Genomic DNA, 226,352 nt, shown 5'->3' with positions numbered 1-226,352 from the left:
CGCCGCCACACCGGCCGTCACGGCGGCAAACGCCGCGAGCCCGCCGCCGGTCAGCCCGCACGCCCACCCCGCGCCGACGACGGCCGGCGCCAGCGCGCACAGCGCCGAATGAACGCGCGCGCGCACCGACATCGTCTGCGGCAGCGACGCGATGCGCAGCAGCCCGGTTCGGATGACCAATCCCTTGTGGAAACGGCGCTGGCCGGCCTTGCCTTCGCGGAACGCGCGGTACAGCGCGTCGGCCGCCGCGATCTCGTCGCGCGGCGCGCTGGTGCGCACCGACATGTAGCCGGTCGGCTGCCCGTCGCGCATCACCGGCACCGCGTTCGCGCGCACCCAGTAGTGATCGCCGTTCTTGCGGCGGTTCTTCACGAGCGCGGTCCACGGTTCGCCGTTCTTCAGCGTCGCCCACATGTCGGCGAACGCCGCTTTCGGCATGTCCGGGTGCCGCACGACGTTGTGCGGCTCACCGACGAGTTCGTCGGTCGAGTAGCCGCTCACGTGCGCGAACGTCGTATTCGCGTATGTGATGATGCTGTCCGCATCGGTGGTCGACATCAGCGTGACGTCGTCGGGAAATTCGAATTCTTGTTGGGTGACAGGCTGGTTGTTGCGCATGCAGGGCTCCGAAAGGCGGATCCGGCTGCAGGATCCGCGCGGCGCGAAAATCACGCTCAGTAGCCGAAAAACGGTTTATCGCTTTACGACGGTCTCGTCCCTACTGTCGGCAAGCTCCGGAAAAACCTTAATCCGGAAGCACATGAAAGATCGAATTCGGCCATCGGCATGATTTCGATCAAGTTATCCGGCGATAATCACGTCCGACGCTTTGCGGAAGTGAACCGATGCTTGATGGAATAACCTCGCGCAACGAGCCAATCTACGCAGTCGTTGCACGCAGCGAAACGATTTTGCCTGATCGGCTCCATTCGACCGGCATTTGAACTCGGTGAAAAAATCCCGGCTTCAATTGAATCGGCCGCCCGGGAATACGGCACGGGCTGCGCATGACGGCGATAGACACGATCTGGCCGCCCTTTTCCTCGATCGCGACACGATGCGCGTTCCGCAAACACACGACATGCGCGGCGACGCAGCAGGCACGCGGCCGCACACACCCAACCACACGCAACGCGCTGCACACCGGACCACCGCATGACACGCCGCACCGCCACCGAACGCGACGCACTCTCGGCACGCCTGCTCACCCGCGACGAACTGCCGCTCGTCTGGACCATCGACCGGCGCGAGATCATCCATCATCTGTACGCGCTGCGCGACGGCGAACTGCAGCTCGTCCCCGACTTCTACGACGTGCGCGGCTGGCCCGACGGCGAAGCCGAGCACTACACGCCGATCCTGCTCGACTGCCACGATCGCGGCGGCTGGTGTCTCGGCATGTTCGACGGCACACGGCTGGTCGCGGCGGTCATCGTGGACGCCGATCCGCTCGGCCCGCGACGCGACATGCTGCAGCTGAAGTTCCTGCACGTGAGCCGGGACTGGCGCGGTTGCGGGCTCGGCGCGCATCTCTATCGCGCGGCCCGCGCGCAGGCACGGACGATGGGCGCCGAACGGCTCTACGTGTCCGCGACGCCGTCGCAGCGCACGATCGACTTCTACCTGCGCCTCGGCTTCACCGTCAGCGCATCGCCCGACCCGGCGTTGTACGCGCTCGAGCCCGAAGACATCCATCTGGAAGCGCCGACTGCGTGACGCGCGCGAACGCCACCGGCGCGTAGACTTTCCGCTTGCACGACGCCGCCCACCAGGAGAACGACATTGCAGAACGCACCGTCACCGCCCGCCACGCCGAAGATTCTCGTCAGCATGTGTGTGCTCGGTCACCCGGTCCGCTACAACGGCTCGGCGAAAACCGCCGCGCATGAAGCGCTCGCACGGTGGCAGCGCGAAGGGCGTCTGGTGACCGTGTGTCCGGAGCTGGCGGGAGGATTGAGCGTGCCGCGTCCGCCCGCCGAGATCGCGGAAGGCGAATCGGGGCAACGCGTTCTGGCGGGTGCGGCGCGCATCGTCGACGTGCACGGCACCGACGTGACCGCTCAGTTCGTCGACGGCGCGCACACCGCGCTCGCGCTGGCACGCGCACACGATTGCCGCTTCGCGATCCTGGCGGACGGCAGTCCGTCGTGCGGAAGCAGCTTCATTTACGACGGGGGTTTTGCGGGCCGGCGGCATGCCGGCGCCGGGGTGACGGCGGCGTTGCTGCGCCAGCATGGCATCGAGGTGTTCGCGGACACCGAGATCGACGCGCTCGCGGCACGCGTCGCGCGACTATCACAAGGCTGAATGACGATGTGGCCGACACGACGATCTTCTCGTGCCGGCCACATCGTCCGGAAAGGTACGGCTAAGCGGCGCGCATTCCGCGCGCTTCGCCGCATCACGCGATCAGACGCGTTCGATCGCGATCGCGATACCCTGGCCGACGCCGATGCACATCGTGCACAGTGCGAAGCGGCCGTTGGTGCGATGCAGCTGGTACATCGCGGTCGTCACGAGACGCGCGCCCGACGCGCCGAGCGGATGGCCGAGCGCGATCGCGCCGCCGTTCGGGTTCACGCGCGGATCGTCGTCGGCGACGCCGAGCATGCGCAGCACCGCGAGACCCTGCGAGGCGAACGCCTCGTTCAGCTCGATCACGTCGAACTGGTCGATCGTCATCCCGAGCCGCGCGAGCAGCTTCTGCGTAGCCGGCGCCGGGCCGATGCCCATCACGCGCGGCGCGACGCCGGCCGTCGCGATGCCGAGCACGCGCGCACGCGGCGTCAGGCCGAAGCGCTTCGCGGCTTCCGCGTTGGCGAGCAGCAGCGCGGCGGCGCCGTCGTTGACGCCCGACGCGTTGCCGGCCGTCACCGAGCCGTCCGGGCGCACGACGCCCTTCAGCTTCGCGAGTGTCTCGAGCGATGTTTCGCGCGGATGCTCGTCACGCGAAAAGACGACCGGATCGCCCTTCTTCTGCGGAATCGTGACCGACACGATTTCCTCGGCAAACCTGCCGTCCTGCTGCGCACGCGCGGCCTTCTGCTGGCTGCGCAGCGCGAACAGGTCTTGATCGGCGCGGCTGATGTTGTAGTCGACCGCGACGTTTTCGGCCGTCTCCGGCATCGAATCGACGCCATGCAACTGTTTCATCAGCGGATTGACGAAGCGCCAGCCGATCGTCGTGTCGTAGATGTCGGCCTGGCGCGCGAACGCGCTGGCGGCCTTGCCCATCACGAACGGCGCGCGCGTCATGCTTTCGACGCCGCCAGCCACCATCAGTGCGGCCTCGCCCGACTTGATCGCGCGCGCAGCCACGCCGACCGCGTCCATCCCGGAACCGCACAGGCGGTTGATCGTCGAACCCGGTACGCCTTCCGGCAAACCCGCGAGCAGCGCGGACATGCGCGCGACGTTGCGGTTGTCCTCGCCGGCCTGGTTCGCGCAGCCGTAGATCACGTCGTCGATCGCCGTCCAGTCGACGTCGCGGTTGCGCTCGACGAGCGCCTTGAGCGGCACCGCGCCGAGGTCGTCGGCGCGCACGCCGGACAGCGCGCCGCCGTAGCGGCCGATCGGGGTACGAATCGCATCACACAGAAAAGCTTCGGTCATCAGTGTCTCCGGTCTCATGCAAGCTGGGAAGTGAGTGAAACGCGCCCCTTGCTTTGCCCGCCGGGATGCGCTTAAATGTTCTATATACGAACATAAGATCGTGTATCGAACGTTCAACGCATCATAGGGAGTGCGGGGACGACCTGTCAAGCGCCCGGTCCGCAGTGCGGTTGGCGTGTCAGGCCCCATGCGCTATCTTCTCGGCTGCACGACAATCCGACCGTTCATGACAACCGAAGACATCCAGACGAAACCGGGCGACTCCTATGTGCAGTCGTTCGCGCGCGGCCTCGCGGTGATCCGCGCATTCGACGCCCAGCGCCCGGAGCAGACGCTCACCGAGGTCGCCTCGGCCACCGGGCTCACGCGCGCCGGCGCACGCCGGATCCTGCTGACGCTGCAGACGCTCGGCTACGTCGAGGCCGACGGCCGGCTGTTCCGGCTCACGCCGAAGATCCTCGAGCTCGGCTTCGCGTATCTCACGTCGATGCCGTTCTGGAATCTCGCCGATCCGGTGATGGAGCAGTTGTCCGCGCAGATCCACGAAAGCTGCTCGGCCGCCGTGCTCGACCGCACCGAGATCGTCTACGTGCTGCGCGTGCCGACCCACAAGATCATGACGATCAACCTGTCGATCGGCAGCCGCCTGCCCGCGTACTGCACGTCGATGGGCCGCGTGCTGCTGTCCGCGCTCGACGACGCGGCGCTCGACGAAACGCTCGCGCAGAGCGGCATCCGCGCGCATACGCCGCGCACGATCACCGACATCGGCGAACTGAAGGCGACGATCGCACAGGTGCGCCAGCAAGGCTGGGCCGTGGTCGACCAGGAACTCGAAGTGGGCTTGATGTCGATCTCCGCACCGATCCGCAACCGGCGCGGGCAGGTGATCGCCGCGATGAACATCAGCGGCAACGCGCAGCGGCACACCGCGAAGCAGATGGTGAAGGAGTTTCTCGGGCCGCTGCAGCAGGCCGCGCAGACGGTGTCGGAACTGGTCGCGCGGCGCGGGTGAGCGGTGACTTCGCCCGCCGGATCGGCAACACGGTCATTCGTGGATAGCGCGGATATAAAGACGGGCGGCATAAGCCGCCCGCTCAACCCTCAGACTCTGCTTGCAACGTCCTTCTCACGGAACGCGGAGCCCCCTCCGCATCGCCCAATTTAGGGATGCGGCACAGCCCCGTCAATTTGACGAGAACGAAATTGCACCGCGTCGCTTCGGACAGCGCATCCCGCATCAGTCCATCGACTCGCGCGCCGTCTCGCGCAGCATCGCGACCGCGATCAGCGACAGCACCACGCACGCGGCCACGTAGCCGGCCGGCGCGAGCTTGCTGCCCGTCGTCTTCACCAGCCAGGTCGCGACCAGCTGCGCGGTGCCGCCGAAGATCGTCACCGCGAGCGCATACGCGATCGAGATGCCCGTCGCGCGTACATGGCGCGGCAGCGATTCGCACATCAGCGCCATTTCGGATGCCGACCCGAGCGAATAGAACAGCAGCATCAGCGCGGTCAGCGGCAGGATCACCGACAGCGTCGGATGATGGTTCATCAGCCAGAACGCCGGGAACAGCAGCAGCACCAGCACGCCGCGCCCGACGAAGATCGGCAGGCGCCGGCTGGCGAGGCGGTCCGACAGCCAGCCGAACAGCGGACACGTCACCAGCATCACGCAGCCCGACGCGACGCCGACGAACATCGACAGCTTCATCGGCAGCCCGAGCGTATGGATCGCATAGGTCGGCATGTAGAAGGTCAGGATGTAGGTCGACACCGTGCCGCCCATCACCGTCAGCATCAGCAGCAGCACCGTGCGCGTGTGCTGCGAGAACAGTTCGCGCAGCACGCCGCGTTCGATCCCGTGATGGTTGTCGCCGGGCGCATCGTCCGCGAGCCGGCGGCGCAAGTACATGCCCACCGGCGCGATCAGCACGCCCACGAGGAACGGCAGGCGCCAGCCCCAGCCCTCGAGCGCGTCCTTCGTCAGCGTGTTCGACAGCAGCGCCGCGAAGCCCGAACCCATCAGCGCCGCACCGCCCTGCGTCGCGAGCTGCCAGCTCGCGCGGAACGCGCGGTGCGACGTGCCGCCCTGCTCGATCAGCGTGGACGTCGCCGCGCCGAACTCGCCGCCCTGCGAGAAGCCCTGCATCAGCCGCGCGCCGACGACCAGCAGCGGCGCGGCCACGCCGACCTGCGCGTAGGTCGGCGCGATCGCGATCAGGCCGGTGCCGAGCGCCATCAGCATGATCGTCAGGTTCAGCGCGGCCTTGCGGCCCTTGCGGTCCGCATAGACGCCGAGCACGACGCTGCCGAGCGGCCGCGTGAAGAAACCGGCGGCGAACGTCGCGACCGACAGCAGCAGCGACGTGGTCGGATCGCTCGACGGGAAGAACAGCTTGCCGATCAGCACCGCGAAAAAGCCGTACACGGTGAAATCGAAGAACTCCAGCCAGTTGCCGATCACGGCCGCCGCGATCGCGCCGCGCTTCGTGACGGCCCGCGCGCCGCGCGCATCGGTTTCGGCGGCGCCCGTCGACGCGGGGTGCAGCGCGAGATGGTCTTTCTGCATCGTTCGTCTCTCCTCTCAATGCGGCCGGAAGCGCCGGCCGCTCGTCGCGTGCCGCCGCCGGGGTTACTGCCCGAGGTAACGCTCCACGAGACGCGTCCAGAACGCCGCGCCGATCGGCAGGTTGCGATCGTTGAAGTCGTATTTCGGGTTGTGCACCATGCAGCCGTCCTCGCCTTCGCCGTTGCCGAGCCGCACGAACGAGCCGGGCCGCTGCTGCAGCATGAACGCGAAATCCTCGCTGCCCATCAGCAGGTCGGCCTGCTCGACCACATGCGCGTCGCCGACCAGTTCGCGCGCGACCTGCGCGGCGAAATCCGTTTCGGCATCCGTATTGACGACGACCGGATAGCCTTCGATGTACTCGACGTGCGCGGTCGCGCCGTAGCTCGCGGCCTGCGACTCGGCGAGCTCGACGATGCGGCGCTTGAGCAGCGCGCGCACGTCGGGGCTGAACGAACGCACGCTGAGTTCGAGGCGCGCGCCGTTCGGGATCACGTTGTTCGCGGTGCCCGCGTGCATCGAGCCGACCGTGACGACCGCCGGCTGCGACGGGTCGACGTTGCGCGCGACGATCGTCTGCAGCGCCATCACGATGCTGGCCGCGACAACCACCGGATCGACCGTCAGGTGCGGCCGCGCCGCGTGCCCGCCGACGCCCTCGATCGAGATGATCGCCTTGTCGCCCGCCGACATGAACGGGCCGCGCCGCGTGAGGAATACGCCGGGCGCCGCGCCCGGATGGTTGTGCATGCCGAACACCGCATCGCACGGAAAGCGCTCGAACAGGCCGTCGTCGATCATCTTCTTCGCGCCGCTGTCGACGCCGTGCTCTTCCGCCGGCTGGAAATACAGGTGCACGGTGCCGGAGAAATTGCGCGTCTTCGCGAGGTGTTGCGCGGCACCGAGCAGCATCGTCGTGTGGCCGTCGTGGCCGCACGCGTGCATCTTGCCGTGCGTGCCGCTCGCATACGGCAGGCCGGTCGCCTCGAGGATCGGCAGCGCGTCCATGTCCGCGCGGATGCCGATGCTGCGCGTGCCGTCGCCGACGCGCAGCGTGCCGACCACGCCCGTCTTGCCCACCCCGCGCGTCACCTGCCAGCCCCACTTCGCGAGCTTGTCCGCGACGAGCGCCGCCGTTTCGTGCTCCTCGTACGCGAGTTCCGGGTGGCGGTGAATGTGATGGCGGATCTCGCGCAGCCCGCTGGCGGCGGGCATCAGATCCTCGATTTCGGTGAATCGGGCGTCGGTGGTCATCAAGCGGCTCCTGCTGATCGTCAGCGTGTCAGCCGCACGCAAACGGTGCGTGCGGGAAAGCGAGCCACTATAGCGAGCCGATATCGGTTCAATAAGATGCGGAATTTTTCACCGCGATAAGCTTTATTAATCAGGGTTAACGCGGGCAAAGGTCGCCGGCATGCGTTCGCCCGGCGCGATCGACATGCCCGCCGTTGATTTTTGAGACGAACGGTCTATTATTCGCCCATGGACGTTCGAACCGATCCGCCGCGCCGCCGCGGCAGGCCACCGAAGCAGCACGAAGACCTCGTCGCGACACGTGACATGCTGTTGCGCACCGGGCTGGAGGTGCTCACCGAAAAGGGCTTTTCCGCCACCGGCCTCGACGAGATCCTCGGGCGCGCCGGCGTGCCGAAGGGCTCCTTCTATCACTACTTCGACAGCAAGGAAGCGTTCGGCCTCGAGCTGATCGATCGCTACGCCGAGTTCTTCGCGCGCAAGCTGGACCGCCATTTCAACCAGACTGGGCTCGCGCCGCTGGCGCGCGTGCGCGCGTTCGTCGACGATGCGCGCGACGGCATGGCCCGCTACGAATACAGCCGAGGCTGCCTGATCGGCAACCTCGGCCAGGAAATGGGCGCGCTGCCCGAGCGTTTCCGCGCGCGCCTGCGTGAGACGTTCGAGGACTGGCAGCGCCGTCTGGCCGACTGCCTGGTCGCGGCACAGCAAGCCGGCGAACTGGCGGCCTCGGCCGATCCCGCCGAGCTGGCCGCGTTCTTCTGGATCGGCTGGGAAGGCGCCGTGCTGCGCGCGAAACTCGAACGCAGCGACGTGCCGCTCGCGCTGTTCGCCCAGTTTTTCTTCAATGGATTGCCTCGCCGCTGAGTTTTTTTCCCCATTAACTAGACGATCGGTCTAGAAAGGAGGACGGATGTTCCAGGGCATCGTGATCGACAAGGACGAGACCGGCCAGCACGCGCGGCTGCAGACGCTGGACGACGCGCAGCTGCCTGCGGGCAACGTGACGATCCGGGTCGGCTATTCGACGTTGAACTACAAGGACGGGCTCGCGATCACCGGCAAGAGCCCGGTGGTCCGCAAATTTCCGATGGTGCCGGGCATCGACCTCGTCGGCGAGGTCGAACACAGCACGCATCCGGACTACCGGGCAGGCGACCGCGTCGTGCTGAACGGCTGGGGCGTCGGCGAAACGCATTGGGGCGGCCTGGCGCAGAAGGCACGCGTCGACGGCGACTGGCTGGTGCCGCTGCCGTCCGCGTTTTCGCCGCAACAGGCGATGGCCATCGGCACGGCCGGCTACACCGCGATGCTGTGCGTGATGGCGCTGGAACGGCATGGCGTGAGCCCGAACGATGGCGAGATCGTGGTGACCGGCGCGGCCGGCGGCGTCGGCAGCGTCGCCACCGCGATCCTCGCGCGGCTCGGGTATCGCGTCGTCGCCGTGACCGGCCGCCCGGCCGATGCCGACTATCTGCGCCAGCTCGGCGCGGCGGAGATTCTCGACCGGTCGCAATTCAGCGCGCCCGGCAAGCCGCTCGGCAAGGAACGCTGGGCGGGCGCGGTCGACGTCGCGGGCAGCCACGTGCTCGCCAACGTGTGCGCAACCACGCGCTATCGCGGCGTCGTGACGGCCTGCGGCCTCGCCGCCGGCATGGACTTCCCCGCGACCGTCGCGCCGTTCATCCTGCGCGGCGTGACGCTCGTCGGCATCGACAGCGTGATGTGCCCGCGCGCCGAGCGTCTGGAGGCATGGCGCAGGCTCGCGTCCGATCTCGATGTCGAGAAACTGGGCACCATCAGCCATCAGGTCGGCCTCGCAAATGTCATCCCGCTCGCCGAGGACCTGATCGGCGGCAAGGTGCGCGGCCGCATCGTCGTGGACGTCAACGCATGACGCCGGCGACGGCGACGGCGACGGCGACGGCGACGGCGACGCATCGTTTCATACCCGGCCGGTGGCGCGCGAATCGCGCTCGCCCGTGCCGCTTTATCCAGGAGACCTCATGACCGCTGCAGACCACGCGCCCGTCAGCCGCTTTCCGGTGCCCGCGCTCGAAGACCTGCCCGACGACATTCGCGAACGGATCGCGGCCGTCCAGGAAAAGTCGGGCTTCATCCCGAACGTGTTCCTCACGCTCGCGCATCGCCCGGACGAGTTTCGCGCGTTCATGGCGTATCACGACGCGCTGATGGACAAGCCGGGCAACCTCACCAAGGCCGAACGCGAAATGATCGTCGTGGCCACCAGCAGCGTGAACCAGTGCCAGTACTGCGTGATCGCGCACGGCGCGATCCTGCGCATCCGCGCGAAGGATCCGCTGATCGCCGACCAGGTCGCGACCAACTACCGCAAGGCCGACATCACCGCTCGGCAGAAGGCGATGCTCGACTTCGCGATGAAGGTTTCGCAGATCGCGCACCAGGTGGGCGAAGCGGACTTCGACACGCTGAAGTCGCATGGCTTCACCGAAGAGGACGCGTGGGACATCGCAGCGATTTCGGCGTTCTTCGGGATGTCGAACCGCATCGCGAACGTGACGAACATGCGGCCGAACGCGGAGTTCTACGCGCTGGGGCGCTGAGGGCCGCCGGCAACGGCGATCGCCGTCGAAGACCGGGGCGTGCATGCGCCCGGTCTTCCTCCGGTCGCCGCGCGACGCTCGCGCGAACCCGCGCTGCCCCGGCTCCCGGGCTTACCCGACCTGCTTCAACGCCTGCAGCCCATCCGGCAGCTTCGCGTCCGGGAACATCGTCGACAGCGTCGTATCGCGCCACCGCGCCGCCTCCTCTGCGCGCTGCGCTTCCGCCTGCTCGCACACGAACAGCGCGTCGCCGCCGAGCAGCAAGCGCATCGGCACGTCGTCGCGACGCGACAGCTCGACGATCAGCGCCGCGATCCGCGCGGGATCGCCGACCTCGTGACCGCCATACGCGCCGAGCAGTTCGAGCATCTTCCCGACCGACGGCTGATAGTCGGGCAGCAGGCCGTCGACCTCGCGCTTCGCCTCCGAGGCCCATTCGGTGCGCATCCCGCCCGGCTCCAGCGTGCAGACGCGCACACCGAACGGCGCGACTTCCTTCGACAGCACGTCGCTGAACCCGCCGACCGCCCACTTCGCGGCCTGATACGCGGACAGGCCAACCGTCGACGTGCGCCCGCCGACCGACGACACCTGGAAGATGTGGCCCGCGCGCTGCGCGCGCATCGTCGGCAGCACCGCGCGCGTCAGGTTGACCACGCCGAACAGGTTCGTTTCGATCTGGTCGCGGAAGTCGTCGGCGCCCATCTGCTCGAACGGTGCCGTATGACCGTAGCCCGCGTTGTTCACCAGCACGTCGATGCGGCCGAACGCGTCGCGGGCCGCCGCCACCGCATGCGCCGCCGCCGCCGCGTCGGTCACGTCGAGTTCCATCGGCAGCAGCCGGTCGCCGTACCGTGCTTCCAGATCCGCGAGCCGCGCGGGATCGCGCGCGCCGGCCACCAGACGATCGCCCGCCGCCAGCACCGCTTCCGCGATCGAGCGCCCCAGGCCGCGTGCGGCCCCTGTTACCAGCCAGACTTTCGACATTTTCCCACTCCTCGACAAAGTTGAAATCACAAAATGAATGATTACTCACTCATTAATATGGGCGATGAGACGATCGTTTTCACCGCGCCTCGCCCTGCCTGAAAACCGCCTTCCGTCGGTGCGGCAATGCCCGAACCCGAGGCGCCGCCGATCACCCGTCTTCAGCTTTCCGTCACGCCGATCGCCGTTCACACCGCGTGCAACACGGCCCACAGCGCGCGAAACCCGGCCTCGCGGTACGCATCGGCCAACGCCGGGTCGCGCGCGATCGACTCCATCGCCGTTTCCGCGATCGACGTGAACAACGCCGCGCAGAACGCATGCGCGTCGTCGGTCTGCAGCCCGCCCGCCGCGGCAACTTGCGCACGCAGCAACGCGCTGATCGCGCCGAAGCCTTCGGCACCGGCCGCGCGATGCGCGTCGTCGATGCGGCCGCTCACGCCGAGCTGCTGCAGCGCGCGCCGCCCGTCCGGGTTCGCGACGCCCCACGACACATAGCCGTTCCACGCATGCAGCATCGCCTGTTCGGCCGGCGCGTGCTCCGGAAACCCGGTCATCATCGCGTCGCGCATGTCCGCCTTCAGGCTCAGGTACAGCGCGTTCAGCAGCGCATCCTTGGTCTCGAAATAGGTGAACACCGTGCCTTCCGCCACGCCGGCGAGCCGCGCGATGCGCGCGGTGGTCGCGCTCGCACCGTCCTCCGCGAGCGCGCGGGCGGCAGCGGCGAGGATGGCATCGTGCTTGTCGGGACTGCGCGGTCGGGCCACGTTCGATTCCTTTAATGAGTGAGCGCTCAATCATAATCGCGCCAACGCAGGTCATGCAAGCCCTGTTACATACGCGGGAACCCATCCGCAATCGATCAAAAGCGTGCACTATTAGCGTTTTCACGTACTGGCGCGCCAACCCACCGGCGCCCGGCGCTCGCCGTTCGTTCCACGCTCACACCGCTTCAGACCGCGAACCACTCATGACGAATAAGCCCAACCAGACCGAAGCCGACCAACCCGTCGACATGATCATCTTCGGCGGCGGCGGCGACCTGGCCGCCCGCAAGCTGTTGCCCGCGCTGTACATGGCGCACCTGCACTGCAACCTGCCGCCGGAGACGCGCATCATCGCGGTCGGCCGCCGCGACTGGGGCATCGACGGCTACCGCAAGTTCATGGACGAGCAATCGCGCCCGTTCATCGACGACAAGGCCTTCGACGCCGACGCGTGGAGCCGATTCCTCGACCTGTTCAAGTACGTGCTGATCGACGTGAGCGCGCCGGAAGACTACGCGCGCCTCGCCGAAGCCGCGCGCAGCGACGCGATCCACGTGTTCTACCTGTCGACGTCGCCCGAGCTGTTCACGACGATCTGCGACAACCTGTCGGCCGCGCACCTCGTCGATGCGCGCTCGCGCGTCGTCCTCGAAAAGCCGCTCGGCCACGATCTCGCGTCGGCGCAGGCGATCAACGATGCGGTCGGCAAGCATTTCGCGGAATCGCAGATCTACCGGATCGACCATTACCTCGGCAAGGAAACCGTGCAGAACCTGATGGTGCTGCGCTTCGGCAACCCGATCTTCGGGCCGCTGTGGCAGGCGCCGAGCATCCGCAGCGTGCAGATCACGGTGGCGGAGACGGTCGGCGTCGGCAGCCGCGCGGGCTTCTACGACCATACCGGCGCGCTGCGCGACATGGTGCAGAACCACCTGCTGCAGCTGCTGTGCATCGTCGCGATGGAGCCGCCGGTGTCGCTCGACCCGGACGCGGTGCGCGACGAGAAGCTGAAGGTACTGCGCTCGCTGCGGCCGATGGCGCTGTCGGACGTCGCGCGCGATACCGTGCGCGGCCAGTACACGGCCGGCGCGGTCGACGGCCAGCCGGTGAAGGGCTATCTCGACGAGGAGAACGTGCCGGCGGACAGCCACGCGGAGACCTTCGTCGCGCTGCGTGCGCACATCAACAACTGGCGCTGGGCGAACGTGCCGTTCTTCCTGCGCACCGGCAAGCGGCTGCAGCGCCGCCAGTCGGAAATCGTGATCGAGTTCGCCGACATGCCGTTCTCGATCATCCCGACCGGCCCGCGCCACTACAGCAACCGCCTCGTGATCCAGCTGCAGCCGGAAGAGTCGATCCAGCTGCAGATGCTCGCGAAGGAGCCGGGCAGCGGGATGAAGATGGTTCCCGTGAGCCTGAACCTCGACCTGCAGCAGGCGATTCCGGAACGGCGCGCGGAAGCGTACGAACGGCTGCTGATCGACGTGATCCGCGGGCGCCTCACGCACTTCATGCGCCGCGACGAACTCGAGGCCGCCTGGTCGTGGGTCGAGCCGATCCTCAACGGCTGGAAGCAGCTCGGCGACCGGCCGCGCCTGTACACCGCAGGCACGTTCGGGCCGGCGGCATCGTCGGCGCTGCTGGCGCGCGACAACATGTCGTGGTCCGAGGAAGCGTAAGAAGCTTAAGAAGCGCAGCACACGATGGCATGCCGGCGACGCGAGCGCCGTTGGCATGCCGGGTCACATCAGGGCGCCCGCCGCACACCGCCCGCCTCCCGGCCGTAACCTTCGGCCAGAGGAAATCCCCTGAGCCGTCCCGCGCCGGAACGGCACCCGGCCTCCACGCTGCAGCGTCCCCGGCTACACCGTCCCCATCCACGCCGCCTTGCGCCGCGCCGGCGCATCGCTGCCGCCGCTCCCGCCACCCAGCACCTCGATCATGTAATCGACGAACGACGCGATCCGCGACGAAATCGCGGTATTCCGGTAATACACCGCGTTGATCGGCTGCTCGACGTCGAGCGTCTGCCGCGCGAGCACCTGCACGAGCCGCCCGGCCTCGCGATCCTGCGCGGTCATGAAATCCGACAGGCACACGACGCCCGCGCCCTCCAGCGCGAGCTGCCGCAGCGTCTCGCCGCTCGACGACCAGATACCGGGCTCGATGCGGCTCGGCTCGCCGTCCGCGCCGAGGATCGGCCACACGTTCAGCGATTCGGGCTGCGTGAAGCCGAGCAGCGTGTGCTTCTCGAGCTCCTCGACCTTGCGCGGCTGGCCGTGCGCTTCGATATAGGCGGGGCTCGCGAGGATGCGCAGCCGGCTGTTGCCGATCCGCCGGCTATGCAGGGTCGAATCCTTGAGCCGGCCGATCCGGATCGCGACGTCGGTGCGCCGCTCGAGCAGGTCGATGATCCCTTCGTTGCTGTTCAGCTCCAGGTCGACCTTCGGGAAACGTTCGCGGTAGCCGCGCACGAGCGGCACGATCACGTGCAGCATGAACGGCGTCGCGGCATCGACGCGCAGCCGCCCCGACGGCATCTCGCGCCGCGCGAGCATCTGCTCCTCGGCGTTCTCGACCGATTCGATGATCGCGCGCGCCTCCTGCAGGAACGCGCGCCCCTCTTCGGTCAGTTCGAGCCGGCGCGTAGTTCGGCGCAGCAGCGTGGTCTTCAGCTTCTCCTCGAGCCGCGCGAGCGTGCGGCTCGTGGCCGACACGGTGAGGTCGAGCTGCTGGGCGGCGGCGGTGATCGAACCGGTGTCGACCACGGCGGCAAAGGCCTGGAGTTCGTCGAGGGTGATCTTCATTGTTGATCTGAAATCAAAACAATTTGGTTTATAGACCAGTTTTTCCGCAAAAGTAAAGGCGGCACACTGCGATCCATCCTCACTGGAACCAGGATCCCGCCATGCCACTCGCCCTGCTTGCGCTGACCATCAGCGCCTTTGCCATCGGCACGACCGAATTCGTGATCGTCGGGCTGATCCCGACGATCGGCGCCGATCTCGGCGTCAGCCTGCCGTCGGCCGGCCTGCTCGTCAGCCTCTACGCGCTGAGCGTCGCGATCGGCGCGCCGCTCCTCACCGCGCTCACCGGCCGCGTGCCGCGCAAGACGCTGCTCGCCGCGCTGATGGCGCTCTTCACCGTCGGCAACCTCGTCGCCTGGCAGGCGCCGACCTACGAATCGCTGATCGTCGCGCGCGTGCTCACCGGCCTCGCGCACGGCGTGTTCTTCTCGGTCGGCTCGATCATCGCGACCACGCTCGTGCCGAAGGACAAGGCCGCCAGCGCGATTGCGACGATGTTCAGCGGGATGACCGTCGCGTTCGTCGCCGGCATTCCGCTCGGCACCTTCATCGGCCAGCACTTCGGCTGGCGCGCGACGTTCCTGATCGTCGCGCTGTTCGGCCTCGTCGCGTTCCTCGGCGCGGTGGCGTTCGTGCCGCGCGGTCTTCCGCAAACGCCGCCGGCGCCGCTCGCCCGCCAGTTCCGCGTGCTCGCCCAGCCGCGCCTGCTGCTCGTCTATGCGATGACGGCGGTCGGCTACGGCGGCTCGCTGATCGCGTTCACCTACATGGCGCCGCTGCTCGAACAGATCGCCGGCTTCACGCCGTCGCAGGTCAGCCTGGTGCTCGTCGGCTACGGCGTGTCGGTCGCGGTCGGCAACGTGTGGGGCGGCAAGCTCGCCGACAGCGTCGGCCCGGTCAAGGCGCTCAAGCGGATCTTCCTGCTGCTCGCGATCGTGCTGCTCGCGCTGACCTTCACGGTGCACGTGAAGTGGCTCGCGGTGCTGACGATGCTCGCGTGGGGCGCGGTCGCGTTCGGCAACGTGCCGGGGCTGCAGGTGTACGTCGTCAAGCAGGCGCGCCACTTCGCGCCGGACGCCACCGACGTCGCCTCGGGCTTCAACATCGCCGCGTTCAACCTCGGCGTCGCGGGCGGCTCGTCGCTCGGCGGCCTGATCGTCGCGAACGTCGGCCTCGGCCATACGCCGTGGATCGCCGCCGCCGTCACGCTCGGCGCATTCGCGCTGACCGCGCTGAGCGGCCGCCTCGACCGCGGCCAGGGGCTGCCCGAACGCACGGCCGAACCCGTCGAACTCGCCCATTGAACGTCAACTTTTTGCAGGAGCTACTCAGCATGAACGCATCGACCCAACGCCCGCCGTTCGCCGGCAAGACGTTCGAAGTCCGCTACGACGGGCTCACCGCCCTCAACGCCTATGACGAGGACGGCCTCCACATGCGCTACGAGATCACCGAAGGCGCATACGCCGGCGCGAAGGGCGAAGTCGCCTACACGTGGCAGCACGTCGCCGGCGAGACCTATGCGATCTCGTGGCAGGAAGCCGATCGTGCAACCGTGGTGCACATCGACGATTTCTCCGCCGGCACGTCGCGCTCGTTCTTCACCGCGTCGTCGCTCGATTTCTACCGGCTCGAAGGCAGCCTGCGCGCGGTCTGAACGGAGACGCCCGACCATGTCCACCTCACTCGACAAGCTCACCGCCGGCGGCTTCAGCATCGGCATCGAACTGCCGCTCGACAACGACTGGTCGCCGGCCGGCGACGCGAAGCGCCAGCATGACGGCCGCCGCCAAGGCGTGCCCGACCTGGAAATTCACGCGGAACTCGCACAACTGGCCGACACGCTCGGCTTCCGCGCGCTCTGGGTGCGCGACGTGCCGGTGTACGACCCGTCGTTCGGCGACGCCGCGCAGGTGTTCGAGACCTTCTCGTATCTCGGCTACCTCGCCGGCATCACGCGCGACATCCTGCTCGGCACGGCGGCCGTCGTGCTGCCGCTGCGCGAACCGCTGCTGACGCTGAAATCGGCCGCGACGATCCAGGAACTGAGCCGCTCACGCCTGCTGCTCGGCGTCGCGAGCGGCGACCGGCCGGTCGAATATCCGCTGTTCGGCCGCGACTTCGCATCGCGCGGCGCGAATTTCCGCGACCAGATCGCGCTGCTGCGCGACGGCGCGCGCGCTCACCTGCCGCCGGGCCTCGACGTGCTGCCGGCCGCGCGCTCGCCGGTGCCGCTGCTCGTCGCGGGTCTCGCGCAGCAGACGCCCGCCTGGATCGGCGAACACATGGACGGCTGCCTCGCGTATCCGGGCACGCCGGACGATCACCTGAAACGGGTCGCGAACTGGCGCGCGGTGGCCGGCGACAAGCCGTACGTGAGCTTCATCCACCTCGACCTCGCGGAAGATCCGCACGAGCCGCTGCAGCGGCACCGCTTCGGCGCGCGCGCCGGGCGCATCGCGCTGACAGAGGAACTCGCGGCGATGCGCGACGCGGGCGTGCAGCACATCGGCCTGCATTTCCGCCGCAACCGCCGTCCGCTCGACGAGACGATGGCCGAGATCGCGTCGGACGTGCTGCCGGCATTCCATGCGAATGCGAACGACGCTGCCGACACGAACGCGCGCACGGCTACGGCCTGACGAAGGCACGCCGGCAGCCGGCTCGACCCACGACCAATATTTGACTTTAAATCAAATATTTTTGACCTCTAGAGGCGTTTATCTCATCAGTATCAAACGCCAGAATGACTTCCATACCGCAACCGTTCCCCTTTCAGGAGCACAAGATGAGCAACATTCCCGCGTTCGGCCTCGGTACGTTCCGCCTGCAAGGCCAGGTTGTGATCGACTCGGTCCGTAACGGCCTCGAAGTCGGCTACCGCGCGATCGACACCGCGCAGATCTACGGCAACGAAGCCGAAGTGGGCGAAGCGATCGCCGCGTCGGGCGTGCGCCGCGAAGACCTGTTCCTCACGACGAAGATCTGGGTCGACAACTACGCACCGGAAAAGCTGGTGGCGAGCCTCGAGGAGAGCCTGCGCAAGCTGCGCACCGACTATGTCGACCTGACGCTGATCCACTGGCCGGCCCCGGACAACGGCGTGTCGCTCGAGGCATTCATGACTGCGCTCGCCGAAGCCAAGGCGAAGGGCCTCACGCGCCAGATCGGCATCTCGAACTTCAACATCGAACTGACGAAGCAAGCGATCGCGGTGGTCGGCAAGGATGCGATCGCGACGAACCAGATCGAACTGAGCCCGTACCTGCAGAACCGCAAGCTGGTCGAGTTCCTGAACGCCGAAGGCATCCACGTGACGTCGTACATGACGCTCGCGTACGGCAAGGTGCTCGGCGACCCGGTGATCGGCGCGATCGCGCAGCGTCACGACGCGACGCCGGCGCAAGTCGCGCTGGCCTGGGCACTGCAGCTCGGCTACTCGGTGATCCCGTCGTCGACCAAGCGCGAGAACCTCGCAAGCAACCTGCTCGCGCAGACGCTGCGCCTCACCGACGAAGACATGGCGCAGATCGCCGCGCTCGAGCGCAACGGCCGCGAAGTCGATCCGGCCGGCCTCGCGCCGACGTGGGACTAAGCGCGCCGCACCCTCAATCGACCCGTTCGCGGCCAGCCGGCCGCGGCACCGACAGGAATCCATCATGACCCAGGACCCGCTGTTCCAACCGCTGCAATTCGGCGCGCTGACGCTGCCGAACCGCATCGTGATGCCGCCGATGACGCGCTCGCGCGCGAGCCAGCCCGGCGACGAAGCCAACGAACTGATGGCCGCGTATTACGCGCAGCGCGCGAGTGCGGGCCTGATCGTCAGCGAAGGCACCTACATCGCGCCGCTCGGCAAGGGCTACGCATGGACGCCCGGCATCCATACGCCGTCGCAGGTCGCCGGCTGGCGCAAGGTGACGGACGCCGTCCACGCCGCGCACGGTCGCATCTTCGCGCAGCTCTGGCACGTCGGCCGGCTGAGCCACACGAGCCTGCTCGGCGGCCGGCAACCCGTGTCGTCGTCGCCGCTCCAGGCGAAGGGCGTGAACGTGTTCATCGCCGGTGAAGACGGCAGCACGCCGGGCTTCGTGCAGGCCTCCGAGCCGCGGGCGCTGTCCGTCGACGACATCCGCGAGATCGTCGATCAGTACCGCGCCGCCGCGCGCAACGCGATCGAAGCCGGCTTCGACGGCGTCGAGCTGCACGGCGCGAACGGCTACCTCGTGAACCAGTTCATCGACTCGAACGCGAACACGCGCACCGACGCGTACGGCGGCTCGCTGGAAAACCGCCTGCGCTTCCTGCGCGAAGTCACGCAGGCGCTGATCGAAGGCACCGGCGACGCGTCGCGCGTCGGCATCCGCCTCGCGCCGCTGACCACGCTGAACGGCTGCGTCGACGACGATCCCGAAACGACCTACCTCGCCGCCGCGAAGCTGCTCGGCGAACTCGGCGTCGGCTACCTGCACATCGCGGAAGCCGACTGGGACGACGCGCCGCTGATGCCGGTCGAATTCAAGCAGCAGCTGCGTGCCGCGTACCCGGGCGTGCTGATCTACGCCGGCGCATACACCGCCGAGCGCGCCCGCGAAGCGATCGCCGCCGGCTGGGCCGACCTCGTCGCCTTCGGCCGCCCGTTCGTCGCGAACCCCGACCTGCCCGAGCGCCTGCGCACCGGCGCCGCGCTCACGCCGCACGACCGCAATACGCTGTTCGGCGGCGGCGCACAGGGCCTGACCGACTATCCGACGCTCGCGCAAGCCGCGGCGTAAATGATCCGAAGGAATCTGGCATGAAAGCAACGCTCGCCCGGCTCGCGCTCGCCGCGATCCTGCCGTTCACGGCGGCCCAGGCAGCGCACGCCGCGCCGGCCGCACCCGCGGCCGACTGGTATCCGTCCGTGTACGGCGCGAACGACGAAATCGGCGCGGCCAACCTGCTGACGCCCGACGTCGTCAAGCAGGCGGTCGGCCTCGTGAAGGCCGGCAAGACCTATCCGCTGGCCGTGCCGGTGGACAAGGACCTGCCGGCATTCCGCCACCGCAGCTTCCGGCTGTACAACGTGCAGGTCGGCCAGCAGGCCGGCAAGAGCCTCGGCCCGAACAAGTTCACGTTCAACGACGAACTGGTCAACGCATGGACCGGCGTCGGCACGCAGCTGAACGGCATCGGCCACATCGGCATCGACAACGTGTACTACAACGGCAACAAGGCGGCCGATTTCGTGACCGTCGACGGCGTGAAGAAGCTCGGCGTCGAGAAAGTGCCGCCGATCGTCACGCGCGGCGTCGTGCTCGACATGACCGCTTACTACGGCAAGCCGATCGTGCCGGGCGGCACCGAATTCACGGTCGCCGACATCCAGGCCGTACTGAAGAAGGAAGGGCTGACGCTGCGCAAGGGCGACGTCGTGCTGTTCAATACCGGCTGGCTCGAGCTGATCGGCAAGGACAACAAACAGTTCCTCGATGTCGAGCCGGGCATCGGCATGGCAGCCGCGAAGTGGCTCGCCGACCAGGGCATCGTCGCGTTCGGCGGCGACACGTGGGCGTCCGAGGTCTATCCGAATCCGCACACGAAGGACGAGTTCCCGATCAATCAGTACATGCTCGCGAAGCGCGGCATCTACAACCTGGAGCTGATCGACAGCCGCGCGCTGGTGCGCGACAACGCGTGGGAATTCCTGTTCGTGCTCGGCCAGCCGCTGTACGTCGGCTCCACGCAGGTCAACATCAACCCGGTCGCGATCCGCTGATCGCGCGGGCCGTTCGTCGACCGGTTGCCGGCGGCCCGCAACGACGGTTTCCCTTTCCGGCGCCGCCCGCTTCGGCCGGCGGCGCCGTTCCTTTTGCAGGTTTTGCAGGAACTGAACATGAGCACGCAAGCATCGAAACTCGCCCTCGTCACCGGCGGCTCGCGCGGTATCGGCCGTGCCACGTCGTACGAACTCGCGCGACAGGGCTTCATCGTCGCGGTCCACTATCGCGCCGATCGCGCGGCGGCGGAACAGACGCTCGCCGGCATCCGCGAACTCGGCGGCCGCGGCGTCGCGATCCAGGCCGACCTCGATGCGCCGGACGGCGTCGCCACGCTGTTCGATGCCCTCGATCGCGCGGTCGCCGAACAGAACCTGCCGGCCACGCTCGACGTGCTCGTCAACAACGCCGGCGTCGCCGACGGCGGCACGCTGGACGACACGTCGGTCGCGCTGTTCGACCGCCAGTTCTCGCTGAACGTGAAAGCCGTGTTCTTCACGACGCAGCAGGCCGTGAAGCGCATGCCGCGCGGCGGCCGGATCGTGAACCTGTCGAGCGTGCTGTCGAGCCGCGTGTTCGAAGCCGGCGGCAACTTCAGCGCGATTTCCGCGTACGCCGCGTCGAAGGCCGCCGTCGACACGCTGACGCGCCACTGGGCGGTCGAACTCGGCCCGCGCGGCATCGTCGTCAACGCGGTCGCGCCCGGCCCGGTCGATACCGACATGAACGCGAGCTGGCTGCGCACCGACGACGGCCGCGCGACGATGACGTCGGCCAGCCCGCTCGGCCGCGTCGGCACGCCCGAAGACATCGCGGGCGTGATCGGCTTTCTCGCGAGCCCGGCGTCGCAATGGACGACCGGCCAGGTCATCGACGCGAGCGGCGGCTACCGCCTGTAAGTCACGCAGGTGCCGCCGGGTCGACCGGCGGCACCGATCGGCCCGCCCGCGGCGCGCACGCTTGCAACGCCTCGCCGCTCAGCCGATCCGCATCGACAGCTCGACATCGCCGCCGAACGGCACCGACAGGTAGCCGTTCTCCGGCGCACGCACGTAGGCGAGGTAGTCGGGGCTGTATTCCGCGTTGTCGGCGACGACGAACGCGCCGGGCCGCAGCCGCGGCTCGACCCGCGCGAGGATCTCCGGATACAGCGCCTTCGCACCGTCGAGCAACACGAGATCGACGGTCTCCGGCAGATCGGCCGACAGCGTGCGCAACGCATCGCCCACGCGGATTTCCACCAGATCGGCCAGCCCGGCCGCCGCCAGGTTCGCGCGCGCCCGTTCGACCTTCGACGCTTCGAACTCGCTCGTGATCACCCGGCCGCCGCCGTTGTCGCGCAGCGCGGCCGCGAGGTGCAGCGTCGAGATGCCGAACGACGTGCCGAATTCGACGATCGAGCGCGCACCGCAGCCGCGCGCGAGCATGTACAGCAGCGTGCCCGTCTCGCGCGACACCGCGAGCGGATAGTCCTTCAGGCGTGCATAGAAATCGGCGTAACCGGTCTTGCTGCGCATCAGCCGCGCGTGCTCGTCGTGCGACAGGTCGGCGAAGTCCGGGCTCGACGCGGGCGACGATGCCTCGGCTTCGTCGAACAGGCGCGCGAGCAGCGACGCCAGCGGGTCGTGAATCAGGGTGGTCATGCGGATCTCCGGTGTCAGGTTGAGTGCGTCAGGGCGCCCGACTAGAATATGACGAACTATTCAGGTTTTACTATTCGCATTGGCAGACCCGTCATGACCGACCGCCGCAACACCCCGATCGCCTCGCGCAGACTGCCTCGGCAGGCCCGCTCGACCCAGCTCGTCGACGCCGTGCTGCAGGCCGCTATTCAGGTTCTGGCGACCGAAGGCGCGCAGCGCTTCACGATGGCGCGCGTCGCCGAGCGCGCCGGCGTGAGCGTCGGCTCGCTGTACCAGTACTTCCCGAACAAGGCGGCCGTGCTGTTCCGGCTCCAGCACGACGAGTGGCGGCAGACTTCCGAGATGCTGTGCGCGATGCTGCAGGACCCGCGGCAGACGCCGCCCGAGCGCCTGCGCACCGTCGTCCACGCGTTCATCCGTTCGGAATGCGACGAGGCGCCCATGCGCATCGCGCTCGACGATGCCGCGCCGCTCTATCGCGACGCCCCCGAGGCGCAGGAAGTGAAGGCCGCGTGCAACCGGATCTTCAGCGCGTTCATGCGCGAAGCGCTGCCCGACGTGCCCGACGCCACGCATGCGCTCGCGTGCGAATTGATCATGACGACGCTCACGACGGGCGGCAAGGCGTTCTCCGAAACCGCGCGCACGCCTGCGGAAATCGATGCATATGCGACCGCGATGGCCGACATGTTCTGCACGTACCTCGCGCATCTCGCGCGTGTCTGATGCAGTGGCAGGCCAGGACGAGCGCGAGCGCGGCCCGCGCGCGGCACCGGCATCTTCCGGATGCGGGTTGCGCACGGCCGCGTTTTCACATCCGGCGCGGCTGTTTCCGCGCTCCCGCGCAGCCTCTCCGAAAGTTCTTCGTAAGACTCGATGCATCACCCGCTTTCGCCCCGCCCGCCGACCCTGCATTCAAATAGTCGCCTTAACGGATTCGAACTAGGCGTATACACGCGTTCCGCGACGACGAAGCCCCGTTGCACGCCGATATAAGCGCTGCGACATGCGCTGCATGCTCTTCCCCCAATGGGACGTGATGGGCCGTTCGCCTAACCTTCGCTACGGCAAAGCACACGTGACGGGATCGACCGCACCACGCGTCGCACGACGCGGCACACGCGCCCCCTTCGACGCGCGTACGACGACACGACTCACGCGTGATGCGTCCCCACGACGCCGCCAACCATTCCAACCAGATTCGAGACACCCTGACGACGGTCCGCCACGGGCCGTTTCAGCATGCTGATAAAGGAGCAAGCTCATGAGTGATACCCCGGTGCAGCCGACGGTCGGCGTCGGCGCGGAAGAAACGGACTTCGGCACCAAGGGAGCCATCGACCGGTACTTCGGCATTTCGTCGCGCGGCAGCACGCAGCGTCGCGAAATCGTCGCGGGCGTGACCACTTTCCTCGCGATGGTCTACTCCGTGTTCGTCGTGCCCGGCATGTTCGGCAAGGCCGGCTTCGACACGAGCGCGGTATTCGTCGCGGTCTGCCTCACCACCGCGTTCGGTTCGCTGCTGATGGGCCTGTGGGCGAAGCTGCCGATCGCGATCGGCTGCGCGATTTCGCTGACGGCGTTCACCGCGTTCGGGCTCGTGCTCGGCAAGGGCCTGCCGCCGACCGTCGCGCTCGGCGCCGTGTTCCTGATGGGCCTCGTGTTCACGGGCATCTCGGTCACCGGCGTGCGTTCGTGGATCCTGCGCAACCTGCCCGCGGGCGTCGCGCACGGCACCGGGATCGGCATCGGCCTGTTCCTGCTGCTGATCGCGTCGAACGACGTCGGTCTCGTGATCAAGAATCCGGGCGCCGGCCTGCCGGTCTCGCTCGGCCAGATCACCGCGTTCCCGGTCATCATGTCGGTCGTCGGCCTCGCCGCGATCTTCGGGCTCGAGAAGCGTCGCGTGCCGGGCGGCATCCTGCTCGTCGTGGTCGCGATCTCGCTGATCGGCCTCGCGTTCGATCCGGCCGTGAAGTACCGCGGCATCTTCGCGCTGCCGTCGCTGAGCGCACCGGGCCACGCCTCGCTGATCGGCGCGATGGACATCAAGGGCGCATTGTCGATGGCCGTGCTGCCGAGCGTGCTGGCGCTCGTGATGACCGCCGTGTTCGACGCGACCGGCACGATCCGCGCGGTCGCGGGCCAGGCCGGCCAGCTCGACGAGAACGGCCGCATCATCAACGGCGGCCGCGCGCTGACCGCCGATTCGGTCAGCTCGATCTTCTCCGGCTTCCTCGGCGGCGCGCCGGCGGCAGCCTACATCGAGTCGAGCGTCGGCGTGGCCGCCGGTGCGAAGACGGGCCTCGCGGCCGCGGTGGTCGGCGTGCTGTTCCTGGTCGTGATGTTCTTCTCGCCGCTCGCGGGCCTCGTGCCGTCGTACGCAACGGCCCCCGCGCTGATGTACGTCGGCCTGCTGATGCTCGGCAGCGTGAGCAAGCTGCACATGGACGACATGGTCGATGCGATGTCGGGCCTCGTGTGCGCGGTGTTCATCGTGCTGACCGCGAACATCGTGACCGGCATCATGCTCGGCTTCTCGACGCTCGTGATCGGCCGCGTCGCCAGCGGCGAATTCCGCAAGCTCAACGTCGGCACCGTGCTCATCGCGGCCGTGCTCGTCACGTTCTATCTCGGCGGCTGGGCGATCTGACCGCGGATCATGCGCGACGTCGCCTGCCGAAGGGCGGCGCGCATCGGGACGGCATCGTCTCCTCCACCATCGTCGTCGATGGTCTCCAGGCTCGGGAACGCATGTTTCCGGGCTTTTTTTCGTCGGTACGGCAGGGGTTCCGCCGGGCCGTTCGACCGACACGGGAAACCGCGGCAGCGTGCCGCGCATCGCGAATCCGCACGCGGTGCTACGATCGCGTTTTATCCTCCGGAACGCTCATGAATCCGTTCGGCATCGTCTCCGAATCAGACACGCGGACCGCGGCGCGCAAGCCGCCGTTCATCCCGTCGTTCGGTTTCGTCGAAGTTCATGAATCGCGGCCGATCGACGCGCCGCCGTCGCGCATCATCGATGCGGTCGCCGCGCTCGACATGCGCGCCGATCCGGTCATCGACGCGCTGCTTGCCGTGCGCGAAGCGCCGGCCGCCATCGCCCGCGCGCTGGGCCAGCGTCCGGCCGGCGCCGCCCGCGAGCGCTTCGGCTTCGATTCGTTCACGCTGCTGCATCGCGACGACACGTCGCTGTCGCTCGGGCTCGTCGGACGCTTCTGGCGCCCGACGCCCGACGTGCGGACGATCGACGACGCCGCGGCGTTCGTGCGGCACGACGATCCGGATGACGCGAAGCTGGTGCTGCGGTTCGAGGTCGTCGGACTGCCCGCCGGTACGCGGTTGCTGCGCACCGAAACCTTCGTGCACTGTCCGAGCGCGCGCACGCGCCTGCTGTTCCTGCCGTACTGGCTCGCGATCCGGCTCGGGAGCGGCTGGATCCGCCGCCGCACGCTCGCGGCCGTCGAACTGGCGCTCGCCTGACACGCCGGGGCGCCGTCGAACGGAAACGCGATTACGTCGTATCGCGGCGTACATCGACGGCATCCCGAACACGCACGCGCCATCATCTGCAATCCTGATCGGTTTACCGCCTGACACGGCGAAACGGTGCCGCGCACCGCCTCGCGATTTTTGTTCCGCCCCGCGCCCGCCGTCGCCTCGCGCTACCCTATCGAGCTTCGCGCCGACACCCCGGCCGGCCGCCAGATCCGAACCGATCGATGACCCGCATCCGCAACCACCTGAACATCGCGCAGCTCCAGGCCTTCGTCTCCGCCGCGCATCACAAGAGCCTGCGCGCCGCCGCGCGCGAGCTCGGCGTCACCCAGCCCGCGATCACGCATACGATCCGCGAACTCGAAACGGCGCTGAACGCGGAACTGCTCGTGCGCAGCGTGCGCGGCGTCGAGCTCACCGCATGCGGCCACGCGCTGCTGCCGCGCGCCGAGCAGCTGCTCGGCGACATGCGCCGCACCGTCGAGGCCGTCGAGCAGGTGAAAGGGGAAATGTCGGGGCGCGTCGCGGTCGGCACGATGCCGTCGATCGCGCTGACCGCGCTGCCGCACGCGGTCACCGCCTTCCGCCGGTCGATGCCGAACGTGAACCTGCATCTGGAGGAAGTGACGGTGCCCGACGCGCTCGCGCAACTGCGCAACGGCACGCTCGACATCGCTGCGATGCACCATGTGCCCGCGCTCGACCGCGATTTCACCCAGGTGCCGCTGCTGTCGACCGAGTTCACCGTCGTGATGCGCGAAGGCCACCCGCTCGCGCACGCGCGCCGGTTAGAGGAATTGCTCGACGCGGAATGGATCGTCACGGTCGGCGCCGAGCAGTTTCCGCACAGCGTGATGGTCGGGATGTTCGAGGCGCGCGGGCTGCCGCTGCCGAAGCGCCTGCTGCGCTCGCCGATGTCGTTCGCGGTGACGCTCGGGCTCGTCGCGCGCTCCGACGTGATCGGCTGCTTCACGCGCCCGCTGGCCGCGATGGTGGCGCCGCTCGGGATCCGCACGGCCGAACTCGACGAAAGCATGCCGCGCTTCGACCTGTCGATCATCGCCCGCCGCGACCTGCTGCCGACGCCGGCGGTATCGCAATTCGTCACCTGCCTGCAGCGCGCGGTCAACGAAACGCTTGGTTGAATCGTTCCTTCCTCTGAAACGGTCGCGCGCCGCACGCGCGGCCGTCGGGTCCGGTATCGGGGCTTGTCCTAGGCGCCCTGCCGGTATTTTGTCTTGATAATCTTGCGCACGTCGCGCGCCCGCATCGGGCAGCGAAACGGACAGTCCGACGCGAAGCCGCGCCGGGCCGAATGCTTACGGCGCGGCACAACCGCGCACCCATCGAACAAAACGAGGAGTCACCGAGTGAAAAAGATTCTTGCGGCTGTGACCGTGGCCCTGCTCGCCGTATCGGCCGGCACTGCATACGCGAAGGACTGGTCGACCGTGCGCTTCGGCGTCGACGCAAGCTACCCGCCTTTCGAATCGAAAGATGCGAGCGGCAAGGTGGTCGGCTTCGACGTCGATCTCGGCAACGAGATCTGCCACCGCATCAACGCGAAGTGCGTGTGGATCGAAAACGACTTCGACGGGATGATCCCCGCACTGAAGGCACGCAAGTTCGACGGTGTCCTGTCGTCGATGTCGATGACGCCGGCGCGCCAGGAACAGATCGCGTTCTCGGCGAAGCTGTTCAACACGCCGACGCGCCTCGTCACGAAGAAGGGCACCGGCCTGATGCCGACGGCCGAATCGCTGAAGGGCAAGTCGGTCGGCGTCGAGCAGGGCACGATCCAGGAAACCTACGCGAAGACGTACTGGGCCTCGAAGGGCGTGAACGTCGTGCCTTACCAGAACCAGGACCAGGTCTACGCCGACCTGATCTCGGGCCGTCTGGACGGCGCGCTGCAGGACGCGGTGCAGGCTGAAATCGGCTTCCTGAAGACGCCGCGCGGCGCGAGCTTCGATTTCGCCGGCAAGGACATCGACGATCCGAAGACGCTCGGCAACGGCGCCGGCATCGGCCTGCGCAAGGAAGACACCGACCTGAAGGCGAAGATCGACGGCGCGATCGCCAGCATGCGCAAGGACGGCACGTACGACAAGATCGCGAAGAAGTACTTCGATTTCGACGTGTACGGCAAGTAACACCGCGCAACGCGCGCTTCGCGACCGCGCAGACGGGCTCCGCAAGGAGCCCGTTTTTTTGCTCGCGCGCGGCGAAAGGCCGCGAAACGCGCGTGGACGAAGGGCTGCGGCGCCGTTATTTTTTACGCGCCAACCCGATGATTCGTAAAGGAAATCGACATGGCCGGCGCGCGGTTTGATAGGTTCGCGGAAGGCAACGTACAATCGATCTTCCACGCATACCGGATCACTCGCGGCTGCGCCGCGCTCCCCTCATCATGCAAACGCAGACCCATCCGCTGATTTCCCCCGCCGTCGGCACCGAACGCCAGATCACGAGCTTCCACTACGGCCCGCGCGGCGGCAAGAAGGTCTACATCCAGTCGTCGCTGCACGCGGACGAACTGCCCGGCATGCTGGTCGCCGCGCTGCTGCGCCGCAAGATCGCCGCGCTCGAGACGGCCGGCAAGCTGCGCGGCGAAGTGATCATCGTCCCCGTGCCGAACCCGATCGGCCTGTCGCAGCACGTGTTCGGCGATCACCTCGGCCGCTTCGAGCTCGGCTCGATGCAGAACTTCAACCGCAATTTCTACGATCTCGCGACGCTCGTGCTGCCGCGCATCGAAGGCCGCCTGACGAACGACGCGCAGCGCAACCTCGCCGCGGTACGCGCCGCGATGCGCGAGGCGCTCGACGAACAGAAGCCGCGCACCGAGCTCGAATCGCAGCGCCTCGCGCTGCAGAAGCTGTCGTTCGACGCCGACATCGTGCTCGACCTGCATTGCGACAGCGACGCGGTGATGCACCTGTATACGAACCCCGACCTGTGGGAAGACGTCGAGCCGCTGTCGCGCTACCTGGACGCGCAGGCGTCGCTGCTCGCGCTGAATTCGGTCGGCAACCCGTTCGACGAGATCCACAGTTTCTGCTGGTCGGATCTGCGCAACCGGTTCGGCGATCGCTTCCCGATCCCGAACGGCGCGATTTCCGTCACGGTCGAACTGCGCAGCGAGCGCGACGTGTCGTACGAACTCGCGGAGAAGGACGCGCAAGCGATCGTCGAATACCTGACCGAGCGCGGCGTCATCGACGGCACGCCCGCGCCGCTGCCGCCGCTCGCGCATCCGGCCACGCCGCTCGCGGGCACCGATCCGCTCGTCGCGCCGGTGTCCGGCGTGATCGTGTTCCGCACGCCGGTCGGCGCGTGGATCGAGGCCGGCCAGGAAGTCGCCGACATCGTCGATCCGCTGACCGATCGCGTGATCACGCTGAAGAGCAGCGTGTCGGGCGTGCTGTACGCGCGCCAGATCGTGCGCTTCGCGACCGCCGGGATGGAAGTCGCGCGCATCGCCGGCGCGAACCCGATCCGCACCGGGTCGCTGCTGTCGGCCTGAGCCGCCTGGCCTGGGCCGCCGCCTGAACGGCCGGCCCGCGTGCCGCATCGCGGCGCGCACCAACGAAATCGCCCGCTTGCGCGGGCGATTGGCTTTTCGGCCTGGCGGCATGCCCGGCGACGCGGCCGGGGAGCAGCCGGGAGCAGCGTTCAGAACGCCGGCACGATCGCGCCGCCGAACTTCTGGTCGATGAACTTGCGCACGTCGTCCGATTCATAGGCCGCGACGAGCTTCTTCACCCACGGCTTGTCCTTGTCCTGCGCGCGCACCGCGATCAGGTTCGCGTACGGCCCGCGCAGGTCCTCGATCGCGATCGCATCCTTCACCGGCGTGAGGCCGGCCTTCACCGCGTAGTCGGTGTTGATCGACGCGGCGTCGAGGTCGGGCAGCGCGCGCGGCAGTTGCGCGGAGTCGAGCTCGACGATCTTGATCTTCTTCGGGTTCTCGGCGATGTCGAGCGGCGTCGCGTTCACGCCGTTGCTGCCGACACCCGGCTTCAGCTTGATCACGCCGTACTTCTGCAGCAGCAGCAGCGCGCGGTTGCCGTTGGACGGATCGTTCTGGATCCCGACCTTCGCGCCGGCCGGCAAGTCCTTCAGCGACTTGAGCTTCTTCGAATAGAAGCCCATCGGCGCCGTGTAGGTCAGCCCGACGTTGACGATCTTGTAGCCGCGCTGCTTGATCTGGCTGTCGAGAAACGGCTGGTGCTGGAAGCCGTTCGCATCGAGGTCGCCCGAATCGAGCGCCGCGTTCGGCTGCACGTAATCGTTGAATTCGATGACCTTGATCGCGAGCCCTTCGCGCGCGGCAACTTTCGTCACCTCGGTCCAGATCTGCGCGTCGGGGCCGCTCATCGTGCCGATCTTCAGCGTCTGGGAATCGGCGTGCGCGCCGGGCGCGGCAAAGGCCAGCGCCGCGGCAAGCGCGCCGAGGCCGGTCAGGATCGAACGTCGCATGGTGTCCTCTTGTCCCGTGTCGTTGTTGAAGCGCGCATCGTGGCACGGGGCCGGAACGGCACCAACCAAGCTTATTTCATGTGCATATTCCCGACTCCGATCGAATCTCAGGCGGAATCGGTATAACTCCCGGCTGTACAACCGGGCAGAATCCAGTGTCGCATCGGCACCACAGATTCGTAATATGACAAGGCTGTCACATTCATTACGTGGCCCGCCGATAAAGTTGCGACCGGTCCGTGAAAGCGCCCATAGAGAGCGCCGGAACCGCAACTGGACACGCCATTTACTCGCTCGGAGAATCCTTTGAACAAGAAACTGTTGACCATCGCCATCCTCGCAGCAACGGCTGGCACGGCGCACGCACAAAGCAGCGTGACCCTGTACGGTGTCATCGATGCCGGTATCAGCTACGTGAACCACAGCAAGACCGCGAACGGCGGCAGCGGCAAGCTGTTCAAGTATGACGACGGCGTGGCCCAGGGCAGCCGTTGGGGCCTGCGCGGCACCGAAGACCTCGGTGGCGGCCTGAAGGCGATCTTCGTGCTCGAAAACGGCTTCAACAGCGGCAACGGCACGATCGGCCAGGGCGGCGCGATCTTCGGCCGTCAAGCGTACGTTGGCCTGAGCCAGGCGCAATACGGCACGGTCACGTTCGGCCGCCAGTACTCGTTCTCGACCGACATCCTCGGCTCGAACTACTCGACGGGCGGCAACACGGTCGCGGGTAACTACGCGTACCACGTGAACGACGTCGACCAGCTCACGTCGAGCCGCATCAACAACTCGGTGAAGTTCCAGAGCGCGAACTACGCCGGCTTCACGTTCGGCGCGTTGTACGGCTTCTCGAACTCGACCGACTTCGCCGGCGCACCGTCGACCACGACGGGCACCACGACGACGGCCGGTTCGTCGCGCGCATACAGCTTCGGCCTGAACTACGCGAACGGCCCGTTCGCACTCGGCGCCGCTTACACGGACATCCGCTTCCCGAGCCAGTCGACGCCGGCATTCTCGACGTCGATCGCGAACATCGCGCTGACGAACATCCGCGACCTGCGCACGTACGGCGTCGGCGGCCGCTACATCTTCGGCCCGGCAACGGCATGGCTGCTCTGGACGCGCACGCAGTTCACCCCGATCGCGGCTGGCGCATCGGGCACGTTCTACAACGCGTATGAAGCGGGCGTGAAGTACGCGATCACGCCGGCCCTGTCGGCGGCAGCGGGCTACACGTACACGAACGCAACGCAAAGCGGCAACTCGGCGCACTGGAACCAGGGCGACCTGGGCCTCGACTACGCACTCAGCAAGCGTACGGACGTGTACGGCCTGGTGGTCTACCAGAAGGCGTCGGGCAACGGCGTGCAAGCGCAGATCGGTTCGAGCACGAGCTACTTCAGCACGTCGGGCAACGGTTCGTCGAACCAGCTGGCCGCTCGCGTCGGTATCCGTCACAAGTTCTAAAGCATCCGCTTAACTTATCCGCTCATCTCGCGGATGACGACGGCAAGAAGCGCCCCGCTCCACGCGGGGCGCTTTTTTATGGGCTTTTAAGTTTCGCTTAATTCTGGGCTGAGAGGATGCTCTCACCCCCCCTGTTGGCCGCCTGAGCATCGGCGGCTTCTTTTTTTGAGACCCACTACGGCACCGCCATCAACTGCCCGCAAGACAGGATCGGAGGCCAAGATGATCGAAGATACCGTTTTCAGCCAACTGCACGCGATTCTGACCCGCCGGCATTCGCTGCCGGTCCAGAGCTGCCGCGTGTCGGTGGCAATGCAGCGCCCGTGGGGCCGCCCGTACCGGCTCGTCGAATGGACGATGCATCTCGACGCGCCCGCGCGGCGCCAGATCGTGCCGGCCGAATCGACCGACGAAGAGATCGCCGAGGTCGTCGCGTCGCACGTGCCGGGCCGCCTGTACGGCGACGGCCGGCTGCAGTTCTGACTCCCCCTCGTTACCCGTCACTGCCCGCAGTGCGGCCGGCCTGCACGCATCGTGCGGCACTCGGTCTCGTTTGACGCGGCAACGAAGTCTGCTACGCTGCGCGTTTTCGTCCACGCAACACATGATGGAAAACGCATTCAACGAACGCGGCGTGATGGTCACGCGCAACGGCCTGTCGGCCGCCGGGCAGGTCTTCCCGCTGCGTGACATCCGCAACGTCGACGTCGTCAAGATCCCGAAGAATCGCCTCGTGCCGTGGCTGATCTCGCTGATCGGCGTGGCCGCCGCCATTGCCGGCGGCATCGGCGCATCGAGCGCCGCGCTGGTCGTCGGCGTGATGCTCGCCGTCGTCGGCTATCTCGCCTGGACCACGCAGGACATCACGTACCGGCTGATGGTCGAGATGCCCGACGGCAAGCGCGAAGCGCTGTCGAGCGTCGACGCCGAATTCGTCGAACGCGTCGCGCAGGTCGTGCGCGATGCACGGACGGCGACGGCCGCCGGCTGATTTCCGCTGCGCGCGCCGACCACCTACTATGAAATGAGCGGCACGCCGCCGCGTCGTTCGAGGAGGTCGGCATGAACCCCCAATCGCTGTCCGGCATGCTGCGCGCGCAGGAACTGCTGCTCGTCACGATGATCCGCGCGCTTCCGCCCGACGCACGCAGCGCGCTCGTCGACCTCTACGCCGAACAGCTCGCGTTCGCCGAACAGGCCGGCTTCGAAGGCCACGGCGATCGCGCGACGCACGACGCGTACATCGCGCATGCGCGCAACCTGTTGATTCGCCTCGAATCGCTCGCATAGGGCCTCTGCTCACACGCCTATAACGGGCCCGCGCCAGCCCGCTTCTCCCGAATTTGTCCCCGCGCGGCGCGTCCGGTCCGCGCCAACGGCGCACGTCCGCAGACGCCGCTTTCCGTTCTTGTTTTGATAATGATTCTCATTTACACTGAAGAAATCATCAATTCCCTTTCAATTCTCCGTTCGCCGCCTGTCGCGCGCGAACGGGCCAGCCAGGTGAACGCGTCACCCAGCCAGCCTTCGGGCTAGTCATCGTCAATGGGAGACCACCTGTGCATTGCTATCCGCTGGCGCGGCGGCCGATCTGTGCCGCGCTGTTCGGCGCGTTCGGCCTGTCCGCCGCCCCGGCTTACGCCGATTCGTCGCCGCAAGGCGCCAACCCTTCATCTGCCGTGCTGACCACCGCCGCCGCGTCCACGCGCGGCGATGCGGCGCTGCTCGACCCCGTCACCGTCACGGCCACCCGCACCGCCACCGCCGCGAGCCGCACGGCCGCGTCCGTATCGGTCATCACCGACGACGATCTCGAGGAACAGCAGGCCACCAACATCAAGGACGCGTTGCGCTACGAGCCGGGCGTCACGGTGCGCCGCACCGCGTACCGCCCCGGCAGCGCCGCGCTCGGCGGCGGCCGCGACGGCGATTCGAGCATCAACATCCGCGGCCTCGAAGGCAATCGCGTGCTGCTGATGGAAGACGGCATCCGCCTGCCGAACGCGTTCTCGTTCGGGCCGCTCGAAGCCGGCCGCGGCGACTACGCGGATCTCGACACGCTCAAGCGCATCGAGATCCTGCGCGGGCCGGCGTCGGCGCTGTACGGCAGCGACGGGCTGACCGGCGCGGTGAACTTCATCACGAAGGATCCGCGCGACCTGCTGTCGATCTACGGCAAGCCCACCTATTTTTCGCTCCGGCCGGGCTACGACTCGGCCGACCGCAGCGTCGGCGCGACGGTGTCCGCCGCGGGCGGCGACGACCGCGTGCAGGGGATGATCATCGCCGACGGCCGGCGCGGCCATGAGGTCGACACGCGCGGCGGCAACAATTCGGCGAGCACGCTGCGCACGACGTCGAACCCGCAGGACGTCTATTCGGAATCGCTGCTCGGCAAGCTCGTACTGACGCCCACCGCGCGCGACACGATCAAATTCACCGCGGAAACCGTGCAGCGCCGCGTGAGCACCGACGTGCTGTCGGCGATCAACCCGCCCGGCACGCTCGGGCTCACAACCCACGACCGGCTCGAGCGCAACCGCTTCAGCGTCGACTACGACTTCCGCGACGATGCGTTCCGCTGGTTCCAGAACGCGCACATTCAGTTCTACTACCAGGACGCGAAGCAGGATCAATACGCGTTCGAGACGCGCGGCGCGCCGCTGAAATCGCGCTCGCGCGACAACCAGTACAAGGAGCGCACATTCGGCGGCGCCGCGTTCGCCGAAAGCGGCTTCTCGACGGGCCCGCTCGCGCACAAGCTGCTGTATGGCGTCGACGGCAGCGTGTCGCGCGTGACGAACCTGCGCGACGGCACGGTGCCGGGCGTCGGCGAAGCATTCCCGAACAAGGCGTTTCCCGATACCGACTACACGCTGTTCGGCGCATTCGTGCAGGACCAGATCGGCTATGGCCGCCTGCTCGTCACGCCGGGGCTGCGCTTCGATACCTACCGGCTGAGCCCGACGCGGAACGATCCGCTGTTCACCGGCACCGCGGTGTCGACGAGCGCGAACGAAGTGTCGCCGCGCGTCGCGGTGCTCTACGAGATCACGCCCGCGCTGATTCCGTATGCGCAGTACGCGCACGGCTTCCGCGCGCCGACGCCCGACCAGGTGAACAGCAGCTTCTCGAACCCGGTGTACGGCTACACGTCGATCGGCAATCCGAACCTGAAGCCCGAAACCAGCGACACGTTCGAAGCGGGCCTGCGCGGCAAGGCCGGCACCGGCTACGGCGTCGTGCGCTACAGCGCGGCCGCGTTCACGGGCCGCTACCGCAACTTCATCGCGCGCACGACGATCGCGGGCAGCGGCCGGCCAACCGACCCGTTCGTGTTCCAGTACGTGAACTTCGCCGACGCGCGCATCCACGGCCTCGAAGGTCGCGCCGAATGGGCGATGCCGAACGGCATCACGCTGAAGACGGCGATGGCGTTCACCCGCGGTTCGACGCAGAACAACGGCGCGGCGAGCCAGCCGCTGAACACGGTCAATCCGTTCTCGGCGGTGTTCGGCGTGCGCTACGAACCCGGCGAACGCTGGTTCGTGCAGACCGACCTGCTGTTCCAGGCCGCGAAACGCGACCACGACATCGACAAGTCCGACTGCTCGAACAAGGCGTGCTTCGCGCCGCCGTCGTCGTTCGTCGTCGACCTGCGCGGCGGCTACCGCTTCAACAAGCATGTGAGCGCGACGATCGGCATCCGCAACCTGTTCGACCGCAAATACTGGAACTGGTCGGACGTGCGCGGCATCGCGGCCGATTCGCAGGTGCTCGACGCGTATACGTCGTCCGGGCGCACCGTCGCCGTCAGCATGAAAGTGGATTTCTGATGCGCGCGATCGCGCGTTCCTGCCCAACCGTTACTTGAAGGAGTCCGACATGATGCATTCCGCCCTTCCCGGCCAGCCGGCCACGCCGGCCCGCGCGTCCGCCGCGTTGCGCGACGCATTCGTCAAGCTCAAGGCCGAGCGCCAGCTGCGCAACCGCGACGTCGCGCAGGCGCTCGGCGTCAGCGAAGGCGAGGCGCTCGCCGCGTTCGTCGGCGAGCACGTGGTGCGGCTCGACGCGCGCTTTCCGGCGATGTTCGAGGAAATGCCGCGCCTCGGCCGCGTGATGGCGCTCACGCGCAACGATACGGCCGTCCACGAGAAGGACGGCGAATATGCGCAGATGAGCCACGACGGCCCGGTCGGCCTCGCGCTCGGCGACATCGACCTGCGCATCTTCTACCGTCACTGGGCGTCGGCGTTCGCGGTGCGCGACGAGACCGCGCACGGTCCGCTGAAGAGTTTGCAGTTCTTCGACGCGCAGGGTCATGCGATCCACAAGGTCTACCTGCGCGCGCACAGCGATCACGCGGCGTACGACGCGTTCGTCGAACGCTGGCGCGCGGCGTCGCAGGAGCCGGGGCTCGACGTCGTGCCCGCCGCACCGAAAACGCCCGAACGTGCCGATACCGGGATCGACGTCGCGGGCTTTCGCGCCGCGTGGGACGCGATGACCGACACGCACCAGTTCTTCGGCATCACGCAGCACTTCGGCGTGAGCCGCATGCAGGCGCTGCGCCTCGCCGATCCGCAATACGCGTATCCGGTCGAGGCGACGCGCGCGCTGCGTCACGTGCTCGAACGAGCCGCGCAGAGCGGCCAGCCGATCATGGTGTTCGTCGGCAATGCAGGGATGATCCAGATCCACACGGGCCCCGTCGCGAACGTGCGCGAGGTCGGCGCGTGGATCAACGTGCTCGACCCAGGCTTCAACCTGCACGTGCGCGAGGACCTGATCGCCGCCGCGTGGGTCGTGAAGAAGCCGACGAGCGACGGCATCGTCACGTCGCTGGAGCTGTTCGACCGGCAGGGCGACCATGTCGCGCTGCTGTTCGGCGAACGCAAGCCCGGCAAGGTCGAACGCGACGACTGGCGCGCGCTCGTCGCGACACTTCCGTCGGCGGCGCGTGGAGACGCGCGGTGAGCGCGCGATCGTTCCTGCCGCGACGCCGTGTCGTGCTCGCGAGCGCGGTGGCCGGTGCGCTCGCGGGTGCGCTGCCGGGCCGCGCGCGCCCGCAAGCCGCGCAGAAGCGCATCGTCGTGATCGGCGGCGCGCTCGCGGAAACCGCGTTCGCGCTCGGCGGCGCCGACGCGCGCGGCTACCGACTCGTCGGCACCGACACGACCTGCACGTACCCGGACGCCGCGAAGCGCCTGCCGAAGGTCGGCTACCAGCGCGCGCTGTCGGCTGAGGGGCTACTGTCGCTGCGGCCCGATCTCGTGCTCGCGTCGGCGGAGGCCGGCCCGCCCGCCGCGATCGCGCAGGTGAGAAGCGCGGGCGTCGCGGTCACGACGTTCGACGAGCGGCACGACGTCGATTCGGTGCGCGCGAAGATCACCGGCGTCGCGCAGGCACTCGACGTGCGCGACGCGGGCACCGCGCTGCTGCAACGCTTCGATCGCGACTGGCAGGCCGCGCGCGATGCGGTCGCCGTGCACGTGCCCGGCGGCGCGCAGCCGCCGCGCGTGCTGTTCGTGTTGAACCATACCGGCAACCAGGCGCTCGTCGCCGGCCAGCGCACGGCCGCCGACGCGATGCTCCGCTACGCGGGCGCGCGCAATGCGATGCAGGGTTTCGATCACTACAAGCCGCTGACGACCGAGGCGCTGGCCGCCGCCGCCCCCGACATCGTGCTGATCTCTGATGAAGGGCTCGCGACGGTCGGCGGCCGCGCCGCGCTACTCGCCGCGCCCGGCTTCGGCGCAACGCCGGCCGGCCGCGCGCGGCGAGTCGTGTCGCTCGATGCGCTGTTCCTGCTCGGCTTCGGTCCGCGCCTGCCGCTCGCCGTCACGACCCTGCACCGGCGCCTGTCGGATGCGCTCGCCTGATTCCGGAGCGTCCCGATGCCTGTTCATGCTTCGCCTTTCCCCGCGCGGTCGCACGTATCGCGTGCCGGCGCCGCGCGCGTCGGCGCGTCGCGCCGCCTCGTACCGTTCGCGCTGGCCGCGCTGGCCTCACTCGTGTGTGTCATGTCCGTCATCGCGCTGTGCGTGGGCGCGTACCGCATTCCGTTCGCGCAGGCCTGGGCCGCGCTGAGCGGCGACCCGGCCGCCCGGCAAGCGCGCGCGGTGCTGTTCGACATCCGCGCGCCGCGCGTCGTGCTCGCGCTGCTGGTCGGCGGCGGCTTCGGCGCGGCCGGCGCCGCGATGCAGGCGCTGTTCCGCAATCCGCTCGCCGACCCGGGGCTCGTCGGCGTGTCGAGCGGCGCGGCGCTCGGCGCGACGACGACGATCGTGCTCGGCCCCGCGCTGTTCGCCGCGCACGCGAGCGCGGCCGTGCTGCCCGCCGCCGCATTCGCCGGCGCGCTCGCGGTCGCGGCGCTCGTCTACCGGCTCGCCGCGTCGCGCGGCCGGCTTGCGCTGCCGCTGCTGCTGCTCGCCGGCATCGCGATCAACGCGCTGGTCGGCGCGGCGATCGGCCTGCTCACGTTCGTCGCCGACGACGCGCAGTTGCGTTCGCTGACGTTCTGGAGCCTCGGCAGCCTCGGCGGCGCGCAATGGTCCGCGCTGGCGGCCGTCGCGCCGTGCGTCGCGATCGGCTGCGTGCTGCTCGCGCGCGACCGTGACGCGCTCAACGCATTGCAGCTCGGCGAAACCGAGGCGCTGCACCTCGGCGTGCCCGTGCAGCGGCTCAAGCGGCGCGTGCTCGTCGCGGTCGCGCTCGCGGTCGGCGCGCTCGTGTCGTGCGCGGGCATCATCGGTTTCATCGGCCTCGTCGCGCCGCACTGCGTGCGCCTCGCGTGCGGCCCCGACCAGCGCGTCGTGCTGCCCGGCGCCGCATTGCTCGGCGCGCTGCTGACGCTCGCCGCCGATCTCGCCGCGCGCACCGCCGCCGCGCCCGCCGAGATTCCGCTCGGCGTGCTCACCGCACTGCTCGGCGCGCCGTTCTTTCTCGCGCTGCTGTGGAAAAGCCGCGGCGCGCTCGGCGGCTGATCCTTCATGCACCCATCATGCTGACTGCCCATCATCTCGACGTCGCCCGCCGGCACCGCGCCGTTCTGCACGACCTGTCGCTGTCAATCGAACCCGGCCGAGTGACCGCGCTGCTCGGCCGCAACGGCGCGGGCAAGAGCACGCTGCTGAAGACCCTGGCGGGCGAACTGACCGGCAGCGTCACGCCGAACGGCGTGCGCGTGACCGGCGACATCACGCTGAACGGCGAACCGCTCGCGCACATCGACGCGGCGCGGCTCGCGTGCCTGCGCGCCGTGCTGCCGCAGGCCGCGCAACCTGCGTTTCCGTTCAGCGTCGACGAAATCGTGCTGCTCGGCCGCTATCCGCATGCGCGGCGCGGCGGCGCGCGGCACGTGATCGCGCATCGAGATCGCGACATCGCATGGCAGGCGCTCGAACGCGCGGGCGCCGACACGCTCGTCGGCCGCGACGTGACGACGCTGTCGGGCGGCGAGCTCGCACGCGTGCAGTTCGCGCGTGTGCTCGCGCAGTTGTGGCCGGACGACGACGCGGAACCGGGCCCACGCTACCTGCTGCTCGACGAGCCGACCGCCGCGCTCGATCTCGCGCACCAGCACCGGCTGCTCGATACCGTGCGCACGGTCGCGCGCGAGTGGCGGCTCGGCGTGCTCGCGATCGTCCACGATCCGAACCTCGCCGCGCGGCACGCGGATACGATCGCGATGCTCGCGGACGGCACGATCGTCGCGCATGGTGCGCCGCGCGACGTGATGACGCCGGTGCATATCGCGCAGTGCTACGGATTCGCCGTGAGGATGGTGGAAACGGGCGACGGGGCGCCGCCGCTCATGGTGCCGGCGTAGAACACGTCGTCCGGCCATATCGCGCAGTGCTACGGGTTCGCCGTGAGGATGGTGGAAACGGGCGACGGAGCGCCTCCGGTCATGGTGCCCGCGTAGAACCGGCGCATCGTCGCATCCGCACGTCACGCCGCCGCTCAATGCTCGACGTCCGCGACACCGAACGTGCGCATCTTCCACCCGAGCCGTACGGCCAGCATCCGCATCGTGAAGCCGGCCGCCAGCGCAACCGCCGTCGCAAACCCCGCGTCGATGCCGAGATGCTGGATCCCGACGTACAGCGTGCCCGTGAAGAACGCGACGCTCGCATACAGTTCCTCGCGCAGGATCAGCGGCATCTCGTTGCACAGCAGGTCGCGCAGCATCCCGCCGCACACGCCGGTGATCGCACCAGCCAGCACGACGATGATCGGCGCGGTGCCCGTCGACGCGCCGATGTCGCAGCCGATGATCGTGAACGCCGCGAGGCCGATCGCGTCGACGGTGACGAACAGCGTCTTCATGCGCGCGACGTGCCGCGCGGCCCACGACGCGACGGTCGCCGCGGCGAGCGTGATCACGAGGTACTCGGGATGCGCGATCCAGCCGAGCGGATAGTGGCCGAGCAGCACGTCGCGCACGGTGCCGCCGCCAAGCGCCGTGACCGCGCCGACGAGCGCGAGCCCGAAGCGGTCCATCCCGCGCCGCATGCCCATCAGCGCGCCCGACATCGCCTCCGCGACGATCGCGATCAGATACAGCGTATGCATCGCGCGCCTCAGTCTTCGGTACGGAACAGGTCGAGCACGCGTTCGCGCTCGGCCGCGTCGACGGCGGCCGGCATCGGCTCGTCGGGCTTGCCGCGCTCGTACGGCGCATCGGGCGCCGGCGCAGCGCCACAGGCAAAACGGCTGCGGACGAACGGCGGCATGTCGGCGGTGCAGGTGCCGCGCGTGTATTCGGCGTACACGAAATCGCCGTCGACGAGCGCGACGTCCTGCGGCGGCGTCGCATCGACCGGCGTGCGTCCGTCGACGGCCGTCTTCATGTAGTCGAGCCATACCGGCAGCGCGAGCGTCGCGCCGGTCGCGCGTCCCATCGTGCGCGGCGTGTCGTAGCCGAGCCACGCGACCGCGACGATGCCCGATGAATAGCCGGCGAACCACGCGTCCTTCGAGCCGTTCGATGTGCCGGTCTTGCCGGCCGCGTCGTCGCGACGCAGCGCGAGCGCGCCGCGCGCGGTGCCGGCCTTCACGACGTCGCGCAGCATGCTGTCCATCACGAACGCATTGCGCGCCGACACGACGCGCGTGCCGTCCGGCGCCGACGCGTCGTACAGCGCGCCGCCATGACGCTGCTTCACCGACAGGATCAGCCGCGGCACCATCCGCATCCCGCCGTTCGCGAACACGCCGTACGCGCTCGCGAGTTCGAGCGGCGTCACGGCGCCCGCGCCGAGCGCGAGCGGCAGCGCCGCCGGATTGCGCTGCGCGTCGAAACCGAAGCCCACCGCGTGCTGCTGCACGTAGCGCGCGTCGGCCGCCTGCATCAGGTTGACCGCGACGAGGTTCTTCGAGCGCACGAGCCCGCGCCGCACCGGGATGAAGCCCTCGTAGCGGTTGCCGAAATTGCGCGGACGCCACGGCCGCGCGCCGGTTTCCGCATGCGTGAGCGTGCGCTGCGTATCGTCGACCAGCACGCCCGGGAAGTAGCCCTTCTCCAGCGCCGCCGAATAGACGAACGGCTTGAAGCTCGACCCCGGCTGGCGATACGCCTGCAATGCATGGTCGAACACGTTGCGGTCGAAATCCGCGCCGCCGACGAGCGCGAGCATGTCGCCCGTCGCCGCATCCAGCGACACGAGCGCGCCTTCGAGCCCGTTGCGCGCATCGCGCTTGCCGGGCTGGCGGCGCAGCATGCGCCCGAGCGCGGCCTCGGCCGCGCGCTGGTCGCGCATCGAGATCGTCGTCGTCACGTCGAGGCCGAGCGTATAGGCGTCGTCGTGAAAGCGCTCGACCATCATCCGGCGCGCGCGCTCCGCGACGTACGGCGCCGCGACGATGCCGGGCGGCGGCGTGGTCGCCAGCGCGATCGGCATGTCGACCGCCGCGCGATAGGTCGCATCGTCGAGTTCGCCGAGCGCATGCATGCGGCCGAGCACGTAGTTGCGCCGCGCGGTCGCGCGCGCCGGATTGACGACCGGGTTGAACGCGGACGGCGCCTTCGGCAATCCGGCGAGCACGGCCGCCTCGCCCGCGCTCAGCGCGTCGAGCGGCTTGCCGAAATACACGTTCGCGGCCGCCGCGAAACCGTAAGCACGCTCGCCGAGATAGATCTGGTTCATGTACAGCTCGAGCAGCTTGTCCTTGCCGTATTCGCGCTCCAGCTTGATGGCCATCAGGATCTCGGCGAGCTTGCGGCTCAGCACCTTGTCGCGCGTCAGGTAGAAGTTGCGCGCGACCTGCATCGTGATCGTGCTGCCGCCCTGCCCCGGCTGCCCGGTCACGACGTTCGCGAAGGTCGCGCGCGCGAGGCCGCCGACGTCGATCGCGCCGTGCTGGTAGAACTTCGCGTCCTCGGCCGCGAGCAGCGCGTGGCGCATCAGCAGCGGAATGCGTTCGAGCGGCACGAACTCGCGGCGCTCGACGCCGTACTCGGCCAACAGGTCGCCGTCGCGCGAAAAAATCCGCAGCGGCAGCGCGGGACGGTAGGCGGCCAGATGTTCGACGGACGGCAGTTGCGTCCAGATGCGGTGAATCGTCCATGCGCCGATGCCCGCGCACGCGAGCGTCACGCCGAGCAACGCGCCCGCGAGCATGCGCCATGCTCGGCGGCGGCGTGGCGGCGCGGACGGCGGCGCGGACGGCGGCGATGGGTTGGCGGTGGGGTCCGTCATGTCGGGCTCCTTCTTCAGTGCCGCGACGGCCGGCGCGCGAGCGGCGCCGATCGTCGCGAAAGGCGCGCATTGTCGAAGGGATGGCGCGAAACCGGAATATTCTTTAGCCAAAGTTTGGCTGGCTAAATTTTATTTAGGAAAGCGCGCCGGGGCCGTTCACGCGGTGCATGCGGGCCTATGGCATGTCGTCACGGCCGAGCGCACCGGGCGCGCGAGCCGGTTCGCTTGTACCATCGTCGGATGTTCGATCGATACCTCGACCTGTGGGGCCTCGCTCCCGACGGCGGCCCGATCCTGATCGCGAGCGGCGGCCTGTTGCCGGTCGTCTGGCGCACGCGGCCGGCAATGCTGAAAGTCGCGACGTGCGACGAAGAGCGTCGCGGCAATGCGCTGATGACCTGGTGGAACGGGGATGGCGCCGCGCGTGTGTGGCTGCACGATAGCGACGCGGTGCTGCTCGAACGCGCGCAGCCGGCGCCGACGCTCGCCGGCCTGTCCGCCGCGGGCCACGACGACGACGCGATCCGGATCGCATGCCGCGTGGTCGCGCGGCTGCATGCGCATCGCGCACCGGCAACGCCCGCGGTCGTGCCGCTCCCTGAATCGTTCCATGCGCTGCTGTCGCACGACACGGACGACGACGTGCTGCGACGTTCGGCCGAGACGGCGCACCGGCTGCTGGCCGTGCCGCCCGTCGACGACGTCGTGCTGCACGGCGACATCCATCACGGCAACCTGCTGTATTTCGGCGATCGCGGCTGGCTCGCGATCGACCCGAAGGGGTTGCGCGGCGACCGCGCGTTCGACTACGCGAACCTGTTCTGCAATCCCGCGCACGACCTCGCGATCGATCCCGCGCGCTTCGAGCGTCGCGTCGTGCTCGTCGCCGAGACAGCGCAACTCGAGCGGCGCCGGCTGCTGCAGTGGATCCTCGCGTGGGCGGGCTTGTCGGCGGTCTGGTTGATGGAAGATGAGTTGCCGCCCGATACGCGGCTGGAGGTCGCGAGGCTGGCCGCGAATGCGGTGGGTCTGTAGTGCGCGAGCGCACTGCCGCGCCGGCCACATCGCATCGCTTGGCCCGAAAAAATGTCCGCGTCAGATGGACGAGTTGATTCGTGCGAATGTCATCGGTCAACCGGGGCGCGTCGATCGCCGCATCAACCGATTCGCGCCCCATACGATCAGACCGGCGATACCGAGACACGCCCCGAGGACGAGAAGGAGCCAGATTCCTTCAACCTCATCGGCATGTGCGATCGTGTCGACACCGAAAAGCGCCATCACCGATTCGATAGTTGACGGAATCGACGTCTCGATTGGAAGTCGGACGAACCAACGCGCGAGCAGCACGCCGAGAGCGCCCGTTGCAAGAACATTGATGCTGTAGCGGACCGCTTTCATTTCCTGACCTCGACGATTCCATATGCCTTGATGGTGGTGCCCGGAATCGGAACCGTTGCGCCGTGCGCGCGAAATCATAGAGCCATCCCAAGCGACCGCCAGTCTGTCTGTCGACAATGTAGTAGAGGCCGCGCGGTAGCGGGCCCGATTTCGGTTTAGCGACTGATTCTGCTTCCGCTCGATTCCTTGCTCCATCCGGCACTTCTTCGGGTCCGCAAAAAGTGTCAATCTGTTTCCGGACGGGTCAAGGACGGGTCATCACAATGAAAAAAAGCCCGTCGGCACAGGCCAGCGGGCTTTCCGATCCAACGCGCGCGACGCTTAACGCGCCGGATTCAGCGTCAGGTTCATGTGACGGTTCACATCCTTGTACAGCAGGTAACGGAAGCGGCCGGGGCCACCCGAATAGCATGCCTGCGGACAGAATGCGCGCAGCCACATGAAGTCGCCCGCTTCCACCTCGACCCAATCCTGGTTCAGGCGATAGACGGCCTTGCCTTCGAGCACGTACAGGCCGTGCTCCATCACGTGCGTCTCGGCGAACGGAATCACGCCGCCCGGCTCGAAGGTCACGATGTTCACGTGCATGTCGTGACGCATGTCGCTCATGTCGACGAAGCGCGTCGTCACCCATGCGCCGTTGGTGCCCGGCATCGGGATCGGCTCGACGTCCTGCTCGTTGGTCACGAACGCTTCCGGCAGCGGAATGCCGTCGACGACCTGGTAGTGCTTGCGGATCCAGTGGAAACGCACGGCGGCATCGCTGACGTTGTGCAGCGTCCAGTCGGCGCCCGGCGGAATGAACGCGTAGCCGCCCGGCTTCAGCGTGTGCTGCTTGCCCTGCAGCGTCAGCTCGGCCTCGCCCTCGACGACGAACAGCACGGCTTCGGCGTTCTTGTCCTGCTCGGGCTTGTCGCTGCCGCCGCCCGGGTTCACTTCGACGATGTACTGCGAGAAGGTTTCGGCGAAACCCGACAGCGGACGCGCGATCACCCACAGGCGCGTGCTGGTCCAGAACGGCAGCCAGCTCGTGACGATGTCGCGCATCACCCCCTTCGGAATGACCGCGTACGCCTCGGTGAACATCGCGCGATCGGTCAGCAGATCGGTCTGCGGCGGGTGGCCGCCATGCGGCGCGTAATACGTTGTCTTAGACATAAAGCATCCAGGCAATGGGTTGGTCCGGCCCCGGGTCGCAACGGCAGGCGCGGCACGCGCGTGGGGCACGCGTGCGGCGGCGGGACATCGTTGCCGGGGTGGCTTGAAAGCGCGGGCGCCTTCGTTCGGTCGGCCAGCTTCGCGACGGGCCCATCCGGTTCAACTGGCGGGGCGACCCATGCTTGCGCGTCCGGCGGCCGGGCCGCGGACCCTCGGGGTCATGCGGCGGGGCACGGGGGACGGCACGGTTCGATTCCGTACGCGGGCAGCGTTGACGATAGCGAAGTCGATCCGGATCGACCAATTAAATGTTGCGATGCCATCCATTCGATTTCCCACTACCCGCCGGGGTGCGCGACGGCCGGCGAACGCGTGCCGCGGATGCGTCGGCGCATCAGGGAAATCCTGATGACCGGACGGCAACGCGTCGATCAGCGATATCGAATTAGGGTTGGCCGAAGCTGCCCGGCTGCATGTCGATGCAACGGGAGATGCCGTCTACAAGCGGGAAAAGTCAGGCGGGAGAGAGGGCGCCAACCCGTCGAACGAGGCTGGGCATGAACTGCCGAAGTGGGGATGCCGCCGGTCTTGCCGGCGACGGCCGCCCGGCTGAAGCTGCCGGGCCGGCTGTCGGATCGGGTACCGACGCGTCGGGCGCGCCGGTGCGCGAACCGCGCACCGTGCCGCGCCCGCGGCGATCAGTCCCAGTCGCGGTGGTGGCGATGCTTGCGGTGACGATGGCCGCGATCGCCATAATCGCCGCCGCGATCGTACGAGTTGCGCGACATGTTGCCGCCGAGCGCCGCGCCGGCGCCGCCGCCGACGGCCGCGCCCAGCAGGCCGCCCGTGCGGCCGCCCATCGCGTTGCCGGCCGCGGTACCCGCGCCGCCGCCGAGTGCGCCGCCGATGATCGCGCCGGTGCGTTCGCGACGGTTCGACGTCACGGCACCACCCGCGCCGCCGCCGATCGCGCCGCCGATCACGGAGCCCGTGCTGCCGCCGACTGCGCCGCCGACCGCTGCGCCGGCAACTCCGCCGAGCGCGCCGCCAAGCGCATTGTTCATGTCACCGGCCATTGCCGGCAGTGCGGTCGCGCCGGTCAGCACGGCGACGACGAGAGCGGGGGCGATTTTCTTCCACATTCCCGTATTCTTCCTTGTTCGCAATCTGGTTATTGAAGGTCCGCTCGTTACGACGATCTGAATCGATCGACGTCGATGCCGGCATTGTGCCGAAACCCGGACCAATTCATTTCAATGAGCTTGCGGCGAAGAATAGCACCGGTCGCGCCCCCTTGCCGTCGACATTCTGGTAACAAGTTGTTTACCGGAACAGGACCGGAAAAGGTTGCCGAATACCGCCGGCGAAGCCCGCCGGCAGGGGCTCCGGCCGTGGGCCGGCCGCACCCGAAGGCGGTGCCGGAAGCGCCCGTCGCGCGGGTTCGGACACACGTGGCAACACATCGCGGGTGCGCCACGGGCCGGCCGGGATCGACCGGGCCATCCAGGACGAACGAGGGTCAGTACACGCCCGGCAGCAGCCGCCACGTGTGCGCGCAGTACGCGTCGTATTCGGCGCCGAATTGCGCGCGCAGCAACGCTTCCTCGGAACGGATGCGGGCGACCAGCGGGATCATCGTCAGCGCGACGAGCAGCAGCCCGACGCCCGAGCGGAACGCGCACGCCCAGCCGGCCGCATTGACGAGCAGGCCGAGATAGCTCGGGTTGCGAATTCTCCGATAGATACCGTCCGTCACCAGCGTGTGGCCCGGCTGGATCGCGACGAGCCCGCTGAAGCGCTTGCCGAGCACGAACACGGGCCAGATGCGCAGCACGCCGCCCGCGACGTACAGCACGACGCCGGTCCAGCGCACGGTGTCGCCGCCGAAGGTCCATACGTCGAGCCGGTCGGTCAGCGCGGGCAGGTAAGCGAGCAGGAACCCGCTGGCCGCGAAGGCCGCGAGCACCCAGCGGTTGTCGCGGTTCTCGCGTTCGCCGGCGCTCAGGTTGCCTTCGGTGAACAACGCGGCGACGGCCAGCGCGAGCGTCGCGACGGCAATGACGGTCAGTTGCGGATGCGAGAAGAAGGCGGCGAACCCGCCGATGCCGAGCACGGCGAGCCCGAGATAGACGAGCGTGGAGACGCTCGCCACGATTGCGACCTTGCGCGTAACGGCCATGGCTGCCTCGCCGGAGTGGGCTTTCCTGTGAAGTATAGGAACCCGGGTGGGCAATGCGCACGCGCGCCGTCATGCGGCGCGCGAGTCGTCCCTGCGGGAAGCGGCGGCCAAGCGTCGAACGACGGGGCCGCTCGACGTGCGGGCGGCGCCCGCGCCTGCCGCCCGGTCAGCGAATGCGGAAGTTGCCGCCGATCCCGACGCTGACGGGCGGTGCGTAATAGGCCGGCGCATAGCCGTAGTAGGCCGGCGCGGGCGCGTAGTAGCCGTAAGGCGGCGCGACGTAGCAGCCGGACAGGCCACCGATCAGCGCAAACGTGATGAGGATTTTGTACATGGCTCGATTCCCGGCGAAGAGGGCACGTTGCATCTCGCGAAAGCCACGCCGTCGCAGCCTGCGACGGCCGGCACGGAAGAGACAACCGGCCCTTCCCGTCGCTCGATGCAGCAATGCGCGGAGTCTAGCGCCGGGGCCACCGGGACACGTTTCGCGAGCGGTTACACGTGTTACGTGGTGTGACCGCTGAAACAGGTGCGCACGGCGTCGCGGCACGCGCCCGCTGGCGCCGCCCGAACCACGCGCCGTCTACGCGTTACACGAAACGCGCGCGGATCCGCTCGGCGACCGATTCGAGCGTCGCCGAATCGGCGATGTCGCGCGCATGCATCCGCAGCTCGACGCCTTCCCAGCGCGGAATCACGTGGAAATGCACGTGCGGGACCGTCTGGCCCGCCGCCGCGCCGTTGAACTGGCCGATGAACACGCCGTCCGGTCCGAGCGCCGCGCGCACGGCCGCCGCGACGCGCTGCGTCATGCGGATGCCGGCCGCGGCCGCGTCGCCGGACAGCTCGAAGATCTGCGCGGCCGGCTCCTTCGGGATCACGAGCACGTGACCGTCGGCCTGCGGCATGAGATCCATGATCGCGAGGGTCGCGTCGTCTTCGGCGACCTTCACGCACGGCAGTTCGCCGCGCAGGATCCGGGCGAACGGGTTGTTGTTGTCGTAGGACATGGGCGTTTTCCGATGTTTGCGATTGCGGTTTGACTGGGAACGATGCCGGACGATTATCGGCCGACGGCGGTTCGGATTTCAACTTGTCAGGCCGTGTCGCCGTGGCGGCGAACAATGCGCGCCGGCTCGCGCGCAATGCCCGTCGCCGGATGGAATATCCGGCCGTCGCGATCCGTTTATTCGGAGTGCGGATTCGCACGGCAAGACTGCGGATCCGCGCCGGACATCCGTGCGCTGCGCAGGCCGGCAGCCGGGATGACTGCTCGCGATCATCAACCGGAGTCATGCCATGGACCCTCTCCCCTCCTGTCGTTCGCCCGCCCCGCCCGTGTTTGCCGCCGCGTTTGCCGTTCACCCGCCGATCCTCGCCCACGCCTGCCGCACGATGGCGCGCACGCTATGCCGCGCGGCTTGCGGCGCGGGGCTGATCGCGTTGTCGTCGGCTTTCGCGTGGGCCGGCGGCGGCAATTCCATCCTGCCGGTCTCGTCGGTCACGGCGTCGACCGTGCCCGCCAACGGCGACGTCAATCCGTACGGCATCGCGTTCGTGCCGCGCGGCGTGCCGAGCTGGAGCACGCTGAAACCGGGCGACGTCGTCGTATCCAACTTCAACGCGGCATCGAACACGCAAGGCACCGGCACGACGGTCGTCAAGCTGTCGCCCGGCAAGACGCCGGCAACGTTCTTCCAGGGCAGCAATCTCGGCCTGACGACCGCCCTCGCGGTGCTGCGCAGCGGCTTCGTGCTGGTCGGCAACGTGCCGGCACCGGACGGCAAGACCGTGGTCCCCCCGGGCTCGCTGCTCGTCATCGGTCCGCAAGGCAATCTCGTCACGCAACTGTCGAGCAGCACACTGCTCGACGGACCGTGGGACATGACCGTGATCGACCGCGGCCAGCGCGTGACCGCGTTCGTGTCGAACGTGCTGAACGGGACGGTCGCACGGATCGAGCTGATGATCGGCAGCGACGGCGTCAGGATGCTGCCGAGCTCGCGGATCATCGCGTCGGGCTACGTAAACCGGACCGATCCCGCTGCGCTCGTCGTCGGCCCGACCGGCCTCGCGTACGATCCCAACATCGACGTCCTGTATGTCGCCTCGACCGGCGACAACGCGGTGTTCGCGATCCAGAATGCCGCGACGACGAATCGCAACGGCGGCGTCGGACGGATGATCTACTTCGATGCGGCGCACCTGCACGGCCCGCTCGCGCTGGCGCTCGCGCCGAACGGCCATCTCGTGACCGCGAACGGCGACGCGGTCAACCCCGACCCGCTGCAACCGAGCGAGATCGTCGAATTCACGGTGGACGGGCGCTTCGTCGCGCAGATGCAGGTCGATACCGTGCCGGGCGCGGCATTCGGGCTCGCGTTCGGGCGCGGCAGCAAAGGCCAGCCGGAATTCGCGGCCGTCGACGACAACACGAATACCGCGACGGTCTGGACTCTGCGTTCGGACAACGACAACGCACAATGACGCATCACGCGAACGGGCCGCATGCGGCCCGTTCGAACCTGCGCGATCGACACATGCGATTCGCAGACGCCGGGCACCATGCCGCCTGACCGACGCCGCCCGGCGTCACCCGCCCCCGCGATTGCCACCGCTCGCCCGAACCTGCGACACTGCCGGATCGTTGCCATCGTTGCCGGCCGGCACGCCACCGAGGACGCTCGCGCATGACGATCCCCTTCAAATCGCTGATCCTGCGCGGTGCCGCCGTCGCGCTCGTCGCCGCGGTCGGCTATACCGGCTACATGCTGTCGCGGCTCGCGCCGATCGCGACGGGCTATGCCGCGAAGGCGCTGTGTTCCGGCGTGTTCGTGTCGGGCCGTCCGGCCGCGTCGGTGATCGACGTCGACATCATGGCCGGCGTGCATCCGCTGCTGAAGCTGGTGCGTCCGTCGATCGATCCCGAGCATCATCGCGCCGTCGCGACCTTCGCCGGATTCGCGCAACGCGAGGCGGACTTCCGGCCCGGGCTCGGCTGCACGCTCGCGCTCGGACCGTCGCCCGGCGTACTGCCGGCCGCGCTGCCGCCCGTCTCCGATCCGCCGCCCGCGCACGAAGCGGCGCCGGCCGCCCCGCCCGCCGGCATCGACGCACGCAAGCTGCAGGCCGCGCTCGACCGCGCGTTCGACGAACCCGACCCGGCGCGGCCGCGGCGCACCCGCGCGGTCGTCGTGATGTGGCGCGGCCAGGTGATCGGCGAACGCTATGCGCCCGGCTTCGCGGCCGACACGCCGCTGCCCGGCTGGTCGATGACGAAGACCGTGACGGCCGCGCTGGCCGGCATGCTCGTCGCGCAGCGCAAGCTGTCGCCGGACGCGTCGGCGCTGCTGCCCGAATGGCGCGACAGCGGCGATCCGCGCGCGGCGATCACGCTCGACGAGCTGCTGCGGATGACGAGCGGCCTGCAATTCAACGAGGACTACGACGACCCGCTGTCCGACGTCGCCGTGATGCTGTTCACGCAGCCGGACACCGCGCGTTTCGCGTCGGCCATGCCGCTCGCCGCGCAGCCCGGCACGCAGTGGTACTACTCGAGCGGCACGAGCGCGATCGTCGCGCGCGTGATACGCGAGGCGATGGGCGGCACCGAGGGCGACTACCTCGCGTTTCCGCGCCGCGCGCTGTTCGCGCCGCTCGGCATGCGCAGCGCGGTGTTCGAGCCCGATGCGGCCGGCACGCTCGGCAGCGCGTCGTTCATGTATGCGAGCGCGCGCGATTGGGCGCGCTTCGGGGAGCTTCTGCGGCAGGACGGGGTGTGGGACGGGCAGCGGCTGCTGCCGCAAGGCTGGGTGCGCTACCTGACGCGCGCGACGCCGCTGTCGACGCACCAGGAATTCGGCGCGCATCTGTGGGTGAAGGTGCCGGAGCCGTTCAACGATCGCGATGCGCACGCGAGCCCGCTGCCCGTCGACGCGTTTCATGCGGTCGGCCATGAAGGCCAGTTCGTGAGCGTGGTGCCGAGCCGCGAGCTGGTGGTCGTGCGGCTCGGGCTGTCGCGGCCGGAATCCGCATGGAATCACGAGGCGTTTCTCGCGCGCGTGCTCGAGGCCGTGCCGGCATCGGGCTCGTGACGGCCGCGGCGCGGCGGCGATGCGGCGGCAATCACGCCGCCGCGCCGCGCGCGACATGCGATGCGTTACGGGTTCGCGCTGCCCGCGTACTGCTTGAAGCCTTCGCGCGTCGCCAGGCGCTCGATGTAGCGCTTCACTGCCGGGAAATCCGGATGCTCGAACGGCGTGCCGAACCAGCGGTTCACCGACAGGCCGATCGGAATGTCCGCGAGCGTGAAGCGGTCGCCGGCCACGAACGCGCCGGTCGCTTCGAGCTGCGCGTTCAGTATCTGCATGTGCTTCGTCCAGCCCGCGATCGACTGCGCGATCGCCGCCGGGTCCTGGTGATCGGGCGACTTGCGCACGAGGCCGAGGAACGCGCCGACCCACGAACGGTTCAGGTCCGTGCCCTGCCAGTCGATCCACTGATCGACCCGCGCGCGCGCCTGCGGCTCGGCCGGATAGAGCGCGTCGCCGCCATAGCGGTTCGCGAGATAGCGGATGATCGTGTTCGACTCCCACAACACGAAGTCGTCGTCCTTGATGACCGGCACGAGGCCGTTCGGATTCAGCGCGAGGTAGGTCGGGTCGTTGGTCGTGCGAAAGCCCGCGCCCCAGTCTTCCTGTTCGAACGGCAGGTTCAGTTCGGTGCACAGCCACAGCACCTTGCGGACGTTGATGGACGGGATCTTGCCGAGGATGTGCAGCATGCAGGCTCCTTGTGAGGTCGAATGCGAAGCGTTCGGGATGCGCGACACGGCCCGGACGCGCTCCCGTCGAAGTTATACACGAGCCCGCGAGAATCGACAGCGCGTCAGGCGAAATCGCTGTTGCAGGCCCCGCTGCCTCGCTCACATCGGCTTGAGCACCATCAGGAAATAAACGCTCAGCATCGCGAAGAACGCCGGATAGCCGAGCAGCTCCCAGCGCTTCGCATAGCGCCAGTACCGTTCCGGCAGCGCGGCAGCGCCGTTCGCATGCGCGAGCTTCGCCATCGCGGCCAGTTCGATCTGCAGCCATACGACCGGCAGCCAGCACGCGCCTGCGACCGCATACAGCACGATCGACGCAACCAGCCATGGCGTCGTCCACGGCCAGCCGGCCGTATGCGCGAGCCACAGCCCGGATGCGGGCTGGAACAGCACGGCCGGCGTCGTGAACCACCAGTCCGCGCGCACGACGAGGCGCGACACGGCGGCAATCGCCGGCACCGAGCGCGTGCGGTTCGCGAAGAACAGATAGAACGCGGTGCCGAAACCCGTGCCGACCATCAGCACCGAGGACAGGATATGCAGCGTCTTGATCACGAGATAGGTGTTCATGCGTGTTCTTCTTCTGAAAAGAGGATCAACAGGATCGCCAGAATCGGCACGTTCTTGAGCACGGGGCCGAACGGCTCGGCGAGCAGGCCGGGCATCGTGACCGCGATGACGGCCGAATACGCGACGATCAGCGCGCCTTGCGCGGCCCACAGCCGGCGGGACGGCGCGACGACGGTCGCCACGCCGAACGCGAAGTCCAGCGCGCTGGCCGCGTAGAGCGCGATCAGCGCGGGCAGACCGGTCAGGTGCGCGCGGGCGAGCATCGCGAGGCTGTCGTGCCGCGGATGGATGAACGCGCTGACGATGGCCGTCCAGATCCAGACGATCGCGAGCGCGCCCAGCAGCAGCGGCCGCCGCCACATCGCGAGCGCGTCGCGGCGCAGCGCGGCCGCGTCCGCGCCGATGAAATGCCGCAGCCCGCGCGGCGGCCGGCCGAGCACGGCCGCGAGCGCCGCGGGGTCGCCGGTGTTGCCGCCGCGCAGCATCGTCCACGTGTCGCGGGTCAGCATCGCGCCCGGCAGCGCGCCGAGCAGCGCGGCCGCCGCACCGACCAGCGGGCCCGGCAGCGCGATGCGCGCCGCCGGCGGGAAGCCCAGCGCGGCGCGATAGACGCTCAGCATCTCGCGATACTCGACTTCGTCGCCGCCGACCGCGTCGATGACCTGGTTGCCGGCCGCCGGCGCAACGACGAGCCGCGCGACGAGTTCGGCGAGATCGTCGACGTGCACGGGGCGCAGCCGTTGCTGGCCGCCCGCCGGCAATGCGTGCACGGGCAGGCTCGCGAGCATCCGGAAGAACCGTGCCGACGTGCCGGAAGCGCCGTAGACGAGCGCCGGGCGCACGATCCGGTAATCGAGCGGCAGCGTCCGCAGGAAGGTGTCGGCTGCGTACTTGCTGGCGAAATACGGCGTGTCGCCGCGCTCGACGCCCAGCGCCGAGATCTGGATCACGCGTCGCACGCGGGCACGGCAGCACGCGATGAAGAGCGCGCCGGGCGCCGCGCGATGCACGGTGTCGAACGTCGCATCGCGCCGGTCGGCGAGGATCCCGACCGCGTTGATCACCACGTCGACGCCGTCGAGCCGGGCGAGCCACGCGTCGGGATCGACGTCCTTCGCGAAGTCGATCGCGACGTCGTGCGGGCCGACCGCATGCCGCACGCCGCGCAGCACGCGATGGCCGCCGGCTTCGAGCCGCGCGCCCAGCGCCCGCCCGATGAAGCCGTTCGCGCCGCAGACGAGGATGTTCATGTCGCACTCCGCGGTGCGGCATGCCGGCGGGTCGATCGCGATGCCCTGTTCATTTTCGTCCTCTACCTACAGTTATTTCTGTAAAGACAGAAATTTCACTTTCAAAAAAAGCGGGCTGCGTGCCCGCACGTCCGGTACCGCTTACTTCGACGACTTGCGCCTGACCGTCTGGCTGATCTTCGCGCCGATGCCGAGCGCCTTCATCAGCGTGTCGGGCTTGAGCCGCAGCATCTCGTCCGACCAGGTCGTGAGCGTCTCGACGAACTGCAGCGTGTCGCGGATGCGCTGTTCGGTTTCGCGACTCTCGTCGGCGATCTCCGGGCTCGTCAGGCAATCGCGCAGCACCGTGAGCGTTGGTTCGATCTCGCGCTGCCGCCGCCCTTCGACGATCAGCTTGAACAGTTCCCAGATGTCGGTCGACGTCTCGAAGTGGTCGCGCCGATCGCCCAGCACGTGCACGACCTTCGCGAGCCGCCACGCCTGCAGTTCCTTCAGGCTCGTGCTGACGTTGGAGCGCGCGACGTTGAGCGTCTCGGCGATCTCGTCGGCCGCAACCGGCCGGCCGGCCAGGTACAGCAGCGCGTGAATCTGCGAGACGGTGCGGTTGACGCCCCAGCGCGAGCCCATTTCGCCCCAGTGGAGGATGAATCGTTCGGCAATCGGTGTGAGTTCCATGGCGGGAAATTTAGTTTTTTCAGTTATTTCTGTCAAGAGAGAAATAACGGGCGGCGACGCGAATGGCTGCCTCGACGGTCCGCCCGCGGGCGACTGCGAACGCCGCCGCGGCTCGCCTCTCCCGCCCTGCCGCCCGCTTCCATTACAATGCGCGGGATTTTTCCGATTTCAGGCCGTCCGCGCCTTTCTGACTAGAGGTTCTCCCATGATCATCAAACCGCGCGTGCGTGGCTTCATCTGCGTGACCACTCATCCGGTCGGCTGCGAAGCCAACGTCAAGGAACAGATCGACTACGTGACTTCGCACGGCCCGATCGCCAACGGTCCGAAGAAGGTGCTCGTGATCGGCGCGTCGACCGGCTACGGCCTCGCCGCCCGGATCTCGGCCGCCTTCGGCTCGGGCGCGGACACGCTGGGCGTGTTCTTCGAGCGCGCCGGCAGCGAGACGAAGCCGGGCACCGCCGGCTGGTACAACAGCGCCGCGTTCGAGAAATTCGCCGCCGAAAAGGGGCTCTATGCACGCAGCATCAACGGCGATGCATTCTCCGACAAGGTCAAGCAGATCACGATCGACACCATCAAGCAGGATCTCGGCAAGGTCGACCTGGTCGTCTACAGCCTCGCGGCACCGCGCCGCACACACCCGAAGACGGGCGAAACGATCAGCTCGACGCTGAAGCCGGTCGGCAAGTCGGTCACGTTCCGCGGCCTCGACACCGACAAGGAAGTGATCCGCGAAGTGTCGCTCGAGCCGGCGACGCAGGAAGAGATCGACGGCACCGTCGCCGTGATGGGCGGCGAGGACTGGCAGATGTGGATCGACGCGCTCGATGAAGCCGGCGTGCTGGCCGACGGCGCGAAGACGACCGCGTTCACGTATCTCGGCGAGCAGATCACGCACGACATCTACTGGAACGGCTCGATCGGCGAAGCGAAGAAGGATCTCGACAAGAAGGTGCTGTCGATCCGCGACAAGCTGGCCGCGCATGGCGGCGACGCGCGCGTGTCGGTGCTGAAGGCCGTCGTCACGCAGGCGAGCTCGGCGATCCCGATGATGCCGCTCTACCTGTCGCTGCTGTTCAAGGTGATGAAGGAAAAGGGCACGCACGAAGGCTGCATCGAGCAGGTGTACGGGCTCCTGAAGGACAGCCTGTACGGCGCGACGCCGCACGTCGACGAGGAAGGCCGTCTGCGCGCGGACTACAAGGAACTCGATCCGCAAGTGCAGGACAAGGTCGTCGCGATGTGGGACAAGGTCACCAACGAGAACCTGTACGAGATGACCGACTTCGCGGGCTACAAGACGGAATTCCTGCGCCTGTTCGGCTTCGAGATCGCCGGCGTCGACTACGACGCGGACGTGAACCCGGACGTGAAGATCCCGGGCATCATCGACACGACGGTCTGACGAAACGCCCCGCCGCCGCGCTCATCGAGCGGGCGGCGGGGTCGCGTTGCCGGCCGAGTCAACGCGGCGCCGGCTCTTCCAGATAGACGCCCGACGACAGCGTGGCCTTCACCTGCCGCGTGAACTCGTCGGTCGACACTTCCTCCTCCCCTGCTTCGATTGCCTCGTAGGCCTGGCGCACGACGTCGGCCGGCGTGGCCTTCGGCACGTCGAGGCCGGCCGTCAGGTCGGTATCGATGAACCCCGCATGCAGCCCGACGACCTGCGTATGCTGCTCGCGCAGCGAATGCCGCAGCCCGTTGGTCAGCGCCCACGCGGCCGACTTCGACACGCCGTAGCCCGACAGGATCGGCCGGTTCACCCAGCTCGCGACCGACAGCACGTTCAGGATCGCGCCGCCACCCTGGCCGGCCAGCGTTCCCGCGAAGGCGCGCGACATCGCCAGCATCCCGAACACGTTGGTTTCGAAGTGATCGCGCAACGCGTCGACCGCGCCGTCGTCGGTCAGGCTGCCGAGTCGCGCGATGCCCGCGTTGTTGATCAGCAGCGTGACGTCGCGCGCGATATCGGCGGCCGCGGCGACCGCCGCCGGATCGGTCACGTCGAGCCTCACGGGCATCACGCCCGGCAGCGTCACGCTGGCCGGATCGCGCGCGCCCGCATAGACCTTGCGCGCCCCGCGTTCGAGCGCCTGCTTCGCGAACTCGCGGCCGAGCCCGCGGTTCGCGCCCGTGACGAACACCACTGCACCTTCGATCTTCATGCTCGTTCCTTTCGGAGAAAGGATCCCGCTCGCGCCGGTTCGCCGCGCGCCCGGGATCCGGTGATAAACCACGCTGCCATCGCGTACCGAACCGTTGCTCCGCCGGTGCCGTGCCGGAAGCCGGGCAGTCCGCCGCCCACGCCACGCCGCACCCGGGACCGACATCCATCCGTGCCGCGCCGGTCGCTTCGCTTCATTCACGAAGTCGGCTACACTCGATGTCAATGTCGATCACCATTGTCTTTGCGGTGCATTGTGTCAGCGCGATTTCGACGCGTCAATGGCGATCACCATTGTGTTTTTCAATCGACGCAATTGCCGGAATGAGGGAGGGATCGATGGGCGTCTCGAGACAACAGGCCGCCGAAAACCGCAACGCGATCGTCGCGGCCGCCGAGCGGCTGTTCCGGGTGCGCGGTGTCGACGCGGTGGGGTTGACGGAGCTGATGAAGGAAGCCGGCTTCACGCAGGGCGGCTTCTACAACCACTTCAAATCGAAGGATGCGCTGGTCGCCGCGGTGATGGAGAAGGCCATCCAGGACCGCGCGGATTCACCGAACGCCGGCAGCGTCGCGAAGCAGGCGACGGCGTACCTGTCGATCACGCATCGCGACAACGTCGAAGCCGGCTGCCCGCTATCGGGTTTCGCCGGCGACGCACCCCGGCTGACCGACGCGGCGCGCGCGTGCTACGCGCACGGCGTCGCCGCGTATCTCGACCGGCTGGAACGGATGGTGGCCGCCGAAGGCTCGGCCGCGGCGGACACGCGCCGCGACGCGATCACCGTCTTCAGCCAGATGGTCGGTGCGCTCGTGCTGTCACGCGCGATCGCCGGCACCGATCCGGCGCTGGCCGACGAGATCCTCGACGCGGGTCGGCGCACGCTCGGCGCGCAGCCCGACGATCCGGCCGTGCCGGCGTAGCGGCACGACGGGCGCCGGTCGCGCGCGGTCGCTATTGCACGGCCCTGGCGGCGTCCCACAACGGCCGCTGGCCGAGCGCCGCATGCCACGCTGCAAATTGCGTGCGCCACGACTCGAACGGCTCCGTCAGCGGATGACGCGGATCGTCGCTGAGCGCATACGCCATCCCCTCGATCAGCCAGCGCGGCTTGGTCGCGACCGCGAGATTGCCGAGCACTTCGGCCTGCCGGTGGTGGATCAGCTCGTGGGCGAGAAAGTAGGTCTGCCAGCCGCGCGGCGCGACGACCACGCCGAAATCCCCGAGCGTCAGTGCCGCGCGTTCGCCGAGACCGAACTGGTCGGCACACGCGCGCGTCGAGCAGAACACGACGCGCGGCGCGTCGCGAAACGGGCCGACGGCCGCGGCCGCGCGCGCGTAGCCGTCGCGATAGAGCTGCTGCGCGATGCCGAGCTTCGCGGCATCGTCGGTGCAGATGTCCGCGCTCGGGCATGACACGCCGGGCAGCAGCGCGGGCGCGACGACGCGCAGCGGCTTGACGAGCGCGTAGGCGGCGATCGGCACCGCGACGAGCAGGCCCGTGAGGGCGAAAGCGACATGGGAGCGTTTCATCGAGACGGCGATTCCGTTGGCGGTGCGATGGCGTGTTCCAGCACGAATATATCGGAGCCGCGGCGGCGCCGGCCGGCTTTTCTTGTTCACCCGGCTTCCGACGCCGGTACTGCTGCGCCGCCGTGCACGCGCGCCGGTCGCGCCCCGGATCGCGACCGCATCCGGCCCCGTTACGCGAGCTGCTTGTGAAAATACGTCGTCGCGCACAACGCGCCGTCGGGCATCAGCGCATAGTTCGGCACGACGCCCACGCGCTGCCAGCCGGCCCGCTCGTACAGGCGCTCGGCATCGCCGCCCGTCACGGTGTCGAGCACGAGCACGGTCTTGCCGGCGGCGCGCGCGGCGTCGTCGGCGGCCGCCATCAGCCGCGCGGCGACGCCCTGCCGGCGCGCATGACGCGACACGAGCATCTTCGCGATGTCCGCTCGATGCGGCTGGTTCTCCGGCTGCGCGGTCACGAGTTGCACGGTGCCGACGATCCGGCCGGCCGCGTCCTCGGCGATCAGCAGGATGCGCTCGCCGCTCGCGACGCCGTCGGCAACCCGCGTCCAGAACGCGACGGCCGTCGAGCGTTCGATCGGCAACATGAAGCTGACGGACGCGCCGCCTTCGACGCAATCGATCAGCACGTCGGCCAGCGCGCCGATGCAGGCGCGGGCTTCGCTCGCGTCGACGCGGCGGACGGTCACAGGTTCTGTCATACCCTCTCCGGTATATCAGGCGGGGCACGCGTTCGGCCGACGTGCGCCCGGATCGAATGGAATGCCGGCGTTGCCGATACATGCGCAACGTCGGCGGATGCCCGGCAACACGACGCCGGCCCGGTCGGCGCGTGTTACCACCCCATCATCCTAAGCGACGAAAATTCCCGTTGCATTGCCTACACTTAGCCGCATGGCCAACTTTCAACCCGGCATTACCGACGTATTCCAGGCGCTCGCCGATCCGACGCGCTGCGCGATCGTCAGCGCGCTCGGCAACGGCGTGCGGACCGTTTCGGAACTGGCCGCGCCGTTCGACATGGCGCTGCCGTCGCTGATGAAGCATGTCGCGGTGCTCGCGCGCAGCGGCCTCGTCACGACCCGGAAAACCGGCCGCACGCGCACCTGCGAGCTGGTCGGCGGCCGGCTGGCCGAAGCCGAGCAGTGGCTCGCCGCGCAGCGCGCGCTGTGGGAAGCGCGCGCCAATCGTCTCGTGGAATTCGTCGAACGCCGTCACCAGGAGGAACACGCGCATGTCAACCCGCCACGTCGACCCCGCCGAAGCTCATGACCTCGTCATCACACGCACGCTGCGCGCGCCGCGCCAGGCGCTCTGGCGCGCGTGGACCGATCCCGAACTGCTGAAGGAATGGTGGTGCCCGAAACCGTGGACCACCGAAGTCCGTGCGTTCGACCTGCGCCCGGGCGGCGCCTTCCACACGTTCATGCGCGGCCCCGACGGCGGCACGAGCGACAACCCCGGATGCTTCCTCGACATCGTGCCGGAAGCGCGCATCGTGTTCACGTCGATGCTCGCGGGCGGCTGGCGGCCGCAGGTGCCGTGGCTGGGCTTCACGGCGATCGTCACGATGGCGGATGACGCCGCCGGGTGCCGCTACGAGGCGCGCGTGATGCATCCCGACGCCGCGACGCGCGAGCGCCACGAGGCACTCGGCTTCTTCGAGGGCTGGAACACCTGCATCACGCAGCTCGACGAATTCGCGTCCGCATTGCGCTGAATACGCACGGGCGCGGGCCATTGCATGGCGCCGCGCGCGCGCCTAGGATTCCTGAAGGAAGCGTGACGACACGCCGGCATCCGGCGTGCACCGTCGCGCGCGCTCCGCAGGAGGCCACATGCTGCAGATGCACACGCATTCGACCCGGGTCAGCCGGCACCTGAACGCACCGCGCGGGCGCGTCTACCGTGCGCTGCTCGATCCGCACGCCGTCGAACAATGGAAGGTGCCGGACGGCATGACGTGCCGCGTGCTCGCCTACGACGCGCGCGAAGGCGGCGCGCTGCGCGTGTCGCTGAGCTACGACGAACCGTCGGACGGCACCGGCAAGACCACCGCGCACACCGACACCTATCACGGCCGCTTCGTGACGCTCGTGCCCGACGAACGGATCGTCGAAATCGACGTGTTCGAAACCGACGATCCGATGCTGCGCGGCGCGATGACGATCACGATCACGCTGTCCGACGAAGCTGGCGGCACACGCGTCGATGCGGTGCACGACGGTGTGCCGCCCGGCGTACCGGCGGCCGACAACGAGACCGGCTGGCGCATGGCGCTCGCCCGGCTGGCGGCGCTGGTCGAGACGGGCTAGCTAGCTAGCGCGACGCGACGTGCGCGGTACGCGTCAACCGAGCCGGTACGCGTGCGAGACGGTCCCGCGGAACAGCGCATCGCGCTCGTCCGGGCTCGCGTGTGCGGTCAGTCGCTTGAACGCGTTCCAGCCGTTCGCGTACGAATACGAGCCCTTGTCGACCGGAAAATTGCTCTCGAACATGCAGCGCTCGGCGCCGAACGCCTCGATGCACGTGAGCATCCACGGCTTCCACGCGGCGGCGAGCTGTTCGGACGACGGCGGCCGCGCACCCTTCTCGAAATCGAACCCGTTGATCCGCATGCCGAGACCACCGACCTTCACGAATACGTTCGGCAGCTGCGCGAGTGCGCGCATCGACGCCGACCAGCGCTGGAAGACTTCCGGCCGCTGGTCCGCATAGCTCGCGATCCGCACGACGCCGCCGCAATGATTGACGACGATCCGCGTGTCGGGGTTCGCCTTCGCCAGATCGAACAGCTCGGGCAATTGAGGAAAGAACAGCCACGCGTCGTACGACAGTCCGAGCGGCGCGAGCTGCGCGACGCCGGCCCGGTACGCGGGATCGAGCAACAGCCCGCGCGGCACCGCCGACAGCGGGTTGGCGAGCGACGGATCGGCATCCCAGGTACTCAGGTGTCGAACGCCGCGAAAGCGTCCGCGCCCCGCGTCGACATGCGCTTCGAGCACGTCGCGCACGCGCTCGCCGAGCCGCAGGTCCGCGTGCCCGACGATGCCTTTCGCGACGGCCGGGCCGCTGTGTTGCAGCGGCTCCGTCACGCCGGCGACGTAGGCCGTCTCGCCGACCGGCTTCAGTTCGGCCGGGCCCGCGTCGCGATAGCGCGTCAGCGCCTGCATGTAGACGGATGCCTGGACGTTGTGGCCGGATCGCGCGTCCTGCAGATAGTCGTCGAGCATGTAGATCCAGCCCGGCCGCTCGTAGAAGTGATGATGCGCATCGACGATCGGCAGATCCGGATCGAGTGCGGGTTCGAGCGCAGATGCGAGCCAGTCGCTTCGCACTGCGAGATAGTTGCCTTGGGTCGTCATGCGGGAAGGTCCGTTTTCAGCCGGCGCGCGCGTATCGGCCCATGCAGGCAGGGCGAGCGATGCTGCGGCCGCACCGAGCAACCGGCGTCGTTTGATCGAAATGGTCGCATCCATGTCATTCGCTCCGATCGAATGCGTACAGCGACAGCGTGAGCAGCGTCGTGATCGCCAGGACGATCGCGAGGCCGAGCATCCCGGCCGTGAAGGTGCCGAAGCCGTCCTTCAGGTAGCCGACGAGATAAGGACCCGCGAATCCGCCGAGCGCGCCGATCGAATTGATCAGCGCCAGCCCGCCGGCCGCCGCCTGGCCGGACAGGAAGCGCGAAGGCAGCGTATAGAAGATCGTGCGGCCGGCAATCGTGCCGATCAGCGCGAGCGTGATGCCGACGAGTGCGGGCCCGAGCGTCAGGAAGTGGGTCGACACGCCGAGCGCCACCGCGCCGATGGCCAGCCCGATCGCCAGGTTCGCGATCGGGCCGCCGCGCCGGTCCACCCGCTTCGCCCACCACAGCAGCGCGACGGTCGCGAAGAAGTACGGCACCGCGGAAAGCCAGCCCGTCTGCATCGTCGACATGCCGTGTGCCTTGAGCATCTGCGGCAACCAGATGCCGATCCCGTAAGAACCCATCGTGAAGCCGAACGAGATCAGCGCGAGCACGTACACGCGCCCGTCGCGCAGCGCGACGCCGAAGTGCTTCTTGCGGCCGGCGCCCGCGCCTTCGCGCTCGAACGCGCGCTGCAGCGCGGCACGCTCGGCGCTCGACAGCCACGCGGCATCCGCGGGCGAATTGGAAAGCAGCTTCAGCACGAGAAAACCGAGCGCGCACGCCGGCAGCCCTTCGACGATGAACATCCACTTCCAGCCTGCCAGGCCGAGCGCGCCGTCGAGCTGCAGCAGCCACGTCGACAACGGGCCGCCGATCAGCGACGACAGCGGTGTCGACACCGTGAACCACGCGAGCACGCGAGTGCGGTAACTCGCCGGAAACCACACCGCGAGGAAAAAGATCACGCCCGGAAAGAAGCCCGCTTCGCCGATGCCGAGCAGCAGCCGGATCGCATAAAAACTCGTCGGCCCCGTCGCGAGCGCGGTCGCCGCCGCCATCAGTCCCCACGTGATCATGATGCGCGCGAGCCAGCGCCGCGCACCGAAGCGATAGAGCGCGAGATTGCTCGGCACTTCGAACACGCAATAGCCGGCGAACATGATCCCCGCGCCCCAGCCGAACTGCGTCGCGGTCAAGCCGAGATCGCGGTTCATCGTCAGCGCCGCGAACCCGACGCTCGTGCGGTCGAGGTAGTTGAAGAAGTACGCGAGCGCGAGCAGTGGAATGAAACGCCACGCGGCCTTGCGCACGGCCCGTTGCTCGATCGACGCGTCGGTCTCGCGATCGGCGGCCAGCGCCGGGGAAGCGGATGTCATGGTTGTCTCCGTGGATGCGGCGCTCCGCGCCCGCGCGATCGCACGGGCAGGACGCCTTTTGTTCGTTCGATGGATCGCGGCGGCGCTACGCGCTCGCCACTTCGTTCGCCGAAGGCGCATCGGCCGCCACGCCCGGCGGTTGGCCGTCCGCACCGTGTCCGTGCGACCCGGCGACGACGCCGGCAGCGATCAGCGCCCGGGCCTCGTCCGGCGTATAGCCGAGCTCGCCGAGCAACGCGCACGTGTCCTGACCGAGCGCGGGCGGCGCCGCGCGCAGCCGCAGACGCTCGCCCGCGAGCGTGAGCGGCAGCAGCGCGGTGCGCGTGTCGACCGGCCGGCCGGCGCTGCTCGCGTCGGCCGGCAGCGTCACGGCTTCGAGCCCGCCCGTCGCGAGCAGGTGCGGATCGTCGAACAGGTCCTGCGGCTTCGTGATCGGCGCATACGGCAGGCCGATCGACTCGAAGATCGCGCCGATCTCCGCCGCCGAATGCGCGGCGAGACGCGCACGCAGTTCGGGCAGCAGCCACTCGCGGGCCTGCACGCGCAAGTTGTTGGTTGCAAGACGCGCATCGTCCTTCAGCGCGGCGAGGCCGAATGCGTCGCAGAACAGCGCCCACTGCGTGTCCGATACGACCGCGAGAAAGATCTGCTCGCCGTCCTTCACCGAAAACACGTCATAGACTGCCCACGCGGAAATGCGGCTCGGCATCGGCGACGCGGCCTGCCCCGTCACCGCGAACTGCATCATGTGCTGCGCAACGAGGAACACGTTGTTCTCGAACAGCGAACTCTGCACCTGCTGGCCGCGGCCGGTGCGTTCGCGCTGCGCGAGCGCGGCCATCGCGCCGATCGCGCCGAACATCCCGCCCATGATGTCGTTCACGCTCGAGCCCGCACGCAATGGCCGGCCTTCGGGGCCCGTCATGTATGCGAGACCGCCCATCATCTGCACCACTTCGTCGAGCGCGGTGCGATGTTCGTACGGCCCCGGCAGGAAACCCTTGTGCGACACGTACACCAGGCGCGGATTCAGCGAGGACAACGCGGCATGGCCGAGACCGAGCCGATCCATCGTGCCGCTCTTGAAGTTCTCGCTGAACACGTCCGCCGTCGCGACGAGCCGCCGCACGATCGCGAGCCCGCGCGGATCCTTCACGTCGACCGCGAGGCTCTTCTTGTTGCGGTTGAACATCCCGAAGAAGCCCGCGCCGGAACCGCGCAGCGCACGCGTGCTGTCGCCCGCGATCGGTTCGATCTTGATGACTTCCGCGCCGAGATCCGCGAGCAGCATGCCGCAGGTCGGGCCCATCACCATGTGCGTCATCTCGATCACGCGCACGCCTTCGTACGGCAGCGCCGCGGCCGGTTGGCGATCGTTCATTGCGCGACTCCCGTCTGGCAACCTTCCGGCTGGGCCGCCGACGGCGCACGGCCGTCCGCGTAACGGAACCCCTTCGGCAGCCCCGCGTCCGGCACGTGGCCGTACAGCGGCTCGGCAGGCAGCGCCGCGTGCAGGATCGCGCGCGCGGCGAGCAGCGCATCGGCGTCGATGCCCGTATCGACGCCCATCGACTCCAGCAGGAACACCAGATCCTCGGTGACGATGTTGCCGGTCGCGCCCGGTGCATACGGGCAGCCGCCAAGGCCGCCCTGGCTCGCGTCGATCGTCGTCACGCCGGCGTCGAGCGCGGCGACGACGTTCGCGAGCCCCTGCCCGCGGGTGTTGTGGAAGTGCGCGCCGCCGGCCTTGTCGCCGACTTCGCGTTGCAGGCGCGTGAACAGCCGGCGCACCTGCGCCGGGTTCGCATAGCCGCTCGTATCGGACAGACCGATCTCGTCGACCCCGCATTCGGCCATCGCGGCCGCCATCGCGATCGTCTCGTCGTCGGAGACCGCGCCGGCGATCGTGCAGCCGAACGCGACCGACACGCCGGCCTCGATCCGCACCGACGGAAACCGCGCATCGCGCAGCGCGACGATCGCGCGCACCTCGTCGATCATCTGCGCGGGCGTCTTGCGGATGTTCGCCAGCGAGTGCGCCTCGGTCACCGAAACCGGCAGCGTCAGCTTGTGGATGCCCGCCTCGAACGCGCTTTCGGCGCCACGCAGGTTCGGCGCGAGCGCGGCGACGTGCAGCCCGGGAATCGCCAGCGCATGCGCGACGACTTCCCGCACGTCGGCCATCTGCGGCAACAGCCGCGCGGGCACGAACGACCCGACCTCGATCTCGCGCAGGCCGGCCGCGGCGAGCGCGGTGATCCAGCGCCGCTTGTCGGCCGTCTGCATCACGGCCTTGATGCTCTGCAGGCCGTCTCGCGGCCCGACCTCGCTGACCAGCACCTCTGGATACCCGGAAACGCTCATTCGACACCTCATAGTTCTATCTAAAAGAACAACGTTCTGTTTGACGGAACTTTAGAGGCGCATCGAATCGGCTGTAAGCGGGGTATACCCGTGAAATTGCGATTTTATGGAACTTGCGTTCTATCAGGCAGAACGATATAGTGGATCGACCGTTACCCAAGGACCCGCAAGCCGTGCCTCCGACCTCGCTCCCCGCAGAACACACCGGCGCAGCCCCCGACTCGTCGGCCGACGCCTCCAGCGGCGTCGCCGTCCTCGATCGCGCGTTCGCGATCCTCCATGCCTTCGGGCAAACCGACGACCGGCTGTCGCTCGCGGAACTGTCGCGCCGCACCGGGCTGTACAAGAGCACGATCCTGCGCCTGCTCGCCGCGCTCGAGCACGGCGGCTTCATGCGCAAGCTCGACGACGGCCAGTACGCGGTCGGACACGAGCCGTTGCGGCTCGCCGCGCTGTATCAGCGCTCGTTCCGGGTCGGCCCGGTGGTCGAACCGTTGCTCGAGACGCTGAGCCGCGAACTCGGCGAAACGGCATCGTTCTACGTGCGCCACGGCGAGATGCGCTCGGTGCTCTACCGCGTCGAACCCACGCGCACGGTGCGTGTGTCGATCCGGGTCGGCGAGGAGTTTCCGGTTCACCAGGGGGCGTCCGGGAAGGTGCTGCTCGCGTTCACCGACCCGCACGATGCGCGCTGGAACGACGTACGCGAACAGTTGTGGGCCGCGTCGTACGGCGAGCGCGACCCGGAGACGGCGTCGGCGTCCGTGCCGGTGTTCGGCGCGGCCGGCGATTGCGTCGGCGCGCTCACGGTGTCCGGCCCGAAATCGCGGCTGGCCGCCGCGCCGGCGATGGCCGCGGCGCTCGCGATGTTGTTGCCGCTCGCGCAGAAGGCGACCGTCGCGCTCGGTGGCGCCGGCGCGCGCTACGACGCGCAGGCCGTGCGCGACAGTCTCGCGCGCTTCACTGCGGCGGCGGACGATACCGCGCAGTCCTAGCCGGCACGCGCGTCCGGCGACGCGGCAGCGCAAACGCCGGCCGCATGCGACACTGGCCGCTGCCGCATGCAGCGCGCCGCCCGCCGGCGCGGCACATGCCACTGCCATCCGGACACGCACAAGGGAACCCCACGATGCACGCCCCGCGCACCGCCACCTGGTATTTCGATTTCGTCTCGCCGTTCGCCTACCTGCAGCAGGAACGGTTCGACCAATTGCCGCCTGCCGCCGCCTACGAGCCGAAACCGATCGTGCTCGGCGCGCTGCTCACGCACTGGGGCCAGAAAGCGCCGGCCGAGATCGCGGCGAAGCGCATCTTCACCTATCGCCACGCGCAGTACCGCGCGGACAAGCTCGGCATTCCATTCCGGATGCCGCCCGCGCATCCGTTCAACCCGATCCGGCCGCTGCGTCTCTCGATCGCGATGGGCAACACGCCCGATGCGATCCGGCGGATCTTCCGGCACATCTGGTGCGACGGCCAGGACGTATCGACGCCAGAGGGTTTCGCCGCGCTGTGCGAGGCAGTCGGCTTTCCGGAAGGCGTGACGGCCGTCGACGCGCAAGCGGTGAAGGACGCGCTGCGCGCGAACACCGATCAGGCGATCGCGCATAGCGTGTTCGGCGTGCCGACCTTCGAACTCGACGGCGACCTGTTCTGGGGCGACGATGCGACCGACATGTTCGTCGACTGCGCGACGTCCCGCGCGTGGCTCGACTCGCCCGAAGTGCGCCGCATCAGCGCGCTGCCCGAAGGCATCCGGCGCGGCTGACGGCGCGCCCCGGCGCTTGCGGCTCACGTGTCGCGTCCTTCGACGCGCAGCCGCACCGCGTCGCACGGCCGCCTCGATGCGGTGCTGTTCGTCGGCATGCGCATCGGGATGGCGGGCGGCTCCGCGCTCGGCAGTTCGTTGCTCGCTCAACCTGCCCGGAATACGGTGATCGTGCCGGCGCCGACAACGTCGCCAGCGGCACTGGCCGTGCGCACGTGGCGCCGCCGATTTTCGGCATCGCGATTGGAAGGCGGACGGGTCCGCAGGGCTTGCCCGCCTTTTCTTTTATTTTCGATCGGTGCTGTGCGGCCCCGCGCTGCACGGCCGATTCGTGCGAGAGACAGGCGGCATTCGTTCATCCGATGCAAGATTCGGAACGCGTCGCCGGATTGCGCAGTTCAACCGATTATTTTTTCGCCCGCGCCCGGCCCCCGCGCGCAATCATCGGATCATTTCTCACGGCCGCACCGCACGGCCCTCCCCAATCCGGCCCCATCGGCAAAGTACGTTTTCTCAGGGGATTCCCGGTATTTTTTCCCATTTTCTTCGAAATTACCGGTGACATACTTGCCCCCCATTGCGCTCCGATGCGAGCGCGCTTCCTGATCCTGCCGGTCGCATGTCATGTGCTGCGTGTCCGCCGGGGTCGCAGAACATGAACAATTTCGACACCACGATCCAGATCTTCCTCACCCACATTACGTTCGGACCGCTGATGAACCATGCGATCCGCGTGATCGCCGGCCTCTATACGTTCAAGGGCTTCGTCCTCATCCCCGTGCTGTGCTGGCTGTGGTTCCAGCCGGGACCGCAGCGCGAACGGCAACGCGAGCTGGTCATCGCGACGGTCGCGAGCGGGCTCGTCGCGCTCGCGTTCGGCCGGTTGCTCGCGAAAGTCCTGCCGTTCCGCGTGCGGCCGATCTACAACCCCGATCTGCACCTGCACTTCCCGTCCGAGGAATTGCGTGCGGCCACGCTGCAGGCCTGGAGTTCGTTTCCGAGCGATCACGCGATGCTGTGGATGGCGATCGCGACGGGCATCTTCATCATCGCGCGACGCGCCGGCGTGTTCTCGCTGCTGTACGCGGTCGTGTTCATCTGCGTGCCGCGCGCGTATCTCGGCTATCACTACCCGACCGACCTGATCGCCGGTGCCGCGATCGGCATCGCGCTCGCGTGGCTGCTGACGCGCGATGCGATTCGATCGCGCTTCGCGCCGCAGGTGCTGGAGGCGATCCGGCGCTTCCCCGCGCCGGCGTATACGCTCGCGTTCCTGCTGTGCTTCGAGCTGATCACGCAGTTCGACGAACTGCTGACGCTCGCGCAGTCGGTCAAGCATACGGCGATGTAACGGGACGGCGCCGCCATGCATCCGCTGCTGTCGACACGACGCCCGGGCACACGCTGCCGGCCCTGCACGGCGGCATCGCGCCCGGCGCGCGCCGCCGTCCTGATCGTCGCCGCTGCGGCAATGGCGGCCGCGCACGTCAGTCGCGGTCGGGCGCCCCGAGCGGGAAGAACGAGCGATACGGCCGCGCTTCGTCGACCGCACGCGCGAACGACGGCCGCGCAAGCAGCCGCCGGCGATATGCGATCACGTTCGCGAACGATGGATCGATCCGGTGCGTCCAGTCCGCGTAGAACAGGAACGGCGCCGCGCCGCAGTCGGCGAGGCTGAAGCGGTCGCCGGCCGCCCATTCACGATCGGCCATCGTGCGATCCAGCCATGCGTACGACGTTTCGAGCATCGCGCGCGCATCGGCGACGCCCCTCGCATCGCGCTCGTGTTCCGGCCGCAACGCATCGAACACGACCTTCTGCTGCGGCGTCGCGACATAGTTGTCGAAGAAACGATCCATCATCCGCACTTCCAGCGCCGCGCGCCGGTCGTCGGGCACCAGCCGCGCGGGGCCCGGATGGTAGAGATCGAGATACTCGACGATGATCGTCGCCTCGATCACGGTACGGCCCGCATCGACGAGCACCGGGAAGCGCTTCAGCGGCCACAGCGCGGCCAGTTCCTGCATCGGCTTCGGATCGTCGTGCGCGAGCACGCGATAGTCGAACGGCGTGCCGTTCTCGTACAGCGCGGTCAGCACCTTCTGGCAATAGGACGAAAAGGGATGGGCGTAAAGCGTCGGCGTCATCGCGGGGTCTCTCCGGGTTTCGGCGCCGCGTCATGCGGCGCCACGTGATCGGATATCTTGACGACGAACGGCCCCGGGCCGATTCGACACCGGTCCGAACATTTTTTTCCGTTGCGCGGCATCGCGCCGCTACGACCGGCCGTCCATCACGACGCGGCCTTCGCCGCGCCAGCGCAGCATCCCGCCGCCGAGGTTCGCGACGGCATCGAAACCGGCCTTCAGCAGGATCACGGTCGCCTGCGCGGAGCGGCCGCCCGCGCGGCATACGGTCACGATCGGCCGGTCGCGCGCGAGTTCGCCGGTGCGCGCGGCCAGTTCGCCGAGCGGAATCGGCGTCGCGCCCGGCAGGTGGCCGAGCGGGCCGGTGAATTCGTCCGGCTCGCGCACGTCGACGACCTGCACTGCCGGCAGGTGATCCTCGAGCCACTGCGGATCGATTTCCCAGAACCCGGCGAACGTATAGACGAGCGGCGCCCAGTCAGGCGCCGCCTGCACGTCGGGCGCGTTCGCGGCGAGCCCGCACTGCAGGTTCGCCGGCACCGCGACGTCGATCTGGCGCGGATGCGCGAGCCCGAGGTTGCGCATGTAGCCCGCGAAATCGTCCTCGCTGAGATCGCCGCCGAGGCGCGGATTGAAGCGCCGCTCCTCGCCGACGCTCGTGACCGTGAGCCCGCGATAGTCGTGCGCGGGATACAGCAGGCATGCGGCCGGCAGCGTGAAGAGCCGGCCGTGCACCGCGCGATACAGCGCGCGCGGATCACCCTGCTGGAAGTCGGTGCGGCCGGTGCCGCGAATCAGCAGGCAGTCGCCGGTAAACGCCATCGATTCATCGTCGAGCACGAGGCTGATGCAGCCGCTCGTGTGGCCCGGCGTCGAGCGCACGGTCAGGTAGCGCGGGCCGAATGCGCAGCGATCGCCGTCGTTCAGGTAGCGGTCGGCGCCCTGCGCGCCGCTCGCGGCCGAAATCGCGATCGCGCTGCCGGTGCGCTGCTTCAGCAGCCACGCCCCCGTCACGTGATCGGCGTGCACGTGCGTATCGACGGTCGCGACGAGCCGCAGCCCGAGCTCGTCGAGCAGCGCCGCATCGCGGCGCACCTGCTCGAACACGGGGTCGATCAGCAGCGCGTCGCGCGATGCGCGGTCGGCGAGCAGATATGTGTAGGTCGACGATTGCGGGTCGAAGAGTTGCCGGAAGATCATGGCGAAGTCGCTCCGTCGGCTGGGCGTGGCGGTTGGGTGGAGGGTGCGGGTCGTGCAACCCGCACCGCGTGTAGCGCCGGCTCGCGGGCACACGTTCATACAGCGTAGTTCAAAACACGCGCGCCACCGGCGTCGATGCACGCGGCGAGACGTCACGCCGCACCCGGACCGTCGCGCGTGCTGCCTTACACTACCGCCTGTTCTCGTCTTACGTTCACAAGAATTGCGTCGCCATGTCTCTGACGATCGATCCGAAGCAAGCCGCCGCGCTGCTGGCCGTCGCCGACACCGGCAGCTTCGAGCAGGCCGCCGTGCGCCTGCACGTGACCGCGTCCGCCGTCACGCAGCGGGTCCGCGCGCTGGAGGCGAGCCTCGGCGCGCCGCTCGTGCTGCGCACGCGGCCGTGCCGGCCGACGGCGGCCGGGCAGCGCGTGCTGCGGCACCTGCGCCGCGTCGCGCTGCTGCAGGCCGACCTGCAAAGCACGCTCGCGACCGAGCGCGAATCGCCGATCTCGGTCACGATCGCGCTGAACTCCGACAGCCTCGGCACCTGGTTCCTGCCCGCGTTGACGTCGGTGCTCGCGGGCGAGCGCATCCTGTTCGAGCTGATCGTCGAGGACCAGGACCACACGTTCGCGCTGCTCGAAAGCGGGATGGCCGTCGGCTGCGTGACGACCGAGCCGAAGCCGATGCGCGGCTGCGTCGCGACGCCGCTCGGCACGATGCGCTACCGGCTGCTCGCGGCCGCCGCGTTCGCGCTGCGCTGGTTTCCGCGCGGCCTGAACCGCACGAGCGCGCGCCATGCGCCGGTCGTCGCGTATTCGCGGCGCGACACGCTGCAGTCCTCGTTCCTGAAGGAGAAGTTCGGGTTGCCCGAAGGCGCGTATCCGTGCCATTACGTGCCGGGCACGCACGCGCACTGCGCGGCGGTGCGGCACGGGCTCGGCTACGCGATGGTGCCGGAGCCGCTGCTCGGCGGCGCACCGCTCGACGCGCAGGGGCTCGTCGATCTCGCGCCGCTGCATCCGACCGACATCACGCTGTACTGGCACGCATGGACCGTGCAGTCGCCGACGATGGCGTCGCTGTCCGCACGGGTGGTCGAAGCGGCGCGCCGGTTGCTCGCGCCGCTGCCGTGACGAGCGGGTGATCGACACCGCCGGCGCGGCACGTCGCGCGGCATGCGCGGCCAAGAGAAACGCCGCCGCGCCGCCTATACTTTTTTCATCGGCCCCGCGAACGCGCCGCGCGGCCGATCACGCATATCCGGCCGTTCCCTTTCCCGTGAGGAGAACATCATGCCCCGCCGTTATATCGATTGCCGCGAGTTTCCCAGCGCGATGAATTGCTCGGTCGCAATTTCCGCCGACTCCGACAACGAACTGCTGGAGGCCGCCGTGCAACATGCGGTCTCGGTGCACCAGCACACCGACAGCGCCGAACTGCGCACGCAACTGAAATCACTGTTCCGCGACGGCACGCCGCCCGCCGACATGCCCCGGCAAGCGTAACCCGCCGGCACGCCAGATATCGACAGACGGGCCGCATCGCCGCCCCCGCCGCCTCCCTGCTCCTGCTTCGCGCCACGACGCGCCGGCGCCCCCCGCCGGCCGGCGCATTCCGCTTTACGTACGCCGCTGCGCGAAATACGCGCCGACCGCATCGATGAAGGTATCGATATCCGCGCGCGACACGTCGCAGTGCGTGACGAAGCGCGACGCGTACAGCATCTGCGTGAGGATCCCGCGCGCCTTGAGCCATGCCTCGAGCGGCGCGCAATCGGCTTCGGGGAATTGCGCGAACACCATGTTCGTCGCATGCGACAGCACCTTCACCGGCTCGATGCGCGCGAGGCCTGCCGCGAGATGCGCGGCGTTCGCGTGATCGTCGGCCAGCCGCTCGACATTGTGGTCGAGCGCATACAGGCAGGCCGCCGCGAGAATGCCCGACTGCCGCATCCCGCCGCCCAGCACCTTGCGCCAGCGCTGCGCGCGCTCGACCAGCGCGCGATTGCCGACCAGCACCGAACCGACCGGCGCGCCGAGCCCTTTCGAGAAGCAGATCGACACGGTATCGAACGGTGCGCACAGTTCCGCGATCGGACGGCCCGACGCGACGGCCGCATTGCACGCGCGCGCGCCGTCGAGGTGCGTGGCCAGTCCGCGGGTGCGCGCGAGCGCGACGGCTTCCTGCACATAGCCGTCCGGCAACACCTGGCCGCCGATCGTGTTTTCGAGCGCGAGCAGGCGCGTGCGGGCGAAGTGATTGTCGAGCGGCTTGATCGCCGCGGCGATCTTCGCGAGCGGCAGCGTGCCGTCGAGCGCGTTCTCGATCGGCTGCGGCTGGATGCTGCCGAGCACGGCCGCGCCGCCGCCTTCGTACTTGTAGGTGTGCGCGAGCTGGCCGACGATGTATTCGTCGCCGCGTTCGCAATGGGCCATCAGCGCGGCGAGGTTGCTCTGCGTGCCGCTCGGGAAGAACAGGCCGGCTTCCTTGCCGGCCCGCTCGGCCGTGACCGCCTGCAGGCGCAGCACGGTGGGGTCGTCGCCCCATACGTCGTCGCCGACTTCGGCGGCAGTCATCGCGGCCAGCATCGCCTGGCTCGGACGTGTCACGGTATCGCTGCGTAAATCGATCATCTTCGTGCCCTGAGTGAACGCGGACCGGTACCGATGCGCCCGGCCCTGCCGAAACGAGACTCAGAGTGTACGCAATTCGCGCAGCGCTTGCCGATGCATCGCGCCGCGCCTTCGCGCACGCCGCATCGTTCCCGTGATGCGACGCGCCATATTGCCGCACGTGCGGCAGACCGCCACGCCACGCTCGCCTGCGGTGCGCGCCGCGATCTTGATACGAATCAACGATTTATCCCGAAACCGCGCGCGCCGGGCTGGACATCTGCGACGAGTTGGCGCATTTCGCGGCGCAACATCGCGGCACATACTCCAGCCAACCCCGATGCCCCCTCCGGCCGGGGTCCGCCGGCACCCCGCCGGCGGGTATCGTCAAGCCTCGGTCAACTGGTATGGACACCGCATTTTCGGCCCTCGATCTGGCCCGCCTGCAATTCGCGTTCACCGTCTCCTTTCACATCGTCTTCCCGGCGCTGAGCATCGGCCTCGCCAGCTTCATCGCCGTGCTCGAATATCGCTGGCTGAAGACCGGCAAGCAGTACTACAAGACACTCTGCCTGTTCTGGTCGAAGATCTTCGCGGTCGCGTTCGGAATGGGTGTGGTTTCCGGCGTCGTGATGAGCTATCAGTTCGGCACCAACTGGTCGGGCTTCTCGAGCTTCGCCGGTTCGGTCACCGGCCCGCTGCTGATGTACGAGGTGATGACCGCGTTCTTCCTCGAAGCCGGCTTCCTCGGCATCATGCTGTTCGGCTGGAACCGCGTCAGCCCGCGCGCGCACTTCGGCGCGACGCTGATGGTCGCGATCGGCACGCTGATCTCGACGTTCTGGATCCTCGCGTCGAACAGCTGGATGCAGACGCCGCAGGGTTTCGAGATCGTCGACGGCCGCATCGTGCCGACCGACTGGTTCGCGATCGTCTTCAACCCGTCGTTCCCGTACCGCCTGTTCCACATGGCGATCGCCGCGTTCATCGTCGCCGCGCTGGTGGTGGCCGCGACCGGCGCGTGGCACCTGCTGAAGGGCCGCCGCGACAAGAGCGTGAAGAAGATGTTCTCGATGGCGCTGTGGCTGCTGCTGGTGCTCGCGCCGCTGCAGGCCGTGATCGGCGACCAGCACGGCATCAACACGCTGAAGCACCAACCCGCGAAGATCGCCGCGATCGAAGGGCTGTGGGAAACCGAAAAGGGCGGCACGGCGCTCAACCTGTTCGGCATTCCGGACATGAAGGCCGAAACGACCCGCTACGCGGTGCAGGTGCCGCACCTCGGCAGCCTGATCCTCACGCACAGCTGGGACGGCGAGATCCGCGGGCTGAAGGAATTCCGCCCCGAGGATCGCCCGAACTCGACGGTCGTGTTCTGGAGCTTCCGGATCATGGTCGGCCTCGGCTTCGCGATGATCGGCCTCGCCGCGCTCGCGTGGCTGCTGCGCCGCCGCGGCAGCCTGTATGAAGCGAAGTGGTTCCAGCGCCTCGCGCTCGTGATGGGCCCGACCGGCTTCGTATCGCTGCTCGCGGGCTGGGTGACGACCGAAGCGGGCCGCCAGCCCTGGGTCGTGTATGGCGTGATGCGCACCGCGCAGGCCGTGTCGCCGCTGTCGGTGCAGCAGGTCAGCCTGTCGATGATGACGTTCGTGATCGTCTACTTCCTCGTGTTCGGCACCGGCGTGTACTACATGCTGAAGCTGATGAAGGCCGGCCCCGCGCTGCCCGACGTCAAGCACGACGCGCGGCACGGCGAGCCCGACACGCGCCCCGATCACACCGCGCGCCGCCCGATGTCGGCCGTCGACGAGCTGATCGAGACCGTCTGAGCCCCCCACTTTCGCAAACGAGAAAACCTATGGACGTCACCGTAATCTGGGCCGCGATCATCGCATTGGGGCTCTTCATGTACGTCGTGCTCGACGGCTTCGACCTCGGCATCGGCATCGTCTTCCCGTTCTTCCCGGACGAGAAGGAACGCGACCTGATGATGAACACCGTCGCGCCCGTGTGGGACGGCAACGAAACGTGGCTCGTGCTCGGCGGCGCCGGGCTGTTCGCGGTGTTCCCGATCGTCTATTCGACGGTGCTGTCGGCGCTGTACCTGCCACTGATCTTCATGCTGGTGTGCCTGATCTTTCGCGGCGTGTCGTTCGAGATCCGCGCGAAGGCGCGGCGCACGAAGCAGCTGTGGGATCTCGCGTTCATCGGCGGCTCGACCGGCGCGACGCTGTTCCAGGGGATCGCGCTCGGCGCGTTCCTGCAGGGCATCGACGTGAAGGACGGCGTGTACGCCGGCGGCGCATTCGACTGGCTCACGCCGTTCAGCCTGCTGACGGGCCTCGGGTTGATCGTCACGTATGCACTGCTCGGCTGCTGCTGGCTCGTCGCGAAGACGGAAGGCGACCTGCAGCGCCGCCTGCATCGCGTCGTGTGGCCGCTGACCGTCGTGCTGCTCGGCTTCATCGCGGTCGTCAGCCTGTGGACGCCGCTGCAGGATCCGGCGGTCGCGCAGCGCTGGTTCGATGCGGGGCTGTTCTGGCGCCTGCTGCCGGTGCCGTTTCTGGTCGCCGGGTGCGCGGTGTGGATGCGTCGCGCGGTACGCAACCGGCACGACATGACGCCGTTCGTGCTCGCGCTGGCACTCGTGCTGCTCGGCTACGTCGGCCTGCTCGTCACGATGTTCCCGTATGCGATTCCTCAGACGATGACGATCTGGGAAGCGGCGGCGCCGCGGTCGAGCCAGACCTTCACGCTGGTCGGCGCAGCGGTTATCCTCCCGATCATCATCGCCTACACGACGATGGGTTACTGGGTATTCCGAGGCAAGGTGCGCCATGAAGACCAGCATTACTACCACCACTGATCCCGCCGCGCGCCGGCCCGACGCGCCGCGGCCGCGGATGCGCGGCTGGATGTGGTTCGTCGTCCTGTGGGCGGGCGGTGTGCTCGGCGCCGTCACGCTCGGCTACGCGTTCAAGATCTTCATGAACCTGACGCTGTTCGCGGTGAAGTAAGCCGCGCGGCCGCTTCGATCGAACGACGATCGGAGCGGCCGTTTTCATATCGCCGGCCGATTTCCCCTATTTCCCCGGTTCGCCGACCGCGCCGGCGCCGCGCGCCGCGCGCATCTCTCCTACCGCCGCTCGCGCAGCGCCGCCTCGATCTTGCGATCGGTCTTGTACTGGCTCAGCGCATACACCGACCAGATCGCGGCCGGCAGCCAGCCGATGATCGTGAGCTGCAGGATCAGGCAGATCACGCCGGCGACCGGGCGGCCGATCGTGAAAAACTGGAACCACGGCAGCAAGAGGGCAAGCAGCAGACGCATCGGATTTCCTTTTCGCATCGTTGAAGAACAGCGTACGCGGCCAATATGGCGCGTGACGCCCCCCATTTCAAGCCGGCGCGCGCCCGGCACACAGCCGACGCCCCGCGCCGGAACGTCCGCACGGCCCCCGCCTTCTTCACCCGCCGGCCGCAAAAAAACGGCCCTCGCATCGCGCGAGAGCCGTATCGAAATCGCTGGAGAAGATACTGCGCCGCGCCCGGAACGTGTGCCGCATGCCGATCCGCGCGAGCGTCTGCATGTTCCCGTCAGCCGGGATGCCGACCTACGCCGAACCGGACAGCCATCGCGCAACCTGCGCGACGAGCGGATCCGCTTCGTCGAAACGCTCGACGCCCGCCACCTGCGGCGCGTCGCAGATCGCGAACACCGGCTTGCCCCATTGCAGCCCCAGCGCGATTTCGGACAGCGTGCCGAGACCGCCGCCGACCGCGATCAGGCACAGCGACGCACGTGCGATCAGCGCATTGCGCGTGATGCCGAGCCCGGTCGGCAGCGCGACCGACAGGTACGGATTCGCGTCCCGCGCATCGTCCTCGGGCAGCAGCCCGATCGCGCATCCGCCCGCGGCCCGCGCGCCGCGCGCCGCGGCCTCCATCACGCCCTGCTTGCCGCCGCCGACGATCGCGATGCCCGTCGCCGCGATCCCGTGCGCGATCCGCTCGGCGACGGCGAGCTGCGCGTCAGTCGCATCGCGCGGCCCGATCACGCCGACCGGCATCCGGTGCCGGTGTGCGCCGCGCTGTCGCTGCGCGAGCTGCGCCAGCGCGGCGCGCGTGTCGTCCGACCATTCAATGACGTCGTTGCCGTGCAAGTCCTTCCCCCAGTGCAAGAACGCAGGTGCAAAGCGCCGTCAGCACGATCGACAGTACGGCGGCCTGCGAGAAATCGGTCTGTCCGTCGGACAGCTTCAGGTACATCAGCAGCGGCAGGATGTTGACCTGCGTGCCGGCCAGCGCGAGCGCCGTGCCGTACGTGCCGAGCGCGATCGCACCGACGAGACACCACGCCGACGCGATCGACGGCCACAGCTCGCGCCACGCGACGTCGATCCACGCGCGCCACGGCCGGGCGCCGAGCGTCAGCGCCGCCTCGAGCGGCCGCCGGTCGAGATTCGCGAGCGCCGGGTAGAGCATCAGCGCGACGCGCGGGATCAGGTAGTACGCGTAGGCAAACGCGAGCCCCGGCATCGTGTAGATCGCGCCGCCGACCACGGTCGGGTCCGCGCCGAGCGACGCCAGCAGCATTGTCACGAAGCCGGCGCGGCCGAACACGAGGATGAAGCCGTACGCGATCACGAGGCCGGAGAAGGCAAGCGGCACGCCGAGCAGCGCGAGCGACCAGCGGCGCCGCGCCGGCGACTGCCCGGCCAGCACGAACGCGACCGGCACGCCGACAGCGACCGACAGCGTGCCGGCGCCGATCGCGAGCGCCAGCGAACGCACGATCGCGTCGGCGACGAGCGGATCGCCGAACACCGCGGCGAACGCACGACCGCCGCCGTCGAACGCGGCGCCGACGAGCGCGGCAAGCGGCAGCACGAAGCACACCGCGAACAGCCCGGCCGCCGGCACCGCGCCGTAGCGGCGCAGGACGCCGCGCTGCATGGACGAAACCCGCATCGCGCGCCCCTTACTTGCCGAGCGTGGCCTGCGACCAGAGCTGGTCGACTTCGGCCTTGTGCGTCGCGGCCTTCGCGACGTCGAGCGGACGCACCTGCGGCGCGTTCGGCAGCTTCGCGGCGACGTCCTGCGCGACCGGCGTGCCGGGCACGGCCGGACGCACGAAGCCCTGCGCGAACAGCCCCTGCCCGACGTCGCTCATCACGAGGTTGAGCCACAGCTGCGCGGCGGCCGGATTCGGGCCATTCTTCACGAGACTCATCGCGTACGGCGCCGACACGCTGCCGTCCTGCGGGATCACGACTTCGGCCGCATCGCCCATGCCGTCCGCGTACTTGGCCTTGAGCCCGTCGTTCTCGTAGCCGATCAGGACCGGAATCTCGCCCTTGACGAATTTCGCGTACGGCGTCGTCCCCTCGACGCGCAGCACGTTGCCCGCCTGCTTCAGCTTGCCGAAGAAATCCGCGCCCGGCTTCGGGTTGTCGACGCTGCCGCCGTTCGCATAGGCGGCGGCGAATACGGCGACCTGCCCCTGCCCGGTCGAGCGCGGATCGAGATAGACGACCGCATTGCGATATTCGGGCTTCAGCAGGTCCGACCAGCGCTGCGGCACGTTCTTCACGAGCTTCTTGTTGACGAGCAGCGCGATGTTCAGCGAATGCACCGCGAACCAGCGGCCGTCGGCCGCGCGGAACACCGTGGGCAGCTTGTCGAAATTGACCGGCTTGAACGGCGCGACGACGTCCTTGGCCGTCGCATCGAGCGCCGACGCCGCGAAGTAGTACGCCGTGTCGGCCTGCGGGCGGCGTCGCGACTTGTCGAGCGCGACGACCGTGGCCGCCGAGCCGATGTCGTTGTACGTGATCTCGACCTTCGGGTAGCGCTTGCGGAATTCGGCGAACAGCGACTTCCAGTTCGCCCATTCCGGGCCCGTGTCGAACGACACGACGAGCCCTTCGTCGGCGGCCTTCTCGTACAGCGCGTCCTCGCCGGGATACAGCGGCGCGGCATGGGCCAGCGCCGGCGCGAGGGTCGCGAACGCGCAGAGCGCCAGCAGGCGGCGGCGCGTCGCATGAAGAAAGTGGCGGCGTGCAGACATCGTGATTCTCCGTTGAATGAATAGGTCGCCCGCGCTCACGCGGCGGGCAGCACGAGCAGATGGCGCGGCTCGATCGACACGCAGCGCGCGGGCAGTTCGCGCCCTTCGCCGAGCAGTGCGTCGGTCGCGCCGGCCGGTACGAAGTCGAAGCGCTGGGTCGCGCCGAAGTAGCGCACCTCGCCGACCCGGCCGTCGATGCGGTTCGCGACGGACTCGGGTGGATCGGGCTGCAGGTGTTCCGGCCGGATCAGCACCTCGACCGGGTCGCCCGGCCGGTGCGCACCCGTATCCGCGCGCAGCGTCGTGAACCGCACGTCGACCGCGCCATGCGCGAGCACGCGGCCGCGCAGCAGCGTCGAATGGCCGACGAAACGCGCGACCTGCGCGGTCGCCGGACGCTCGTACAGGTCGCGCGGGGTACCGGCCTGCAGCATGCGTCCGCCGTCGACGATCGCCACGCGATCGGCCATGCTGAGCGCTTCGTCCTGATCGTGCGTGACGAGCAGCGTCGTCGCGCCGCAGGCGCGCTGCAGCGCGCGGATTTCGTCGCGCAGTTGGTGGCGAATGCCGGCGTCGAGCGCCGCGAGCGGCTCGTCGAGCAGCAGCAGCTTCGGTTCGATCACGAGCGCGCGAGCCAGCGCGACGCGCTGCTGCTGCCCGCCGGACAGCAGCGCCGTGCTGCGTCCGGCCTGCGCGGCGAGGCCGACGCGTTCGAGCATCTCGAGCGCGCGGCGGCGGCGCGGCGCCGCGGCCATGCCGCGCATCTTCAGGCCGTAGGCGACGTTGTCGACGACCGACAGGTTCGGAAACAGCGCGTAGTGCTGGAACACCATTCCGACCTCGCGCTGCCACACCGGCACGCCGGCCATGTCGCGGCCGCCGATCGCGATACGGCCGCCGTACCCGTCGAGCAGGCCGGCGGCGAGGCGCAGCAGCGTCGATTTGCCGGAGCCGCTGCGGCCCATCACGGCGAGCAGTTCGCCCTGGGCCGCGGACAGCGTGACCGCGTCGACGCCGTGACGGGCGCCCGGATACTGGAAGCTGACGTTTTCGAAATCGAGACTCATGACGGTTTCACTTCAGGCGTTGCACGGTGAGGACGGAGGCGAGCGTCGCGAGCACGGCAAGGACGAGCAGCACGACGGTCGCCGCGCAGGCCATCCCGGACGCGCCGTAGAACGCCTGCAGCAGCACGATCGGATAGTTGCGGTAACGGAAGCCCGCGATCAGGTTCGAGATCTGGAATTCGCCGATCGACAGCGCGGCGACCATCACGAGGCCGGAAAACAGGCTGTGCCGCAGGTTCGGCAGCACGACCGTGAAGAACTGGCGCAGCGGCGTCGCGCCGAGCGTCGCCGCACACGCCTCGAGATGCGCGAGCCCCAGGTGGCGCAGGTCGCTCAGCAGCGTCTGCAGCAGGTACGGCAGCGTCAGCACCGCGTGCGCGGCAATCATCAGCGGCAGCGTGCCGAGCCACGGCAGCGCATCGCCACTGAAGATCGCGATGTAGCCGAACCCGAGTGTCAGCGCCGGCACCGCGATCGGCATCAGCATCACGATGCGCGCCGCGAAGCCGCGGCCGGCCAGTGCGCGGTGATGCAGCGCATAGGCGAGCGGCAGCGCCAGCACGGCATTGATCGCGCAGCAGGCGAGCGCGACGACGAGGCTCGTGCCGAATGCGCGGGTAAAGCTGCGGTTCGCGGCCAGATCCGCGAACCAGTGCGACGTGATGCCGGTCGGCAGCAGCGTGTTCGTCCACGACTGGCCGACCGAGCCGATCAGCAGCAACACGATCGGCAACGCGAGGTACAGCCCGAAGACCGCGACGAGCGCCTGCAGCAGCAGGCGTCCCGCCATCGCGCGCGGCCGTTTGTTACGACGAATCGGAATAGCTTCAGCAAGGGCCGGAGCGGCTGGCGGATGCATGGCGAATCTCGCTGACGGACACGGAACGGGTCACGCAACGCCCGCCGGGCAGGGCCGGCACGCGTTGTGATGACGGCCGCAGTGTGCGGATCCGACATGGCATCGTCATGAAAAAAACGTACAACGCCCGCATCGATCTGTGCGCGCAAGGAATAGTTCGCCGTGAAGCACCTGTTTCCCAACGTTGCGGAGCTGCACGCGTTCGCGACTTCCGTGAAGTACCTGAACTTCTCGTATGCGGCGCGCGAGCTCGGCCTGACGCCGAGCGCAGTCAGCCGGCAGATCGCGAATCTCGAGACGCTGTTCGGGGTGAAGCTGTTCGTACGCGAGGGGCGCAATCTCGCGCTCACGCGGGCCGGGCAGGTTTATCACGCACGCGTGATCGGCCCGCTGCGCGAGATCGGCAACGCGTCGATCGAATTGCTGAGCGCGCGCGAGGACAGCGACCTGCTGACGATCGCAAGCGTGCCGACCTTCACGACGAAGTGGCTGGTGCCGCGCCTCGCGCGCTTTCTGGCCGGCGCGCCGGACGTCACGCTGAGTTTTCGCCGCCATCTCGCGCACGGCGACGTGTTTCCGTTCGGACTCGACGCGGCGATACGCTATGGCGACGGCGCATGGGAAGGCGTCCGTTGCGATTACCTGGACGGCCGCACGTTCGTGCCGGTCTGTTCCCGCGAATTCGCGGCGCGACATGCGCTGCACACGCCCGCCGACACGGCCGCCGCGCCCCGGCTCGTGCACGAGCAGGCGGAGCTCGCATGGTCCCTCTGGGCGGAGCGCCATCGCGTCGCCCGGATGAACGCGCTGGCCGGGCCGCGCTTCGAACAGTATTCGGTGCTGATCCAGGCCGCGCAAGCCGGGCTCGGGCTCGCGCTCGTGCCGCGCTTCCTGATCGCCGACACGCTCGCGAGCGGCGCGCTCGTCGAACCGTTCGACGCGCCCGTCGACGTCGACGCGCAGGGGCACTACCTGTGCTATGCGCCGGAGCGCCTGGAGACGAGCGCCGCGTTGCGGCGCTTCAGGGAATGGATCCTCGGCGCATGCGCGGAGCGCTGAGCGTGCCCGACATGGCCGGGCACGCCCGGGCGGCACGGCAGCGCCCGCAGCGCGGCGCCGTGCCGTCCGTGCCGTTGCGTCAGTGGTCGATGCCGAGCCCCGGCAGCACGTGCGTGTTCTCGGCCACGACCGCGTGCAGCAGCTTCGGTTCGGCGCCGAGCAGCCCGAGGATCGTCGGCGCGACCTGCTTCGTGCCGACCACATCGCTCACGGTACGCGCACGATGGAGGCCCGGGTACGACACGAGCAGGCCGAGGTGGCTGTCGTCCGGCGCGTTGCCGCCGTGTTCCTCGTCCTTCTTCGTGCTCGACGTGTAGATCACGCCCGGATTCGGCTGGACGATGATGTCCGGCGTGCGGCCGTTGGCCGGATCGCCGAACCGGTCGGCCAGCGCCGCGCCGTACAGGATGGATGCCTGCGCACCGTCGGCACAGATCCCCGGCGCGTTGCAGCCGAGGTTCGCCTTCAGCGTCTGCACCACGGCCGTGCGCTGGCTGCGGTCGCGCAGCCAGATCAGGCCGACGTCGTCGGTCTGCACGAAGCCCGTGCCGACGAGGCCCGAGCCGTCGTTCAGGTTGCCCGTCGTCGTGTTGTTCTGGCCGAAGTTGCCGTTCGGGTCGAGATAGTCGTTCGCTTCGAGCAGCTTCGTCAGCGTGTCGCCGTTCTTCACGAGCTTCGTGTGATCGGTCGGCGACTGGCCGTGCTTCGCCGTGACGATCACGGCCGTCGACGTGTACAGGTTGCGCTGCTTCAGTTCGGCGACGATGCGGCCGATCGAGTTGTCGACGTACGTGATCGCGTTCGCGACCTGGCCGTTCGGCGTGAAGTTCGCGTCGAGGTAGCCGCCGCCCTTCGCGACCGGCGCCTTCTGCGCGACGCTCAGCGTCTGGAAGTTGGCGCCGAACAGCGTCGGCACCGGCGCGTTCTTCGTGCCCGTCGAATCGCGGCCGTCGATCTGGTTGACCAGCGCCTGCACGTGCAGGTTGTCGAAGCGCGCCGTGTGCGAATAGACGTCGGTGTAGGCCGTGTTCGTCGCCGGGTCGATCGAGTTGATCTCGGTGCGCATCAGATCGTCGACGCCGGTGCCCGACGGGCCGTTCAGCCAGTCGTAGCCCCACGCGTGCTTGTCCGCCCACGCGGTGTAGGCGTTCGGCACGCCGGCCTTGACGGCCTCGAACACCGTGTTGGTCTTCACGTAGTTGTGCGGATAGACCGGCACGCACTGGCCGCCGACTTTCGCATGCGGAATCGCCTGCGGGTTGAATGCGCCGCCGCCGTCGAGGTGCACGAGCGCACCGCCGTTGAGCGCATCGATGCCGGTCGTCTCGTCGAACACGACGTTCCAGCCCTGCTTGCCCGAGCAGGTCGTGTCGCTCGGCGCGTACAGGTTGCGGTCGTACGACACGTCGTAGAACAGGCCGGCCGTCTTCGGCGAGCCGCCCGTCACGAGCGCGGCGAGCCCCGGGAACGAGTCCGACAGGCCGGGCGTATAGGCGTTCGTGTACGTGACGCCGCTTTGTGCGAGCACGGCGAGGTTCGGACACGTGTTGGCGCCGATGCAGCGCGCGAGATCCTGCTCGTGCAGGCCGTCGACGCTGATCAGCAGCACGTGCTTCACGACGCGCCGGCCGTGGCCGGCGTCGCTGCCCTGGCTGTTGCCGTCCTGCTGCGCCGCGTAGGCGCCGGCGCTTGCGAGCGCCAGCGCGCCCGCCACCATCACCGCCATTTTTCGTTGCTTAGCGAACCTGGAAATCATCACCCCACCTCATCGATTGACGTTGAACTGCGTGACCTGCCATCAGGCGCGCAAAATATCGCCGCGCCGTGGGGCGCTCGCGTGAAGCGGGGCTTTCTGTTTTCTGTCAAACGTAACCAATCGCAAGTGACACGACGCGGTCGCAAAAGAAAGCGACCCGGCGCGCGCTGCGACGTGTGCGTCCGCGGTTCGCACCGGGTCGGTGCACGGGGCGCGCCGTCGCCCGCCGCGCGAATTTTTTTCGCGCTTGGCGTATGACTATTGGCGTGTGATAAAGGGTTTTCCCTGACCCGGAGCACGAGTATGTCGACCCTGGAAGCTCTCCGGTTCGTGCTGGACGATGCACGCACCCCCGAAATCATTCGCCACCACGTCGTCGACGCGCTGCAGTACGCGTTGCGCAACTACGGCCAGGTGTTCACCGCGAAGGAAGTCGAATGGCTCACGCATTGGGACGATGCGCGCCTGCCGCTGGCCGCGCGGAAGGAACTGGACAAGCGCGAACCGGCGATCGAGGGGCGCTGACGGGAAGCGCGCCGCCGCGCCCGATTGCCGATCGGACGCGGCGGCGGCGGATGAGGGTGTAACGCTTACTGCAGGCCGAAATCGACGCGCGTCGTCGCGCCCTTGTCCTCGATGCCCTTCGCATCGAGCTTCGGCGCCACGACGAACATGCGGCTCGCATCGATCTTGCCGTCGAGGTACTGGCGCACGGCCTGCGCGCGCTGCTGCGCGAGCGTGCGCAGCGCGTTGTCGTCGGCCGGCGCGTGATCGGCGAGCGCCTGCTTCATGTCCGCATCGGGCAGCGTCTTCTGCAGGCCGATCAGGTTGCGCGGCTTCTTGAAGTCGGCGTCCTTGTACGCGCGCGTCAGGTACTTGGTGTACTCGGCCGGTTCGACCTTCACCGACATCGGATCGATGCTCTCGCCCTGACCGACCACGTCCTTCAGCTTCTGCTGGCGGACCAGCCGTTCGACGTACGCGTCGCGCAGCCCCGGCGTGTCCTTCGCGGGATCGACGCGGCCGATCAGGTCCAGCCGGATCGACGGCTTCTCGGTCAGCATCTTCACGACGGTATCGAGCTTCTTCTGCTGCGCGTCGGTCAGCTCGTACGCGCCCGGCGCGAACTCGACGTAGCCGAGATCCTCGCCGCCGCTGCCGCCGAACGCATTCGCGAGCAGCGTGAACGGCGACGTGACCGCCTTGGCGATCAGGTTCAGCACCGCGCGCCAGATCAGCCCGCCGACGCTGAACTCCGGATTCGACAGCGAGCCCGACACCGGCAGGTTCACGTCGATCTGGCCGCGCGTGTTCTTCAGGAGCGAGATCGCGAGCTTCACCGGCAGCTTGGTCGCCGTGTCGTTTTCGACGTGATCGCCGAACGTGAGCTGGTCGATGAAGATGTGGTTGTTCGCCTGCAACTGGTCGTTCGCGAGCTGGTAGTGCAGGTCGACGTTGAGCTTGCCCTTCGTGATCGGGTAGCCGGCGTACTTCGCCGAATACGGCGTCAGGTTGGTCAGCTCGATGTCGTGCGCGGTCGCCGTGAGATCCAGCGCGGGCTTGTCGATCAGCGGGTTCACCGAGCCCTTGATCGAGATCGGGCCGTTGCCCGCGAGGTTCGCGGCGACGTCGACCGGCGCGGACGTCGTCGAGTCGGTGCCGAACGCGCCGACCGTCCCCTTGATCGCGACCAGGTTCGCCGTGTAGTTCGGCTTGATGAAGTTGTCGGTGTAGGTCACGCGGCCGTCCTGCAGCAGGAGCTCGCCGAAATGCATGCGCACCGGATTCTGCGGCGGCGGCGCGGCCTTCACGACGACCGTCGCCGATGCGGCGGCCGGCGCCAACGCCTGCTGCGCGGCCGCGGCCGCCCCGGCCTGCGCGGCGGCCGGCGGCGTCATGCCCGGCGACAGCGGCACCGGTTCGGGCTTGCTCGCGTCGCGCGTCAGCGACTGCGCGGGGCCCGTCTCCTTCGCGACGACGTCCTTCAGGTTCAGCCGCCCCTGCGCATCGAGCAGCACGCGGCCGTAGAAGTTCGAGAACGTCACGCGCGCGGCGTCGACGTCGGTGCCCTTCTCGTCGTGGTTCACCTTCAGGTTCGACAGCGCGAGCGAGCGCCAGCCGGCGAACGGGTCGGACGTCGCCTTGTCGAGCATCCGCACGTCGACCAGCGCGACATCGCCTCGATAGGTCGCGCGCGGCGTGTCCTTCACCTGCGCGAACGTCAGGTTGCCCTGCGCGTTGAGCAGCGCGCTCGCGATGGTAGCGTTCAGCGCGCTGCCGAAGTACGGCTCGAACGCGGCCGCGTCGACGCGGTTGCCGTTGATCTTCAGGCCGAGCTTCAGCGGCTGCGCGGTCACGTCGCCCGACACGTTCACCGAGCCCTTGCGGTTCAGCGTCGCCTTCAGCTGCACCGGCAGCGGCTTCGTCAGGTCGTCGCTGATCTTCTGCACCGACAGGTCGAGCGGCTTGATCGCGAGCTTCACCGGGCGCGGCGTCGACAGGTCCGTGAAGTTCGCGGACGATTCCTTCACGTTCAGCGCGTCGATCCGGTAATGCCACGACGGCGCGGCCGCCTCGGCCTTGCGCGCGACCGTGCGCCTGGGCACCGCCGCCTGCGCGGGTTCGGCCAGCGCCGCCAGGTCGATCTTGCCGTCCTTCAGGCGCTTCACGTCGAGCGCGAGCCCGGTCGCGTCGACGCTCGCGATTTCCGCGGTGCGCGCGGCCACGTCGACCTTCGCGATCTTCGCGCTCGCGTCGGGCAGCACGATCGCGGGCGCCTTCGCGTCCGGCGTCGCGAGCTTCAGCGACTTCAGGCTCACCGTGCTGTCGGCGACCTGCGCGTCGAGCGGCGTCTTGCCCCAGTCGGCCTTCGCGTTGACGCTCGCGCCGAGCGTGCCGTCGAGCACGCGCGCGCGGGTCGCCTCGCCGAGATACGGCTGCAGCGCCGGCAGCGCGAGCGCATCGACCGTCAGCTTCGTGTCGGCCTGCTTCGCCGCCAGGCTGAACGCGCCGTCGGCCTTCAGGTCGCCGCCACGCGACAGCGACGTCGACAGCGTGTATTTCGCGGGCGTCTTGCCCTGCAGCGTGAAGCCGTCGAGCGTCGCGGCCAGCTTCGTCAGCGACAGCGCGGTCGGCGTCGCCGGCACGCGGTCGTCGACGTTGATCGTGCCGCCGCCGATCGCGAAATGACGGATCGTCAGATCGAGCGGCGGCGCTTCCTTCGCGACGGATTCGGCCTTCGCGCCGCTCGCGGCGGCGACGGCGGCGGCTTCGCTCGATGCAGTGGCACCCGATGCAGCAGCGGCCGCCTTCGGCGCGGCAGACGGCTGGCCGGCGAGCTTCTCGACGTTCAGCACGCCCTGCTTGTCGCGCGCCAGGTCGACGACCGGCTGGTCGAGCCGGATCTCGTCGAAATGCAGCACGTTGCGCAGCGGCTCGAGGCCGGCGGCCGCGACGTGCACGCCGCGCGCGGCGAACAGCGGCGCGGACGCGCGGTCGGTCACCTTCGCGTCGTTGAGATCGACGGTGCCCGACACGCGCAGCGCGGGCGTGTCGCCGCTCATCACGAAGTTCAGCTTCAGGTCGCTGCTCAGGAGGCCGCTCGTGACGATCACCGGCAGCTTCGCCGGCGCGTACGAAATCAGCTTCGGCACGTCGAGCCGGTCGAACGTCAGCGCGACTTCCGACTCGCGCGACTGCGCGAACGGCTTCGTCCTACCGTCGATCGCGATCGGGCTGCCGTCGAACCGCGCGCGCAGCTTCGGCTGCACGAAGATGTCGGTCTTCGACGGCAGCGTCGCGATGAACGGAATGCCGAGCGTCCAGTTGTCGACCACGTGCTTTTCGTTCAGCAGGCGGTCGTCGAAGTCGATCCGGCCGTCGTTGACCTGGATGTTCGACACCGAGAAAAGTGTCGGCTTGCTTTCAGGTTTGGACGGCGTCGAGAACTTCTCGATCAGGTCGGTGAAGTTGAAGCGCTGCGCGTCGTAACGGATGATATGGAAGCGCGGCGAGTCGACGCGCACTTCGTTGACGATCGGTGCGCCGCGGAACAGCGACGACCACGACGGCCTGACGACGAGCTTGCCGATGTCGATGAAGTCGCCCTGGCCGCCGCGCTCGCCGACGTGCACGCCGTCGGCTTCGAGGTTCAGCGTGTACGGGTTCAGCGCGACGCGCTGGACCGTGGACGGCCGGCCGAGCTGCTGGCTCAGTTGCTGTTCGGCGATGTGGCGGATCAGCGGCGGCGCCGCGAAGAACCCGAGCAGTCCGAATAAAACGAGGAAGATCAGCACGCCGAGGCCGATACGCCGGGTCCGGCGCGAGCGTGCAACGCCGCCGAGGGCATGGAGGGTAGAGGGTACGGTTTCTTTGTCTGCGCTTGCCATGCTGGGATGCCTCGGGAATGGATGCGGGGCCGCGCCGGAAAACCGGCACAGCCGTGCACGCTATCCCGAAAGTATAGGCTCAGGTGGTGACGGAACGACGTTCGGGCGCGGCCGCCGCGCCCGCGGATCGGACAGCGGCGGCGCCCGTCGGTTCATTTTCGGACGACGACGGGCGGCATCCACGAGCCGTCGCTCGCTTGCGGCTTCGGGGCGTACAGCCGCAGCGCGAGCGCGAAATCGGTGCGCGGCGCCGGCAGCCAGTTGGCCGCATGCGTGCCGCCCGGCGAAGCCGACACGACCACGTCGATCGAGCCGTCGTGGTTGCGGCGCAACCGGTCGCGGTCGCCGAGCGAGCGGCGCGCCGAGCCGACGTCGGGCAGCGCACCGTTCGTCGCGTACGGCGTGAGCGTCCAGAACCCGTGCACCGGCGGCAGCGCGCCCGGCGCGAAGTGCAGCACGTAGCGGTTCGCGCCGTTCAGCGCATGGCCGTCGCTGTCGATGCGCACGAACGCGAGCGTCTCGTCGTCGCGCGTCGCGGTGCCGAACTGCGTGTAGGCCGCGTACGCGCGCAGCGCGTAGTCCTGGCCGTACTTGCCGGCCGTGTCGCCGATCCAGCTCCAGCCGTTCGCGTTCAGCAGGTTCGACGGCGGCGTCGCGAGCCGCGCGCGCGCCTCGGCGACGCCGGCCGTCGCGGCGTTCAGGCGATCGCCCGTCCACAGCACCGGGTAGCCGGCCGTCACGCCGATGTCGTTCAGCTGTTCCTGCGCGTGCGCATCGTCGGCCGGTGCCGGGTTGTCCTGCAGCGCCTGCGCGAAGCGCGTGAAGAACGCCTTCGGGTCGAGCGCGGCCACCTGCTCGGCCGGCGTGCCGCCGCTCGCCGCTTCCGACGGCGCGCTGCCCGCATGGACCGCAACCGACGCGCCGCGCGCGCTGCCCGTATAGACGGACAGCGGCACCACGCGGATCGCCCGCTGCAGTTTCTTCACGTTCGTGAGGTCGCGCCCGCCGCTCGTCTGCAGCCGCACTTCGAGCCACGCGTTGGCCGACGGCACGTCGATCCGCAATGCGCCCTTCGGCAGCGTGCCCTGCCAGTCCTTCGCGGCGAAGGCAATCGTTTGCGATCGCACGGCGCCGCGAGCGCCACGCGCCGCCACGCTCGACGCCGACCACAGCACGTTCGTCCACATGTCGAGCGCGCGGGCATCCCAGTAACGGCCGCGGGCGTCCGGCAGCGTCACGATCACTGGCTCGGCGCCGACGTCGAGCCAGCCGGTCGAGTCGAGCGTGTCGACGCCCGGCAGCGGCGGGTTGAGCGCGCCGACGGGCGGCAGCGCCTGCGCGTGACGCAGCGTGTTGAGCGGCGCCTGGCCCGGCTGCGCGCCGTCGCCGCCCGTCGCGGCTTCCTTCGCGACGTCCATCAGCACGAGCGGATACGCGTATACATAAGAGTCGGCCACTTCGGCGCGCATCCAGCCGGTTTTCCGCTGGATCGCATCCGGTTGCGACGCGCATCCCGCCAGCAGCGCCGCCAGGGCCAGCGACGCGCCTGCCGCGCGCCGCAGAGAAATTGATTCTCGTAGGTTTTCAATCATTGAGTACTGGCCGAATATCGTTCTTGTCAGTCAACGCCTTGTTCGACTCACGATCGGCGAAGGCAAGGCACCCCAGCCTGCCCGGTCGCCGCTTCGCCAGGCGGACGCTGATGTCAGGCCGGTATCATAGCGCCTAAGGGCATCCCCCTATATGCCGAATAACGGGCGCAGCGGTAGTTGCGGCATCGACGGTCCCGGCCGCCGCCGGGATCGGCCGGAATCGACGCAGCATCGACGAGCCGGCCGGTCTCCATCACGCTTTCGTCCAGCTTGACTTATGGTGTCATTATTGACACCATTTCGTCATGGCAAACGAATGGAAGATCCTCGACCAAATGAGGTGTGAGCCGGCGAATGTGCGATTCAACGATCTGCGGAAGGTCTGCGAGGCACACTTCGGTCAGGCCCGCCAATCCGGTTCGAGCCATGCCATTTTCAAGACACCGTGGCAAGGCGATCCGCGGGTCAATATCCAGAACGATCGCGGGAAGGCAAAGGCCTATCAGGTCCGGCAGGTGCTCGATGCGATCGACCGACTGAAGGAACAGAAATCATGACCCAAGACCACTTTACGTATCGCGTAACGTGGTCCCCGGAGGACGGGGAGCACGTCGGCCTCTGTGCGGAATTCCCTTCCCTGTCGTGGCTCGACCAGACGCCGGAAGGCGCGCTGGCCGGCGTTCGCCGGCTGGTCGCCGACGTCGTGCGCGACATGACGGCGAATGGAGAAAAAGTCCCCGAACCGATCGCCGATCGGACCTACAGCGGCGAATTCAAGGTCCGCATCCCGCCGCAGGCGCACCGGGCACTGGTCATCCAGGCTGCGGAGCAGGGCGTCAGCCTGAACCGTCTTGCGAGTGCCAAGCTCTGCGCATGATCACGCGGTCGATGGCGCATGCGTGAATGGCGGGCATTCCGTCCGGACCCCGGGCATTGCTTTTTTCGCGCCCCGACACCTCATGACGTATCGGTAACACCGAGCCGCTTTTCACGTCCCTGCGCCGAATCGTCACCCCCCTTGACCTTCCCACCATGGGAATGTTGATACTGACATCATTCGCGGCTCGATCCGCGCTCTTGGGGAATCCGACATGACTGAACCACTCGCCTCCGCAGCCCTGCAAACGGTCGAACTGACCGTCGACGGCATGCATTGCGGCGGCTGCACCGGCCGTGTGCAACGTGCGCTGGCTGCGGTGCCGGGCGTCGTCGAGGCCGCGGTCGATCTGGACGCGCATGCGGCCACTGTCACCGCGCATGATGCGGTCGAGCCGGCGCAACTCGTCGATGCGGTCGGCGCCGCCGGCTATCGCGCTACCGTGCGCGAAGCGACGGGCGAAGCCGTGGCGGCCGCGCACGCGGGGCACGCGACGCGCGTCGAGGCGCCGCCGGTAACGGCAACGGCATCGCCCGCCACCGCAACCGCCGCCACGATCGAACTCGATATCGACGGCATGACCTGCGCGTCGTGCGTGTCGCGTGTGGAGAAAGCGCTCGCGAAAGTGCCGGGCGTCACGCGCGCAACGGTCAACCTCGCGACCGAACGCGCGACGGTCGACGCCGCAGCGGACGTTTCCGCGTCGCAACTGGCGGATGCCGTCAGGCAGGCCGGCTACGGTGCGACGCCGCTCGCACCGGATACCGCCGCCCTCCCTGCCCCGTCCGCGCCTGCGGCATCCGCCAGCCTCGAACTCGCCATCGACGGGATGACCTGCGCGTCGTGCGTGTCGCGCGTCGAAAAGGCGCTGGAGAAGGTGCCGGGCGTCACGCATGCGTCGGTCAATCTCGCGACCGAACGCGCATCGGTGCATGGCACCGGCGTGCTCGACGCCGCCACGCTGATCGCGGCGGTCACGACGGCCGGCTACCAGGCGTCGCTCGCCGCCGCGCCGGACGCGGGCGCTTCGACCGACGCCACCGCCCGCGACGGCACCGGCGCCGCCGCGCAAGCCCCCGACGCTCGCAAGCAACGCGAAGCGATCCGCGAGCGCAATCTCGTGATCGGCTCGGCCGTGCTGAGCGCGCCGCTCGTCGTGCCGATGCTCGTCGCGCCGTTCGGTTTCGACGCGATGCTGCCCGGCTGGCTGCAGCTCGTGCTCGCGTCGATCGTCCAGTTCGGCTTCGGCGCGCGCTTCTACCGCGCCGCCTGGCATGCGGTGAAGGCACGCACGGGCAACATGGACCTGCTCGTCGCACTCGGCACGTCGGCCGCGTTCGGCCTGAGCCTGTGGATGCTGCTGCGCGACCCCGCGCACCCCGGCCACCTGTATTTCGAGGCATCGGCCGTCATCGTCACGCTGGTGCGCTTCGGCAAATGGCTCGAAGCGCGCGCGAAACGCCAGACGACCGAGGCAATCCGCGCGCTGAACGCGCTGCGTCCGGACCGTGCGCGCGTCGTCGAGCACGGCGTCGAACGCGACGTGCCGCTGGCGCAGGTGCGCGTCGGCACGACCGTCAGCATCCGTCCCGGCGAGCGTGTGCCCGTCGACGGCCGGATCGTGTCGGGCCGCTCGCACGTCGACGAATCGCTGATCACCGGTGAAAGCCTGCCGGTGCCGAAGGACGACGGCGATCCGGTCACGGCTGGGTCGATCAACGGCGAAGGCGCGCTCGTCGTCGAAACCACCGCGATCGGCGCGGAAACGACGCTCGCGCGCATCATCCGCCTCGTCGAATCCGCCCAGGCGGAGAAAGCGCCGATCCAGCGGCTCGTCGATCGCGTCAGCGAAGTGTTCGTGCCGGCGATCCTCGGCATCGCCGTGCTGACGCTGATCGGCTGGCTGATCGCCGGCGCCGGCACCGAAACGGCGATCCTCAACGCGGTCGCGGTGCTCGTCATCGCGTGCCCGTGCGCGCTCGGCCTCGCGACGCCCGCGGCAATCATGGCCGGCACCGGCGTCGCGGCCCGCCACGGCGTGCTGATCAAGGACGCCCAGGCGCTCGAACTCGCGCAGCGCACCACCGTGATCGCGTTCGACAAGACCGGCACGCTGACCGAAGGCAAACCGTCCGTGACGGCGTTCGACGCTGTCGGCATCCCGCGTGAGCAGGCGCTCGCACTCGCGGCCGCGGTCCAGCGGCAAAGCGATCACCCGCTCGCGCGCGCGGTGGTCGCCGCACACGATGCGGACCGCATGGCCCGCGGCGGCGGCGCGGGGTCGGCCGCGGTCGTCGCGGCCGATGCGCGCGCGGTGGCCGGACGCGGCGTCGAAGCGCGCGTCGACGGGCAGCTTCTCGCGCTCGGCAGCACCCGCTGGCGCGATGAACTCGGCATCGTCGTGCCGCCCGAACTCGACGCGCGCGCCGCGGAACTCGAACGCGCGGGCAACACGATTTCGTGGCTGATGCGCGCCGATGCGCCGCGTGCGTTGCTCGCGCTGATCGCGTTCGGCGACACCGTGAAGCCCGGCGCGCGCGACGCGGTCGCGGCCCTGTCGGCACGGGGCGTCGCGAGCGTGCTCGTGACGGGCGACAACCGCGGCAGCGCGGCGGCCGTCGCGGCGTCGCTCGGGATCGGCGAAGTGCATGCGCAGGTGCTGCCCGACGACAAGGCACGCGTGGTGGCCGAACTGAAGCGTACGCACGGCGGAATCGTCGCGATGGTCGGCGACGGGATCAACGACGCGCCCGCGCTCGCCGCGGCCGATGTCGGCATCGCGATGGCCACCGGCACCGACGTCGCGATGCACACGGCCGGCATCACGCTGATGCGCGGCGACCCGGCGCTCGTCGCCGATGCGATCGACATCTCGAAGCGGACGTACCGGAAGATCCAGCAGAACCTGTTCTGGGCGTTCGTCTACAACCTGATCGGCGTGCCGCTCGCGGCGCTCGGCTGGTTGAATCCGGTGATCGCGGGGGCGGCGATGGCGTTTTCCAGCGTCAGCGTCGTGACGAACGCGTTGCTGCTGAGGAGATGGAAAGGGCGGGCGCGATGAGGCGGCGCGGCGCGAAAACGGGCGGGACCGCAACCCGCACGCTTGCCGCCGCACGCAGGATTCAACGGCTTCGACGAATCCAGAAACAATACGCGCCGATCGCGACCAACATTGCGCCATCGACAATACCCAGCAACGGAAGCGGATTCGTCCACTTGTCCATATTGGTCGTCCGCGCGTAGTAGGGTGGTCCGTCGCCGTACGCCTCATTGAGATTGATCGCGTTGAACGCAAAGACGAGCAGGATCGAAATCAGCAGCGTCACACCAATCAAGATATGCAATGGGCGTTTTCGCATGTCAGTATTGAATCGTCAGTGGGACGTAGCACTCGGGCGCGTCCTTCGTCGCCGCCTCGATGTCTCGAACGAAATTTTCCATTCCGGAATGAAGATTGATGCATCCGGCGGATCCCGCGTTCGTGCCACCATGGATGAAGAATCCACCGCGACCGAACGCTCGGGTTCCGGGCATGACATGAATGGTCAGTCGGTGATCGCCCCATGCTGCGCGTGAAGCAAGGTTGTACCAGCGATTCGTCCACATCTGGGAAGGCTGAATCCAGTATCGGCCGGATGGTATTGGCCCGACATTTTCGATCTGCTGGCGAGCGCTCGAATAATCGAAATTGCCGCGATTATCCGGACGGCCGGAAACCGCAGGATATATCCCCGTTGCACTCCCCGTCATGACCAAAAAACGGCCATCGAATCGGAGTGAAATCGAAGCGCGGGCGCACGCGGGTATGGTCGGAATACCATGTTCGGCAGCGTACCTGTTCTCCATCGCGTGTGATCCTCGTTTGTTCACGATATGAGTACGCCAAATTGTTGGCCCGCTCATCATAGGATCCACACTGGATTTCGGTTGCCATGCCGGTTGGAGCGCCCCGCGTTCAAAAGGCCAAATCGGACTCGCGGGCCCATCCAGAGCGCGCCACGGCCCACGCGTGCGCTTACGTGAAATCGTGTCGAAACGCAAACGTTGCGCCTGCAGTGTCGAATCTTCGTCGTTAGCCCGAGACGACCGGCTTGATCAGCGTCGTCGTGATCGGCGCGAAGCCGCACGCCCGATACAGCGCACGGGCAGCCGTGTTGTGATTGAACACCGACAGCCCGATCTCGGTGACGCCATGGCGGCGCGCCTCGGCCTCCAGCGCATCGAGCGCGCGTGTGGCCCAGCCCTGGCGGCGCCGGGACGGGACGATGTCGAGGTCGTAGATGAACAGCGTGCGGTTCGGCCCTTCGGGCACGATCGCGTACCAGAGATCGCCGACCGTCTCGCCGCTGGTGGCGTCGATCAGCTGGACGAGTGTCTGGCCGGAAGTGAGCAGGCCGTCAGACAGCAGCGTATCGAAACAGGCGCGGGCGCGGCTCGCCGCGTCGTCGGCCGCATTCTGCCCGGATGACACGAGATCGCGCGCGTAGCCGTCGATGGCGCGCGTGCGGTATGCGTGGAATTCACCGGCCGTCATCGGCCGCATCTGCAGCATGGCCCGGGTGTCGCGAGGGAAGTCGGACTTCCAGTGTAGCGGGACGGTCACACCGGCGCGCGATGCGACGGCGGAAAGCGGGCAGGCAGTTGCGGCCAGCGCCGCGCCGAATCAGCGAATCAGCGAATCAGCGAATCAGCGAATCAGCGAATCAGCGAATCAGCGAATCAGCGAATCAGCGACGGTACAGGACGATCGGCACGAGGTTCGCACGACGCACGCGCTCGGCTTCGGCGCGACGCGCAGCGTACGAATATTCCGCGTCGAGCGGCAGGTGCGGGGAGACGAGCAGGTCGTCGATCTTTTGCAGCAGGGCAAGAATGAAGCTCACGTGAGACTCCTGACAGATGACTCTAGGGTTTTCCCTTAGATGGACTCCATTCTAAGGGTTTTCCCTGAACTCTGCCAGCGCACCGCATCAGTTTGCCGCACCCGTGCCACCGTCGACGGACGGTCTCCCGCGACGCGCCTTGCCAGGCCGGGGTTTGCAGGTAGGGTCGGACGATTTAGTGCGTTCGACGCGCGCGCTTCGCGGCCGCCGCCTCATGGTTCGCATTGCGCTGCAGCCGGTCGACCTGTGACAGCATCGCTTCGTGGTGTTCCGCGAGGGTCATCAGCGTTGCCTGCTGCGTCGACAGATCGGCAGCCAGCCGATCGATCCGCTGTTGCCGGGCGTCCAGTTCCTGCTTCAGGTGCGCAATCTGCCGTGTTTGCAGCGCCAGTGCGGTGAGCCCCGCGAACACGACGATCGCCAGCGCCAGCAGCAGCCGGTTGACGCGACGCATCTCGCGATCGGCCGCCTGCTTCATGCTGGCCGTCTCGGCCTGCAGGATGGCGAGCCGATCCGACAGCGGGCGCAGATGCGTGTCGGGATCGAAGGCTGGCCCGCTCGACGCGGCCGGTTGCGCGCGATCCGCCGACGGCTTCGTCACGAACGACGCCGCGGACGCTACCGGCTGCACGACCGGCGCGGCCGGCGCTGCGGCTGCTCGCGCAGCATCACGGGCGCTCGCGGCAATTGCAGCAGCGACGGGTTCGGCCGGTTCGGCGGTCGCTTGCGGTTCGGCGGGCGCCTGGGGTTCTGCGGTCGCCTGCGGTTCTGCGGTCGCCTGGGGTTCTGCGGCCGGCGCAGTGTGCTGCACCTCCGCCCCGGCGCCGACAGCCGCTGCTCCCGGCGCACTACGCACCGCTGGCGCTGCCGCTTCGCGCGTGCCGGCAGTCGCACGTCGCTTGCCGCCGGAGGATCCACGACGCCCCTTCGTGGTCTCGCCGGGCGCCCGCGCCGCGTCATCGTGTGTGACCGACACGGCGGCACCTTCGGCCTCGCCGCCTGCTGTCACGAGACGATCGGCGATGACCGTATCGACCGCACCACCCACCGCGTCGGCATTCGCGGTCGAACGATCGGCCTTCGTCCCGGCCGCGCCGCCGGCTTCCGACACGCTGCCGGCCTTCACCTGGCCGCCGTCGGTTGCCGGCTCACCGGCTGCGCGCGCGGCGCCACCATCGGACAGCCGCGCCCCGCCGGGCTTCGTCGTGTCGGCATCGGGCACAGGCACGACATCGGCATCGACCGCGTCGCCGTTTCCACGCGTCGAAGCAGACTCCGTCGCCGTCGCGACGTCGGAAGCCGGCTCGACCGCACCGGCAGCGGCGCCCGCCGTGGCGAATCCGTCCAGCGTCGCCTGCCGAGCGGCGTCCGCGCCGTCCGCAACGTCGGCCACCGTCTCGGCGTCCGCCATCGCGTCATCACGCGAGATGGCCGGCGCACGCGCAGCCGGCTCGCGCACCGGATCGCCGAACAGGTCGAGTGTGTGTTCGTCCCGCGGCGCATCGCCGCCCGCGTTGCCGGACCGCGCAGTTGCCTTGGCGGCGGTGTCTGCCGCGGCCGCGACGGAACGCGGGCGCGAACGGGCCGATGAACGGTCGGAGCGGGAACGGGAGCGAGGCACGGAAACGGATTCGGTCATGGAGTCGGATTGCAGGCCCGCGAGCGCGGAACCGAAGGTCGAACGGAATCAGTGACCGGCCATTGTCGCATGACCGATCGCCGATCCGGCTGATCGGATGCCGTCTATTCGTCGCCCGGCAACCCGCCGCCTTGCTCGAATCGCGTCACGCACGACAGCCCGCGCAGCTTGGCGCAGATCGCGCGGTATTCGAGATCCGACACGCGCCCGAGCGCGATGCGCACCTCGTCGTGCTCGCCCGTGTCGTCGGCGCGCTGCACGATGAATTGCTTCACGCGCGCGCTGTCGGGGCCGAGCGCCGCGTGCAGCGAATCGAACGTCAGCGCGCCGCTCACCACCGTCAGCGCGAGCTGGCGCCGCTGCCGCACCGTGAAGTAGCGCCGCTCGAGCGGCTTGATGCCGGCCAGGATGATCAGGATGATGATCGTCGCGGCAATCGCCGCGACGTACAGGCCGCCGCCCACCGCGAGGCCGATCGCGGCGACCGACCACAGGCTCGCGGCCGTCGTCAGCCCGCGCACGATCTCGCCGCGCAGCAGGATCGAGCCCGCGCCGAGGAAACCGATCCCCGATACCACCTGCGCGGCGATCCGCGACGGATCGAGCACGACGTGGTCGCTGCTGCCCAGCACATCGGCGAAACCGAATGCCGACACGATCATGATGAGCGTCGAGCCGACACAGACCAGCATGTGCGTGCGCAGGCCGGCCGCCCAGGAAAGGCGCTCGCGCTCGATGCCGATGACGCTGCCGAGCGCAGCCGCGAGAACCAGCCGCATCACGAGTTCCAGGTTGCCGAGCATCCGATTTCTCTCCTTTTTTGGCGTCGGCCGCGCGGAATGTTTTATCCTTGGCCCCGGCCGCGCCGATCCTCCGGGCCGCGCCGACACGTTTCGATCCAAGCGCATAACCCCGTCATGTCCGTTTCCGACTCCGCTTCCGCCCAGGCCGCCCAGTTGCGCCGTCATTTCGCGCACGTCGTCTTGCCGATCTGGCAGGGTTCAGGGTTCGACCACACGCTGCGGCTACCGTTCGAGGCCGTCGATCCGGCCACCCATGCACCGCTGCCCGTCACCCGTTATCGCGCCATGGCCTGCGCGCGGCAGCTGTTCGTGTTCGCGCAGGCCGGCAACATCGCGCACGCGACCACGCTGTTCGACTCGCTATGTAGCCGCTTCCGCGACCCGCGCCACGGCGGCTGGTTCTACAGCGTCGATGCGCAAGGCGCGCCGCTCGACACGACCAAGGACCTCTATACGCATGCGTTCGTCGTGTTCGCGTGTGCCGCATGGCATGCGGCGTCGGGCGACGCCGCGGCGCGCACGGCCGCCGAGGACACCGCCGCGCTGATCCAGGACCGCTTCGCGCCGCAGCCGGGCGATGCGCTGCTCGACGCCGCGCGTCACGCCGATTTCTCGTCGTCGGGCAGCGGCGCGCTGCAGAACCCGCTGATGCACCTGACCGAAGCGTGGCTCGCGGCCGCCGATGCGTTCGGCGACGCGGCGTTCGACGATGCGCTCGCGCGCACCGCGCAGGCCGTCGAACGCACGTTCGTCGATACCGCGACCGGCTGCGTCGCCGAGCTGCCGCTCGGGGCGGCCGACAACCGCTTCGAGCCCGGTCATCAGTTCGAGTGGTTTTATCTGGTCGACGCGGCCGGCGCGCGTCTCGCGCAAACCGGGCTGCCCGACGCACTCGCGCGCGCGTTCGCGTTCGCCGAGCAGCACGGTGTCGATCCGCAGACGGGCGCCGTGTGCGCGGCGCTCGACGCACGAGGCGCATGCCTCGACGGCACGCAGCGGATCTGGGCGCAGACCGAATACCTGCGCGCGCTCGCGACGCACGGCGGCACGCCGGCGTCCGCGCCGCTCGCGCAGCAGATCGAGCGCTTCGCCGCGCGCTTCCTGCATCCGCGCGGCTGGTTCGAGTGCAAGACGGCCGACGGGCAGGTGTCGCGCGCCGACATGCCGTCGACGACGCCCTACCACCTCGCGACCGCTTACGCGGCGCTGCCCGCCGCTTCGTAACCGGCGTCGGCAGGCGACGGCGACCTGCGCTCGTCGCGAACCCCGCGAGCCGCGCGCGCGTCGCCCAGTTCGAACACCGACACCGCCTGCATCAGGTGCGCGGTCTGGTCGTTCAGCGACGCGGCCGCCGCCGCGACTTCCTCCACCAGTGCCGCGTTCTGCTGCGTCAGCTGGTCCATCTGCGTGACGGCCTGGTTGACCTGCTCGATACCGACGCTCTGCTCGACCGACGCGGCCGTGATCTCCGACATCGTCTGCACGACCCGCGTGATCGACGCCGAGACCGTCCGCATCGCGTCGCCGGCCCGCTCGACGAGTTCCGAGCCGCCGTCGATCTGCGCGACCGACTCCTCGATCAGCGCCTTGATCTCCTTCGCCGATTGCGCGCTGCGCTGCGCGAGCGAGCGCACTTCGCCCGCGACCACCGCGAAGCCGCGGCCCTGCTCGCCGGCCCGCGCGGCTTCGACCGCCGCGTTCAGCGCGAGGATGTTGGTCTGGAAGGCGATGCCGTCGATCACCGAAATGATCTCCGCGATCCGCCCGGAGCTCTGCGCGATGCCGCGCATCCGGTCGATCACGCTGTCGACCACGCCGCCGCCGTGGCGCGTCGCGTCGAGCGCCGCGTCGGCCAGCGCGCTGGCCGCACGTGCGCTGTCGGTGTTCTGGCGCACGGTCGCGGTCAGTTCCTCCATGCTCGCGGCGGTTTCCTCGAGCGACGCGGCCTGCGTGCCCGTGCGCGCGGACAGGTCCGCGTTGCCGCCGGCGATCTCGCCCGCGCCGAGGTGGATCGCGTCGGACGCGTGACGCACGGTGCGCACGGTGTCCGCGATGCTCGCCTGCATCGCGGCGAGGCCGCGCAGCATCCGGTCGATCTCGAACACGCCGCCCGCCCGCACGGCCTCGTCGAGCCGGCCCTGCGCGATCCGCTCGAAATGGCGGCCGGCTTCGTCCAGCGGCGCGACGACCGCGCGCCGCGCGGCCGCGTAGATGGCCGCGCTTGCCGCGAACATCGCCACCAGCAGCACGATGCCGACCCACTTGAACCACTGCATCCCGCTGTCGATCGTGGCGAGCGCGTCGCGGCTCGACGCGCCGCCGTAGTCGGCGAAGCGGTGCAGTTCGGCGAGGTACGCGTCCTGGAAGCCTTGGGTCGGCTGGTCGAGGAACGCCTGGATGTTGTCGGCGTCGAGGAACTGCACGAGTTCGCCCAGCGCGCCGCGCAGCGCGCGATAGCGCTCGGCGAGCGCCGCAACGCGTGCGCGGTTCGTTGCGTCGACGGCCGGTGCGGCCGTCAGCGCGGCGAACGCCTTGTCCGCTTCGCCGAGCGAAGCGCTGGCATGGCGGATGATCTCGTCGGGCTTCGGGCCGCCGCGGACCATCCGCGTGCCGGCGCGCGACAGGTTCACGCGGGCGTCGAGCAGGCGCTCGGTCGCCTGGCTGGCCGCGTCGACCTGCGCGATCGCGACGTTCGACAGATCGTCGACGCCGCTGCGCGTCGACGCGAGCGCCCAGAAGCCGAGCGCCTCGATCGCGAACAGAAAGAGGCAAAACACGGTCAACACGCCGAGCAGACCCGACGCGAGCTTGATTTTTCCGAACATGGGGGAGATTCCTGGAGAGCCGACGATGGAGCAATGCCCCGGCATTAGCGGCATTTCTTCGCCGGACTTTAGGAACATGCGGCGAGCGGCGCCCGGCCGGTCACCGCCATTCCCGTCGAATCGCCGGCAAACGAGGACAACGCGCGCGTTCGACGCAATCATCACGTCGCATCGCGCCGGCATCTGCGCGAAATGCGGACGAATTTCCTTGCTTATCCGCGGCCCCCTTCCTAGAGTTCAGCGCAAGCGGACACGCATTGGGGAAGTCGATGACGGACATCACGGACCACGCGCGCGGCGCATTGCGCGCGCAACCGTTCAGCATGCTGCTGGGCACGGAGCTGATGCATATCGGCGACAACGAAGTGTCGCTGTGCCTGCCCGTGCGGGAAGAACTGCGGCAGCAGCACGGCTTCGTGCACGGCGGCGTGATCGGCTATCTCGCCGACAACGCGCTGACGTTCGCCGGCGCGCTGGTGCTCGGCCCGCGCGTCATCACCGCCGAATACAAGATCAACTACCTGCGGCCGGCCGTGAACGGCACGCTCGTTGCGCGGGCGAAGGTCGTCTACGCGGGCCGGCACCAGGCGACCTGCCAGTGTCATGTGTTCGTCATCGACGGCGATCACGAACGGCTCGTCGCGATCGCGCAAGGCACGATCAACCGCGTCGGCGACGGCAAGATGCCGGATGCGCCGGAGGAAACGGCGTAAGCGGCGCCGCCGACCGGCTCGATGAGATAAGCCGCGAAACGCCGAAACCGCAGCGCGTGTCGCGCTAGCGTTTCATCGCAGCAAGATAGACGGCATCGCGCTCGCGACGCCCCACAGCGACCACCAGCACCACGACCTCCGCCTCGCGCACTTCGTACACGAGGCGATAGCCGACACTGCGCAGCTTGATCTTGTAGCGGTCCGGATGACCGTGCGGTTTCGCCGAAGGAATCCGAGGATTTTCGAGCCGTTCGGCAATTCTCGCCTTGAACTGATCGCGAACGGTGCGATCGAGCTTCTTCCACTCCTTCAATGCAGGTTCGAGAAAGGCGAGTTCAAAGGTCATTCAGGTTGACCTTGACGACTTTCCCCTTGGCGCGTGAATCGGCGAGCGCGTTGTCTTCAATATCTTCGAGACGTTCGACCATCGCCTCCCATGTCTTCGCCGGGATGCAGTAGAACGCGGGTTCGTTGTGATTCAGGATCGCGACCGGGAAGCCCTCGCCCGCCGCCACGGTTCCCATCGGGTTCCGCTTCAGCTCCGAAACGCTCGCCGTCACGCTGGCCAGAATGGTGTGGGGCATGCTCGCTCCTGGTTTGACTGAATTTTTACTGTACCTTATTTAGCACCAAATTTAGCTCTATCCTGAATGCCCTACTGACCACACCAGATTTGCTCCCGAACCGTCAGGTTCGACGCGCTACTCGGCCCCGTCGCCCGCCAGCGGCAAAAAACGCGGCGCCACGCGCGCCCGCACGTTCCCGTTCTCGTCAGTTCGATAGATCCCGCGCGCCGCATTGTGCGGATGCACCGCCGCTTCGGCCACGCTCAGCACCGGCGCGAAGCACGCGTCCGTCCCTTCGAGCAGCGCGCGCCAGTGCGCGGACGGCTGTTGCGCGAACACCTCGGCAAAGCGCGCCTTCAGCGCCGGCCAGCGCGCGCGATCGTACTGCGACGCCGGATCGACGTCGGTGAGCCCGAGCCGCTCGACCAGCAACGCATAGAACGGCGGCTCGAGCGCGCCGATCGTCACGCATTCGCCGTCCGCGCAGCGATACACGTCGTAGAAAGGCGCATCGTGGAAGAGGCTCGGCTGCGCGCCGTCGAGCTGCCCGTTCGCGCGTGCCCACAACGCGAGCGAGCCGAGCATCGACACGATGTCGACGATCGCGCCGTCGACCACGCGCCCCGGGCCACCGCCGCGCACGTCGAACATCGCGCAGACGATCCCGAACGCGAGCCCGAGCGCGCCGCCCGCATCGCCGACGACGGTCGGCGGCACACCGGGCCGGCCGTCGCGCGGCGCGGACAGCGACAGCAGCCCCGTCAGCGCGACGTAGTTCAGGTCGTGCCCGGCGGCCGTCGCGAGCGGTCCGTCCTGGCCCCAGCCGGTCATCCGTCCATACACGAGCTTCGGGTTGTGGCGCGCGCAATCGTCGGGCCCGAGGCCGAGGCGTTCCATCACGCCGGGACGCAGGCCCTCGATCAGTGCGTCGGCCTGCGCGATCAGCGCGAGCGCCACGTCGCGACCGGCCGGGTTCTTCAGATCGAGTTCGACGATCGTCTTGCCTTCGCGCAGCAGGTCGCCGTCGCGGCCCTGCAGCGCGTCCGGTGCGCTGGTGCGGCCCGCCGGACGCGCGATCAGCGTGATGCGCGCCCCCATCCCGGCGAGCATCCAGCCCGCGAGCGGGCCGGGGCCGAGGCCTTCGAATTCGACGATATGGACGCCGGAAAGCGGCGCGTTCAATGACATGGCGACCTCGCGGGAATGCAACCGGACAGGGGCGAAACGAAACGACGCTCCGATTCTATGCGAACGTGCGCGCCGCTCGCGGCGCCGACGGCAAGACGGCCGATACGCGAGGTTCGCGTCGACACCGGATGACCACCCGCCGCCGCACGCCCGATGCCGGCGGAGGCCGCCGCATGCGGACGCATCGCCACACGAGCAGCCGCACGACTAGCCGACCGCTTCGTCCATGCGCTCGGCCAGCGCGTCGCGCATCGCGAGCACGATCGCGTCGCGATGTTCTTCGATCCGCTCGACCGGCCCGGCGACGCCGATCGCGAGCGGCATGCCGTTCCAGCCGTCGGCGATCACCATCGAGATCATCGCCGCGCCTTGCGTCACCGTATGCGCCGAATACGAATAGCCGAGCCGGCGCGTCTCTTCGACCTTGTCCAGCACGACGTCCTCGTCGATCGTCCTGCCCGACCTTCCGATGCGCCGGATGCTGCGCGCCACGAGCCGGCGAATCGTGCTGTCCGGCTGCAGGCTCAGCAGCGCCCAGCCGAGCCCCGACATGCAGATCTCGCGACGCGTGCCGATCGGCGCATAGAACTGGACCGGAATCCGGTGCGCGCCCGCGACGGCGTCGATGTACTGCACGTACAGGTCGCTCTGCACCGCGATCACGACGGCCTCCCGCGTGCCGGCCGCCAGCCGTTTCGCCACGGCGTGCCAGTACCGGCGGCTGCCCGCCGCCGAATCGACGAGCGCTTCGCCGAGATTGACGAGCCGCGCCGTCGGCGCATACGCGTGCGTCCGTTCGTCATACGACAGGTAGCCGAGCACCTTCATGCTGGTCAGCAACGCCGCCGCGCTCGACCCGGGATAGCGGCAGCGCGTGGCGATCTCGCGCACGCTCAGCGGCCGCTGCAGTTCGCTGAACAACTCCAGTACCTCGAACACGCGCGCCGCGCTCTTGACCACGTTTCCGCTCATCCCGCCCCTCCGCGCCCGTCACGGCGGCCCCTTCCACATATGTGGAACGGAATTTCCCGCCGCCAACCGTCGTGACGATACTAGGCTTCGGCCCGCGGCGTGAAGCCCCGCGGTACAGAACATACGGAGACACCATGTCAGCCTTTCTGATCCGTGAACGGCAGGGACCGATCCTGACCGTCACGATGAACCGTCCCGAAACGCGCAACGCCATTTCGGACACCGATGCGATCGATGCACTGGTCGCGTGCTGCGACGATGCGAACCGCGACGAGTCGATTCGCGTGCTGGTCCTGACCGGCGCCGGCGCCGTGTTTTCGTCGGGCGGCAACGTGAAGGCGATGCGTGCGCTCGCCGAGTCGGACCTGCATGACCTCGCGGCGATCCGCACCGGCTATCGCCGCGGCATCCAGCGCCTCGCGCACGCGTTCCAGCAACTCGAAGTGCCGGCCATCGCGGCGATCAACGGCCCGGCCATCGGCGCCGGTACCGACCTTGCTTGCATGTGCGACATCCGCATCGCCGCCGACAGCGCGCGCTTCGCGGAAAGCTTCATCGCGCTCGGCCTCGTGCCGGGCGACGGCGGCGCGTGGTTCCTGCCGCAGATCGTCGGCGCGGCCGTCGCCGCCGAGATGTCGTTCACGGGCGACGCGGTGGACGCGCAAACGGCGCTGCGCCACGGGCTGGTGTCGCGCGTCGTCTCCGACGGCGAACTGCTGGCCCACGCGCACGCGCTCGCCGCGCGCATCGCGCGCCATCCGGGCACCGCACTGCGCCTGACCAAGCGGCTGCTGCGCGAAGGCCGGCACGCGAGCCTCGACACGCTGCTCGACCTGTCCGCGTCGTACCAGGCATTCGCCCATGCAACGCCCGAACACCGCGCGGCCGTCGAAGCGCTGTTCGCCGCGCGCGACTGAACCCGCGGCGCTTCGCCCGGCACGCAGCCGGCGAACGCCAGCATCGCCGACCATCGAAGGAAACATCGTCATGATCATCAGCAACGAAGGCGCGCTCGCGGGCGTGCGCGTGGTGGACCTGAGCCGCGTCTATGCGGGTCCGTTCTGCACGCAAACGCTCGCCGACCACGGCGCGGACGTCATCAAGATCGAACCGCCGCAAGGCGACGAAACCCGCGACTGGGGGCCCGCGATGCCGAGCGGCCTCTCCAGCTACTACTGGGGGCTCAACCGCAACAAGCGCAACCTCGCGCTCGACCTGTCGCATCCCGACGGCCGCGATGTGCTGTTCCGCCTGCTCGAGACGGCCGACGTGCTGGTCGACAACTTCAAGCAGGGCACGCTCGAACGCTGGGGCATCGGTTACGACGATTGCCTGCGCGAACGCTTTCCGCGCCTCGTCCATTGCTCGATCTCCGGCTACGGAACCGACGGCCCGCTCGCGCGGTTTCCGGGCTACGACGCCGTCGCGCAAGGGCTCGCCGGCTTCATGTCGATCAACGGCGAGCCGGGCGGCTTGCCGCTGAAGGTGCCGTTTCCGGTCGTCGACTACGCGGCCGGGCTGAGCGCCGTGTCGAGCATCCTGCTCGCGCTGGTGGAACGCACGCGCTCCGGGCTCGGGCAGCACGTCGACATCGACCTGTTCAGCACCGCGCTGTCGATGCTGCATCCGCTCAGCACGACCTGGATGGCGACCGGCGACGTGCCCGTCGCGACGGGGAACGTCTACGCCGCGATCGCGCCGTACGGCGTCTATCCGTGCAAGGACAAGCCGGTGGCGACGGGCGCGGGCAACAACCGCACGTTCGCGAAGCTGGTCGAAGCGCTCGGCGTGCCCGAGCTCGCGCGCGATCCGCGCTTCGCAACCAACGCGCAGCGCGTCGCGCATCGCGACGCGCTCGACGCGCTGATCGGACAGCTGACCGCCGAGCTGCCCGCCGACGAGGTCGTCGACCGGCTGATGCGCGCGGGCGTCGCGACGGGGCCGGTCAACACCATCGCCGACGGGTTCGGCCATCCGCAGGCGGCCCGCAACGCGATGTTCGTCAAGAACGACACCTACACCGGCGCGGGCATCCCGGCCAGGCTGTCGCGCACGCCCGGCTCGATCCGCCGGCCGCCGCGGCCGTTCGCGGCCGACACCGACGCGGTGCTCGACGCGCTCGGCATCGACGCGGGCCGCCGCGACGCGCTGCGCAAGGCCGGCGTCGTTCACGACGAGCGCGCCGCCACCACAGGGAGCGCGTCATGACCACGCCGCGCACGTTCTCCTCCCTGACCGGCGACGACGCCCCGTCGATCCTGCGCAGCGACGACGACGGCATCGCGTGGCTGACGATTCATCGCCCGCATGTCGCCAATGCGCTGTCCGCCGACGCGATCCGGCGCCTGTGCGACGAACTCGTCACGCTCGACGACAACCCCGCGGTGCGCGCGATCGTGATCCGCGGCGCGGGCGAGCGGGCCTTCAGCGCGGGCATCGATCTCGGCGATCCCGAGATGCGCGGCATGCGGCCGATGCGCGGGCTTGCACGCAACGTGCACGAACTGATCCTCGAACTGCGCAAGCCGACCATCGCGGCCATCAACGGCTACGCGGTCGGCGGCGGCTTCGAAATCGCGCTCGCGTGCGACCTGCGGATCGCCGCCGATCACGCGTATTTCGCGCTGCCCGAAGCACGAGTCGGCATGGGCGCGAACTTCGCGAGCGTGCTGTTGCCGCGCATCCTGCCGCGCGCGGTCGCGATGGAGCTGCTGTTCACGGGCCGCCGCTTCGACGCCGACGAAGCGCTGCGCGTCGGGTTGCTGAGCCGCGTCGTCCCCGGCGCCGCGCTCGACGACACCGTGCGCGAACTGGCGCAGGCGATCGCCGCGAACGCGCCGCTCACGATCCGGCGCATCAAGGAAACGGCGACGCGCAGCTGGGGCCTGCCGGTTGCCGCGGCGCTGCGGCTCGACGTCGGCCCCGACGTCTACGCGAGCGAGGACCGGGTCGAAGGCGCCCGCGCGTTTCTCGAGAAGCGCAAGCCGGTGTTCAAGGGACGCTGAGCCCGGCGGCGCGCGGCCCCGTCCGCCGCGCGCCGTTGATCGCCGCCCCGCACGCGGGCGCGGCGCATAACAAACATGGAACGGAGACACATTCATGCAACGGAAAGCACTCCTGATCGGCGCCTGCGTGCTGTGCACGCCGCATGCGCACGCGTCGTCGGTGACGCTGTACGGAATCGTCGACAGCTACGTCGAATTCGATCGCATCGGCAGCCTGTCGAGCTTCCGGCAGAGCGGCGGCGGCGGGTCGACGAGCCGCGTCGGGCTGACGGGCGTCGAGGATCTCGGCGGCGGCACCTCGACGAAATTCGTGCTGGAAAGCGGCTTCTCGCCGGCCGACGGTTCGCTCCAGGGCGGCACGCTGTTCTACCGGCAGGCGTACGTGGCGCTTCAGGACACGCGCTACGGCGACCTGCGGCTCGGCCGGCAATACACGCCGTCGTTCTACATCGTGTACGAGGGCGACCCGTTCGGCCTGAACGAACGCATGTCGCCGCTCGCGCTGCTCGCGACGTCGACGGACTCGATCACGACCGCCACGACGCCGCCGATTCCGCGCTTCAACCAGGCGGCGTCGTATCTCGGCCCGGACTGGAACGGCCTGCGCGTGATGGCCACCTACGGCTTTCCGACGCCGAACGCGCTGTCCACGCAGGCCGGCCGCAACTACGGCGCGGGGCTCCAGTACCGGATCGGCGGCCTCTACGTCGGCGCGGGCTTCCAGGACGACGTGTCGGCCGGCAACCTCGCGCCCGTCGTGCAGCCGACGACCACCCGCCACTACGTATTCGCCGCCCACTACGCGTTCGCGCGGGTCAAGCTGTACGGCGCGTTCCTCCACGGCGCCAGCACGGTGCCCGGCTCGCCCGCATTCTCGACGGCGAGCGTCGGCGCGACGGTCGACGTCGGCGCGCTCGACCGCGTGCTGGTGTCGGCCGTGCGCCGCGACGTGAAGGGCTCGGCGAACGACGCGACCGCGTTCGGCCTCGGCTACGACCATCCGCTGTCGAAGCGGACCTCGCTCTATGCCCGCTACCTGTACATGAAGAACGGCGGCCGCGCGCGCAATACCGTCGTCGCCGGCATGCAACCGCAACCGGGCGGCACCGAGCAGGTGCTCGCGCTCGGCATCACTCACCGCTTCTGACGGAGTGCCCATGACCCCGACCCTGTCCACCCCGGCCGGCGTGCGCGACGACGCGATGCCGGCGCTCTACCGCCGGATCTCGCGGCGCCTGCTGCCGTTCCTGATCCTCTGCTACACGCTGTCGTTCATCGACCGCATCAACATCGGTTTCGCGCACGCGCAGATGGCCGCCGAGCTGCGCTTCTCCGACGCCGTCTACGGGCTCGGCGCGGGCATCTTCTTCATCGGCTACATGGCGTTCGAGATTCCGAGCAACGCGCTGCTCGCGCGGATCGGCGCGCGCCGGACCATCGCGCGGATCATGGTGCTGTGGGGGCTCGGCTCGGCCGCGACGATGTTCGTCGCGACGCCCGCGCAGTTCTACGTGTGCCGGTTCCTGCTCGGCGTGTTCGAGGCCGGCTTCTTCCCCGGCATCCTGTTCCATCTCGGCGCGTGGTATCCGCCGAAGCAGCGCGCGAAGGCGTTCGCGCTCTTCATGAGCGCGCTGTATCTGGCGGGGCTGATCGCCGGCCCCGTGTCGGGCGTGATTCTCACGGTCTTCGACGGCGTCGCCGGCCTGAGCGGCTGGCAATGGCTGTTCGTCGTCGAAGGGCTGCCGAGCAGCGCGCTCGGCTTCGTCGCGCTGCGCTTCCTCGACGACCGGCCGGACGACGCGCGCTGGCTGTCGGACGCCGACAAGGCCGCGCTGCGCGATGCGCACGCGCAGGCCGATGCCGACGTCGGCAACGGCGTGGCGCCGACACGGCCGTTGCTCGCGCATCGCGACTTCTGGCTGCTGTGCGCGGCCAATTTCTCGATCGCGGCGGCCGGCTACGCGCTCGTGTTCTGGATGCCCGTGATCCTGCGCCGCGGCGGCCTGCACGGCGCGATGCAGATCGGCGTGCTGTCCGCGCTGCCCTATCTGTGCGGCGTCATCGGCTTGCTCGGCATGGGCTGGCACACCGAACGCCGGCAGGCGTGGCGCGAACACGGCGCGGCCGCGATGCTCGCGTGCGCGGCGGCGCTCGTCGTGCTGGCGCGCGTCGACGGCACCGCGAACCTGACGATCGCGCTCTGCGTCGCGGTCGCCGCGCATGCCGCGGCGCTGCCCGCGTTCTGGGTGCTGCCCGGGCTCGCGCTGCCGAAGCGCTCGATGGCCATCGCGATCGCGGCGATCACGATGTCCGGCGCGATCGGCGGATTCGCGAGCCCGTTCCTGATGGGCGTGCTGAACACCGCCACCGGCTCGATGCGCGGCGGCCTCTATTTCAACGCCGCGTTGCTCGCGGCCGGCTGCGTGGCGCTCTTCGGCACGCTGCGCGCCCGGGCGGCGTCCCCTGCGCGCGCGATCTGAGCGCGCACCCTTCCCTTCACTCCTTCATCGACACACCCATGAATTTCGAACTCGATCTCGACCACCGGATGATCAAGGATCTCGTCACACGCTTCGTGAAAGACGAGCTGATGCCGCTCGAAGCGGCCGTGATGGCGCGCGAGGCCGACGGCCAGCGCTTCGCGCTGCTCGCCGACGAACGCGCGCGGCTCGACGAGCGCTCGCGGCAACTCGGTCTGTGGGGCCTCGACGCGCCCGCCGATGCCGGCGGCTCGGACCTGCCGGCCGTCGCGATGGTCGGCGTGAACGAAGCGATCGGCACGACCGTGACGCCATACATCCTGCCGCCCGACTCACCGAACCTGCGGATGCTGTGCGACGCGGCCGACGACACGCAGCGCGCGCGCTACCTGGAACCGTACGCGCGCGGCATCACGCGTTCCGCGATGGCGATTTCCGAGCCGGGCGCCGGCTCGGACCCGGGCGCGCTGTCGACGACGGCGGAGCGCGACGGCGACACGTGGGTGCTGAACGGCCGGAAGATCTGGATCAGCCACGCGCGCGAAGCCGACTGGACGATCGTGATGGCGCTGACCGACCGAAGCAAGGGCAAGCGCGGCGGCATGTCGGCATTCATCGTCGAGCGCGACACGCCGGGCTTCGTCATCGAACGCCGCATTCCGATGATCGGCGGGCTGTCGACCTATGAAATCGTGCTGGAGGATTGCCGCATTCCCGCCACGCAGCTGCTGGGCCGCGAAGGCGCCGGTTTCGCGCCGATGCAGGCGCGCCTGTCGAACCGTCGGCTGGAGATGGCCGCATGGTGCATCGGCCGCGCCGAGCGCGCGGTCGCGTTGCTGTGCGACCATGCGAAACAGCGCAAGACCTTCGGCGTGCCGCTGGCCGAGCGCCAGGCGGTCCAGTGGTGGGTCGCCGACGCGCTGACGCAGATCCACGCGTGCCGCCTGATGACCTATGAAGCGGCCGCGCGGGTGGATGCCGGACAGGATGCGCGCACGCAGATCTCGATGGTCAAGGTGTTCGCGACGGAGATGGCGTCGGGCGTCATCGATCATGCGATGCAGACGCTCGGCGCGATGGGCATGACGAAGGAGCTGCCGCTGCATCAGATGGCGAACGAAGCGCGGCTGATGCGCATCTTCGAAGGCCCGACCGAAGTGCATCGCTGGGTCGTCGCACGCAGCGTGCTGTAACACCGTCGCCACCAGTTCCCCGGTCGTGCGCGCGTTGCGCCGTTTTCCTCACGGAGTCGCACCTTGAACACACGCCATCTCGTCGATCCCGACATCCGCCCCTGGCTGGACGTCTGGCCGACCGTCACGCTCACCGCCGACAACCTCGCCCGGCATCGCGACCGCGTCCTGCCGCTGCCGCCGCTCGACACGGTCGGCAACACGCTCCAGCATCGGCGCGTGCCGGGCCCCGGCGGCGCGCCGGACGTGCCGGTGCGCGTGTACCTGCCCGACGACGCGACGCGCCCGCTGCCGGCGATCGTGCACATGCACGGCGGCGGCTACGTGCGCGGGGCCGCGAAGGATCTCGAAGCCGTGCATCGCCCGCTGGTGAAGACGCTGGGGTGCGCGCTGGTGTCGCTCGACTACCGCCTCGCGCCCGAGACGCCGTTTCCCGGCGCGATCGACGACTGCTACGCGGCACTCGCCTGGACCTTCCGCCACGCGGACGCGCTCGGCATCGATCCGGCGCGCATCGGCGTGATGGGCGAAAGCGCGGGCGGCGGGCTCGCGGCCGCGCTGGCGCTGCTGGCGCGCGATCGCGGCGAATACCCGCTGGCGTTCCAGCACCTGATGTATCCGATGCTCGACGACCGCACCTGCGTGCGCGCACCGCATCCGCATGCCGGCGAATTCGTCTGGCACGCGGCCAACAACCGGTTCGCGTGGACGTCACTGCTCGGCCACGCGCCGGGCCTCGACGGCGTGTCGCCGTACGCGGCGGCGGCCCGCGCGGAACGGCTCGACGGGCTGCCGCCGGCGTTCATCGCCGTCGGCACGGTCGACCTGTTCGTCGACGAGAACATCGGCTACGCGCAGCGGCTCATTCGCGCCGGCGTGCCCACCGAGCTGCACGTCTTCCCGGGCGGCGTGCACGGCTTCGACATCGTGCCCGACGCGCGCGTATCGACGGCCGCGCGGCGCATCAGCCACGACGCACTGCGCCGCTTCCTGCACGGCTGACCGCCATCGAAGCAGAGACGAAAAAGGGCGGCCGAAGCCGCCCTTGCCGGTCGTCGATACGACGCCCGGAACGATCAGAACGCATCCCCCGGCACCCGCACCCAGCCTTCCATCAGCACGCGCGCGCTGCGGCTCATGATCGCCTTCGTGACGGTCCATTCGCCGTTCTCGAGCTGCGCTTCCGCGCCGACACGCAGCGTGCCCGACGGATGGCCGAAGCGCACCGCGTTGCGTTCGCCGCCGCCCGCCGCAAGGTTGACGAGCGTGCCGGGGATCGCCGCGGCCGTGCCGATCGCGACCGCCGCCGTGCCCATCATCGCGTGGTGCAGCTTGCCCATCGACATCGCCCGCACCAGCAGGTCGACGTCGCCCGCGTTCACGCGCTTGCCGCTCGACGCGACATAGTCGGCCGGCTTCGCGACGAAAGCGACCTTCGGCGTGTGCTGCCGCGTCGCGATTTCATCGAGCGTATCGATCAGCCCCATGCGCAGCGCACCGTGCGCGCGGATCGTCTCGAACTTCTCGAGCGCCTTCGGGTCGCCGTTGATCGCGTCCTGCAGCTCCGTGCCCGTATAGCCGATCGCTTCCGCCTCGACGAAGATGGTCGGAATCCCCGCGTTGATCATCGTCGCCTTCAGCGTGCCGATGTCCGGCACGGCCAGATCGTCGACCAGGTTGCCGGTCGGGAACATCGAGCCGCCCGCGCCCTCTTCATCGGCGGCCGGGTCCATGAACTCGAGCTGCACTTCGGCGGCCGGGAACGTGACGCCGTCCAGTTCGAAATCGCCCGTCTCCTGCACCGCGCCATTCGTGATCGGCACATGCGCGACGATCGTCTTGCCGATGTTCGCCTGCCAGATCCGCACGGTCGCGACGCCGTCGCGCGGCACGCGCGACGCATCGACGAGGCCGCCGCTGATCGCGAACGGGCCGACCGCTGCCGACAGGTTGCCGCAGTTGCCGGTCCAGTCGACGAACGCGCGGTCGATCGCGACCTGCCCGAAAAGGTAGTCGACGTCGTGACCGGGCCGCGCGCTCTTCGACACGATCACCGTCTTGCTGGTGGACGACGTCGCGCCGCCCATCCCGTCGATCTGCTTGCCGTACGGATCGGGGCTGCCGATCACGCGCAAGAGCAGCGCGTCGCGCGCGGCACCCGGCGCCTGCGCGGCGTCCGGCAGGTCCTGCAGCCGGAAGAACACGCCCTTGCTGGTGCCGCCGCGCATGTAGGTCGCCGGAATCCTGATTTGAGGAATGTGAGCCATGTTTGCGTTGTCCCTGTGTGACCCGGTCAAGCCGCCTGCGACGATTCGAGGAAGTCCTGCGCGAAACGCTGCAGCACGCCGCCCGCGTCGTAGATCGACACTTCCTCGGCCGTATCGAGCCGGCACGTCACCGGCACCTCGACACGCTCGCCGCTCTTGCGGTGAATCACGAGCGTGAGATCCGCGCGCGGCTTGCGCTCGCCGATCACGTCGAAGGTCTCGGTGCCGTCGATGCCGAGCGTCGTGCGGTTCGTGCCCAGCTTGAACTCGAGCGGCAGCACGCCCATCCCGATCAGGTTCGTGCGGTGAATCCGCTCGAATCCTTCGGCAACGATCACCTCGACGCCCGCGAGCCGCACGCCCTTCGCGGCCCAGTCGCGCGACGAGCCCTGGCCGTAGTCGGCGCCGGCAATCACGATCAGCGGCTGCTTGCGATTCATGTACGTCTCGATCGCTTCCCACATCCGCATGACCTTGCCTTCCGGCTCGACGCGCGCGAGCGAGCCCTTCTTCACCGCGCCGTCGACCACCGCCATCTCGTTGATCAGCGTCGGGTTCGCGAAGGTCGCGCGCTGCGCGGTCAGGTGGTCTCCCCGGTGCGTCGCGTACGAGTTGAAGTCTTCTTCCGGCAGGCCCATCTTCGCGAGATACTCGCCGGCCGCGCTGTTCGCGAGGATCGCGTTCGACGGCGACAGGTGGTCGGTCGTGATGTTGTCGCCGAGCACCGCGAGCGGGCGCATGCCCTTGAGCGTGCGCTCGCCGGCCAGCGCGCCTTCCCAGTACGGCGGGCGGCGGATGTACGTGCTCTGCGCGCGCCAGTCGTACAGCGGCGCCGCGCGCTCGCCCGCATCGGCCGCGCGCGCGAACATCGGCTCGTAGACCTTGCGGAACTGCTCGGGCTTCACACTCGACGCGACGATCGCGTCGATTTCCTCGTCGGTCGGCCAGATGTCCTTCAGCGTGACGGGCTTGCCGTCCTGATCGTGGCCCAGCACGTCCTTCTCGATGTCGAAGCGGATCGTGCCGGCGATCGCATACGCGACGACGAGCGGCGGCGACGCGAGGAACGCCTGCTTCGCATACGGGTGGATACGGCCGTCGAAGTTGCGGTTGCCGGACAGCACGGCGGTCGCGTACAGGTCGCGATCGACGATCTCCTGCTGGATCTTCGGATCGAGCGCACCCGACATCCCGTTGCAGGTCGTGCACGCGAACGCGACGATGCCGAAGCCGAGCTTCTCGAGTTCCGGCAGCAGGTTCGCTTCTTCCAGATACAGTTCGACCGCCTTCGAGCCGGGCGCGAGCGAGCTCTTGACCCACGGCTTGCGCGTGAGGCCCTTCGCGTTCGCGTTGCGCGCGAGCAAGGCCGCGGCGATCACGTTGCGCGGGTTGCTGGTGTTCGTGCAGCTCGTGATCGCGGCGATGATCACCGCGCCATCGGGCATCTCGCCCGCTTTCTCTTCCCACTGGCCTGCGATCCCGCGCGCGGCGAGATCGGACGTCGGCAGCCGCTTGTGCGGGTTCGACGGGCCGGCCATGTTGCGCACCACGCTCGACAGGTCGAACGTCAGCGTGCGCTCGTACTGCGCATTGTTCAGCGTATCGGCCCACAGGCCCGCCGCCTTCGCGTAGGTCTCGACCAGCTTCACCTGCTCGTCACTGCGGCCGGTGAGGCGCAGATAGTCGGTCGTCTGGCCGTCGATGAAGAACATCGCGGCCGTCGCGCCATATTCGGGCGCCATGTTCGAGATCGTCGCGCGATCGCCGAGCGTGAGGCTCGCGGCACCTTCGCCACGGAATTCCAGGTACGCGCCGACCACCTTTTCCTTGCGCAGGAACTCGGTCAGCGCGAGCACCACGTCGGTCGCGGTGATGCCGGGCTGGCGCTTGCCGGTCAGCTCGACGCCGACGATGTCGGGCAGGCGCATCCACGAAGCGCGGCCGAGCATCACGTTCTCCGCCTCCAGGCCGCCCACGCCGATCGCTATCACGCCGAGCGCGTCGACGTGCGGCGTGTGGCTGTCGGTGCCGACGCAGGTGTCCGGATACGCGACGCCGTCGCCGCTGACCTGGATCACCGGCGACATTTTCTCGAGGTTGATCTGGTGCATGATGCCGTTGCCCGGCGGGATCACGTCGACGTTCTCGAACGACCGCTTGGTCCATTCGATGAAGTGGAAGCGATCCTCGTTGCGGCGATCCTCGATCGCGCGGTTCTTCGCGAACGCGTCCGGATCGAAGCCGCCGCACTCGACGGCGAGCGAGTGGTCGACGATCAACTGCACGGGCACGACCGGGTTCACCTTCGCCGGGTCGCCGCCGCCGTCGGCGATCGCGTCGCGCAGGCCCGCGAGGTCGACGAGCGCCGTCTGGCCGAGGATGTCGTGGCACACCACGCGCGCCGGGAACCACGGGAAATCGCGTTCGCGCTTGCGCTCGATGATCTGCTTCAGCGACTCGGCGAGGATCGCCGGATCGCAGCGGCGCACGAGGTTTTCGGCGAGCACGCGCGACGTGTACGGCAGCGTGTCGTATGCGCCGGGAGCGATCGCTTCGACCGCGGCACGCGCGTCGAAGTAGTCCAGCGACGTGCCGGGCAGGGGTTTGCGGTTGGCGGTATTCATGATGTGGGGCGGAATTCGGGGTAAGACGTTGCGCGCGCGCCGGCGGCCCGCATCACGGGCGCCGGCGCGCGCGGCCGAAGATCAGCGCTTCTCGATCGGCACGAACTGCAGGTCTTCCGGACCCGTGTAGTTCGCGCTCGGGCGGATGATCTTGTTGTCGACGCGTTGCTCGATGATGTGCGCGCTCCAGCCGGACGTGCGCGAGATCACGAACAGCGGCGTGAACATCGCGGTCGGCACGCCCATCATGTGATACGACACCGCGCTGAACCAGTCGAGGTTCGGGAACATCTTCTTCGCGTCCCACATCACCGATTCCAGACGCTCGGCGATGCTGTACAGCTTCAGGTCGCCCGCTTCCTTCGACAGCTTGTGCGCGACACCCTTGATCACCTTGTTGCGCGGATCGGAGATCGTGTAGACCGGATGGCCGAAGCCGATCACGACTTCCTTGTTCTCGACGCGGCGGCGGATGTCGGCCTCGGCATCGTCCGGCGAGCTGTAGCGGCTCTGGATTTCATACGCGACTTCGTTCGCGCCGCCGTGCTTCGGACCGCGCAGCGCGCCGATCGCGCCGGTGATCGCCGAGTAGATGTCCGAGCCCGTGCCCGCGATCACGCGACCGGTGAACGTCGATGCGTTGAACTCGTGCTCCGCGTACAGGATCAGCGACGTGTGCATCGCCTCGACCCACGACTTCGACGGCGTCTTGCCGTGCAGCAGGTGCAGGAAGTGGCCGCCGATCGAGTCGTCGTCGGTTTCCGTCTCGATGCGCTTGCCGTTGTGCGAGAAGTGATACCAGTACAGCAGCATCGAGCCGAGCGATGCCATCAGGCGGTCGGCGATGTCGCGCGCGCCCGGCAGGTTGTGATCGTCCTTCTCCGGCAGCACGGTGCCGAGCACCGACACGCCGGTGCGCATCACGTCCATCGGATGAGCCGACGCCGGGATCTGCTCGAGCGCGGCCTTCAGCGCGCTCGGCAGGCCGCGCAGCGCGCGCAGCTTGGTCTTGTACGCGGCGAGTTCGGTCAGGTTCGGCAGCGTGCCGTGCACGAGCAGGTGCGCGATTTCCTCGAACTCGCACGACTCGGCGACGTCGAGAATGTCGTAGCCGCGGTAGTGCAGGTCGTTGCCGGTCTTGCCGACCGTGCACAGCGCCGTGTTGCCGGCCGTCACGCCCGACAGCGCCACCGACTTCTTCGGCTTGAATGCGCCTGCGGCGGCCGGTGCTGCTGCGTCTTTCGTCTCGCTCATGTTTCCGTTCTCCAATGGGTATCTGGGGTGTCATGTCGGCCGGGCGCGGCGCGCGTGCGCGCGGCCCGGCTTCATGCAAAGCGTTCCGGGAACCGTGTCCCGGCGCGCGGGCCGCGTTACTTCTTGCCCTGCGCGAACAGTTCGTCGAGCTTCTGCTCGTACGCGTGATAGCCGAGGAAGTCGTACAGCTCGGCGCGGGTCTGCATCGTCGGCACCGCCGCCTTCTGCGTGCCGTCGCGGCGCAGCGTCTCGTAGAAATTCAGCGCGGCCTTGTTCATCGCGCGATACGCGCCGCAGCAGTACAGCGCGATGTCGACGTTCGCCTCGCGCAGCTCGTCGAGCGTGAACAGCGGCGTCGAGCCGAACTCGGTCAGGTTCGCGAGGATCGGCACCTTCACGGCGGCCTTGAAGCGGCGATAGTCGTCGAGCGTCTTCATCGCTTCCGGAAAGATCATGTCCGCGCCGGCTTCCACATAGGCGATCGCGCGCTCGATCGCGGCGTCGATCCCTTCTGCAGCGGCCGCGTCGGTGCGCGCCATGATCACGAACTGGTCGTCGGTGCGCGCGTCGACCGCAGCCTTCACGCGATCGACCATTTCTTCGGTCGGCACGACTTCCTTGCCCGGACGGTGGCCGCAGCGCTTCTGGCCGACCTGGTCCTCGAGGTGCACGGCCGCGACGCCGGCCTTGATGAACGAGCGAACCGTGCGCGCGATGTTGAACGCGCCGCCCCAGCCCGTATCGATGTCGACGAGCAGCGGCAGGTCGGTCGCGTTGGTGATCCGGTTCGCGTCGATCAGCACATCTTCCATCGTGCTGATGCCGAGATCGGGAATGCCGAGCGAATTCGCGGCGACGCCGCCGCCCGACAGATAGACGGCCTTGAAGCCGACGGCCTGCGCCATCTTGGCTGCGTACGCGGTGATCGCGCCGACCACCTGCAGCGGCTGCTCGGCCGCGACTGCCGCGCGGAATTTCGCGCCGGCGCTCTGAAGATGCGTGTTGCTCATGAACGGCCTCCTGAAGGAATGACCATGAACAGCAAGGACCGGGCCAGCTTGCGAAACGTCGCTAACCCACTGATTCTTAAGCAACCGGCACGAGCGATGAATCGTCCAGCGATTTCAATTCGGCAATTTCATGTTTCAAAAATGAAATCCCGCGCGCATAATCGGTCGCCATGGACCTCTCCTCGACCAAGCCCGTCGGCCCGGCCGACCGCACGGTGCGTCCGCGCATCTGGGCGATGGGCATCAGCCGCCTGCGCGACCTGTTTCGCGAGATCGCCGGCGAATTCGACGAACGCGCCGACGTGCGCATCGTCACGCGCGCGTACGAAGACGCATTGAGCGCGATCGCGGAAGCCGGCACCGCGCGGCCCGACGTGATCGTCGCGGCCGGCTCGAACGGCGGCTTCCTGAAAACACGTGCGCAGGTGCCGGTGGTGGTCGTGTCGCCGACCGGCTTCGACGTGATGCAGGCGCTCGCGCGCGCACGGCGCGACGCGTCGCGGATCGCGCTCGTCAGCGCCGGCGAGACGCCGCCCGAAGTGCGCCGCTTCGTCGCCGCCTACGGCCTCGACGTGCAGTTTGCGTCATATCAGTCCGCGCAGGAAGCGGAAGCCTGCGTGCACGACCTGCACGACCGCGGCATCGAGACGATCGTCGGCCCCGGCCTCGTCACCGATCTCGCGGCAAGCGCCGGCATGGGCGCGGTGTTCCTGTATTCGCACGCGTCGGTGCGCAAGGCGGTCGAGACGGCGCTCGAAGTCGCGTACGCGACGCACGCCGAGGCGTTTCGCCGCCAGCGGCTCGACAACCTGCTGCAGCACCTGCGCGACGGCGTGGTCGCGCTCGATGCGCGCGGCCGCGTCGAAGCCATCAACGAGCGGCTCGCGTCGGCGCTCGGGGTCGAACCCGCGGCGGCCGTCGGCCGCGCGCTCGTCGACCTGCGCCCGGAACTGCGCACGCTGCGCGGCGAGGACGGCGACGCGCTCGCAACCGTGCGCGGCGTGCGCTACGTCGTGCATCGCGGGCCGCTCGTCGATCGCGGCGTCACGTCGGGCAGCGTGCTGACGTTCCAGGAATCGCGCGCGGTCGAACGGCTCGACCGCGCGCTGCGCTCGCAGCCGAACACGCAGCAGTTCGCGGCGCGCTACACGCTCGACGACGTGGTCGGCGCGTCCGCGCCGATGGCGCGCGTGCGCGATCTCGTGCGCCGCTACGCGAAATCCGATGCGACCGTGCTCGTGCTCGGCGAAAGCGGTACCGGCAAGGAAATGATCGCGCAGAGCCTGCACGCGCTGTCCGTGCGGCGCAGCTATCCGTTCGTCGCGATCAACTGCGGCGCGTTTCCGGAGGCGCTGCTCGAGAGCGAGCTGTTCGGTTACGAGGAAGGCGCGTTCACCGGCGCGCGGCGCGGCGGCAAGACCGGGCTGTTCGAGGCCGCGCACCGCGGCACGCTGTTTCTCGACGAGATCGGCGAGATGCCGCCGTCGCTGCAAAGCCGGCTGCTGCGCGTGCTGCAGGAGCGCGAGGTGATCCGTCTCGGCTCGACCGAGCCGATCCGCATCGACGTGCGCGTGATCGCCGCGACGCACCGGCCGCTGCTCGCGGCCGTCGAGGCCGGCACGTTCCGCGCGGACCTGTATTACCGGCTCAACATCCTGAACGTCGGCCTGCCGCCGCTGCGCGAGCGCGCCGCCGACATTCCGGCGCTGGCGGCCACGCTGCTCGTGCAGGCCGCGCGGCGCGAGCCGCGGCTGGCCGAACGCATACGCGAGGCCGACGATGCGATGCACGTGCTCGGCGCGACGCAGGCGACGCTCGCGCGCTACCGCTGGCCCGGCAACGTGCGGGAATTGCAGAACGTGATCGAGCGGATCGCGGTGGAACTGGCCGAGGAAGTCGACGAGAACGATCCGGGGGCGGCATGCGCGGCACTCGCGCCCGATGCGCTGCAGGCGATCGCACCCGAGCTGTTCGCGGCGCTGCCCGATGCGGCCGATGCCGACGACGCCGACGCGCAGACGCTCCACGCGCGCCGCCGCCGCGCGGAAGCCGACGAGATCCGCGCGGTGCTCGATGCGTGCGGCGGCGATCGCGATCGCGCGTGCGCGATGCTCGGCATCAGCAAGACGACGCTGTGGCGGAAGTTATCGGCGAAATAGGTTCGGGGTTCGGAGTTCGAGGTTCGGGCGGGATTCGCACGATGGAGGCGTGACGCGCCGGACACGCGCCGCCGTCACTCGGCCTTGTGATAGTGGCGATACGCCTTCGCGCGATTGCCGCAGGACGACATCGAGCACCAGCGGCGGCTGCCGTTCTTGCTGTCGTCGATGAACAGCCACTGGCATGCGTCGTTCGCGCAGCGCTTGACCTTCGCGAGGCGCGCGCCGCCCAGCAGGTCGGTCGCCGACCACAGCACCGGGCTCAGCAGCCCCGCGAGCGTCGCGCCCGCTGCCCCGATCCGCCACGCGTAGCCGCCGTCGATCCGTGCGAGCGCGACGCGCGGCGCCGCTTCCGCCAGAAAACCGCCCAGCAGCGCGAGATCGTCGGCTTGCGGCTCGCGCCGCTCGGCTTGCGCGTGAAAGAGCCGGTACAACGCCTCGCGCAGCGCGAGCGCGCGCGTCAGCATCGCCGGCGCGTCCTCCTTCTCATTCTCTCGTGCTTGTGCGCGACACGCGTCGGCCAGGCCGGCCGGCACGCCCGCCTGCTCGCGGCACCACGTGAACAGGTCGTCCAGCGTGCCGAAGGTTTCGGTCGGCACGTCGGCGCCACGCCAGTACAGGGTGTTCGCGAAATCGATGCTCAGCGTTTCGGACGGCGCCGGAACCAGGCAGTCCGTCGTGACGGAAGGTTGCGTTTTGCTCATGACGCGATCGTATCTAACCGCCATGCCGGTTGACAAGCATCCGGACGCTTCCTAACATAACCAGCATGGTGGTTAAAAACGGGTTTGCTGCTGTGATGTCCCCTCTTCAGTTCAAGGAGCCACAGATGACCGATCGTTTTTCGCACGACGTTGTCCACACGAGCCGCAGCCGCGCGTTTTACGACAGCATGCTCGGCGCGCTTCGCCACAAGCGGATGGCCTGGTGATTGTAAACAGGTTTGCTGCACTGATGCCCCCCTTCAGTTCAAGGAGCCACAGATGATCGATCACCTTTCGTTCGGCGTTGCCCACATCGACCGCAGCCGCGCGTTCTACGACAGCACGCTCGGCGCGCTCGGCTACAAGCGGCTGTACAGCGACGACGGATCCCTCGGCTACGGCACCAGCGAACCGGTGCTGTGGTTGCAGCACGCGGCACGTCCGGTCGTCGCCGATCCCGATTCAGGGTTGCACCTGTCGTTTCGCGCGGCGTCGCCGGTGGAAGTCGATGCGTTCTACCGCGCCGCGCTGCAGCACGGCGGACAGGACAACGGCGGGCCGGGCAAACGCGAGCACTACGGCCCCGGCTATTACGCGGCGTTCGTCGTCGATCCCGACGGGTATCGCCTCGAAGCCCATTGCGAGCTGGACAACGTCGTCTGATTCGCCGAGTCCCAACGCGGATGAACGACAAGGGCCCGGTTCCGCGTCATGCGGAACCGGGCCCTTGTCTTTGCTGCATCGGGGGCGGCGTTCGACTCGCGTCGGTTGCCGCCGGCGATCGGGCGGCGATCGGGCGACGGATCCGGTGGCGCTGGCGGATAGCCAGCCGGTTACGCCCGCCACCCGCGCGAGCGCTTACTGCGCGTTGCGCGTGCTCTGCAACTGCTCGCCGAGCCCCGCGATTCCGAGGCGCACTGTCTGACCGGCCTTCAGGAACACCGGCGACGGTTTGATACCCATCCCGACGCCCGGCGGCGTACCGGTCGTGATCACGTCGCCCGGTTGCAGCGTCATGCAGGTCGACAGGTAGGCGATCAGTTGCGCGACGGTGAACACCATCGTGCGCGTGTTGCCGTTCTGATAGCGGTGGCCGTCGATCTCGAGCCACAGGTCGAGGCGCTGCGGATCGGGCACCTCGTCGCGCGTGACGAGCCACGGGCCGATCGGGCCGAACGTGTCGAAGCCCTTGCCCTTGTCCCACTGGCCGCCGCGCTCGATCTGCCACTCGCGCTCGGACACGTCGTTGACGACGCAGTAGCCGGCGACGTAATCCAGCGCGCGCGCTTCGTCGACGTCCTTGCACGTCGCGCCGATCACGACGCCCAGCTCGACTTCCCAGTCCGTCTTCACGGAGCCCTTCGGGATGTCGATGCCGTCGTTCGGGCCGCAGATCGAACTGGTCCACTTGCCGAACACCACGGGCTCCTTCGGTACCGGCATGCCGGCTTCGGCTGCGTGATCGGCATAGTTCAGACCAATGCCGATGAACTTGCCGACGCGCCCGACGCAGGCGCCGATGCGCGGCTCGCCGGAGACGAGCGGCAGCGTGGCCGGGTCGATCGCGCGCAGGCGCGCGAGACCGGCGTCGGACAGCGCGTCGCCGGCAAGATCCGGCACGTGCGCGGACAGGTCGCGAATCCGGCCGTCCGCGTCGAGAATACCGGGCTTTTCCTGGCCGGACGGGCCATAGCGAAGCAGTTTCATCGTGCTCAACCTCTGTTGTCGAATGTGACAGGATACCGGCCGACGCGGCCGCTGACGGCCACGCGCCGGACTGAATGCCGATCGTCGATGACGCGCGTCGGCCCCGTATCCGGCAGGCCAATCGACACGCGAGGCTCGCGCAGGCGCAGCGATCGCGGCGCCGCACCGAGTGCGACGCGCATCGAACGGGCGGCCGCCGGTCTGCGCATCGGCGACGACGGCCCGGCATCCGCGCCATGTGCCGGCCGGTGCCGGTCGGCTTCACGCGCGGCCGCGCCGTCGCTGGCCCGCCGCTCTTTGTACCATCGGCGGCCCGCCGTGAAATGACGCGCGACGGATACCGACTATTGGTGCGCCTGCGGAGATTGCACCGCATCGGGGCCGCCGAACCATCCGGCTTTACGCCCGATGCCGCCGTCCTTCGATACCGAAAGATGAATTTCGAATATTTCTTACGACCCTGTCATCGGGAACGGCACGTGATCCGTTCTTGCTGGATAACGATCGGCAAAAAGACGCCGCATTGCACACTGAACGTTTATTGTTAGGCTCGCCCGGACGGCAGTCACATCCGCATGCGGCTTCACGAATCCGCGTGCAAAACGGCCAGCGTGCGTCGCCAACCGATTGGCCATTCCCGGACTTCCTACCCATGACGCAAACGACCAATAACCCGCTCCCCGGCAGCGACGCACGGGCGTCGATGGGCGCAGCCGACCGCTATCGCGCACCCGCCCTCGACAAGGGGCTCGACATTCTCGAACTCCTGTCGGAACAAAAGGAAGGACTCACCCGCACGGAAATCACGAAGGAGCTCGGCCGCAACGCGAGCGAGATCTACCGGATGCTCGAACGTCTCGTCGCGCGCCGCTACGTGATGCGCTCGAGCGGCGGCGACCGTTACACGCTCAGCCTGAAACTGTTCGCACTCGCGCACCGCCATCCGCCGATGAACCGGCTGATCGCCGAGGCCCTGCCGCTGATGCAGCGCTTCGCCGATGCGACCGAACAGTCGTGCCATCTGACCGTCTACGATCGCGGCAACCTGCTCGTGATCGCACAGGTGGACGGCCCCGGCCCGTGGGGCGTGTCGGTGCGGCTCGGCTCGCGCGTCGGGCTTGCCGATACGGCGTCGGGGCGCGTGATGCTGTCGTTCCAGGGTACCGAGCAGCGCGCGCACATGCTGGCCGAGCATCGCAAGGTCAAGGGCGAAACGCCGATGAACGAGCAGGAACTCGCGCACGCGTGCCCGTCCATCCGCCAGTCCGGCTACGTGCGCCAGGACAGCCGCCAGGCATACGGCGTCACCGACCTGAGCGCGCCGATCCTCGGCCCGGCCGGCCATGCGATCGCGGTGCTGACCTGCCCGTACATGCGCCGGATCGACGCGCACATGGCGCCGTCCGTCGAGGTGGTCGTCGCAGGGCTGCGCGATACGGCAGGCCAGTTGTCGATGTGCCGCGCGGAGACTTGCTGAATGTTGTCGAGCGGGCGACCACGTTGAAAGTGGTCGGGCGGTCGGGCGGTCGGGCGGTCGGGCGGTCGGGCGTTCAGTCGTTCGGGTCGGGCAGGCGGGTGCGACGCCGCCCACGCGGTATGCGATGCGCGCCGGTCGCGCGGGCGTTCGTACCGGTATTCCGCAGACCGTTTCCGGATGCGCGGACGCAGCGCTACGCTAGAATAGCGGCCCTCTCAAAAACTACGGCGGCCGGCTGTCGCGGCCGTCGTATCCGATGGATGTCATGGCCAAACTTCTGAACGATCAAGAATTCCAGCGTTTCTCCGAACTTCAGCAGAAGCAGGCGAGCTTCACGATCACGTCCGAAGAAGCGGACGAGCTGCGCGACATCGTCGCGCGCGCGCAGAAGAAGCGCGACGACCGTGCCGCAGCGATGCGGGCGATCGAGAACTACATCGAGCAGTTCGACATCACGCCCGACGAACTCTTTTCGCCCGAGCAGATCGGCGACGCCGCACGTACCTACGGCCTCATCACGGCCACCAAGAAGGAACGCACGCTGCCGCCGTCGATCACGTTCAACGGCAAGCCGTACCAATGGACCAAGACGCTTCCGGACGACGTGCGCGGCGCGCTGTTCGATGCATTCACGTCCGGCGAATCGGTCAAGCGCTTCATCGCGATGCCGAAGGACATCGCGCGTTGCGCGCTGACGATCGCCCGCCTCGAGCGCGAAACCGGCGGCATCTATGCCGACGCGCACCTCGAAGAACTCGCGATTTCGCGTGAGCAGGTGAACGACGCGGCGTCGAAACTCGCTGCATAAACGCTGCTCCGGGCACGGTTCATGCGTGCCCGCACCGGCGCGGACGTCGGCAAAAGCCGGCGCCGCGCCAGCCGGAGCACTGCGTTCGCAAGCTCCCGAAAAGTCTCACCGAAGCGTCCCGTAAGTGCTCACCCAGGCATCCCGGAAAAGCTCACCTGAAGCCCCCGGAGACGCTCACCAACCCCTTCCCGAACGTTCTCACCGACGCCTCCTGGAGATGCTCACCGAGCCCTCCCGGAAAGGCTCACCAGGCCTTCCCGCAAGGGCTCACCGGCAGATCCCCGGAAAGGCTCACCGAGTGCTCCCGTATCGGCTCACCCGAGCGCTCCCGGAAAAGCTCACTCGCGGCCCCCGAAAAGTCTCACCTTTGCTCTGTTTCCGATGCTGCGCGTGCGAAATGCCCGGTCCGTGCGCTCGACCATGACTCCGGAACCGGTGATACGCGGAGGTCATCGGCACACGCAACACGCCCGCCGCGGATGCCGTGACTCGACGCGTTCGCCGTTCCCCGCCGGTCACCGAGAGAACGTTGTACCGATCCGCGTAATCGAGCGAACCAGTCGAACGATCGGCATGCCGAACGACGACGAATTCGCTCGGCAGTGCCTGTGCACCATCGACATCATGCATGCCGTACCGACTCTGCACGATGCCGCCGGACGTGCGAGCACGCTCACTCACGCGATTACGGTTGCAGCTTCATCCTGAACCCCACCACGCCGGGTTCCTCTGTCGTCGACACGGCGAAGCCGCACGACTTCGCCAGCGAGATCATCGCGGTGTTCTCGCGCAGCGCCTCGCCGATCATCCATCCGGTGCCGCGCGACCGCGCATAGTCGATGATGCGGGTCATCATCAGCCGCCCGAGCCCCTTGCCCTTCTGATCGGGCCGCACGGCGATCGCGAACTCCGCCGTCTCGTTGTCGGGATCGGTAACCGCACGCGCCACCGCGAGCGTGTGCGACCGGCCCGACACGTCGGTGAACGACACGATGAAGGCCATCTCGCGGTCGTAGTCGATCTGCGTCATGCGCGCGACTTGCGAATGATCGAAGCTGCGCACCGCGCCGAAGAACCGCATCCGCAGATCGTCCGGCGTCATCGCGCCAAGCAGTTCGTTGTGTGCTTCCTCGTCTTCCGGACGGATCGGACGGATCGTCACGGTCTCGCCGCGCCATTCGAGCGTCTGCTCGAGATGGCGCGGATACGGCATGATCGCGAGCCGGCTGCGCCCGGCCGCGACCGTGATGCGCGGCGCGACCACGTATGCCCGATCGGACAGCACGCGCAGCGTGACCGACATCGCGACGACTTCGCGCACGTCGCAAACGACTTGCGACAGTGCCGTCAGCGCATCGAGCGTGGGTTCGACAGGCGTGCGGCGCGCATACGGCGAGCGCTCCATCACCGCGCGGGCGAGCACCGTATTCAACGGCGGCAGCCCGTACACGACGAGCGGCGCCGATACGCCGTCCGCCGGCGGCACGGCATAACGGAACACCGGGCCGAAGTTCGAATCGTCGTACATGTCGACCGTGACGTCGACGACTCTGGCGCCGGCCGGCGAATCGGTCGGCTCGCCGTGCAGGCCGAAGTGGGAGAGCCAATACAACGCCGCTTCGCCGGCCAGTTCATGCTCGCCGGCCTCGACCATCCGTCGCGCCTCGGCCTGCGCGGACGCAACGCACTCGGCCGGCTGCGGCGGCGTGCCCTCGGGCGTCTGCATCAGCAACTGCCGCCCGAGGTTGTAGTCGACGAGCCGTGCATATGCGCGCGCAAGCCGCTGCGGCGTGGTGTGCACGGGAATACCGTTCGCGTGCAGCGCGTCGCGCGTCGCCGCGTCGACCGCACCGAAGAAACACGCGAGGATGCCGCGATACGCGTATTGCCGCGATTCGATCAGCATGCGCGCGACCGCGTCGGCCGGCGCGCTGTGAGACGTCGAATGCACGACGAACAGCGTGCCCGTTTGCGGAAACGGCGCGAGCGCCTTGATGGCAGCGCCGAAATGCTCGGGACGCGCATCGTCGCCGAGCGTCAGCGGATTGCCGGGCGCGGCCAGATGCGGCAGCGCGGCCGCGACCGCCGACGTGGCCGCCGCCGGCCAGTCGGCCAGCACGTCGCGCACCTCCGCGACCGCATCGACCGCGAGTTTCGCGACGCCTGCGTCGCTCGTCACGAGCGTCGCCGCGCCACGCGCGGTGACGCGCCCGACGCCGAGCGTCTCGATCTCGTCGAGCAGATCGTCGAGCGCATCGACACGCACCAACCCCGCGCGCTGGAACGCCGCCGTGTAAAGCGCGTCGCCGGGATCGGCGCGCCCGGTGCGCAGCGCGAGCACCGGCTTGTTGCGCGCCGCCGCGCGCGCTGCCGACATGAACTTGCGCGCGGCGCACACGGTGTCGAGTTCCAGCAGGATCGCGCGCGTGCCGGGATCGCTGGCGAGGTAGTCGAGCACGTCGCCCGCGTCGACGTCGGCCTCGCGGCCCAGCGCGACGACATGCGAAAAACCGAGGCCTCGCGCATCGGCCCAGCCGAGTACCGCGTTCGTCAGCGCGTTCGATTGCGACACCCACGCGACGCCGCCCGATCGTGCCGTATAGGCCGGCGCGCCGAAATGCGCATGCCGCGCGGGCGACAGCACGCCGAGACTGCCGGGCCCGACAATTCGGAGCACGAACGGCTTCGCAGCCTTGAGCGTGCGCTCGAGCGCGGCGCGATCGGCGTCGGTACGCGCCTCGCCGACGATCACCGCGACGCGCGTGCCGATCTCGCCGAGCTTGCGCACGATGCCGGCCCACGTGGCAGGCGGCGTGCAGATCACGGCAACCGACGGCGGCGCGGGCAGCCGGTCGACATCGGCCACGACCGTGTGCCCGTTCAGCTCGCGATGCTTCGGATTGACGGGCCACACGGGCCCCTCGAACGCGCCGTCGAGCACGCGCGCCCACACCATCGCACCGATACTGCCCGCGCGCGGCGATGCACCGACGACCGCAACGGACCTGGGCTGGAACAACGCATCGAGATGGCGGACGGTCACATCGGCTCCATACGGTAACGAAAGACGACCCGACCGGCACACGGGCACGGATGGCCGTGCACCGGTCGACGCGAACTCCAAGCATAGGCGAACCCGATGCGGCTGCCTATATGCCGAACGGCCGACTGTGCGACGCGCATCAATGCCCGCAACATGGGCCGGTCGCCGACGCTTTCGCACGACGCAACGGGCGAAGGCGACACGATGCGGTCATCCGGCCGCCACTTCAAAGGTGAGGATTTACAGGAACCATGGTGAGCAAGTTCGGGAATTGCACGGCGCAATGCGCCAATGCGCGACAGGTGATGGCAATCAGCAGTACGTCAGCACCGCGACGATCGACAACGCCAATGCGCGCATGCCGCGTAATTGCGGGGTTGTTTACCGGAATTCGCGGCGATATCCGGTCGAATCGCGGTGAATTCGCAAAACGGCATCCGTTAATCGCGCGGCATTGGCGTTCAATTCGCGGTTTCAAGTCGTGCTGCCGCTGCCCAAAAATAAAACGGTGCGACGGCAGCATGGCCGTTCGCACCGTCAGTCAGCGCACGAAAGGTGAGGGTTTTCGGGAGTCAGTCCTTGATCAGGAAACGCGCGCGGTTCTTGCCGAGCCATGCCGGCGCACGCCCGCGGCCACTCCACGTTTCGCCCGTCTTCGGGTTCAGGTACTTCGGCGGCAACGGACGCTTCGGTTTCGCGGCGGCAGCAGTGCCGATCGGCCGGAAACCGAGTTCTTCCGCGGTAATGTCGAACTCCTCGATTTTCGCCCGAATGGCGGCAATCGCATCGGCAATCGCCTTTTCGCGTTCCTTGTCGATCTTTTGCTGAAGTCTTTCGAGCTGCGCTGTCAGTTGCCTGTAGGTCGCCATATGGGATGGGACTCCGTGAGTGTTATTCATGAAAAATAGCCGACTCCAAGCGAATGGAAAAGCGCTTTACCCGATTATGGTCCCCTTATCCAGTCATATCGGGATCAATAGCCGCTTTTCCTCTTGCATGCGAAGAGAAGATTTCGCACGGCGTCATCGGTCGATTGCTGGAGGACGTCGTATTCCCCATTGCAGATGGCGCGGGCATTGTCCGTGCAATTGCTCCAGTCGCTGCCGGTGCACTGCACCTGCGTAGTCGGGCGCCCGTCAGAAGTGAACAGCGGCGCCCCACCGCCGCACCCGCCGAGCCCGGCAACCAGGGCCAACAATCCGGCCCGACGCCAATGCGTTCGAGGCCACCGACAGACCGACGCAAGCATGTGATTCATTGTTCTTTCCGTCAACCGATTTTTGAATGCCGCGAGTATGCCACGCACCGTCGTCACACGTTCAGTCCCGCGCCCGGTCCGGCGTCCGGTCCGGCCGTCCGCGCGTCTTGTACGGCACGGCCCGGTGCGGATCGTCGGTGATGCGAACGAACACCTGCTCGACGTCGGGGAGCGCGCCGAGTTCGCGCGCCAGCGCCTCCCGATCGAATGCCGGATCGGCGCACCCTTCGACATAGATGAAGCGCCGCTGCACGGTGATCCACAGGCTCGTGCCCTGCAGACGATCGGTGCCCGCGAAATGCGCTTTCGCTGCCTCGGCGATCGGCGCGTCATACATATAGGAATTCGGTTTCGTGCAGCGGTGAGCGAGCCAGCAGGTGGTCCCGCGCTCGGCGCGGTAATGCGCGTCGTCCGTCATCTCGGCACGCGTCATCCACGGGCCGAGCGGCAGCGGGCATTCCGCGAAGCCTCGCGACAACGCGACGAACGGATCGTTGTACCAGTTGCGCCGCACCGCAGGCGAATCCGCATCGTCCGCCTGAGCGAACGAGGACGTCGCCGCCAGTATGGCCAGCCATCCGGCCATGCCGATTCGCTTCATCGTTGTCTCCTGTCGGGCACTTCACCGGTGCCGTTCGTCATGTCCGGGCGCATCCGCCGCCGCTTGCTACCGGTCGATCCCGAGCGCCGCCAGTTTCTTGTAGAGCGTCGCCCGGCCAATGCCGATGCGCGCGGCCGCTTCCACGACCTTCCCGTCGCAGGCCGCGAGCGCGTCGATCAGGAACTGGCGCTCCCACGCGGCCAATGCATCGGTATACGAAACGACCGGCGCGCCAGCGGCACCCGATGCGTCGCCCGCGTCCCGGCCGACCGGCGACGGAGCCGCCCGCGTGCCCGCCGGCACGCTGTCCGGCGCCACGCGCACCGGCCCGAGGAACGGCGCAAGCGCACCCGCATCGATCACCGAGCGATCCGACAGCATCAGCGCACGCTCGAGCGTGTTGCGCAACTCGCGCACATTGCCCGGCCACGGGTACGCGCACAGCATCCGCAGCGCATCGTCGGTCAGTTCGCAATGCGCGGCACGGCCGTGCTGCGCGGCGAGTTCCTCGAGCGTCGCGTAGACGAGCGCCGCGATGTCGGACGCGCGCTCGCGCAAGGGCGGCGCGTGAATCGTCAGCACGTTGAGCCGGTAATAGAGATCCGCGCGAAAGCGGCCGGCCTCGACCAGCGCCGGCAGGTCGGCCGACGTCGCGGCGATGATCCGCACGTCGGCGCGCACGATCCGGTTCGAGCCGACCGGTTCGAACTCCTTGTCCTGCAGCACGCGCAGCAGCTTGCCCTGCAGCGGCAGCGGCATGTCGCCGATCTCGTCGAGAAACAGCGTGCCGCGATCGGCCAGTTCGAACTTGCCGACACGTCCCTTGCGGTCGGCGCCGGTATACGCGCCCGGCGCCGCGCCGAAGAATTCGGTTTCGAGCAGCGTGTCGGGAATCGCCGCGACGTTGACGGTCACGAGCGGCTGGAGTGCGCGCGCCGACGCCGCGTGGATCGCATGCGCGAGCAGTTCCTTGCCGGTCCCCGTCTCGCCGAGCAGCAGCACCGGCGAATCGACCTGTGCGGCACGCCGCGCCTGCCGCTTGGTTTCGAGGCTTGCGGCGCTCGTGCCGACGAAGCTCGCGAACGTGTATTTCGCGCGGCGCGCCTGCGCGAGCGAACGCTGCGTCGCGATCAGTTGCTGCTGAAGCTGCGCGTAACGGGAAAAGATCGGCGTGAGCGTCTTCAACTGGTCGAACAGCGCGAAGCCGATCGCGCCGACCGTCTCGCCCGCCTCGTTCTTCAACGGCAGGCGCGTGACGACGAGCGGCTCGCGGCCCGTCTCCATGATGTCGAGCAGGATCGGCTGTCCGGTCGACACGACCTCGCGCATCAGGCTGTTCGGAATCACCGCCTCGCAGTCGAGGCCGACCGCCTGCTGCGGATCGGCGAACCCGAAGCGCGCCGCATAACGCTCGTTCATCCACACGACGCGCGCGTCGCGATCGACGACCACCGTGCCCGCGCTCGAATCCTCGAAGGTCCGAAACAGCGACTCGGCGGCGCGCCGCAGCACGTCGCCGTAATTGACGGGCAGGCGCGCCCAGTCGTTCATCATCGTGTCGTCGTCTCCGCGTATGCTTGGCCGGACGTCTCCGGAACGAGACGCAGTATCTCATTTTGGAGACACGCCGGAATGCCTTGTCCGGGAAAGCCCTGCCCGATTCGATGGGCTGTCCTGACGGCCAAATCGTCTCCGGACGGAGACGATTTATGTAGAATCTTCAGACATTGGCCGGCGCGGGCCCGCCGGCCGGCGCCGGACCCATGTCCGGCGGCGCAATGCGGCCGATGGCACGAAACCTGCACGAACCTGAGCCGGTCCGCGGCGCGCTCCGCGATCGAACAACAACCAAAGCCATTCCAAGCTATTAGGAGACTCCCTTGTCTTTCGTGATCGTCCTCGCCGCGCTGGCGTTCCTGATGTTCGCCGCATATCGCGGCTACAGCGTGATCCTGTTCGCGCCGATCGCCGCGCTCGGCGCAGTCCTGCTGATCGAACCCGCCGCCGTCGCACCGGTCTTCTCCGGCATCTTCATGGAGAAGATGGTCGGCTTCGTCAAACTGTATTTCCCGGTATTCATGCTCGGCGCCGTGTTCGGCAAGGTGATCGAACTGTCCGGGTTCTCCGAGTCGATCGTGCACGCCGCGATCCGCTACATCGGCCGCTCGCGCGCGAATGCGGTGATCGTCGCGGTGTGCGCGCTGCTCACCTATGGCGGCGTGTCGCTGTTCGTCGTGGTGTTCGCGGTGTACCCGTTCGCGGCCGAACTCTATCGCCAGAGCAACATCCCGAAGCGGCTGATGCCCGGCGCGATCGCGCTCGGCGCGTTCTCGTTCACGATGGACTCGCTGCCCGGCACGCCGCAGATCCAGAACATCATCCCGACCACGTTCTTCAAGACGACCGCCTGGGCCGCACCCGCACTCGGCACGATCGGCTCGCTGTTCATCATCGTCGTCGGCCTCGCGTACCTGGAATGGCGCCGCCGTTCGGCGATGGCGAAGGGCGAAGGCTACGGCACGTCGCTCGTCAACGAGCCGGAGCGCGTCGAAGCGACGGCACTGCCGAATCCGGCGCTGGCGATCCTGCCGCTGCTCCTCGTCGGCGCGTCGAACTTCACGTTCACGAAACTGATTCCGCAGTGGTACGGCGCAGCGTCGTACACGGTCGCACCGGACGTGCTGCCCGGCGTGCACACGCCGGTCACGACGTCGATCAAGACCGTCGTCGCGATCTGGTCGGTCGAGGCCGCGCTGCTGCTCGGCATCGTGCTGGTCGTCCTGACCGCGTACAAGCGCGTCAGCGACCGCTTCGCGGCCGGTTCGAAGGCCGCCGTCGGCGGTGCGCTGCTCGCCGCGATGAATACCGCGTCGGAGTACGGTTTCGGTGGCGTGATCGCCGCGCTGCCGGGCTTCCTCGTCGTCAGCGACGCGCTGAAGAGCATTCCGAACCCGCTCGTGAACGCGGCCGTGTCGGTCAGCTCGCTCGCCGGCATTACCGGTTCGGCGTCGGGCGGCATGAGCATCGCGCTGGCCGCGATGTCGGACCTGTTCATCAAGGGTGCGCAGGCCGCCAACATTCCGATGGAGGTGCTGCACCGGGTCGTCGCGATGGCCAGCGGCGGCATGGACACGCTGCCGCACAACGGCGCCGTCATCACGCTGCTCGCGGTCACGGGCCTCACGCACCGCGAGTCGTATCGCGACATCTTCGCGGTCACCGTGATCAAGACGCTCGCGGTGTTCTTCGTGATCGCCGTGTACTACACGACGGGCCTCGTGTAAGCGCCCGCGTCGGGCGGCGTTCCGAACGCCGCCCAACCCTGCCGGCCGCATCGACGCGGCCGGCGCGCCTTCCTCCCTCCGCGTGTTCGCGACTGTTCGACCGGTCCGGCATTGCCGCAGCGGCAGCAGCAGCAGCACCAGCAGCAGCACCATAGCGCGATGCTTGTCGCGACGCGCCGCACCTTCCCAATACCTCCGCTTGCAAACCAGTGCGGATCGCCGGGATTCGCATCCGCCACTTCGTCCCCGACCGACCGGAAGCGCTCGCGCCACATTGTGGCGCAGACCAGACGGCCTATCGTCCGTCACGCGCCGCCATCCAGCGCCGTCCGCTCCACCGTTCATTGTTTCCGGCAGCAGAACACTGCGTTGGGCGCGATCGCATTTTTCCCGCGCGTGGCCGGGCCTACACTGCTTTCAACCGCCGCCGCTTCGTCAAACGAAGTCCGGCCGTCCAGCTGGAAACATGGAGGTCACGATCATGAAGCGCCTGATTCACGCAGTTGCCGTTGCCCTGGCCGTATCGGCCCCGCTCGCCGCGCAAGCGCAGTCGAACCCGCCGCTCACGCGCGCGCAGGTCCACGCCGAAGTGAAGGCGCTCAAGCAAGCCGGCTTCCAGCCGAGCGACTGGTTCTATCCGGCCAGCATCGTTTCCGCCGAAGCGAAGATCGCCCGCCAGCAAGGTGCCGGATATGGCAGCGACCGCGGTGCATCGTCGGAGTCGGGCCGGTAATCGCCGCAACGACGCGGCCGTCCCGCCCGACCGCTCCGTCGCGAGCCGTCACGCCTTCACCGGCTCGATCAGTTTCGCGCATGCCGCTGCCTGCGGATCGCCCGCGGGCAGCTTTGCGCACACCCCGTCGAACTGCTTCACGACCGACCTGACCGACGCATCGTGCGCGCCGCCGCCGCGCCAGCGATTCAGTTGCGTGACGACCTTGGTCAGCGCGCGCAGGTTCGCCCCATAAAACGCATCCTTGGTCTTGCCAGCCTGCGCGAGCACGCTCGCGGCGATCGCTTCGATCCGCGCCGAATCGTCCGGCGCCAGCGCGACCGCATTCGCGAAATAGGTCGCGCCCCAGCGCAGCTTCGTCGCCGGTCCGCTCGCCGAGTCGTACGCCTTGCGGTACCAGTCGAGCGCCGCGGCCTTGTCGCCGCGCGCCTTCGCATTCGCGGCCAACCCCGACATGAAGTAGTACGGCGTCGCCGAACGCGGCAACTCGGCCTTCAGCAAGAGGTCGGACTCGTCGTACAGCCCCGCGTCGGTCAGCGTGTCCGCCGCTTCGCTGACGAGCGCCTGCCGCTCGTACGCGTTCGCGGCGCCCTGCACCGATGCGGCGATCTGCTTGCGCACGGTATCGACCAGCGCCGGCGCGGCGAGCGGCGCGCCGGCGTGCGCGTCATTGCGCGCGAGCAGCACGCGGCCGTGCAGCGCCATCAGCCGGTCGATCGACGACAGCGTCGAATCGGTCGACAGGTGCGCGAGCGCCGTGTCGTACGCGTCGCGCAGCGTCGTGCGCTGCGCGGCGTCGCCGCCGAGGTATGCGACCACGCGCGCGGGCGCCGCGACGAGCACGTCCGAATCGGCCCGCGCCAGCGCCGGTTCGCGCAACACCGCGCGCAGCGCGTCGGCGAGCGCCGCCTTGTCGAGCGCGCCGGCCTGTGCGGGATCGTCCGATGCCGCCACCACCGCCGACTTCAGCGCGAACCGCGCGGCGTCCGCCTTCGCGCCGGCGGCACGCGCATGTTGCGACAGCGTCTGCAGCGTCAGCGCGACACGATCGGCCGGCACCGGCAGCGCGCCGTCGGTGTCCCAGGAATAGTCGGCCAGCAGATGCCATTCGGCCGGCGTCAGCGCCGCGCCGTTGTTCAGCGCGGTCGAGAGCGTCTGCCGCACCGGATGCGCGGCCGTCATCCCGAGCGACAGCGCCTGCATGTAGCGCTCGAGATCGGCCTCGCCCGGCAGCCGCGTCACTTCGGTGCCGTCCGGACGGAACAGGATCATCGTCGGATAGCCGTGTACCTTGAAGCGCTCGCCGAGCTTCTGCGCGCTTTCGGTATCGCCGTCGAGATAAACGGGCACGAAGAACGACGAGCGAGCCTTGAATGCCTGCTGGCTGAAGATCGTCGACTTCACCTGGTTGCACGACGGGCACCATACGGCACCCCAGTACAGCAGCAGCGGCTTGCCGGTGCGCTTCGCGAGCGCGAACGCGGCATCGACGTCGCCCTGCTGCCATGCGATGCCGGGCGGCAGATGCGCGCCGTCGCTCGACGGGCCCGATACCGGAGCGCCCTGCGGCGCGGTGGTGGCAAACGCCGCACCCGCGGCGGCGAACAGGCAGGCGGCAGTCAGGTTACGGAGAACGGTTTTCATCAAGACGGGTTCCGTTGAAAGAGACGGTTGCGGATAGCGGCGTCGCGCGACGACGGAACCGGTACGCTGCAACGGCCGGCCCATGCGCACGAAACGGCGAAGCGAAAACACGACGAAGCGACGCAACAACGAAGGGCATCGACGGATGGCACCGCGCATGCCGGCATCGGCCGTGGGCATCGCGTAGGCATCGACGCGAAAAGCCATAACCGGCCGCCGCATGCACACACAGCGCAGCCGTACCCACCGCGACAACCACGGCGACCACGGCGACCGGCAAATCGCTCGACGATACGATTCGCGCGGCCGGTTGAAAACGAATGAATTCTCTAATGGATATGACGTGTGGCGTCGCCGACGTGCGCGCCTGCGCGGTCGACGCGACCACGCACTGTGCTGCATGCAGCGCTGCATTGACTGCCGTCGGTCGCTGCACGCGATCGGGCACACGGAGGCAGGCCCGACAAGGCGCACGGCATGGCCAATGCATGCACATGCCGCGGCCGACGCAACGACACGCCGGCCCGCACGCGCTTCAGCACGCGTCCATTACTGCCGCCCTTTGATCCGCGCCATCTGAAACACCGATGCATACGCACCGTCGCGCAGCGCATAGTCCGGCGCCTCGCCTTCGATCCGGAAGCCGTGCTTTTCGTACAGTGCGATCGCCGCCGGGTTGTCGATGAACACCGACAGCGACGCGAGCTTCTCGCGCCGCGTGGCCGGCCGTGTCGAAACGGGCCGCCACTCGGTCAGCGACCCGGCGATGGGCCTCGCCGACCGCTTCTGACGGCGCCCGCGCCACCCGGCCGCGCACCGGCCGGGCGCCGGGCGCGGATCGGTCCGATCGGTCCGATCCGGCTGAAACGCCCGCCCGGCGCGGCTCAAACGTCAGAAGGATGGCCGGTGCAGCCCTCATTTAGGGGGCCACGAAAATGCTCCGTGTTGTGGCCCGTTCGCGTTAAACTTCGTCAAGCTGCATTCAACAACGACATCTTCGCCAACCTGGCACACACGATACGAGGATAGGTTCGATGCGCACTACCGGCTCATCCGGGGCAATGACCCTGCTCACCGAACATGACCCGGCCGACGGCCGCGAACTGCGCTCGCTCCGGCTCGAATCGACCGGCGACGGCAAGAGCGTGCTGCTGATCGACATCGACGAACGCAAGCCCGGCATTCACCGCGAGGTTCGCTACGAGATCACGCCGGCCGAACTGATCGCGGCGATCCGCTCGCACGGCGCCGAACTGCCTGGCGAAAACCACGGCGCCGCCTCGCTCGTCCGTACGCCTTCCTGATGTCGACCGGTGAGCCGCGCGCAACGCACCGGCTCACCGATCCGCCCGCATCACCCTGCCGCCGTCAGGCGCTTTCCGTCATTCCCCGCCGTCCGCTTGAAAATGGCCGATAATCGGCCCATCTTCGTACCTTCCTCACGCGCTTCCTTTTCGGCCAGCCGTCATGCTCCGTGACCTCGTCGCCCAATACGGGCCGCTTCTCGTCTTCGCCAACGTGCTCGCGGCGGCCATCGGCCTGCCCGTACCGGCGATGCCGACGCTCGTGCTGTTCGGCGCGATGGCCGCGATGAATCCGGCGATGATCGGCTCGCAGCTCCTGACGGTGCTGGCGCTGTCGGTGCTCGGCGCGCTGATCGGCGACACCGTGTGGTACGTCGCCGGGCGGCGCTACGGCGGCACGACGCTGAAGACGATCTGCCGGCTGTCGCTGTCGCGCGATACCTGCGTGAAGAAGACCGAACGATTCTTCGGCCGCTACGGCGTGCGCGTACTCGCGGTCGCCCGCTTCATTCCCGGGCTGTCGCTCGTGTCGGTGCCGATGGCCGGCGCGCTCGGCACGCGCTATCGCACGTTCGCCGGCTACGATGCGCTCGGCGCCGCGCTGTGGACGATCGTCGGCCTCCTCGCGGGGCTCGTGTTCTATCGGCAGATCGACTGGCTGTTCGCCGGCGCGAGCCGGCTCGGCCGCGCGGTGCTGCTGGTGATCGTCGCACTGCTGGCCGTCTACGCGGCCGTGCGCTGGATGCGCCGCCGCGCGCTGATCCGCCAGCTCGCGAGCGCGCGGATCGGCGTCGACGAACTCGACGTGCTGCTGCGCGATGCGACCGCGCCGGTGGTGCTCGACGTGCGTTCGCCCGAGCACCGCAAGCTCGACCCGTTCACGATTCCCGGCGCGCAGTTCGCGGACGAACGGCACATCGAGGACATCGTCGCGCGCTATCCGTTCTCGCAGAAGTTCGTCGTGTATTGCTCGTGCCCGAACGAAGTGACGGCCGCGCTGATGGCCAAGCGCCTGCTCGACGCAGGCTTCACCGATGCGCTGCCGCTGCGCGGCGGCCTCGACGCCTGGCGCGACACGGGCCGCCAGCTCACGTCGCTGGTGGAGGACATGCCCGCCGCGAACGATCCGGTGGCGGGGTTGCACAAGCCGGCCTGATCGAACGGGTCGCAGGCCGGCCGCGCGAGACGAAAACGACTGAAGGGGACGTTGCGTCCCCGTTCGATCAGAACGCGTGCAGCGGCACGTTCACGACCAGGCGGTACTCCTTGTTGGTCGCGTCCGCGGTATGCGTGGAACCGGTGTGCCACATCGCGATGAACGTGACCTTCGTGTCCTTCAGCTTGCCGCTCTGGAACGTGTACGACGGGATGAAGCCGAACTCGTGGTGACGGCCCTGCACCGGCGCGCCGTTGCTCCAGTAGATGCTCGACTTGCTCGGATCGTTCGCAGCCCCTGCGCTGCCGTCCGCGCCCCAGCCCGTCACGCCCCAGACCATCGCCTTGAAGCCCGGCAGGCCCGCTTCCTTGCCGTAGAACGTGTAACGCAGCTGCAGCGACTTTTCGTGCGGCGCGTTGTAGTCGACGTCCATCGAGTTGGTCAGGAAGATGCCGTTCGTTTCGTTCAGGTAATCGAAGAACTGGTCGCCGAGCACCTGCTGATAACCGAGCAGCAGTTCGTGCGGGCCGTGCTGCGCGGCCACCGACAGGCTGTACGCGTTGTTGTTGATCTTGCCCTGCAGCGCGTCGCCCGTGTCGTGCGTCGAGTAAACGTTACCAAAGCCGGTCCACTTGATCGACTTCGTATCGCCGATGCTGTGCTTCACCGACGCGTAGTACTGGTGCCATACGTCGTCGGCCTGGTTGGCGTACAGCGCGACTTCGCCGTTCGGCGAATAGTCCCACGTACCGCCGACGTAGGTCAGGCGATTGATGCGCGTGCCGCCGTATTGCGTCGTGAGGTTGGTGAGCGTCGTGTGGCCGCGCGCATCGGTCTTCGTGAAGCTGCCGGCCTCGAGCATCACGTTCTTGAATTCGTTGCTGACGATCGTCGCGCCGAGGAACGTCGGCGGCAGCGCGCGGTTGTCGTGCTGTTCCATGAACGGGTTGTCGACGGCCTGCAGACCGTACTTGACCACCGTGTTCGAGATGCGCGCCTTCACGTCGTAGATGCCCGGGTAGGCCCACGCGAGCTGGTTCGAACCGCCGCCGCCCTTCGCGATGTGCACCATGCTGCCGGCGCCGGCGCCGCCGTCGAGCTTCAGCGCCGCATACAGCGACGCGTCGAAGCCGATGCCGATCAGGCCGGTCGTGTAGCCCGACTCGAAGTTCGCCATCGCGCCCTGGACCCACGCGTGACGGTGCGGCCCGCCCTTGTTGTCGAGCGTGTCCGCATAGTTGCGGAACAGGAAATTCAGGTGGCTGTCGGCAATGAAACCGTTCGACTTCGACTGTGCCGAAGGCTCGTCGGGCGGCGTGACGGCCTGGGTCGCCTCGGCGTTGATAATGGCGTTCGGGGTCGTTGCCTGCGCAACCGACGTGCTTGCGCCGGCGGACGGCGCGGCCTGCGCGACCGTCAGCGGTGCGGGGGCCGCGTCGTCGGCGTGCGCGACGCCGCTCAGCGATACGCCGGCAAGCGCCGGCAAGCCCCATGCAAGCAGCATCTTCGATGCCGTCCCGATCGTCTTTTGCTTGTTCATCGTCATTCTCGTCTTGTGTTGATGTCGTCCACGCCGGTTGCGATCCGCTTCCAGCCCCCCGGCGAGCCCGGTTAAGGACGCGCCTTTGCCCGCGGCGCGAAGATCATTCGCGCCGCACCCTACCCCTGTTGACCTGCCTGGTTATGTTTGCTGCGTCACGTCACGCCGCCACGCCCGCCCGGATGCACGCGACACGCGCCGGCGAGCCCTGCCGCACTTCCGGCAGCGGCACGTCCTGCGCGCACGCGTCGATCGCGACCGGGCAGCGCGTGCGGAACGCGCAGCCGGACGGCGGGTTGAGCGGCGACGGCATCTCGCCCGCCAGCAGCATCGGACGGCGAGCACGCTCGCGCGCCGGCTCCGGCGTCGGCGCCGCATCGAGCAGCGCCTTCGTGTACGGGTGCTGCGGCACGCCATACACGTCATGCCGCGTGCCGAACTCCATCACGCGGCCGAGATACATCACGAGCACGCGCTGGCTGATGGCCTTCACCACCGCCAGGTCGTGCGCGACAAAAAGATAGGACAACGACAGTTCGCGTTGCAGATCGCGCAGCAGGTTCACGATCTGCGCCTGGATCGACACGTCGAGTGCCGATACGGGCTCGTCGCAGATCACGAGCTTCGGCTCGCCGATCAGCGCGCGCGCGATGCCGACGCGCTGGCACTGTCCGCCGGAAAACTCGTGCGGATAGCGCAGCAGGTGATGCGCGTTCAGGCCGACACGTTCGAGCATCGTGACCACGCGGCGCCGCACTTCGGCGCGGCCGAGGCCCACGTGGTGCGTGACGAGCGGCTCCGCGACGATCTGTTCGATCGTCATGCGCGGATCGAGCGACGCGAGCGGATCCTGGAAGATCATCTGCACTTCGCGGCGCATCGCGGTGCCGCGCAGGTGATCGGGCGCGACGGCTTCGCCGCGCCAGCGCACCGTGCCGGCCGTCATCGGCACGAGGCCGATCAGCGCGCGTGCGAGCGTCGACTTCCCGCAGCCCGACTCGCCGACGAGCCCGACCGTCTCGCCGCGCTTCACGTCGAACGACACGCCGTCGACCGCGCGCAGCGTGCCCTTCGGCGACCACGGATAGCCGCCGAGCGGCACGCGGAAATGCACCTTCAGATCCTCGACGGACAGCAGCGTATCGCTCGTCGTGCCCGTCGCGCCGGCATTGCGGCGTTCATCGACGCTCATCGCAGACCTCCCGTCAGATCGGCAAGCGGCCGGTGGCACGCGCGCACCGCGCCCGCCGCGCCATAGGTTTCGAGCGCGGGGCGCGCGGCACCGCAGCGCGCCTCCGCATACGTGCAGCGTTTCGCGAACGCGCAGCCGGCCGGCGCGGTGCCGGGCATCGGCGGATTGCCGGGAATCGCGACGAGCGGCGCGTCGTCGGCGTCGGTCAGGCGCGGCAGCGCGTTGAGCAGACCGATCGTGTACGGATGCGACGGCGCCGCGAAGATCGAGTCGGCCGGCGCGTATTCGACGGTACGGCCCGCATACATGACCATCACGTCGTCCGCGAGGCCCGCGACCACGCCCATGTCGTGCGTGATCAGCACGATCGCGGTGCCGCGCTCGCGGTTCAGCTCGCGCAGCAGGTCGATGATCTGCGCCTGCACGGTCACGTCGAGCGCGGTGGTCGGCTCGTCGGCGATCAGGACTTCGGGCTCCGAAAGAAGCGCCATCGCGATCATCACGCGCTGGCGCATGCCGCCGGAGAACTCGTGCGGATACATGCGGATGCGGCGCGCGGCGTCGGGAATGCGCACCGACTCGAGCGCCTCGATCGCGCGCTTCGTCGCTTCCTTGCGCGACAGCTTGCGATGCAGCTGCAGCGTCTCGGTCATCTGCCGCTCGATCGTCAGGAACGGATTGAGCGACGTCATCGGATCCTGAAAGATCATCGCGATCCGGTCGCCGCGCACCGCGTTCAGCGCACGCGTATCCATCTCGAGCAGGTTGTCGCCGCGATAGCGCGCGGTGCCCGTCGTCGCGCCGTTGCCGGCCAGCAGGCCGAGCAGCGCCATCACGGTCTGGCTCTTGCCCGAGCCCGATTCGCCGACGATGCCGAGCGTCTTGCCGGCTTCGAGCGAGAACGACACGCCGCTCACGGCGTCGATCGGCGGTGCGTCCCTGCGCGAGAAGCGCACGCCGAGGTTTTCTACTTCCAACAGAGCAGCCATCTTCAGCGATCCTTCGGGTCGAGCGCGTCACGCAGGCCGTCGCCAACGAAGTTCACGCAGTAGAGCGTCACGCACAGCATGACGGCCGGTGCCAGCAGCAGCCACGGCATCGATTCCAGTTTCTGCGCGCCGTCCTGGATCAGCACGCCCCAGCTCGTCATCGGTTCCTGCACGCCGAGGCCGAGGAACGACAGCACCGATTCGGTCAGCACGATGTTCGGCACCGACACGGTCGCGTACACGACGACCACGCCGAGCAGGTTCGGCACGACGTGGCGCAGCACGATCGACGCCGGCGACACGCCGATCGCGCGCGCCGCGTCGACGAACTCGCGATTGCGCAGCGACAGCGTCTGGCCGCGCACGACGCGCGCCATGTCGATCCACGAGAACGCGCTGATGGTCAGCACGACCAGCATGAACGAGCGGCCGAACAGGGTCATCATCAGGATTGCGATCAGCAGGTACGGGATCGCGTACATCATGTCGACGACGCGCATCATTGCGGAGTCGACCCGGCCGCCCGCGAAGCCGGCGGTCGCGCCCCACGCGACGCCGAACAGGCCGGACACCAGCGTGCCGAGCAGGCCGACCTCGATCGACACGCGGCCGCCGATCAGCGTGCGCACGAGCAGGTCGCGGCCGAGCTCGTCGGTGCCGAACCAGTGCTGGTTCGCGAGCGTCGGCGCCAGGCTGATCGAGCCCCAGTCGCTCGCGGCAGGATCGGCCGCGAGCAGCCACGGACCGACGAAACATGCGAGCGTGATCAGCGCGAGCAGCACGAGGCTGAACACGGCCGCGCGGTTGTGAAGGAAGCGCGCGAACGCGAGCGCGAGCGGCGAGCGCGAACGCGGCGGCGAATCGGTCTGCACGGGCAGACTGACGACGGGAGTAGTCGGAGTCATCGCAGTGCCTCGCTCAATAACGGATACGTGGATCGAGCCACGCGTACGCGAGGTCGACCAGCAGGTTGAACAGCACCGCGCAGACGGTGGTCAGCACGACGAGGCCGAGCACCAGCGTGTAGTCGCGGTTGATCGCGCCGTTCACGACGAGCTGCCCGAGCCCCGGCAGCGCGAACACCGATTCGGTGACGACGGCCGCCGTGATCGACGTGATGCAGACCGTGCCGAACAGCGACACGACCGGCATCAGCGCGGGCTTGAGCGCGTGGCGCAGCACGATCGTCGAGCCCGGCAGGCCCTTCGCGCGCGCGGTGCGGATGAAGTTGCTCGACAGCGTCTCGATCATCGAGCCGCGCATCACGCGCGCGAGCAGCGACACGTTGATGAAGGTCAGCAGCACGATCGGCAGCAGCCGGTACTGCCAGCCGCCGTCGCCCCAGCCGCCGGCCGGCAGCCAGCCGTTGCCGGCCGAGGTCTTCAGCAGGATCGCGAAGATCCACACCAGCACCGGGCCGAGCACGAACGGCGGCACGACGTTGCCGAAGTTGCCGATCAGCATCACGAAGCGGTCGATCACGCTGTCGCGGCGCACGGCCGCGACGGTGCCGAGCAGCACGCCGAACCCGATCGAGAGCGGGATCGAGATGCCGCCCACGCCCAGACTCACGGGCAGCGCCTTCTTCACGAGATCGTTCACCGACCAGTCGACGTAGCGGAACGACGGGCCGAGATCGCCCTGCAGCAGCGAACCGAGATACAGCAGGTACTGCTTCCACAGCGGCTCGTCGAGGTGGTACTTCGCGTTCAGGTTCGCGAGCGTCGCCGCGGACAGCTGCTTCTCCGTATCGAACGGACCGCCGGGCGTGAAGTGCAGCAGCAGGTAGCAGACGGTGATGACGGCGAGAATCGTCGGCACCGCCCACAACGTGCGTCTCAATGCGTAGGCCAGCATGATCGCTCCGCTCAGTGCTTGATCAGGTACATGTCCTGCGAAGCACGCATGTCGATCACGTTCTTCAGCGAGTAGCCGCCCACGTAGGGCTTCACGAGACGATCGGCCGAGTACTGGAACAGCGGCACCATCGGCGTGTCGTTCATCGCCGCGTCGTGCGCCTGCGTGAGCAGCGTGGCGCGCGCCTTGTCGTCGAGCTTCTGGTTGCCTTCGTCGACGAGCGTGTCGGCCTGCTTGTTGCAGTAGCCGACCGTGTTCTGCGAACTGCCGCAGCGGATCAGGTCGAAGAAGGTCATCGCGTCGTTGTAGTCGGCGAACCAGCCGTCGCGCGCGATCTGCACCTTGCCATCATGCCGCTCCTTCATCAGCACCTTGAACTCGACGTTCTCGAGCTTCGTGTCGATGCCGAGCTTCGTGCGCCATTCCGATGCGGTGAACAGCGCGACCTTCTTGTGCAGGTCGTTGGTGTTGTACGTCAGCGTGAACGACAGCGGCTTCGCGTCGGAGAAGCCGGCCTGCTTCAGCAGGTCCTTCGCGGTCGCGACGCGCTTGGCCATCGGCCACGACGCCCATTCCGGCGTGAACGAGTGCACGCCCTTCGTGCCGTTCGGCATCAGGCCGTACATCGGCTTCTCGCCGGCCTGCGTGAGCTTCGACGTCAGCACGTCGCGATCGATCACCATCGACAGCGCCTGGCGCACGCGCTTGTCCTTCAGCGCGGCGTCGCTGTTGTTCAGGTAGTAGTAGTAGGTCGCGAGCTGCAGGCCCGGGCGCAGTTCGCCGCCGAACTGCTTGCTGACCTGCTGGAAGATGCCCGACGGGATCGAGTAGCTGTAGTCGATCTGGCCGGCCTGGTACATGCGCATCGCCGTTTCGTCGCTTTCGATCGGCAGGTACGTGACCTTGTTGATCACGACCTTCGGCGCGTTCCAGTACTTCGCGTCCTTCGAGATCACGATGCGGTTGTTCGGCTGCCAGTCGACGAGCTGGTACGCGCCGTTGCTGACGATGTTGCCGGGACGCGTCCATGCGTCGCCGAACTTCGCGACGGTGTCCTTGTTCACCGGCGCGAGCGGCACCATCGCGGTCAGTTCGGGGAAGAACGCGACCGGCACGTCGGTCGTCACTTCCAGCGTGTACGGGTCGACCGCGCGCACGCCGAGCGTCGTCGGCGCGGCCTTGCCGGCGATGATGTCCTTCGAGTTCTTCACGAACTCGACGAGGATCGTGTACTTCGAGCCCGTCTTCGGATCGACGAGGCGCTGCCACGAGTAGACGAAATCGGCGGCCGTCACGGGCTGGCCGTTGCTCCACTTCGCATCGTGGCGCAGCTTGAAGATCCAGGTCTGCGGCGTCTTGCGCTCCCACGACTGCGCGACACCCGGCACGACCTGGCCGGCCGCGTCGATGCGGGCGAGCCCTTCGAACAGGTCGAGGCCGATCGTGTTGCCGGTCCACGATTCGATGTGCGCCGGGTCGAGCGACTCGATTTCGGCGGGCACCTGGCGCGTCAGGTCCTGTTGAGGAGCGAGCGTGACGTTCGACGGAACGGTAACGGCGTGGGCGACGGGCGTCGTCAGGGCGAGCGCGGCCAGCACGGCCGACATGGCATGCAAGGATTTCATCGTGGCAGTCTTGAGAAGGTTGTTCGGCGAGCGATGCGCGGTGGATGCCGCGGTTACGCGTGAGACGCTGACGGGTACAGCGATTGAGGAGGCCCGTGATTCTCGTATTGCATCTTAGTATTCCTTACGTTTCTTTCGACAGGCATTCCGTCTTGGAAACGAAGGAATACCTGTGCGTTAGAACAGCCGCGGCGTACCGACCCAGACCACCACCGACTCGACCTTCGCGGTGTTGACCCAACTGTGCGGGACCGTCGACTGATAGTGCGAACTGTCGCCGGCCTGCAGGACGAACGTCTTGCCTTCCAGCGTCAGCGACACTTCCCCTTCAATCACATACAGGAATTCCTCTCCTGCATGGGTCGTCACCTCCGACCGCTTCTGCCCCGGCGGCATCCGCACGAGGATCGCCTCGAGCTGACGCCCTTCGGTCACGTTGGTCAGCCTCGCGAACAGGTTCGCCGAATCGGCGAATCCGAAGAAGCGCAACTGATCGCCTCTGCAGACCGAGCGTTCCTCGCTCGGCGTATCCACGAAGTACTGCACCGTCACGCCGAGCGCCTGTGCGATACCGGCCAGCGACGTCAGTGACGGCGACGCGAGCCCGCGTTCGACTTGAGACAGAAACGGCTTCGAAATCCCCGCGGCGGTAGCGGTGTCGTCGAGCGTGCGCTTGAGTCGTTGGCGCAACGCGCGAATCTTGCCGCCGAGTGCGGCAGCGTCTGCCGCTCGCGAGTTTTCAGTGGGGGGAACCATAGCAGGCCGAAAAGTGGTCGTCAAAAAATGTTTGATGGAAAGTAACTAAGTTAATACGAGATAGCTTAATCTTCGGGTTCGCACACGTCTTCGGTGTTGAGCCCGGTGCACTAAACAGGGCACGAAGCGAGCGAAACGACGCGCTATCTTGCCAGACTCGCCGGCTTCACAGGCAAGCTGCAAGCGGCTCTCCGGGAATTTTCGGAGAACGGGCGCGAAGCTTACAAATAGATGATGAGACAAATATTCCTGAAAGCTGCTGCCATATCGGGAGTTTCCCTGAGTGGCGCGGACCTGACGCACCGGACCGGCAAACGTTACCACTCGCGCGCCGGTCGGGGCCTCGCACCGCCTTATCGGGCGGAGTCCGACCCCGGCCCGGGCTAACCCGCCCGACTGCTCCATCGCCGACGCAAAGCCTACCCGGCCACCGTGCTCCGGCGCCAGTTCGACCCCCAAGGCGACGCGCGATCCGCGCCGTCCGTTTCAAACGAGATTGATGATGCACGCACCTGTTTCACAGACCCGTTCGTTTACGACGGTCTTCCTTATCGAAATGTGGGAGCGCTTCGGCTACTACGGCATGGCCGCGCTTCTGGTCCTCTTCATGGTCGACCGGCTCGGTTTCACCGACAGCCATGCGAACCTGACCTGGGGCGCGTTCACCGCGCTCGTCTACGCGTCGCCGTCGATCGGCGGCTGGATCGGCGACAAGGTGCTCGGCGCCCGTCGCACGATGATCATCGGCGCGGCCGTGCTGTGCGCCGGCTACCTGATGCTGGCGGTGCCGAACGACGCGCTGGCGTACATGTACGCATCGCTCGGCGTGATCGTCGTCGGCAACGGCCTGTTCAAGGCCAACGCGGCGAACCTCGTGCGCCGCATCTACGAAGGCGACGATGCGCGCATCGACAGCGCGTTCACGATCTACTACATGGCGGTCAACATCGGCTCGACCGTGTCGATGCTCGCGACGCCGTGGATCAAGGATCACTGGGGCTGGCACACCGCGTTCGCGGTCTGCTGCGCCGGCATGCTGCTCGCGATCCTGAACTTCATGCTGATGCACCGCACGCTCGCGCACATCGGCTCGCAGCCCGACGACGAACCGATCCGCTGGAAGCGTCTCGGCGGCGTGGCGGCAGGCGGCGTGGCGCTCGCGCTCGTCACGCTGTACGTGCTGCAGCACAAGCAGCTCGCGGTCGCGAGCGTATGGACGGCGGCGTTCGCGATCCTCGCGATCTTCGCGTACATGATCGCGAAGTCGGAGCGTTCGGAACGCGCGGGCCTGATCGCGGCGCTCGTGCTGATCGGCCAGGTGATCCTGTTCTTCATCTTCTACGTGCAGATGTCGACGTCGCTCACGCTGTTCGCGCTGCGCAACGTCGATCCGCGCTTCATCCTGTTCGGCACGACGCTGTTCACGTGGAGCGCCGCGCAGTTCCAGGCGCTGAACCCGATCTGGATCATGATGCTGAGCCCGGTGCTCGTATGGATCTACAACGCGTTCTCGAAGAGCGGCCGTGACCTGCCGGTCGCCGCGAAGTATGCGTTCGGCTTCGGTGCGGTAGCCGCCGGCTACCTGGTGTTCACGATCAGCGGCCGCTACGCGGTGGACGGCCGCGTGGCGTCGTGGTTCATGGTGTGGGGCTACGGCCTCTACTCGCTCGGCGAACTGCTGGTGAGCGGCCTCGGCCTCGCGATGATCGCCCGCTACGTGCCGGCGCGCATGAGCGGCTTCATGATGGGCGCATATTTCGTCGCGACGGGTGTGTCGCAGTATCTGGGCAGCGTCGTCGCGAACTTCGCGCAGATGCCGTCGCACGACCTGCCGGCCACCGAATCGCTGCCGCTGTACCTGTCGCTGTTCGAGAAGCTCGGCTGGCTCGCCGCGATCGGCATGCTGCTCGCACTCCTGCTGCTGCCGATGATGAACCGCCTGTCGCGCCAGCATCAGCGCTGCGCGGAAGAGCGCCGCGAGGAAGAAGCGGTGCAGGCGCAAGCGATGGCCTCGGCGCAGTAAGTACTATCCCTCGGCGTGCGGCCTGCACGCCACATTCTCCCGCCAGCGCGGCCAGCACGTCCTACACTGGTTGCAACGGCGCATCCGCTCCGTCGTGATGCGCACTGGCGGGAGAAGATCATGAAAAACAAGACGACTCGGCTCTTGAGGGTACTGTCGGACATCCGGCACGCGCAGCGCTGCACCGCATTGCGCGCCGCCCGGGCCGCGGCCGAAGCCGACGCGGTGCTCGCGCAGCAGGACGATCCGAAGTCCGACGAACGCGACGACGCCGAATCCGACGACGCGACCGTCGTCCCCCGCTCCCGTATCGGCTCACCTCACTGAGCGCACCGACACCGCGCGGCGCGTTGCGTGCCGCCTGCGCGTTTTCCCGCACCGCTCACGCGGCCGCGCCGCGCCGGCGTGCGAACCACGTTCCCGAACCGGCCACGGCCATCATCAGCCCGACCGCACATGCGTCAGCCGCGAGGCCCACGCCGAGATGCCGCAGCTCGGCGCCGTTCGCGACCGGATGCAGCAGCGAATCGATGACGAGCGAGATCGCCGCGCCCGCGACGAAGCAGATCAGGCCGCGCCGGCCGACCGCGACGACCGGCTGCACAGCCCGCGCAATGCGCGCGATCCAGCCGTAGCGCACGCAGTCGGCCATCAGCCAGGCAATCGCCGCGAAGCTCACGATGCGCGGCAGCGCGAGATCGCGCTTGAGGATACCTTCCGGCAACGGCAGCCCCGAGAACAGCTTGTAGCTCGCACAACCGAGCACGATCGCGCACGCGACGCCGGTCGCCGCGGCGCTCCACCGCCCGAGCGCGACGTCCCGGTAGAAAGGCTGGCAGCGTGCGAGCACGCCGGCGACGAACATCAGCTGCCACGCGAACGGGTTGAAGTTCCAGCGGAACGCATCGGTGTCCAGCAGCTCGGGGCCGAGCCAGCCCGCCGCGAGCCACGACGTCGCGCCGAACGCGACGAGCAGCCTCGGATGGCGGCGCGCGAACGGCACGATCACCGGCGACGCGAGCGCGAACAGCACGTACATCGGCAGCACCGACGCGAGATACGGCTGGCGCTGGAACGTGAGCAGTTCGGCGAGACCCGTGAGCGGCGACGCGAGCATCACGCTGACGTCGTCGAGCGCGAGGTTCGGCGCGTCGATCCCGTAATGGTCGAGCACGGCGGACACGACGAGCATCAGCGTCGACGTCGCGAGAAACGCGCGGTAGATCTGCATCGCGCGATGCACGAACCGCCGCTGCGCCGCGCGCGCGCCGTGCCGGTCGGCGATCGCGCCGTACGCGCTCGCGGTCGCGAAGCCGCCGAGGAACACGAACACCTCGGCCGCGTCGCACAGCGCGAATGCATGGAGCGTCACGCGCGACAGCACGCTCGCGCTGATGTGATCGACGACGATCATCAGCAGCACGATGCCGCGGAAGAAATCGACTTCGATCAGGCGGGCGCTACGGGTCGGCGGCATCGGGACGGCAGGCGGCATGTTCAACGACATGGCCGCGCCTGCACGACGACGGTGCGGCACGCACCGGTGGAGGACTCGGGAGGGAGAAGGCGAACGTGATCGGCGGCGCTACGCGTATGCTCGTATCGCGCCAACCCGGCCGGCCCGGCACGGAAATGACCGTTCATGGAAAAGCCGCATACGAAGAGGAGGCGGTCAAATCAGTCTAGCGGCCGGTCGGGGGAGACCCTAAGTAACAAAGTGCAACGGAATCTTCTGTTCGATTACAGGCGTGACATCGGCGATGCAACGCTGGCGAGGCCGCCAGCCAGACGTCAGCTGGACATCAGCGCGATGCCAGTTCGACGCCGGCATCGCGGGACACGACGCAAGAAATGCGCGCTGCGCGGCACGTTCGTTGCCGCCGTCACACCGCCGGCCGACGACGCTCAGCCGCGCACCGGCAAACGCCGCATCAGCATCGCGCTGTGCCACGCGGTCAATGCGACGGCGGCCCAGATCGGCCCGTACGTCGCGAGCTGCGCGACGTTCAGCGTCTCGCCGAGCAGCAGCAGCGACACCGCGACGAGCAGCACCGGTTCGACGTAGCCGAGGATCCCGAACAGCGCCATCGGAAGCATCCGGCTCGCCTTCAGGTAGCTCGCGAGCGCGAGCGTGCTGAGCACGCCGAGCCCCGGCAGCAGCACGGCCCACAGCAGCGGATGGCTGGCGACCGACGTCGCGCTCGCCGACACCATCGCGAACGCGACCGGACACAGCAGCACGATCTCGAGCGCGAACGCGGCCAGCGAATCGGCGTTGATCCGGCGGCGCAGCACGAAATACGGCGGATAGCCGAGCGCGACGACGAGCGTCGGCCACGCGAACGCGCGCGTCGCCCATACCTCGTGCGCGACGCCGAGCGCCGCGCATGCGACCGCCGCCCATTGCAGCGGATCGAGCCGTTCGTGATAGTAGAAGCGGCCGACGAGCACCATCGTCAGCGGCAGCAGGAAATAGCCGAGCGACACTTCGAGCATGCGGCCGTGCAGCGGCGCCCACAGGAACAGCCACAGCTGCAGGCCGAGCAGCGCCGCGCTCGCGGGCAGCGCGACCAGCAGGCGCCAGTCGCGCACGCCGCGCCGCACGAGTTCGACGAGCGCCGGCCAGCGGCCGCGCAGCGCGATCAGTGCGAGCGCGCCCGGCGCGGTCCACAGGATGCGCCACGCGAAGATGTCGAGCCCCGTGAGCGGCGCGAGCAGTTTCGCGTAGGCGGACATCAGCGCGAACAGCGTCGACGCCATCACCGACAGCGCGATGCCGCGCCCGGCCTCCGGATACCCCGTCATGTTGTTTTCGCCTTACGCCTTACTGCTGCTGGAAGCGCTCGAAGCGCTTTTCGACGTGGCGCTCCTCGAACGTCACCTCGGTCACGCGCGCGGACGGCGGCCCGTGGCGCAGCCACGCGAGCATCCGGTCGATCTGCGCACCCGGGCCCTGGATCATCGCCTCGACGCTGCCGTCCTCGAGATTCGCGACCCAGCCGCGCAGCTTCAGCGCATGCGCCTCGCGCACCGTCGCGTGACGGAAACCGACGCCCTGCACGACGCCGCGCACCCGCACGTAGTAGGTCTCGATCCGTTCGTCCAGTTCATTGCGGCTCATCGCGTCGCCCTCCCGTCGTGCAATCCATTCAAGCCCGGCATTGTAGACGCGTCAGCCGCTTCGCACACGTGCCCGGCCGGCGAGCCGCGCGCGGCCCGCGTCGCCCGGTGCGGCCCCGCGCGGCGCTCGCGGCGCTCGCGTCGCCGGTCGCGCCGACCACGTACAATCTCGCCGACGCACAACCGCCGCGCCGCCCGCGCGCGGCCCTGAAGGAAACGCATGACTGATACCTCCCGCGATCTCGTTCTCGTCACCGGCGCGTCCGGTTTCGTCGGCTCGGCCGTCGCACGCATCGCGCAGCAGAAAGGCTATGCGGTGCGCGTGCTGGTGCGCCCGACCAGCCCGCGCACGAACGTCGCGGATCTCGACGCCGAGATCGTCACCGGCGACATGCGCGACGAGACGTCGATGCGCGCCGCGTTGCGCGGCGTGCGCTACCTGCTGCACGTGGCGGCCGACTACCGGCTGTGGGCGCCGGACCCGGACGAGATCGAGCGCGCGAACCTCGAAGGCGCGGTCGCGACGATGCGCGCGGCGCGCGCCGAAGGCGTCGAACGGATCGTCTACACGAGCAGCGTCGCAACGCTGAAGGTCACGAGCGCCGGCGATCCGTCCGACGAGAACCGGCCGCTCACCGCCGAGCAGGCGATCGGCGTGTACAAGCGCAGCAAGGTGCTGGCCGAGCGCGCGGTCGAGCGGATGATCGCCGACGAAGGGCTGCCGGCCGTGATCGTCAACCCGTCGACGCCGATCGGCCCGCGCGACGTGAAACCGACGCCGACCGGCCGCATCATCGTCGAGGCCGCGCTCGGCAAGATTCCCGCGTTCGTCGATACCGGGCTGAACCTGGTGCACGTCGACGACGTCGCGCACGGCCACTTCCTCGCGCTCGAGCGCGGCCGGATCGGCGAGCGCTACATCCTCGGCGGCGAGAACCTGCCGCTGCAGCAGATGCTGGCCGACATCGCGCAGATGACGGGCCGCAAGGCGCCGACGATCGCGCTGCCGCGCTGGCCGCTCTACCCGCTCGCCGTCGGCGCGGAGGCCGTCGCGAAGTTCACGAAGAAGGAGCCGTTCGTGACCGTCGACGGGCTGCGGATGTCGAAGAACAAGATGTATTTCACGTCCGCGAAGGCCGAGCGCGAACTCGGCTACCGCGCGCGTCCGTATCGCGAAGGACTGCGCGACGCGCTCGACTGGTTCGGCTCGGCGGGCTACCTGAAGTAACACAAAGCGGCGTATTTCACGCCGCTTTGCGCACTTTGTTACACGTCGCTGACGGACCGGCACCGGCGCAGCGGTTAAAATCGCGGGTCTTACGCAGAGAAGACACGCATGAACCTGAACGAACAGATCGATTCGCTCAACGCGGGCGTCGATCAGCTCCTCCACGATCACCACGCCGCGCAGCAGGCGGCACGCAGCGCGGAAGCGTTCGCGCGCGCCGCCGCGGCGGAAGCCCAGGCCGCAGCCGCACGTCACGCCGCCGCGGAAGCCGAAGCACAGGCCGCCGCGCAGCGCAACACGGCCGCAGCCGCCGACGCCGATGCCGCGCAGCAGCGCCACGCCGACGCCACCGCCGCGGCCGAAGCCGCCGCCCAACGCCACACCGAAGCCGCCACGCAGGCCGAGGCCGCCGTCCAGCGGCACGCCGAAGCGACCGCGCTGACCGAGGCGCTCGCGCAGCGCCACGCTGATGCCGAAGCCGCGTCGCAGCGTCATGCGGCCGCGATCGCCGAAGCCGAGGCCGCCGCGCAGCGTCATCACGCCGCCGCGACCGAAGCGGACGCGGCCGCGCAGCGTCATGCAGCGGCCACCACGGAAGCTGAAGCCGCCGCGCAGCGCCATGCGGAAGCGGCCGCCGAAGCCGAGGCCGCGACGCAGCGCCACGCGGCCGCGATCGCCGAGGCCGAGGCACTCGCGCAGCGTCATACGCAGGCTATCGCCGAAGCGGAAGCCGCTGCGCAGCGCCACGTCGAGGCAACCGCCGAAGCCGAAGCGATCACGCAGCGTCACGCCGAAGCGATCGCGCAAGCCGACGCGGCCGCGCAACGCCATGCGGAGGCGACCGCGGAGGCCGAGGCCGTCGCGCAGCGTCATACCGAAGCGATCGCGCAGGCCGAAGCGGCCGCCGAGCAGCACGCGAAGGCGATCGCCGACGCGGAAGCGCTGGTCGAAGCCGTCGTGAAGGACGCCGCGACGAACGCGGCAGCTTTGGCCACCGAGCCGGCCGTCGCGGCTGACGTGGTCGAACCGGCCGTCGAGTCCGCCGTTGAGCCGATGACGAACGCGACCGCGCCGGCTGCCGCCGATGAAGTCGCCGCTGCGGCGGCCGACGCGATCACCGACGTCGTCGCGACCGCCGCTGCCGACACCGCGATCGAAGTCGCGCCCGCGGCCGAAGCAGCCGCCGACGCCCCCGCGGACAAGGCGACGCTGCACGTCGCGCGCCCGTCGCAGAACGAACTGACGCTGACCGTCAACGGCCAGTCGATCACGTTGCACCCGGAGCAGCTGGGCCAGCTGATCGAGGAACTCGCGCATGCACGCGCGTCGATGCAGCCGGAACCGCCGCCGGGCATCCCGGCCGGCTGGCGCTTCGTGACCACGAAGAACCCGATGATGGCCGTGCAGAAGCAGTCGAACGGCGATCGTCTGCTGGTCGCGCGCCACACCGGCTACGGCTGGGTGCCGTTCACGTTCTCGCCGGATGTCGTGATCCAGATGTACATGATGCTGACGCAGCGGTAAGCGCGCGCGGCGACGCCGTAAGCGAAACAGCCCGATCGGTTTGTGCCGATTGACCTACACCCCGAGGGTCGGATTTCCCATCCGACCCTCGGGGTGTTTTTCATTACGATAACCCGCTTGGAGATTCAAGAGCCGGGCACTCATCGCGGATGAGAATCCTTGCGTAGAGTCACTGTGATTCTCATCGCGGCAGTGCCCGATGATTGGTTCACAACCTGAGATGAATTCTATGTCGAAGATTTTGAGATCCCGGCGGGCGTCCAATAAATCAAAATCGCGCGACCTCCCCTGACAACATTTAACAATTCGACTGCGTTCACGTTAATAAGACAAGTTTGATTATTGGCCGCCGCATATCTGTCAAGACTGACAGGTTTCTGAATGGCTTGATTGACAGCATCAAAAGCAGTTCGTAAGGTTGAATCTTTTGCGGTGCAACGGCTGGCTTTTGCAATTGTCCGGATGCATTCGGTGCGCGACCGGAAAATTGAAACGCCGGTCGACAAGCGGGGTAAGCTGCACGGTACGGGTGACCGTCGAGACCTGAGAGCACAAAACAACGATGAATCCAATAGAACTTGTCCGCGCCGTATCGGCGCAGTTTCCGAACTTTGAAAGGCTGCTGTCCGGATTTACGCAATCTCGCCGGTTGCTGCAAGTGCAGTTTGCGCGATCGATCGGCCTGCCGGGCAATGCCGTCTTGCCGCACCAACTCACAGCACGCGAAGGTGTTTGCGAGTCGCTCAGGTTCACCCTGCAAGCGCTATCCAGCGATATTTCAATGCCGTTGAAGGCATTCATCGGTGCGCCCGTAGCCTTCCAGGTTGGCGACATCGCTGGCACCGAGCGAACCATTTGCGCAATCGTTTGCGAAGCACGTCAACTGGCCGCCGACGGTGGCTTCGTGCTTTACGAATTTGTATGCACCGACGCGCTTTCATTGCTTGATCGACGGGTGACGTGGCGCGTATTCCGCGATGCATCCGTCGTCGACATTTCGCATGCGATCATTCACGAGCATACGATCAGCAATCAGGTCATCGGTGCAGCGTTTCGACTCGATACAAGTGCGCTCGGCACCTATCCAAGTCGTGGGTTCACGATGCAGGCGAAGGAAAGCGACCTCGCATTCATGACTCGCTTGTGGCGTCGCGAGGGCATTAGTTGGTACTTCACGCATGCGATCGAGAACGGCGCACCTGTTCACACGTTGCACCTTGTCGATAAAGTCAATGCATGGAAGGCAAACCCGGCTGGTCTTGTACGCTTCAATCGCGCGGATGCGACGGAGCCGAACGACACGATTTTCGCGTGGGAGGCATATCGAGAACTTGCCCCCGGTGCCGTATATGCCGCATCACATGATTATCAAACCGCCGGTGTCAAACAACTCGACGCCACGACTGCACAGGATCAAGGCGAACACGGCAAAGCCCTGGCCGCGACGCTAACCCAATATTGGTACGATTCGCCGCACGTCGCGGAAAATGCCGACCACTACGAACAGGTTATGCAGCGTCGCCAGCTTGCGCTCTCGCAAGGTGCAAAGCACTTTGCAGGCCAAAGTGTCGTCCGGGCATTCGTGGGTGGCGCAGGCACGGTATTTTCGATGGCCGGCCATCCGGAGATCGACGGGCATTCGGCCGAAGACCGTCGATTCGTGTTGACGCATGTGGAAACACGTGTGCGAAACAGTCTTCTCCCGAATTCCCCCGGAAAAGGCAGGTTCGAAATCGAAGAAGAGAGTCCGATTCTCAATCGCTTCGAGTGTGTTCGAGCATCGACGCATATCGTCCCGATGTGGGACGCGTCCCGCGTCCCGGCTGTCGGCCCAATCAGTGCTCGCGTGGTTGGAAACGGCGAAGTTGATGTAGACGAACAAGGGCGAATATGCGTTCAATTCCTGTTTGCTCGACGAGACGATCATCCCGATAGCGGCGCAAGCGGCACGCCGCGCGATTCCGCGCGTGTGCGCGTCGCGCAACCGTGGGCGGATGCGCAATCCGGAACAGCGTTCTGGCCGCGCGTCGGTTCCGAGGTTCTCGTTCTATTCATGCAGAACGATCCGGACAAGCCGATCGTAGTTGCAAATATGTTCGACGCGCGGCATGCGCCCGTGCAATTCGCCAGTGCGGGTAATCTGCCCGACAATGCACCGCTATACGGTATCCGGTCGAAGGAAATTGGCGGCCTTGGCTATGGCGAACTGCAATTCGATGACACGACGGCACAGACTAAGACCAAGCTATCCTCAGAACACGGCAAAACTCAACTCAATCAGGGCTGGATAGGCCATCCTCGCGACAAGGGTGCATCGGAAAAGCGCGGCGAGGGTTTCGAACTTCGCACCGATCTAGCGGGAGCGATTCGTGCCGCACGCGGGATGCTGCTTTCGACGGATGCCCGCAACAATGCCAGCGGACGCGTGCTGGATCGCGCGGAATTGACCGGTCAATTGGAACTCGCGCTGTCCATCGCGAAGAGGCTCAGTGAACTGTCGTCGACGCATGATGCTTACGAGACGGATACCGGTCCACAAGAGAAGTTGACGAAAGGCATTCGTGAGTGGGCGGACGACGGCGGGGCGGCGGCGATCGGCGTTACTGCGCCGGACGGTATCGCGATGTCCAGTCCTGCAAACGTTCTTGCTGTCGCCGGCGGGAATGTCGAATCGGTAGCCGCTCAGGATGCAAATATCAGCGCCGGTCGGCGCATTCTGATGCGCGCCGCGCAGGGGCTATCGGCATTCGCCAAAGCCGGGATGAAGCTTATGGTGGGATCGGGCGACTTAACCATTCAGGCACACCAAGGCAAGGGCGAAATCGGCACGTCCGAGCGCCTGCACATTTACTCGCTCGAAAAACTGATTTTGGAAGCACCGGAGCTGGAACTGCGAACAAACGGCGCGGTGATAAAAATCGCGAATGGAAAAATCGTCCAGTCGTCGACCGGTGAGCATCGGATTGAATCGAGCGGCTTTCAGGCTGTCACGGGCGGCGGCGGCACGGCCGACCTACCGAACATGCCGACTTCATCAATGAAGACGGATGAACGATTCAGGGTAGTCGGGCCGGATGGCAAGGCGCATGTCGGGCTTGCTCACAAGGTTCTGGACGACGCCGGAGGTATTCGGGATCAAGGAACGATCGCAGAAGATGGCACACATTCAATGATTGCCAAAGATAGCGAAATTCGCCCCGTGTCGTTCAGACCGGTTGACTAAGCGCACTGAAGAAGATCAATACAAATGGCCACCGCTGAAACTGCTAACGAGCATTCCGAATCCGGAACCAAGCAAGCTTACCGCCGTGTACCGCTACGATTCGACGAGAACGGCAACCCCTACTTTGATAGTGTCATGAGCCCCGACTCATTCAAGGTATGCGCCCTTTGCACCCTGCCGCCACGACATGTCATCCCCATTATCTTCGTGCCCGGAATCATGGGAACAAATCTCTGCTCGAATGACAAGACGAAGAAGGCCGGCGAACCGGCATGGCGTCCGCCGAACGGCAAGATGGCCGGTTTAGGCGAATGGTTCCGGCGACTGAATCAAAGCGCAGCAGATCGGCAAAAACAAGTGGGACCTGAGCGTGTGATGGTCGACAAGAGCGGGAAAGTTAGTGTTCCACGCAACGTGTGGACATTGACAAATGACGAAGCAAAGCGGCGTGGCTGGGGCGAACTCCACTTCGATAGCTACGGCGGAATTCTCGCCGAACTCGAATCTGCACTCAACGAGCCATACCTCGAAACCGAATTGCCGTCCGATCCACAAAGGCCGAAGGAAATATGGAGCGTCGCACAAACACTCGAGCGCGTGGTCAAGGGCAAGAAGATCGACGTTCGCGCAGAATGGAATCCGCAAGGCGTGACAATCGAACCGCTCGCGCCCGATGAATTTTCGCGAGTGTCCAAGTATTACTATCCCGTGTGGGCGTGCGGCTACAACTGGCTTGCATCTAATGATGCGTCGGCAGACCAACTCATCGACCGCATCAACGAAGCATTAGCGTATTACCAAAAGGGTTCCTACTGGATTCCTATGGACAAGGTCATCATCGTCACGCACTCCATGGGCGGCCTTGTAGCACGGCGCGCGGCACAGAAGCTCAGCGAGCGGTCCAGCAAAGGATCGGACAGCGATGACGATGATTGGATGAACGCTACCGCGCAAGACCGTCAACAGTCGGCCGCCACTACCGGCACATCAAACGACGCACCGACAAAGAGCTGCGGGAAGGCGGGACCGGATACGATCTTGGGCATCGTTCACGGTGTACAGCCTGTCGGTGGAGCGCCTGTCGTCTATCGGCGCTTTCGTGCGGGATGTGAGGTGAACGGATCGTTCAATGTCGAAGGCGCGATGGTAGCCGTGGTGATGGGTTGGAGTGCAGCCGATATCGTATGTGTCATGGGAAATTCTCCCGGCCCGCTCGAATTATTGCCAACGAAACATTTCACGCCCGGCTGGTTGCAATTCGTACGGCCCAGTTACGGCGGAAAAACGGAGGCAATGAAACCCATGCCGATTGCCGATCCATATGCGGAAATCTATGCGAAGAGAGTAACGGATAATTGGTGGGGAATGGTTGATCCAAAACTCATCAATCCGGCCAACCTGAAACTGGACGACAAAAACGATCCGTACCAGCATTACAAAAATCAACTCGCGAAAGCGATGGATTTTCACGATAATTTAGAACTCTACTGCCATCCGACCACATATGCCTATTATGGAGCCGACCCCAAGCAAGTTTCGTTTGGCGAAATTGTATGGTCGACAAAGGACGAAATTGGAGCCGAATTCGAATGGATTCTGAAAGACATTGTTTCGGAAAACTTCGATAATTTTGGAAAATCGAAGCTTTCCTTCGGCACACAAAAAGTAATTTTCAAATTGGAAGAAGCACCACCACCACCGAAAGATGGCGAAACTGGAAGTGACAGGACCTTTTCCGGCGATGGTACGGTGCCATTTGATTCCGGCACCCTGATTTCGGAAAGTGGTACCAAGCCTGTAACCTTCCGGATGACCGGCTTCGACCACCAGATGTCCTACAACAATGGAGCGGTGCGCGAGTGCGTTGCCTGGTGTATCGGAAAGATCGTTCAATTGGCGCCCCCGATTCAATGATCTTCTAATCCATGAAAGGAAATTCATGAAAGTACGACGACTACTTGAGATCACATTGGCGTTGTTTTCAATGACCTGCGTGGCTGGCGAATCGAATATGAATGAAGCAAAAACGTATTGCGTTGGACGATATGTGGTCGACGTCCCGACCAACGCCGAACTATATGCACAGATGGGCGAATACATGTATGGCCTCGTCGCATCGACGCGCAGCATACCTGACCTACCCTCGTTTCAAGAGAAAATGAAGAATCGCGAGGCAGCCTTCAAGGCAGGCAAAGATAAAGAAAAATACTCTTTAGATCATGCCATTCATCCAAGCCCAAGTAGCGCGTTGTTCGAGATATCGCGCACTCTATTCGGCAGCCCGAACGTTGGCGCAGAAATATACAAATGGGACAAAGGTATTACATTCTACTTTAGAAGCGTTTCGTTTTTGCCGAGAGATTATCCAGCAATTGTCGAAAACATACAAAAGCGCTACATCCCGAGCCTGCGTAGTCGGTCGGTAGACGACATCCCGACGCAAAACGGCTTTTGCGTGCGCGACGGATTCTTTGCCGACGAAGGACGGACGCCACAACATGAAGTGGCGTCGATCTCATTTCGTTTCCCGAGCACACCGGGCCTCGTTGTACATATCTCGACGACGACAGAAGAACCGGATAGCAAATCGCTGCTCAATCGGGTAGACAGCGGAGCCGTACCTTCAGGATTTCAGTCGCTCGTCAGCGGAATCAGGACACTACGTCGTGGCGAACATGACGTAAACGGTCGCAAGGGAGAAGAAGGTTTATGGTCACTGCCGACCGATTCCGGCTTTCGGGCATATCAGTTCAAGTGGCAAGCGCAAGGCAATCATCTTCAACCGCTTAAACCAACGCTTACTGTTGAGCTAACGACACGGGACGATCAACGTCCAAATCTGTCGGATGAACAATTGACGAACCTGTTCGACGCGATTGTGAACTCGGTACGTCTACGTCCGACCTCCGGTGCGGCAAAGGTAAGCGACACTGAAGTGTCGCCGGTGCCACTCAATACTATTGTTCGAACGGGAGCAACGTGTCCGCGCAGCGGATGGTGGACATGCCCCGAAGCTAACGGCCTACCGATCGCAGGGGGAAGCCGACAATACTTCGAAATGGGAACGACCATGCCATCGGTTGAAGTATTGAACCAATCCGGCATTCTGGACCGCTTACTGGGCCGAAAAGTGAATCATCACGTGCCGACAACATGGACGCTTGTCGCAATCGACGATGTTGCGCCGCCGGGCCCGGCGAATCCGGGAAATAAAGCAGACTGATGCGTAACGTTATTCGAGTTGGCGACGCGACCGACCATGGCGGACAAGTCGTGGGTGGCGCATCAAATTTCGACGTGGACGGGAAAGCGGTCGCACGGAAGGGAGACCGCTGTATCTGCCCGATTGACGGACATCAGGTCTGCGTAATCGCGGAAGGCGATCCGAATTTCGTGGTTGAAGGCCGCCCCGTGGCGCTCGATGGGCACAAGACGACTTGCGGCGCCGTACTGCGTACCAGCATGTCGGGATTCGGAATCACCTAATCATTGGTATTCGACGTGGCGCAACAGAAACGCAGCATGACCGCCGCACAGTTCCATCTGTTGCGGCTGAATGAAACCCGCATAAGGCCCGAGAATCAACGGGCGTTGTTTGAAATTCTCGTCAACGGGCGATCACAGCGAGCGCTGTCGATGGAGCTAGGCATAAACCGTTCGGCTATGTCCCAGCTCGTGCGGAAAGTCTGGCAACGCTTTCTAGATCTGCCAGACAGCGAGACACGACTGACAACGGTAACCGTCACGATTCCCGCACGGTACGAGACTGCGCTTCATGCCTGGGTGCGCAACGCACACCACTTAGCCGGGATCGGTTCCACGGCATGACGCAGTCGCGCGGCGCTGCCGTAAACGACAAAGCCCGATCGATTCTCAACCGATCGGGCTTTTAGCTTTCCGATACCAGTCCGGAGCAACAACCGGCATCCGCCGGCGTTTGTCAGCGCTCCACCGGCGCCTGCACCCGCGCCTTCCACTGACCACCCTTGCCACGCCAGTAGCGCCACGCGGACGCGAACGTCGCGCCGACGTAGAACAGCGCCACGAGCGGCAGCGCGGGCGCCCACAGCGGCGAGCGCCGGTAGTAGCGCAGCATCGGCGCATACGCGGTGCACATCGACGCCCATGCGAGCCACGCCGGCCAGGCCCGCGCGCCGTATGCGAGCGCGGCCACAGGCGGCACGAGATAGATGATCGTCATCCCGAGCAGCGTGCCGGCGAGCAGCAGCGGCGAATAATGGAGCTGCGTGAACGCGGTGCGCGCGATCATGTTCCAGATGTCGCGCCAGCTGTCGTACGGACGCAGCGACACGCTGCGGTCGGCCAGGTCGAGCCGGATCGGATGCCGGCCGCTGCCGCGATGCTTGATCTGCGCGGCAAGGCTGCAGTCGTCGATCAGCGCGCCGCGGATCGATTCGATGCCGCCGGCCTCTTCCAGCGCGCTGCGCTTGACCAGCATGCAGCCGCCCGCGGCGCCGGCCGTCCGGTTGCGCGGATTGTTGATCCACGAGAACGGATAGAGCTTCGCGAAGAAGAACACGAACGCCGGGATCAGCGCCTTTTCCCAGAATGAATCGCAGCGCAGCCGCACCATCAGCGACACGAGATCGCGCTGTTCGGCCTGCGCGCGCGTGACGAGCTGGGCCACCGCGTCGGGCGGATGGCCGATGTCGGCATCCGTCAGCAGCAGGTAGTCGGCCGGCAGCCCGAGCGTGCGCACCGCGGCGATGCCCTGCGACTGCGCCCACACCTTGCCCGACCAGCCGGCCGGCAGCGGCTTCGCGGCGAGCACCGTCAGGCGGTCGGCGCGGTTGATCGCGAGCGCGGCCGCGCGGGCCGCGGCGGCGGTGCCGTCGTCGCTGTGGTCGTCGACAATGATCAGATGAAAGTCGCCCGGATAATCCTGCTCGAGCAGCGACGTCGCCGCTTGCGCGATCACGTCGACCTCGTTGCGCGCCGGCACGACCGCGACAACGGCCGGCCAGCCGGCCTCGGCCGCGGCGCCGCGCGCTTCCGGCGGCAGGGCCCGCGCGGGCCGCGCGCGCCAGAAGCCGCCGCGCGCGACCAGCAGCACGATCCAGATCAGCAGCGACAGGCCGGACACCAGGAAGGTAATCGCCAGCATCATCGGCACGCCTCCTGCCGGACGCCGGCGCGAGCGGCCCCGGATCGTTCGATCGCAATCAGGGTCGGAGTGAAAACACCCTTGACCGCACCGGCGGCAGGGCAATACGCGTAAGAATCGACGGTCATCGAATGGCCTTGAAATGAGCGCGACGCCGGGCAGCCGGACGGGCTGCCCGCGAAACCGCGCAGTTTACCGGGTTCCGCGCGCGCGAGCGCCGACGCGGCGCTGCGGCGGATGCAACACGGCCGATACAGCACCAGAGCAAGGACGGCCCGATAGGGTTAAAATGCGCGATTAATTCGGGGTTCCGGGGCCTGGCCTGGCCGGTTCGTTCCTGCCTTCATAACATCAAGCCGGGGCGAGCGAGCGGTGCCAGCTCCTCGAACCCCGGCGTCTGTCGTCGGAGTTCGCTCACTTATGCGAGTCATCCTTGCCCAGCCCCGCGGCTTCTGTGCGGGGGTTGTCCGTGCGATCGAGATCGTCGATCGCGCGCTGCAACAGCACGGCGCGCCGGTCTATGTGCGTCATGAGATCGTGCATAACCGGCACGTCGTCGAAAACCTGCGTAATAAAGGGGCTCAATTCGTCGAGGAGCTCGACGAGGTGCCGCACGGCGCCGTGGCGATCTTCAGCGCGCACGGGGTCGCCCAGACGGTCGAACGCGATGCGGAAACGCGCGGGCTCGACGTGCTGGACGCCACCTGCCCGCTCGTCACGAAAGTGCACGTGCAGGGCCGCCAGTACGTCGCGGCGGGCCGCCGGCTGATCCTGATCGGCCATGCGGGCCATCCGGAAGTCGAGGGCACGATCGGCCAGATCCCGGCCGAAGTGATCCTCGTGCAGAGCGAGGCCGAAGTCGATACGCTGACGCTGCCGGTCGACACGCCGGTCGCGTACGTCACGCAGACGACGCTGTCGGTCGACGACACGCGCGGCATCATCGAAGCGCTGCAGCGCCGGTTCACCGACATCGTCGGCCCGGACACGCGCGACATCTGCTACGCGACGCAGAACCGCCAGGCCGCCGTGCGCGAGCTGAGCGGCCAGGTCGACGTGCTGCTGGTCGTCGGTGCGACGAACAGCTCGAACTCGAACCGCCTGCGCGAGATCGGCACCGAAAGCGGTGTACCGAGCTATCTCGTCGCCGACGGCTCGGAAGTGAAGGCCGAATGGTTCGCGGGCGTGCAGACGGTCGGCCTGACCGCCGGCGCGTCGGCACCCGAGGAAATGGTCGAGGATGTAATCGGCGCGCTGCGCGCGCTGGGGCCCGTCGATGTCACGACGATGGCGGGCCGTGAGGAAAAAGTCGAATTCAAGTTGCCGGCGAAGCTTACGCAAGCTGTCGCCCGCGAAGTTTAAGGAGGACATCTCTTGTCTATTCCGCTGCTCCAGCAAGTCCGCGTCGGCGCATACATCATGCGCCAACACCTGTCCGGCAACAAACGCTATCCGCTCGCGCTGATGCTCGAGCCGCTGTTCCGCTGCAACCTCGCCTGCAACGGCTGCGGCAAGATCGATTATCCGGACCCGATCCTGAACCAGCGCCTGTCCGTCGAGGAATGCCTGGAAGCCGTCGACGAGTGCGGCGCGCCCATCGTGTCGATCGCCGGCGGCGAGCCGCTGCTCCACAAGGAGATGCCGGAGATCGTCAAGGGCATCATGAAGCGCAAGAAGTTCGTGTACCTGTGCACGAACGCGCTCCTGATGGAAAAGAAGATGGACGACTACGAGCCGAATCCGTACTTCGTCTGGTCGGTCCACCTCGACGGCGACAAGGACATGCACGACCATTCCGTGTCGCAGGAAGGCGTGTACGACAAGGCGGTCGCGGCCATCAAGGAAGCGAAGCGCCGCGGCTTCCGCGTGAACATCAACTGCACGCTGTTCAACGATGCGATCCCCGAGCGCGTCGCGAAGTTCTTCGATACGCTGGGGCCGATCGGCGTCGACGGCATCACCGTGTCGCCGGGCTATGCGTACGAGCGCGCGCCGGATCAGCAGCACTTCCTGAACCGCGACAAGACGAAGAACCTGTTCCGCGAAATCCTGAAGCGCGGCGAAGGCGGCAAGCGCTGGTCGTTCAGCCAGTCGTCGCTGTTCCTCGACTTCCTGGCCGGCAACCAGACGTACAAGTGCACGCCGTGGGGCAACCCGGCGCGTACCGTGTTCGGCTGGCAGAAGCCGTGCTATCTGGTCGGCGAAGGTTACGTGAAGACCTTCAAGGAACTGATGGAAGACACGAACTGGGACAACTACGGCGTCGGCAACTACGAGAAGTGCGCGGACTGCATGGTCCACTGCGGCTTCGAAGCCACCGCCGTGATGGACACGATCGCGCATCCGCTGAAGGCGTTCGCCGTGAGCCGGAAGGGCATCAAGACCGAAGGCGCGTTCGCGCCGGACATCTCGATCGCGAAGCAGCGTCCGGCCGAGTACGTGTTCTCGCGCCACGTCGAGATCAAGCTCGAGGAAATCCAGCGCGCCGGCAAGGGCAAGCTGCAGAAGCCGGCCAAGCCGGCAACGGCAGCTTAAGCGCGTGTCGCCATGCGGAGGTTCGCGCCTCCGCATCGGCCGGCATCGAAGAAGCGCCACGGAGTTCGCTCCGTGGCGCTTTTGTTTTGTCGGGCTTTGATTGTGTCGGCCTTCGTGCGGGGAGCGGCGCGCATCCTCGCACGCATGAGCGGGCGAGCGCCGCTCGCCTAGTGTCTCGACTCCGCGGCCGCGATCAATTGCCATGCGGTCGGGCCGGGGTCGAGCAGCGGGTCGGACGGTGGATCGAGATCGTGCGGATGCTCGTCGTCGGACGGCAGCGTCTGCCGCTTCGCAATGCCGATCTCGTCGCCGCATACGGTGCATCGATAGATGCCCGCGATCGTCACTTCGCTGCCCGGCGGCAGGTTCTCGCTGAATGTGCGGCCGCTTCCGCACGTGAAGTAGCCGCCGATCCTGTATAGCGCCATCGCTCCTCCTGATCGAAACGGATGCGTTCGCGCCGACACGCACGATCATCACCCACGCGAGGATGGATCGTCATCGACCGAACCCGTTCGGTTCCTGTCATGACATTAGACGGCGAGCGTCGGCGCCGGGGAATGGGACAGGTATGAAACATCGCGCGGGCACCGGTCGCGTCGACGACGCTCAATGCAGAACGGCCGGTTCCCGCATCTTCGCCGCGGCTTGCGCGACGAGGGCCGGCTGGTCGGCCGACGCGAACGCACTGACGTGACGCCACAGCTCGGCGAGCCGGTGCCGCGTGAGCGTCGCGACGCACGCGTCGTTCGCGGCGAGGATGCGCTCGAGCACCGCGCATTCGTCGTCGTGCAGCGTCCATGCGCCGCTTTCCGCCGCGCGCGCGACGCTCGCATCGAGCACGCGCTCCGCGTCGACGCACAGGTCGATGCTCGCATCCGCCGATACCGCATCGTCGAGCGCGAGGAACACCAGGTAGACGCTCGTGCGCAGCCGCATCAGCAACGTTTCGCTGCCGTGCTCGCCGCGCAGCGCGACGAGCGCCATGTGGCATTTCAGCGAGATGTCGCGCACATGTGCGGGCGGCAACGGCAGCAGCCATTCGCGCGTCAGCGGCGGATGGCGACGGCTTTTCCGGACGGCCTTCATGACTCGCTCTCGCGCGCGGACGCATCGTCCGCATCATCCGCATCGAACACCGGCCGTGCGGTGCAGCACGCGTTTGCACCGCGGTTCGCGTCGCGGCTGCCGTTTCGGTGACGCCGCGCGTCGTACACGTCGCCCGGCCGCCGCGCCGCATACGCGTCCGGCAGCCGCCGGAGCGCCGACGGCGCGCGCAACGCGCCGGGGAATCGGTTGGGGCATGCCATGCTTGTCTCCCGCATCAGAACGTGTTCTCGCCTTTCAAGTAGTACGCGGTCTTCACGAAGAACGCCTTTACCGGATGACCGCTCTGCGCGGCGCTGGCCGCACGCGCTTCCATCGCGACCTTCTCCTCCGAGCGGTCGGGCACCGGGTTCCGCACGCGGTCGAGCGCACGCTGCATCGCGAGCGGATAGTTCTGGTTGCCGGCCGTCGTCGCGCGATAGCCGGCGCGCGTCATCTGCATCAGTTGCACGTCGGTTTCGGCACGCGCCGCGGACCAGGTCAATGGCGCGACGTTCGACTGCCACTCGGTGTCGACGGACTGCGCGAAGCTCGCGGCGGGCAGCGCGGCAAGCGCGCCGGACAGCACTGCAAGGGAAACAACGGATCGCATCATGGCCTCCAGATGGTTGTTTCCGCATCGATCTTGGTCGTCGATGCGGTGAAACCATCGTATGTCGCGTGGCCACGTGCTTGAATAGCCGATTCCGCAATTGATATTTTCGGCACCGACAGCCGAGGCGCGATCCGCTTGATTCGCCAATGCCGCCTGAGCGGAATTTCTTTATTTCATTCAACGACCTGATCGCGTTTTCGCAGACGATTCGATGCGGTGCGCGAATCGCTTTTTCAATTTTCGAAATGACGTATTGCCGAAGCGATTTCGGTTCGAGCCCAAGCCGGCAAGGGTTTCGGCGCGATGCCTCGCATCTCGGCTCGCGCGCGAAATACTTCAACGAATCCGCGGTTTCTCTGACGCGCAACCTATTCTTCACGCCGATTTACCGCTTCGCGACAAGACACGTCCGACAAGGACGCGCGATAATTGCGCATCGCGCCGCAGTGACGGCGTTCACGCGTTCCCCATTCTTCTCACGAGTCCCGTCATGGCTGATATCGATTCCACCGCGATCAACAGTTGGCACGCACACGTCTACTTCGACGCCGCCAGCCGCGACGCGGCCTGGGCGTTTCGCCTCGTCGTCGAAGAGCGGTTCGGCGCGATCATCGAGCTCGGCCGCTTTCACGAACGCCTCGTCGGCCCGCATCCGGCCTGGTCGTACCAGATCGCGTTCGACGCCACGCGGTTCGACACCATCGTGCCGTGGCTCGTGCTGAATCACGGCGCGCTCGACATCTTCCTGCATCCGAATACCGACGACGAACTGCGCGACCATCGCGACAGCGCGGTGTGGATCGGCAAGTCGCATGAACTGAATCTCGGCGCGCTGGGAGGCTGACGCGAACGGCGGAACGCGGTTGCGGTCGCGCCTCGGCGCACGCAACATCCACGTTTCGGCCTGCGGTGAAACGTCCGGCGGCGTTGCATCAATACAGTGGTGCCGTTATCCACGCTTGCCGGAACCCACCATGACCCACGCCGACACCGATGCGCACCGCATCCATCGAGACTGGCACGCCGCCGTCGTCGCACGCGACCTCGATGCGCTGATGTCGCTGTACGCGGACGACGCGATCCTCGAAACGCCGCTGATCGTCGCCACGCTGCCCGATCACGGCTCGGGCGTGCTGCACGGCAAGCCCGCGATCGGCGCGTTCTTCGCGGCAGGGCTGCGCAATCCGGGCAACCGGCTCGGACGCTGGTACCGCACGGGCCTGTTCTTTTCGAACGGCAAGCGCCTCACATGGGAATATCCGCGCGAAACGCCGGACGGCGATCAGGTCGATCTCGTCGAGGTGATGGATCTGCGCGACGGGCTGATCGCGCATCATCGCGTCTATTGGGGGTGGGTCGGGTTCAACGCGCTGCGCAACGTCGCGCCAGCGGCCGTTCGCACCTGATGCCGACGACCACGAAGAACACGCGGCGCGCCTGCTCCGGCTGACACGGCCGCCGCATGCAGCCGCGCCTTCGCCTCCGTCCCGCGTCGCTCACGCGACATACATCGCGACACTGACGAACTGGCACAGGCTGCCGGCCAGCACGAAAAGGTGCCAGATACCGTGCCCGTGGCGGATGCGTTCGTCGTTGATGAAGAAGTAGATCCCGGCGCTGTAGATGACGCCGCCGGCCACGAGCCACGCGGTACCCACCGGCGGCAACGCATGGATCAGCGGGCGGATCGCGACGAGCGCGAGCCAGCCCATCAGCACATACAGCACCATCGACACGATGCGCGTGCGTCGTCCGAGCGTGAGTTCCTGCGCGATCCCGAATGCGGCGAGCCCCCAGCTCACGCCGAACAGCGACCAGCCCCACGGGCCGCGCAGCGTGACGAGCGAGAAGGGGGTGTAGCTGCCCGCGATCAGCAGATAGATCGCCGAATGGTCGCACTTCTGCAGGATCGCCTTGAGCCGCGGGTTGCGCACGCTGTGATACGCGGTCGAGATCGCGTAAAGCAGGATCAGCATCGCGCCATACACGCTGAAGCTCACGATCTTGTAGGGATCGCGGTCGAGCGCGCCCATCGTCACCAGCGCGACCAGCCCTGCCACCGACAATACCGCGCCGACGAGATGGGAAATGCTGTTGAAACGCTCACCGACATGCACGACGGGTTCTCCTGCGCGGATTCATCGGAAAAAAGTAGAGCCCTATGATACCGGCGGCCGGATCAAGCCGCGCTGAAGCGGGCCAACCGCCGCAACCACGACAGGCAGCAAACATGCCCGCCCGGCCCGCCGAAAAAAAAAGCGCCGCGAATACCTTCGCGGCGCTTCCTGGTCCGTCACCGGACTGCCTTTACCGGCCGGCTTCGCCGGCCCGGTTCAGCAACACTTCCCTGCCCCCGACCCGTACCGCGCATTCTGACGCTCGCGGAAGAATTCCTCATACGTCATCGGCTCGCGGTCCGGATGGGTGTCGCGCATGTGCGCGACGTAGGTGTCGTAGTCGGGCAGGCCGACCATCAGCCGCAACGCCTGCCCGAGGTAACGCCCCGCGCTGCGCAGGTCGCTGCCGAGATCGGTGAACATCGCGGCCTCCCGTCAGCGTCCGCTGCCGAGCGCCTGCGCGGCCGGCATTGCTTCGTACGGCGTCTCGCGCACGGTCGGCTTCGACTCGCGACGCGCGCGCAGCACGGCGAGCAGCCCGTACACCGCGATCGCCACGACGACGAAGATGAACAGGCCGGCCAGCGCCGCATCGATGTAGTCGTTGAAGATGATCCGCTGCATCTGCGCGATCGACTTCGCCGGCGCGAGCACCTTGCCTTCGTCCACCGCGGCCTGCAGCTTCGCGGCGTGCGCGAGGAAGCTGACCTTCGGGTTCGCATCGAAGATCTTCTGCCAGCCGGCCGTCAGCGTGCAGATAAGCAGCCATGCGGTCGGCACGATCGTCACCCACGCGTAGCGCTCGCGCTTCATCTTGAACAGCACGACGGTGCCGAGCACCAGCGCGATCGCGGCGAGCATCTGGTTCGAGATGCCGAACAGCGGCCACAGCGTGTTGATGCCGCCGAGCGGATCGACCACGCCCTGGTACAGGAAGTAGCCCCACGCGGCGACGCACAGCGCGGTGGCGACCAGGTTCGCGGGCAGCGACTCGGTGCGCTTGAGCGCCGGGTGGAACGTGCCGAGCAGGTCCTGCAGCATGAAGCGGCCCGCGCGCGTGCCGGCGTCGACCGCCGTCAGGATGAACAGCGCCTCGAACAGGATCGCGAAGTGATACCAGAACGCCATCATCGCTTCGCCGCCGATCACCTGGTGCAGGATGTGCGCCATGCCGACGGCCAGCGTCGGCGCGCCGCCCGCACGCGCGATGATCGTCGTTTCGCCGACGGCCTTCGCGGTCTGCGTGAGCATGTCGGGCGTCAGCACGAAGCCCCATTGCGTGACCGTGTTCGCGACGGCTTCAGGCGTCGAGCCGAGCACGGCGGCCGGCGCGTTCATCGCGAAATAGATGCCCGGCTCGATCACGCAGGCGGCGACCAGCGCCATGATCGCGACGAACGATTCCATCAGCATCGCGCCGTAACCGATGAAGCGCGCGTTGGTTTCGTTGTCGATCAGCTTCGGCGTCGTGCCCGACGAGATCAGCGCGTGGAAGCCCGAAACGGCACCGCACGCGATCGTGATGAACAGGAACGGGAACAGGTTGCCCGACCACACCGGGCCGGTGCCGTCGACGAACTTCGTCAGCGCGGGCATCTTCAGTTCCGGTGCGACGACCAGGATGCCGATCGCAAGGCCGAGGATCGTGCCGATCTTCAGGAACGTCGACAGGTAGTCGCGCGGCGCGAGCAGCAGCCACACCGGCAGCACCGATGCGACGAAACCGTAGCCGATCAGGATCCACGTGAGCTGCGTGCCGCTGAACGTGAACCACGCGGCGAGCGCCGCCGAATCGTGCACGGTCTGGCCGAACGCGATCGACGCCATCAGCAGCACGAAGCCGATGATCGACACTTCGCCGATGCGGCCCGGGCGGATGTAGCGCGTGTAGACGCCCATGAACAGCGCGATCGGAATCGTCGCGGCGACGGTGAACGTGCCCCACGGCGAATTCGTCAGCGCCTTCACGACGATCAGCGCGAGCACCGCGAGGATGATCACCATGATCAGGAACGCGCCGAACAGCGCGATCACGCCGGGCACCGTGCCGAGCTCCATCTTGACGAGGTCGCCGAGCGAGCGGCCGTCGCGGCGCGTCGAGATGAACAGCACGATGAAGTCCTGCACCGCGCCGGCGAACACGACGCCGGCCAGGATCCACAGCATGCCGGGTGTGTAGCCCATCTGCGCGGCGAGCACCGGCCCGACGAGCGGCCCGGCGCCGGCGATCGCGGCGAAGTGATGGCCGAACAGCACGTACTTGTTGGTCGGCACGTAGTCGAGGCCGTCGTTGTGCCGGACGGCCGGCGTCATCCGCAGCCCGTCGAGCTGCATGACCTTGCTGGCGATGAAACGGCTGTAGAAGCGATATGCGATCAGATATACGCAGACTGCGGCGATCACGATCCACAGCGCGCTGACGCGTTCGCCGTGCGCAAGTGCGATCGTCCCGAACGCGAATGCGCCGAGCAGCGCGACGGCGATCCATAGCAGGGTACTGGAAGCCCGATTCATGGCGTCTCCTGGTCTCCAATGTGGTTTTGAGTGGATCCGGCCAGGCGCCGAACCCGCGTGACGTCGATGCGTCGTGCCGCGTCTCGTGGATGCCGCGGCGATGGGCCGTAGTATTCCGCGCGACGGGGGCAGCTTACAAGCGCACAACTACGTATGCGGGGCTACGTAGAATTACGTAGACCGAGCGCGGGCGCGCGGTGCGCCCGAGATGGATCGACGCGCGACGCGACGTGGCGCGGCCCGGCGCGCGGCCGGCCGGGCATGGCAGGTCGCGCGCCGGGCCGCGTGGATCAGTGCTTGTCGTCGGCCTTCTTCGGCTTCGGCGGCGACGGCACCTTCGCGTACTGGAATGCCGGCGTGGCCTTCAGCGCGTCCTTCGTCGCGCCCGGCAGGTAGATGTTGCCGTTGCGCACGTCGAGCGACGCGATCGGCACCGCGACGTCATGTGCGGCCACGCCGAGGAAGCCGCCGGCCGACACGATCGCCGCCGACACCGAGCCGTCCGGCGCGACGATCAGGTCGCGCACCGTGCCGACTTTCTGGTTCTGGTCGTTGTACACGGCCTTGCCGAGCACGCTCTTCTTCACGCTCCAGCCTTCGAGCAGCGCCTGCGATTGCTCGACGGTCACGCTGAGCGGCTGCGTGCCGGCGATCTGCGCGTGCGCGCTGACGCTCGATGCGAGGACGGTTGCCGCGATGAGGGTCTTGTAGAACTTCATGTATTGCACTCCGGTTCGGTTGTTGTTGATTCCGGGAGCGAAGCGACGCGGGCGCAACGGCTGATCGGTGAGCGCCCCGCGCTTCGTCGGTCGCATGGCGGCCAGCCGCGCCGCCACTGCGTGTGTGCATGACGGACCGGCGTGACCGGACCGCAGCGTGCAACACGGCTTCATGGTAGCGGCATTCGCCGGATCGTGCGTTCGGAGTGCGACGTGACAGGTGGGGCGAGACGGATGGAGATCAATGACCGTGCGGACAGGATGTGCGCGCGGCGGAGAAAAGCACGCGCCGCGGCATGTCGATCGGGAGAACATCGGAGACCGGCATCCGGTCGTCACCGGCGCACGGACTACGCGGCGGACGCCACGCCGCCACGCAGCCACACCACCTCACGCGTTGCGCGAATACACCCTGCGATGCCGCACCGCCTCCGCCAGCACATCGAGCACCGGCTCCGTCTGCGTCCAGCTCAGGCACGCATCGGTGATCGACACACCGTACTGCAGCGGTACGCCCGGCTTCAGATCCTGGCGCCCGGCCTCGAGATGGCTCTCGACCATCACGCCGACGATCCGGTGCTCGCCCTGCGACAGTTGCCGCGCGAGATCCTGCGCGACCTCGATCTGCCGCTCGTGCGACTTGTTGGAATTCGCATGCGAGCAATCGACCATCACCTGCTCGCGCAACCCGCTCTTGCGCAGCACCGCACAGCTCGCCTCGACGTGCTCGGCGTCGTAGTTCGGCCCGTTCTTGCCGCCACGCAGGATCACGTGCGCGTCGTCGTTGCCGCGCGTCTCGAAGATCGCGGCCATGCCCATCTTCGTCATCCCCATGAACGCATGGCTCGCGCGCGCGGCGACGATCGCGTCCGACGCGACCTGCACACCGCCGTCGGTGCCGTTCTTGAAACCGATCGGGCAGCTCAGCCCCGATGCCAGCTGACGATGGCTCTGGCTCTCGGTCGTGCGCGCGCCGATCGCGCCCCACGCGATCAGGTCCGCGATGTACTGCGGGCTCAGCAGGTCGAGGAATTCGGTCGACGCGGGCAGGCCGAGCGCGTTGATGTCGAGCAGCAGTTGCCGCGCCGCGCGCAGCCCTTCGTTGATGCGGAAGCTGCCGTCGAGGCGCGGATCGTTGATGTAGCCCTTCCAGCCGACCGTCGTGCGCGGCTTCTCGAAGTACACGCGCATCGTGATCAGCAAGTCGTCCTTCAGCGCATCGGCGGCGGCCTTCAGGCGGCGGGCGTACTCGAGCGCCTGGTCGTGATCGTGGATCGAGCACGGGCCGACGACGAGCAGCAGCCGGTCGTCACGGCCGTGCAGGATGTCGCCGATCGCGCGGCGCGTGTCCTCGACGAGCGTCTGCGTGGCGGCCGGCACCGGCAGTTCGTCCTGCAGCAGCGCGGGCGAGATCAGCGGGCGCACGGCGCCGATGCGGACGTCGTCGATACGCGTGGTGTCCTGCGTCGCGTCGGCAGTGCCTACCTCGCGATCGTGGGAAGGATTGTCGAGGTTCTGCATGAGGATTCTCCGGGGGACGTCTGGAATGAGTTGCAGGCTCGATTATGGCACTCGCGCAAGGCGGCAGCGAGGCGCCGCGGGGGCATGCGATCTGCGTCAAGAGGCCGGGCGAAAGAACGGCGATCCGCAACGGATCGCCCGGGCATTCGGCGCGTTGCGCCGATGCCGCGCGTTTCGGGCGCGCGCCTGCCGACGTTTCCGGGCCTGTCGACCGGGCTTCATGGAACGGGCGTCATGCAAGCGCCGCCGGTCGCCAGCCGCAACGCGACCCGGGGCGCCGGCCGTTCGGCCGAGTGGTCGCGTGTCGCCGACGTACCGTACGATCATGCCTGTCCGCTGCCGAAGGCGCCTCGCCTTCGGCGCAGGCGGCACGACGCACCACCTGTCTGTGATTGATCGTTCGCAACATGACCCGACACGCCACGATGACCGTATCCGAACTGCTCAGCGCCATCCGCCAGCCCTACGCCGACCTGCTCGCACAAGCGGCAGCGCAACCGGCGGCCGTCGTCGAACCGGCCTACCGGAAAGCCGACGGCACGCTGGCCACCGAAGGCCCGCTCGCACTGCCGTGCCGCGCCGACATCGTCCACACCGAAGGCGAATCGGCCGGCGAGCCGGCGATGGTCGACTCGACCACGCAACTGGACTTCGAACCGTTCGCGTTCGAACTCGAAACGGCGGCCGTGTCGATCCGGCCGTTCGTGTGGGACTGGGCGACGATCGAAGCCGACGGTATCGGTGAGGCCGCGGCCACCGACGCGTTCAGGACATGGTTCTTCGCGTGGTTCGACGCCGACGACGCAGGCGAGCCGGCCGAAGACGGCCTGCACGGCATCGTTCACTATCTGTCGGAACCGGCGGGTACGGAGCAAGGCTGGCGCGTCAATGCGGACCTGGGCTCGGCGCCGGGCGCGGCCGTCGAGGATCTGCTGTTCCGGCTCGTCGACGCAGGTGCCACGCGAATCGGCATCGGCTGAAGCGCTTCTCCATCCACGACTCACATGCGCGCCGGTGTCGAGTTGGCTCGGGCGGGCGGTCAGCCAGCGTCGCCCGGGGTATCGACGTCGATCCCGAGTTCGGTCGCCATCCGCTGTACGAGTGCGTTCAGCCGCGCCACTTCATCCGCCAGCCGCTTCTGCTCGGCCTTGAGCGCCTCGAACTCCGACGGCGGAACGGAATCCGCGCCGCCGCCCGCATCCGCACCGGCGTAGTCGGCGACGTTCACCTCGCCGCACATCAGGTGCATCCAGCGGTTCTCGCGCGCACCGGGCGCGCGCGGCAGCCGGACGACGAGCGGCTGCGCACGCGTCGCGAGTTCGTCGAGGAACGCCTCGACCGACGAGATGTCCGCGAAGCCGTGCAGGCGTGCGCTGTTCAGGCGCAATTCGGCGGCCGTCTGCGGGCCGCGCAGCAGCAGGATCGTCAGCAGCGCGATCGCCTGGCTCGGAATCCCGAGCACGCGGTTCACGTTGTGCTCGAAACGCGGCACGCGGCTGCTGCTGCCCTCCATCACGAGGCTCAGGTGCTTGAGCCCGTCGAGCGCGGTCGTGACTTCGTCGTCGCTGACGTTCATCACCGGCGAGCGCGCGGTTTTCTGGTTGCATCCCGCGGTCAGCGCATTCAGCGACAGCGGATAGGTATCCGGCACCGTGTGCTGCTTCTCGACGAGCACCCCGAGAATGCGGGCCTCGAGGGGCGTGAGTTCGCGCAGGGCGCGTGGCGTGGGCATGTCCGGCGTGGTGTTCATGGATGGCGTCGCAGCGTGCAGCAGGTGAAGGGAAACGGTCGCGGCCCGTCCGGCGTCTCGAACGGGCGAGCCATATGATAGCTCGCGACGTGGGGCCCGGCGCCAGCCGCCGCCGCGGCGCGCGCACTTGCCGCGGCCGGTTTTCGTCCAACGGTTCGGCCGTGCGGCGCACGACGACGCCTGCGTTCGGCCGCACGAACGCATGCTCCACGCTCACGCGCGGCATCGTCCCGCGTTTGCGCGTCGCGCAGGCCGGCGCTACGATACCCGTTCACCCGGACACGCGGCGCTCGGCCGGATTCGTCCGCCAGGTCAATACCGTGCATCGCCCGTCCCGCACGCCGTGCCGCCCCGCCTGCGCGCCGCGCCTGTCGACACGCTTCAACCGTTCACTCGTTCACCGCCATGATCGCCTCCTCCCTCGCGCCGCACGTGCGCGCCATCGTCACCGGACACACGCGCGGCCTCGGCGCGTCGCTTGCCGAACAATTGCTGCAGGAAGGCATCGCCGTGCTCGGCGTGTCGCGCAGCCGTCATCCATCGCTCGCCGCGCAGGCCGGCGACCGTTTCGCCGAAATCGAACTCGACCTGTCGGACACGTCGGCCGTCGCGACCTGGCTCGCCGGCGACACGCTGCGCCGCTTCGTCGATGGCGCGTCGATCGTGCTGCTCTTCAACAACGCGGGCATCGTCGATCCGATCGGGCCGCTCGACGCACAGGATCCGGCGCTCGTCGCGCGCGCGGTCGGCCTGAACGTCGCGGCGCCGCTGATGCTGTCGGCCGCGCTCGTGCAGGCGGCAGCGGCGCCGACCGAATGCCGGATCCTGCACGTGTCGAGCGGCGCCGCGCGCAACGCGTACGCGGGCTGGAGCGTCTACTGCGCGACCAAGGCCGCGCTCGATCATCACGCGCGCGCCGTCGCGCTCGATGCGAACCGCGCGCTGCGGATCTGCAGCGTCGCGCCGGGCGTCGTCGATACGGGCATGCAGGCGACGATCCGCTCGACCAGCGAAGCGAACTTCCCGATGCGCGAGAAATTCGACGAGTTGAAGGCGAGCGGCGCGCTGTCGACGCCCGAGGCGGCCGCACGGCAGCTGATCGGCTATGCGCTGAGCGACACGTTCGGCACCGAGCCGACGGCCGACGTGCGGAACCTGCCGGCCAGGTAAGCCGCGCGCGGCTCCTCACCCTTCGAGCCGCTTCGTCCAGTCTTCGACCTGCCGCGCCGTGCGGCGCTTGTCGAGCATCGTGCGCCAGCCGGGCGGCAACACCGGAACGTCGCACAGCGCGTCGAGCGCGGCCATGTCGAGCGTGCGCCGGTACAGCACGTCGAGCACCGTCGACAGCGGCCACTGCGGATAGCGGCGCTCGTGCAGCGCCAGCAGATCGCCCGGCGCCACCCAGCCTTCGTGCAATACGCGGTAATACCAGCCGGTGCGGCCGCTATGCTGCACGAGCGCCGCCATGCGTGGATGCTCGAAGCGCGCATTGAGCTTCCAGCACGGCTGCCGCGACTGCGACACCTGCAGCACGGCACCGCCCAGCGTGAACACGTCGCCGAGACACACGTCGTGCTCGGTGATGCCGTGCGTCGACAGGTTCTCGCCGAACGCGCCCGGCTGCGCGAGCACGTCGCGCGCGCCGATCTGCGCAATCCACCACGCATAGTGATCGTGCGCGTAGTGATGGACCGCCTTGTCGGGGCCACCGTGATGCCGCGCATCGGCCTGCTCGTCGCCTGCGAAGCCGCGCGCGCCGAGCCACAGACGCCCGTCGGCCGGCTGCTTGTCGATCGCACTCTCGTGCGGCGTGCCGGCCAGCGGCCGGCGCGTGCCGATCCGCACCGCCGCGATGGCGGCCGCGATCGCCGGCCGTGGGCCGCCGCTCATGCCGGCACACCGTCCGGCAGTGCCGCAAGCAGGCGTTCGAGTTCGCGCGTGCGCGCGTCGCCGAGCGGCAGCAGCGGCTTTCTCGGCTCGCCGGCATCGAAGCCGCGCAGTCGCAGCCCGGCCTTCACGGTCACCGGCAGCCCGCCGTTGACGATGAATTGCAGCAGCGGCAACTGCGCATGAAACACCGCCCTCGCACGCGCCAGGTCGCCCGCGCGCACCGCGTCGACCAGCGCGAGCGGCAGCGCGGCATTCAGGTTCGGGGCGGCCGTGCACCATCCGGCCGCGCCCGCGGCCAGCGCGGCAAGCGCCATCGGGTTGCTGCCGTTGTAGAACGGGATCGTCCCGTCGCTCAGCTGCGCGAGCCGGTGCATCCGCCCGATGTCGCCGGTGCTCTCCTTGACCATCGTCACGTTGTCGACGGTCCTGCAGATCGTCGCGATCAGCTCGGGCGACATGTCGACGCCGCTCGTTGCCGGGTTGTTGTACAGCATGATCGGGATGCCGATGGCGTCGCCGATCGCGCGGTAGTGCGCGACGATCTCGTCGTTGCCGAGCTTCCAGTACGACACGGGCAGCACCATCACCGCATCGGCGCCGGCCTGTTCGGCGAAGCGCGCGCGCCGCACCGCGCCGGCCGTCGTGAGATCGGAGATGCCGACGACGGTCGGCACGCGCCGGCGCACCGCGCGCATCGACGCCGTGGCGACCGACTCCCATTCGGCGTCGGATAGATACGCGCTCTCGCCGGTACTGCCCAGCGGCGCGATCGCATGGACGCCGTCGGCGATCAGCCGCTCGATCAGCGCATCGAGCGTATTCAGGTCGACACCGCCGTCGGCGGAGAACGGTGTAACCGGGTAGGCGATCACGCCTTGCAAAATGACGGACACGATATGGATTCCTCAATGATCGATGAAAACGACGGAAACGACGCGCCGGCTCACGCGACGCAGTCTCGATGCGTGCGCAATGCGCGCCGCGCGTAGTAGTCGAACGTCACGGCGTCGCGCTTCGGCTTTGAAATCCAGTCGTGCGCCTCGCGCGCCAGCGCCGGCGGAACGGGCTTGATCTCGCCGGCCGACATCGCCAGCAGCTGCAGCTTCGCGGCCCGCTCGATCAGCAGCGCGAGGATGCAGGCCTCCTCGATCGTCTTGCCGACGACCAGCTGGCCGTGATGCGACAGCAGGATCGCGCGCTTGCTGCCGAGCGCCTTCGAAATGATCTCGCCTTCCTCGTTGCCGACCGGCACGCCGGGCCAGTCCTTGAGGAACGCGCAATCGTCGTACAGCGGGCACGTATCCATGTGCGACACGACGAGCGGCTGCTCGAGCATCGACAGCGCCGCGACGTGCGCCGGATGCGTATGGATGATGCAGTTCACGTCCGGACGCTCGCGATAGATCCACGTATGGAACCGGTTGGCCGGATTCGGAATGCCTTCGCCGTCGACGACGTCGAGATCCTCGTTGACGCGCAGCAGGTTCGCGGCCGAGATCTCGTCGAAGCCGAGCCCGAGCCGCTGCGTGTAATACGTGCCGGCCTCGCCCGCGCGGCAGGTGATCTGCCCGGCCAGCCCCGAATCGTGACCGGCATCGAACAGGATCCGGCACGTGAGCGCGAGTTTTTGCCGCGCGGACCAGCCGCTGTCGCCCACCTCGTTGTCCAGACGCCGCTCCGCCAGCGCGACCAGCGCCTCCTTCGTCAGATTCAGCGTTTCCGCCATGTTCGCCTCCTGAATGGACCGGGTCTGCCGCGCCGTCCGCGGCCGTTTCCCCGGCGCCGTGAGACACACAATACACCATAGGACACTTTGTGTCATGCGTTACAATCGGTTTTTCGAAGGACACTTGGCGCCCCATGACGATTCGCCTGAAGCTGCTCAGAAAACAGAAGGGCTGGACGCTCGACGTGCTGGCCGAAGAAACCGGCCTGACCAAGAGCTATCTGTCGAAAGTCGAGCGCGGCCTGAGCGTGCCGTCGATCGCGGTCGCGCTGAAGCTGTCGAAGGCGCTGAGCGTCGATGTCGAGCAGCTGTTCTCGGAAAGCCACAACCGCGAGCTGATCACGGTCACGCGGGCCGGCGAACGCACACCGATGGGTGCCGCGGCCGACGGTCGCGCGCACGGCTTCGAAAGCATCGCGGCCGGCGTCGCGCCGAAGAAGATGCTGCCGTTCGTCGTGCATCCGCCGCACGAATTCGTCGCGTCGACGTTCCGCGAGCACGAAGGCGAGGAATTCCTGTTCGTGCACAAGGGGCGCGTCGAAATCGAATTTCCGAACGAGACGGTGCAACTCAAGACTGGCGATTCAGTCTATTTCAACGCACTCATTCCGCACCGCACGCGCAGCCTCGGCACCGCGCAGGCGGAGATCCTGGTCATCGTCAGCCACGACGACTAGATTCGTCACTTTTCGCGCAAGGATCCCCGATGGTCACGAAGACCACCGCACCGTTCCAGCAGATCAAGACGCTCGTTCGCCAGAACGTCGACGCGGGCGACTGGCGCCCGGGAGACCGCATTCCGTCCGAGCTCGATCTCGCCGCGCAGTTCGGCGTCGCGCGCATGACGGTCAACCGCGCGCTGCGCGAGCTGACCGAGGAAGGCGTTCTGAAGCGCATCGCGGGCGTCGGCACCTTCGTCGCCGAGGCGAAGCCGCAGTCGAACCTGCTGATGATCGCGCATATCCGCGACGAGATCCGCGCGCGCGGCCACGAGTACCGCTGCCGCGTGCTCAGCCAGTCGCGCGAGCCCGCGTCGTTCGACGTCGCGGCCGCGTTCGGGCTGGCGGTCAACACGCCGGTCTTTCACGTGGTGTGCGTGCACGAGGAAAACGGCCGCCCGATCCAGCTCGAGGATCGCTACGTGAACCCGGCCGCCGCGCCCGAATTCATCGATCAGGATTTCCAGGCCGAGCCGCCGTCCGAATACCTGTTCAACAACGTGTCGCACTACGAACTGGAGATCGAGCACGTGGTCGACGCGTCGCTGCCGTCCGGTGAACAGGCGCGGCTGCTCGACATGCGCGCCGACGAGCCGTGCCTCACGCTCACGCGCCGCACCTGGACGAACGGGCTGCCCGTCACGTTCGTGCACTTCCTGCATCCGGGCAACCGCTACCGGCTCGGCTCGCGCTTCAAGCCGGGCGCCGGACGTCACCAGACCTGAACCTTCTTCAGCGCGGGTAAAAGACCACGCGCGGCGCGCCGCTTCGCGAAGAAACGGGCACCGCGCGCGAGACGTCGCTGAATGTCGCTTGACGTGGCTTGACGTGGCTTGACGTGGCTCGATGCCGCGTGACGTCGTCGATCCGCGCCGCTCAGATCGCCCCGACCTGCCCCGCGTCGCGCGACCACACGACCGGAAACAGCGCATGCTCGAGCGGCGCGCCGTCCGGCAGTTCGTCGGCCAGCCCCGGGAAATCGGGCGACGTCTTCCAGCGGCGCGGCGCGTGACGGATATCGTCGCCGACGAAGCGGATCGAGAACGCGCGCCGTCGGTTCTGCGTCCCGCCCGACGCATGCAGCGTCAGCATCCGGAAGCACACCATGTCGCCCGGCTCGAGCGCCCAGTGACGGATCGGGAACGCCGAACGGTCGGCTTCGATGTCGGGCAGGTCGGCGAGGCTGCCTTCCGGGAACCACTTCGCCTCCTTGTCCATGAACGTGCGCGGCATCAGCCACGGCCCCTGGTGCGAACCCGCGACGAATTCCAGCGTCGATTCGAGCGGTACCGGATCGACCGGAATCCACATGCTGACGTTGTCGTCGCCTTCGATGTTGTAGTACGGCTGGTCCTGGTGCCACGGCGTGCGCTGCCGCGTGCCGGGCTCCTTCACGAGCAGGTGGTCGTGATGCAGCCGCACCGACTGCGTGCCCATCAGCGCCGCGGCCACCGACGGCGCGGGCGACCGCACGATGAAGTCGCGATACGCGTCGTTGTGCTGCCAGTTGCAGAAGTCCTCGAAGAACCAGCCCGGATCGTCGGGCCGGCTCGCGACCTTCGCGCGCGCGCTCGGCTGCGCGAGGTTCGCGTCGATGCCGGCACGCAGCGCGGCCACTTCGTCGGGCGAGAAGATGCCCTTGATGCATACCGCGCCTTCGTCGCGGAAGGCGGCGATCAGTTCGGGCGTCACGGCTTGCGCGACGCGTTCCTGGATACTCGTCATGGGTTGCCTGTCGATTGATTGAGCCACGGGGTCATGGAATGGCAGTGTCACGGGGTCACGGCGCGGAAGTCAGCTGCTGCTTCGCGCCGTAGATGTCGAAGTCGAAATATTTCGCGGCGATCTTCTGGTACGTGCCGTTCGCGCGGATCGCGGCGATCGCGTCGTTCAGCCGCTTCTTCATGTCGGCGTCGCCCTTGCGCACGCCCATCGCGACGCCGTAGCCGGTGATGCGCACGTCGGTCACGTCGGGGCCCGCGAACGCGTAGCCCTTGCCGCGCGGCGTCTTCAGGAACGAATAGCCGGCTTGCGTCTTGTCCTGGAAGGTCGCGTCGAGACGGCCGTTCACCAGATCCTGATACACCTGGTCCTGGTTCTGGTACGACACGATCGTCACGCCCTTGGTCGCCCATTCGGCCTTCGCGTAGGCCTCCTGCGTCGTGCCCTGGTCGATCCCGATGCGCTTGCCGGCAAGCGACGCCGCGGTCGGCAGCAGCTTCGAGCCGGCCGGGGCGACGAGCGCGCCCGGCGACGCATACAGCTTGTTCGAGAAGTCGATCTGCTTGAGCCGCTCGTCGGTGGCCGTCATCGCGGACATGATCACGTCGAACTTGCGCGCGCGCAGCGCCGGAATCATCCCGTCGAACCCCTGCTCGACCCACACGCATTTCGCATGCAGCTGCTCGCAGATCGCATTGCGCAGGTCGATGTCGAAGCCGGCGAGCGAGCCGTCGGGCTGCTTCGCCTCGAACGGCGGATAGGTGGGATCGATGCCCCAGCGGATCGTCGCCGTGTCCTGCGCGAACGAGACGAGCGGCGCGAACGCCAGCGCGGAAGCGAGAAGCCTTGCAGTGCGGTTCATGGTGTGTCCTTTTGGTCTCGACGTGGCGGGGGAAGGCGCCGGGCGTCCGTTGGGGGGCGTTGCGCCGGCGGGCCGGGCGCGGTACGCGAAAGACGGGGATTTCGATGCAACTGCGATGCAGTCTAGACCACTAGATTTTCGAGCGCAAGCGGAAGGAATGGAGGTGGGGCGGATTGGGGGAGTTGGACGGAGAGATCGCCCAGAAAGAGCGATGTAACACGACAAATACAACAATTTACGATAATTTTCCTGACGTTCAGGCGTTTACCCGGTAATGCACACAGTCGGCCGAGAGTAGGTTCGATTCGATATCCACAAGCAGTGGCGGTCCAAATTTCACGGCGGATCAGACCGCCATCCATCGCTGGTTGCCGGAAACCGGCCTTCTGACCTATACCACCTCGATGCTACCGCCCTCCCACCGCCACCAGGCCGCGCAGCGCAGCCGAGCGCGCCGTCGTGAACATCGTCAACGCAAACGCGCCGACGATCGCGAGCCGTTTGAAAAACACCCGCTATCCTCCTTGCAGGTCCGCCGGCACAGCCGCGCCGGGTCCGGCGAAACCGCGATTGCCCGCGGTCTCGGCCCATGTTAAAAGTCGTCGCACATATTTGAAAATAAAATGCTCGAATCCGCAAAAGTGCAGAAATGAATAGACCTTTGTTCGACCTCGACCTGTTGCGCGCGCTCGTGATGGTCGCCGACTGCGGCAGCTTCACGACCGCGTCCGCACGCCTGCATTCGACGCAGTCGACGGTCAGCCAGAAGGTGCGGCGGCTGGAGGAGATCGCCGGGCATCGCCTGCTCGACCGCGGCACGCGCGATGTGCGGCCGACCGACGCCGGCGTGACGGTGCTCAGCTACGCGCGGCGCATGATCGCGCTGAACGACGAGATGCTGGAAGTGCTGTCGGGCGCGACCGTCGCGCTGACGATCCGGCTCGGCGTGCCCGACGATTTCGCGGCGGGCCGCACGACCCATGCGCTCGCCGCGTTCAAGCGCGATCATCCGCAGGTGAAGCTCGAGGTGACGTGCGGGCTGAGCCGCGACATCTGCGCGGCCTACGATCGCGGCGAGCTCGATCTCGTGCTGATCAAGCAGCGGCGCGACAGCCGCGAGGCGGTGGTGCGCTGGCCGGAGAAACTGCGCTGGATCGACAGCGCGCAGCATCCGACGATCGACCTCGATCCGGTGCCGATCGTCGTGTTCCCGCCGCGCGGGCTTTATCGCGACGACATGATCAAGGCGATCGAGGAACGCGGCCGGCGCTGGCGGATCAGCTTCACGACGTCGAGCCTGAGCGGGATCCAGGCAGCCGTCGCGGACGGGCTCGGCATCAGCGTGCTGCCCGCGCGCGTGGTGACCGACGACCACGTGGTGCTGACCGACTCGCACGGCGGCTTCGCGCCGATCGAGCACATGGACATCGCGATCCTGCACCGGCCGACGGCCGATCCGATGGTCAGCGAACTGACGAAAGCGCTCGCGACGATGCTGGAGCACGAGCAGGAATGAGCGCAGCAGTGCGGGCCGGCATCGACCGGGCGGCGGTGCCTGTCGAGAAAAACGACGCCCGTCAGAACATCGTGTTCCCGTTCGCCGCCTGCTCCGGCACCGGCTGGTTTACGTCCCAGTGTTCGACGATCTTGCCGTGTTCGAGGCGGAAGATGTCCACGATCGCGCTGCCGCGCGTGCCGGGTTCGCGCACCGCGTGCACGTGCAGGATCACGAAGTCGCCGTCGACGAACGAGCGCTTGATCTCGCTGTGCGACTGCGGATACTTGTCACGCAGGAACGCGACGAACTTGCGGAAACCGTCGCGGCCGTCGGCCGCGTTCGGGTTGTGCTGCACGTACCGGTCGCCGACGTACGCGAGCGCGGCATCCGCATCCTTCTCGTTCAGGCCTTTCTCGTAGAACGCGAGCACCGTGCGGCGATTCGCTTCCTGCTGCGCGCCATCCGCACCACTCGCGCCATCCGCGCCGGCCGCCATCGCCTGCGCGGCCGCCGTCGCGAACGTCGCCGCGGCGATCCATCTTGCGGCCCGTGCGGCCATCGTGCGGGTGCGTCGCATCGTCGTCTCCCGGAAGATCAGGCTGAAGGAAGCCCGATCATACCCGGCACGATGCGGCGCCCGGTTCAGACCAGCGCGCCGTCGCGCGCGACGATCTTCCCCGACGACACGACGAGCCGCCGCGCCGGCCGCGCGACGACGGCCTCGGCGAACGTCAGCGCATCGACGAGCACGACGTCCGCGCGCTTGCCCGCTTCGAGGCCGTAATCGGCGAAGCCGCAGCCGCGCGCGCCGCTGTGCGTCACGCAGTCGAGCGCGACTTCGAGCGCGTCGTCGCGGCGGAAATCGTTGCGCATGCCGATCAGCATCGCGCGTTCGAGCATGTCGGGCGAACCGTACGGCGTCCACGTGTCGCGCACGCCGTCGTTGCCGCCGATCACGGTCACGCCGGCCGCGCGGCACGCAACGACCGACGGCACCGGCACCGCGGCCGGCGCGGTCGTGACGATCGCGACGCCGAGTTCGGCCATCCGCGCGAGCAGCGCGTCGCGCTCACGGTCGGCGATGTCGCCGAGGCAGAAGCCGTGGCTGATCGTGACCTTGCCCTGCATGCCGAGCGCGGCCGTGCGCTGCAAGATGAGATCGAGCGAGTACGCGCCCATCGATCCGCGTTCGTGCAGATGCAGGTCGAGCCCGCGGCCATGACGCTCTGCGATTCCGAACAGCACGTCCACCGCTTCGACCGGATCACCTTCGATCGCGCACGGGTCGAGGCCGCCGAGCAGGTCGGCGCCCGCGCCGAGCGCGTCGGACAGCAGCGCGGCCGTGCCGGGCCGCTTGAGCACGCCCGACTGCGGAAACGCGACGATCTGGATCTCCACCTGGCCGCGCAGCGTCTCGCGCGTCGCGAGCACGCCGTGCAGATGGCGCAGCCCGGCTTTGGTGTCGACGTCGACGTGCGTGCGGATGCGCGTCGTGCCGGCCGCGAGGAACGCGCGCGACAGCGCGAGCGACGCGGCGCCCGCGTCATGGCCGCTCGTCGCGCGGTAATTGCGCTCGTTCTCGATGCGGTCGACGAGGCGCGGCCCCACCGCGTTGCGATACCACGGCATCCCCCAGTGGGTCTTGTCGAGGTGCGTGTGGCCTTCGACGAGGCCGGGCAGCGCGAGCGCGCCCGCGCCGTCCTCGATCGCACAGCCGGCGGGCGCGTCGAGCGACGGGCCGACGCGCGCGATGCGCTCGCCGTCGATCAGGATGTCGAGCGCTTCGTCGGCGTGCGTGCGGACGTTGCGGATCAGCAGGTTCGTCATGTCGGTTCCGGTGTGGTCGGTCAATCGGTCAGTCGGTCAGTCAGTACGAAGCAGCCGCGATGCACGCACCGCGACGGCGGTCGGGTCGTCAGCGCGTGAAACGCAGCGCCGGCGCGAACGGCGCACCGGTGTCGCTTTCGCCGCGCCGAAACACCCAGCGTTCGGCCGGCACGCCGGCGACGGCGGCCGCCGCATTCGGCGCGCGCACCGCGACGAAGCTCGCGTCGCAGCCGACCGCGATGCCGTAGTGCGCGAGGCCGAGCGCGCGCGCGCCGGCGTGCGTCGCCATGTCGAGCGCGAGGCCGAGCGCTTCGTCGGTATGGAAGCCCGAGCGGTAGCCGACCATCATCGCGCGCTGCAGCATGTCGCCGTTGCCGTACGGCCACCACGCGTCGCGAATGTTGTCGTTGCCGGCGAACACGTGCACGCCCGCGTCGCGCAGCTGCTGAACCGGCGGGAATGCGCAGTCGCCCGGCGCGTTGGTCAGGATCGACACGCCGGCGTCGGCGAGTGCGGCGGCCGCACGCTCGACGTCGCCATGTTCGACCTGGCCGAGCGCATACGCGTGGCTCACGTTCACGCGGCCGCCGAGGCCGGCCGCGCGCGTGCGCGCCGCGATCCGCAGCAGTTGCGCGATGCCGGTCTCGCCCGGTTCGTGCAGGTGGATGTCGATCTTCGCGCCGCGCTTCTCGGCGATGCCGAACACGATGTCGAGCTGGCCGTCCGCGTCGCCGTCGAGCGTCGACGGGTCGATCCCGCCGACCACGTCCGCGCCTTCGCGCACGGCCGCATCGAGGATCGCGGCGGTGCCCGGGCACGTCACCACGCCGGCCTGCGGAAACGCGACCAGTTCGATGTCGACGATTCCGCGCCACTGTTCGCGCGCGGCCATTACGGCATGCAGGTTCGACAGGCCGGTCGTCGCGTCGACGTCGACGTGGCTGCGCATCGCGATCGTGCCGAACGCGGCGGCCTGCGCGATCAGCGCATTCGCGCGCTCGACGATCGGCGGCGCGGCCGCGAGCTGGCGCTTCTCGACCACGAGCCGCTCGCGCAGCGAGTCGACCGATTGGTGCGGCACCCAGCGGTCGCCGACGAAACTCTTGTCGAGATGGATGTGGCCGTCGACGAAGCCGGGCAGCACGACGCGGCCGCCGAGATCGATCGTTTCGGCGCCGGGCGCGGCAGTGCAATCGGCGCCGATCGCGACGAAGCGGCCGTCATGGACGACGAGGTTGACGGGCTGGCCGCCGGCATCGACGGCGTTGGTGAAGAAGCGATCGGTCATGAGTCGGAATGGGTGGGGCAGTCGCTGCGCGACGCCGACGCGGACAGGGGAAGGCACCGCAGCCGGCACGGCGCGACCGTTGGCAGGGATGTGCGGTCACGATATCGGACGGGGCGGCCAGTGGCCAATTAAATGTCGCGATGCCGCGCATTCGATTTCGCGATGTGCGGGCGGGCTGCGTGTCGGGCGTGGCGCGAAGATGGGGCGTGATCACCGGGCGGGCGCCCGCGGGTGCCGATCGTCGCGCAATCGGCGCTCTCACGCGGCTGCCGGACGGCGAACCGCATCGTCGAATCTCGGCCGCGCCGCACCGCGATTTGCGCGGCAACAGACTTTACACGTTGTTACCCGGCCGCACCGGACGCGCATCCGCCCTTTCCTTATACTCACGCCGAGTTCGCCACCCGTCCCGGTATTCGTCGGCGAACACGTTGCCGATGCAGGAAACATCATGATGCGCATGCCTTCCACGAAGACCGTTCTGTTCGCCACGCTCGTCGCCGTGGCGGCGCTTCCGCTGACCGCCTGTGTCGCGCCGGGCTACTACGGCGCGCAACCGGGCTATCCGCAGCAGCAATACGCGACGCCCGGCTACGCGCAGCCCGCGTATTCGCAACCGGGTTACGTGCAGCCGCAGCAGCCGGCCTATCCGAACCAGGCGCCGCAGTACGACCAGTACGGCAACCCGCAGCCTTACGGCGGCCAGTACGGCAACGGCTACGGCACGCAATACGGCACCGTCGCGAACATCCAGCCGATCAACGGCTCGGTCGGCACGTCGGGCGTCGCCGGCACCGTCGTCGGTGCGCTGGTCGGCGGCCTGGTGGGCAACCAGTTCGGCCGCGGCCACGGCCGCGACGCGGCCACCGTGATCGGCGCGCTCGGCGGCGCCGTCGCCGGCAACCAGATCGGCCAGCAGATGGGCGCGGCCCAACCGCCGAGCAGCTACCGGATCGACGTGCAGGTCAGCGACGGCTCGACGCGCTCGTTCGACGTGCAGTCGCCGGGCAACCTGCGTCCGGGCGATCGCGTGCAGATCAACGGCAATCAGTTGTCGCGGTATTGATGCGGGTCGCATGCGCCTGAGTTGATCGGGCGCATCACACGTATCGCGGACACCTCACGTCGCGGAGGCGGTATCGATGCGGGTCGCATGCGCCTGAGTTGATCGGGCGCATCACACGTATCGCGGACACCTCACGTCGCGGAGGCGGTATCGATGCGGGTCGCATGCGCCTGAGCTGATCGGGCGCATCACACGTATCGCGGACACCTCCAGACACCTCACGTCGCGGACGTATTTCGCGTGTCCGGCGCCGCTTCGGCGCAACGGCGAGAACGCGCTTCACTTCATCCCCCTTCTACGAGTCGGCGCGGCATGCCTGTCGCGCACGGCACTGCGTCGTCACGTTCCTCACGTCGCGCGCCACCCGCGGTCGCATTCGCATCCAATGCAACGGCAGGTGCGTTCGCATCCGGCTCGTTTCCGCGTGCATGCGTTTGGCGCCGCGGGCGCGATTGCCTGCAGACTTCGCGAACGCTCATCGATTCTCCACGCGGCATCCCCACCGTCATTGGCGCCTCGGTACCGCGCTTCACGCCTGTCGATGCGGCGTGTCGATCGCACCAGCAAATGCGTGTGTTTCCGATTAGCATCGATCGATGCCCTGCCGCGCACCGCGCCGCAGATTCCGACCTTCCGGCACACCAACGACAACACCGACCGATGATCACGATCCGCCTGCTCGATGCCGCCGACGCGGCGCAATTTCAGTCCGTCCGCCTGCGCGCGGTCGCCACGTCGCCAACTTCGTTCCTGCCGACCCGCGACGAGGAAGCCGGCGTCCCGGTCGACGAATTCGCGACGCGCATCACGCCCACCCACGAGCACGCCGTGTTCGGCGCATTCGACGATGCATCGCTCGTCGGCATCACGGGCGTGCGCCGCGATGCGCGCGCCAAGGTCGCGCACAAGGCGACGGTCTGGGGCGTGTTCGTCGACCCCGCGTATCGTGGCCGCGGCATTGCGCAATCGCTGCTCGACGGCGCGACCGCGCACGCGGCACAGGCGTGGGAATGCAAGCAACTGATGCTGTGCGTCAACGAGATCAACGGCACCGCGGAACGGCTGTACGCGTCGCAGGGGTTCGTCCGGTTCGGCACGGAACCGCGCTCACTGTTCGTCGACGGTCGCTTCTACGACGAACACCACATGGTCAAGACGCTCGCATGACGCGTCGCGATCGCATGCATCGGCCGTCCGCACGCGATCGCTCTCCTGCCCCGTCACATCACCGCTTGTCGCTGATCGTCGTGTCGACCGCCTGCCCGGCGATCGACTCGTTCGTCAGCGTCATCGCGCTCACGTTGAATGCATGGATCGGCCCCGGCGACGTGCCGGTCGGCGAGCGCGCCGGTCCAGCCGATGAAGGCGCGACGCGAGCGATCGGACGGGCGAAGACGAACGGCGGGGGCTTGCGGCCGTGGGCGCTACTCCTTCAGCGGTTCAGGTATCGACACGCCGGACGGTGTATCTCTACTCATACGTCGTCGCACCATATCGCGAAGTCCAGACGTGGTCGCCACCGCGTACATAACTGTCGTTTCCTCCGTTTTTGCCGTTATATCGACCAGTATGTGTGCGCACACTCACTTCCTGATCGTTCGACATAGATATCCGTTGTCGTATGTTTATGCGCACAAACTCCATGTCCGGCGAATACACGGTCGAGTCCGAATCGACCGCGCGCATGGAATATGACAAGCTCGCGGAGACCTCACCCGTCCATTCAAACCGTCACAGGAGCCTCAATTGCAGACCCGCCACGGAGTCGACCTCATCCGCGCTCGCGCGCTGTTCGATCGCGAGCGCCGTGCATTCACCGAAGCCATGCCGATCTCCCGCGCGTTGTCCGCGGAAGCGTCCGAGCATTTGCTGTTCGGCGTGCCGCTGCACTGGATGCAGGACTGGTCGACCCCGTTCTCGCTGGTCGTGAAAGAGGCGCGCGGCGCGACCTTCACCGACGTCGACGGTCATCGTTACGCGGACTTCTGCCTCGGCGACACGGGCGCGATGTTCGGCCATGCGCCCGAGCCGGTCGCACGCGCGCTCGCCGAACAGGCGACGCGCGGCTACACGACGATGCTGCCGAGCGAGGACGCCGCCTGGGTGTCGCGCGAACTCGCACGCCGCTTCAAGCTGCCGGTCTGGCAGTTCGCGCTGAGCGCGAGCGACGCGAACCGCTTCGTGCTGCGCTGGGCGCGCGCGGCCACCGGCCGCAACACGATCGTCGTGTTCAACGGCTGCTATCACGGCACGGTCGACGACGTGTTCGTCGATCTCGTCGACGGCCGCCCGGTGCAGCGCGACAGCCTGCTCGGGCAGTCCTACGACCTGCTCGCGAACACGCGCGTGGTCGAGTTCAACGACCTGGCCGCGCTCGAGGCGGCGCTGAAGGATGGCGACGTCGCATGCGTGCTCGCCGAGCCGGCGATGACGAACATCGGGATGGTGCTGCCCGAGCCGGGCTTCTGGGAGGCGGCACGCGAACTCACGCGCCGCTACGGCACGCTGCTCGTGATCGACGAAACCCACACGATCAGCAGCGGCCCGGGCGGCTACTCGGCCGCGCACGGTCTCGAACCGGACGCGCTGGTGGTCGGCAAGCCGATCGCGGGCGGCGTGCCGTGCGCGGTGTACGGGTTCAGTGCCGAATTCGCGGAACGCGCGAAACAGGCGAAGCTGAGCGCACCGCCCGGCCATTCCGGGATCGGCACGACGCTCACCGCGAACATGCTCGCGATGCATGCGATGCGCGCGACGCTCGCCGACGTCGCGACTGATGCCGCGTATGCGCATATGTTCGCGCTCGCCGCGCGGCTCGCGGCCGGGCTCGAACAGGCGATCGCAAAACACGGGCTGCCGTGGTGCGTGACGCGCATCGGCGCGCGCACCGAGTTCCAGTTCACGCCGGTGCCGCCGCGCAACGGCACGATCGCGGGCGAGCAGCTCGACAGCGAGCTCGAGCACATCGTGCATCTGTATCTGCTGAACCGCGGCGTGCTGATCACGCCGTTCCACAACATGATGCTCGTGTGTCCGCAGACGACGGCTGACGATGTCGACACGCTCGTCGCGCAGTTCGACGCGTGCCTGGGCGAATTGGTGTGATGTGATCCAGTGGCGCGCCCGGCTCGCCTGCATCGGCCGGCCGCACGCATGCCCGACGCGCCTACTTCGGCAGATCGGTCGGATCGACCTGCGTGCCGGGCACGCCCGCGGTGCGCGCACTCACTTCGAGTTCGTCGCGCAGCGCCGCACGCGTATCGCCGGCGCCGCCGCCCTGCCCCGACGCCGCACTGCCATCGAGCGCCGGCAGGATGTAGCCGTTCACCATTCGCCGGAACAGCTTCACGTTCTCCGCGTCGCGCAGGCCACCGTCCACCGGCAGCACGCCCGTCATCACGATCACCGTATTGCGCTTCGGCAGCACCGTGATGAATTGCCCCTTGAAGCCCATCGCGTCGAATTCCGGCTCGCTGTCGACGATGTTGTTGATCCACCAGTAGTAGCCGAAGTGCGGCGACACGCGCGGCGCCGTCATCTGCGCGATCCACGCCTGCGGCACCACCTGCCGCCCCTGCCAGCGCCCGCCGTCGAGCACGAGCATGCCGATCTTCGCCATGTCGACGGCACGCAGCCGCAGCCCCCAGCCGGCCGACACGAGCCCGGTGCGATCCGCGCGCTCCCATGTCGCGCGCTTCATGTCGAGCGGGCCGAACAGGTGCGTGCGCGCATAGTGCTCGACGGGCTCGCCGGCCGCCGCGCTCAACATCGCCGACGCGAGGATCGGGTTCACGTCGGTGTACTCGAACGCGGTGCCCGGCGCGACTTTCGGCGCGGCCGATGCGGCGAGTTTCAGCCGGTCCGGCGCGGTGTAGTAGATCGGATCGTCCTTCGGGCTGAAGTCGTAGTGCAGGCCGCTCGACATCGACAGCACGTGCTTCAGCTCGATGCCGCGCTTGTCCGCGAGCGCGCCGCCGAGCTCGGGGCGCCACGCGGCGAGCCGCGCGGCCACCGGCTCGTCGAGCTGCACGGCGCCCTGCTCGACCAGGATGCCGGCGACGAGCGACGTCACGGCCTTCGTCACCGAGTACAGCTCGTAGGTCGAGTCGCGCGACGCGTTCGCGCCGTAGCGCTCGAAGATCAGCTTGCCGTCCTTCACGACGAGCAGGCTGTACACGTCGAGCTTCTGCTCGCGGATCCAGCGCGACAGCGCGACGAGCCTGCGCGAATCGACGCCGACATCTTCGGGCGCGGCCGCCGCGATGCCGGTTTCATGCAGCGGCGGCAGCGGCAACGCGTCGGCCGCGTGCGCCGCGGACAGCACCGGTGCCGATGCGGACGCCAGCGCCCCGCCGCCGATCAGCAACGCGGCAACCCGCGCGAGCAGCCGGCGCATGAACGGCGCAGCGGGCCGCCGCGCATCGGAACGCCACGCGGACGAATGGTCGATAAAATTTGCAATCCTCATCAAATCTCCGGTGCATCGTTGAACGCGGCAGCGGTACCGGGCACCCCCTTCGTCTGCCGGCTGCGCGCGAGTTCGTCGCGCAGCGCCTGCGTGGCTGCCGCGCTTTCGACCGGCGGCCGCGCGGGCGTGAGCGCCGGCAGGATGTAGTCGCCGACCATCCGCCGATAGAGGTTCAGGTAGGTCGCGTCGCGCAAGCCGCCGTCGGTCGGCAGCAGGCTCGTCATCACGACGACCGCGCGCTGCGCGGGCAGCACCGTGATGAACTGCCCCTTGAAGCCCATCGCGCCGAATTCCGGCGTGCCGTGCTCGACGACATGGCCGATCCAGCAGTAGTAGCCGTAGTCGGCCGCGGCCGGCGATGGCGTCGTCATCTGCCGGACCCAGCCGGCCGGCACGACCTGCTTGCCGTTCCAGCGGCCGTTGTCGAGCAGCAGCATGCCGATCTTGGCCATGTCGACGGCGCGCAGCCGCAGGCCCCAGCCGCCCGCCACCGCGCCGGTGCCGTCGGCGCCGCTCCAGCGGTAGTGCGCGAAGCCGAGCGGCTCGAACAGCCGCTCGCGCGCGAAGTCGTCCTCGCGCTCCCGCGCGGCAATCGACACGGCCGTGCCGACCAGCACCGGGTTCACGTCGATGTAGTCGAAATGCGTGCCGGGCGGCTGCGCGGCACGGCTCGTCACGGCAACCTGCAGTCGGTCGGGCGCATCGTAGTACAGCGGATCGGTGCCTTCGCGCGTCGTGTAGCGCAACCCGCTCGACATCGACATCAGGTGCCGCAGCTCGATGTCCTGCTTGTCCGCGAGTTCGCTCGCGAGATCGGGCCGCGCGGCCGCGATCAGCGGCGCGACCTTCGTCGACGGGCCGAGCTTGCCCTCGCCGTCGAGAATGCCGGCGAGCAGCGCGGTGATCGTCTTCGTCACCGAATACAGCTCGTAGTTGTTGTCGCGCGTGAGGCCGTCGCCGTAGCGCTCGAACACGATCTTGCCGTCCTTCACGACGACCAGGCTGCGCACGTCCATCCGGTCGCGGCGCAGCCATTCGGACAGCCGCACGAGCGGCGCCGAATCGACGCCGGCCGACTCGGGCACGACGCTCGGCGGGTCCTGCGACGCGCCGCCGGCCGCCAGCGCGGAGCCGCCGCCGCACGATCCGGCGACGATCGCCGCGGCCGCGAGGCCGCGCATTGCGAGGGAAACGCTCATCGTAGCTCCTGTTGAAACGGCGCCCGCCGCGTCGCGCGGGCGCTCACATCGCAATCGCATCGCGCGACGTCAGTCGAGGCACGGCTTGCCGGCCGGCAGGAACTGCCCGCGCCCCGGCTCCGCCGCGAGCAGCCGGCCGTCCTCGACGAGCAGCTCGCCACGCGACAGGCAATGACGCGGCCAGCCCGTCACCTCGATCCCTTCATAAGGCGTGTAGTCGACCGCATGATGCAGCGACGCATTCGCGATCCGCACGCGCTTGTCCGGATCCCACACGACGATATCCGCATCGGCGCCGACCGCGATCGTCCCCTTGCGCGGATACAGCCCGTACAGCTTCACGGGCCGCAGCGACGTCAGCTCGACGAACTGGTGCAGCGACAGATGCCCCTTGCGCACGCCGTCGAACAGCAACGGCAGCCGCGTCTCGAGACCGGGAATTCCGTTCGGAATATGGTCGAACGCTACCGCATGACCGCCCGGATGCTTGCCGCACGGATCGTCGTAGTTGAACGGCGCGTGATCGGACGAGAATACCGAGAACACGCCCTGCTTCAGCGCCTTCCACACCGCCTGCTGGTTCGCCGGATCACGCGGCGGCGGGCTGCATACGCATTTCGCGCCTTCGTAGCCGTCGTGACCGTGATGACCGAGATCGGCGGCCGTCAGATACAGGTACTGCGGGCAGGTTTCGGCCAGGATCGGCAGGCCGCGCGATTGTCCCCAGCGGATCTGCTCGATCGCCTCGGCGCCCGACACGTGCACGATCAGGATCGGCACGTCGACGAGTTCCGCGAACGCGATCGCGCGATGCGTCGCCTCGCGCTCGACCACGGCCGGCCGCGCGTGCGCATGGAACCGCGGCGCGACGTGGCCGTCGCCGAGCAGCCGCTCGGTCAGCCAGCCGATGCAGTCCGAATTCTCCGCATGCACCATCACGAGCGCACCGCGCTCGCGCGCGACCGACAGCACGTCGAGCATCTGCCGGTCGTTCAGCTTCAGGTCGTCGTAGGTCATGTACACCTTGAACGACGTGTAGCCGTTCGCGATCAGCCGCGGCAGCTCCTCGGCCAGCACGTGCGGCGTCGGATCGGCGACGATCAGGTGAAAACCGTAGTCGATCAGCGCGCGGCCTTCCGCGCGCCGGTGATAGTCGTCGACGGCCGCCTGCAGCGACTGCCCCTTCGCCTGCGCGGCGAACGGCACGACGGTGGTCGTGCCGCCGCACAGCGCGGAGCGCGTGCCGGACAGGAAATCGTCGGCCATCTTCAGCCCGTCGGGCATCGGCTGGTCGAGATGGCAGTGCGCATCGACGCCGCCCGGCAGCACGAGCATCCCGCTCGCGTCGAGCTCGCGCGGCGCGCGCGGCAGCCCGTGGCCGAGCATGGCCACGCGCCCCGCGCGAATGCCGATGTCGCACGAGAACCGGTCCGCCGCCGTCACGACGTCCGCGTGACGAATCACGAAATCGAGATCGTTCGACATGGCACGCGCCTCAGATCACGTCGCTGAAGAGACGCCCCCAGCCCTTCACCTGCCGCGTGTCGTAGTCGGCGAGCTGCAGCGACTTCCACACGACGGTCGAGATCGTGTCGTAGATCGGAATGCCCGTCTCTTCCTCGAGCGCCGGCACCAGGTGCGCGGCGTTCAGGTTCGTGCAGAAGATCGAGATCGCGCGCGGGCCGGCCTTCGCCACTTCGCGCACCATCCCGCCGATCTGGTCGCCCGTCACTTCGGAGAACGAGAAATTGACCTTCAGGTTCAGGTGGCGCTCGGCGATGCAGTTCAGCCCCGAGCGGTGATAGTTGTCGACGATCTTCGTCTGCACGTCGTCGAGATACGGCGTGACGAGGCCAAACTCGTGCGCGTTCGTCTTCTTCAGGATCTCGTTGAGCGCGAGCACCGACGTCGTGGCGGGAATCCCGGTCGCTTCGGTGATGCGCTCGCACAGCCGCTCGTCGGCCTCGAAGCCGAGCCAGCCGGACGACGTGCCGTTCCACGCGATCACATCGACCTTCGCGTCTGCGAGCAGCATCGCGGCCTGGATGATCTTGTCGTCTTCGAACTGGCCGAGCGCCTGGCCCGTCAGCGAGATTTCGGTGACGGGAAAGCGCGCGAAGTGCGCGGACACGCCCGGCAGGCCGGCGACCATCGCGCTCGTCAGCGGTTCGAGCGACGTGTTGGACGAAGGGGTGAGCATGCCGAGCAGGGTACGTTTCTTCATGATGGGTTTCTCTCTACCAGTGAATGCAATGAATGCGGTCGATGCAATGAAAGGGGTCGGTCAGACGGGGAGCTTGTTTTCGTAGTCGATCGCGCTGGAGCACACGAGCAGGCCGACGCCGGCCGCCGCGAACACCATCAGCGCAAGGAAGTAGGAACCGGTGAACTGCACGATCGCGCCGACGAGGATCGGCACGGTGATGCCGCCGATGTTGCCGCCGAGGTTCATGAGGCCGCCGAGGAAGCCGATCTTGTTGCGCGTGCCGAGCGACGACGGGATGCACCAGTACAGCCCGCACCAGCGCAGGAAGAACAGCGTCGTCGACAGCAGCGCGACGCACACGACCGGGCTCTTCACGTAGGCAACGGAAAAGATCGACACGGTCGCGATCACCGCGGCGATGCCGAACAGCGTGCGCATCACGACGTTCGGGCGCCCGCCCGCGGCTTTCCACTTGTCGGCGATCCAGCCGCCGAGCAACTCGCCGACGAAGCCGCAGAAAAAGATGATGAAGGTCGACCCGCCCATCTGCTTGATGTCGAAGCCGTGCACCTTGTGCAGGTAGTTCGGCATCCACGTGAGCAGCCCGTAGAACACGCTGTTGAAGCACATCCAGCCGAAGAACATGCACCACACCGAGCGGTACTTGAAGAAGTCGCGCGAGCGGCCCGATGCACAGGCCGGCTCGGCCGCGAGGTCGCTCGCGTGCGACGCCTCAATGTAGTCGGCTTCGAGATCGTTGACGCCCGGATGCTCGCGCGGCGTGTTGCGGATGTAGTACCACGCGAGGAAACCGGCCAGCACCGTGCCGACGCCGGCCACCGCGAACGCGAGCCGCCACGAGCCGAGCAGCGCGATCAGGCCGGCGATCAGCACCGCGCCCAGGGCCGCGCCGAGCGGCGCGCCGCCGTCGAGCAGCGTGGCGCCGCGGCCGCGCTCGGTCTGCGTCATCCAGATCGCGTTGAGCTTGCCGCCGGCCGGATAGATCGGCGCTTCGGATGCGCCGAGGCCGAGGCGCGTGAGCAGCAGCGACGGCGCGTTCGTGCACAGCGCGGCGATCGCCTGGAAGAAGCCCCAGAACACGGTCGCCGTCGCGATCACGATGCGCGGCTTGAACCGGTCGGCCAGCATGCCGCCCGGGATCTGCATCACCGCATAGGTCCAGAAGAACGAGCTGAGGATCAGACCCTCCATTGCCGGCCCGATCTTGAACTCCTGCGAGATGTAAGGCATGGCGACGGACAGCGACGCGCGATCGACGTAGTTGATCGCGATGAGGCTCAGCATGACGACGAATATCTTCCAGCGGACGGCGGACTTGCCGACCGTCAGGGCGGCGACACCGGAGGTTGAAGACATGGACGGACTCCAGGGATGAACGAGGATGGTCAGGACGTCGCGCAACGTTGAGCCGAGTATAGGATTAGAAATTTATAATTACCGTTAGCGTAAACGCTTGGTTTCATTGAATTTGTTTTATCACTATCGTGGTGCAGGGTAAGCCCCGATATCGTGATAAGCTTGCGCCATCATGAGCCAGACACCCCGCAATCCCCTGCTTCTGCGCACGCGCGGCATGGCCGCGGAGATCGCCGCGCGCCTGCGCGTGATGATCGACGAGGGCGAACTGCCGCCGGGCGCGCGGATCGACGAAAAGGAACTGAGCCTCGCGTTCGACGTGTCGAAGACGCCGCTGCGCGAAGCGCTGAAGGTGCTCGTCGCGGAAGGCGCCGTCACGCATCGCCAGTACATCGGCTATCGCGTCGCGTCGATCGACGTCGACGATCTCGTGTCGACGTTCGAGCTGCTGCACGGGCTCGAGGCAATGGCGGGCGAATTGCTGCGCAAGCGGATCGGCACGTCGACGCTCGCCGCGCTGCAGGCGAAGCACCGGCGGATGGTCGAGTGTCACGAGGCCGGCAAGCGGGTCGAGTATTTCCGGCTGAACCAGCAGATTCATCAGATGATCATCGACGCGGCCGGCAACCCGGTGCTGTCGGGCATTTATGCGTCGCTGATGTCGAAGGTGCACCGCGCGCGCGGCGCCGCGAACGCGGACACGCTGCGCTGGGCCGAATCGCTGCACGAGCACGAAGCGATCATGGCTGCGCTCGCCGATCCCGACCATGCGCGGCTGCCGCAGGTGCTGCGCAGCCATTCGGAGAACACCGCGCGCGAAGTGCTGGCGATCCTCGATCGCACCGGCACGGTCGATGAGTCGGCCAAGCGGGCGGCCGAAGCGTAACGGCCTGCGGAGCGAACCGAACGCGTAGCGGGAGCCTGCGAACAGGCCGCCGACGGCCTGCTACGCCGCCTTCAACGCCCGCCGCGCCACCTCCGCGAAATACCGCGCGCCGACCGGCAGAATCTCGTCGTTGAAATCGTACGTTGCGTTGTGCAGCGGCACCCCGCCGCGCCCGGCCGCTTCGCCGTTGCCGATGAACACGAAGTTGCCCGGCACCGCCTGCAGGAACGCGCCGAAGTCCTCCGAGATCATCATCGGCTGCACGTCGGCGTTCACCGCGTCGGCGCCCGCGACGTGCGCCGCGGCCTGCACGGCCGTGTCGACCCATTCCGGGGAATTCACCGTCGGCGCGAACTCGTGCGTGTATTCGAACGTGCACGCCGCGCCGTGCGTGCGGCAGATCCCTTCGCCGATCTCGCGCATCCGCGTTTCCAGCAGCGCCTGCACGTCGCGCGCATAGCTGCGCGTGTCGCCCTTGATCGTCACCGTCGACGGCAGCACGTTGCGCAATCCGTCGGTAATGAACTCCGTGCACGAGATCACCGCTTGCAGGCCCGGATCGAGATTGCGCGACACGATCGTCTGCAGCGCGAGCACGATCTGCGAGCCGATCACGATCGGATCGATGCCCATGTGCGGGCGCGCCGCATGCGTGCCGCGCCCGTCGATCCGGATCACGAAGTTGTCTTCGCTCGCCATGATGCCGCCCGCGCGCGTCGCGAACGTGCCGGCGCGCATGCCCGGCATGTTGTGCGCGCCGAAGATCGCGTCGACCGGAAAGCGCTCGAACAGCCCGTCGGCCATCATCGCCTTCGCGCCGCGGCCATGTTCCTCGGCCGGCTGGAAAATGAAGCGCACGGTGCCGTCGAAGTCCTTGCGCTCGGCCAGCAGTTGCGCGGCGCCGAGCACCATCGACATGTGGCCGTCGTGCCCGCACGCGTGCATCTTGCCCGGCGTGCGCGACGCATGTTCGCGGCCCGGCGCGTGCTCGGCGATGTTCAGCGCGTCCATGTCCGCGCGGATGCCGATCGCGCGCGTGCCGGTGCCGGCCGTCAGATTCGCGACGAGCCCCGTGCCGCCGATCGCGCGCTGCACGTCGAGCCCGAGCGTCGTCAGGATCCGCGCGACGTAGTCCGACGTGTTCACTTCCTCGAAACCCGTCTCCGGGTGCTGGTGCAGATGCCGGCGCCAGGTTTTCAGCCGGCCCTGCAGCGTGCTTCCTGCCGTTGCGTCCAGTGCGTCCATCGTGCTTGCCTCGTCGGTCGTCATGTCGTTCGGGTCGCTCAGGCTTCTGCGGCCGCGCGGGTCCGCGTCAGCCAGTCGCGCTGGCGCGCCAGCACCGCGTCGGCCGTCTCGCCGACACACTGCCGGAAGACGGACGGCGCGGTCGCGCCTTCCGTGTTGATCGCCAGCACGCGCGCGTTCGCATCGAGCCCGACCTGGCGTGCGAGCGCCGGGTCGCGCATCAGCACGGTCAGCCCCGCGATGCCCGCCGCGCCCGACTCGCCGGACACGAACGGCACGTCGCGTTCGCTGCCGGCGGCCAGCGCGCGCATCGCCTGCACCGCGTCGTCGTCTTCGATCAGCATGAAGTGATCGATGCTCGGCTCGAGAAAGTCCCACGCGAGCGGCGACGCCTCGCCGCACGCGAGCCCCGCCATCACCGAGTCGACGCTGCCGGTCGCCTTCGTCGCGCGCCCGGCGAGCGCGCTCTGGTACAGGCAATCGGCCTGGCGCGGCTCGACGACGATGAAATGCGGCCGCCGTGCGCCGGCGTGCTCCCACAGATAGCTCGCGACACCGGCCGCAAGGCCGCCGACGCCGCCCTGCAGGAACACGTGCGTGAACGGCCGGCCGTCGCCACCGCCGAGGCCGCCCTCTCCTGCCGTCTGCTGCGCGAGCGCCTCGGCCGCGATCACGCCGTAGCCCTGCATCACGTCGCGCGGAATCGCCTCGTAGCCGTCGTACGACGTATCCGACACCACGTGCCAACCGTTCGCGTCCGCGAGCTGCGCGGCGTGCACGACCGATTCGTCGTAGTTGCCGGCGATCCGCACGATCCGCGCGCCGTGCGCGGCGATCGCATGCTCGCGCTCCGCGTCGACGTGCGCGTGCAGCACGATCACGCAGCGGCAGCCGATCGCGCGCGCGGCGGCGGCCAGCGCGCGGCCGTGATTGCCGTCGGTTGCGCTGATCACCGTCAGGTCGGCCAGCGACGCCGCGTAGCGACCCGTGACGAGCCCCTGCGGATCGAGCGCCTCGTCGCGCCGCAACCGCTTCACGAGCCGCATCAGCGCGCTCGGCGCGCCGAGCGCCTTGAAGCTGCCGAGCGGCGAGCGGCATGCCTCGTCCTTCACGCTGACACTCGCGACGCCGAGCCGCGCGGCCAAATCGGGCAGCGCGCGCAACGGCGTGCGGGCCGCACCGACGAGCGGCCAGTGCGCGAGCCACGCGCCGCTCTCGTCGGCTGCGGCGATGTTTATCACGCGCTGCAGCGTGTCGGGATAGTCGGTGCGCGTCGCGCGCGGGTTGGCGATCAGCATGGCGGAAAGGCTCCGGAAAGGGGCCGCGCGGGCGGCCCGTCGGTGGATGCGGTGCGGGCGCATAGGGGTTGCGTGCGCCGTCGGTTCGAAAAATAATATTGCGCGTCCCGGTCAATAAAATCGCCAAATCGGCGCTCCGGACGCAAAAATTTCTCATTCTTTCGAGGCTGCCGCACCATCATGCCCACCCCACTCGATGCGTTCGATCGCAAGCTGCTGATGGAAGTCCAGCGCGACGCGCACACGCCGCAGAACGAACTCGGCGCCCGCGTGAACCTGTCGACCGCCGCCGTGAACCGTCGCCTGCGGCGGCTCGCGGAAGACGGCGTGATCGAGCGCTACACGGCGGTCGTCGCGCCGGAGAAGGTCGATCATCCGCTGACGATCGTCGTGAACGTCGAGGTCGAGCGCGAGCAGATCGACCAGCTCGACGCGATGAAGCGGACCTTCGAGCGCTGCCCGCAGATCCAGCAGTGCTACTACGTGACCGGGGAATGGGATTTCGTGCTGATCCTGGCCGTGCGCAACATGGATCAGTACAACGCACTCACGCGCGAGCTGTTCTTCGCGAACAACAACGTGAAGCGCTTCAAGACGCTCGTGAGCATGAGCCGCGTGAAGGTCGGGCTCGAGGTGCCGGTGGATCCCTGCGAGTGACGCTCGAACGTCAGCGCCTGTCGGCAGCCAATGAACCGAAAAACGTCGCGACCTTCGCCTTGCTCGTCGTCTGCAATCGCGACATCAGCCCGTGATCGACCTGCCGCAACCCGTAAGTCTCGCCGATGTCGCGCTGCATCCGGCACCACAGATGGCTCGCGATCTCCGCGTCGACCATCGCGCGGTGGGCACGGCCCGTCTGCGGCAAGCGCAGCATGTCGGCCAGGCTCGACAGCCGGTGACTTTGCGCGTGCGGATAGAGGCGCCGCGCGACGAGCATCGTGCATGCGAACGGATGCTCGGCCGCCATCCCGAGCATCCCGAGTTCGGCCTGCCAGAACCGCTTGTCGAAGCCGGCGTTGTGCGCGACGACGGGATGGCTGCCGACGAACGCGGCGGCTTCCTTCATGACCTTCGACACCGGCGGCGCCGACGCGATCATGTCGTTCGTGATGCCGGTGAGCGCGACGACGTCGGACGGAATGCGACGGCCCGCGTTCATCAGGCTCTGGTAACGGTCGACGATCTCGCCGTCGCGGAGCAGGATCACGGCGATCTCGGTCGCCCTGTCGCCCATGTTCGGAGAAAGCCCGGTTGTTTCGAAGTCGAGTACCGCTACGGTTTGCATGGTCGAATCGGAGGAAGGATACCTGGCGGCGCACGTCGGCCGGGACGTGTTTCGCCGACGCGAAAGCGCCACAGTGTATCCCCGGATGCCGCGTCGGGCGGCAAACTCGATCGTCATGCGCGGCGCACCGCCGTTTCCATCCGGACGGACCGGCACGCTCGCGCCATCCGCTGCCGAACAGCGGCGAATGTACCGAAGCTTCCGCGCGTCGGTACATTCCCCTTCTCTACGTCATCGACAACTGAAGCTCGCCGCCGAATTCACGTCGCCCGAGCCGTTGTAGCGCGCGACCTGCGGATACGGACACAGCGGCCGCGTGCGTCCCGCGCCCCACGACGTCGGCACGTCCGCGTTCGGCACTGCGTTCGACGTGTCGCGCGCGGCGGCAACGATCGCCGCGGGCGCTTGCCCCTGCTCGACCCACGCGACGAGCGGCGTCAGCATGTCGAACTGATCGGCCGCCGGCCCGCCCGAGCAGTGGTTCATGCCCGGCACCGGATAGAGGCGTGCGAAACCCGACGCGTCGCCGCCGTTCGCCTGCGCGAGCCGCCCGTACCAGTCGCTCGTGTCGTTGAACGAGAACACCGGGTCGCCGGTGCCGTGATAGACGAGCAGCTTCGCGCCGCGCGACTTCAGCGCGGACAGGTTGGTCTCGTCGGGCGGCGTCATGAACGACCACGCGGATTGCGTGTACACGCCGTTCGTCGCGAAGATCGCCGGCGCGTCGTTGTCCATGTCGAAGCCGAGCGCGAAGCCGTTGAGGTTCGCGAGCGTCGCGGCGGTTTTCGGCGGCGTCATGAACGTGAACGCCATCGCGGCCGGGTCGAGCGTGACCGAATTCGACTGCTTCCACGCGGCCCAGCCGCCGCTGGCCATGCCGGGATCGTACGGAAAGCTCGCATAGAGCGCCGTGCCCGCGCTGTTGCGCGCGCCCGCGAACACGTTCTCGAGCGCGCTCTTCTGCGCGGTCGTGAGGCACGCGCCGGTGCGCGTGCCGTTCGCGCAGGTCGGGATGTCCGTCTCGACGCTGAAATGCGCCTGGCACGCGGCGACGTCCTGCACCATCCCGTCGGCCACGCCGTCGAGCGCATCGCACTTGTCGAGAATCTTCGCGCCGACGAACTGGCGCTCCGCATCGGTGAAGCCGCTGCGGATGTCCGGCAGCCCGTTCGAGCCGGTCGCCGACGCGATCTTCGCGAACTGCTGCGCGCCGTACATCTCGCCGATCGCCGCCTTCGGCAGATGGAAGCCCGGATCGCCCGCGATGATCCCGTCGTAGTCGCCCGCGTTGCGCACCGCCGTGACCATCGCGTGACGGCCGCCGTTCGAGCAGCCGCCGAAATAGCTGCGGTCGGGCGTCTTCCCGTATGCGAGCCGGATCACTTGCTTCGCCATCGGCGTGAGCGCGTCGACCGCGCCGTAGCCGTAATCGAGCCGCGCCTGCGGATCGAGGCCGAACAGCGGGTTCTGCGCGGCGCTGTGCCCGGAATCCGAGCTGATCACCGCGAAACCCATGTTCAGCGCGTCGGTCAGCGGGCCGCCGCCGCCGACCCCGCCGGTCGCGGTCACGACGTTGCCGTCGAGCCCGCCGTTCGCCTGGTAGAAGAAGCGGCCGTTCCACGCTTTCGGCAAGCGCATCTCGAAGCCGATCGCGTAGGTGTTGCCGTCCACCGCGCTCACGCGCTCGTTCATTTTCCCTTCGATCACGCAATGTTCGGCGATCGGCTTGCCGGCCACCGTCAGCGCGCCGGCGGCCGCGGTCGTCACCGACGTGAACGACGTGTTCGCATACGCGAGCTTCGCGGCGAGCGCGTCGCACGTCTGCGCCATCGCGGCCGGCGTCGCGGCGCTCAGGTGCGTCGGCGTGGCGCTGACCGAATCGTCGCCGCCGCAGCCGGCGAGCATGGCCGCCGCGGACAGCGGCGCAATACAGAGGAATGCAGATTTCTTGTTCAAGATAGCTCCCGTTCGTCAGGCTGCCGGATCAGAACATGTGCCGCACGCCGACCATCGCGCCGAGCTGCCCCATCCCTGCGCCGGGTGTCGTGCCGGGCCCGCCGCCGCTGACCGCGTAGCGTGCATGCGCGCTGTTCCACAGATACGACGATTGCGCGTAGACGGCCGTGCGCTTGCTCAGCAGATAGGTCGCGCGCAGCGTGGCCATCGTCGCGCGCGTGTCGTGCGCGCTGTTGACGATCCGGTAGCCTTCGCCGTCGACGACGAAATCGGGCTTCACCGCATACGACGCGCCGACGAAGAACAGGTCCGAATGCGCACCGGGCGCGGCCGGCGAACCGGTCGACACGCGCCGCCCGATCCAGCCCGCGCCGATCCGCGCGCCCGCCGCCTGCGCATACGCGCTCACGTGCGTGCGCGCGTCCTTGCCGCCGCTGCTGGTGAAGGCGACGGGCGCGACGCCGTCGAAGAAGTTCGCGGCCGCGCCGGTGCCGCCGCGCTGCTCCTCGTACGACGCCGCCGCACCGAAATACGCGCTGTCGTACTTGAGCATCACCGACCAGTTGCGGCACTGGACGGCATCGCCCGGCACCTGTCCCGCGCACGTGCCCTGCCCCGGCGAGTTGCCGGTGCCCGCGCCGTCGCGGCCGAACGAATACGCGGCGCCGAGCGTCACGCCGCGATAGGTGCCGACGTAGGTCACCGCGTTGTCGGCGCGGCCGTTCGGCACGTACGCGTCGAACGAGCCGAGCCCGTAGATGTCGGGGCCGATGATGTCCGCGCCCTGCAGCGCGAGATAAGTCATCGTGTACTGGCGGCCGAACGCCAGCGTGCCGAAGCCGCTCTTCAGCCCGACGAACGCCTGCCGCCCGAACAGCCGGCCGCCCTGGCCGAGATCGCCGCCGCGCACGTTGAAGCCGCTTTCGAGCGTGAATACCGCCTGGTAGCCGCCGCCGAGATCCTCGGTGCCGCGCAGGCCCCAGCGCGACGGCAGCTCGCCCGTCACGCCCGGCATGCGCACCACATGGTCGCCGGCCGCGTTCGCGTGCGACACGAACTCGACGCCCGTATCGATGATCCCGTACAGCGTCACGCTCGACTGCGCGTGCGCGCCCGGCGCGGCGAGCGCGCAGCACGCGCCGGCGGCCAGCAGGCCGTTCCTTGTCTTCGTCTTCATGTCGTTGCGTCTCCAGACCGTGTTGAATCGCGCGCTCTGACGGCGCGCATCGAAAAAAACGAAAGCTCAGTCGCCGGCTTGCGGGCGGCGAATCAGCACGAATGCGGCGAAGGCCGCGACGAGCGTGACGGGGATGCTCGCGCCGATCACGACGGGCGCGCTGCGGCCGGCGGCCAGCAGCGTCGCGGCCGCGAGCGGCCCGACGACGGAACCGAGCCGGCCGACGGCCACCGCCGCGCCGACGCCCGTGCCGCGCATCGCGGTCGGGTAATAGATCGCCGCGAGCGCATACAGCACCGACTGCCCGCCGACCACGAACATCCCGGCCGCGAACGCGGCCGCCGCGAGCGACGCGAAGCCGGGTGCGGCCGCGAGCGCGGCGAGCGACAGCACGATCCCGACATACATGCCGCCGACCACGCGCGACGCGCGCATCCGGTCGAGCGCCGCGCCGATGCCGAGCGCGCCGAGCCCCGCGCCGACGTTGAACGCGATCTGCACGAGGCCGACGTGCGCGCGATCGAGCCCGCGCGAGGCCATCAGCGACGGCAGCCAGTTCAGCAGGAAGTAGAGGACGATCAGCGTGCAGAAGTAGCTGATCCACAGCGCGACCGTCGACGTCGTGCGGCCGTCGCCGAACAGCGTGCGCGCGACGCTCGTGCGCGCGGCCGGCGTGCCGGCGACGTCGAGATACGCGCGCGATTCCGGCAGGAACCACACCAGCAGCGGCACGAGCAGCAGCGGCCCCACGCCGCCGACGTAGAAGATGTGCCGCCATTCGGTGTCGCCGGCGAGCAGTACGCCGATCAGCGACGCGATCACGCCGCCGAACGGGATGCCGCAGTACATCGTCGCCACTGCGCTGCTGCGCGAGCGCGGCTCGACCGCTTCGGATGACAGCGCGATCAGGTTCGGCATCGCGCCGCCGAGGCCGATGCCGGTCAGCACGCGCACGACGACGAGCATCGCGAAGGTCGAGACCTGCGCGGTGGCGATCGACAGCAGCCCGAACAGCACGGCCGACGCGATCAGCACGCGCTTGCGGCCGATCCGGTCGGCCAGCCGCCCGCCGAGCATCGCGCCCGGCAGCAGCCCGAAGGTGCCCGCGCTGAACGCGATGCCCATCTGCGACACGCTCAACCCGAATTCGCGCGCCATGCGCGGCGCGGCGACGCCGACCGACTGCAGGTCGAGCCCTTCGAGAAGGGCGATCGCGAAACACAGCGCGAGCGTGGTCGCGACCGTGGGTTTTTCGGCAACGTAAGTGTTCATCCTGTCTGTCTCCAGTCCCATGTCTTGTAGTCCGTCGGCCCTGCAACGGCCGCCGCGCGCCGCCGCCGGCCAGTGGCGGAGCGGCGCGCGCGGTGTCGTCCGAACGGCTGCTTTTATCAGGCAGCCTGATTCGCTGGCCGCAAGAATGCCTGCCGGTATCGTGGCCGGCCGGTCGTCGTGCCTGCTTGCTTCGGTTTGCTTCGGTTTGCTTCTGCTTACGCGTAAATCACGTCGGGATCGTGCCGCGCCGGGTCGTACAGCGCGTCGATCGTCGCCGCGCGATGCTTCTGCACGGCCGCCTGGTTCAGCGAACCCTTGTCGGTCACTTCGCCGAGATCGAGCGACGGCGGCGTGTCGATCAGCCGGATGCGCGCGACGAACGTCGAACCGCCGCTCGCATGCCGGTTCAGCACGGCAAGCCATGCCGCGAACGCCGCGCGCACGGCCGGCGCGCGCAGCACGTCGGACACCGGTGCATCGGCCGCGAGCCCCGCCAGCGCGCGGCACGCATCGACGCGCGGAAACACCAGCAAGCCGATGTCGTCGCGATTGATCCCAGTGACGACCACGTCCTGCACGTACGGCGTGCCGCTCGACACCGCGTTCGCGCGCAACGGCCCGACGCTGACGAAGGTGCCGCTGCTCAGCTTGAAATCCTCGGTCAGCCGGCCGTCGAACAGCAGCCCGAGCTCCGGCCGCTGCAGATCGGCGAAGACCCCCGCGTCGCCGCTGCGGTAATAGCCTTCGTCGTCGAACACGTCGCGCGGATCGACGTCCGCGTGCCAGTAGCCGCGCATCACGTTCGGCCCCTTGAAACGCAGTTCGAGCTTGTCGCCGCACGGCACGAGCTTCGCGTCGCAGCCGGGCGCGGGCAGGCCGATATAGCCGGCGCGCATCAGCGGCCCCGTCGTGAACAGGCACGACGGCGACGCCTCCGTCATCCCGAGGCCGGCCATGATCCGGATGCGCTCGCCGCAATGCGCTTCGGTCACGCGGTCGAGCCGGTCCCACGCGGCCTGCGACAGCCCCGCGCCGCCGAAGAAATACAGCTTCACGCGCGAGAAGAACGTGTCGCGCAACGCCGCATCGCGTTCGAGCGCGGCGGTCAGTTCTTCCCAGCCTTTCGGCACGTTGAAGTAGATCGTCGGCGCGATCTCGCGCAGGTTGCGCACGGTTTCGTCGAAGCGGCCCGGCACCGGGCGGCCGTCGTCGATGTACAGCGAACCGCCGTTGTACAGCGCGATGCCGAGGTTGTGGCTGCCGCCGAACGTGTGATTCCACGGCAGCCAGTCGACCAGCACCGGCGGCTCGCGCGTCAGCTCGGGCATCGTCTGGCGCAGCATCTGCTGGTTGCTGCACAGCATCCGGTGCGTGGTCGGTACGGCCTTCGGCTGCTTCGTCGAACCCGACGTGAACAGGATCTTCGCGAGATGGTCGGGGCCGAGCGCCGCATGGATTGCATCGATCGTGCGCGGGACGGTCGCGAGCAGGCGCGACAGCGGCACCACGCGGCCCGCCGCGTCGCCGTCGGCATCCGCATCGGCATCCTGCGCGACGATCAGCGCCGCATCGGCCGGCAACGTCGCGTCGAGCGCACGCGCGAACGGCGCGCGTTCCGCGACGAACACCGCGCCCGGCCGCAGCACGCCGAGCGTGTGACGCAGCTTGCCGTAGTCGGTCGACACCAGCGAATACGCGGGCGAGATCGGCGAGTACGGCACGCCGGCGAGCATCGCCGCGAACATCAGCTGCAGATGCTCGAGATCGTTGCCGGACAGCACCGCGAGCGGTCGCTCGACCGACAGCCCGAGATTGACGAGCCCCTGGCCGAGCGCGCGGGCGCGTTCGAGCATCTGCGCGTAGGTGAGCACGATCCAGCGGCCGTCGGCGCCGCGCCGCGCGGCCAGCACGCGGTCGGGATGCGCGTGCGCGCCGCGCACGAGGCAGTCGGTCAGGCGCGTCGGGTAATCGCCGAGCGGTTCGCGCGAGCGCAGGTACCACGCGCCGTTTTCCGCGCGACGAATCTCGGCCGCGCCGACCGCGACGGCCGCCGCGCGATAACGCACACCGCCCGTTTCATTTACCTGCCCGCTGGCGGGCGTCGCAACATTCATCGTCGGCTCGCTCATATTGGGTAGTGACGCGGCGTGGTCTGCACGGTGATCCAGCGCAGCTCGGTGAATTCGGCGATCGACGCGCGGCTGCCGAAGCGGCCGTAGCCGCTCGCCTTCGTGCCGCCGAACGGCATCTGTGCCTCGTCGTGCACGGTCGGCCCGTTGATGTGGCAGATCCCCGATTCGATCCGGCGCGCGACCGTCATCGCCCGTGCGATGTCGCGGCTGAACACGCTCGCCGACAACCCGAACTCGCTGTCGTTCGCGAGCGCGACCGCTTCGTCGTCGCTGTCCGCGCGCAGGATCGCGACGACCGGCGCGAACGATTCCTCGCGATAAAGCCGCATGTCGCGCGTGACGCCGTCGACGATCGCGGGCTGCATCGTCGCGCCTTCCACGCTGCAGCCGAGCGGCAGGCGCGCGCCGTGCGCCCGCGCATCCTCGACGAGCGACGCGGCACGCGCGGCAGCCGCCGCATCGACCATCGTGCCGAGCGGGAGCCCCGCCAGCGGATCGCCGGCGGCCAGCGTGCGTGCCTTCGCGGTCAGCCGTTCGACGAGCGCATCGGCAATCGGTCGCGCGGCGATCACGCGCTCGGTCGACATGCAGATCTGCCCCTGGTTGAAGAATGCGCCGAATGCGATCGCGTCGACGGCCGCATCGAGATCGGCATCGTCGAGCACGAGCACCGGCGCCTTGCCGCCGAGTTCCAGCAGCACGGGCTTCAGGTGCGCGGCCGCATGGCGCGCGATGATGCGCCCGACGTGCGTGGACCCGGTGAAGTTGATCCGCTTCACGTGCGGATGCGCGATCATCCGCTCGACGAGTTCGGGTGCATCGGCCGCCGCGTGCGTGATCACGTTGACCACGCCCGCACCGAGCCCCGCTTCGTCCAGCACCGCGCCGATCAGCGCGTGCGCGCCCGGGCACGCCTCGGACGCCTTCAGCACGACGGTGTTGCCGCACGCGAGCGGCATCGCCAGCGCGCGCGTGCCGAGGATCACCGGCGCGTTCCACGGCGCGATGCCGAGCACCACGCCGCACGGCACGCGCATCGCGAGCGCCAGATTGCCGGGCACGTCGGACGGGATCACGTCGCCGTCGATCTGCGTCGTCATCGACGCGGCCTCGCGCAGCATGTTCGCCGCGAGCGTCACGTTGAAGCCGAGCCAGCCGGGTGTCGCGCCGGTTTCGGCGACGCCGGTCGCGATGATCTCGTCGATGCGCGCGTCCATCAGGTCGGCCGCCTTCAGCAGCCGGCGGCGCCGTTCGGTCGGCGCGAGCGCCGCCCACGCGGGGAATGCGCGATGCGCGGCGTCGATCGCCGCGTCGGCATCGGCCGGGCCGGCCGCCGGCGCGCGCGACGCAAGCGCGCCCGTCGCGGGGTTGAATCGGTCGAAAGTTCGGCCGTCGCGGGCGGTGCACCACTCGCCCGCGATCAGCATCCGTCTGTCGGTCATGTCGTCTCCTGCCTTGCCTGTCTCTTGCGGCTGCGTTGGCGGTTGCTTCGGCGCCTGTATCAGCGCTTGTATGCCTGCAGGCCCGGCTTGATCGCCTTGTCGTCGAGGAACTGCTTCAGCCCCTGCTCGCGGCCGCGCTCCGGATCGCGCAGCTGCGCCTGGTCGAGCTTCGCATACAGATAATCCTCGCACTGCTCCCACGTGAGTTCGCGCGAGCGCTTGAAGCCGTGCTTCGCGGCCCGCAGCACGACCGGGTTCTTGTCCATCAGCCGCGCGGCGAGCGCGATCGTCGCGTCGCGCAGGCCGGCCAGCGGCACGCTGCTGTTCACGAGGCCCATTTCGGCCGCTTCCACGCCGGTGAACGTGTCGCCGGTCATGATGTAGTGCAGCGCGCGGCGATGCCCGACCGTGTCGGCCATCGCCTTGCTGACGAGGTTGCCCGGCGGGATGCCCCAGTTGATCTCCGACAGCCCGAACACCGCTTCGTCCGCCGCGATCGCGAGGTCGCACGCGACGAGCGGCGAGAACCCGCCGCCGAAGCACCAGCCGTTCACCATCGCGATCGTCGGCTTGTTGTACATCCGCAGGCGGCGCCACTGCCATTCCGACGCGTCGCGGCGCACCTTTTCCTGCAGCGCGTCGGAGCCGCCATCGATCTCGCGGAAATATTCCTTCAGATCCATGCCGGCCGTCCACGCGGCGCCCGCCCCGGTCAGCACCAGCACCTTCGCCTCGTCGTCGAACTCGACCGCGTCGAGGACCTCCAGCATCTCCCGGTTCAGCGTCGGGCTCATCGCATTGCGCTTCTCGGGGCGGTTCAGCGTGACCCACGCGATGCCGGCCTCCACGTTCACTTTCACGGTCTGCCAGCGGTTGTCGTACTTGCTCATGTCTGTTCCTGTCGTTCGTTCCTGTGCGATTCGGTGCGCAGCATTCCTGCTGCGGACGGCTTCATTTAATATCAGGCTACCTGATATTGCAAGCGGCATGAGTGGCGGTGTAAACCCGGAGCGGAAAGCAGCGGTGACGACGGAATCGGGGTACGGTCGGGCGACCGGCGACGGCGCGTGCGCGGCAAACGCGGGCCGCACGGGCCCGCGCCGTCAGGTTCGGAAAGGGATCAGCCGCGCAGGTTGCGCGAGAACAGTTCGAGCGCGCACTGCACGTGCGCGGCGTCGTCGGCGGAGATGTCGCCGAGCATGCGCGCCTCGAGCGGGCGCAGCACGGCTTCGCATTCACGCAGCATCGCCGCGCCTGCATCGGTCAGCGTCAGCAGGATGATGCGGCCATGCGACGGGTCGGCCTCGCGCGTGACGAAACCGCGCGCGGCCATCACGCTCATCACCTCGTTCGCCGATTGCGGCGTGATCCACGAGCGCTCGGCCAGCTGCGCGTTCGACGAGGCGCCGCGCGCCTCGAGCACCGACAGCGCCGTGTATTGCGCGAGCGTGATGCCGAGCGGCGCGAGCGCGTCGGTCATGTGACGGCGCAGCAGCCGGTCGAGGCCGCCGATCACATAGGTCAGGCGCTGTTGCACGCGCGCCTTCGGCTTGTCGCCCGTCGCGCGGGCGTGCTTCGCGGCGTTCTTCGGATTCGCGGGCTTGGTCGGTGCGGAACTCATGGTGCGGGCAGGATGGAATTGCGGGCCATCTTACCAGCAGGTCGGTGGCCGAGCGGGTGTTCCGCGAAGCCGGAACGGCACGGCGCACGCACGCAAGCGCGGCAAACCGCGGGCCTGAACGCGACGCCGCCGCGTCAGCGGCATCCCATGAACGGGATCCTTGCAGTGCGCGAATCCGCGATCAGTTGCGCGGCGCGCCTGCGAATCGCGCGGTCGGCAGCCCCGCATGGCGCGTTTGCGCAACGAACACGCCGCCGGCATCGGCATCGGCATCGCTCGCCAGCGCGTCGTCGCTCAATCCGACACGCGCGCTCGTCACGTACAACCGGCCTTCACCGTCGATTGCGACGCAGCTCGGCTGCGCGGTCGGCACGGCCACGCGATCCGTCTCGACACCGTCCGGCCCATAACGCACCACGCGCCGGCCGCCCCACTGTGCGTTCCACAAGCCGCCGTCGCGATCCATCGTCGAGCCGTCCGGGTCGCCGTCGGCATCGGTGAGCCGCGCGAACGGCCGCACGTTGGCCACGTCGCCGCCCGCGCGGTAATCGCAGACGAGAATCTCGCGCACCATCGAATCGCAGAAATGCAGCTTCGCGCCGTCCGGCGAGAACGCGATGCTGTTCGCGATCGCGGCCGCCGGCAATGCAAGCCGTTCGAGCGTGAGGTCCGGATTGAGCCGGTAGAAGCCGCCGACCGCGCGCGGCGGGTCGCCGCCTTCGTCCTTCATCCCGAACACGAACGCGCCGAACGGATCGCAGCGGCCGTCGTTCAGCCGCGTCGGCAAGTCGGGTTCGACGTCGACGATCCGCGTGAATTCGCCGCTGCGCAGATCGAAGAACGCGAGATGCGTCGCAAGCCCGACCAGCAGCACGTCGGGATCATGCGTGAGCGCGAAGCACGCGAGCCGTTCGGGCATCGGCCACTGCGCGAGGTCGGAACCGTCCGCGCGGCAGCGCCACAGCCGCGCGCCTTCGATGTCCGTCCAGTACAGCGCGTGCGTCGCGTCGCACCACGTCGCGCCTTCGCCGAGCGTGTTGCGGCTGTCGACCAGCAGCGCCGCCGCGCCCGGATGAGTCTGTTGCATGCCGTCTCCCGATATCTTTCGCATTCGCAGGCGGCCGCGCGTTCGTCAGGGTCAGATCTTCATCGCGCGCCGCTGGTTGCGACGATACTGGTCGAACAGCACCGCGAGCAACAGAATTCCGCCGCGTATCAGATATTGGTAAAAGGTCGGCACGTTCAAGAGGCTCATCGCGTCCTGCACGGAGCCCATGATCAGCACGCCGACCAGCACGCCGGAAATCGTCGCGACGCCGCCCGTCAGCGACACGCCGCCGAGCACGCACGCGGAGATCACGCCGAGCTCGAGGCCGACCGACGTCTTCGGGTCGCCGAGGCTCATCCGCGACGCGAGCATCACGCCGGCGAAGCCCGTCACGAGGCCCTGCAGCACGAACACCGCGATCTTGATGCGCATCACCGGCAGCCCCGCGAGCAGCGCGGCCTCGCCGTTGCCGCCGACCGCCAGCACGTTCTTGCCGAACACGGTCCGGCGCAAGAGGAAGCCGAACACGACGAAGCCGACGATGTTGCTCCAGATCGGATACGAGATGCCGAGGAACGAGCCGCCGCCGAGATCGAAGAAGCGCTCCTCCGAGATCATCACCGCGTCGCCGTTCGACGTGATGAACGCGAGCCCGCGCACGACTTCCATCATCGCGAGCGTGACGATCAGCGAGTTGATCCGCCAGCGCGCGATCAGCACGCCGTTCACGAGCCCGACCGCGCCGCCCGCGAGCACGCCGGCGGCGATGCCGAGCACGACGCTGTGCGTCGCGGTGATCAGCGTCGACGCGACGACGCCCGAGAACGCGACGATCGACGCGACCGACAGGTCGACTTCGCCGAGCGCGAGCACGAACATCATCGTCACCGCGATCGAGCCGATCAGCGTGACCGACAGCAGCAGGCCCTGGATGTTGCGCGGCGTGAGGAAGTCCGGCACGGTCAGCGACAGCGTCGCGAACAGCACGAGAAACACCATCACGATGCCGGAGCGGTTGATCAGTTGCCACACGCCGCCGCGCGCTCGCGCGGGCGCGGCTGCGGCATCGGGGGACGGGGAAGTGCGTTGGGGTTGCATTGCCTGGCTCATAACGTTTGCTTTCCGGTTGACTGCAGGCCGCTAGCGCGGCAGCGCGAGCTTGATCAGCGCGTCGGGCGTCGCCTGCGCCTTCGCGACCTCGCCCGCGATCCGTCCTTCCTTCATCACGATGATGCGGTCCGCCACGCCGATCACCTCGGCCAGATCGCTCGACACGATGATCACCGTGCGGCCCGCTTCCGCGAGTTCGTAGAACAGGTTGTAGATTTCCGCGCGCGCGCCGACGTCGATGCCGCGCGTCGGCTCGTCCATCAGGAACACGTCGATGCGCTCGGCCAGCCAGCGCGCGAGCACGACCTTCTGCTGGTTGCCGCCCGACAGCGCGCCGATCGGCGTCTCGCCGTCGCGGGTCTTGATCGCGAGCCGCTCGATGTATTTCTGCGCCAGCTCGCGTTCGCGCCGCGCGTCGAGCAGCACGCGCGCCGGGCTGAAATGACGACGCGCGCTGATGTTCAGGTTGTCGGCCACCGACGCGATCGCGACGATGCCTTCCTGCTTGCGGTCCTCGGGGCACAGCGCGATGCCGGCGCGCACCGCGTGCCGCGGGCTCGCGAACGCCACGCGCTTGCCACCCAGCTCGACATGCCCGCCCGTCGGCCGCGCCGCGCCGTACAGCAGCTTCATCAGCTCCGAGCGGCCCGCGCCGACGAGCCCGAAGAAGCCGACGATCTCGCCGCGCCGCGCGGCGAACGACACCGGCTCGGACAGGCCGGGCCCGACGAGCCCCTTCGCCTCGATCAGCACGTCGCCGGCCATGCGCGACCGGTAGCCGTACACGTCCTCGATCGAGCGGCCGACCATGCAGCCGATCAGCCGGTCGCGGTCGAGCTCGGCGACCGATTCGAACGTCTCGATCCGGCGGCCGTCGCGGAACACCGTCACGCGATCGCACAGCGCGTCGACTTCCTCCATGCGGTGCGTGACGTAGATGATCGCGCGGCCCTCGGCGCGCAGCGAACGGATGATGCGGAACAGCTGCGTCGTCTCGCGCGCGGACAGCGAACTCGTCGGCTCGTCGAACGCGATCACGCGCGCGTCGCGCATCAGCGCCTTGCCGATCTCGATCATCTGGCGCTGGCCGATCGACAAATACTTCACCGGGATGTCCGGATCGATGTGCTCGCCGAGCCGCTCCAGCGCATCGAGCGCGCGCACGGCAAGCGCGCGCTCGTCGACCACGCCGAGCCGGCTCGGCAACTGGCCGAGCATCAGGTTCTCGGCGACCGTCAGCTCCGGCACCAGATGCAGCTCCTGGTAGATGATCGCGATGCCGGCCTCGAGCGCGGCGCGCGTCGACGCGAAGCGCTGCACCGTGCCGTTCAGCGTCAGCGTGCCAGCCTGCGGCTGGTTCACGCCGGACAGCACCTTCAGCAGCGTCGACTTGCCCGCGCCGTTCTCGCCCATCAGCCCGTGCACCTCGCCCGCGCGCACCGACAGCGACACGCCGTCGAGCGCGCGCACGCCCGGGAACGTCACCGTGATGCCGTCGAGCGCGAGCAGCGCGCCGCCCGGCGGCGGCGCAGCCGCGCCGGGGGTGGCCGTGCCGTCGTTGCCGGACACCGGCGTCATCGTCTGCATCGTCATCGCGTCGTCGCCCCGCACGCTCAGATGCCGAGTTCGGCGCGCACGGCCTGCCAGTTCGCGCGCGTCATCAGCTTGCCGCTCGTCTGCGTGTCGGCCGCCGGCGTCTTGCCGTTGCGGATCCAGTCGACGAGGTTCTGCGTGCTGTCCTTGCCGTGGTTCGTCGAGCTGACCGCGATCGTCCCGTAGAAGCCGGTCGGCTCCTTCTTCTGGAATTCGGCGAACGCCTCGCCCGCGCCGTTGATGCCGACGCCGATCACGTCGGCCGCCGGGATGTGCAGCTGTTCGGTCGCGCGTACCGCGCCGAGCACGGTTTCCTCGTTCAGCGCGTAGACCACCCACTTCTTGATGTTCGGATGGCGCGCGAGCACGGGCGCTGCCGCGCTGAAGCCGCCTTCGTCGTCGGTCGTCTTCTGCGGCGCGTCGAAGATGTTTTCCTTGCGGAAGCCGTTCGCGAGCAGCGCCTGCGTCGCGCCGTCGGTGCGCAGCTTCGCGGTCGGCAGCTCGTTGTTGGTGACGCGCAGCGCGCCGACTTCCTCCGGCTTCCAGCCGCGCCGCTTCATCTCGTCGGCGATCGCCTGGCCGACCTGGTTGCCGATCTTGGTCGCCGACATCCCGAGGTGCGGCACGTTCTGCAGCGGCTTGCCGGTCGAGTCGACGAGCTGGTCGTCGACCGTCACGAACTTCATGTTGTAGCGCTTCGCGCGCGACGCGATCGCCGGCCCGAGGCGCACGTCGGGTGCGCAGATCACGAAGCCCTGCGCGCCTTGCGAGCCGAGGTTGTCGATCGCGGCGAGCACCTTCTCGCCGTCCGGCGTGCCGATCTTCACGACCGAGAAGTTCTCCTTCTGGCCGAGCGCGGACGCCGCGTTCTGCTCGTTGATGAACCATGCCTGCTCAGGCATCTTCACCAGGAAGCCGATCTTCAGCGGCGCGTCGGCGTGCGCGGCGCCCTGCATCCCGAGCGGCGCGAGGCAAAGCGCGGCCAGCAGCGCGCGCAGCGTGTGGCGGCGGATCGTGTGGGTCGTGCGGTTCATACGGTGTCTCCTTGTCTGTTGGCTTGGGTCTTCAACTTTCGTCGTGCGCGGCCGCGCTCGCGGCGGCGCGCGCCGGCACGGTGTCAGCGGCCGAACGCGTCGGTCCCGACGCGCCGCCCGAACAGGAACGCATCGGCGACGAGCCGCAACGGCCGCACGTCGACGTCGCTTTCGCCGCGCGCGATCAGCGCGCGGAACTGCGCATACAGCGCCGGGTACTCGCGCTGCGGCCCGATCTCGATCGGCTCGCCCGCAATCGACAATTGCGCGCCGCCGCGGCTGATCGCGAGCACGCCGTCCGACGTGTCGACCGCGATCTCCCATTGCTCGACGGGGCCGTGCCGCCAGTCGAATTCCGCGCGCACGGGCACGCCGTGCGTATCGGCGCACTCGAGTTCGGCCGCGATCGGCATCTGCGCGTCGCTCGGCACGTAGAGCGTCGCCTCGCGCAGCACGAGTTCGCGCGGCAGGATCCGCGTGACGATCGACAGCGCGTTGATGCCCGGATCGAACACACCGAGGCCGCCGGGCTCCCAGATCCACTGCTGGCCCGGATGCCAGCGCCGCACGTCCTCCTTCCAGCGCACCTGCACCGCGCGGATCGTGCGCGTCGCGAGCCACGCGCGCGCCGGTTCCACCGCGCTCGCGCAGCGCGAATGCCAGGTCGCGAACAGCGTGAGGCCGCGTTCGCGCGCGAGCGCGTCCAGCGCGGCCACTTCGCCGAGCGTCGCGCCCGGCGGCTTCTCGAGCATCACGTGCTTGCCGGCTTCGAGCGCGGCGCGTGCCTGCGCGTAGCGCACCTGCGGCGGCGCGCACAGCGACACGGCGTCGAGCTCGGGCTCGGCGGCCAGCAGCGCGCCCAGGTCCTGGTAGTTGCGCACGCCGTCGACTTCCGCATGACGGCTCGCGCACGCGGTCAGCACGAAACCCGGTTCGGCGGCGATCGCCGGCAAATGCTGGTCGCGCGCGATCTTGCCGATCCCGATCACGCCCAGTGAAATCACGTCGCTCATCTGCGTTTCTCCTTCGCCACTTGCTCAGTGCGCCCAGCGCAGCACGAGCGGATCGAGCCGGTGCGCGATCGCGAGCAGCTCCGCGCGCGTGTCCGGGTGCAGTTCCGGCATCGGGTGCCGCGGCCGTTCGCACGCGATCACGCCGCCGGCGCGCATCAGCGCCTTCGCAGTGAGGATCCCGGACTGGCGGTTCTCGTGATTGATCAGCGGCAGCCACGTCTGATAGCGCGCGAACGCCTCGTCCTGCCGCCTTTCGCGGAATGCCTCGAGGATCGGCCGGATGCCGTCCGGAAAGCCGCCGCCCGTCATCGCACCGGTCGCGCCGGCATGCAGGTCGGCGAGCAGCGTGATCGCCTCCTCGCCGTCCCACGGCCCTTCGATCGCGTCGCCGCCGAGCCGGATCAGCTCGCGCAGCTTGTTCGCCGCCCCCGGCGTCTCGATCTTGAAGTACGCGACCTGCTCGATCTCGCGCGCCATGCGCGCGAGGAACGGCGCGGACAGCGCGGTGCCGCTCGCGGGCGCATCCTGGATCATGATCGGGATGTCGATCGCGTCCGACACGCGTGCGAAGAAGTCGAAGATCTGCGCTTCGGGCACGCGGAACGTCGCGCCGTGATACGGCGGCATCGCCATCACCATCGCCGCGCCGAGCTGCTGCGCGCGCAGGCTGCGCGCCGCGCACACCTGCGTGCTGTAGTGCGACGTCGTGACGATCACCGGCACGCGGCCGGCGACGTGTTCGAGGATCGTGCGCGTGAGCACGTCGCGTTCGTCGTCGGTGATCGCGAACTGCTCGGAGAAGTTCGCGAGGATGCACAGCCCGTCCGAGCCCGCGTCGATCATGAAGTCGACTGCGCGCTTCTGGCTCGCGAGGTCGAGCTCGCCGGTCTCGGAAAACGTCGTCGGGACGACGGGGAAGATGCCGCGATAGCGCGGCGTGCTGCTCGATGTCATGGTTCGGTCCTGCGTCAGTCGAAGCGGCGTTCAGCCGGAAAACACGGGGTTCAGGATTCGCCGGCGAATGTGCCCGCGGCCGGCTCGGGCGCGCGCAGCGCGGCGCGCACCACGAACGTCATCAGCACCGCGAACAGCAACGTCGCCGCGAGGAAGTACAGGCCGGCCGCGAGGCTGCCGGTCGACGCCTTGATCAGGCCGATGCCGTACGGCCCCAGGTAGCCGCCGAGATTCGCGAGCGAATTGATCGCGGCGATGCCGACCGCCGCGCTCGTGCCGGTGAGGAATTCGCCGGGCAGCGCCCACACGACGGCCTGGATCGAATACAGCGAGAACGCGGTCAGGCAGATGAACAGGAATTGCAGCGCCGGTTCGCGCACCCACGCGCTCGCGGCCATCGTCACGGCGGCGGCCGCCGACACGACGACGATGTGCCAGTAACGCTCGCGCTTGCGATCCGAATGACGCGGCACGACGAGCAGGCCGACCACCGCGAACAGGTACGGCACCGCGGACAGCAGCCCCGTCGCCGCCTCGCCGGTGCCGAACGCGTGGATGATCGTCGGCAGCCACAGCGACAGCCCGTAGATGCACAGCGGAAACGGCAGGAACAGCGCGGCGAGCAGCAGTACGCGGCGGTCGCGCAATGCGGCGAGCGGATTGCCGTGCGAATCGGGGCGATAGGTGTCGCGATCGGTGGCGAGCTGCCGCGCGATCCAGCGGCGCTCGTCGTCGTTCAGCCAGCGCGCATGCGCGGGCGATTCGGGCAGCAGCCGCAGCGTGGGCCACACGAGCAGCACGGCCGGCAGGCCGCTGACGACGAACAGCGTCTGCCAGTCCGACAGGCCGAGCAGCCCGTGCGTCGACAGCAGCCAACCGGCGAGCGGGCCCGTCACGATGCCGGCGAGCGGCTGCGCAAGGACGAGCAGGCCGATCACGCGGGCACGGTCGCGCATCGGGAACCATTGCGTGAGGAAGTACAGGATGCCGGGATAGAGGCCGGCTTCGGCCGCGCCGAGCAGGAAGCGCAGCACGTAGAAGCTGGTCGGCCCCTGTATCAGCGCCATCGCCATCGTGATCACGCCCCACGTCGCGAGGATGCGTGCGAACCAGACGCGCGCGCCGAAGCGTCCGAGCGCGAGGTTGCTCGGCACCTCGCACAGGAAGTAGCCGATGAAGAACAGTCCGGCGCCAAGTCCGTACGCGGCATCGCCGAGGCCGATCGCCGCGTTCATGTGCAGCTTCGCGAAGCCGACGACGGTGCGGTCGACGTAGGCGACCACGTAGATCAGCGCGAGGAACGGCACGAGCTTGCGCGTGAGCAGACGGGTCAGTTGCCGTTCGTCGACGGCTGCCGGCGAATCGGACTGGTCCGCCACGGCGTGCGCGGGGGGGTACTGCGTCGTCATCTTGTCTCCTGTCGGCGTACGTTAGCGCTTTAGCGCTTACGTACGCCCCATGCTTCGCGGTCGGCCACCGTTAGCGCTTTAGCGCTTACGGGGGTCCCATGCTTCGCGGTCGGCGTACGTTAGCGCTTCAGCGCTTGCGTGCGCCCCAAGCTTTGCGGTCGGCGTACCTTGGCGCTTTAGCGCTTGCGTACGCCCCATGCTTCGCGCTCGACCACGGCCGGCGCGTCAACTTGTTTCCCTCAGGCCCCGCCGCGGTCCGCGTCCCTGCACGGCTATGCACCGCTCAATGCGAATGGCTCGGCACGTCCGCGCCGCGCGTGCCGACCAGGAAGTCGAGGTCGCACCCCTCGTCGGCCTGCAGCACGTGATCGATATACAGCCGCGCATAGCCGCCCTTGCCGAGCTGCCCGGCCACGCCCGGCGCCGCGGTCGGATCGACGTCCGACAGGCGCCGCTGCAGTTCGTCATCCGTAATATCCAGATGCAGCGTGCCGGCCTCGCAGTCGAGCTCGATCCAGTCGCCGTTGCGCACGGCGGCGAGCGGCCCGCCCGCGGCCGCTTCCGGCGCGACGTGCAGCACGACCGTGCCGTATGCGGTGCCGCTCATCCGCGCATCCGAGATCCGCACCATGTCCTTCACGCCCTGACGCAGCAGCTTCGGCGGCAGCCCCATGTTGCCGACCTCGGCCATCCCCGGATAACCGCGCGGCCCGCAGTTCTTCAGCACCAGCACCGAGCTCGCGTCGACGTCGAGCGCTTCGTCGTTGATCGTCGCCTTGTAGTGATCGAGATTCTCGAACACCACCGCGCGGCCGCGATGCTTCAGCAGCTCGGGGCTCGCCGCCGACGGCTTCAGCACCGCGCCGCGCGGCGCGAGATTGCCGCGCAGGATGCAGATCCCGCCGTCGGCGATCAGCGGCCGGTCGAGCGGGCGGATCACCTCGTCGTCGTAGTTCGGCGCTTCGCGCACGTTGTCCCACAGCGACTTTCCGTTGACCGTCAGCGCGTCCGGGTGCGGCAGCAGCCCGCCTTCGCCGAGCCGGCGCAGCACGGCCGGCAGCCCGCCCGCGTAATAGAACTCCTCCATCAGGAAGCGCCCCGACGGCATCAGGTCGACGATCGTCGGCGTGTCGCGGCCGATGCGCATCCAGTCCTCGAGTTCGAGCGGCACGCCGATGCGGCCCGCGATCGCCTTCAGGTGGATCACCGCGTTGGTCGAGCCGCCGATCGCCGCGTTCGCGCGGATCGCGTTCTCGAATGCGGCGCGCGTCAGGACCTTCGACAGCACGAGCCCTTCGAGCGCCATCTCGACGATGCGGATGCCCGACATGTGCGCGAGCACGTAGCGGCGCGAATCGACCGCCGGAATCGCCGCGTTGTGCGGCAGCGCGACGCCGAGCGCCTCGGCCATGCACGCCATCGTCGACGCGGTGCCCATCGTGTTGCAGGTGCCGGCCGAGCGCGACATGCCGGCCTCGGCCGACAGGAAGTGGTGCAGGTCGATCTCGCCTGCCTTCAACGCTTCATGCAGCTGCCACACGGCCGTGCCCGAGCCGATGTTCTTGCCTTCGAGCTTGCCGTTCAGCATCGGCCCGCCCGACACGACGATCGCCGGCACGTCGCAACTCGCCGCGCCCATCAGCAGCGCGGGGGTCGTCTTGTCGCAGCCGGCGAGCAGCACGACCGCGTCGATCGGGTTGCCGCGGATCGCTTCCTCGACGTCCATCGACGCCAGGTTGCGCGTGAGCATCGCCGACGGCCGCAGGTTCGATTCGCCGTTCGAGAACACCGGGAACTCGACCGGGAACCCGCCCGCTTCGGAGATCCCGCGCTTCACGTGCTCCGCGAGCTTGCGGAAGTGCGCGTTGCACGGCGTCAATTCGGACCACGTGTTGCAGATGCCGATGATCGGCCGGCCGTCGAACTCGTGATCGGGGATGCCCTGGTTCTTCATCCAGCTCCGGTACATGAAGCCGTTCTTGTCGTTGGTGCCGAACCATTGGGTGGAGCGCAGCCTGGGTTTCGTTGCCGACATCGTCAGTCCTGTGGTGACGGGATACCGGCGCAGTCTAGGCAGAATTTTGATAACTGGCTAATGACGTTTTAGGCGATTACGATATCGATTCCGATATCGATATAAACCCGTACGATGCCCGAAGCCAGCCCGTGGGGAAACCGCAGCCGCCTGAAGACCCGCCAGCTCCTGCTGGTCGTCGCGCTCGCCGACGAAGGCAGCATCCACCGCGCGGCGGCCGCGCTGAGCATGACGCAGCCGGCCGCGTCGAAGCTGCTGCGCGAGCTCGAGGAATCGATCGGCGCGGTGCTGTTCGAGCGGCTGCCGCGCGGGATGCGGCCGACGCTGTACGGCGACGCGCTGATCCGCCACGCGCGCGCGGCGCTCGGCAGCCTCGACCAGGCGCGCGAGGAGCTGGCCGCGCTGAAGGCCGGCCATCTCGGGCACGTGGCGGTGGGCGCGATCACGTCGCCGGGGCTGCGGCTCGTGCCGCCGGCCGTCGCGGCCGTCAAGGGGACGCATGCGAACGTGCGCGTGTCGGTGACGATCGACACGAGCAACGTGCTGCTCGAACACCTCGCGCAGGACAAGCTCGACATCGTGCTCGGCCGGCTGTCCGCCGAACACGACAAGCTGCACCTGCGCTACGAGCCACTGACCGGCGAGCCGGTCGCCGCGGTCGTGCGGCCCGGCCATCCGCTGCTCGCGCAGGCGCCGCTGTCGCTCGCCGATGTGCAGCGCGCCGCGTGGGTCATGCCGCCGGCCGGCAGCGTGCTGCGTCATCGCTTCGAGCTGGTGTTCCAGCGCGCGAGCCTCGCACCGCCCGCGAACGTGGTCGAGACGGCGGCGCTGCTGTTCATCACGCAGCTGATCGAGCAGAGCGACATGATCGCGGTGCTGGCGGAGGACGTCGCGCAGTACTACGCGCGCCACGGAATCGTCACGGTGCTGCCGCTGGAGATGGATTGCCGGATGGACGATTTCGGGATCATCACGCGCACGGACCGGCTGCCGTCGCCGGCTGTCGAGGTGATGGCCGATGCGATTCGGACGGCGGCTCGGGAGGTGTACGGGATCGTGTTGTGAGGCGACGCGGCCCGGTTTCGTCGGGCCTGCTCGCCTGTTGAAAGGCACGCATGCGCCCGCGTCCCGCGTTTCGGTTACGCCCGGTGCGCAGCGAACCCCGCCCGTTCCACGGCCGGCATCACGCGTCGGCGACCTCGATCACCGGCTCGCACCGGATCGGGAAGTTCACGGAGTTCGCCACATAGCACTTCGCATGCGCATCATGATGCAGCCGCTCGGCCAGCTCGCGATCGTCGCCCGCCTGGATCGTCACGCGCGGGTGCAGCACGATTTCGGTGAAGCGCCCTTCGTCGGTGCTGTCGACCATCGTCCCTTCCGCATCGTCGACATACGCGAGTACGCGGATCCCCGCATCGGAGCACAGATGCAAATACCAGAGCTTGTGACACGCCGATGCCGACGCGAGCAGCAAATCTTCCGGATTCCAGCGCGCCGCATCGCCGCGGAACGCCGCGTCCGACGAGCCCGGAATGTCCGGCTTCGAACCCGCGCGGATCACATGATCGCGGCCATATTCGCGATACCCCGACGTGCCGGTTCCCCGATTGCCGGTCCACTCCACTGCCACGCGGTACTTGTGTTCGCCATGCGCCATCTCGCTCTCCTTCGATATCGGAACGTGAGGCCATCATTGTGGCACCGGAATTTCCTTTGGTATACCATTATTCCAAAATGAGGAGCGCAGAAACATGGAAGCCAGACTCGATTCGACGGCGGACGCGGTGGCCGCATCGTTGCGTGAGATGATCATCAACGGCGAGTTGCAGGCAGGCGAGCGGCTCGTCGAGCGCGACCTCGCCGACCGCTTCGGCATCAGCCGGATTCCGATGCGCGAAGCGATCCAGCGCCTCGAACGCGAAGGATTGCTGGATATCTTCAGGAATCGCGGCGCGGTCGTGCGGATGCTGAGCGCATCCGACGTGCAGGAGATCTACGACATGCGCACGTTGCTCGAAGGCGACGCGATCTACCGCAGCGTGAAGCGGCTCGACGACGAAACGCTCGCGCGCGCCGAACTCGTGCACCGGCTGCTCGGCGAGTCGAACGTGCCGCGCCGGCAAGGCGAGCTGAACCGCGAATTCCATGCGCTGCTGTACTCGTGCTGCGGCAACGAGCGGCAGTTGAAGGCGATCGCGGAGCTGCGCAGCCAGGTCGAGCGCTACGAGCGACTTCAGGCAACGTTGCTCGCGGATACGCCGTCATTCCAGGTCGAGCATGAAGAAATCCTGCACGCGTGCCGCGAACGCAACGCACGTGGCGCGCGCGCGATGACGGTCGCGCACCTCGATTCGGCCCGACGCATCGTGATGCGGCTCGTCGAGGACGACCTGCGCCTTGGGGCGTGATCGAGCCACTCTTGTGATTCCATCTACCGGCCCGCGGCCGGCCTCTACTCAGGCTTAGCCCGTCGGCTTCGGCTTCGGCTTCGGCTTCGGCTTCGGCTTCGGCTTCGGCTTCGGCTTCGGCTTCGGCTTCGGCTTCGGCTTCGGCTTCGGCTTCGGCTTCGGCTTCGGCTTCGGCTTCGGCTTCGGCTTCGGCAAGCATGACACTACGCGACGCGCCCCGTGCGGCCGCCTTCGCCCGCTAAGCCATCGTGCGCCGCCCCCGCGCCACCCCCGTCGTCCCGCGCACCACCAGCCTCGGCACCGGCGCCGTCCGCACGCGCGATGCATCGTCGACCTGACCGCCCGCCTCGCGCAACGCGTTGAGCAGTTCGACCGCGAGCCCCGCGGCCTCGGCGGTCGGAATCGCGACGGTCGTCAACGTAGGACGCGTATCGCTCGCCAGATGAATATCGGTGATGCCGACGATCGACAGATCGTCAGGCACACGCCGGCCGCGATCGGCGGCCGCGTGCAGCGCGCCGATCGCGGGCAGGTCGTTGGTCGCGACCAGCGCGGTCAGCCCGGGATGCGCGTCGAGCAGCCGGCCCGCCGCACGCACACCGCCTTCGATCGAATCGGGCTCGGCCGCGACGATCGACGCGTCGAGCCCCGCTTCGCGCATCACGTCGACGAAGCCGTCGTAGCGCGCCGCCTGCACGCCGCTCGCCGAGCCGCCGACGATCACGCCGATCGTCTTGTGCCCGAGTTCGACCAGATGCCGCGTCGCAATCCGCCCCGCCTCGCGAAAATCCACCGCGACGCATGGCAAGCCTTCGGGCGGCGCATCGGGCCGCTCCCACAGACACAGCACGACCGGCACGCCGCGCCGCGCGACGTCGACCAGATCCGGCAGGTGCAGGTTCGCGTTGGTCACGAGAATGCCTTCGGAAATCGTGCCGGCGATCTGGTCGAGATACGCGCGCCCCTGCAATGGATCTTCGTTCGTATTGCAGACGATCAGGAATTGCCCGTTGCGCCGCACCGCGCGCTCGACCGCGAGCGCGAACTCCGGATAGAACGGGTTCGCGATGCTCGACACCATCAGCGCGACCGTCGGCGCGCGCCCTTCCGCGAGCGCCCGCGCGGCCAGATGCGGCCGGTAGCCAAGCGCCTTCACCGCTTCGAGCACCCGCGCGCGGGTGGCTTCGCCGACCCGGCCGCGGTTGCGCAGCACGTTCGAGACCGTCGCGGCCGTCACGCCGGCGCGGCGGGCCACTTCATCGAGTGTCGCCATGCAATGTCCACTATATGAGACGCTGATCCAGTATTTGCTTCGCTCACCGAAGCGGCGCACTATCGCCGCACACCCTGCCGCCCGACCGACGGGCGCGACTCGGCCGCGATCGCGATCGGCTCTTTTTTTGATCGCGATGCTTAAGCGCTTAAGCATCGACGAAAGCGCATTAGAACATGGAGCGGAGACAATGGCGAGCATCTCGATGCGACGCGTGCAAAAAGCCTATGGCGAGCACGCGCCGGTCATTCGCGACGTCGATCTGGAGATCGGCGCGCACGAGTTCTGCGTGTTCCTCGGCCCGTCCGGCTGCGGCAAGTCGACCCTGCTGCGGATGATCGCGGGCCTCGAGGACCTGAGCGACGGCGAGCTGTCGATCGACGGCCGCCGCGTCGACGACGTGCCGGCCGCCGAGCGCGGCGTCGCGATGGTGTTCCAGAGCTACGCGCTGTTTCCGCACATGACGGTCTACGAGAACATGGCGTTCGGGCTGAAGCTCGCGCGCGTGCCGAAGGCCGAGATCGACCGGAAGGTGCGCGACGCCGCGCGGATCCTGCAGCTCGACACGCTGCTCGAGCGCAAGCCGAAGGCGCTGTCCGGCGGCCAGCGGCAGCGCGTCGCGATCGGCCGCGCGATCGTGCGCGAGCCCGGCGTGTTCCTGTTCGACGAACCGCTGTCGAACCTCGACGCGGCGCTGCGCGTCCAGACCCGCATCGAGATCGCGAAGCTGCACCGGCAGTTCGAGCGCGCGAGTGTCGTCTACGTGACGCACGACCAGACCGAAGCAATGACGCTCGCCGACAAGATCGTGCTGCTGCACGCCGGCGAAGACACCGCGCGGCACGGCAGCATCGCGCAGGTCGGCGCGCCGCTCGACCTCTATCACCATCCGGCGAGCCGCTTCGTCGCCGGCTTCATCGGCTCGCCGCGGATGAACTTCCTGCCGGCCGTCGTCACCGCCTGCGACGCGCGGCGCACGATCGTCACCGTCGTGCTATCCGGCGAAACCTTCACGCTGCCGCGCGACAGTTCCGCGCTCGCGGTCGGCGCGGCGGTCACGCTCGGCATCCGCCCCGAACACCTGACGCTCGGTGCCGCGCACGACGCGGCGACGCTCGCGCGCGACGTCGCGCTCGTCGAACGCCTCGGCGAGCAGACCTACGTCCACCTCGACCAGCCCGGCGGCACGCCGCTGATCGCGAAGGTGCCTGGCGACGCCCCGCTGCGCCGCGGCGAACGTGTGCACGCGCATGCGCCGGCCGCCGCCTGCCACCTCTTCACCGAAGACGGCCGCGCGGTGCCCGCGTGCGCCGACCTTCCCGTCCACCACTACGCATAAGGATCGGGCATGCGCCTCGGAGTCTGTTACTACCCGGAACACTGGCCGGAATCGATGTGGGCCGACGACGCCCGCCGGATGAAGGCACTCGGCATCGCGCAGGTGCGGATCGCCGAATTCGCGTGGAGCCGCATCGAGCCGTCACCGGGCGAATACG

214 protein-coding genes and 1 pseudogene (2 of these 215 cut by a window edge) are annotated in these 226,352 nt (G+C 67.9%); 94 read left to right on the top strand and 121 right to left on the bottom strand.

From position 1 onward, the window contains the following. On the bottom strand, positions 1-618 hold the start of the coding sequence (locus U4Y91_RS17460; protein WP_321806078.1) for a methyl-accepting chemotaxis protein. The gene continues 927 nt to the left of window position 1, outside the view; 618 of the gene's 1,545 nt are visible here — the first part of the coding sequence; the start codon lies at positions 616-618; its stop codon lies off the left edge, out of view. A 537-nt stretch (positions 619-1,155) separates the two neighbouring features. Here U4Y91_RS17460 and U4Y91_RS17455 point away from each other — a divergent pair. After that, complete coding sequence (locus U4Y91_RS17455; RefSeq protein WP_321806077.1) at positions 1,156-1,716, top strand: GNAT family N-acetyltransferase; 561 nt, start codon at positions 1,156-1,158, stop codon at positions 1,714-1,716. Positions 1,717-1,830: 114 nt separating this feature from the next. Then, complete coding sequence (locus U4Y91_RS17450; protein WP_415750471.1) at positions 1,831-2,307, top strand: DUF523 domain-containing protein; 477 nt, start codon at positions 1,831-1,833, stop codon at positions 2,305-2,307. Positions 2,308-2,409: 102 nt separating this feature from the next. Here the strand turns inward: U4Y91_RS17450 and pcaF are convergent, their stop codons facing one another. Continuing rightward, on the bottom strand, positions 2,410-3,612 hold the full coding sequence (pcaF, locus tag U4Y91_RS17445) for a 3-oxoadipyl-CoA thiolase (RefSeq protein ID WP_321806075.1): 1,203 nt from the start codon (positions 3,610-3,612) through the stop codon (positions 2,410-2,412). 226 nt (positions 3,613-3,838) lie between these two features. Here pcaF and U4Y91_RS17440 point away from each other — a divergent pair, with 226 nt between their 5' ends. Next, entirely contained in the window at positions 3,839-4,627 is a 789-nt protein-coding gene (locus tag U4Y91_RS17440; protein WP_321806074.1) for an IclR family transcriptional regulator, read from the top strand. A 225-nt stretch (positions 4,628-4,852) separates the two neighbouring features. Here the strand turns inward: U4Y91_RS17440 and U4Y91_RS17435 are convergent, their stop codons facing one another. Beyond that, positions 4,853-6,184, bottom strand: a complete 1,332-nt coding sequence (locus U4Y91_RS17435; RefSeq protein WP_321806073.1) for an MFS transporter — start codon at positions 6,182-6,184, stop codon at positions 4,853-4,855. A 63-nt stretch (positions 6,185-6,247) separates the two neighbouring features. Further along, entirely contained in the window at positions 6,248-7,438 is a 1,191-nt protein-coding gene (locus U4Y91_RS17430; protein ID WP_321806072.1) for a M20 aminoacylase family protein, read from the bottom strand. Positions 7,439-7,666: 228 nt separating this feature from the next. On the opposite strand from U4Y91_RS17430, the gene U4Y91_RS17425 reads away from it, so the two are divergent. The 3 genes from U4Y91_RS17425 to U4Y91_RS17415 all read left to right on the top strand — a co-directional run bounded on the left by U4Y91_RS17425 (position 7,667) and on the right by U4Y91_RS17415 (position 10,023). Further along, on the top strand, positions 7,667-8,305 hold the full coding sequence (locus U4Y91_RS17425; protein WP_321806071.1) for a TetR/AcrR family transcriptional regulator: 639 nt from the start codon (positions 7,667-7,669) through the stop codon (positions 8,303-8,305). Between the two features lie 46 nt (positions 8,306-8,351). Next, the gene (locus U4Y91_RS17420) at positions 8,352-9,335 is read left to right on the top strand and encodes an MDR family oxidoreductase (protein WP_321806070.1); all 984 of its coding nucleotides are present in this window, start codon (positions 8,352-8,354) and stop codon (positions 9,333-9,335) included. A 109-nt stretch (positions 9,336-9,444) separates the two neighbouring features. After that, on the top strand, positions 9,445-10,023 hold the full coding sequence (locus U4Y91_RS17415; protein ID WP_321806069.1) for a peroxidase-related enzyme: 579 nt from the start codon (positions 9,445-9,447) through the stop codon (positions 10,021-10,023). Between the two features lie 111 nt (positions 10,024-10,134). Here the strand turns inward: U4Y91_RS17415 and U4Y91_RS17410 are convergent, their stop codons facing one another. Together U4Y91_RS17410 and U4Y91_RS17405 are read right to left on the bottom strand one after the other, a co-directional pair. Beyond that, positions 10,135-11,010, bottom strand: a complete 876-nt coding sequence (locus U4Y91_RS17410; protein WP_321806068.1) for an SDR family NAD(P)-dependent oxidoreductase — start codon at positions 11,008-11,010, stop codon at positions 10,135-10,137. 188 nt (positions 11,011-11,198) lie between these two features. Beyond that, positions 11,199-11,777, bottom strand: coding sequence for a TetR/AcrR family transcriptional regulator (locus U4Y91_RS17405; protein ID WP_321806067.1), 579 nt, complete (start codon positions 11,775-11,777; stop codon positions 11,199-11,201). A 203-nt stretch (positions 11,778-11,980) separates the two neighbouring features. Between U4Y91_RS17405 and zwf the strand changes: the two genes are divergently transcribed. Continuing rightward, positions 11,981-13,456 (top strand): glucose-6-phosphate dehydrogenase, encoded by a 1,476-nt coding sequence (zwf, locus tag U4Y91_RS17400; protein ID WP_321806066.1) that lies wholly within the window; start codon positions 11,981-11,983, stop codon positions 13,454-13,456. A 183-nt stretch (positions 13,457-13,639) separates the two neighbouring features. Here zwf and U4Y91_RS17395 read toward each other — a convergent pair whose 3' ends face one another. Beyond that, positions 13,640-14,584 carry a LysR family transcriptional regulator gene (locus U4Y91_RS17395; protein ID WP_321806065.1) on the bottom strand — a complete coding sequence of 315 codons (945 nt, stop codon included), beginning with the start codon at positions 14,582-14,584 and terminating at the stop codon, positions 13,640-13,642. Between the two features lie 101 nt (positions 14,585-14,685). Here U4Y91_RS17395 and U4Y91_RS17390 point away from each other — a divergent pair, with 101 nt between their 5' ends. From U4Y91_RS17390 to U4Y91_RS17360, 7 genes are all read left to right on the top strand, one after another. Further along, on the top strand, positions 14,686-15,888 hold the full coding sequence (locus U4Y91_RS17390) for an MFS transporter (protein WP_321806064.1): 1,203 nt from the start codon (positions 14,686-14,688) through the stop codon (positions 15,886-15,888). 29 nt (positions 15,889-15,917) lie between these two features. Further along, positions 15,918-16,241, top strand: a complete 324-nt coding sequence (locus tag U4Y91_RS17385) for a MoaF-related domain-containing protein (RefSeq protein WP_321806063.1) — start codon at positions 15,918-15,920, stop codon at positions 16,239-16,241. Between the two features lie 16 nt (positions 16,242-16,257). Next, positions 16,258-17,226 carry an LLM class oxidoreductase gene (locus U4Y91_RS17380; protein WP_321806062.1) on the top strand — a complete coding sequence of 323 codons (969 nt, stop codon included), beginning with the start codon at positions 16,258-16,260 and terminating at the stop codon, positions 17,224-17,226. Positions 17,227-17,372: 146 nt separating this feature from the next. Beyond that, complete coding sequence (gene dkgB / locus U4Y91_RS17375; protein WP_044845844.1) at positions 17,373-18,179, top strand: 2,5-didehydrogluconate reductase DkgB; 807 nt, start codon at positions 17,373-17,375, stop codon at positions 18,177-18,179. Between the two features lie 64 nt (positions 18,180-18,243). Beyond that, entirely contained in the window at positions 18,244-19,359 is a 1,116-nt protein-coding gene (locus U4Y91_RS17370) for an alkene reductase (protein WP_321806061.1), read from the top strand. A gap of 20 nt (positions 19,360-19,379) precedes the next feature. Then, positions 19,380-20,342 (top strand): cyclase family protein, encoded by a 963-nt coding sequence (locus tag U4Y91_RS17365; protein WP_321806060.1) that lies wholly within the window; start codon positions 19,380-19,382, stop codon positions 20,340-20,342. Positions 20,343-20,459: 117 nt separating this feature from the next. Further along, positions 20,460-21,242: an SDR family oxidoreductase gene (locus tag U4Y91_RS17360; protein ID WP_124666376.1), complete on the top strand. Its 783-nt coding sequence runs from the start codon at positions 20,460-20,462 to the stop codon at positions 21,240-21,242. A 78-nt stretch (positions 21,243-21,320) separates the two neighbouring features. Here U4Y91_RS17360 and U4Y91_RS17355 read toward each other — a convergent pair whose 3' ends face one another. Continuing rightward, on the bottom strand, positions 21,321-21,986 hold the full coding sequence (locus U4Y91_RS17355) for an O-methyltransferase (RefSeq protein WP_321806059.1): 666 nt from the start codon (positions 21,984-21,986) through the stop codon (positions 21,321-21,323). A gap of 48 nt (positions 21,987-22,034) precedes the next feature. On the opposite strand from U4Y91_RS17355, the gene U4Y91_RS17350 reads away from it, so the two are divergent. The 6 genes from U4Y91_RS17350 (at position 22,035) to U4Y91_RS17325 (ending at position 29,013) form a co-directional block, all read left to right on the top strand. Continuing rightward, a complete protein-coding gene (locus tag U4Y91_RS17350; RefSeq protein ID WP_415750468.1) occupies positions 22,035-22,712 on the top strand; it encodes a TetR family transcriptional regulator in 678 nt (225 codons plus the stop codon). Between the two features lie 538 nt (positions 22,713-23,250). Beyond that, on the top strand, positions 23,251-24,639 hold the full coding sequence (locus tag U4Y91_RS17345) for an NCS2 family permease (protein WP_321806057.1): 1,389 nt from the start codon (positions 23,251-23,253) through the stop codon (positions 24,637-24,639). A 239-nt stretch (positions 24,640-24,878) separates the two neighbouring features. Then, positions 24,879-25,472 carry a hypothetical protein gene (locus tag U4Y91_RS17340; RefSeq protein WP_321806056.1) on the top strand — a complete coding sequence of 198 codons (594 nt, stop codon included), beginning with the start codon at positions 24,879-24,881 and terminating at the stop codon, positions 25,470-25,472. A gap of 239 nt (positions 25,473-25,711) precedes the next feature. After that, entirely contained in the window at positions 25,712-26,632 is a 921-nt protein-coding gene (locus U4Y91_RS17335) for a LysR substrate-binding domain-containing protein (RefSeq protein ID WP_321806055.1), read from the top strand. Between the two features lie 225 nt (positions 26,633-26,857). Beyond that, positions 26,858-27,640: an ABC transporter substrate-binding protein gene (locus U4Y91_RS17330; RefSeq protein WP_321806054.1), complete on the top strand. Its 783-nt coding sequence runs from the start codon at positions 26,858-26,860 to the stop codon at positions 27,638-27,640. A 257-nt stretch (positions 27,641-27,897) separates the two neighbouring features. Continuing rightward, positions 27,898-29,013, top strand: a complete 1,116-nt coding sequence (locus U4Y91_RS17325) for a succinylglutamate desuccinylase/aspartoacylase family protein (protein WP_321806053.1) — start codon at positions 27,898-27,900, stop codon at positions 29,011-29,013. A 149-nt stretch (positions 29,014-29,162) separates the two neighbouring features. Here U4Y91_RS17325 and U4Y91_RS17320 read toward each other — a convergent pair whose 3' ends face one another. Then, complete coding sequence (locus U4Y91_RS17320) at positions 29,163-29,969, bottom strand: MetQ/NlpA family lipoprotein (protein WP_321806052.1); 807 nt, start codon at positions 29,967-29,969, stop codon at positions 29,163-29,165. Between the two features lie 306 nt (positions 29,970-30,275). Between U4Y91_RS17320 and U4Y91_RS17315 the strand changes: the two genes are divergently transcribed. The 9 genes from U4Y91_RS17315 (at position 30,276) to U4Y91_RS17275 (ending at position 39,267) form a co-directional block, all read left to right on the top strand. Beyond that, complete coding sequence (locus U4Y91_RS17315) at positions 30,276-31,436, top strand: porin (RefSeq protein ID WP_321806051.1); 1,161 nt, start codon at positions 30,276-30,278, stop codon at positions 31,434-31,436. Between the two features lie 222 nt (positions 31,437-31,658). Continuing rightward, positions 31,659-31,919 (top strand): DUF2866 domain-containing protein, encoded by a 261-nt coding sequence (locus U4Y91_RS17310; protein WP_321806050.1) that lies wholly within the window; start codon positions 31,659-31,661, stop codon positions 31,917-31,919. A 124-nt stretch (positions 31,920-32,043) separates the two neighbouring features. Beyond that, positions 32,044-32,427, top strand: a complete 384-nt coding sequence (locus U4Y91_RS17305; protein WP_321806138.1) for a DUF6232 family protein — start codon at positions 32,044-32,046, stop codon at positions 32,425-32,427. A gap of 71 nt (positions 32,428-32,498) precedes the next feature. Beyond that, positions 32,499-32,726, top strand: a complete 228-nt coding sequence (locus tag U4Y91_RS17300) for a hypothetical protein (RefSeq protein WP_044849044.1) — start codon at positions 32,499-32,501, stop codon at positions 32,724-32,726. A gap of 269 nt (positions 32,727-32,995) precedes the next feature. Next, complete coding sequence (locus U4Y91_RS17295; RefSeq protein ID WP_321806049.1) at positions 32,996-35,272, top strand: TonB-dependent hemoglobin/transferrin/lactoferrin family receptor; 2,277 nt, start codon at positions 32,996-32,998, stop codon at positions 35,270-35,272. 49 nt (positions 35,273-35,321) lie between these two features. Continuing rightward, on the top strand, positions 35,322-36,413 hold the full coding sequence (locus U4Y91_RS17290) for a hemin-degrading factor (RefSeq protein WP_321806048.1): 1,092 nt from the start codon (positions 35,322-35,324) through the stop codon (positions 36,411-36,413). Continuing rightward, positions 36,410-37,318, top strand: coding sequence for a heme/hemin ABC transporter substrate-binding protein (locus U4Y91_RS17285; protein ID WP_415750467.1), 909 nt, complete (start codon positions 36,410-36,412; stop codon positions 37,316-37,318). Before U4Y91_RS17290 ends, U4Y91_RS17285 begins: the two co-directional genes overlap by 4 nt. Before the next feature lie 15 nt (positions 37,319-37,333). Continuing rightward, positions 37,334-38,422, top strand: a complete 1,089-nt coding sequence (locus U4Y91_RS17280) for an iron ABC transporter permease (protein ID WP_321806047.1) — start codon at positions 37,334-37,336, stop codon at positions 38,420-38,422. Between the two features lie 17 nt (positions 38,423-38,439). Beyond that, complete coding sequence (locus U4Y91_RS17275; protein ID WP_321806046.1) at positions 38,440-39,267, top strand: heme ABC transporter ATP-binding protein; 828 nt, start codon at positions 38,440-38,442, stop codon at positions 39,265-39,267. 134 nt (positions 39,268-39,401) lie between these two features. Here the strand turns inward: U4Y91_RS17275 and U4Y91_RS17270 are convergent, their stop codons facing one another. Next, complete coding sequence (locus U4Y91_RS17270) at positions 39,402-40,013, bottom strand: trimeric intracellular cation channel family protein (protein ID WP_321806045.1); 612 nt, start codon at positions 40,011-40,013, stop codon at positions 39,402-39,404. Between the two features lie 8 nt (positions 40,014-40,021). Then, positions 40,022-42,139 (bottom strand): PBP1A family penicillin-binding protein, encoded by a 2,118-nt coding sequence (locus tag U4Y91_RS17265; RefSeq protein ID WP_321806044.1) that lies wholly within the window; start codon positions 42,137-42,139, stop codon positions 40,022-40,024. A 240-nt stretch (positions 42,140-42,379) separates the two neighbouring features. Between U4Y91_RS17265 and U4Y91_RS17260 the strand changes: the two genes are divergently transcribed. Then, positions 42,380-43,174: an aminoglycoside phosphotransferase family protein gene (locus U4Y91_RS17260; protein ID WP_321806043.1), complete on the top strand. Its 795-nt coding sequence runs from the start codon at positions 42,380-42,382 to the stop codon at positions 43,172-43,174. Between the two features lie 96 nt (positions 43,175-43,270). Here the strand turns inward: U4Y91_RS17260 and U4Y91_RS17255 are convergent, their stop codons facing one another. The 6 genes from U4Y91_RS17255 to U4Y91_RS17230 all read right to left on the bottom strand — a co-directional run bounded on the left by U4Y91_RS17255 (position 43,271) and on the right by U4Y91_RS17230 (position 47,887). Further along, positions 43,271-43,540: a hypothetical protein gene (locus tag U4Y91_RS17255; protein WP_321806042.1), complete on the bottom strand. Its 270-nt coding sequence runs from the start codon at positions 43,538-43,540 to the stop codon at positions 43,271-43,273. 321 nt (positions 43,541-43,861) lie between these two features. Further along, a complete protein-coding gene (locus U4Y91_RS17250; RefSeq protein ID WP_124486110.1) occupies positions 43,862-44,698 on the bottom strand; it encodes a bifunctional allantoicase/(S)-ureidoglycine aminohydrolase in 837 nt (278 codons plus the stop codon). Positions 44,699-45,396: 698 nt separating this feature from the next. After that, positions 45,397-45,840: a hypothetical protein gene (locus U4Y91_RS17245; RefSeq protein ID WP_321806041.1), complete on the bottom strand. Its 444-nt coding sequence runs from the start codon at positions 45,838-45,840 to the stop codon at positions 45,397-45,399. A 377-nt stretch (positions 45,841-46,217) separates the two neighbouring features. After that, entirely contained in the window at positions 46,218-46,877 is a 660-nt protein-coding gene (locus tag U4Y91_RS17240; RefSeq protein ID WP_321806040.1) for an isoprenylcysteine carboxylmethyltransferase family protein, read from the bottom strand. Positions 46,878-47,043: 166 nt separating this feature from the next. Continuing rightward, positions 47,044-47,211, bottom strand: coding sequence for a hypothetical protein (locus U4Y91_RS17235; protein WP_185500310.1), 168 nt, complete (start codon positions 47,209-47,211; stop codon positions 47,044-47,046). Between the two features lie 256 nt (positions 47,212-47,467). Next, positions 47,468-47,887: an HIT family protein gene (locus U4Y91_RS17230; protein WP_044848523.1), complete on the bottom strand. Its 420-nt coding sequence runs from the start codon at positions 47,885-47,887 to the stop codon at positions 47,468-47,470. A gap of 289 nt (positions 47,888-48,176) precedes the next feature. Here U4Y91_RS17230 and U4Y91_RS17225 point away from each other — a divergent pair, with 289 nt between their 5' ends. Next, positions 48,177-49,364: a hypothetical protein gene (locus tag U4Y91_RS17225; RefSeq protein ID WP_321806039.1), complete on the top strand. Its 1,188-nt coding sequence runs from the start codon at positions 48,177-48,179 to the stop codon at positions 49,362-49,364. A 203-nt stretch (positions 49,365-49,567) separates the two neighbouring features. After that, entirely contained in the window at positions 49,568-50,971 is a 1,404-nt protein-coding gene (locus U4Y91_RS17220; RefSeq protein WP_321806038.1) for a serine hydrolase, read from the top strand. 65 nt (positions 50,972-51,036) lie between these two features. Here U4Y91_RS17220 and U4Y91_RS17215 read toward each other — a convergent pair whose 3' ends face one another. The 4 genes from U4Y91_RS17215 to U4Y91_RS17200 all read right to left on the bottom strand — a co-directional run bounded on the left by U4Y91_RS17215 (position 51,037) and on the right by U4Y91_RS17200 (position 54,197). Further along, positions 51,037-51,660, bottom strand: coding sequence for a glutathione S-transferase (locus U4Y91_RS17215; protein WP_321806037.1), 624 nt, complete (start codon positions 51,658-51,660; stop codon positions 51,037-51,039). Between the two features lie 141 nt (positions 51,661-51,801). Continuing rightward, entirely contained in the window at positions 51,802-52,272 is a 471-nt protein-coding gene (locus U4Y91_RS17210; RefSeq protein WP_124486106.1) for a DUF2269 family protein, read from the bottom strand. Next, entirely contained in the window at positions 52,269-53,522 is a 1,254-nt protein-coding gene (locus U4Y91_RS17205) for an SDR family oxidoreductase (protein WP_321806036.1), read from the bottom strand. The genes U4Y91_RS17210 and U4Y91_RS17205 overlap by 4 nt, the downstream gene beginning before the upstream one ends. A gap of 141 nt (positions 53,523-53,663) precedes the next feature. Continuing rightward, on the bottom strand, positions 53,664-54,197 hold the full coding sequence (locus U4Y91_RS17200) for a GbsR/MarR family transcriptional regulator (protein ID WP_006760784.1): 534 nt from the start codon (positions 54,195-54,197) through the stop codon (positions 53,664-53,666). 205 nt (positions 54,198-54,402) lie between these two features. On the opposite strand from U4Y91_RS17200, the gene fabV reads away from it, so the two are divergent. Beyond that, positions 54,403-55,605: an enoyl-ACP reductase FabV gene (fabV, locus tag U4Y91_RS17195; RefSeq protein ID WP_321806035.1), complete on the top strand. Its 1,203-nt coding sequence runs from the start codon at positions 54,403-54,405 to the stop codon at positions 55,603-55,605. A 58-nt stretch (positions 55,606-55,663) separates the two neighbouring features. On the opposite strand, the gene U4Y91_RS17190 is transcribed toward fabV, so the two are convergent. Continuing rightward, the gene (locus U4Y91_RS17190; protein ID WP_321806034.1) at positions 55,664-56,368 is read right to left on the bottom strand and encodes an SDR family oxidoreductase; all 705 of its coding nucleotides are present in this window, start codon (positions 56,366-56,368) and stop codon (positions 55,664-55,666) included. 338 nt (positions 56,369-56,706) lie between these two features. Here U4Y91_RS17190 and U4Y91_RS17185 point away from each other — a divergent pair, with 338 nt between their 5' ends. Beyond that, positions 56,707-57,291, top strand: a complete 585-nt coding sequence (locus U4Y91_RS17185; protein ID WP_321806033.1) for a TetR/AcrR family transcriptional regulator — start codon at positions 56,707-56,709, stop codon at positions 57,289-57,291. 31 nt (positions 57,292-57,322) lie between these two features. Here U4Y91_RS17185 and U4Y91_RS17180 read toward each other — a convergent pair whose 3' ends face one another. Continuing rightward, complete coding sequence (locus U4Y91_RS17180; RefSeq protein WP_321806032.1) at positions 57,323-57,901, bottom strand: hypothetical protein; 579 nt, start codon at positions 57,899-57,901, stop codon at positions 57,323-57,325. A gap of 170 nt (positions 57,902-58,071) precedes the next feature. Then, entirely contained in the window at positions 58,072-58,602 is a 531-nt protein-coding gene (locus tag U4Y91_RS17175; RefSeq protein WP_321806031.1) for a GNAT family N-acetyltransferase, read from the bottom strand. A 193-nt stretch (positions 58,603-58,795) separates the two neighbouring features. Between U4Y91_RS17175 and U4Y91_RS17170 the strand changes: the two genes are divergently transcribed. From U4Y91_RS17170 to U4Y91_RS17160, 3 genes are all read left to right on the top strand, one after another. Next, positions 58,796-59,173, top strand: coding sequence for a metalloregulator ArsR/SmtB family transcription factor (locus tag U4Y91_RS17170; RefSeq protein WP_321806030.1), 378 nt, complete (start codon positions 58,796-58,798; stop codon positions 59,171-59,173). Beyond that, entirely contained in the window at positions 59,136-59,621 is a 486-nt protein-coding gene (locus tag U4Y91_RS17165; RefSeq protein WP_321806029.1) for an SRPBCC family protein, read from the top strand. Before U4Y91_RS17170 ends, U4Y91_RS17165 begins: the two co-directional genes overlap by 38 nt. 118 nt (positions 59,622-59,739) lie before the next feature. Beyond that, a complete protein-coding gene (locus U4Y91_RS17160; RefSeq protein ID WP_044848511.1) occupies positions 59,740-60,216 on the top strand; it encodes an SRPBCC family protein in 477 nt (158 codons plus the stop codon). Positions 60,217-60,249: 33 nt separating this feature from the next. On the opposite strand, the gene U4Y91_RS17155 is transcribed toward U4Y91_RS17160, so the two are convergent. The 4 genes from U4Y91_RS17155 to U4Y91_RS17140 form a co-directional block, all read right to left on the bottom strand. Next, positions 60,250-61,380, bottom strand: coding sequence for an amidohydrolase family protein (locus U4Y91_RS17155; protein ID WP_321806028.1), 1,131 nt, complete (start codon positions 61,378-61,380; stop codon positions 60,250-60,252). 1 nt (position 61,381) lies between these two features. Beyond that, entirely contained in the window at positions 61,382-62,689 is a 1,308-nt protein-coding gene (locus U4Y91_RS17150) for an MFS transporter (RefSeq protein WP_321806027.1), read from the bottom strand. An 85-nt stretch (positions 62,690-62,774) separates the two neighbouring features. Further along, positions 62,775-64,070 carry a CaiB/BaiF CoA-transferase family protein gene (locus U4Y91_RS17145; protein ID WP_321806026.1) on the bottom strand — a complete coding sequence of 432 codons (1,296 nt, stop codon included), beginning with the start codon at positions 64,068-64,070 and terminating at the stop codon, positions 62,775-62,777. Then, a complete protein-coding gene (locus tag U4Y91_RS17140; RefSeq protein ID WP_321806025.1) occupies positions 64,067-65,053 on the bottom strand; it encodes a hydroxymethylglutaryl-CoA lyase in 987 nt (328 codons plus the stop codon). Before U4Y91_RS17140 ends, U4Y91_RS17145 begins: the two co-directional genes overlap by 4 nt. Before the next feature lie 173 nt (positions 65,054-65,226). Between U4Y91_RS17140 and U4Y91_RS17135 the strand changes: the two genes are divergently transcribed. The 3 genes from U4Y91_RS17135 to U4Y91_RS17120 all read left to right on the top strand — a co-directional run bounded on the left by U4Y91_RS17135 (position 65,227) and on the right by U4Y91_RS17120 (position 68,172). Then, complete coding sequence (locus U4Y91_RS17135) at positions 65,227-66,048, top strand: IclR family transcriptional regulator (RefSeq protein WP_321806024.1); 822 nt, start codon at positions 65,227-65,229, stop codon at positions 66,046-66,048. A gap of 134 nt (positions 66,049-66,182) precedes the next feature. Then, on the top strand, positions 66,183-66,821 hold the full coding sequence (locus U4Y91_RS17130) for a 2-hydroxychromene-2-carboxylate isomerase (RefSeq protein ID WP_321806023.1): 639 nt from the start codon (positions 66,183-66,185) through the stop codon (positions 66,819-66,821). Positions 66,822-67,476: 655 nt separating this feature from the next. Next, a complete protein-coding gene (locus tag U4Y91_RS17120) occupies positions 67,477-68,172 on the top strand; it encodes a phosphatase PAP2 family protein (RefSeq protein WP_044848504.1) in 696 nt (231 codons plus the stop codon). 136 nt (positions 68,173-68,308) lie between these two features. On the opposite strand, the gene U4Y91_RS17115 is transcribed toward U4Y91_RS17120, so the two are convergent. Together U4Y91_RS17115 and U4Y91_RS17110 are read right to left on the bottom strand one after the other, a co-directional pair. Then, on the bottom strand, positions 68,309-68,968 hold the full coding sequence (locus U4Y91_RS17115; protein ID WP_124486094.1) for a glutathione S-transferase family protein: 660 nt from the start codon (positions 68,966-68,968) through the stop codon (positions 68,309-68,311). A gap of 129 nt (positions 68,969-69,097) precedes the next feature. After that, positions 69,098-70,168 (bottom strand): rhodanese-like domain-containing protein, encoded by a 1,071-nt coding sequence (locus U4Y91_RS17110; protein ID WP_321806022.1) that lies wholly within the window; start codon positions 70,166-70,168, stop codon positions 69,098-69,100. Between the two features lie 233 nt (positions 70,169-70,401). On the opposite strand from U4Y91_RS17110, the gene U4Y91_RS17105 reads away from it, so the two are divergent. Next, positions 70,402-71,307, top strand: coding sequence for an HTH-type transcriptional regulator ArgP (locus U4Y91_RS17105; protein ID WP_321806021.1), 906 nt, complete (start codon positions 70,402-70,404; stop codon positions 71,305-71,307). Between the two features lie 159 nt (positions 71,308-71,466). After that, positions 71,467-71,679 carry a DUF1059 domain-containing protein gene (locus U4Y91_RS17100; protein WP_257772842.1) on the top strand — a complete coding sequence of 71 codons (213 nt, stop codon included), beginning with the start codon at positions 71,467-71,469 and terminating at the stop codon, positions 71,677-71,679. A gap of 114 nt (positions 71,680-71,793) precedes the next feature. On the opposite strand, the gene ltaE is transcribed toward U4Y91_RS17100, so the two are convergent. After that, positions 71,794-72,807: a low-specificity L-threonine aldolase gene (gene ltaE / locus U4Y91_RS17095; protein ID WP_321806020.1), complete on the bottom strand. Its 1,014-nt coding sequence runs from the start codon at positions 72,805-72,807 to the stop codon at positions 71,794-71,796. 386 nt (positions 72,808-73,193) lie between these two features. On the opposite strand from ltaE, the gene U4Y91_RS17090 reads away from it, so the two are divergent. From U4Y91_RS17090 to U4Y91_RS17080, 3 genes are read left to right on the top strand one after another with little or no spacing between them, the layout of a single operon-like run. After that, complete coding sequence (locus U4Y91_RS17090) at positions 73,194-74,615, top strand: cytochrome ubiquinol oxidase subunit I (protein WP_321806019.1); 1,422 nt, start codon at positions 73,194-73,196, stop codon at positions 74,613-74,615. 29 nt (positions 74,616-74,644) lie between these two features. Continuing rightward, positions 74,645-75,652 carry a cytochrome d ubiquinol oxidase subunit II gene (cydB, locus tag U4Y91_RS17085; protein WP_321806018.1) on the top strand — a complete coding sequence of 336 codons (1,008 nt, stop codon included), beginning with the start codon at positions 74,645-74,647 and terminating at the stop codon, positions 75,650-75,652. Beyond that, the gene (locus U4Y91_RS17080; protein WP_044848496.1) at positions 75,624-75,803 is read left to right on the top strand and encodes a hypothetical protein; all 180 of its coding nucleotides are present in this window, start codon (positions 75,624-75,626) and stop codon (positions 75,801-75,803) included. Before cydB ends, U4Y91_RS17080 begins: the two co-directional genes overlap by 29 nt. Before the next feature lie 119 nt (positions 75,804-75,922). On the opposite strand, the gene U4Y91_RS17075 is transcribed toward U4Y91_RS17080, so the two are convergent. From U4Y91_RS17075 to U4Y91_RS17045, 7 genes are all read right to left on the bottom strand, one after another. After that, the gene (locus U4Y91_RS17075; RefSeq protein WP_321806017.1) at positions 75,923-76,117 is read right to left on the bottom strand and encodes a YqaE/Pmp3 family membrane protein; all 195 of its coding nucleotides are present in this window, start codon (positions 76,115-76,117) and stop codon (positions 75,923-75,925) included. Between the two features lie 136 nt (positions 76,118-76,253). Next, positions 76,254-76,376 carry a hypothetical protein gene (locus tag U4Y91_RS17070; protein WP_321806016.1) on the bottom strand — a complete coding sequence of 41 codons (123 nt, stop codon included), beginning with the start codon at positions 76,374-76,376 and terminating at the stop codon, positions 76,254-76,256. 24 nt (positions 76,377-76,400) lie between these two features. Continuing rightward, positions 76,401-76,856, bottom strand: a complete 456-nt coding sequence (locus U4Y91_RS17065) for a TIGR00725 family protein (RefSeq protein ID WP_415750470.1) — start codon at positions 76,854-76,856, stop codon at positions 76,401-76,403. Positions 76,857-76,926: 70 nt separating this feature from the next. After that, on the bottom strand, positions 76,927-77,757 hold the full coding sequence (locus U4Y91_RS17060; protein ID WP_321797836.1) for an ABC transporter permease: 831 nt from the start codon (positions 77,755-77,757) through the stop codon (positions 76,927-76,929). Positions 77,758-77,767: 10 nt separating this feature from the next. After that, the gene (locus tag U4Y91_RS17055) at positions 77,768-78,856 is read right to left on the bottom strand and encodes an extracellular solute-binding protein (RefSeq protein WP_321806014.1); all 1,089 of its coding nucleotides are present in this window, start codon (positions 78,854-78,856) and stop codon (positions 77,768-77,770) included. Between the two features lie 35 nt (positions 78,857-78,891). Further along, on the bottom strand, positions 78,892-79,923 hold the full coding sequence (locus tag U4Y91_RS17050) for an ABC transporter ATP-binding protein (protein WP_257772729.1): 1,032 nt from the start codon (positions 79,921-79,923) through the stop codon (positions 78,892-78,894). A 7-nt stretch (positions 79,924-79,930) separates the two neighbouring features. Further along, positions 79,931-80,782 carry an ABC transporter permease gene (locus U4Y91_RS17045; RefSeq protein ID WP_321806013.1) on the bottom strand — a complete coding sequence of 284 codons (852 nt, stop codon included), beginning with the start codon at positions 80,780-80,782 and terminating at the stop codon, positions 79,931-79,933. 162 nt (positions 80,783-80,944) lie between these two features. On the opposite strand from U4Y91_RS17045, the gene U4Y91_RS17040 reads away from it, so the two are divergent. Beyond that, positions 80,945-81,841: a LysR family transcriptional regulator gene (locus U4Y91_RS17040; RefSeq protein ID WP_321806012.1), complete on the top strand. Its 897-nt coding sequence runs from the start codon at positions 80,945-80,947 to the stop codon at positions 81,839-81,841. Between the two features lie 79 nt (positions 81,842-81,920). On the opposite strand, the gene U4Y91_RS17035 is transcribed toward U4Y91_RS17040, so the two are convergent. Beyond that, positions 81,921-83,597: an alkaline phosphatase family protein gene (locus U4Y91_RS17035; RefSeq protein ID WP_321806011.1), complete on the bottom strand. Its 1,677-nt coding sequence runs from the start codon at positions 83,595-83,597 to the stop codon at positions 81,921-81,923. A gap of 303 nt (positions 83,598-83,900) precedes the next feature. Between U4Y91_RS17035 and U4Y91_RS17030 the strand changes: the two genes are divergently transcribed. Next, on the top strand, positions 83,901-84,122 hold the full coding sequence (locus U4Y91_RS17030; protein WP_321806010.1) for a hypothetical protein: 222 nt from the start codon (positions 83,901-83,903) through the stop codon (positions 84,120-84,122). A gap of 65 nt (positions 84,123-84,187) precedes the next feature. Here the strand turns inward: U4Y91_RS17030 and U4Y91_RS17025 are convergent, their stop codons facing one another. Further along, the gene (locus tag U4Y91_RS17025) at positions 84,188-87,985 is read right to left on the bottom strand and encodes a DUF748 domain-containing protein (RefSeq protein WP_321806009.1); all 3,798 of its coding nucleotides are present in this window, start codon (positions 87,983-87,985) and stop codon (positions 84,188-84,190) included. A 152-nt stretch (positions 87,986-88,137) separates the two neighbouring features. Next, on the bottom strand, positions 88,138-89,577 hold the full coding sequence (locus U4Y91_RS17020; protein WP_321806008.1) for a DUF1254 domain-containing protein: 1,440 nt from the start codon (positions 89,575-89,577) through the stop codon (positions 88,138-88,140). Positions 89,578-89,882: 305 nt separating this feature from the next. On the opposite strand from U4Y91_RS17020, the gene U4Y91_RS17015 reads away from it, so the two are divergent. The 3 genes from U4Y91_RS17015 to U4Y91_RS17005 all read left to right on the top strand — a co-directional run bounded on the left by U4Y91_RS17015 (position 89,883) and on the right by U4Y91_RS17005 (position 93,515). Beyond that, positions 89,883-90,134 (top strand): toxin HicA, encoded by a 252-nt coding sequence (locus U4Y91_RS17015; RefSeq protein ID WP_321806007.1) that lies wholly within the window; start codon positions 89,883-89,885, stop codon positions 90,132-90,134. Next, entirely contained in the window at positions 90,131-90,454 is a 324-nt protein-coding gene (locus U4Y91_RS17010; RefSeq protein ID WP_321806006.1) for a type II toxin-antitoxin system HicB family antitoxin, read from the top strand. The genes U4Y91_RS17015 and U4Y91_RS17010 overlap by 4 nt, the downstream gene beginning before the upstream one ends. Before the next feature lie 214 nt (positions 90,455-90,668). Beyond that, the gene (locus tag U4Y91_RS17005) at positions 90,669-93,515 is read left to right on the top strand and encodes a heavy metal translocating P-type ATPase (RefSeq protein WP_321806005.1); all 2,847 of its coding nucleotides are present in this window, start codon (positions 90,669-90,671) and stop codon (positions 93,513-93,515) included. A 61-nt stretch (positions 93,516-93,576) separates the two neighbouring features. Here U4Y91_RS17005 and U4Y91_RS17000 read toward each other — a convergent pair whose 3' ends face one another. The 6 genes from U4Y91_RS17000 to U4Y91_RS16975 all read right to left on the bottom strand — a co-directional run bounded on the left by U4Y91_RS17000 (position 93,577) and on the right by U4Y91_RS16975 (position 97,779). Next, complete coding sequence (locus tag U4Y91_RS17000; RefSeq protein ID WP_321806004.1) at positions 93,577-93,813, bottom strand: hypothetical protein; 237 nt, start codon at positions 93,811-93,813, stop codon at positions 93,577-93,579. Between the two features lies 1 nt (position 93,814). Further along, a complete protein-coding gene (locus U4Y91_RS16995; RefSeq protein WP_321806003.1) occupies positions 93,815-94,300 on the bottom strand; it encodes a tlde1 domain-containing protein in 486 nt (161 codons plus the stop codon). A 226-nt stretch (positions 94,301-94,526) separates the two neighbouring features. Further along, a complete protein-coding gene (locus U4Y91_RS16990) occupies positions 94,527-95,006 on the bottom strand; it encodes a GNAT family N-acetyltransferase (RefSeq protein WP_321806136.1) in 480 nt (159 codons plus the stop codon). A 175-nt stretch (positions 95,007-95,181) separates the two neighbouring features. Further along, positions 95,182-95,337 (bottom strand): hypothetical protein, encoded by a 156-nt coding sequence (locus U4Y91_RS16985; RefSeq protein ID WP_321806002.1) that lies wholly within the window; start codon positions 95,335-95,337, stop codon positions 95,182-95,184. Between the two features lie 175 nt (positions 95,338-95,512). Beyond that, entirely contained in the window at positions 95,513-96,976 is a 1,464-nt protein-coding gene (locus tag U4Y91_RS16980) for a flagellar hook-length control protein FliK (RefSeq protein WP_321806001.1), read from the bottom strand. Between the two features lie 104 nt (positions 96,977-97,080). Beyond that, a complete protein-coding gene (locus U4Y91_RS16975; protein ID WP_321806000.1) occupies positions 97,081-97,779 on the bottom strand; it encodes an MgtC/SapB family protein in 699 nt (232 codons plus the stop codon). Between the two features lie 114 nt (positions 97,780-97,893). Between U4Y91_RS16975 and U4Y91_RS16970 the strand changes: the two genes are divergently transcribed. Further along, on the top strand, positions 97,894-99,003 hold the full coding sequence (locus U4Y91_RS16970) for an AGE family epimerase/isomerase (protein ID WP_321805999.1): 1,110 nt from the start codon (positions 97,894-97,896) through the stop codon (positions 99,001-99,003). Here U4Y91_RS16970 and U4Y91_RS16965 read toward each other — a convergent pair. Continuing rightward, positions 98,976-100,604: a methyl-accepting chemotaxis protein gene (locus tag U4Y91_RS16965; protein ID WP_321805998.1), complete on the bottom strand. Its 1,629-nt coding sequence runs from the start codon at positions 100,602-100,604 to the stop codon at positions 98,976-98,978. The genes U4Y91_RS16970 and U4Y91_RS16965 overlap by 28 nt on opposite strands. 269 nt (positions 100,605-100,873) lie before the next feature. On the opposite strand from U4Y91_RS16965, the gene U4Y91_RS16960 reads away from it, so the two are divergent. Continuing rightward, positions 100,874-101,317, top strand: a complete 444-nt coding sequence (locus tag U4Y91_RS16960; protein ID WP_059467287.1) for a PaaI family thioesterase — start codon at positions 100,874-100,876, stop codon at positions 101,315-101,317. Between the two features lie 64 nt (positions 101,318-101,381). Here the strand turns inward: U4Y91_RS16960 and U4Y91_RS16955 are convergent, their stop codons facing one another. The 4 genes from U4Y91_RS16955 to U4Y91_RS16940 form a co-directional block, all read right to left on the bottom strand. Then, positions 101,382-101,663, bottom strand: coding sequence for a type II toxin-antitoxin system RelE/ParE family toxin (locus tag U4Y91_RS16955; RefSeq protein WP_321805997.1), 282 nt, complete (start codon positions 101,661-101,663; stop codon positions 101,382-101,384). Then, positions 101,653-101,901: a type II toxin-antitoxin system Phd/YefM family antitoxin gene (locus U4Y91_RS16950; RefSeq protein WP_124529169.1), complete on the bottom strand. Its 249-nt coding sequence runs from the start codon at positions 101,899-101,901 to the stop codon at positions 101,653-101,655. The genes U4Y91_RS16955 and U4Y91_RS16950 overlap by 11 nt, the downstream gene beginning before the upstream one ends. Positions 101,902-102,018: 117 nt before the next feature. After that, a complete protein-coding gene (locus U4Y91_RS16945) occupies positions 102,019-103,071 on the bottom strand; it encodes a CaiB/BaiF CoA-transferase family protein (protein ID WP_321805996.1) in 1,053 nt (350 codons plus the stop codon). A 207-nt stretch (positions 103,072-103,278) separates the two neighbouring features. Then, positions 103,279-104,043 carry an IclR family transcriptional regulator gene (locus U4Y91_RS16940; RefSeq protein ID WP_321805995.1) on the bottom strand — a complete coding sequence of 255 codons (765 nt, stop codon included), beginning with the start codon at positions 104,041-104,043 and terminating at the stop codon, positions 103,279-103,281. A gap of 134 nt (positions 104,044-104,177) precedes the next feature. Here U4Y91_RS16940 and U4Y91_RS16935 point away from each other — a divergent pair, with 134 nt between their 5' ends. The 7 genes from U4Y91_RS16935 (at position 104,178) to U4Y91_RS16905 (ending at position 111,723) form a co-directional block, all read left to right on the top strand. Further along, a complete protein-coding gene (locus U4Y91_RS16935) occupies positions 104,178-104,960 on the top strand; it encodes a crotonase/enoyl-CoA hydratase family protein (protein ID WP_321805994.1) in 783 nt (260 codons plus the stop codon). Between the two features lie 70 nt (positions 104,961-105,030). Then, the gene (locus tag U4Y91_RS16930; protein WP_321805993.1) at positions 105,031-106,251 is read left to right on the top strand and encodes a CoA transferase; all 1,221 of its coding nucleotides are present in this window, start codon (positions 105,031-105,033) and stop codon (positions 106,249-106,251) included. Beyond that, entirely contained in the window at positions 106,248-107,048 is an 801-nt protein-coding gene (locus tag U4Y91_RS16925) for an enoyl-CoA hydratase/isomerase family protein (protein WP_321805992.1), read from the top strand. Before U4Y91_RS16930 ends, U4Y91_RS16925 begins: the two co-directional genes overlap by 4 nt. Positions 107,049-107,142: 94 nt before the next feature. Continuing rightward, the gene (locus U4Y91_RS16920; protein WP_321805991.1) at positions 107,143-108,195 is read left to right on the top strand and encodes a porin; all 1,053 of its coding nucleotides are present in this window, start codon (positions 107,143-107,145) and stop codon (positions 108,193-108,195) included. A gap of 10 nt (positions 108,196-108,205) precedes the next feature. Beyond that, on the top strand, positions 108,206-109,528 hold the full coding sequence (locus U4Y91_RS16915; protein WP_321805990.1) for an MFS transporter: 1,323 nt from the start codon (positions 108,206-108,208) through the stop codon (positions 109,526-109,528). Between the two features lie 38 nt (positions 109,529-109,566). After that, positions 109,567-110,721, top strand: coding sequence for an acyl-CoA dehydrogenase (locus U4Y91_RS16910; RefSeq protein WP_321805989.1), 1,155 nt, complete (start codon positions 109,567-109,569; stop codon positions 110,719-110,721). Between the two features lie 63 nt (positions 110,722-110,784). After that, positions 110,785-111,723 (top strand): alpha/beta hydrolase, encoded by a 939-nt coding sequence (locus tag U4Y91_RS16905; protein WP_321805988.1) that lies wholly within the window; start codon positions 110,785-110,787, stop codon positions 111,721-111,723. A gap of 74 nt (positions 111,724-111,797) precedes the next feature. On the opposite strand, the gene prpF is transcribed toward U4Y91_RS16905, so the two are convergent. From prpF to prpB, 4 genes are all read right to left on the bottom strand, one after another. Further along, complete coding sequence (gene prpF, locus U4Y91_RS16900; RefSeq protein WP_321805987.1) at positions 111,798-112,988, bottom strand: 2-methylaconitate cis-trans isomerase PrpF; 1,191 nt, start codon at positions 112,986-112,988, stop codon at positions 111,798-111,800. A gap of 26 nt (positions 112,989-113,014) precedes the next feature. Then, the gene (gene acnD / locus U4Y91_RS16895; RefSeq protein ID WP_321805986.1) at positions 113,015-115,612 is read right to left on the bottom strand and encodes a Fe/S-dependent 2-methylisocitrate dehydratase AcnD; all 2,598 of its coding nucleotides are present in this window, start codon (positions 115,610-115,612) and stop codon (positions 113,015-113,017) included. A gap of 81 nt (positions 115,613-115,693) precedes the next feature. After that, positions 115,694-116,866 carry a 2-methylcitrate synthase gene (gene prpC / locus U4Y91_RS16890; protein ID WP_124666323.1) on the bottom strand — a complete coding sequence of 391 codons (1,173 nt, stop codon included), beginning with the start codon at positions 116,864-116,866 and terminating at the stop codon, positions 115,694-115,696. A gap of 116 nt (positions 116,867-116,982) precedes the next feature. Next, positions 116,983-117,876: a methylisocitrate lyase gene (prpB, locus tag U4Y91_RS16885; RefSeq protein WP_057925585.1), complete on the bottom strand. Its 894-nt coding sequence runs from the start codon at positions 117,874-117,876 to the stop codon at positions 116,983-116,985. Positions 117,877-118,046: 170 nt separating this feature from the next. On the opposite strand from prpB, the gene prpR reads away from it, so the two are divergent. Further along, entirely contained in the window at positions 118,047-120,035 is a 1,989-nt protein-coding gene (gene prpR / locus U4Y91_RS16880) for a propionate catabolism operon regulatory protein PrpR (protein ID WP_321805985.1), read from the top strand. 74 nt (positions 120,036-120,109) lie between these two features. Here prpR and U4Y91_RS16875 read toward each other — a convergent pair whose 3' ends face one another. Beyond that, complete coding sequence (locus U4Y91_RS16875) at positions 120,110-120,763, bottom strand: CGNR zinc finger domain-containing protein (protein ID WP_321806135.1); 654 nt, start codon at positions 120,761-120,763, stop codon at positions 120,110-120,112. Between the two features lie 255 nt (positions 120,764-121,018). Here U4Y91_RS16875 and U4Y91_RS16870 point away from each other — a divergent pair, with 255 nt between their 5' ends. Next, positions 121,019-121,402: a VOC family protein gene (locus U4Y91_RS16870; protein WP_321805984.1), complete on the top strand. Its 384-nt coding sequence runs from the start codon at positions 121,019-121,021 to the stop codon at positions 121,400-121,402. A gap of 195 nt (positions 121,403-121,597) precedes the next feature. Here the strand turns inward: U4Y91_RS16870 and U4Y91_RS16865 are convergent, their stop codons facing one another. Beyond that, positions 121,598-122,446, bottom strand: a complete 849-nt coding sequence (locus U4Y91_RS16865) for an ureidoglycolate lyase (RefSeq protein WP_044845006.1) — start codon at positions 122,444-122,446, stop codon at positions 121,598-121,600. 652 nt (positions 122,447-123,098) lie between these two features. On the opposite strand from U4Y91_RS16865, the gene U4Y91_RS16860 reads away from it, so the two are divergent. Together U4Y91_RS16860 and U4Y91_RS16855 are read left to right on the top strand one after the other, a co-directional pair. Then, complete coding sequence (locus U4Y91_RS16860; protein ID WP_321805983.1) at positions 123,099-123,923, top strand: IclR family transcriptional regulator; 825 nt, start codon at positions 123,099-123,101, stop codon at positions 123,921-123,923. A gap of 256 nt (positions 123,924-124,179) precedes the next feature. Next, entirely contained in the window at positions 124,180-124,731 is a 552-nt protein-coding gene (locus U4Y91_RS16855; RefSeq protein ID WP_124486055.1) for a hypothetical protein, read from the top strand. A 685-nt stretch (positions 124,732-125,416) separates the two neighbouring features. Here U4Y91_RS16855 and U4Y91_RS16850 read toward each other — a convergent pair. The 6 genes from U4Y91_RS16850 to U4Y91_RS16825 all read right to left on the bottom strand — a co-directional run bounded on the left by U4Y91_RS16850 (position 125,417) and on the right by U4Y91_RS16825 (position 131,187). After that, a complete protein-coding gene (locus U4Y91_RS16850; RefSeq protein WP_321805982.1) occupies positions 125,417-127,774 on the bottom strand; it encodes a GNAT family N-acetyltransferase in 2,358 nt (785 codons plus the stop codon). A gap of 226 nt (positions 127,775-128,000) precedes the next feature. Beyond that, positions 128,001-128,297 (bottom strand): hypothetical protein, encoded by a 297-nt coding sequence (locus U4Y91_RS16845; protein WP_321805981.1) that lies wholly within the window; start codon positions 128,295-128,297, stop codon positions 128,001-128,003. A 49-nt stretch (positions 128,298-128,346) separates the two neighbouring features. Next, positions 128,347-128,643: an H-NS family nucleoid-associated regulatory protein gene (locus tag U4Y91_RS16840; protein ID WP_044845003.1), complete on the bottom strand. Its 297-nt coding sequence runs from the start codon at positions 128,641-128,643 to the stop codon at positions 128,347-128,349. 104 nt (positions 128,644-128,747) lie between these two features. Further along, complete coding sequence (locus U4Y91_RS16835) at positions 128,748-129,032, bottom strand: hypothetical protein (RefSeq protein ID WP_235879175.1); 285 nt, start codon at positions 129,030-129,032, stop codon at positions 128,748-128,750. A gap of 61 nt (positions 129,033-129,093) precedes the next feature. After that, positions 129,094-129,633, bottom strand: coding sequence for a BON domain-containing protein (locus tag U4Y91_RS16830; RefSeq protein WP_321805980.1), 540 nt, complete (start codon positions 129,631-129,633; stop codon positions 129,094-129,096). 66 nt (positions 129,634-129,699) lie between these two features. Continuing rightward, positions 129,700-131,187: a sigma-54 interaction domain-containing protein gene (locus U4Y91_RS16825; protein ID WP_321805979.1), complete on the bottom strand. Its 1,488-nt coding sequence runs from the start codon at positions 131,185-131,187 to the stop codon at positions 129,700-129,702. 326 nt (positions 131,188-131,513) lie between these two features. Between U4Y91_RS16825 and U4Y91_RS16820 the strand changes: the two genes are divergently transcribed. After that, complete coding sequence (locus U4Y91_RS16820; RefSeq protein WP_321805978.1) at positions 131,514-132,917, top strand: GntP family permease; 1,404 nt, start codon at positions 131,514-131,516, stop codon at positions 132,915-132,917. A gap of 481 nt (positions 132,918-133,398) precedes the next feature. Next, positions 133,399-133,650 (top strand): DUF4148 domain-containing protein, encoded by a 252-nt coding sequence (locus U4Y91_RS16815; protein ID WP_321805977.1) that lies wholly within the window; start codon positions 133,399-133,401, stop codon positions 133,648-133,650. Between the two features lie 48 nt (positions 133,651-133,698). Here the strand turns inward: U4Y91_RS16815 and U4Y91_RS16810 are convergent, their stop codons facing one another. Both U4Y91_RS16810 and U4Y91_RS16805 read right to left on the bottom strand, forming a co-directional pair. Continuing rightward, complete coding sequence (locus U4Y91_RS16810; RefSeq protein ID WP_321805976.1) at positions 133,699-135,294, bottom strand: thioredoxin family protein; 1,596 nt, start codon at positions 135,292-135,294, stop codon at positions 133,699-133,701. A gap of 549 nt (positions 135,295-135,843) precedes the next feature. Continuing rightward, positions 135,844-135,990 (bottom strand): annotated as a pseudogene (locus U4Y91_RS16805) (GNAT family N-acetyltransferase); the annotation flags it as partial. 338 nt (positions 135,991-136,328) lie between these two features. Between U4Y91_RS16805 and U4Y91_RS16800 the strand changes: the two are divergent. Continuing rightward, positions 136,329-136,598: a hypothetical protein gene (locus tag U4Y91_RS16800; RefSeq protein ID WP_321805975.1), complete on the top strand. Its 270-nt coding sequence runs from the start codon at positions 136,329-136,331 to the stop codon at positions 136,596-136,598. Positions 136,599-136,761: 163 nt separating this feature from the next. Further along, positions 136,762-137,754: a DedA family protein/thiosulfate sulfurtransferase GlpE gene (locus U4Y91_RS16795; RefSeq protein WP_321805974.1), complete on the top strand. Its 993-nt coding sequence runs from the start codon at positions 136,762-136,764 to the stop codon at positions 137,752-137,754. A gap of 67 nt (positions 137,755-137,821) precedes the next feature. Here the strand turns inward: U4Y91_RS16795 and U4Y91_RS16790 are convergent, their stop codons facing one another. The 7 genes from U4Y91_RS16790 to U4Y91_RS16760 form a co-directional block, all read right to left on the bottom strand. After that, a complete protein-coding gene (locus U4Y91_RS16790; protein WP_321805973.1) occupies positions 137,822-139,294 on the bottom strand; it encodes an OprD family porin in 1,473 nt (490 codons plus the stop codon). Between the two features lie 160 nt (positions 139,295-139,454). Beyond that, complete coding sequence (locus U4Y91_RS16785) at positions 139,455-140,486, bottom strand: oligopeptide/dipeptide ABC transporter ATP-binding protein (RefSeq protein WP_321805972.1); 1,032 nt, start codon at positions 140,484-140,486, stop codon at positions 139,455-139,457. Beyond that, on the bottom strand, positions 140,483-141,475 hold the full coding sequence (locus U4Y91_RS16780) for an ABC transporter ATP-binding protein (protein WP_321805971.1): 993 nt from the start codon (positions 141,473-141,475) through the stop codon (positions 140,483-140,485). Before U4Y91_RS16780 ends, U4Y91_RS16785 begins: the two co-directional genes overlap by 4 nt. Positions 141,476-141,477: 2 nt before the next feature. After that, the gene (locus tag U4Y91_RS16775) at positions 141,478-142,380 is read right to left on the bottom strand and encodes an ABC transporter permease (RefSeq protein ID WP_044844992.1); all 903 of its coding nucleotides are present in this window, start codon (positions 142,378-142,380) and stop codon (positions 141,478-141,480) included. A 13-nt stretch (positions 142,381-142,393) separates the two neighbouring features. After that, entirely contained in the window at positions 142,394-143,332 is a 939-nt protein-coding gene (locus tag U4Y91_RS16770; RefSeq protein WP_321805970.1) for an ABC transporter permease subunit, read from the bottom strand. 11 nt (positions 143,333-143,343) lie between these two features. Then, entirely contained in the window at positions 143,344-144,957 is a 1,614-nt protein-coding gene (locus U4Y91_RS16765; protein WP_321805969.1) for a peptide ABC transporter substrate-binding protein, read from the bottom strand. A 177-nt stretch (positions 144,958-145,134) separates the two neighbouring features. Further along, positions 145,135-145,713, bottom strand: coding sequence for a cupin domain-containing protein (locus tag U4Y91_RS16760; RefSeq protein WP_321805968.1), 579 nt, complete (start codon positions 145,711-145,713; stop codon positions 145,135-145,137). 499 nt (positions 145,714-146,212) lie between these two features. On the opposite strand from U4Y91_RS16760, the gene U4Y91_RS16755 reads away from it, so the two are divergent. Together U4Y91_RS16755 and U4Y91_RS16750 are read left to right on the top strand one after the other, a co-directional pair. Continuing rightward, a complete protein-coding gene (locus U4Y91_RS16755) occupies positions 146,213-147,736 on the top strand; it encodes an oligopeptide:H+ symporter (RefSeq protein WP_321805967.1) in 1,524 nt (507 codons plus the stop codon). Between the two features lie 120 nt (positions 147,737-147,856). Then, entirely contained in the window at positions 147,857-148,063 is a 207-nt protein-coding gene (locus tag U4Y91_RS16750; RefSeq protein ID WP_321805966.1) for a hypothetical protein, read from the top strand. 55 nt (positions 148,064-148,118) lie between these two features. On the opposite strand, the gene U4Y91_RS16745 is transcribed toward U4Y91_RS16750, so the two are convergent. The 3 genes from U4Y91_RS16745 to U4Y91_RS16735 form a co-directional block, all read right to left on the bottom strand. Beyond that, positions 148,119-149,243: an OpgC domain-containing protein gene (locus U4Y91_RS16745; protein WP_321805965.1), complete on the bottom strand. Its 1,125-nt coding sequence runs from the start codon at positions 149,241-149,243 to the stop codon at positions 148,119-148,121. A gap of 398 nt (positions 149,244-149,641) precedes the next feature. Then, positions 149,642-150,541 carry an EamA family transporter RarD gene (gene rarD / locus U4Y91_RS16740; protein WP_321805964.1) on the bottom strand — a complete coding sequence of 300 codons (900 nt, stop codon included), beginning with the start codon at positions 150,539-150,541 and terminating at the stop codon, positions 149,642-149,644. Positions 150,542-150,560: 19 nt separating this feature from the next. Next, the gene (locus U4Y91_RS16735; RefSeq protein ID WP_124486044.1) at positions 150,561-150,857 is read right to left on the bottom strand and encodes an acylphosphatase; all 297 of its coding nucleotides are present in this window, start codon (positions 150,855-150,857) and stop codon (positions 150,561-150,563) included. 219 nt (positions 150,858-151,076) lie between these two features. On the opposite strand from U4Y91_RS16735, the gene hpnA reads away from it, so the two are divergent. From hpnA to U4Y91_RS16700, 7 genes are all read left to right on the top strand, one after another. Further along, positions 151,077-152,084, top strand: coding sequence for a hopanoid-associated sugar epimerase (hpnA, locus tag U4Y91_RS16730; protein ID WP_057925559.1), 1,008 nt, complete (start codon positions 151,077-151,079; stop codon positions 152,082-152,084). Between the two features lie 108 nt (positions 152,085-152,192). Further along, positions 152,193-153,608 carry a phage tail protein gene (locus U4Y91_RS16725; RefSeq protein WP_321805963.1) on the top strand — a complete coding sequence of 472 codons (1,416 nt, stop codon included), beginning with the start codon at positions 152,193-152,195 and terminating at the stop codon, positions 153,606-153,608. Between the two features lie 562 nt (positions 153,609-154,170). After that, positions 154,171-156,831, top strand: a complete 2,661-nt coding sequence (locus U4Y91_RS16720) for a type VI secretion system Vgr family protein (RefSeq protein ID WP_321805962.1) — start codon at positions 154,171-154,173, stop codon at positions 156,829-156,831. 24 nt (positions 156,832-156,855) lie between these two features. Further along, entirely contained in the window at positions 156,856-158,745 is a 1,890-nt protein-coding gene (locus U4Y91_RS16715; RefSeq protein WP_321805961.1) for a hypothetical protein, read from the top strand. A gap of 25 nt (positions 158,746-158,770) precedes the next feature. Next, positions 158,771-160,054 (top strand): T6SS immunity protein Tli4 family protein, encoded by a 1,284-nt coding sequence (locus U4Y91_RS16710; protein WP_321805960.1) that lies wholly within the window; start codon positions 158,771-158,773, stop codon positions 160,052-160,054. Continuing rightward, positions 160,054-160,317 carry a PAAR domain-containing protein gene (locus tag U4Y91_RS16705; protein WP_321805959.1) on the top strand — a complete coding sequence of 88 codons (264 nt, stop codon included), beginning with the start codon at positions 160,054-160,056 and terminating at the stop codon, positions 160,315-160,317. The genes U4Y91_RS16710 and U4Y91_RS16705 overlap by 1 nt, the downstream gene beginning before the upstream one ends. Before the next feature lie 36 nt (positions 160,318-160,353). After that, the gene (locus U4Y91_RS16700; RefSeq protein ID WP_321805958.1) at positions 160,354-160,659 is read left to right on the top strand and encodes a TrfB-related DNA-binding protein; all 306 of its coding nucleotides are present in this window, start codon (positions 160,354-160,356) and stop codon (positions 160,657-160,659) included. A gap of 112 nt (positions 160,660-160,771) precedes the next feature. Here the strand turns inward: U4Y91_RS16700 and U4Y91_RS16695 are convergent, their stop codons facing one another. Further along, entirely contained in the window at positions 160,772-161,959 is a 1,188-nt protein-coding gene (locus U4Y91_RS16695) for a glycosyltransferase (RefSeq protein WP_321805957.1), read from the bottom strand. 417 nt (positions 161,960-162,376) lie between these two features. Here U4Y91_RS16695 and ispH point away from each other — a divergent pair, with 417 nt between their 5' ends. Next, positions 162,377-163,318, top strand: a complete 942-nt coding sequence (gene ispH, locus U4Y91_RS16690) for a 4-hydroxy-3-methylbut-2-enyl diphosphate reductase (protein ID WP_321805956.1) — start codon at positions 162,377-162,379, stop codon at positions 163,316-163,318. A 12-nt stretch (positions 163,319-163,330) separates the two neighbouring features. Next, entirely contained in the window at positions 163,331-164,491 is a 1,161-nt protein-coding gene (gene hpnH / locus U4Y91_RS16685; protein WP_121862078.1) for an adenosyl-hopene transferase HpnH, read from the top strand. Positions 164,492-164,658: 167 nt separating this feature from the next. Here hpnH and U4Y91_RS16680 read toward each other — a convergent pair whose 3' ends face one another. From U4Y91_RS16680 to U4Y91_RS16665, 4 genes are all read right to left on the bottom strand, one after another. Further along, a complete protein-coding gene (locus tag U4Y91_RS16680; RefSeq protein WP_321805955.1) occupies positions 164,659-164,919 on the bottom strand; it encodes a hypothetical protein in 261 nt (86 codons plus the stop codon). 181 nt (positions 164,920-165,100) lie between these two features. Further along, positions 165,101-165,580, bottom strand: coding sequence for a hypothetical protein (locus U4Y91_RS16675; RefSeq protein WP_124666318.1), 480 nt, complete (start codon positions 165,578-165,580; stop codon positions 165,101-165,103). Next, positions 165,577-165,801: a hypothetical protein gene (locus tag U4Y91_RS16670; RefSeq protein WP_321805954.1), complete on the bottom strand. Its 225-nt coding sequence runs from the start codon at positions 165,799-165,801 to the stop codon at positions 165,577-165,579. The genes U4Y91_RS16675 and U4Y91_RS16670 overlap by 4 nt, the downstream gene beginning before the upstream one ends. 14 nt (positions 165,802-165,815) lie before the next feature. Further along, positions 165,816-166,190: a hypothetical protein gene (locus U4Y91_RS16665; protein ID WP_321806134.1), complete on the bottom strand. Its 375-nt coding sequence runs from the start codon at positions 166,188-166,190 to the stop codon at positions 165,816-165,818. A gap of 493 nt (positions 166,191-166,683) precedes the next feature. On the opposite strand from U4Y91_RS16665, the gene U4Y91_RS16660 reads away from it, so the two are divergent. After that, on the top strand, positions 166,684-167,037 hold the full coding sequence (locus U4Y91_RS16660) for a DOPA 4,5-dioxygenase family protein (RefSeq protein WP_321805953.1): 354 nt from the start codon (positions 166,684-166,686) through the stop codon (positions 167,035-167,037). 130 nt (positions 167,038-167,167) lie between these two features. Further along, entirely contained in the window at positions 167,168-167,599 is a 432-nt protein-coding gene (locus tag U4Y91_RS16655) for a nuclear transport factor 2 family protein (RefSeq protein WP_321805952.1), read from the top strand. Positions 167,600-167,689: 90 nt separating this feature from the next. Here the strand turns inward: U4Y91_RS16655 and trhA are convergent, their stop codons facing one another. The 5 genes from trhA to U4Y91_RS16630 form a co-directional block, all read right to left on the bottom strand. Continuing rightward, entirely contained in the window at positions 167,690-168,310 is a 621-nt protein-coding gene (gene trhA / locus U4Y91_RS16650) for a PAQR family membrane homeostasis protein TrhA (protein ID WP_321805951.1), read from the bottom strand. A 216-nt stretch (positions 168,311-168,526) separates the two neighbouring features. Then, complete coding sequence (locus U4Y91_RS16645) at positions 168,527-168,733, bottom strand: YbdD/YjiX family protein (protein WP_011881067.1); 207 nt, start codon at positions 168,731-168,733, stop codon at positions 168,527-168,529. A gap of 12 nt (positions 168,734-168,745) precedes the next feature. Further along, positions 168,746-170,824 carry a carbon starvation CstA family protein gene (locus U4Y91_RS16640; RefSeq protein WP_321805950.1) on the bottom strand — a complete coding sequence of 693 codons (2,079 nt, stop codon included), beginning with the start codon at positions 170,822-170,824 and terminating at the stop codon, positions 168,746-168,748. Between the two features lie 290 nt (positions 170,825-171,114). Next, positions 171,115-171,543 carry a PRC-barrel domain-containing protein gene (locus U4Y91_RS16635; protein WP_257772770.1) on the bottom strand — a complete coding sequence of 143 codons (429 nt, stop codon included), beginning with the start codon at positions 171,541-171,543 and terminating at the stop codon, positions 171,115-171,117. Between the two features lie 390 nt (positions 171,544-171,933). Next, a complete protein-coding gene (locus tag U4Y91_RS16630) occupies positions 171,934-173,064 on the bottom strand; it encodes a 3-deoxy-7-phosphoheptulonate synthase (RefSeq protein WP_321805949.1) in 1,131 nt (376 codons plus the stop codon). Positions 173,065-173,489: 425 nt separating this feature from the next. On the opposite strand from U4Y91_RS16630, the gene U4Y91_RS16625 reads away from it, so the two are divergent. Beyond that, the gene (locus tag U4Y91_RS16625) at positions 173,490-174,044 is read left to right on the top strand and encodes a hypothetical protein (protein ID WP_321805948.1); all 555 of its coding nucleotides are present in this window, start codon (positions 173,490-173,492) and stop codon (positions 174,042-174,044) included. A gap of 59 nt (positions 174,045-174,103) precedes the next feature. Here the strand turns inward: U4Y91_RS16625 and U4Y91_RS16620 are convergent, their stop codons facing one another. Next, positions 174,104-174,814: a YceH family protein gene (locus U4Y91_RS16620; protein WP_321805947.1), complete on the bottom strand. Its 711-nt coding sequence runs from the start codon at positions 174,812-174,814 to the stop codon at positions 174,104-174,106. Positions 174,815-175,219: 405 nt separating this feature from the next. On the opposite strand from U4Y91_RS16620, the gene U4Y91_RS16615 reads away from it, so the two are divergent. Then, on the top strand, positions 175,220-175,984 hold the full coding sequence (locus U4Y91_RS16615) for an SDR family oxidoreductase (RefSeq protein ID WP_321805946.1): 765 nt from the start codon (positions 175,220-175,222) through the stop codon (positions 175,982-175,984). A 15-nt stretch (positions 175,985-175,999) separates the two neighbouring features. Here U4Y91_RS16615 and U4Y91_RS16610 read toward each other — a convergent pair whose 3' ends face one another. From U4Y91_RS16610 to U4Y91_RS16600, 3 genes are read right to left on the bottom strand one after another with little or no spacing between them, the layout of a single operon-like run. Beyond that, the gene (locus U4Y91_RS16610) at positions 176,000-176,704 is read right to left on the bottom strand and encodes an MOSC domain-containing protein (RefSeq protein ID WP_321805945.1); all 705 of its coding nucleotides are present in this window, start codon (positions 176,702-176,704) and stop codon (positions 176,000-176,002) included. After that, positions 176,701-177,597, bottom strand: coding sequence for a dihydrodipicolinate synthase family protein (locus tag U4Y91_RS16605; RefSeq protein ID WP_321805944.1), 897 nt, complete (start codon positions 177,595-177,597; stop codon positions 176,701-176,703). The genes U4Y91_RS16610 and U4Y91_RS16605 overlap by 4 nt, the downstream gene beginning before the upstream one ends. Positions 177,598-177,647: 50 nt before the next feature. Next, a complete protein-coding gene (locus tag U4Y91_RS16600; RefSeq protein WP_321805943.1) occupies positions 177,648-178,430 on the bottom strand; it encodes an aldolase in 783 nt (260 codons plus the stop codon). 134 nt (positions 178,431-178,564) lie between these two features. On the opposite strand from U4Y91_RS16600, the gene U4Y91_RS16595 reads away from it, so the two are divergent. Together U4Y91_RS16595 and hutC are read left to right on the top strand one after the other, a co-directional pair. Beyond that, entirely contained in the window at positions 178,565-179,107 is a 543-nt protein-coding gene (locus U4Y91_RS16595) for an XRE family transcriptional regulator (protein WP_321805942.1), read from the top strand. Positions 179,108-179,136: 29 nt separating this feature from the next. Beyond that, positions 179,137-179,874, top strand: a complete 738-nt coding sequence (hutC, locus tag U4Y91_RS16590; RefSeq protein ID WP_257772774.1) for a histidine utilization repressor — start codon at positions 179,137-179,139, stop codon at positions 179,872-179,874. A gap of 151 nt (positions 179,875-180,025) precedes the next feature. On the opposite strand, the gene U4Y91_RS16585 is transcribed toward hutC, so the two are convergent. Together U4Y91_RS16585 and U4Y91_RS16580 are read right to left on the bottom strand one after the other, a co-directional pair. After that, positions 180,026-180,874 carry a phytanoyl-CoA dioxygenase family protein gene (locus U4Y91_RS16585; protein WP_321805941.1) on the bottom strand — a complete coding sequence of 283 codons (849 nt, stop codon included), beginning with the start codon at positions 180,872-180,874 and terminating at the stop codon, positions 180,026-180,028. 55 nt (positions 180,875-180,929) lie between these two features. After that, on the bottom strand, positions 180,930-181,733 hold the full coding sequence (locus U4Y91_RS16580; RefSeq protein ID WP_321805940.1) for an ABC transporter substrate-binding protein: 804 nt from the start codon (positions 181,731-181,733) through the stop codon (positions 180,930-180,932). A gap of 649 nt (positions 181,734-182,382) precedes the next feature. Here U4Y91_RS16580 and U4Y91_RS16575 point away from each other — a divergent pair. Then, a complete protein-coding gene (locus U4Y91_RS16575) occupies positions 182,383-183,249 on the top strand; it encodes a LysR family transcriptional regulator (RefSeq protein ID WP_321805939.1) in 867 nt (288 codons plus the stop codon). Between the two features lie 61 nt (positions 183,250-183,310). Here the strand turns inward: U4Y91_RS16575 and U4Y91_RS16570 are convergent, their stop codons facing one another. From U4Y91_RS16570 to U4Y91_RS16560, 3 genes are all read right to left on the bottom strand, one after another. Further along, positions 183,311-183,808: a nuclear transport factor 2 family protein gene (locus U4Y91_RS16570; RefSeq protein WP_321805938.1), complete on the bottom strand. Its 498-nt coding sequence runs from the start codon at positions 183,806-183,808 to the stop codon at positions 183,311-183,313. Between the two features lie 65 nt (positions 183,809-183,873). Next, positions 183,874-185,058 (bottom strand): amidohydrolase family protein, encoded by a 1,185-nt coding sequence (locus U4Y91_RS16565; RefSeq protein ID WP_321805937.1) that lies wholly within the window; start codon positions 185,056-185,058, stop codon positions 183,874-183,876. Positions 185,059-185,146: 88 nt separating this feature from the next. Beyond that, the gene (locus tag U4Y91_RS16560) at positions 185,147-186,346 is read right to left on the bottom strand and encodes an amidohydrolase family protein (protein ID WP_321805936.1); all 1,200 of its coding nucleotides are present in this window, start codon (positions 186,344-186,346) and stop codon (positions 185,147-185,149) included. Between the two features lie 451 nt (positions 186,347-186,797). Between U4Y91_RS16560 and U4Y91_RS16555 the strand changes: the two genes are divergently transcribed. The 3 genes from U4Y91_RS16555 (at position 186,798) to U4Y91_RS16540 (ending at position 190,517) form a co-directional block, all read left to right on the top strand. Next, positions 186,798-187,412 carry a glycine zipper 2TM domain-containing protein gene (locus U4Y91_RS16555; RefSeq protein ID WP_321805935.1) on the top strand — a complete coding sequence of 205 codons (615 nt, stop codon included), beginning with the start codon at positions 186,798-186,800 and terminating at the stop codon, positions 187,410-187,412. A gap of 660 nt (positions 187,413-188,072) precedes the next feature. Further along, entirely contained in the window at positions 188,073-188,579 is a 507-nt protein-coding gene (locus U4Y91_RS16550; protein WP_321805934.1) for a GNAT family N-acetyltransferase, read from the top strand. Positions 188,580-189,158: 579 nt separating this feature from the next. Next, positions 189,159-190,517 carry an aspartate aminotransferase family protein gene (locus U4Y91_RS16540; RefSeq protein ID WP_321805933.1) on the top strand — a complete coding sequence of 453 codons (1,359 nt, stop codon included), beginning with the start codon at positions 189,159-189,161 and terminating at the stop codon, positions 190,515-190,517. A 61-nt stretch (positions 190,518-190,578) separates the two neighbouring features. Here the strand turns inward: U4Y91_RS16540 and U4Y91_RS16535 are convergent, their stop codons facing one another. The 5 genes from U4Y91_RS16535 to U4Y91_RS16515 all read right to left on the bottom strand — a co-directional run bounded on the left by U4Y91_RS16535 (position 190,579) and on the right by U4Y91_RS16515 (position 196,662). Then, positions 190,579-191,880 carry a serine hydrolase gene (locus tag U4Y91_RS16535; protein ID WP_321805932.1) on the bottom strand — a complete coding sequence of 434 codons (1,302 nt, stop codon included), beginning with the start codon at positions 191,878-191,880 and terminating at the stop codon, positions 190,579-190,581. Beyond that, positions 191,880-193,079 (bottom strand): serine hydrolase, encoded by a 1,200-nt coding sequence (locus U4Y91_RS16530; protein WP_321805931.1) that lies wholly within the window; start codon positions 193,077-193,079, stop codon positions 191,880-191,882. The genes U4Y91_RS16535 and U4Y91_RS16530 overlap by 1 nt, the downstream gene beginning before the upstream one ends. Positions 193,080-193,148: 69 nt before the next feature. Then, positions 193,149-194,564, bottom strand: a complete 1,416-nt coding sequence (hydA, locus tag U4Y91_RS16525) for a dihydropyrimidinase (protein WP_321805930.1) — start codon at positions 194,562-194,564, stop codon at positions 193,149-193,151. Between the two features lie 10 nt (positions 194,565-194,574). Next, complete coding sequence (locus tag U4Y91_RS16520) at positions 194,575-195,303, bottom strand: aspartate/glutamate racemase family protein (protein WP_321805929.1); 729 nt, start codon at positions 195,301-195,303, stop codon at positions 194,575-194,577. A gap of 60 nt (positions 195,304-195,363) precedes the next feature. Further along, positions 195,364-196,662 (bottom strand): MFS transporter, encoded by a 1,299-nt coding sequence (locus U4Y91_RS16515; RefSeq protein ID WP_321805928.1) that lies wholly within the window; start codon positions 196,660-196,662, stop codon positions 195,364-195,366. A gap of 172 nt (positions 196,663-196,834) precedes the next feature. Here U4Y91_RS16515 and U4Y91_RS16510 point away from each other — a divergent pair, with 172 nt between their 5' ends. After that, positions 196,835-197,548 carry a GntR family transcriptional regulator gene (locus tag U4Y91_RS16510; protein ID WP_321805927.1) on the top strand — a complete coding sequence of 238 codons (714 nt, stop codon included), beginning with the start codon at positions 196,835-196,837 and terminating at the stop codon, positions 197,546-197,548. Between the two features lie 60 nt (positions 197,549-197,608). On the opposite strand, the gene U4Y91_RS16505 is transcribed toward U4Y91_RS16510, so the two are convergent. After that, on the bottom strand, positions 197,609-198,793 hold the full coding sequence (locus U4Y91_RS16505; protein ID WP_321806133.1) for a M20 aminoacylase family protein: 1,185 nt from the start codon (positions 198,791-198,793) through the stop codon (positions 197,609-197,611). Positions 198,794-198,831: 38 nt separating this feature from the next. Further along, on the bottom strand, positions 198,832-200,091 hold the full coding sequence (locus tag U4Y91_RS16500) for a diaminopropionate ammonia-lyase (RefSeq protein WP_321805926.1): 1,260 nt from the start codon (positions 200,089-200,091) through the stop codon (positions 198,832-198,834). Between the two features lie 180 nt (positions 200,092-200,271). On the opposite strand from U4Y91_RS16500, the gene U4Y91_RS16495 reads away from it, so the two are divergent. Then, positions 200,272-200,748 carry an Lrp/AsnC family transcriptional regulator gene (locus U4Y91_RS16495; protein ID WP_321805925.1) on the top strand — a complete coding sequence of 159 codons (477 nt, stop codon included), beginning with the start codon at positions 200,272-200,274 and terminating at the stop codon, positions 200,746-200,748. A gap of 10 nt (positions 200,749-200,758) precedes the next feature. On the opposite strand, the gene U4Y91_RS16490 is transcribed toward U4Y91_RS16495, so the two are convergent. The 16 genes from U4Y91_RS16490 to U4Y91_RS16415 all read right to left on the bottom strand — a co-directional run bounded on the left by U4Y91_RS16490 (position 200,759) and on the right by U4Y91_RS16415 (position 221,172). Further along, positions 200,759-201,376, bottom strand: coding sequence for a 3'-5' exonuclease (locus U4Y91_RS16490; RefSeq protein WP_321805924.1), 618 nt, complete (start codon positions 201,374-201,376; stop codon positions 200,759-200,761). Positions 201,377-201,607: 231 nt separating this feature from the next. Further along, a complete protein-coding gene (locus U4Y91_RS16485) occupies positions 201,608-203,332 on the bottom strand; it encodes a tannase/feruloyl esterase family alpha/beta hydrolase (protein ID WP_321805923.1) in 1,725 nt (574 codons plus the stop codon). A 28-nt stretch (positions 203,333-203,360) separates the two neighbouring features. After that, positions 203,361-204,509, bottom strand: a complete 1,149-nt coding sequence (locus tag U4Y91_RS16480) for a porin (RefSeq protein WP_321805922.1) — start codon at positions 204,507-204,509, stop codon at positions 203,361-203,363. 66 nt (positions 204,510-204,575) lie between these two features. Then, positions 204,576-205,781 carry a 3-(3-hydroxy-phenyl)propionate transporter MhpT gene (gene mhpT / locus U4Y91_RS16475; protein ID WP_044847372.1) on the bottom strand — a complete coding sequence of 402 codons (1,206 nt, stop codon included), beginning with the start codon at positions 205,779-205,781 and terminating at the stop codon, positions 204,576-204,578. Positions 205,782-205,996: 215 nt separating this feature from the next. Next, positions 205,997-207,910: a feruloyl-CoA synthase gene (locus U4Y91_RS16470; protein ID WP_415750466.1), complete on the bottom strand. Its 1,914-nt coding sequence runs from the start codon at positions 207,908-207,910 to the stop codon at positions 205,997-205,999. Continuing rightward, the gene (locus tag U4Y91_RS16465) at positions 207,907-209,355 is read right to left on the bottom strand and encodes an aldehyde dehydrogenase (protein WP_321805920.1); all 1,449 of its coding nucleotides are present in this window, start codon (positions 209,353-209,355) and stop codon (positions 207,907-207,909) included. Before U4Y91_RS16465 ends, U4Y91_RS16470 begins: the two co-directional genes overlap by 4 nt. Positions 209,356-209,414: 59 nt before the next feature. Then, positions 209,415-210,245 (bottom strand): p-hydroxycinnamoyl CoA hydratase/lyase, encoded by an 831-nt coding sequence (locus U4Y91_RS16460; RefSeq protein WP_321805919.1) that lies wholly within the window; start codon positions 210,243-210,245, stop codon positions 209,415-209,417. A 230-nt stretch (positions 210,246-210,475) separates the two neighbouring features. Next, positions 210,476-210,976 (bottom strand): MarR family winged helix-turn-helix transcriptional regulator, encoded by a 501-nt coding sequence (locus U4Y91_RS16455; protein WP_321805918.1) that lies wholly within the window; start codon positions 210,974-210,976, stop codon positions 210,476-210,478. A 181-nt stretch (positions 210,977-211,157) separates the two neighbouring features. Continuing rightward, positions 211,158-212,063, bottom strand: coding sequence for an SMP-30/gluconolactonase/LRE family protein (locus U4Y91_RS16450; protein ID WP_321805917.1), 906 nt, complete (start codon positions 212,061-212,063; stop codon positions 211,158-211,160). A 51-nt stretch (positions 212,064-212,114) separates the two neighbouring features. Then, positions 212,115-213,134 carry an L-arabinose ABC transporter permease AraH gene (gene araH / locus U4Y91_RS16445; RefSeq protein WP_124666292.1) on the bottom strand — a complete coding sequence of 340 codons (1,020 nt, stop codon included), beginning with the start codon at positions 213,132-213,134 and terminating at the stop codon, positions 212,115-212,117. Positions 213,135-213,164: 30 nt separating this feature from the next. Further along, a complete protein-coding gene (gene araG, locus U4Y91_RS16440) occupies positions 213,165-214,727 on the bottom strand; it encodes an L-arabinose ABC transporter ATP-binding protein AraG (RefSeq protein WP_321805916.1) in 1,563 nt (520 codons plus the stop codon). A gap of 20 nt (positions 214,728-214,747) precedes the next feature. Continuing rightward, positions 214,748-215,761, bottom strand: a complete 1,014-nt coding sequence (locus U4Y91_RS16435) for an arabinose ABC transporter substrate-binding protein (RefSeq protein ID WP_321805915.1) — start codon at positions 215,759-215,761, stop codon at positions 214,748-214,750. Between the two features lie 83 nt (positions 215,762-215,844). Further along, entirely contained in the window at positions 215,845-216,774 is a 930-nt protein-coding gene (locus tag U4Y91_RS16430; RefSeq protein WP_321805914.1) for a Gfo/Idh/MocA family oxidoreductase, read from the bottom strand. A 24-nt stretch (positions 216,775-216,798) separates the two neighbouring features. Continuing rightward, complete coding sequence (locus tag U4Y91_RS16425; RefSeq protein WP_321805913.1) at positions 216,799-217,728, bottom strand: dihydrodipicolinate synthase family protein; 930 nt, start codon at positions 217,726-217,728, stop codon at positions 216,799-216,801. 50 nt (positions 217,729-217,778) lie between these two features. Next, positions 217,779-219,137, bottom strand: a complete 1,359-nt coding sequence (locus U4Y91_RS16420; RefSeq protein WP_321805912.1) for an MFS transporter — start codon at positions 219,135-219,137, stop codon at positions 217,779-217,781. 283 nt (positions 219,138-219,420) lie between these two features. Then, positions 219,421-221,172: an IlvD/Edd family dehydratase gene (locus U4Y91_RS16415; RefSeq protein ID WP_057925500.1), complete on the bottom strand. Its 1,752-nt coding sequence runs from the start codon at positions 221,170-221,172 to the stop codon at positions 219,421-219,423. A gap of 114 nt (positions 221,173-221,286) precedes the next feature. On the opposite strand from U4Y91_RS16415, the gene U4Y91_RS16410 reads away from it, so the two are divergent. Next, positions 221,287-222,237 (top strand): LysR substrate-binding domain-containing protein, encoded by a 951-nt coding sequence (locus tag U4Y91_RS16410; RefSeq protein WP_321805911.1) that lies wholly within the window; start codon positions 221,287-221,289, stop codon positions 222,235-222,237. 118 nt (positions 222,238-222,355) lie between these two features. Here the strand turns inward: U4Y91_RS16410 and U4Y91_RS16405 are convergent, their stop codons facing one another. Next, positions 222,356-222,832 carry an OsmC family protein gene (locus U4Y91_RS16405; protein WP_321805910.1) on the bottom strand — a complete coding sequence of 159 codons (477 nt, stop codon included), beginning with the start codon at positions 222,830-222,832 and terminating at the stop codon, positions 222,356-222,358. A gap of 94 nt (positions 222,833-222,926) precedes the next feature. Between U4Y91_RS16405 and U4Y91_RS16400 the strand changes: the two genes are divergently transcribed. Continuing rightward, on the top strand, positions 222,927-223,583 hold the full coding sequence (locus U4Y91_RS16400) for a GntR family transcriptional regulator (RefSeq protein ID WP_321805909.1): 657 nt from the start codon (positions 222,927-222,929) through the stop codon (positions 223,581-223,583). A 54-nt stretch (positions 223,584-223,637) separates the two neighbouring features. On the opposite strand, the gene U4Y91_RS16395 is transcribed toward U4Y91_RS16400, so the two are convergent. Both U4Y91_RS16395 and U4Y91_RS16390 read right to left on the bottom strand, forming a co-directional pair. Further along, positions 223,638-223,778, bottom strand: a complete 141-nt coding sequence (locus U4Y91_RS16395; protein WP_321798052.1) for a hypothetical protein — start codon at positions 223,776-223,778, stop codon at positions 223,638-223,640. A 43-nt stretch (positions 223,779-223,821) separates the two neighbouring features. Continuing rightward, positions 223,822-224,856 carry a LacI family DNA-binding transcriptional regulator gene (locus U4Y91_RS16390; protein WP_321806132.1) on the bottom strand — a complete coding sequence of 345 codons (1,035 nt, stop codon included), beginning with the start codon at positions 224,854-224,856 and terminating at the stop codon, positions 223,822-223,824. 190 nt (positions 224,857-225,046) lie between these two features. Here U4Y91_RS16390 and U4Y91_RS16385 point away from each other — a divergent pair, with 190 nt between their 5' ends. After that, complete coding sequence (locus U4Y91_RS16385) at positions 225,047-226,195, top strand: sn-glycerol-3-phosphate ABC transporter ATP-binding protein UgpC (protein WP_321805908.1); 1,149 nt, start codon at positions 225,047-225,049, stop codon at positions 226,193-226,195. 9 nt (positions 226,196-226,204) lie between these two features. Then, positions 226,205-226,352: the 5' portion of a beta-galactosidase gene (locus U4Y91_RS16380; protein WP_321805907.1), read on the top strand. 1,847 nt of this gene lie beyond the right edge of the window; only the first 148 of its 1,995 coding nucleotides appear in the window; its start codon is at positions 226,205-226,207; its stop codon lies off the right edge, out of view.

The organism is Burkholderia sp. BCC1993, assembly GCF_905339865.1.
Classification (GTDB): Bacteria; Pseudomonadota; Gammaproteobacteria; order Burkholderiales; family Burkholderiaceae; genus Burkholderia.
Note: the sequence above shows the minus strand (reverse complement) of the source record. Positions and strands in the feature narration are given on the sequence as shown.

Coding starts and splice junctions, on each gene's coding strand:
- U4Y91_RS17275 (WP_321806046.1), top strand. CDS start 38,440: ATGCTGACTGCCCATCATCTCGACGTCGCCCGCCGGCACCGCGCCGTT.
- ltaE (WP_321806020.1), bottom strand. CDS start 72,807: ATGATCGATTTACGCAGCGATACCGTGACACGTCCGAGCCAGGCGATG.
- U4Y91_RS16575 (WP_321805939.1), top strand. CDS start 182,383: ATGAATAGACCTTTGTTCGACCTCGACCTGTTGCGCGCGCTCGTGATG.
- U4Y91_RS16420 (WP_321805912.1), bottom strand. CDS start 219,137: ATGACGACGCAGTACCCCCCCGCGCACGCCGTGGCGGACCAGTCCGAT.
- U4Y91_RS17350 (WP_415750468.1), top strand. CDS start 22,035: ATGACGAACTATTCAGGTTTTACTATTCGCATTGGCAGACCCGTCATG.
- U4Y91_RS17050 (WP_257772729.1), bottom strand. CDS start 79,923: ATGAGTCTCGATTTCGAAAACGTCAGCTTCCAGTATCCGGGCGCCCGT.
- U4Y91_RS17150 (WP_321806027.1), bottom strand. CDS start 62,689: ATGACATCCGCTTCCCCGGCGCTGGCCGCCGATCGCGAGACCGACGCG.
- U4Y91_RS17170 (WP_321806030.1), top strand. CDS start 58,796: ATGGCCAACTTTCAACCCGGCATTACCGACGTATTCCAGGCGCTCGCC.
- U4Y91_RS16645 (WP_011881067.1), bottom strand. CDS start 168,733: ATGTTCACCGATCTCGGCAGCGACCTGCGCAGCGCGGGGCGTTACCTC.
- U4Y91_RS17265 (WP_321806044.1), bottom strand. CDS start 42,139: ATGACGGACCCCACCGCCAACCCATCGCCGCCGTCCGCGCCGCCGTCC.
- U4Y91_RS17100 (WP_257772842.1), top strand. CDS start 71,467: ATGCCCCGCCGTTATATCGATTGCCGCGAGTTTCCCAGCGCGATGAAT.
- U4Y91_RS17220 (WP_321806038.1), top strand. CDS start 49,568: ATGACGATCCCCTTCAAATCGCTGATCCTGCGCGGTGCCGCCGTCGCG.
- U4Y91_RS16560 (WP_321805936.1), bottom strand. CDS start 186,346: ATGACCGATCGCTTCTTCACCAACGCCGTCGATGCCGGCGGCCAGCCC.
- U4Y91_RS16855 (WP_124486055.1), top strand. CDS start 124,180: ATGGATGTCATGGCCAAACTTCTGAACGATCAAGAATTCCAGCGTTTC.
- U4Y91_RS16615 (WP_321805946.1), top strand. CDS start 175,220: ATGATCGCCTCCTCCCTCGCGCCGCACGTGCGCGCCATCGTCACCGGA.
- U4Y91_RS17130 (WP_321806023.1), top strand. CDS start 66,183: ATGCACGCCCCGCGCACCGCCACCTGGTATTTCGATTTCGTCTCGCCG.
- U4Y91_RS16705 (WP_321805959.1), top strand. CDS start 160,054: ATGCGTAACGTTATTCGAGTTGGCGACGCGACCGACCATGGCGGACAA.
- U4Y91_RS16755 (WP_321805967.1), top strand. CDS start 146,213: ATGATGCACGCACCTGTTTCACAGACCCGTTCGTTTACGACGGTCTTC.
- U4Y91_RS17235 (WP_185500310.1), bottom strand. CDS start 47,211: ATGTACAAAATCCTCATCACGTTTGCGCTGATCGGTGGCCTGTCCGGC.
- U4Y91_RS17450 (WP_415750471.1), top strand. CDS start 1,831: ATGTGTGTGCTCGGTCACCCGGTCCGCTACAACGGCTCGGCGAAAACC.
- U4Y91_RS16840 (WP_044845003.1), bottom strand. CDS start 128,643: ATGGCGACCTACAGGCAACTGACAGCGCAGCTCGAAAGACTTCAGCAA.
- U4Y91_RS16930 (WP_321805993.1), top strand. CDS start 105,031: ATGATCATCAGCAACGAAGGCGCGCTCGCGGGCGTGCGCGTGGTGGAC.
- hydA (WP_321805930.1), bottom strand. CDS start 194,564: ATGTCGAACGATCTCGATTTCGTGATTCGTCACGCGGACGTCGTGACG.
- U4Y91_RS16780 (WP_321805971.1), bottom strand. CDS start 141,475: ATGGCTGCTCTGTTGGAAGTAGAAAACCTCGGCGTGCGCTTCTCGCGC.
- U4Y91_RS17215 (WP_321806037.1), bottom strand. CDS start 51,660: ATGCTGCACATCCTCGGCAAGATCCCGTCCATCAACGTCCGCAAGGTG.
- U4Y91_RS17000 (WP_321806004.1), bottom strand. CDS start 93,813: ATGCGAAAACGCCCATTGCATATCTTGATTGGTGTGACGCTGCTGATT.
- U4Y91_RS17205 (WP_321806036.1), bottom strand. CDS start 53,522: ATGAACATCCTCGTCTGCGGCGCGAACGGCTTCATCGGGCGGGCGCTG.
- U4Y91_RS17395 (WP_321806065.1), bottom strand. CDS start 14,584: ATGAAGATCACCCTCGACGAACTCCAGGCCTTTGCCGCCGTGGTCGAC.
- prpB (WP_057925585.1), bottom strand. CDS start 117,876: ATGAGCAACACGCATCTTCAGAGCGCCGGCGCGAAATTCCGCGCGGCA.
- U4Y91_RS17340 (WP_321806056.1), top strand. CDS start 24,879: ATGAATCCGTTCGGCATCGTCTCCGAATCAGACACGCGGACCGCGGCG.
- mhpT (WP_044847372.1), bottom strand. CDS start 205,781: ATGAACACTTACGTTGCCGAAAAACCCACGGTCGCGACCACGCTCGCG.
- U4Y91_RS16975 (WP_321806000.1), bottom strand. CDS start 97,779: ATGCTCGGCAACCTGGAACTCGTGATGCGGCTGGTTCTCGCGGCTGCG.
- U4Y91_RS16400 (WP_321805909.1), top strand. CDS start 222,927: ATGGAAGCCAGACTCGATTCGACGGCGGACGCGGTGGCCGCATCGTTG.
- araH (WP_124666292.1), bottom strand. CDS start 213,134: ATGAGCCAGGCAATGCAACCCCAACGCACTTCCCCGTCCCCCGATGCC.
- U4Y91_RS16910 (WP_321805989.1), top strand. CDS start 109,567: ATGAATTTCGAACTCGATCTCGACCACCGGATGATCAAGGATCTCGTC.
- U4Y91_RS17270 (WP_321806045.1), bottom strand. CDS start 40,013: ATGCATACGCTGTATCTGATCGCGATCGTCGCGGAGGCGATGTCGGGC.
- U4Y91_RS16390 (WP_321806132.1), bottom strand. CDS start 224,856: ATGGCGACACTCGATGAAGTGGCCCGCCGCGCCGGCGTGACGGCCGCG.
- U4Y91_RS16435 (WP_321805915.1), bottom strand. CDS start 215,761: ATGAACCGCACGACCCACACGATCCGCCGCCACACGCTGCGCGCGCTG.
- U4Y91_RS16700 (WP_321805958.1), top strand. CDS start 160,354: ATGACCGCCGCACAGTTCCATCTGTTGCGGCTGAATGAAACCCGCATA.
- U4Y91_RS17305 (WP_321806138.1), top strand. CDS start 32,044: ATGGAAAACGCATTCAACGAACGCGGCGTGATGGTCACGCGCAACGGC.
- U4Y91_RS16465 (WP_321805920.1), bottom strand. CDS start 209,355: ATGACCGACAGACGGATGCTGATCGCGGGCGAGTGGTGCACCGCCCGC.
- U4Y91_RS17190 (WP_321806034.1), bottom strand. CDS start 56,368: ATGAAGATCGAAGGTGCAGTGGTGTTCGTCACGGGCGCGAACCGCGGG.
- U4Y91_RS17420 (WP_321806070.1), top strand. CDS start 8,352: ATGTTCCAGGGCATCGTGATCGACAAGGACGAGACCGGCCAGCACGCG.
- U4Y91_RS17300 (WP_044849044.1), top strand. CDS start 32,499: ATGAACCCCCAATCGCTGTCCGGCATGCTGCGCGCGCAGGAACTGCTG.
- U4Y91_RS16580 (WP_321805940.1), bottom strand. CDS start 181,733: ATGAACCGCACTGCAAGGCTTCTCGCTTCCGCGCTGGCGTTCGCGCCG.
- U4Y91_RS16680 (WP_321805955.1), bottom strand. CDS start 164,919: ATGGCGCTATACAGGATCGGCGGCTACTTCACGTGCGGAAGCGGCCGC.
- U4Y91_RS17440 (WP_321806074.1), top strand. CDS start 3,839: ATGACAACCGAAGACATCCAGACGAAACCGGGCGACTCCTATGTGCAG.
- U4Y91_RS17080 (WP_044848496.1), top strand. CDS start 75,624: ATGAAGACCAGCATTACTACCACCACTGATCCCGCCGCGCGCCGGCCC.
- U4Y91_RS17200 (WP_006760784.1), bottom strand. CDS start 54,197: ATGGAACTCACACCGATTGCCGAACGATTCATCCTCCACTGGGGCGAA.
- U4Y91_RS16455 (WP_321805918.1), bottom strand. CDS start 210,976: ATGAGTTCCGCACCGACCAAGCCCGCGAATCCGAAGAACGCCGCGAAG.
- U4Y91_RS16675 (WP_124666318.1), bottom strand. CDS start 165,580: ATGAAGGCCGTCCGGAAAAGCCGTCGCCATCCGCCGCTGACGCGCGAA.
- U4Y91_RS17090 (WP_321806019.1), top strand. CDS start 73,194: ATGGACACCGCATTTTCGGCCCTCGATCTGGCCCGCCTGCAATTCGCG.
- U4Y91_RS16490 (WP_321805924.1), bottom strand. CDS start 201,376: ATGCAAACCGTAGCGGTACTCGACTTCGAAACAACCGGGCTTTCTCCG.
- U4Y91_RS17335 (WP_321806055.1), top strand. CDS start 25,712: ATGACCCGCATCCGCAACCACCTGAACATCGCGCAGCTCCAGGCCTTC.
- U4Y91_RS16655 (WP_321805952.1), top strand. CDS start 167,168: ATGACCCACGCCGACACCGATGCGCACCGCATCCATCGAGACTGGCAC.
- U4Y91_RS17255 (WP_321806042.1), bottom strand. CDS start 43,540: ATGAAAGCGGTCCGCTACAGCATCAATGTTCTTGCAACGGGCGCTCTC.
- U4Y91_RS16470 (WP_415750466.1), bottom strand. CDS start 207,910: ATGAGCGAGCCGACGATGAATGTTGCGACGCCCGCCAGCGGGCAGGTA.
- U4Y91_RS16770 (WP_321805970.1), bottom strand. CDS start 143,332: ATGCTGGCCTACGCATTGAGACGCACGTTGTGGGCGGTGCCGACGATT.
- U4Y91_RS17045 (WP_321806013.1), bottom strand. CDS start 80,782: ATGCATCCGCCAGCCGCTCCGGCCCTTGCTGAAGCTATTCCGATTCGT.
- U4Y91_RS16670 (WP_321805954.1), bottom strand. CDS start 165,801: ATGGCATGCCCCAACCGATTCCCCGGCGCGTTGCGCGCGCCGTCGGCG.
- U4Y91_RS17075 (WP_321806017.1), bottom strand. CDS start 76,117: ATGCGTCTGCTGCTTGCCCTCTTGCTGCCGTGGTTCCAGTTTTTCACG.
- U4Y91_RS16860 (WP_321805983.1), top strand. CDS start 123,099: ATGACGCAAACGACCAATAACCCGCTCCCCGGCAGCGACGCACGGGCG.
- U4Y91_RS16715 (WP_321805961.1), top strand. CDS start 156,856: ATGGCCACCGCTGAAACTGCTAACGAGCATTCCGAATCCGGAACCAAG.
- U4Y91_RS16785 (WP_321805972.1), bottom strand. CDS start 140,486: ATGAGCGTCGATGAACGCCGCAATGCCGGCGCGACGGGCACGACGAGC.
- U4Y91_RS17410 (WP_321806068.1), bottom strand. CDS start 11,010: ATGTCGAAAGTCTGGCTGGTAACAGGGGCCGCACGCGGCCTGGGGCGC.
- U4Y91_RS16915 (WP_321805990.1), top strand. CDS start 108,206: ATGACCCCGACCCTGTCCACCCCGGCCGGCGTGCGCGACGACGCGATG.
- U4Y91_RS17355 (WP_321806059.1), bottom strand. CDS start 21,986: ATGACCACCCTGATTCACGACCCGCTGGCGTCGCTGCTCGCGCGCCTG.
- U4Y91_RS17365 (WP_321806060.1), top strand. CDS start 19,380: ATGAAAGCAACGCTCGCCCGGCTCGCGCTCGCCGCGATCCTGCCGTTC.
- U4Y91_RS17165 (WP_321806029.1), top strand. CDS start 59,136: ATGTCAACCCGCCACGTCGACCCCGCCGAAGCTCATGACCTCGTCATC.
- U4Y91_RS16505 (WP_321806133.1), bottom strand. CDS start 198,793: ATGGACGCACTGGACGCAACGGCAGGAAGCACGCTGCAGGGCCGGCTG.
- U4Y91_RS17310 (WP_321806050.1), top strand. CDS start 31,659: ATGATCGAAGATACCGTTTTCAGCCAACTGCACGCGATTCTGACCCGC.
- U4Y91_RS17290 (WP_321806048.1), top strand. CDS start 35,322: ATGATGCATTCCGCCCTTCCCGGCCAGCCGGCCACGCCGGCCCGCGCG.
- U4Y91_RS17160 (WP_044848511.1), top strand. CDS start 59,740: ATGCTGCAGATGCACACGCATTCGACCCGGGTCAGCCGGCACCTGAAC.
- U4Y91_RS17145 (WP_321806026.1), bottom strand. CDS start 64,070: ATGAACGATCGCCAACCGGCCGCGGCGCTGCCGTACGAAGGCGTGCGC.
- ispH (WP_321805956.1), top strand. CDS start 162,377: ATGCGAGTCATCCTTGCCCAGCCCCGCGGCTTCTGTGCGGGGGTTGTC.
- U4Y91_RS16945 (WP_321805996.1), bottom strand. CDS start 103,071: ATGTCATTGAACGCGCCGCTTTCCGGCGTCCATATCGTCGAATTCGAA.
- prpC (WP_124666323.1), bottom strand. CDS start 116,866: ATGAGCGAGACGAAAGACGCAGCAGCACCGGCCGCCGCAGGCGCATTC.
- U4Y91_RS17415 (WP_321806069.1), top strand. CDS start 9,445: ATGACCGCTGCAGACCACGCGCCCGTCAGCCGCTTTCCGGTGCCCGCG.
- U4Y91_RS17435 (WP_321806073.1), bottom strand. CDS start 6,184: ATGCAGAAAGACCATCTCGCGCTGCACCCCGCGTCGACGGGCGCCGCC.
- U4Y91_RS16955 (WP_321805997.1), bottom strand. CDS start 101,663: ATGACCTTTGAACTCGCCTTTCTCGAACCTGCATTGAAGGAGTGGAAG.
- U4Y91_RS16405 (WP_321805910.1), bottom strand. CDS start 222,832: ATGGCGCATGGCGAACACAAGTACCGCGTGGCAGTGGAGTGGACCGGC.
- U4Y91_RS16660 (WP_321805953.1), top strand. CDS start 166,684: ATGGCTGATATCGATTCCACCGCGATCAACAGTTGGCACGCACACGTC.
- U4Y91_RS17115 (WP_124486094.1), bottom strand. CDS start 68,968: ATGACGCCGACGCTTTACGCCCATCCCTTTTCGTCCTATTGCCAGAAG.
- U4Y91_RS17015 (WP_321806007.1), top strand. CDS start 89,883: ATGGCAAACGAATGGAAGATCCTCGACCAAATGAGGTGTGAGCCGGCG.
- U4Y91_RS16450 (WP_321805917.1), bottom strand. CDS start 212,063: ATGCAACAGACTCATCCGGGCGCGGCGGCGCTGCTGGTCGACAGCCGC.
- U4Y91_RS17370 (WP_321806061.1), top strand. CDS start 18,244: ATGACCCAGGACCCGCTGTTCCAACCGCTGCAATTCGGCGCGCTGACG.
- U4Y91_RS17380 (WP_321806062.1), top strand. CDS start 16,258: ATGTCCACCTCACTCGACAAGCTCACCGCCGGCGGCTTCAGCATCGGC.
- U4Y91_RS16570 (WP_321805938.1), bottom strand. CDS start 183,808: ATGCGACGCACCCGCACGATGGCCGCACGGGCCGCAAGATGGATCGCC.
- U4Y91_RS16620 (WP_321805947.1), bottom strand. CDS start 174,814: ATGAACACCACGCCGGACATGCCCACGCCACGCGCCCTGCGCGAACTC.
- U4Y91_RS16530 (WP_321805931.1), bottom strand. CDS start 193,079: ATGAGCGTTTCCCTCGCAATGCGCGGCCTCGCGGCCGCGGCGATCGTC.
- U4Y91_RS17455 (WP_321806077.1), top strand. CDS start 1,156: ATGACACGCCGCACCGCCACCGAACGCGACGCACTCTCGGCACGCCTG.
- pcaF (WP_321806075.1), bottom strand. CDS start 3,612: ATGACCGAAGCTTTTCTGTGTGATGCGATTCGTACCCCGATCGGCCGC.
- U4Y91_RS16385 (WP_321805908.1), top strand. CDS start 225,047: ATGGCGAGCATCTCGATGCGACGCGTGCAAAAAGCCTATGGCGAGCAC.
- U4Y91_RS16415 (WP_057925500.1), bottom strand. CDS start 221,172: ATGTCGGCAACGAAACCCAGGCTGCGCTCCACCCAATGGTTCGGCACC.
- araG (WP_321805916.1), bottom strand. CDS start 214,727: ATGACGATGCAGACGATGACGCCGGTGTCCGGCAACGACGGCACGGCC.
- U4Y91_RS16725 (WP_321805963.1), top strand. CDS start 152,193: ATGAACCTGAACGAACAGATCGATTCGCTCAACGCGGGCGTCGATCAG.
- acnD (WP_321805986.1), bottom strand. CDS start 115,612: ATGAATACCGCCAACCGCAAACCCCTGCCCGGCACGTCGCTGGACTAC.
- U4Y91_RS17230 (WP_044848523.1), bottom strand. CDS start 47,887: ATGTCCTACGACAACAACAACCCGTTCGCCCGGATCCTGCGCGGCGAA.
- U4Y91_RS16695 (WP_321805957.1), bottom strand. CDS start 161,959: ATGATGCTGGCGATTACCTTCCTGGTGTCCGGCCTGTCGCTGCTGATC.
- U4Y91_RS16520 (WP_321805929.1), bottom strand. CDS start 195,303: ATGAAGAAACGTACCCTGCTCGGCATGCTCACCCCTTCGTCCAACACG.
- U4Y91_RS16800 (WP_321805975.1), top strand. CDS start 136,329: ATGCGCACTACCGGCTCATCCGGGGCAATGACCCTGCTCACCGAACAT.
- U4Y91_RS16535 (WP_321805932.1), bottom strand. CDS start 191,880: ATGAGGATTGCAAATTTTATCGACCATTCGTCCGCGTGGCGTTCCGAT.
- U4Y91_RS16625 (WP_321805948.1), top strand. CDS start 173,490: ATGACCGTATCCGAACTGCTCAGCGCCATCCGCCAGCCCTACGCCGAC.
- U4Y91_RS16745 (WP_321805965.1), bottom strand. CDS start 149,243: ATGTCGTTGAACATGCCGCCTGCCGTCCCGATGCCGCCGACCCGTAGC.
- U4Y91_RS17225 (WP_321806039.1), top strand. CDS start 48,177: ATGGACCCTCTCCCCTCCTGTCGTTCGCCCGCCCCGCCCGTGTTTGCC.
- U4Y91_RS16610 (WP_321805945.1), bottom strand. CDS start 176,704: ATGAGCGGCGGCCCACGGCCGGCGATCGCGGCCGCCATCGCGGCGGTG.
- U4Y91_RS16795 (WP_321805974.1), top strand. CDS start 136,762: ATGCTCCGTGACCTCGTCGCCCAATACGGGCCGCTTCTCGTCTTCGCC.
- U4Y91_RS16735 (WP_124486044.1), bottom strand. CDS start 150,857: ATGAGCCGCAATGAACTGGACGAACGGATCGAGACCTACTACGTGCGG.
- U4Y91_RS17250 (WP_124486110.1), bottom strand. CDS start 44,698: ATGTCTAAGACAACGTATTACGCGCCGCATGGCGGCCACCCGCCGCAG.
- cydB (WP_321806018.1), top strand. CDS start 74,645: ATGGACGTCACCGTAATCTGGGCCGCGATCATCGCATTGGGGCTCTTC.
- U4Y91_RS17175 (WP_321806031.1), bottom strand. CDS start 58,602: ATGACAGAACCTGTGACCGTCCGCCGCGTCGACGCGAGCGAAGCCCGC.
- U4Y91_RS17325 (WP_321806053.1), top strand. CDS start 27,898: ATGCAAACGCAGACCCATCCGCTGATTTCCCCCGCCGTCGGCACCGAA.
- U4Y91_RS16515 (WP_321805928.1), bottom strand. CDS start 196,662: ATGTCTTCAACCTCCGGTGTCGCCGCCCTGACGGTCGGCAAGTCCGCC.
- U4Y91_RS16810 (WP_321805976.1), bottom strand. CDS start 135,294: ATGAAAACCGTTCTCCGTAACCTGACTGCCGCCTGCCTGTTCGCCGCC.
- U4Y91_RS16430 (WP_321805914.1), bottom strand. CDS start 216,774: ATGAGCGACGTGATTTCACTGGGCGTGATCGGGATCGGCAAGATCGCG.
- U4Y91_RS16640 (WP_321805950.1), bottom strand. CDS start 170,824: ATGAATCGGGCTTCCAGTACCCTGCTATGGATCGCCGTCGCGCTGCTC.
- U4Y91_RS17245 (WP_321806041.1), bottom strand. CDS start 45,840: ATGTGGAAGAAAATCGCCCCCGCTCTCGTCGTCGCCGTGCTGACCGGC.
- U4Y91_RS16980 (WP_321806001.1), bottom strand. CDS start 96,976: ATGACCGAATCCGTTTCCGTGCCTCGCTCCCGTTCCCGCTCCGACCGT.
- U4Y91_RS16835 (WP_235879175.1), bottom strand. CDS start 129,032: ATGAATCACATGCTTGCGTCGGTCTGTCGGTGGCCTCGAACGCATTGG.
- U4Y91_RS16635 (WP_257772770.1), bottom strand. CDS start 171,543: ATGAAGTTCTACAAGACCCTCATCGCGGCAACCGTCCTCGCATCGAGC.
- U4Y91_RS16410 (WP_321805911.1), top strand. CDS start 221,287: ATGCCCGAAGCCAGCCCGTGGGGAAACCGCAGCCGCCTGAAGACCCGC.
- U4Y91_RS17025 (WP_321806009.1), bottom strand. CDS start 87,985: ATGGCAAGCGCAGACAAAGAAACCGTACCCTCTACCCTCCATGCCCTC.
- U4Y91_RS16595 (WP_321805942.1), top strand. CDS start 178,565: ATGACGATTCGCCTGAAGCTGCTCAGAAAACAGAAGGGCTGGACGCTC.
- U4Y91_RS16565 (WP_321805937.1), bottom strand. CDS start 185,058: ATGACGAACCTGCTGATCCGCAACGTCCGCACGCACGCCGACGAAGCG.
- U4Y91_RS17210 (WP_124486106.1), bottom strand. CDS start 52,272: ATGAACACCTATCTCGTGATCAAGACGCTGCATATCCTGTCCTCGGTG.
- U4Y91_RS17155 (WP_321806028.1), bottom strand. CDS start 61,380: ATGGATGCGACCATTTCGATCAAACGACGCCGGTTGCTCGGTGCGGCC.
- U4Y91_RS16995 (WP_321806003.1), bottom strand. CDS start 94,300: ATGGAGAACAGGTACGCTGCCGAACATGGTATTCCGACCATACCCGCG.
- U4Y91_RS17070 (WP_321806016.1), bottom strand. CDS start 76,376: ATGCAGACGCTCGCGCGGATCGGCATGCGGCACACGTTCCGGGCGCGG.
- U4Y91_RS16555 (WP_321805935.1), top strand. CDS start 186,798: ATGATGCGCATGCCTTCCACGAAGACCGTTCTGTTCGCCACGCTCGTC.
- U4Y91_RS16815 (WP_321805977.1), top strand. CDS start 133,399: ATGAAGCGCCTGATTCACGCAGTTGCCGTTGCCCTGGCCGTATCGGCC.
- U4Y91_RS16710 (WP_321805960.1), top strand. CDS start 158,771: ATGAAAGTACGACGACTACTTGAGATCACATTGGCGTTGTTTTCAATG.
- U4Y91_RS16720 (WP_321805962.1), top strand. CDS start 154,171: ATGAATCCAATAGAACTTGTCCGCGCCGTATCGGCGCAGTTTCCGAAC.
- U4Y91_RS17035 (WP_321806011.1), bottom strand. CDS start 83,597: ATGATTTCCAGGTTCGCTAAGCAACGAAAAATGGCGGTGATGGTGGCG.
- U4Y91_RS16960 (WP_059467287.1), top strand. CDS start 100,874: ATGACGGACATCACGGACCACGCGCGCGGCGCATTGCGCGCGCAACCG.
- U4Y91_RS16765 (WP_321805969.1), bottom strand. CDS start 144,957: ATGAAATCCTTGCATGCCATGTCGGCCGTGCTGGCCGCGCTCGCCCTG.
- U4Y91_RS17240 (WP_321806040.1), bottom strand. CDS start 46,877: ATGGCCGTTACGCGCAAGGTCGCAATCGTGGCGAGCGTCTCCACGCTC.
- U4Y91_RS16425 (WP_321805913.1), bottom strand. CDS start 217,728: ATGACATCGAGCAGCACGCCGCGCTATCGCGGCATCTTCCCCGTCGTC.
- U4Y91_RS17390 (WP_321806064.1), top strand. CDS start 14,686: ATGCCACTCGCCCTGCTTGCGCTGACCATCAGCGCCTTTGCCATCGGC.
- U4Y91_RS16925 (WP_321805992.1), top strand. CDS start 106,248: ATGACCACGCCGCGCACGTTCTCCTCCCTGACCGGCGACGACGCCCCG.
- U4Y91_RS16550 (WP_321805934.1), top strand. CDS start 188,073: ATGATCACGATCCGCCTGCTCGATGCCGCCGACGCGGCGCAATTTCAG.
- U4Y91_RS17185 (WP_321806033.1), top strand. CDS start 56,707: ATGGGCGTCTCGAGACAACAGGCCGCCGAAAACCGCAACGCGATCGTC.
- hpnA (WP_057925559.1), top strand. CDS start 151,077: ATGACTGATACCTCCCGCGATCTCGTTCTCGTCACCGGCGCGTCCGGT.
- U4Y91_RS16460 (WP_321805919.1), bottom strand. CDS start 210,245: ATGAGCAAGTACGACAACCGCTGGCAGACCGTGAAAGTGAACGTGGAG.
- rarD (WP_321805964.1), bottom strand. CDS start 150,541: ATGACGGGGTATCCGGAGGCCGGGCGCGGCATCGCGCTGTCGGTGATG.
- U4Y91_RS17280 (WP_321806047.1), top strand. CDS start 37,334: ATGCCTGTTCATGCTTCGCCTTTCCCCGCGCGGTCGCACGTATCGCGT.
- U4Y91_RS17060 (WP_321797836.1), bottom strand. CDS start 77,757: ATGCGGGTTTCGTCCATGCAGCGCGGCGTCCTGCGCCGCTACGGCGCG.
- U4Y91_RS16965 (WP_321805998.1), bottom strand. CDS start 100,604: ATGTTCGGAAAAATCAAGCTCGCGTCGGGTCTGCTCGGCGTGTTGACC.
- U4Y91_RS17065 (WP_415750470.1), bottom strand. CDS start 76,856: ATGCCGGTCGGCGTGATCGGGCCGCGCGATGCGACTGACGCGCAGCTC.
- U4Y91_RS17320 (WP_321806052.1), bottom strand. CDS start 29,969: ATGCGACGTTCGATCCTGACCGGCCTCGGCGCGCTTGCCGCGGCGCTG.
- U4Y91_RS17005 (WP_321806005.1), top strand. CDS start 90,669: ATGACTGAACCACTCGCCTCCGCAGCCCTGCAAACGGTCGAACTGACC.
- U4Y91_RS16865 (WP_044845006.1), bottom strand. CDS start 122,446: ATGAAACTGCTTCGCTATGGCCCGTCCGGCCAGGAAAAGCCCGGTATT.
- U4Y91_RS16665 (WP_321806134.1), bottom strand. CDS start 166,190: ATGCGATCCGTTGTTTCCCTTGCAGTGCTGTCCGGCGCGCTTGCCGCG.
- U4Y91_RS16480 (WP_321805922.1), bottom strand. CDS start 204,509: ATGAAGACGAAGACAAGGAACGGCCTGCTGGCCGCCGGCGCGTGCTGC.
- U4Y91_RS16775 (WP_044844992.1), bottom strand. CDS start 142,380: ATGACTCCGACTACTCCCGTCGTCAGTCTGCCCGTGCAGACCGATTCG.
- U4Y91_RS17030 (WP_321806010.1), top strand. CDS start 83,901: ATGTCGACCCTGGAAGCTCTCCGGTTCGTGCTGGACGATGCACGCACC.
- U4Y91_RS16875 (WP_321806135.1), bottom strand. CDS start 120,763: ATGGCGGTTAGATACGATCGCGTCATGAGCAAAACGCAACCTTCCGTC.
- U4Y91_RS16990 (WP_321806136.1), bottom strand. CDS start 95,006: ATGCTGCAGATGCGGCCGATGACGGCCGGTGAATTCCACGCATACCGC.
- U4Y91_RS16495 (WP_321805925.1), top strand. CDS start 200,272: ATGCCCACCCCACTCGATGCGTTCGATCGCAAGCTGCTGATGGAAGTC.
- prpR (WP_321805985.1), top strand. CDS start 118,047: ATGGACCTCTCCTCGACCAAGCCCGTCGGCCCGGCCGACCGCACGGTG.
- U4Y91_RS16825 (WP_321805979.1), bottom strand. CDS start 131,187: ATGATGAACGACTGGGCGCGCCTGCCCGTCAATTACGGCGACGTGCTG.
- U4Y91_RS17425 (WP_321806071.1), top strand. CDS start 7,667: ATGGACGTTCGAACCGATCCGCCGCGCCGCCGCGGCAGGCCACCGAAG.
- hutC (WP_257772774.1), top strand. CDS start 179,137: ATGGTCACGAAGACCACCGCACCGTTCCAGCAGATCAAGACGCTCGTT.
- dkgB (WP_044845844.1), top strand. CDS start 17,373: ATGAGCAACATTCCCGCGTTCGGCCTCGGTACGTTCCGCCTGCAAGGC.
- zwf (WP_321806066.1), top strand. CDS start 11,981: ATGACGAATAAGCCCAACCAGACCGAAGCCGACCAACCCGTCGACATG.
- U4Y91_RS16790 (WP_321805973.1), bottom strand. CDS start 139,294: ATGAACAAGCAAAAGACGATCGGGACGGCATCGAAGATGCTGCTTGCA.
- U4Y91_RS16630 (WP_321805949.1), bottom strand. CDS start 173,064: ATGCAGAACCTCGACAATCCTTCCCACGATCGCGAGGTAGGCACTGCC.
- U4Y91_RS16845 (WP_321805981.1), bottom strand. CDS start 128,297: ATGCTGCCGTCGCACCGTTTTATTTTTGGGCAGCGGCAGCACGACTTG.
- U4Y91_RS17010 (WP_321806006.1), top strand. CDS start 90,131: ATGACCCAAGACCACTTTACGTATCGCGTAACGTGGTCCCCGGAGGAC.
- U4Y91_RS16585 (WP_321805941.1), bottom strand. CDS start 180,874: ATGACGAGTATCCAGGAACGCGTCGCGCAAGCCGTGACGCCCGAACTG.
- U4Y91_RS16935 (WP_321805994.1), top strand. CDS start 104,178: ATGTCAGCCTTTCTGATCCGTGAACGGCAGGGACCGATCCTGACCGTC.
- U4Y91_RS17345 (WP_321806057.1), top strand. CDS start 23,251: ATGAGTGATACCCCGGTGCAGCCGACGGTCGGCGTCGGCGCGGAAGAA.
- U4Y91_RS16500 (WP_321805926.1), bottom strand. CDS start 200,091: ATGCTGATCGCCAACCCGCGCGCGACGCGCACCGACTATCCCGACACG.
- U4Y91_RS16920 (WP_321805991.1), top strand. CDS start 107,143: ATGCAACGGAAAGCACTCCTGATCGGCGCCTGCGTGCTGTGCACGCCG.
- U4Y91_RS16760 (WP_321805968.1), bottom strand. CDS start 145,713: ATGGTTCCCCCCACTGAAAACTCGCGAGCGGCAGACGCTGCCGCACTC.
- U4Y91_RS17110 (WP_321806022.1), bottom strand. CDS start 70,168: ATGATCTTCCGGCAACTCTTCGACCCGCAATCGTCGACCTACACATAT.
- U4Y91_RS16870 (WP_321805984.1), top strand. CDS start 121,019: ATGATCGATCACCTTTCGTTCGGCGTTGCCCACATCGACCGCAGCCGC.
- U4Y91_RS17430 (WP_321806072.1), bottom strand. CDS start 7,438: ATGACCACCGACGCCCGATTCACCGAAATCGAGGATCTGATGCCCGCC.
- U4Y91_RS17180 (WP_321806032.1), bottom strand. CDS start 57,901: ATGAAACGCTCCCATGTCGCTTTCGCCCTCACGGGCCTGCTCGTCGCG.
- U4Y91_RS17055 (WP_321806014.1), bottom strand. CDS start 78,856: ATGTCTGCACGCCGCCACTTTCTTCATGCGACGCGCCGCCGCCTGCTG.
- U4Y91_RS17120 (WP_044848504.1), top strand. CDS start 67,477: ATGAACAATTTCGACACCACGATCCAGATCTTCCTCACCCACATTACG.
- U4Y91_RS16600 (WP_321805943.1), bottom strand. CDS start 178,430: ATGGCGGAAACGCTGAATCTGACGAAGGAGGCGCTGGTCGCGCTGGCG.
- prpF (WP_321805987.1), bottom strand. CDS start 112,988: ATGGCTCACATTCCTCAAATCAGGATTCCGGCGACCTACATGCGCGGC.
- U4Y91_RS17105 (WP_321806021.1), top strand. CDS start 70,402: ATGTCTCTGACGATCGATCCGAAGCAAGCCGCCGCGCTGCTGGCCGTC.
- fabV (WP_321806035.1), top strand. CDS start 54,403: ATGATCATCAAACCGCGCGTGCGTGGCTTCATCTGCGTGACCACTCAT.
- U4Y91_RS16970 (WP_321805999.1), top strand. CDS start 97,894: ATGTCCGTTTCCGACTCCGCTTCCGCCCAGGCCGCCCAGTTGCGCCGT.
- U4Y91_RS17140 (WP_321806025.1), bottom strand. CDS start 65,053: ATGAGCGTTTCCGGGTATCCAGAGGTGCTGGTCAGCGAGGTCGGGCCG.
- U4Y91_RS17360 (WP_124666376.1), top strand. CDS start 20,460: ATGAGCACGCAAGCATCGAAACTCGCCCTCGTCACCGGCGGCTCGCGC.
- U4Y91_RS16510 (WP_321805927.1), top strand. CDS start 196,835: ATGAGCCAGACACCCCGCAATCCCCTGCTTCTGCGCACGCGCGGCATG.
- U4Y91_RS16750 (WP_321805966.1), top strand. CDS start 147,857: ATGAAAAACAAGACGACTCGGCTCTTGAGGGTACTGTCGGACATCCGG.
- U4Y91_RS17020 (WP_321806008.1), bottom strand. CDS start 89,577: ATGATTGAAAACCTACGAGAATCAATTTCTCTGCGGCGCGCGGCAGGC.
- U4Y91_RS17260 (WP_321806043.1), top strand. CDS start 42,380: ATGTTCGATCGATACCTCGACCTGTGGGGCCTCGCTCCCGACGGCGGC.
- U4Y91_RS16830 (WP_321805980.1), bottom strand. CDS start 129,633: ATGAAGCGAATCGGCATGGCCGGATGGCTGGCCATACTGGCGGCGACG.
- U4Y91_RS16940 (WP_321805995.1), bottom strand. CDS start 104,043: ATGAGCGGAAACGTGGTCAAGAGCGCGGCGCGCGTGTTCGAGGTACTG.
- U4Y91_RS16950 (WP_124529169.1), bottom strand. CDS start 101,901: ATGCCCCACACCATTCTGGCCAGCGTGACGGCGAGCGTTTCGGAGCTG.
- U4Y91_RS17385 (WP_321806063.1), top strand. CDS start 15,918: ATGAACGCATCGACCCAACGCCCGCCGTTCGCCGGCAAGACGTTCGAA.